208 protein-coding genes and 4 riboswitches (1 of these 212 cut by a window edge) are annotated in these 227,314 nt (G+C 75.6%); of the genes, 84 read left to right on the top strand and 124 right to left on the bottom strand.

Annotation, left to right across the window (positions count from 1 at the left end; genetic code table 11):
- Together JOF54_RS01040 and JOF54_RS01035 are read left to right on the top strand one after the other, a co-directional pair.
- Positions 1-2,654, top strand: the 3' portion of a protein-coding gene (locus JOF54_RS01040; RefSeq protein WP_210052182.1) for a CDP-glycerol glycerophosphotransferase family protein. Its footprint begins 940 nt before the window's first position; 2,654 of the gene's 3,594 nt are visible here — the last part of the coding sequence; the start codon falls outside the window, past its left edge; it ends in the stop codon at positions 2,652-2,654.
- Positions 2,651-6,271: a CDP-glycerol glycerophosphotransferase family protein gene (locus JOF54_RS01035; protein WP_210052181.1), complete on the top strand. Its 3,621-nt coding sequence runs from the start codon at positions 2,651-2,653 to the stop codon at positions 6,269-6,271. The genes JOF54_RS01040 and JOF54_RS01035 overlap by 4 nt, the downstream gene beginning before the upstream one ends.
- Here the strand turns inward: JOF54_RS01035 and aroQ are convergent.
- The 3 genes from aroQ to JOF54_RS01020 are packed head-to-tail and all read right to left on the bottom strand — an operon-like array spanning position 6,240 to position 9,764.
- Entirely contained in the window at positions 6,240-6,701 is a 462-nt protein-coding gene (aroQ, locus tag JOF54_RS01030; protein WP_210052177.1) for a type II 3-dehydroquinate dehydratase, read from the bottom strand. The genes JOF54_RS01035 and aroQ overlap by 32 nt on opposite strands.
- A complete protein-coding gene (locus tag JOF54_RS01025; protein ID WP_210052175.1) occupies positions 6,698-8,818 on the bottom strand; it encodes a bifunctional chorismate-binding protein/class IV aminotransferase in 2,121 nt (706 codons plus the stop codon). The genes aroQ and JOF54_RS01025 overlap by 4 nt, the downstream gene beginning before the upstream one ends.
- On the bottom strand, positions 8,808-9,764 hold the full coding sequence (locus tag JOF54_RS01020) for a 5'-3' exonuclease (protein ID WP_210052173.1): 957 nt from the start codon (positions 9,762-9,764) through the stop codon (positions 8,808-8,810). The genes JOF54_RS01025 and JOF54_RS01020 overlap by 11 nt, the downstream gene beginning before the upstream one ends.
- A gap of 26 nt (positions 9,765-9,790) precedes the next feature.
- Here JOF54_RS01020 and JOF54_RS01015 point away from each other — a divergent pair, with 26 nt between their 5' ends.
- The 5 genes from JOF54_RS01015 to JOF54_RS00995 are packed head-to-tail and all read left to right on the top strand — an operon-like array spanning position 9,791 to position 14,820.
- Positions 9,791-10,228, top strand: coding sequence for an Lrp/AsnC family transcriptional regulator (locus tag JOF54_RS01015; RefSeq protein WP_210059257.1), 438 nt, complete (start codon positions 9,791-9,793; stop codon positions 10,226-10,228).
- A gap of 41 nt (positions 10,229-10,269) precedes the next feature.
- Complete coding sequence (locus JOF54_RS01010; RefSeq protein ID WP_307803696.1) at positions 10,270-11,841, top strand: amidohydrolase; 1,572 nt, start codon at positions 10,270-10,272, stop codon at positions 11,839-11,841.
- Positions 11,826-13,529 (top strand): apolipoprotein N-acyltransferase, encoded by a 1,704-nt coding sequence (gene lnt / locus JOF54_RS01005; protein WP_210052171.1) that lies wholly within the window; start codon positions 11,826-11,828, stop codon positions 13,527-13,529. The genes JOF54_RS01010 and lnt overlap by 16 nt, the downstream gene beginning before the upstream one ends.
- Entirely contained in the window at positions 13,526-14,317 is a 792-nt protein-coding gene (locus JOF54_RS01000; RefSeq protein WP_210052169.1) for a polyprenol monophosphomannose synthase, read from the top strand. Before lnt ends, JOF54_RS01000 begins: the two co-directional genes overlap by 4 nt.
- A complete protein-coding gene (locus JOF54_RS00995; RefSeq protein WP_307803694.1) occupies positions 14,314-14,820 on the top strand; it encodes an FxsA family protein in 507 nt (168 codons plus the stop codon). The genes JOF54_RS01000 and JOF54_RS00995 overlap by 4 nt, the downstream gene beginning before the upstream one ends.
- A gap of 105 nt (positions 14,821-14,925) precedes the next feature.
- On the opposite strand, the gene JOF54_RS00990 is transcribed toward JOF54_RS00995, so the two are convergent.
- The 4 genes from JOF54_RS00990 to JOF54_RS00975 all read right to left on the bottom strand — a co-directional run bounded on the left by JOF54_RS00990 (position 14,926) and on the right by JOF54_RS00975 (position 18,198).
- On the bottom strand, positions 14,926-15,309 hold the full coding sequence (locus JOF54_RS00990) for an RNA polymerase-binding protein RbpA (RefSeq protein WP_210052167.1): 384 nt from the start codon (positions 15,307-15,309) through the stop codon (positions 14,926-14,928).
- A 108-nt stretch (positions 15,310-15,417) separates the two neighbouring features.
- Positions 15,418-16,758 carry an MFS transporter gene (locus JOF54_RS00985; RefSeq protein ID WP_307803693.1) on the bottom strand — a complete coding sequence of 447 codons (1,341 nt, stop codon included), beginning with the start codon at positions 16,756-16,758 and terminating at the stop codon, positions 15,418-15,420.
- Positions 16,755-17,537, bottom strand: a complete 783-nt coding sequence (locus JOF54_RS00980) for a glycerophosphodiester phosphodiesterase family protein (protein WP_210052165.1) — start codon at positions 17,535-17,537, stop codon at positions 16,755-16,757. The genes JOF54_RS00985 and JOF54_RS00980 overlap by 4 nt, the downstream gene beginning before the upstream one ends.
- Positions 17,538-17,622: 85 nt before the next feature.
- A complete protein-coding gene (locus JOF54_RS00975) occupies positions 17,623-18,198 on the bottom strand; it encodes a PGPGW domain-containing protein (protein ID WP_210052163.1) in 576 nt (191 codons plus the stop codon).
- Positions 18,199-18,320: 122 nt separating this feature from the next.
- On the opposite strand from JOF54_RS00975, the gene JOF54_RS00970 reads away from it, so the two are divergent.
- Positions 18,321-19,622: a DICT sensory domain-containing protein gene (locus JOF54_RS00970; RefSeq protein ID WP_210052161.1), complete on the top strand. Its 1,302-nt coding sequence runs from the start codon at positions 18,321-18,323 to the stop codon at positions 19,620-19,622.
- A gap of 34 nt (positions 19,623-19,656) precedes the next feature.
- Positions 19,657-20,508, top strand: coding sequence for a pyridoxal kinase PdxY (gene pdxY, locus JOF54_RS00965; RefSeq protein WP_210052159.1), 852 nt, complete (start codon positions 19,657-19,659; stop codon positions 20,506-20,508).
- A 313-nt stretch (positions 20,509-20,821) separates the two neighbouring features.
- Here the strand turns inward: pdxY and JOF54_RS00960 are convergent, their stop codons facing one another.
- Complete coding sequence (locus tag JOF54_RS00960; RefSeq protein ID WP_210052157.1) at positions 20,822-22,348, bottom strand: helix-turn-helix domain-containing protein; 1,527 nt, start codon at positions 22,346-22,348, stop codon at positions 20,822-20,824.
- Between the two features lie 139 nt (positions 22,349-22,487).
- On the opposite strand from JOF54_RS00960, the gene lpdA reads away from it, so the two are divergent.
- The gene (gene lpdA, locus JOF54_RS00955; RefSeq protein WP_210052155.1) at positions 22,488-23,885 is read left to right on the top strand and encodes a dihydrolipoyl dehydrogenase; all 1,398 of its coding nucleotides are present in this window, start codon (positions 22,488-22,490) and stop codon (positions 23,883-23,885) included.
- Between the two features lie 21 nt (positions 23,886-23,906).
- Here the strand turns inward: lpdA and JOF54_RS00950 are convergent, their stop codons facing one another.
- Positions 23,907-25,031 (bottom strand): LacI family DNA-binding transcriptional regulator, encoded by a 1,125-nt coding sequence (locus tag JOF54_RS00950; RefSeq protein ID WP_210052153.1) that lies wholly within the window; start codon positions 25,029-25,031, stop codon positions 23,907-23,909.
- 125 nt (positions 25,032-25,156) lie between these two features.
- On the opposite strand from JOF54_RS00950, the gene JOF54_RS00945 reads away from it, so the two are divergent.
- Both JOF54_RS00945 and JOF54_RS00940 read left to right on the top strand, forming a co-directional pair.
- Positions 25,157-26,164: a hypothetical protein gene (locus tag JOF54_RS00945; protein ID WP_307803692.1), complete on the top strand. Its 1,008-nt coding sequence runs from the start codon at positions 25,157-25,159 to the stop codon at positions 26,162-26,164.
- Between the two features lie 499 nt (positions 26,165-26,663).
- Complete coding sequence (locus tag JOF54_RS00940) at positions 26,664-27,263, top strand: HhH-GPD-type base excision DNA repair protein (protein WP_210052150.1); 600 nt, start codon at positions 26,664-26,666, stop codon at positions 27,261-27,263.
- A gap of 9 nt (positions 27,264-27,272) precedes the next feature.
- Here the strand turns inward: JOF54_RS00940 and yczR are convergent, their stop codons facing one another.
- Positions 27,273-28,712, bottom strand: coding sequence for a MocR-like transcription factor YczR (gene yczR, locus JOF54_RS00935; protein WP_210052148.1), 1,440 nt, complete (start codon positions 28,710-28,712; stop codon positions 27,273-27,275).
- A 120-nt stretch (positions 28,713-28,832) separates the two neighbouring features.
- On the opposite strand from yczR, the gene yczE (JOF54_RS00930) reads away from it, so the two are divergent.
- From yczE (JOF54_RS00930) to JOF54_RS00920, 3 genes are all read left to right on the top strand, one after another.
- Positions 28,833-29,531, top strand: coding sequence for a membrane protein YczE (yczE, locus tag JOF54_RS00930; protein ID WP_210052146.1), 699 nt, complete (start codon positions 28,833-28,835; stop codon positions 29,529-29,531).
- A gap of 56 nt (positions 29,532-29,587) precedes the next feature.
- Complete coding sequence (locus JOF54_RS00925; RefSeq protein ID WP_210052144.1) at positions 29,588-30,157, top strand: DUF1990 domain-containing protein; 570 nt, start codon at positions 29,588-29,590, stop codon at positions 30,155-30,157.
- A gap of 128 nt (positions 30,158-30,285) precedes the next feature.
- Positions 30,286-32,553 (top strand): transglycosylase domain-containing protein, encoded by a 2,268-nt coding sequence (locus JOF54_RS00920; RefSeq protein WP_210052142.1) that lies wholly within the window; start codon positions 30,286-30,288, stop codon positions 32,551-32,553.
- Positions 32,554-32,590: 37 nt separating this feature from the next.
- Here the strand turns inward: JOF54_RS00920 and JOF54_RS00915 are convergent, their stop codons facing one another.
- The 14 genes from JOF54_RS00915 to JOF54_RS00850 form a co-directional block, all read right to left on the bottom strand.
- Positions 32,591-33,403 carry an LLM class flavin-dependent oxidoreductase gene (locus tag JOF54_RS00915; protein ID WP_210052141.1) on the bottom strand — a complete coding sequence of 271 codons (813 nt, stop codon included), beginning with the start codon at positions 33,401-33,403 and terminating at the stop codon, positions 32,591-32,593.
- Complete coding sequence (locus JOF54_RS00910) at positions 33,400-34,410, bottom strand: Gfo/Idh/MocA family protein (RefSeq protein WP_210052138.1); 1,011 nt, start codon at positions 34,408-34,410, stop codon at positions 33,400-33,402. Before JOF54_RS00910 ends, JOF54_RS00915 begins: the two co-directional genes overlap by 4 nt.
- Positions 34,407-35,057, bottom strand: a complete 651-nt coding sequence (locus JOF54_RS00905) for a GntR family transcriptional regulator (protein WP_210052136.1) — start codon at positions 35,055-35,057, stop codon at positions 34,407-34,409. The genes JOF54_RS00910 and JOF54_RS00905 overlap by 4 nt, the downstream gene beginning before the upstream one ends.
- Positions 35,058-35,119: 62 nt before the next feature.
- On the bottom strand, positions 35,120-36,013 hold the full coding sequence (locus JOF54_RS00900) for a DUF4438 family protein (protein ID WP_210052134.1): 894 nt from the start codon (positions 36,011-36,013) through the stop codon (positions 35,120-35,122).
- Positions 36,010-36,894, bottom strand: a complete 885-nt coding sequence (locus JOF54_RS00895) for a DUF4438 family protein (protein WP_210052132.1) — start codon at positions 36,892-36,894, stop codon at positions 36,010-36,012. The genes JOF54_RS00900 and JOF54_RS00895 overlap by 4 nt, the downstream gene beginning before the upstream one ends.
- A gap of 1 nt (position 36,895) precedes the next feature.
- Positions 36,896-38,329, bottom strand: a complete 1,434-nt coding sequence (locus JOF54_RS00890; protein ID WP_210052130.1) for a TldD/PmbA family protein — start codon at positions 38,327-38,329, stop codon at positions 36,896-36,898.
- Positions 38,326-39,804 carry a TldD/PmbA family protein gene (locus JOF54_RS00885; protein WP_210052128.1) on the bottom strand — a complete coding sequence of 493 codons (1,479 nt, stop codon included), beginning with the start codon at positions 39,802-39,804 and terminating at the stop codon, positions 38,326-38,328. Before JOF54_RS00885 ends, JOF54_RS00890 begins: the two co-directional genes overlap by 4 nt.
- Positions 39,801-40,955 carry a Gfo/Idh/MocA family protein gene (locus JOF54_RS00880; protein ID WP_210052126.1) on the bottom strand — a complete coding sequence of 385 codons (1,155 nt, stop codon included), beginning with the start codon at positions 40,953-40,955 and terminating at the stop codon, positions 39,801-39,803. Before JOF54_RS00880 ends, JOF54_RS00885 begins: the two co-directional genes overlap by 4 nt.
- Positions 40,952-42,106, bottom strand: coding sequence for an ABC transporter ATP-binding protein (locus JOF54_RS00875; RefSeq protein ID WP_210052125.1), 1,155 nt, complete (start codon positions 42,104-42,106; stop codon positions 40,952-40,954). Before JOF54_RS00875 ends, JOF54_RS00880 begins: the two co-directional genes overlap by 4 nt.
- Before the next feature lie 8 nt (positions 42,107-42,114).
- Complete coding sequence (locus tag JOF54_RS20590; protein ID WP_210052123.1) at positions 42,115-43,008, bottom strand: ABC transporter permease; 894 nt, start codon at positions 43,006-43,008, stop codon at positions 42,115-42,117.
- A complete protein-coding gene (locus JOF54_RS00865; protein WP_210052121.1) occupies positions 43,005-43,955 on the bottom strand; it encodes an ABC transporter permease in 951 nt (316 codons plus the stop codon). Before JOF54_RS00865 ends, JOF54_RS20590 begins: the two co-directional genes overlap by 4 nt.
- 2 nt (positions 43,956-43,957) lie before the next feature.
- Positions 43,958-45,589 (bottom strand): ABC transporter substrate-binding protein, encoded by a 1,632-nt coding sequence (locus JOF54_RS00860; RefSeq protein ID WP_210052119.1) that lies wholly within the window; start codon positions 45,587-45,589, stop codon positions 43,958-43,960.
- A complete protein-coding gene (locus JOF54_RS00855; RefSeq protein WP_210052117.1) occupies positions 45,586-46,695 on the bottom strand; it encodes an ABC transporter ATP-binding protein in 1,110 nt (369 codons plus the stop codon). The genes JOF54_RS00860 and JOF54_RS00855 overlap by 4 nt, the downstream gene beginning before the upstream one ends.
- Positions 46,692-47,504: an SDR family NAD(P)-dependent oxidoreductase gene (locus JOF54_RS00850; protein ID WP_210052115.1), complete on the bottom strand. Its 813-nt coding sequence runs from the start codon at positions 47,502-47,504 to the stop codon at positions 46,692-46,694. Before JOF54_RS00850 ends, JOF54_RS00855 begins: the two co-directional genes overlap by 4 nt.
- 216 nt (positions 47,505-47,720) lie before the next feature.
- Between JOF54_RS00850 and JOF54_RS00845 the strand changes: the two genes are divergently transcribed.
- From JOF54_RS00845 to JOF54_RS00825, 5 genes are all read left to right on the top strand, one after another.
- Positions 47,721-48,749, top strand: a complete 1,029-nt coding sequence (locus JOF54_RS00845; RefSeq protein ID WP_210052112.1) for a D-2-hydroxyacid dehydrogenase — start codon at positions 47,721-47,723, stop codon at positions 48,747-48,749.
- A complete protein-coding gene (locus JOF54_RS00840; protein WP_210052111.1) occupies positions 48,749-49,696 on the top strand; it encodes a dihydrodipicolinate synthase family protein in 948 nt (315 codons plus the stop codon). Before JOF54_RS00845 ends, JOF54_RS00840 begins: the two co-directional genes overlap by 1 nt.
- Positions 49,693-50,469 carry an SDR family oxidoreductase gene (locus JOF54_RS00835; protein ID WP_210052109.1) on the top strand — a complete coding sequence of 259 codons (777 nt, stop codon included), beginning with the start codon at positions 49,693-49,695 and terminating at the stop codon, positions 50,467-50,469. Before JOF54_RS00840 ends, JOF54_RS00835 begins: the two co-directional genes overlap by 4 nt.
- Positions 50,466-51,644, top strand: coding sequence for a pyridoxal phosphate-dependent aminotransferase (locus JOF54_RS00830; protein ID WP_210052107.1), 1,179 nt, complete (start codon positions 50,466-50,468; stop codon positions 51,642-51,644). The genes JOF54_RS00835 and JOF54_RS00830 overlap by 4 nt, the downstream gene beginning before the upstream one ends.
- Positions 51,645-51,764: 120 nt before the next feature.
- The gene (locus JOF54_RS00825; RefSeq protein WP_210052105.1) at positions 51,765-53,093 is read left to right on the top strand and encodes an APC family permease; all 1,329 of its coding nucleotides are present in this window, start codon (positions 51,765-51,767) and stop codon (positions 53,091-53,093) included.
- Positions 53,094-53,130: 37 nt separating this feature from the next.
- On the opposite strand, the gene JOF54_RS00820 is transcribed toward JOF54_RS00825, so the two are convergent.
- Both JOF54_RS00820 and JOF54_RS00815 read right to left on the bottom strand, forming a co-directional pair.
- Complete coding sequence (locus tag JOF54_RS00820; RefSeq protein ID WP_210052103.1) at positions 53,131-53,658, bottom strand: hypothetical protein; 528 nt, start codon at positions 53,656-53,658, stop codon at positions 53,131-53,133.
- A gap of 182 nt (positions 53,659-53,840) precedes the next feature.
- Complete coding sequence (locus tag JOF54_RS00815) at positions 53,841-54,038, bottom strand: hypothetical protein (protein WP_210052101.1); 198 nt, start codon at positions 54,036-54,038, stop codon at positions 53,841-53,843.
- Between the two features lie 91 nt (positions 54,039-54,129).
- Here JOF54_RS00815 and JOF54_RS00810 point away from each other — a divergent pair, with 91 nt between their 5' ends.
- The 4 genes from JOF54_RS00810 to JOF54_RS00795 all read left to right on the top strand — a co-directional run bounded on the left by JOF54_RS00810 (position 54,130) and on the right by JOF54_RS00795 (position 59,037).
- Positions 54,130-55,374 (top strand): MFS transporter, encoded by a 1,245-nt coding sequence (locus JOF54_RS00810; protein ID WP_210052099.1) that lies wholly within the window; start codon positions 54,130-54,132, stop codon positions 55,372-55,374.
- A 33-nt stretch (positions 55,375-55,407) separates the two neighbouring features.
- On the top strand, positions 55,408-56,763 hold the full coding sequence (locus tag JOF54_RS00805; RefSeq protein WP_210052097.1) for an enolase C-terminal domain-like protein: 1,356 nt from the start codon (positions 55,408-55,410) through the stop codon (positions 56,761-56,763).
- Between the two features lie 131 nt (positions 56,764-56,894).
- Positions 56,895-57,081, top strand: a riboswitch (cobalamin riboswitch).
- A gap of 97 nt (positions 57,082-57,178) precedes the next feature.
- A complete protein-coding gene (locus JOF54_RS00800; protein ID WP_372443453.1) occupies positions 57,179-58,231 on the top strand; it encodes a FecCD family ABC transporter permease in 1,053 nt (350 codons plus the stop codon).
- Entirely contained in the window at positions 58,228-59,037 is an 810-nt protein-coding gene (locus tag JOF54_RS00795) for an ABC transporter ATP-binding protein (RefSeq protein ID WP_210052095.1), read from the top strand. The genes JOF54_RS00800 and JOF54_RS00795 overlap by 4 nt, the downstream gene beginning before the upstream one ends.
- Positions 59,038-59,198: 161 nt before the next feature.
- Here JOF54_RS00795 and JOF54_RS00790 read toward each other — a convergent pair whose 3' ends face one another.
- Positions 59,199-60,986 carry an ABC transporter ATP-binding protein gene (locus tag JOF54_RS00790; protein ID WP_210052093.1) on the bottom strand — a complete coding sequence of 596 codons (1,788 nt, stop codon included), beginning with the start codon at positions 60,984-60,986 and terminating at the stop codon, positions 59,199-59,201.
- A gap of 9 nt (positions 60,987-60,995) precedes the next feature.
- The gene (locus JOF54_RS00785; RefSeq protein ID WP_210052091.1) at positions 60,996-61,487 is read right to left on the bottom strand and encodes an SRPBCC family protein; all 492 of its coding nucleotides are present in this window, start codon (positions 61,485-61,487) and stop codon (positions 60,996-60,998) included.
- Between the two features lie 121 nt (positions 61,488-61,608).
- On the opposite strand from JOF54_RS00785, the gene JOF54_RS00780 reads away from it, so the two are divergent.
- Positions 61,609-62,442 carry a DUF1206 domain-containing protein gene (locus JOF54_RS00780; RefSeq protein ID WP_210052089.1) on the top strand — a complete coding sequence of 278 codons (834 nt, stop codon included), beginning with the start codon at positions 61,609-61,611 and terminating at the stop codon, positions 62,440-62,442.
- 45 nt (positions 62,443-62,487) lie between these two features.
- Positions 62,488-62,805 (top strand): hypothetical protein, encoded by a 318-nt coding sequence (locus JOF54_RS00775; RefSeq protein WP_210052087.1) that lies wholly within the window; start codon positions 62,488-62,490, stop codon positions 62,803-62,805.
- Here JOF54_RS00775 and JOF54_RS00770 read toward each other — a convergent pair.
- The gene (locus JOF54_RS00770; protein WP_210052084.1) at positions 62,742-64,046 is read right to left on the bottom strand and encodes an MFS transporter; all 1,305 of its coding nucleotides are present in this window, start codon (positions 64,044-64,046) and stop codon (positions 62,742-62,744) included. The two genes, JOF54_RS00775 and JOF54_RS00770, sit on opposite strands and share 64 nt — an antisense overlap.
- On the bottom strand, positions 64,043-64,636 hold the full coding sequence (locus JOF54_RS00765) for an ArsR/SmtB family transcription factor (RefSeq protein ID WP_210052082.1): 594 nt from the start codon (positions 64,634-64,636) through the stop codon (positions 64,043-64,045). The genes JOF54_RS00770 and JOF54_RS00765 overlap by 4 nt, the downstream gene beginning before the upstream one ends.
- 98 nt (positions 64,637-64,734) lie before the next feature.
- Here JOF54_RS00765 and JOF54_RS00760 point away from each other — a divergent pair, with 98 nt between their 5' ends.
- The 5 genes from JOF54_RS00760 (at position 64,735) to JOF54_RS00740 (ending at position 68,712) form a co-directional block, all read left to right on the top strand.
- The gene (locus JOF54_RS00760) at positions 64,735-66,171 is read left to right on the top strand and encodes a deoxyribodipyrimidine photo-lyase (protein WP_210052080.1); all 1,437 of its coding nucleotides are present in this window, start codon (positions 64,735-64,737) and stop codon (positions 66,169-66,171) included.
- 110 nt (positions 66,172-66,281) lie between these two features.
- Positions 66,282-67,073, top strand: coding sequence for an HAD family hydrolase (locus JOF54_RS00755; RefSeq protein ID WP_210052076.1), 792 nt, complete (start codon positions 66,282-66,284; stop codon positions 67,071-67,073).
- Positions 67,070-68,161: a CDP-glycerol glycerophosphotransferase family protein gene (locus JOF54_RS00750; RefSeq protein WP_210052074.1), complete on the top strand. Its 1,092-nt coding sequence runs from the start codon at positions 67,070-67,072 to the stop codon at positions 68,159-68,161. Before JOF54_RS00755 ends, JOF54_RS00750 begins: the two co-directional genes overlap by 4 nt.
- A 42-nt stretch (positions 68,162-68,203) precedes the next feature.
- Positions 68,204-68,449 (top strand): DUF2630 family protein, encoded by a 246-nt coding sequence (locus JOF54_RS00745; protein WP_210052072.1) that lies wholly within the window; start codon positions 68,204-68,206, stop codon positions 68,447-68,449.
- Positions 68,450-68,508: 59 nt separating this feature from the next.
- The gene (locus JOF54_RS00740) at positions 68,509-68,712 is read left to right on the top strand and encodes a hypervirulence associated TUDOR domain-containing protein (RefSeq protein WP_210052070.1); all 204 of its coding nucleotides are present in this window, start codon (positions 68,509-68,511) and stop codon (positions 68,710-68,712) included.
- 3 nt (positions 68,713-68,715) lie between these two features.
- Here the strand turns inward: JOF54_RS00740 and JOF54_RS21695 are convergent, their stop codons facing one another.
- On the bottom strand, positions 68,716-70,230 hold the full coding sequence (locus JOF54_RS21695; protein ID WP_210052068.1) for an ankyrin repeat domain-containing protein: 1,515 nt from the start codon (positions 70,228-70,230) through the stop codon (positions 68,716-68,718).
- A 351-nt stretch (positions 70,231-70,581) separates the two neighbouring features.
- Positions 70,582-71,214: an L-threonylcarbamoyladenylate synthase gene (locus JOF54_RS00730; RefSeq protein WP_210052065.1), complete on the bottom strand. Its 633-nt coding sequence runs from the start codon at positions 71,212-71,214 to the stop codon at positions 70,582-70,584.
- 99 nt (positions 71,215-71,313) lie between these two features.
- On the opposite strand from JOF54_RS00730, the gene JOF54_RS00725 reads away from it, so the two are divergent.
- On the top strand, positions 71,314-72,534 hold the full coding sequence (locus JOF54_RS00725; RefSeq protein WP_210052063.1) for a pyrophosphate--fructose-6-phosphate 1-phosphotransferase: 1,221 nt from the start codon (positions 71,314-71,316) through the stop codon (positions 72,532-72,534).
- A gap of 221 nt (positions 72,535-72,755) precedes the next feature.
- Here the strand turns inward: JOF54_RS00725 and JOF54_RS00720 are convergent, their stop codons facing one another.
- Positions 72,756-73,838: a YhjD/YihY/BrkB family envelope integrity protein gene (locus JOF54_RS00720; RefSeq protein ID WP_210052062.1), complete on the bottom strand. Its 1,083-nt coding sequence runs from the start codon at positions 73,836-73,838 to the stop codon at positions 72,756-72,758.
- A gap of 178 nt (positions 73,839-74,016) precedes the next feature.
- Between JOF54_RS00720 and JOF54_RS00715 the strand changes: the two genes are divergently transcribed.
- Together JOF54_RS00715 and JOF54_RS00710 are read left to right on the top strand one after the other, a co-directional pair.
- Complete coding sequence (locus tag JOF54_RS00715; RefSeq protein ID WP_210052059.1) at positions 74,017-74,682, top strand: class I SAM-dependent methyltransferase; 666 nt, start codon at positions 74,017-74,019, stop codon at positions 74,680-74,682.
- Positions 74,679-75,347 (top strand): ThuA domain-containing protein, encoded by a 669-nt coding sequence (locus JOF54_RS00710; RefSeq protein WP_210052056.1) that lies wholly within the window; start codon positions 74,679-74,681, stop codon positions 75,345-75,347. Before JOF54_RS00715 ends, JOF54_RS00710 begins: the two co-directional genes overlap by 4 nt.
- On the opposite strand, the gene JOF54_RS00705 is transcribed toward JOF54_RS00710, so the two are convergent.
- The 22 genes from JOF54_RS00705 to JOF54_RS00600 all read right to left on the bottom strand — a co-directional run bounded on the left by JOF54_RS00705 (position 75,275) and on the right by JOF54_RS00600 (position 98,287).
- The gene (locus JOF54_RS00705) at positions 75,275-76,258 is read right to left on the bottom strand and encodes a serine hydrolase domain-containing protein (protein ID WP_210052054.1); all 984 of its coding nucleotides are present in this window, start codon (positions 76,256-76,258) and stop codon (positions 75,275-75,277) included. The two genes, JOF54_RS00710 and JOF54_RS00705, sit on opposite strands and share 73 nt — an antisense overlap.
- 16 nt (positions 76,259-76,274) lie before the next feature.
- Positions 76,275-77,360 carry an SLC13 family permease gene (locus JOF54_RS00700; protein WP_210052051.1) on the bottom strand — a complete coding sequence of 362 codons (1,086 nt, stop codon included), beginning with the start codon at positions 77,358-77,360 and terminating at the stop codon, positions 76,275-76,277.
- A gap of 127 nt (positions 77,361-77,487) precedes the next feature.
- Positions 77,488-80,379, bottom strand: coding sequence for an aminomethyl-transferring glycine dehydrogenase (gene gcvP, locus JOF54_RS00695; RefSeq protein WP_210052049.1), 2,892 nt, complete (start codon positions 80,377-80,379; stop codon positions 77,488-77,490).
- Between the two features lie 101 nt (positions 80,380-80,480).
- Positions 80,481-80,581, bottom strand: a riboswitch (glycine riboswitch).
- A 196-nt stretch (positions 80,582-80,777) separates the two neighbouring features.
- Positions 80,778-81,371 (bottom strand): MerR family transcriptional regulator, encoded by a 594-nt coding sequence (locus tag JOF54_RS00690; protein ID WP_210052047.1) that lies wholly within the window; start codon positions 81,369-81,371, stop codon positions 80,778-80,780.
- 251 nt (positions 81,372-81,622) lie between these two features.
- Positions 81,623-82,102: a bifunctional nuclease family protein gene (locus tag JOF54_RS00685; RefSeq protein WP_091412686.1), complete on the bottom strand. Its 480-nt coding sequence runs from the start codon at positions 82,100-82,102 to the stop codon at positions 81,623-81,625.
- Between the two features lie 53 nt (positions 82,103-82,155).
- On the bottom strand, positions 82,156-82,884 hold the full coding sequence (gene ftsR / locus JOF54_RS00680; protein WP_210052046.1) for a transcriptional regulator FtsR: 729 nt from the start codon (positions 82,882-82,884) through the stop codon (positions 82,156-82,158).
- 8 nt (positions 82,885-82,892) lie between these two features.
- Positions 82,893-83,432, bottom strand: a complete 540-nt coding sequence (locus JOF54_RS00675; protein ID WP_210052044.1) for a zinc-ribbon and FHA domain-containing protein — start codon at positions 83,430-83,432, stop codon at positions 82,893-82,895.
- A 92-nt stretch (positions 83,433-83,524) separates the two neighbouring features.
- Positions 83,525-83,911, bottom strand: a complete 387-nt coding sequence (gene gcvH, locus JOF54_RS00670; protein WP_210052042.1) for a glycine cleavage system protein GcvH — start codon at positions 83,909-83,911, stop codon at positions 83,525-83,527.
- An 85-nt stretch (positions 83,912-83,996) separates the two neighbouring features.
- Positions 83,997-84,701 carry a DUF881 domain-containing protein gene (locus JOF54_RS00665; protein ID WP_307803688.1) on the bottom strand — a complete coding sequence of 235 codons (705 nt, stop codon included), beginning with the start codon at positions 84,699-84,701 and terminating at the stop codon, positions 83,997-83,999.
- A gap of 193 nt (positions 84,702-84,894) precedes the next feature.
- Positions 84,895-85,227 (bottom strand): small basic family protein, encoded by a 333-nt coding sequence (locus tag JOF54_RS00660; RefSeq protein WP_210052041.1) that lies wholly within the window; start codon positions 85,225-85,227, stop codon positions 84,895-84,897.
- Entirely contained in the window at positions 85,224-86,114 is an 891-nt protein-coding gene (locus tag JOF54_RS00655; protein ID WP_210052038.1) for a DUF881 domain-containing protein, read from the bottom strand. Before JOF54_RS00655 ends, JOF54_RS00660 begins: the two co-directional genes overlap by 4 nt.
- A 6-nt stretch (positions 86,115-86,120) precedes the next feature.
- Positions 86,121-86,759, bottom strand: coding sequence for a cardiolipin synthase ClsA (gene clsA / locus JOF54_RS00650; RefSeq protein WP_245358338.1), 639 nt, complete (start codon positions 86,757-86,759; stop codon positions 86,121-86,123).
- Positions 86,760-86,875: 116 nt separating this feature from the next.
- Positions 86,876-88,063: a glycosyltransferase family 4 protein gene (locus JOF54_RS00645; RefSeq protein ID WP_210052034.1), complete on the bottom strand. Its 1,188-nt coding sequence runs from the start codon at positions 88,061-88,063 to the stop codon at positions 86,876-86,878.
- Positions 88,060-88,971 carry a phosphatidylinositol mannoside acyltransferase gene (locus JOF54_RS00640; protein ID WP_210052031.1) on the bottom strand — a complete coding sequence of 304 codons (912 nt, stop codon included), beginning with the start codon at positions 88,969-88,971 and terminating at the stop codon, positions 88,060-88,062. The genes JOF54_RS00645 and JOF54_RS00640 overlap by 4 nt, the downstream gene beginning before the upstream one ends.
- The gene (gene pgsA / locus JOF54_RS00635) at positions 88,955-89,572 is read right to left on the bottom strand and encodes a phosphatidylinositol phosphate synthase (RefSeq protein WP_210052029.1); all 618 of its coding nucleotides are present in this window, start codon (positions 89,570-89,572) and stop codon (positions 88,955-88,957) included. Before pgsA ends, JOF54_RS00640 begins: the two co-directional genes overlap by 17 nt.
- Positions 89,572-90,120 (bottom strand): HIT family protein, encoded by a 549-nt coding sequence (locus JOF54_RS00630; protein ID WP_307803686.1) that lies wholly within the window; start codon positions 90,118-90,120, stop codon positions 89,572-89,574. Before JOF54_RS00630 ends, pgsA begins: the two co-directional genes overlap by 1 nt.
- Before the next feature lie 91 nt (positions 90,121-90,211).
- Complete coding sequence (thrS, locus tag JOF54_RS00625) at positions 90,212-92,218, bottom strand: threonine--tRNA ligase (protein WP_210052027.1); 2,007 nt, start codon at positions 92,216-92,218, stop codon at positions 90,212-90,214.
- Between the two features lie 108 nt (positions 92,219-92,326).
- On the bottom strand, positions 92,327-93,760 hold the full coding sequence (locus tag JOF54_RS00620) for a sugar porter family MFS transporter (protein WP_210052025.1): 1,434 nt from the start codon (positions 93,758-93,760) through the stop codon (positions 92,327-92,329).
- A gap of 103 nt (positions 93,761-93,863) precedes the next feature.
- Positions 93,864-95,105 carry an ROK family protein gene (locus JOF54_RS00615; RefSeq protein WP_210052023.1) on the bottom strand — a complete coding sequence of 414 codons (1,242 nt, stop codon included), beginning with the start codon at positions 95,103-95,105 and terminating at the stop codon, positions 93,864-93,866.
- A gap of 20 nt (positions 95,106-95,125) precedes the next feature.
- On the bottom strand, positions 95,126-96,040 hold the full coding sequence (locus JOF54_RS00610) for a carbohydrate ABC transporter permease (protein ID WP_210052021.1): 915 nt from the start codon (positions 96,038-96,040) through the stop codon (positions 95,126-95,128).
- Position 96,041: 1 nt separating this feature from the next.
- Positions 96,042-97,010 carry a carbohydrate ABC transporter permease gene (locus tag JOF54_RS00605; RefSeq protein ID WP_210052019.1) on the bottom strand — a complete coding sequence of 323 codons (969 nt, stop codon included), beginning with the start codon at positions 97,008-97,010 and terminating at the stop codon, positions 96,042-96,044.
- On the bottom strand, positions 97,010-98,287 hold the full coding sequence (locus tag JOF54_RS00600; RefSeq protein WP_210052017.1) for an ABC transporter substrate-binding protein: 1,278 nt from the start codon (positions 98,285-98,287) through the stop codon (positions 97,010-97,012). The genes JOF54_RS00605 and JOF54_RS00600 overlap by 1 nt, the downstream gene beginning before the upstream one ends.
- A 126-nt stretch (positions 98,288-98,413) precedes the next feature.
- Here JOF54_RS00600 and JOF54_RS00595 point away from each other — a divergent pair, with 126 nt between their 5' ends.
- On the top strand, positions 98,414-100,225 hold the full coding sequence (locus JOF54_RS00595; protein ID WP_210052015.1) for a glycoside hydrolase family 35 protein: 1,812 nt from the start codon (positions 98,414-98,416) through the stop codon (positions 100,223-100,225).
- A gap of 74 nt (positions 100,226-100,299) precedes the next feature.
- Positions 100,300-101,835, top strand: coding sequence for an arabinosylfuranosidase ArfA (gene arfA / locus JOF54_RS00590; protein WP_210052013.1), 1,536 nt, complete (start codon positions 100,300-100,302; stop codon positions 101,833-101,835).
- 73 nt (positions 101,836-101,908) lie between these two features.
- On the opposite strand, the gene JOF54_RS00585 is transcribed toward arfA, so the two are convergent.
- The 5 genes from JOF54_RS00585 to JOF54_RS00565 all read right to left on the bottom strand — a co-directional run bounded on the left by JOF54_RS00585 (position 101,909) and on the right by JOF54_RS00565 (position 108,013).
- Positions 101,909-102,799: a 2-hydroxy-3-oxopropionate reductase gene (locus JOF54_RS00585; protein ID WP_210052011.1), complete on the bottom strand. Its 891-nt coding sequence runs from the start codon at positions 102,797-102,799 to the stop codon at positions 101,909-101,911.
- A gap of 66 nt (positions 102,800-102,865) precedes the next feature.
- Entirely contained in the window at positions 102,866-103,936 is a 1,071-nt protein-coding gene (locus JOF54_RS21690; RefSeq protein WP_210052009.1) for a M24 family metallopeptidase, read from the bottom strand.
- Positions 103,933-105,924, bottom strand: a complete 1,992-nt coding sequence (locus JOF54_RS00575; RefSeq protein ID WP_210052007.1) for a DUF6807 family protein — start codon at positions 105,922-105,924, stop codon at positions 103,933-103,935. Before JOF54_RS00575 ends, JOF54_RS21690 begins: the two co-directional genes overlap by 4 nt.
- Positions 105,921-107,048 (bottom strand): mandelate racemase/muconate lactonizing enzyme family protein, encoded by a 1,128-nt coding sequence (locus tag JOF54_RS00570; RefSeq protein WP_245358327.1) that lies wholly within the window; start codon positions 107,046-107,048, stop codon positions 105,921-105,923. The genes JOF54_RS00575 and JOF54_RS00570 overlap by 4 nt, the downstream gene beginning before the upstream one ends.
- A 5-nt stretch (positions 107,049-107,053) precedes the next feature.
- Positions 107,054-108,013: an NAD-dependent epimerase/dehydratase family protein gene (locus JOF54_RS00565; RefSeq protein WP_210052002.1), complete on the bottom strand. Its 960-nt coding sequence runs from the start codon at positions 108,011-108,013 to the stop codon at positions 107,054-107,056.
- Between the two features lie 168 nt (positions 108,014-108,181).
- Here JOF54_RS00565 and JOF54_RS00560 point away from each other — a divergent pair, with 168 nt between their 5' ends.
- The 3 genes from JOF54_RS00560 to JOF54_RS00550 all read left to right on the top strand — a co-directional run bounded on the left by JOF54_RS00560 (position 108,182) and on the right by JOF54_RS00550 (position 111,060).
- The gene (locus JOF54_RS00560) at positions 108,182-109,210 is read left to right on the top strand and encodes a LacI family DNA-binding transcriptional regulator (RefSeq protein ID WP_210052000.1); all 1,029 of its coding nucleotides are present in this window, start codon (positions 108,182-108,184) and stop codon (positions 109,208-109,210) included.
- Between the two features lie 164 nt (positions 109,211-109,374).
- On the top strand, positions 109,375-110,316 hold the full coding sequence (locus JOF54_RS00555; RefSeq protein ID WP_210051998.1) for a dienelactone hydrolase family protein: 942 nt from the start codon (positions 109,375-109,377) through the stop codon (positions 110,314-110,316).
- A gap of 102 nt (positions 110,317-110,418) precedes the next feature.
- The gene (locus JOF54_RS00550) at positions 110,419-111,060 is read left to right on the top strand and encodes a bifunctional 4-hydroxy-2-oxoglutarate aldolase/2-dehydro-3-deoxy-phosphogluconate aldolase (RefSeq protein ID WP_210051996.1); all 642 of its coding nucleotides are present in this window, start codon (positions 110,419-110,421) and stop codon (positions 111,058-111,060) included.
- 7 nt (positions 111,061-111,067) lie between these two features.
- On the opposite strand, the gene JOF54_RS00545 is transcribed toward JOF54_RS00550, so the two are convergent.
- The 7 genes from JOF54_RS00545 to JOF54_RS00515 form a co-directional block, all read right to left on the bottom strand.
- Positions 111,068-113,614 (bottom strand): glycosyl hydrolase, encoded by a 2,547-nt coding sequence (locus JOF54_RS00545; RefSeq protein WP_281073468.1) that lies wholly within the window; start codon positions 113,612-113,614, stop codon positions 111,068-111,070.
- Between the two features lie 29 nt (positions 113,615-113,643).
- On the bottom strand, positions 113,644-114,975 hold the full coding sequence (locus JOF54_RS00540) for a Gfo/Idh/MocA family protein (protein WP_210051992.1): 1,332 nt from the start codon (positions 114,973-114,975) through the stop codon (positions 113,644-113,646).
- Between the two features lie 43 nt (positions 114,976-115,018).
- Positions 115,019-115,789: a carbohydrate ABC transporter permease gene (locus tag JOF54_RS00535; protein WP_372443502.1), complete on the bottom strand. Its 771-nt coding sequence runs from the start codon at positions 115,787-115,789 to the stop codon at positions 115,019-115,021.
- Between the two features lie 136 nt (positions 115,790-115,925).
- Positions 115,926-116,882 (bottom strand): carbohydrate ABC transporter permease, encoded by a 957-nt coding sequence (locus JOF54_RS00530; protein ID WP_210051989.1) that lies wholly within the window; start codon positions 116,880-116,882, stop codon positions 115,926-115,928.
- A 4-nt stretch (positions 116,883-116,886) separates the two neighbouring features.
- Positions 116,887-118,182 (bottom strand): ABC transporter substrate-binding protein, encoded by a 1,296-nt coding sequence (locus JOF54_RS00525; RefSeq protein ID WP_210051987.1) that lies wholly within the window; start codon positions 118,180-118,182, stop codon positions 116,887-116,889.
- 474 nt (positions 118,183-118,656) lie between these two features.
- Positions 118,657-121,269 carry a glucosidase family protein gene (locus JOF54_RS00520; protein WP_307803684.1) on the bottom strand — a complete coding sequence of 871 codons (2,613 nt, stop codon included), beginning with the start codon at positions 121,267-121,269 and terminating at the stop codon, positions 118,657-118,659.
- 427 nt (positions 121,270-121,696) lie between these two features.
- On the bottom strand, positions 121,697-122,509 hold the full coding sequence (locus JOF54_RS00515; RefSeq protein WP_210051985.1) for an SDR family oxidoreductase: 813 nt from the start codon (positions 122,507-122,509) through the stop codon (positions 121,697-121,699).
- Positions 122,510-122,616: 107 nt separating this feature from the next.
- Here JOF54_RS00515 and JOF54_RS00510 point away from each other — a divergent pair, with 107 nt between their 5' ends.
- Together JOF54_RS00510 and JOF54_RS00505 are read left to right on the top strand one after the other, a co-directional pair.
- On the top strand, positions 122,617-123,462 hold the full coding sequence (locus JOF54_RS00510) for a LysR family transcriptional regulator (RefSeq protein WP_210051983.1): 846 nt from the start codon (positions 122,617-122,619) through the stop codon (positions 123,460-123,462).
- Between the two features lie 71 nt (positions 123,463-123,533).
- The gene (locus JOF54_RS00505) at positions 123,534-123,707 is read left to right on the top strand and encodes a hypothetical protein (RefSeq protein WP_210051981.1); all 174 of its coding nucleotides are present in this window, start codon (positions 123,534-123,536) and stop codon (positions 123,705-123,707) included.
- Here JOF54_RS00505 and JOF54_RS00500 read toward each other — a convergent pair.
- The 4 genes from JOF54_RS00500 to JOF54_RS00485 are packed head-to-tail and all read right to left on the bottom strand — an operon-like array spanning position 123,673 to position 128,192.
- Positions 123,673-125,187 carry a patatin-like phospholipase family protein gene (locus tag JOF54_RS00500; protein ID WP_210051979.1) on the bottom strand — a complete coding sequence of 505 codons (1,515 nt, stop codon included), beginning with the start codon at positions 125,185-125,187 and terminating at the stop codon, positions 123,673-123,675. The two genes, JOF54_RS00505 and JOF54_RS00500, sit on opposite strands and share 35 nt — an antisense overlap.
- 55 nt (positions 125,188-125,242) lie before the next feature.
- The gene (locus tag JOF54_RS00495) at positions 125,243-125,980 is read right to left on the bottom strand and encodes an esterase/lipase family protein (protein ID WP_210051977.1); all 738 of its coding nucleotides are present in this window, start codon (positions 125,978-125,980) and stop codon (positions 125,243-125,245) included.
- A 56-nt stretch (positions 125,981-126,036) separates the two neighbouring features.
- Positions 126,037-127,227, bottom strand: a complete 1,191-nt coding sequence (locus JOF54_RS00490; RefSeq protein WP_210051976.1) for a glycosyltransferase — start codon at positions 127,225-127,227, stop codon at positions 126,037-126,039.
- Entirely contained in the window at positions 127,224-128,192 is a 969-nt protein-coding gene (locus JOF54_RS00485) for a hypothetical protein (RefSeq protein ID WP_210051974.1), read from the bottom strand. The genes JOF54_RS00490 and JOF54_RS00485 overlap by 4 nt, the downstream gene beginning before the upstream one ends.
- 455 nt (positions 128,193-128,647) lie before the next feature.
- Between JOF54_RS00485 and JOF54_RS00480 the strand changes: the two genes are divergently transcribed.
- Positions 128,648-129,055, top strand: a complete 408-nt coding sequence (locus JOF54_RS00480; protein WP_210051972.1) for a helix-turn-helix domain-containing protein — start codon at positions 128,648-128,650, stop codon at positions 129,053-129,055.
- 15 nt (positions 129,056-129,070) lie between these two features.
- Here the strand turns inward: JOF54_RS00480 and JOF54_RS00475 are convergent, their stop codons facing one another.
- The 6 genes from JOF54_RS00475 to JOF54_RS00450 form a co-directional block, all read right to left on the bottom strand.
- Complete coding sequence (locus tag JOF54_RS00475; protein WP_210051970.1) at positions 129,071-129,661, bottom strand: ClpP family protease; 591 nt, start codon at positions 129,659-129,661, stop codon at positions 129,071-129,073.
- Positions 129,658-130,275 carry a ClpP family protease gene (locus tag JOF54_RS00470; RefSeq protein WP_210059248.1) on the bottom strand — a complete coding sequence of 206 codons (618 nt, stop codon included), beginning with the start codon at positions 130,273-130,275 and terminating at the stop codon, positions 129,658-129,660. Before JOF54_RS00470 ends, JOF54_RS00475 begins: the two co-directional genes overlap by 4 nt.
- 180 nt (positions 130,276-130,455) lie before the next feature.
- Positions 130,456-131,310: an ABC transporter permease gene (locus JOF54_RS00465; RefSeq protein ID WP_210051968.1), complete on the bottom strand. Its 855-nt coding sequence runs from the start codon at positions 131,308-131,310 to the stop codon at positions 130,456-130,458.
- Positions 131,307-132,251 (bottom strand): ATP-binding cassette domain-containing protein, encoded by a 945-nt coding sequence (locus tag JOF54_RS00460; RefSeq protein ID WP_210051966.1) that lies wholly within the window; start codon positions 132,249-132,251, stop codon positions 131,307-131,309. Before JOF54_RS00460 ends, JOF54_RS00465 begins: the two co-directional genes overlap by 4 nt.
- A complete protein-coding gene (locus JOF54_RS00455; protein ID WP_210051964.1) occupies positions 132,248-133,093 on the bottom strand; it encodes a DUF4097 family beta strand repeat-containing protein in 846 nt (281 codons plus the stop codon). Before JOF54_RS00455 ends, JOF54_RS00460 begins: the two co-directional genes overlap by 4 nt.
- A gap of 89 nt (positions 133,094-133,182) precedes the next feature.
- The gene (locus tag JOF54_RS00450) at positions 133,183-133,671 is read right to left on the bottom strand and encodes a type II toxin-antitoxin system HicB family antitoxin (protein ID WP_210051962.1); all 489 of its coding nucleotides are present in this window, start codon (positions 133,669-133,671) and stop codon (positions 133,183-133,185) included.
- A 115-nt stretch (positions 133,672-133,786) separates the two neighbouring features.
- Between JOF54_RS00450 and JOF54_RS00445 the strand changes: the two genes are divergently transcribed.
- From JOF54_RS00445 to JOF54_RS00415, 7 genes are all read left to right on the top strand, one after another.
- Entirely contained in the window at positions 133,787-134,371 is a 585-nt protein-coding gene (locus JOF54_RS00445) for a TetR/AcrR family transcriptional regulator (RefSeq protein WP_210051959.1), read from the top strand.
- A complete protein-coding gene (gene yczE / locus JOF54_RS00440; protein ID WP_210051957.1) occupies positions 134,362-135,009 on the top strand; it encodes a membrane protein YczE in 648 nt (215 codons plus the stop codon). Before JOF54_RS00445 ends, yczE (JOF54_RS00440) begins: the two co-directional genes overlap by 10 nt.
- A gap of 137 nt (positions 135,010-135,146) precedes the next feature.
- Positions 135,147-136,694, top strand: coding sequence for an integrin alpha (locus JOF54_RS00435; RefSeq protein WP_210051955.1), 1,548 nt, complete (start codon positions 135,147-135,149; stop codon positions 136,692-136,694).
- 2 nt (positions 136,695-136,696) lie between these two features.
- Positions 136,697-137,578: an alpha/beta fold hydrolase gene (locus JOF54_RS00430; RefSeq protein WP_210051954.1), complete on the top strand. Its 882-nt coding sequence runs from the start codon at positions 136,697-136,699 to the stop codon at positions 137,576-137,578.
- Positions 137,579-137,649: 71 nt separating this feature from the next.
- On the top strand, positions 137,650-138,405 hold the full coding sequence (locus JOF54_RS00425) for a DinB family protein (protein ID WP_210051952.1): 756 nt from the start codon (positions 137,650-137,652) through the stop codon (positions 138,403-138,405).
- Positions 138,406-138,451: 46 nt separating this feature from the next.
- Entirely contained in the window at positions 138,452-139,120 is a 669-nt protein-coding gene (locus tag JOF54_RS00420; RefSeq protein ID WP_210051950.1) for a DUF1707 SHOCT-like domain-containing protein, read from the top strand.
- Between the two features lie 140 nt (positions 139,121-139,260).
- Positions 139,261-139,413, top strand: a complete 153-nt coding sequence (locus JOF54_RS00415; protein ID WP_210051948.1) for a hypothetical protein — start codon at positions 139,261-139,263, stop codon at positions 139,411-139,413.
- Here the strand turns inward: JOF54_RS00415 and JOF54_RS00410 are convergent.
- The 3 genes from JOF54_RS00410 to JOF54_RS00400 form a co-directional block, all read right to left on the bottom strand.
- Positions 139,406-140,575: a serine hydrolase domain-containing protein gene (locus tag JOF54_RS00410; protein ID WP_210051946.1), complete on the bottom strand. Its 1,170-nt coding sequence runs from the start codon at positions 140,573-140,575 to the stop codon at positions 139,406-139,408. The genes JOF54_RS00415 and JOF54_RS00410 overlap by 8 nt on opposite strands.
- Entirely contained in the window at positions 140,572-140,913 is a 342-nt protein-coding gene (locus tag JOF54_RS00405) for a DUF2200 domain-containing protein (RefSeq protein WP_210051944.1), read from the bottom strand. Before JOF54_RS00405 ends, JOF54_RS00410 begins: the two co-directional genes overlap by 4 nt.
- 219 nt (positions 140,914-141,132) lie before the next feature.
- On the bottom strand, positions 141,133-143,748 hold the full coding sequence (locus JOF54_RS00400; RefSeq protein ID WP_210051942.1) for an ExeM/NucH family extracellular endonuclease: 2,616 nt from the start codon (positions 143,746-143,748) through the stop codon (positions 141,133-141,135).
- A gap of 129 nt (positions 143,749-143,877) precedes the next feature.
- Here JOF54_RS00400 and JOF54_RS00395 point away from each other — a divergent pair, with 129 nt between their 5' ends.
- Together JOF54_RS00395 and JOF54_RS00390 are read left to right on the top strand one after the other, a co-directional pair.
- Positions 143,878-145,137, top strand: coding sequence for an MFS transporter (locus JOF54_RS00395; protein WP_210051940.1), 1,260 nt, complete (start codon positions 143,878-143,880; stop codon positions 145,135-145,137).
- A 75-nt stretch (positions 145,138-145,212) separates the two neighbouring features.
- Positions 145,213-145,857 carry a dihydrofolate reductase family protein gene (locus tag JOF54_RS00390; protein ID WP_210051937.1) on the top strand — a complete coding sequence of 215 codons (645 nt, stop codon included), beginning with the start codon at positions 145,213-145,215 and terminating at the stop codon, positions 145,855-145,857.
- 7 nt (positions 145,858-145,864) lie between these two features.
- Here the strand turns inward: JOF54_RS00390 and JOF54_RS00385 are convergent, their stop codons facing one another.
- Positions 145,865-146,500, bottom strand: a complete 636-nt coding sequence (locus tag JOF54_RS00385) for a class I SAM-dependent methyltransferase (RefSeq protein WP_210051935.1) — start codon at positions 146,498-146,500, stop codon at positions 145,865-145,867.
- A gap of 181 nt (positions 146,501-146,681) precedes the next feature.
- Here JOF54_RS00385 and JOF54_RS00380 point away from each other — a divergent pair, with 181 nt between their 5' ends.
- The 4 genes from JOF54_RS00380 to JOF54_RS00365 all read left to right on the top strand — a co-directional run bounded on the left by JOF54_RS00380 (position 146,682) and on the right by JOF54_RS00365 (position 149,611).
- Positions 146,682-147,320, top strand: coding sequence for a dihydrofolate reductase family protein (locus JOF54_RS00380; protein ID WP_210051933.1), 639 nt, complete (start codon positions 146,682-146,684; stop codon positions 147,318-147,320).
- Between the two features lie 169 nt (positions 147,321-147,489).
- Positions 147,490-148,515, top strand: a complete 1,026-nt coding sequence (locus tag JOF54_RS00375; protein WP_210051931.1) for a Gfo/Idh/MocA family protein — start codon at positions 147,490-147,492, stop codon at positions 148,513-148,515.
- Between the two features lie 53 nt (positions 148,516-148,568).
- The gene (locus JOF54_RS00370; RefSeq protein WP_210051929.1) at positions 148,569-149,018 is read left to right on the top strand and encodes a VOC family protein; all 450 of its coding nucleotides are present in this window, start codon (positions 148,569-148,571) and stop codon (positions 149,016-149,018) included.
- Positions 149,015-149,611 carry a maleylpyruvate isomerase family mycothiol-dependent enzyme gene (locus JOF54_RS00365; RefSeq protein WP_210051927.1) on the top strand — a complete coding sequence of 199 codons (597 nt, stop codon included), beginning with the start codon at positions 149,015-149,017 and terminating at the stop codon, positions 149,609-149,611. The genes JOF54_RS00370 and JOF54_RS00365 overlap by 4 nt, the downstream gene beginning before the upstream one ends.
- Positions 149,612-149,685: 74 nt before the next feature.
- Here the strand turns inward: JOF54_RS00365 and JOF54_RS00360 are convergent, their stop codons facing one another.
- From JOF54_RS00360 to JOF54_RS00345, 4 genes are all read right to left on the bottom strand, one after another.
- Complete coding sequence (locus tag JOF54_RS00360) at positions 149,686-150,342, bottom strand: maleylpyruvate isomerase N-terminal domain-containing protein (protein WP_210051925.1); 657 nt, start codon at positions 150,340-150,342, stop codon at positions 149,686-149,688.
- A gap of 65 nt (positions 150,343-150,407) precedes the next feature.
- On the bottom strand, positions 150,408-150,770 hold the full coding sequence (locus JOF54_RS00355) for a universal stress protein (protein ID WP_210051923.1): 363 nt from the start codon (positions 150,768-150,770) through the stop codon (positions 150,408-150,410).
- Positions 150,767-153,046 (bottom strand): beta-glucosidase, encoded by a 2,280-nt coding sequence (locus JOF54_RS00350; RefSeq protein WP_210051921.1) that lies wholly within the window; start codon positions 153,044-153,046, stop codon positions 150,767-150,769. The genes JOF54_RS00355 and JOF54_RS00350 overlap by 4 nt, the downstream gene beginning before the upstream one ends.
- A gap of 4 nt (positions 153,047-153,050) precedes the next feature.
- Positions 153,051-154,385 carry an MFS transporter gene (locus JOF54_RS00345; RefSeq protein WP_307803683.1) on the bottom strand — a complete coding sequence of 445 codons (1,335 nt, stop codon included), beginning with the start codon at positions 154,383-154,385 and terminating at the stop codon, positions 153,051-153,053.
- A gap of 93 nt (positions 154,386-154,478) precedes the next feature.
- Here JOF54_RS00345 and JOF54_RS00340 point away from each other — a divergent pair, with 93 nt between their 5' ends.
- The 5 genes from JOF54_RS00340 (at position 154,479) to JOF54_RS00320 (ending at position 159,652) form a co-directional block, all read left to right on the top strand.
- Positions 154,479-155,510, top strand: coding sequence for a LacI family DNA-binding transcriptional regulator (locus JOF54_RS00340; protein ID WP_210051919.1), 1,032 nt, complete (start codon positions 154,479-154,481; stop codon positions 155,508-155,510).
- A 133-nt stretch (positions 155,511-155,643) separates the two neighbouring features.
- Positions 155,644-156,402: an SDR family oxidoreductase gene (locus JOF54_RS00335; RefSeq protein ID WP_210051917.1), complete on the top strand. Its 759-nt coding sequence runs from the start codon at positions 155,644-155,646 to the stop codon at positions 156,400-156,402.
- Between the two features lie 27 nt (positions 156,403-156,429).
- Positions 156,430-157,809, top strand: coding sequence for a glycerophosphodiester phosphodiesterase (locus tag JOF54_RS00330; RefSeq protein ID WP_210051915.1), 1,380 nt, complete (start codon positions 156,430-156,432; stop codon positions 157,807-157,809).
- A 44-nt stretch (positions 157,810-157,853) separates the two neighbouring features.
- Positions 157,854-158,444: a TetR/AcrR family transcriptional regulator gene (locus JOF54_RS21685; RefSeq protein ID WP_210051913.1), complete on the top strand. Its 591-nt coding sequence runs from the start codon at positions 157,854-157,856 to the stop codon at positions 158,442-158,444.
- The gene (locus JOF54_RS00320) at positions 158,441-159,652 is read left to right on the top strand and encodes an SGNH/GDSL hydrolase family protein (protein ID WP_245357908.1); all 1,212 of its coding nucleotides are present in this window, start codon (positions 158,441-158,443) and stop codon (positions 159,650-159,652) included. Before JOF54_RS21685 ends, JOF54_RS00320 begins: the two co-directional genes overlap by 4 nt.
- Before the next feature lie 626 nt (positions 159,653-160,278).
- Here JOF54_RS00320 and JOF54_RS00315 read toward each other — a convergent pair.
- Positions 160,279-170,805 carry an SdrD B-like domain-containing protein gene (locus JOF54_RS00315; RefSeq protein WP_210051911.1) on the bottom strand — a complete coding sequence of 3,509 codons (10,527 nt, stop codon included), beginning with the start codon at positions 170,803-170,805 and terminating at the stop codon, positions 160,279-160,281.
- A gap of 361 nt (positions 170,806-171,166) precedes the next feature.
- On the opposite strand from JOF54_RS00315, the gene JOF54_RS00310 reads away from it, so the two are divergent.
- Entirely contained in the window at positions 171,167-172,228 is a 1,062-nt protein-coding gene (locus JOF54_RS00310) for a CHASE3 domain-containing protein (RefSeq protein ID WP_210051909.1), read from the top strand.
- A 7-nt stretch (positions 172,229-172,235) separates the two neighbouring features.
- On the opposite strand, the gene JOF54_RS00305 is transcribed toward JOF54_RS00310, so the two are convergent.
- Together JOF54_RS00305 and JOF54_RS00300 are read right to left on the bottom strand one after the other, a co-directional pair.
- Positions 172,236-172,916, bottom strand: coding sequence for a class I SAM-dependent methyltransferase (locus JOF54_RS00305; protein WP_210051907.1), 681 nt, complete (start codon positions 172,914-172,916; stop codon positions 172,236-172,238).
- 67 nt (positions 172,917-172,983) lie between these two features.
- Positions 172,984-173,358, bottom strand: coding sequence for a hypothetical protein (locus JOF54_RS00300; protein WP_210051905.1), 375 nt, complete (start codon positions 173,356-173,358; stop codon positions 172,984-172,986).
- Between the two features lie 385 nt (positions 173,359-173,743).
- Between JOF54_RS00300 and JOF54_RS00295 the strand changes: the two genes are divergently transcribed.
- Positions 173,744-174,730 (top strand): dioxygenase family protein, encoded by a 987-nt coding sequence (locus JOF54_RS00295; RefSeq protein WP_210051903.1) that lies wholly within the window; start codon positions 173,744-173,746, stop codon positions 174,728-174,730.
- A gap of 31 nt (positions 174,731-174,761) precedes the next feature.
- Here JOF54_RS00295 and JOF54_RS00290 read toward each other — a convergent pair whose 3' ends face one another.
- From JOF54_RS00290 to JOF54_RS00195, 20 genes are all read right to left on the bottom strand, one after another.
- Positions 174,762-175,772, bottom strand: a complete 1,011-nt coding sequence (locus JOF54_RS00290; protein WP_372443501.1) for an ABC transporter substrate-binding protein — start codon at positions 175,770-175,772, stop codon at positions 174,762-174,764.
- A 151-nt stretch (positions 175,773-175,923) separates the two neighbouring features.
- Positions 175,924-176,769 (bottom strand): IucA/IucC family C-terminal-domain containing protein, encoded by an 846-nt coding sequence (locus tag JOF54_RS00285; protein ID WP_210051899.1) that lies wholly within the window; start codon positions 176,767-176,769, stop codon positions 175,924-175,926.
- Positions 176,770-176,812: 43 nt separating this feature from the next.
- A riboswitch (cobalamin riboswitch) is annotated at positions 176,813-176,999 on the bottom strand.
- An 84-nt stretch (positions 177,000-177,083) separates the two neighbouring features.
- The gene (locus JOF54_RS00280) at positions 177,084-178,043 is read right to left on the bottom strand and encodes an ABC transporter substrate-binding protein (RefSeq protein WP_210051897.1); all 960 of its coding nucleotides are present in this window, start codon (positions 178,041-178,043) and stop codon (positions 177,084-177,086) included.
- Positions 178,036-178,854, bottom strand: coding sequence for a siderophore-interacting protein (locus tag JOF54_RS00275; RefSeq protein ID WP_210051895.1), 819 nt, complete (start codon positions 178,852-178,854; stop codon positions 178,036-178,038). Before JOF54_RS00275 ends, JOF54_RS00280 begins: the two co-directional genes overlap by 8 nt.
- Positions 178,855-178,979: 125 nt before the next feature.
- Positions 178,980-179,195, bottom strand: a complete 216-nt coding sequence (locus JOF54_RS00270; protein WP_210051893.1) for a hypothetical protein — start codon at positions 179,193-179,195, stop codon at positions 178,980-178,982.
- 113 nt (positions 179,196-179,308) lie between these two features.
- The gene (locus tag JOF54_RS00265; RefSeq protein ID WP_210051891.1) at positions 179,309-180,157 is read right to left on the bottom strand and encodes an alpha/beta fold hydrolase; all 849 of its coding nucleotides are present in this window, start codon (positions 180,155-180,157) and stop codon (positions 179,309-179,311) included.
- A gap of 215 nt (positions 180,158-180,372) precedes the next feature.
- Positions 180,373-180,807, bottom strand: a complete 435-nt coding sequence (locus JOF54_RS00260) for a (2Fe-2S) ferredoxin domain-containing protein (RefSeq protein WP_210051889.1) — start codon at positions 180,805-180,807, stop codon at positions 180,373-180,375.
- Positions 180,808-180,890: 83 nt separating this feature from the next.
- Positions 180,891-181,418: a flavin reductase family protein gene (locus JOF54_RS00255; protein ID WP_210051887.1), complete on the bottom strand. Its 528-nt coding sequence runs from the start codon at positions 181,416-181,418 to the stop codon at positions 180,891-180,893.
- On the bottom strand, positions 181,415-181,972 hold the full coding sequence (locus tag JOF54_RS00250; RefSeq protein WP_210051885.1) for an NADPH-dependent FMN reductase: 558 nt from the start codon (positions 181,970-181,972) through the stop codon (positions 181,415-181,417). The genes JOF54_RS00255 and JOF54_RS00250 overlap by 4 nt, the downstream gene beginning before the upstream one ends.
- Entirely contained in the window at positions 181,969-183,708 is a 1,740-nt protein-coding gene (locus JOF54_RS00245; RefSeq protein WP_210051883.1) for a dipeptide ABC transporter ATP-binding protein, read from the bottom strand. Before JOF54_RS00245 ends, JOF54_RS00250 begins: the two co-directional genes overlap by 4 nt.
- A complete protein-coding gene (locus JOF54_RS00240) occupies positions 183,705-184,613 on the bottom strand; it encodes an ABC transporter permease (protein WP_210051881.1) in 909 nt (302 codons plus the stop codon). Before JOF54_RS00240 ends, JOF54_RS00245 begins: the two co-directional genes overlap by 4 nt.
- Entirely contained in the window at positions 184,610-185,584 is a 975-nt protein-coding gene (locus tag JOF54_RS00235) for an ABC transporter permease (RefSeq protein ID WP_210051880.1), read from the bottom strand. Before JOF54_RS00235 ends, JOF54_RS00240 begins: the two co-directional genes overlap by 4 nt.
- A gap of 3 nt (positions 185,585-185,587) precedes the next feature.
- A complete protein-coding gene (locus tag JOF54_RS00230) occupies positions 185,588-187,192 on the bottom strand; it encodes an ABC transporter substrate-binding protein (RefSeq protein WP_210051878.1) in 1,605 nt (534 codons plus the stop codon).
- Positions 187,193-187,261: 69 nt separating this feature from the next.
- Positions 187,262-188,698: an NtaA/DmoA family FMN-dependent monooxygenase gene (locus JOF54_RS00225; RefSeq protein WP_210051875.1), complete on the bottom strand. Its 1,437-nt coding sequence runs from the start codon at positions 188,696-188,698 to the stop codon at positions 187,262-187,264.
- Complete coding sequence (locus JOF54_RS00220; RefSeq protein ID WP_210051873.1) at positions 188,695-189,906, bottom strand: LLM class flavin-dependent oxidoreductase; 1,212 nt, start codon at positions 189,904-189,906, stop codon at positions 188,695-188,697. Before JOF54_RS00220 ends, JOF54_RS00225 begins: the two co-directional genes overlap by 4 nt.
- The gene (locus JOF54_RS00215; protein WP_210051871.1) at positions 189,903-190,850 is read right to left on the bottom strand and encodes a glutathione S-transferase C-terminal domain-containing protein; all 948 of its coding nucleotides are present in this window, start codon (positions 190,848-190,850) and stop codon (positions 189,903-189,905) included. Before JOF54_RS00215 ends, JOF54_RS00220 begins: the two co-directional genes overlap by 4 nt.
- Complete coding sequence (locus JOF54_RS00210) at positions 190,847-192,247, bottom strand: aminotransferase class V-fold PLP-dependent enzyme (RefSeq protein ID WP_210051869.1); 1,401 nt, start codon at positions 192,245-192,247, stop codon at positions 190,847-190,849. Before JOF54_RS00210 ends, JOF54_RS00215 begins: the two co-directional genes overlap by 4 nt.
- 35 nt (positions 192,248-192,282) lie before the next feature.
- Positions 192,283-192,397: riboswitch (SAM riboswitch) on the bottom strand.
- Between the two features lie 90 nt (positions 192,398-192,487).
- On the bottom strand, positions 192,488-192,715 hold the full coding sequence (locus tag JOF54_RS00205) for a hypothetical protein (protein ID WP_210051867.1): 228 nt from the start codon (positions 192,713-192,715) through the stop codon (positions 192,488-192,490).
- Positions 192,712-193,803, bottom strand: coding sequence for an LLM class flavin-dependent oxidoreductase (locus tag JOF54_RS00200; protein WP_210051865.1), 1,092 nt, complete (start codon positions 193,801-193,803; stop codon positions 192,712-192,714). The genes JOF54_RS00205 and JOF54_RS00200 overlap by 4 nt, the downstream gene beginning before the upstream one ends.
- A 1-nt stretch (position 193,804) precedes the next feature.
- Complete coding sequence (locus tag JOF54_RS00195; RefSeq protein WP_210051863.1) at positions 193,805-195,784, bottom strand: FAD/NAD(P)-binding protein; 1,980 nt, start codon at positions 195,782-195,784, stop codon at positions 193,805-193,807.
- Between the two features lie 164 nt (positions 195,785-195,948).
- Between JOF54_RS00195 and JOF54_RS21680 the strand changes: the two genes are divergently transcribed.
- Entirely contained in the window at positions 195,949-196,710 is a 762-nt protein-coding gene (locus JOF54_RS21680) for a GNAT family N-acetyltransferase (RefSeq protein WP_210051861.1), read from the top strand.
- 25 nt (positions 196,711-196,735) lie between these two features.
- Here the strand turns inward: JOF54_RS21680 and JOF54_RS20565 are convergent, their stop codons facing one another.
- The gene (locus tag JOF54_RS20565; RefSeq protein ID WP_210051858.1) at positions 196,736-197,233 is read right to left on the bottom strand and encodes a MarR family winged helix-turn-helix transcriptional regulator; all 498 of its coding nucleotides are present in this window, start codon (positions 197,231-197,233) and stop codon (positions 196,736-196,738) included.
- Positions 197,234-197,425: 192 nt separating this feature from the next.
- Here JOF54_RS20565 and JOF54_RS00180 point away from each other — a divergent pair, with 192 nt between their 5' ends.
- The 3 genes from JOF54_RS00180 to JOF54_RS00170 all read left to right on the top strand — a co-directional run bounded on the left by JOF54_RS00180 (position 197,426) and on the right by JOF54_RS00170 (position 199,887).
- A complete protein-coding gene (locus JOF54_RS00180) occupies positions 197,426-198,091 on the top strand; it encodes a COG1361 family protein (RefSeq protein ID WP_210051856.1) in 666 nt (221 codons plus the stop codon).
- A 72-nt stretch (positions 198,092-198,163) separates the two neighbouring features.
- The gene (locus JOF54_RS00175) at positions 198,164-199,036 is read left to right on the top strand and encodes a S26 family signal peptidase (RefSeq protein ID WP_210051855.1); all 873 of its coding nucleotides are present in this window, start codon (positions 198,164-198,166) and stop codon (positions 199,034-199,036) included.
- Complete coding sequence (locus tag JOF54_RS00170) at positions 199,033-199,887, top strand: LamG domain-containing protein (protein ID WP_210051853.1); 855 nt, start codon at positions 199,033-199,035, stop codon at positions 199,885-199,887. The genes JOF54_RS00175 and JOF54_RS00170 overlap by 4 nt, the downstream gene beginning before the upstream one ends.
- Positions 199,888-200,004: 117 nt before the next feature.
- Here JOF54_RS00170 and JOF54_RS00165 read toward each other — a convergent pair whose 3' ends face one another.
- Positions 200,005-200,355, bottom strand: coding sequence for a nuclear transport factor 2 family protein (locus tag JOF54_RS00165; RefSeq protein ID WP_210051850.1), 351 nt, complete (start codon positions 200,353-200,355; stop codon positions 200,005-200,007).
- A 78-nt stretch (positions 200,356-200,433) separates the two neighbouring features.
- Between JOF54_RS00165 and JOF54_RS00160 the strand changes: the two genes are divergently transcribed.
- Both JOF54_RS00160 and JOF54_RS00155 read left to right on the top strand, forming a co-directional pair.
- Positions 200,434-201,252 carry a MerR family transcriptional regulator gene (locus JOF54_RS00160; RefSeq protein WP_210051848.1) on the top strand — a complete coding sequence of 273 codons (819 nt, stop codon included), beginning with the start codon at positions 200,434-200,436 and terminating at the stop codon, positions 201,250-201,252.
- Positions 201,253-201,316: 64 nt separating this feature from the next.
- Positions 201,317-201,931 (top strand): BLUF domain-containing protein, encoded by a 615-nt coding sequence (locus tag JOF54_RS00155; protein ID WP_210051846.1) that lies wholly within the window; start codon positions 201,317-201,319, stop codon positions 201,929-201,931.
- 4 nt (positions 201,932-201,935) lie between these two features.
- Here the strand turns inward: JOF54_RS00155 and JOF54_RS00150 are convergent, their stop codons facing one another.
- From JOF54_RS00150 to JOF54_RS00130, 5 genes are all read right to left on the bottom strand, one after another.
- Entirely contained in the window at positions 201,936-203,102 is a 1,167-nt protein-coding gene (locus tag JOF54_RS00150) for an MFS transporter (protein ID WP_210051844.1), read from the bottom strand.
- A gap of 259 nt (positions 203,103-203,361) precedes the next feature.
- On the bottom strand, positions 203,362-204,327 hold the full coding sequence (locus JOF54_RS00145) for an aldo/keto reductase (RefSeq protein WP_210051842.1): 966 nt from the start codon (positions 204,325-204,327) through the stop codon (positions 203,362-203,364).
- The gene (locus JOF54_RS00140; protein WP_307803680.1) at positions 204,324-205,583 is read right to left on the bottom strand and encodes an ABC transporter substrate-binding protein; all 1,260 of its coding nucleotides are present in this window, start codon (positions 205,581-205,583) and stop codon (positions 204,324-204,326) included. Before JOF54_RS00140 ends, JOF54_RS00145 begins: the two co-directional genes overlap by 4 nt.
- 247 nt (positions 205,584-205,830) lie before the next feature.
- Entirely contained in the window at positions 205,831-206,859 is a 1,029-nt protein-coding gene (locus tag JOF54_RS00135; protein ID WP_210051838.1) for a LacI family DNA-binding transcriptional regulator, read from the bottom strand.
- Between the two features lie 132 nt (positions 206,860-206,991).
- Entirely contained in the window at positions 206,992-207,708 is a 717-nt protein-coding gene (locus tag JOF54_RS00130) for an alpha/beta hydrolase (protein ID WP_307803679.1), read from the bottom strand.
- A gap of 346 nt (positions 207,709-208,054) precedes the next feature.
- Between JOF54_RS00130 and JOF54_RS00125 the strand changes: the two genes are divergently transcribed.
- The 3 genes from JOF54_RS00125 to JOF54_RS00115 all read left to right on the top strand — a co-directional run bounded on the left by JOF54_RS00125 (position 208,055) and on the right by JOF54_RS00115 (position 209,482).
- Positions 208,055-208,966, top strand: coding sequence for a phosphotransferase (locus tag JOF54_RS00125; RefSeq protein ID WP_210051834.1), 912 nt, complete (start codon positions 208,055-208,057; stop codon positions 208,964-208,966).
- Positions 208,967-209,055: 89 nt separating this feature from the next.
- Positions 209,056-209,310, top strand: a complete 255-nt coding sequence (locus tag JOF54_RS00120; protein ID WP_210051832.1) for a hypothetical protein — start codon at positions 209,056-209,058, stop codon at positions 209,308-209,310.
- Positions 209,303-209,482, top strand: coding sequence for a P-loop NTPase family protein (locus JOF54_RS00115; protein WP_210051831.1), 180 nt, complete (start codon positions 209,303-209,305; stop codon positions 209,480-209,482). Before JOF54_RS00120 ends, JOF54_RS00115 begins: the two co-directional genes overlap by 8 nt.
- Positions 209,483-209,561: 79 nt before the next feature.
- Here JOF54_RS00115 and JOF54_RS00110 read toward each other — a convergent pair whose 3' ends face one another.
- A complete protein-coding gene (locus tag JOF54_RS00110; protein WP_210051830.1) occupies positions 209,562-210,008 on the bottom strand; it encodes a MarR family winged helix-turn-helix transcriptional regulator in 447 nt (148 codons plus the stop codon).
- A gap of 61 nt (positions 210,009-210,069) precedes the next feature.
- Here JOF54_RS00110 and JOF54_RS00105 point away from each other — a divergent pair, with 61 nt between their 5' ends.
- From JOF54_RS00105 to JOF54_RS00085, 5 genes are all read left to right on the top strand, one after another.
- Positions 210,070-210,435 carry a VOC family protein gene (locus JOF54_RS00105; RefSeq protein WP_210051829.1) on the top strand — a complete coding sequence of 122 codons (366 nt, stop codon included), beginning with the start codon at positions 210,070-210,072 and terminating at the stop codon, positions 210,433-210,435.
- Positions 210,436-210,559: 124 nt separating this feature from the next.
- Positions 210,560-211,396 (top strand): alpha/beta fold hydrolase, encoded by an 837-nt coding sequence (locus JOF54_RS00100; RefSeq protein WP_210051828.1) that lies wholly within the window; start codon positions 210,560-210,562, stop codon positions 211,394-211,396.
- Positions 211,389-211,976: a TetR-like C-terminal domain-containing protein gene (locus tag JOF54_RS00095; protein WP_210051827.1), complete on the top strand. Its 588-nt coding sequence runs from the start codon at positions 211,389-211,391 to the stop codon at positions 211,974-211,976. The genes JOF54_RS00100 and JOF54_RS00095 overlap by 8 nt, the downstream gene beginning before the upstream one ends.
- A 56-nt stretch (positions 211,977-212,032) precedes the next feature.
- Positions 212,033-212,827, top strand: coding sequence for a DUF4253 domain-containing protein (locus JOF54_RS21675; protein WP_210051826.1), 795 nt, complete (start codon positions 212,033-212,035; stop codon positions 212,825-212,827).
- A complete protein-coding gene (locus JOF54_RS00085) occupies positions 212,818-213,300 on the top strand; it encodes a hypothetical protein (RefSeq protein ID WP_210051825.1) in 483 nt (160 codons plus the stop codon). Before JOF54_RS21675 ends, JOF54_RS00085 begins: the two co-directional genes overlap by 10 nt.
- A gap of 44 nt (positions 213,301-213,344) precedes the next feature.
- Here JOF54_RS00085 and JOF54_RS00080 read toward each other — a convergent pair whose 3' ends face one another.
- Together JOF54_RS00080 and JOF54_RS00075 are read right to left on the bottom strand one after the other, a co-directional pair.
- Positions 213,345-214,751, bottom strand: coding sequence for a hypothetical protein (locus JOF54_RS00080; RefSeq protein ID WP_210051824.1), 1,407 nt, complete (start codon positions 214,749-214,751; stop codon positions 213,345-213,347).
- A gap of 77 nt (positions 214,752-214,828) precedes the next feature.
- Positions 214,829-215,491 (bottom strand): TetR/AcrR family transcriptional regulator, encoded by a 663-nt coding sequence (locus JOF54_RS00075; RefSeq protein ID WP_210051823.1) that lies wholly within the window; start codon positions 215,489-215,491, stop codon positions 214,829-214,831.
- A 72-nt stretch (positions 215,492-215,563) separates the two neighbouring features.
- Here JOF54_RS00075 and JOF54_RS00070 point away from each other — a divergent pair, with 72 nt between their 5' ends.
- Both JOF54_RS00070 and JOF54_RS00065 read left to right on the top strand, forming a co-directional pair.
- Positions 215,564-216,646: a zinc-binding dehydrogenase gene (locus JOF54_RS00070; protein WP_210051822.1), complete on the top strand. Its 1,083-nt coding sequence runs from the start codon at positions 215,564-215,566 to the stop codon at positions 216,644-216,646.
- Positions 216,647-216,768: 122 nt separating this feature from the next.
- Complete coding sequence (locus JOF54_RS00065) at positions 216,769-217,152, top strand: RNA polymerase-binding protein RbpA (protein ID WP_210051821.1); 384 nt, start codon at positions 216,769-216,771, stop codon at positions 217,150-217,152.
- A gap of 299 nt (positions 217,153-217,451) precedes the next feature.
- On the opposite strand, the gene JOF54_RS00060 is transcribed toward JOF54_RS00065, so the two are convergent.
- The gene (locus JOF54_RS00060; protein ID WP_210051820.1) at positions 217,452-217,952 is read right to left on the bottom strand and encodes a GAF domain-containing protein; all 501 of its coding nucleotides are present in this window, start codon (positions 217,950-217,952) and stop codon (positions 217,452-217,454) included.
- Between the two features lie 299 nt (positions 217,953-218,251).
- Between JOF54_RS00060 and JOF54_RS00055 the strand changes: the two genes are divergently transcribed.
- Both JOF54_RS00055 and JOF54_RS00050 read left to right on the top strand, forming a co-directional pair.
- On the top strand, positions 218,252-219,583 hold the full coding sequence (locus JOF54_RS00055) for a glycoside hydrolase family 125 protein (protein WP_210051819.1): 1,332 nt from the start codon (positions 218,252-218,254) through the stop codon (positions 219,581-219,583).
- Between the two features lie 20 nt (positions 219,584-219,603).
- Positions 219,604-220,590 (top strand): hypothetical protein, encoded by a 987-nt coding sequence (locus tag JOF54_RS00050; RefSeq protein WP_210051818.1) that lies wholly within the window; start codon positions 219,604-219,606, stop codon positions 220,588-220,590.
- A 10-nt stretch (positions 220,591-220,600) separates the two neighbouring features.
- Here JOF54_RS00050 and JOF54_RS00045 read toward each other — a convergent pair whose 3' ends face one another.
- The 3 genes from JOF54_RS00045 to JOF54_RS00035 form a co-directional block, all read right to left on the bottom strand.
- On the bottom strand, positions 220,601-221,002 hold the full coding sequence (locus JOF54_RS00045) for a (R)-mandelonitrile lyase (protein ID WP_210051817.1): 402 nt from the start codon (positions 221,000-221,002) through the stop codon (positions 220,601-220,603).
- Positions 221,003-221,066: 64 nt separating this feature from the next.
- A complete protein-coding gene (locus tag JOF54_RS00040; protein WP_210051816.1) occupies positions 221,067-222,101 on the bottom strand; it encodes a zinc-binding dehydrogenase in 1,035 nt (344 codons plus the stop codon).
- A 43-nt stretch (positions 222,102-222,144) separates the two neighbouring features.
- Entirely contained in the window at positions 222,145-222,480 is a 336-nt protein-coding gene (locus JOF54_RS00035; protein WP_210051815.1) for a carboxymuconolactone decarboxylase family protein, read from the bottom strand.
- 174 nt (positions 222,481-222,654) lie between these two features.
- Between JOF54_RS00035 and JOF54_RS00030 the strand changes: the two genes are divergently transcribed.
- Entirely contained in the window at positions 222,655-223,209 is a 555-nt protein-coding gene (locus tag JOF54_RS00030) for a P-loop nucleotide/nucleoside kinase family protein (RefSeq protein ID WP_210051814.1), read from the top strand.
- Positions 223,210-223,231: 22 nt separating this feature from the next.
- Here JOF54_RS00030 and JOF54_RS00025 read toward each other — a convergent pair whose 3' ends face one another.
- Complete coding sequence (locus JOF54_RS00025; RefSeq protein ID WP_210051813.1) at positions 223,232-223,582, bottom strand: hypothetical protein; 351 nt, start codon at positions 223,580-223,582, stop codon at positions 223,232-223,234.
- Between the two features lie 60 nt (positions 223,583-223,642).
- Positions 223,643-225,145 (bottom strand): fused MFS/spermidine synthase, encoded by a 1,503-nt coding sequence (locus JOF54_RS00020; RefSeq protein WP_307803677.1) that lies wholly within the window; start codon positions 225,143-225,145, stop codon positions 223,643-223,645.
- Positions 225,146-225,387: 242 nt separating this feature from the next.
- Here JOF54_RS00020 and JOF54_RS00015 point away from each other — a divergent pair, with 242 nt between their 5' ends.
- The 3 genes from JOF54_RS00015 to JOF54_RS00005 all read left to right on the top strand — a co-directional run.
- Positions 225,388-226,149 (top strand): sortase, encoded by a 762-nt coding sequence (locus JOF54_RS00015; RefSeq protein ID WP_210051810.1) that lies wholly within the window; start codon positions 225,388-225,390, stop codon positions 226,147-226,149.
- Between the two features lie 96 nt (positions 226,150-226,245).
- Positions 226,246-226,923, top strand: coding sequence for a ferritin-like domain-containing protein (locus tag JOF54_RS00010; protein WP_210051809.1), 678 nt, complete (start codon positions 226,246-226,248; stop codon positions 226,921-226,923).
- A gap of 17 nt (positions 226,924-226,940) precedes the next feature.
- Positions 226,941-227,314: ferritin-like domain-containing protein (locus JOF54_RS00005; protein ID WP_210051808.1), on the top strand; the 374-nt coding region annotated here is incomplete at its 3' end.

Raw genomic sequence — 227,314 nt, 5'->3', positions numbered from 1 at the left:
CGTCCTACAACCCCACGCACGCGATGTACGACCGCATCTTCTGCGCCGGCGAGGCCGCTGTCCGCCGCTACGGCGAGCACGGCATCACGATCCCGGACGAGAAGTTCGTCGTCGTGGGCCGCCCGCAGGTCGAGGCGATCCAGACCGCCGCGCCGCGGACCGACGGCCGCCCGCCGGTCGTGCTCTACGCGCCCACCTGGCGCGGGCACGTCGAGGAGACGTCGCTGTCGTCGCTGGCCGTCGGGGAGGGCGTGGTCCGCGGCCTGCTGGAGGCCGGGGCGACCGTCGTGTTCCGCCCGCACCCCTTCAGCCAGGGCTTCCGCGAGGACGCGGCCCTGGTCGAGCGGATCCAGCAGCTGCTCGCCGAGGACCGGGGCCGCACCGGACGTCCGCACCTCTGGGGCCCCGCGGCCGAGACCGAGCGCGGGGTCGTGGACTGCTTCAACCTCTCCGACGCCCTCGTGTCGGACGTCTCCAGCGTGGTCTCGGACTACCTCTTCTCGGGCAAGCCCTACGCGATGGTCGCGGTGCCGGGCGACCCGGAGCGGTTCCGCGCCTCGTACCCGGTCGCGCGGGCGGCCTACGTCGTCCCCTCCGACCTCGACGGCCTCGCGCCGACGCTGAGGACGATGCTCGGCGACGACCCGCTGGCCCCGGTGCGGCGGGCGCAGCGCGTCGACTACCTCGGCCCGTTCCCCAGCCAGGGCTACGCGTCGGCCTTCGTCGACGCGGTCGAGGCCGTGGCGGGGGCCGAGCGGCTGCGCACCGACAGCGACGAGACCGGCGACGAGACCTTCGACGGGACGTCCGCGGCCGCGGCGGAGGAGGGCCCCGTCGCCGACGGGACCCCGGCGGTCCGCCGGCCCACCCCGGTCCGCCGCTCCCGCTCCCGCTCCCGCAAGCGGCTGAAGAAGCTCCAGCGGCGACTCGCCCAGCCACGGCGCTGGTCGCAGGGCGCCGCCGTGCTCGCGCTGCTCACGCTGGTCGTCGCCCTGGTCGGCGGGCCGGGCCCCGCGGTCGCGCTGTCCGGCCTCGCCACGCTGGCCACCCTGGTGATGACGGTCCGCCCGACCCTGCGCCGGCGCAAGCGCTGGCACCGCCTGCTGGGCGAGGGCCGCGGGGCGCGGGTGGTCCTGGTCGCCGCCGCCGTCGTCGCGGTGCCCGACGCGCGGCTGCCGGCTCCGGCGGCCCTCGTCGTCCTGGTGCTGCTCACCTGCGTGGTCGTGGGGGAGGCCGCGGTGCAGCGGGCCTGGGGCCGGCTGGGCCTGCAGGTCCGCAACTTCCCGGCGATGCGCACCCAGGTCGCGGAGGGCGTGCCGCGCGGTGCGCTCCCGCTGGCCGGCACCGCCGCCCTGCTGCTGGTCCTGGTCGCCGACGTCGTCGCCGTCCCGTGGCCGGTGCTCGTCGTCGCCGCGCTCGCCCTGCTCGCCCTCTTCCTGGTCGTGCTGGTGCGGGCCCTCGACCGGGCGGCCCGCCTGGTGGGGGCCGAGCACCGGCTGCGCGAGGAGCTGACGGCCCTGGCCCCCGAGTTCGCGGTCTACTTCGCCGGCACCGTCGGGGCCGGCTACCAGGTGGGCATGTGGGCGCCCTTCCTGGCCCGGATCGGCCGTCCTTTCGTGGTGGTCACCCGCTCGCCGGACACCCTCGGCGAGATCGGCCGGGCGCTCAACCGGCACGGCGTCGACGCCCCGGTGGTCGTCCGGCCCACGCTCACCAGCCTGCAGGACGTCCTCGTGCCCTCCCTGACGACCGCGTTCTACGTCAACAACGCCGCCCGGAACACCCACTTCATCGAGCGCCGCGAGCTGACCCACGTCTGGCTCAACCACGGCGACTCCGAGAAGCCGGCCTGCTACAACCCGGTGCACGCCATCTACGACCTGATCTTCACCGCGGGCCAGGCCGGCGTCGACCGCTACGCGCGGCACGGCGTGCACATCCCGCAGGAGAAGTTCCGCGTCGTCGGCCGCCCGCAGGTGGAGAGCATCGAGCCGGCGCGGGCGCCGGTCAGCACCGTCGAGCAGCCCACCGTGCTGTACGCGCCCACCTGGCAGGGCCCCTACGCCGACACCCGGCTGTTCTCCCTGCCGGTGGGGGTGCCGCTCGTCCAGCACCTGCTGGCCGCCGGGGTGCGCGTGATCTTCCGCCCGCACCCGACGAACTACCAGTTCCCCGCCTGCGTCGCGATGATCAAGAAGGTCAACCGGGTGCTGGCCCGGCACCGGCGCGAGACCGGGGTGCCGCACCTGTACGGCTCCGCCGCCGAGCGGACGATGTCGGTGGAGGACTGCTTCAACCTCTCCGACGCCATGATCAGCGACGTCTCCGCCGTCGTCACCGACTACCTCCACTCCGGCAAGCCGCTCGCGATCGTCAGCGTCGGCCGCACCCCCGAGCAGCTGGTGGAGGTGGCGCCCGCGGCCCGGGCCGCCTACGTGCTGCTGGAGGACCTCTCCAACCTCGACGCCGTCGTGGGCGACCTGCTGGGGTCCGACCCGCTGGTGGGCGTGCGGGAGCAGACCCGCCGGTACTACCTCGGCGACTTCCCGGTGCAGACCTACGCCGACGGCTTCCTCGACGCCGCCCGCGAGGTCATCGACGCCCGCACACCGTCCGAGCGCTGGCAGGCCGCCGCGCTGAGCACCGGGGAGTGACCGTGGTCCGCGACGACACCCGGCCGGGCCTGCAGAGGGCCCGCGACCTGCTGCTCGACCTGCTCACCGGGCTGCTCGCCGTCGGCGGCCTGCTGCTGGACCGGGCCGGGCAGCCGGCCGGACCGCTCGTGGTGCTGGCCGCCCTGCTGGTCGTGGCGCTCCGGACGGCGCTGCTGGCCCGCGGCCGCACCCCCGGCTGGAGCCCGCTCGGCCAGCTGCTCACGCTCCGGGCGCTGCCGCCGGCCGCCCTGGCCGCGCTGCTCGCCACCGGGGCCGGCACCGCGGACGGCGTCGTGGCGGTGGTGCTGGCGGCGGCCGTGCTGCTCGGCTGCCTCACCGTCGAGCCGGTGCTCGCCCGCGCGGCCCGCTTCACCGTCCCCGTGGCGGCGCGGCTGCCCGGGGTGCCCGACGCGCCGACCTCGCCGCCGCTGGGCCCGCCCGCCGTCGTCGCCTCGTCCGCGGCCGTGGTGGCCGGCGTCCTGGTGGCCCTGCTCGAGCTGTCGCCGTGGTGGTGGCTCGGCGCCGCCGTGCTCGCGGCCGTCCCGTCCGCCGTGCTCGGGCTGACGGGCCGGGCCAAGGTCGTGGCCGCCCGACGGCGCCGCGCGCTCGTGCCGCAGGCCGTCGCCGACTACGCGCCGGAGTTCATCGTCTACACCTCCCGGCCCGACGACGCCTCGTACCAGATCCTCATGTGGCTGCCCTACCTGCAGCGCGCCGGGCTCCGCTTCCTCGTGGTCACCCGCAACGCCGTGCCGGCGGCCGCGCTCGCCGGGCAGACCGACGTCCCCGTGGTCGAGGCCCGCAGCACGGCCGACCTCGAGGGGCTGGTGGTGCCGTCGCTCAAGGCGGTGTTCTACGTCAACGCCTCCTCCGGGAACGGCGCCATGGTCCGCTTCCAGCACCTGACGCACATCTACCTCGGCCACGGCGACTCCGACAAGCCGCCCTCGTACAACCCCACCCACGCGATGTACGACGTCGTGTTCACCGCCGGGCCCGCCGCGGCCCGCCGCTACGCCGCCCACGGCGTCCGGATCCCCGCCGAGAAGTTCCGCGTCGTCGGCCGGCCGCAGGCCGAGGACGTCCACCAGGTCGACCGGCCCATCGGCGACGTCGACGAGCCGGTGGTCCTCTACGCCCCGACCTGGCGGGGCCACGTCGAGGAGACGATGCTCTACTCGCTGCCCGGCGGCGAGCAGGTGGTCCGGACCCTGCTGGCGCGCGGGGCGACGGTGATCTTCCGCCCGCACCCCTTCAGCTACGACTTCCCCGAGGACGCGGCCGTCATCCGCCGCATCCACGACCTGCTGGCGGCGGACGCCCGGCGCAGCGGCCGGGCCCACCTGTGGGGCGCCGCGGCCGAGTCCGAGCGCGGCATCCTCGACTGCATCAACGCCTCGGACGCGATGGTGTCCGACGTCTCCAGCGTCGTCGTGGACTACCTGTTCTCGGGCAAGCCGTTCGCCATGGTGGCCGTGCCCGCGGAACCGGCGGCCTTCGTGGCCGAGTTCCCCGTCGCCGCCGCGTCCTACGTCGTCCGGGGCGACCTCGCCGACCTCGACGAGCAGCTGGCCGCGCTGCTGGGGCCCGACCCGCTGCGCGAGCAGCGGCTGGCCCTGCGCTCGGACTACCTCGGCGACTTCCCGGCCGCCCACTACGCCGACGCCTTCGTCGACGCCGTCCGCCACGTCGCCGCGCAGGCGCGGGAGGACCAGGACACCGAGGACCGCGGCGACGCCGAGGCCGAGGAGGCCCCGGGCGCCGAGGACGCTCGTCCGGGCGGCGAGGACGAGGCCGAGCAGTCCCGGGCCGCCGCCGGTCTGCGCCGCTACACCGGCCTGCTGCTCGGGCTCGGCGTCGGGCTGGTCGCCGTGGGCGTCGCCCTGGTGGCCGTGCTGACGGCGGTGCTCGACACCCCGGCCGGGCTGCCCGCCGCGCTCGCGGTGCTGGCCACCGTCCTCGGGCTGGTCTCGCTCACCCGCGGCCGCCGGGGCCGACGCCCGCGCCTGCTGGACCGGGCCTCCGTCCTGCGGGTCCTGCTGCTGGTCGTGCTGGCCCTGCTGGTCACCCGGTCGGGAGTCGACGGCCCGGTCGTCGCCGCCCTGCTGGTGCTGGTCGCGGCCCTGGTCGCCGAGCGGACCGTCGAGGCCTGCTGGGGCGGCTTCGGGCTGCAGGCCGTCGGGCTGCCCGAGGCGGTCCGGCCGGTCCGCGAGGTCCTGCCGCGGGAGTGGCCGGCCCGGGCCTGGGTGGTCGTCGTGCTGGTCGCGACGGTGCTGCTGGGGCCGCTCGCCGCGGCCCTGCCCGCCCAGCGGCGCACCCTCGAGCTCGTGGTCCTGGCCGCCGCCCTGCTGGTGCTGGTCGCCCTGGTCCCCGTGGTGGTCCAGGCGCTGCGGCGGGCCGTCGCGGTCGTCCGGGGGGAGGCCCGGCTGCGGCCGGCGCTCGAGGCCCGGGCCCCGCAGTTCGCCGTCTACTTCGCCTCCACCGTCGGCGCCGCCTACCAGGTGGGCATGTGGCTGCCCTACTTCGTCCGGACGGGCCGGCCGTTCGTCGTCGTCACCCGCACGCTGCCGATGCTGCGCCAGGTGGCGCAGGTCTGCGCGGAGCAGGGGGTCGACGTCCCGGTCGTGCACCGGCCCACGCTGCGCAGCCTCGAGGACGTCATCGTGCCGTCGATGACGTCGGCGTTCTACGTCAACAACGCGGTCCGCAACACCCACTTCATCGAGCGCCGCGAGCTCACCCACGTCTGGCTCAACCACGGCGACTCCGAGAAGCCGGCCTGCTACAACCCCGTGCACGCCATCTACGACCTGATCTTCGCGGCCGGCCAGGCCGGCATCGACCGCTACGCGCGGCACGGCGTGCACATCCCGGAGGAGAAGTTCCTCGTCGTCGGGCGCCCGCAAGTCGAGCAGATCGAGGCGGCCCGCGGGCCGGTTTCTGCGCAGCAGCCCCCGACGGTGCTCTACGCGCCGACCTGGCAGGGCCCCTACGCCGACAGCCGGGTCTTCTCGCTGCCGCTGGGGGAGCAGATCGTCGGCGCGCTGCTGGAGCGCGGCGTCCGCGTCGTCTTCCGCGTGCACCCGTTCAACTACCGCTACGCCGAGTGCCGGGCCATGGTCGCCGCGGTCGGCGCCCTGCTGGACGCCGACCGGGAGCGGACGGGCCGCCAGCACCTCTGGGGACCGGCCGCGGAGTCCGAGCTCAGCGTCGAGGACTGCTTCAACCTGTCCGACGCCATGGTCGCCGACGTCTCGGCGGTGGTCTCGGACTACCTGCGCTCGGAGAAGCCCTTCGCGATGGTCTCGGTCGGCCGCACGCCCGAGCAGCTGCTGGTCGAGGCCCCCGCGGCCCGCGCGGCCTACGTGCTGCGCGAGGACCTCTCGAACCTGGGCACGGTGCTGGACGAGCTGCTGGTCACCGACCCGAAGGCCGACGTCCGGCGGGAGACGCGCGTCTACTACCTGGGCCAGTTCGCCCCGGGCCAGGACGCGGAGGGGTTCCTCTCGGCAGCGCGGGACGTCGTCGACGGCCGCTACGCCAGCGCGGAGGCAGCCGCCCACCGGGTGGCGGGCGACCCGTCGCTCAGCGCAGCTCCTGCGCCGCGAGCAGAGTGAGCGCCCGCAGCGCCAGCGGGTAGCCGGCCACCCCGAGCCCGACGATGACGCCGGCGGCGACGGGGGACAGGTAGGAGTGCTGCCGGAACGCCTCGCGCCGGTGCACGTTGGAGATGTGCAGCTCCACCACCCGGGTCCCGGAGCCGCTGACCGCGTCGGCCAGCGCGATGCTCGTGTGGGTGTAGGCGCCGGCGTTGAGCACGACGCCGACGAGCTCGCCGTCGGCCTGGCGGCGGCCGGCCTCCTGCACCCACTCCACCAGCTCGCCCTCAAAATTGCTCTGCCGGCACTCCACGTCCAGGCCCAGCTCGCGGCCGGTGGCCAGGCAGTCGGCCTCGACGTCGGCCAGTGTGGCGTGGCCGTAGACCCCGGGTTCGCGGGTGCCGAGCAGGTTGAGGTTCGGTCCGTTGAGGACCAGGGCCGCGGTCATGGCTGCATCGTGCCACGCCGGGCGCCGGGGTCGGCCCGGTCGTCCGGAGCGGGGCCGGCGAGCCCCAGCCGACGGACGAGCTCGGCGACCAGGGGCGGGGGCGGCGGGAGCGGCCGGTCGTCGACGGCGGTGACGGCCACCACCCCGCTGAGGCTGCTGGTCCAGACCAGGGCCCGGGCCGCGGGCAGGTCGGCGGGGTGCAGGCGGGCGACCCGGACGGGCTGGCCCAGGTCGGCCAGCAGGTCCAGCACCTCCCGGCGGGTGACGCCGGCCAGCAGGTGCTCGTCGAGCGGCGGCGTCCGCCACACCCCGTCGGCGCCCCAGCAGAAGAGGTTGCCGCGGGAGGACTCGGTGACCCCGGTGGCCTGGTCCCCGACGAAGTAGGGCAGCGCCGGCGCGACGGCCGCTTCGGCCGCGGTCAGCGCCGCGCGGTCCGACCACTTGTGCCGCCAGGACTCCACCGGCCGCTCGGCCCGCCGCAGCGCGCACGTCTCCGGACGCGGACCCAGCCCCCGCACCGCGACCTCGACGTCAGGTCGAGCCGCAGGGCTGACCGGTCGGACGGCGATCCGCACCGCCGCCCGGGGCTCGACCTCGACCTCAGCCAGAGCCGCCAGGACGCGGCCGGGGAGGTCGTCGGGCAGGCCGTGGCCGTAGAGCTCGCGGCAGGACAGGTCGAGCCGGGCCAGGTGCGCTGCCAGCCGCAGCGGCCGGCCGGCCACCGCCAGCACCGACTCGAAGACCCCGCCCGCGCGCTGGGCGGCCGTCGGCGGCAGCGCCCGGCGGGGCAGCGCCGGGTCGAGCCGTCCGCCGGCGGCCTCGACCAGCGGCGCGGCCTTGTGCCAGCACTCGTACCACTCCAGCACCGGCACGGAGTCGGTGGTGATCCCGCCGCCCACCCCCAGCTCGAGGGTGCCGTCGGCCAGCTCGAAGGTGCGGATGGTGACCGCCAGCTCGGCGCCGCGGGTCGGGGTGACGAGGCCGACGGCCCCGGTGTGCGCCCCGCGCGGCGCCGGCTCCAGAGCGGGCAGCGCGGCCAGGGCGGCCGCCTTGGGCGCCCCGGTCACCGACCCGGGCGGGAAGGTGGCGCGCAGCAGGTCGGCGAGGTCGCGGTCGGGCGCCAGCCGGGAGGTGACGGTGGAGACCAGGTGCCAGACCCCCGGGTGCGGTCGCAGGGCCAGCAGCTCGGGCACCTCGACGCTGCCGGCCGCGCTGACCTGGGCGAGGTCGTGCCGCACGAGGTCGACGATCATCACGTTCTCGGCCGCGTCCTTGGCCGACGCGGCCAGGGCGGGGGAGGTGGTCTCCCCGGGCGCCCGCGGGGCGGTGCCCTTGATCGGCGAGCTCGTCACCCGGCCCTCGTGCAGGCTCCAGAACAGCTCGGGGCTGAACCCGGCCAGGGCCCGGCCGCCGGGGCCGGTGACCAGCGCGGCGCGGTCGGGGTGCAGCCGCTCGACCACCCGGGCGAAGAGCCGGGCCGGCTCCCCGGCGTAGCGGCCGACGGCCCGCGTGCAGAGGTTCACCTGGTAGAAGTCGCCGCGGCGGATCCGGCCGACGGCGTCCTCGACGGCAGCCAGGTGCTGGTCCCGGGCGGCGTCGGGGTCCGCGGGCGTGCGGACGACGTCGAGGCCGGGCGTCCCGACCGGCTCGTCGGGCTCGCCGGCGGCTGCGGCCAGCTCGGCCCGCCAGTGCGCGAGCTCGGCCGCGTCGGCCTCCTCCCGCCCGGCCAGCCCCAACGTCTCGAAGGTCCAGCCCTCCGCGGGCCGCCAGCGCAGCAGCGAGCCGTGGAAGGCGAGCACGGTGCGGCCGGGGCTGAAGCCGAGCGCGGCGACCCAGCCGCCGCCGACGACGTCGGCGGGTGTTCCCGGACGGGGCGGGGTGACCGCGGGCAGCCGGGCCAGGTCGTCGAAGCCGTCGGCCGCGTCGACGGGCTCGCGGACCAGCAGCGGCCGGCGCAGCACGAGGACGCCGCCGCCGAACCACTCCCCGCTGAGCACGGCCGGCCGGTCGGAGACGGGCAGCCGGGCCACCAGCCGCTCGGGCGGGCAGCCGGGACCCAGCGCGACCGCGGACGGGGCGGCGGTCCAGGTGCTCGGGTCGGCGGGGTCAGGCGTCACGGGACAGGCTGGCGAGCACCCGGGCGGCGCTCCCGCTGAGGCCCAGCTCCTCGGTCAGCCGGGCGAAGGTCCGCGGGTGGGCCGGTGCCTCCGGCAGCACCAGGTCGTCCCAGGTGACGCCCAGCTCCAGGTCGCGGGCCACCGCCACCACCGTCGGGGCGACGGCGAGGTAGTCGATCGCCGCCCCGAGCTTGGACCGGACGCCGCCGGAGACGGGGCTGTTCTCCCGGCTGGAGGCCTCGAGGATGCCGTGCAGGTCGCCGTAGCTGGTGAGCAGCGAGGCGGCCGTCTTCTCCCCGATGCCCGAGACCCCGGGCAGGCCGTCGGAGGCGTCGCCGCGCAGCGTGGCGTAGTCGACGTAGGCCGACGCCGGGACGCCGTACCTCCCCTGGATCCAGGCGTCGTCGACCACCTCGTGCTTGCCGACGCCGCGGGCGATGTAGAGGACCCGGACGGGCTTGGCGTCGTCGACCAGCTGGAAGAGGTCGCGGTCGCCGGTGACGACGTCGGTGGCCATCGGCGCCGTGCTGGCCAGGGTGCCGATGACGTCGTCGGCCTCGTAGTGGTCGAGGCCCACCACGGGCAGCCCCAGCGCGGCGAGCACGTCGAGGATCATCGGGACCTGCGCGGCCAGGGCGTCGGGCGCGGACTCGCCGGGGATGGTCGTCGCCATCTCGGGGACGACGGTGTCCCCGCCGCCCGCGACCCGGTGCGCCTTGTAGGAGGGGATCAGCTCGACCCGCCACTCCGGGCGCCAGTCGTTGTCCCAGCAGCAGGCCAGGTGGGTGGGGCGGTAGGTGGTGACGAGGTGGGCGATGAAGTCGAGCAGGCCGCGGACCGCGTTGACCGGCCGGCCGTCCGGCGTCCGCAGGGAGTCCGGCACCCCGTAGAAGGCGCGGAAGTACAGCGAGGCCGTGTCCAGAAGTAGCAGTCGCTGCGCGGTCACGCGGGCAATCCTGGCACGATACGGCCATGGAGAAGCTGGACCGACGCATCCTCGCGCTGCTGGCGCGCGAGGGGCGGATGTCCTACACCGACATCGGCCGCGAGACCGGCCTCTCCACCTCCGCCGCCCAGCAGCGCGTCCGCCGGCTGGAGCAGCGCGGCGTGATCACCGGCTACCGGGCCGTCCTCGACGCCGCCGAGCTGGGCCTGATGGTGACCGCCTTCGTGGCGATCAAGCCGTTCGACCCCAGCCAGCCCGACGACGCCCCCGAGCGGCTGCAGCACATCGAGGAGATCATCTCCTGCTACTCGGTGGCCGGGGAGCCCAGCTACCTGCTCAAGGTGCAGGTCCCGACGATGAGCCACCTGGAGTCGCTGCTGGCCCGGATCCGGGCCGACGGCAAGGTCTCCACCCACACCACCACCGTGCTCTCGGTGCCGTACGAGGACCGACCGCAGATCTGAGCACGCACGCCCGCCCCGGCCCCGCCGACCCGGCACCCCTGGTGCTGACCGGCGGCCGCGTCGTCAGCCCCGCCGCCCCGGGCGCCACGGCGCTGGTGCTGCAGGGCGGCCGGGTCGCGTTCGTCGGGGCCGACGCCGCCGCCCGCGCGGCCGCGTCCGGCGCCCCCGAGGTCGACCTCGGCGGCCGGCTGGTCACCCCCGCCCTCGTCGACGCCCACGTGCACTGCGTCCAGGTCGGCCAGGTGGCCGACGGCCTCGACCTGCACGACGCCGTCAGCCGGACCGACGTGCTGGAGCGGGTGGCCGCCCACGTCGCCGCCCGGCCCGGCACCCGGGTGCTCGTCGGCCAGGGCTGGGACGAGCGGGGCTGGCCCGAGCCGGTGCCGCCGACCCGGGCCGAGCTGGACCGCGCCGCCCCCGGCGTCGCCGTCTACCTGGCCCGGGTGGACGTCCACTCCGCGCTGGTCTCCAGCGCCCTGCTGGAGCGGCTGCCGTCGCTGGACGGGCTGCCCGGGGCCACGGCGGAGGGCTGGCTGACCCAGGACGCCCACCACGCCTGCCGCGGGGCGATGGACCGGCTGTTCACCGACGGCGAGCGGCGGGCCGCCGTCCGGACGGCGCTGACGGCCGCCGCGGCGGAGGGGGTGGCGACGGTGCACGAGCTGGGCGGCGCCCACCTCGGACCGCTCGCCGACCTCGTCCGGGTGGCCGAGGAGGCCGCGGCCCTGGGCCTGCGGGCCGTCACCTACTGGGGCGAGCTGGCGGCGGAGGAGTCGCTGGCCGCCGCCCGCGCCGTCGGGGCCGTCGGGCTGGCCGGCGACCTCTGCGTCGACGGCGCCATCGGCTCCCACACCGCGGCCCTGCGCGCGCCCTACGCCGACGCGGACACCCGTGGTGTCCGCTACCTCGACGACGACCAGGTCACCGCCCACCTGGTCGCCTGCACCCGGGCCGGCGTCCAGGGCGGGTTCCACTGCATCGGCGACGACGCGGTCGCGGCCGCGGTCGAGGGGCTGCGCCGCGCCGCCGCCGTCCTCGGGCCCGAGGCGGTCCGGGCCGCCCGGCACCGGCTGGAGCACGTCGAGATGGTCGCGGCCGACGACCTGGCCGTCCTGGCCGACCTCGGCGTCGTCGCCAGCGTCCAGCCCGCGTTCGACGCCGCCTGGGGCGGGCCGGGGGAGCTGTACGAGCAGCGGCTGGGCCGGCGCGCCGCGACGATGAACCCCTTCGGCGACCTGCACCGGGCCGGCGTCGCGCTCGCCCTGGGCACCGACGCGCCCGTCACGGCGCTGGCCGGCTGGGCGACGGTGCGGGCGGCCGTGCAGCACGTCCGGCCCGAGCAGCGGCTGCCGGTCGCGGTGGCCTTCGACGCCGCCACCCGGGGCGCCCACGCCGCCGCCCGGGACGAGGTCCGCGGCGTGCTCGCGCCGGGCCGGCCGGCCGACGTCGCCGTCTGGGACGTGGACCCCGCGCTGCTCGAGGAGACGACGGGGTTGCCGCGGCTGGACCCGGGCGACCCGCTGCCGGTCTGCGTCGCGACGCTCGGGGCCGGTCGCGTGATCCACTCCGACCCGGGAGCCCTGGGTAAACTCCCTCCGTGTCGACGCCCCTGACCCCTGCCCCCGCCGCAGCGGTCGACCCCGCCCCGGACCCGGTCACCGGGCCGGTCGCGGACACCCGACGGGGGCCTCGGCTCCGCGCGCTGGGGGCGCTCGCGGCCGGGGCGGTGCTGGGCCTGGCCTGGCAGCCCTACGGCCTGTGGCCCCTGCTGCTGGTCGGCGTGCCGGCCCTGACGCTGCTGGTCCGCGGCCGCCCGCCGCGCCGCGCGTTCGGCCTCGGCTACCTGTTCGGCCTCGGCCTGCTGGCGGTGAGCATCAGCTGGCTGCACGTGCTGGGCGTCTGGGTGGCGGCGCTGCTCATCGTCTTCGAGGCGCTGTTCTTCGGCGTCCTCGCCGCCGCCCTGACGCTGGTGCTGCGGCTGCGCGCCTGGCCGCTGGCCGCGGCGTGCTGCTGGGTGGGCGTCGAGTTCGCCTACTCCCGGATCCCCTTCGGCGGCTTCGGCTGGGTCCGGCTCGCCTACGCCGCCGTCGACACCCCGGTCGCCGGCTTCTTCCCACTGGTGGGGGTGGCGGGCGTGTCGTTCGTCGTCGCCCTCGTGGGCCAGCTGGTGGCCTGGCTGGTGCTGAGCCGGTCGGGCCTCGGGCTGCGGCGGCGCACGCCGACGGCCCCGCCCGCCGCCCGGCGCGGCCCGCTGCTGGTCGTCGCCGGCGCCCTCGTGCTGCTGGTGGTGGCCGGGACGGCGCTGCGCGGCTTCCAGGTGGAGCCCGCCGCGGGCCGGCTGGGCAGCGTCGACGTCGGGATCGTCCAGGGCAACGTGCCCGGGCGCGGCATCGAGGCGATGGGCCGGGCGCGCTCGGTCACCAACAACCACCTCGCCGAGACGGTCGACCTGATGACCAAGGCCCGGCTCGGCCAGGTGCCCACCCCGGACTTCCTGCTCTGGCCGGAGAACTCCACCGACATCGACCCGACGAAGGACGGCCTCACCGGGCTGACGGTGCAGTCGGCCGCACAGATCGCCGGCGTGCCCATCCTCGTCGGCGCGGTGATGCAGGGTCCGGGCGAGGACGAGCGGCAGACGACGGCCCTGTGGTGGGACCCCGTCGCGGGGATCCTCGCCCGCTACGACAAGCGCAACCTCGTGCCGTTCGGGGAGTGGATCCCCTTCCGCGACGAGCTGCTGCCGCTGGTGCCCGTGCTGGCCCAGGTGGGCGCCCAGTCGATCCCGGGCACCACGCCCGGCGTCCTCGACGTGCGGGTGGGCGGCCGGCCGGTCAAGGTGGGCGACGTCATCTGCTTCGAGCTGGCCTACGACGCCACCGTCTACGAGACCCTGACCGCCGGCGCCCAGGTGTCGGTGGTGCAGAGCAACAACGCGACCTACGGCGGCACCGGGCAGATCGAGCAGCAGTTCGCCATCACCCGCGCCCGCGCGATGGAGTCCCGCCGCGAGATCGCCGTCGCGACCACCAACAGCGTCTCCGGCTTCATCGACCGCGACGGCCACGTCGTCACCCGCACCACCGAGTTCACCGCCGACGACCGGGTCGTCACCATGCCGCTGCGCAGCACCCTGACGCCGGCCGTGCTGCTCGCCCCGTGGCTCGACCGCGGCCTCACCCTGCTGGCCGCGCTGTGCTGCGCGCTGGCCCTGCTGGGGACGCGCTCGACGCGACCCCGCCCCGACCCCGTCGGCCCCGTCCGGGCGCCGACGCCGACGAACGGAAGAGACTGGACGTGAGCGAGCCGACGCCGACCGGAGGCGCCCCCCGGGGGGACGAGCGGACCCTGGTGATCATCCCCACCTACGACGAGCGCGAGAACCTGCCGCTCATCGTGGGCCGGGTCCGCGCCGCCGTCCCCGACGCCCACGTGCTGGTCGCCGACGACAACTCCCCGGACGGCACCGGCGAGCTCGCCGACCGGCTGGCGGCCGAGGACGACCACGTGCACGTGCTGCACCGGGCCGGCAAGGAGGGCCTGGGCGCCGCGTACCTGGCCGGCTTCGCCTGGGGCCTCGAGGCCGGCTACGACGTCCTCGTCGAGATGGACGCCGACGGCTCCCACCAGCCCGAGCAGCTGCCGCGGCTGCTGACGGCGCTGTCCGGCGCGGACCTCGTGCTGGGCTCGCGCTGGGTGGCCGGCGGCACGGTCGTCAACTGGCCGCTGTCGCGCAAGGTGCTCTCCCGCGGCGGCAACCTGTGGACCCGGCTCGTGCTGGGCATCCCGCTCAAGGACGCCACCGGCGGCTACCGCGCCTTCCGCGCCGCGACGCTGCGCGGGCTGCAGCTCGACGGCGTCGTCTCGGCCGGGTACTGCTTCCAGGTCGACCTGGCCTGGCGCGCGCTCAAGGCGGGCTTCCGGGTGGTCGAGGTGCCGATCACCTTCATCGAGCGGGAGCACGGCGTCAGCAAGATGAGCCAGCGGATCGTCGTCGAGGCGCTGCTGCTGACCACCCTGTGGGGGATCCGGCACCGGGGGCAGCAGCTGCGCTCGCTGGCCCGGCGGGCCCCGGCGGTGTCGCGGTGAGGCTGCGCGGCGGGCTGCCGCTCGTCGTCTTCCTCGTCCTGCTGGTGGCGGTGCCGATCTTCGAGGTCTGGCTGCTGCTGCAGGTCGCCGACCGGATCGGCGCGCTGCTGACGCTGGGCATCCTCGTCGTCGAGGCCGTGCTGGGCGGCTGGCTGATGCGCCGCGAGGGCGGCCGGGCCTGGACGGCCCTGACCGACGCCTTCGCCACCGGCAAGGTGCCCAGCGGGGAGCTGGCCGACGCGGCGCTGGTCCTGGTCGGCGGCCTGCTGCTCATGCTTCCCGGCTTCGCCACCGACATCGTCGGCTTTCTCTTCCTGCTGCCGATGACCCGGCCGGCGGCCCGGAAGCTCGTCGCCTTCTTCATCGCCCGCCGGCTCAACCGGCTGGGTGTGCCCACCCCGGCCGCCGGCCGCGGCGACGTCATCGAGGGCGAGACCGTCCCCGACCCGGCCCCCGGGCCGCAGGGCCCCACCGTCATCCGCGGCGAGGTGTCCGACCGCTGACGCGGCGAGGTATCCGACCGCTGACGCGGAACCGCCCCGCGCGGACCGACCAGGTGGTCGGTCCGCGCGGGGCGGTCCGGTGTCGTGCTGGGCCCGACCCGGAGGTCAGGCGGTCTTCTTCTTCGTCGGCGCGGTGCGCGACCAGGCCGTGGAACCCAGCTCGCCGGCCCGCAGCAGCGTCAGCCGCTCGGCCAGCAGGTCCTCGAGCTCGGCGATCGAGCGGCGCTCCCGCAGCATGTCCCAGTGCGTGCGGACGGCCTTCTCCTCCTTGGCCTCCGGGCGCTGCCCGTCGGACCGCAGGGACTCGGCGCCGCAGCGCGGGCACTCCCACAGCGAGGGGATCTCGGCCTCGGCCGAGAACACCAGCGTGAAGTGGTGCTGGCGGGAGCAGTCGTAACCGACCTCCTGGCGCGCGGCGAACTCGACGCCGGCCTCGTCCTCGAAGCTCTTGGCTCCCAGTCCGGTGCCCCTCAGTGAACGATCAGCCATGACTTACCTCCGTCTAGACGTCTAGCGCTTGTCTCCCCGAGCGGTTACAACTCCCGAGGCAGCCGGAATGTTCCGGCCGCTGCCTGCGCCCCCGTCCCACCCCGACCCTCAGCCGGGTCGGCGCGTCACCTGCGGGGGAGGGGCGACCCTGGAGAGGGCGACCGCCCCGGCCAGCAGGACCAGCGCGATCCCCACGATACCCACCCGGTCGGAGAACAACCCGGAGAACAGGGCGAACAGGCCGGGCGCGAGGAACGAGGCCGCCCGTCCCGTGGTGGCGTAGAGGCCGAACATCTCGCCCTCGCGGCCGGGCGGGGCCACCCGGGCCAGGAACGAGCGCGAGCTGGCCTGGGCCGGACCGACCCACAGGCACAGCAGCAGCCCGAAGACCCAGAACATCGTCGGGCCGGACGCGAACAGCAGCACCGTGCAGGAGACGAGCAGGCCCACCAGGGAGACCATGATGATCTGCTTCGGCCCCACCCGGTCCTCGACGACGCCGAGGACCAGCGCGCCCAGGGCGGCGACCACGTTGGCGGCCACGCCGAAGACGAGCACCGTGGCCTGGTCGAGGCCGTAGACGCTGACGGCCAGGATGGCGCCGAAGGTGAAGACGGCGGCCAGCCCGTCGCGGTACAGCGCGGACGCGAGCAGGAACCAGACGGCGTTCCGGTCGCGGGCGAACAGCCTCTTCACGTCGCCCACCAGCAGCCGGTAGGACTGCGGCACCGACACCCGGCGGCTCGGCGGGCCGGGCGGCAGCTCGGGGACGGCGAACAGCACGGGCAGGGCGAAGAGCGCGAACCAGACCGCCGAGAAGACGGCGACGACGCGGATGTTGAGGCCGCCCTCCGACGTCACCCCGAACCAGCCGACGTCGGGCGCGATGAAGCCGACGTAGCAGATGAGCAGCAGGAAGATGCCGCCGAAGTAGCCCATCGACCAGCCGAAGCCGGACACCCGGCCCACCGTGGCCGGCGTCGACACCTGGGGGAGCATCGCGTTGTAGGAGACGCCGGCGAACTCCTGGAACACCGCGCCCGCGGCGAGCAGCACCAGCGCGGCGTACAGGTAGGCCGGCTCGTCGCGGACGGTGAAGAGCCCGAGCATGGTGGCGACGACGAGGCCGGTCCAGATCGCCAGGTTGCGCCGGCGGTGGCCGCCGGCGTCGGAGCGCTGCCCGGTGATCGGGGCGATCAGGGCGACGAGGAGGCCCGCGACGAACCCCGAGATGCCGAGCCAGGTGTTGGCGCTCAACCCGCCCGGCTCGGCGTCGCCGACGACGCCGCGCACCACGTAGGGGCCGAAGACGAAGGAGGTGATGACGGCGTTGTACGCGGCCGAGCCCCAGTCCCACAGGCCCCAGGCCAGCACGACGCGGCGGCGCACCCCCGGACGGCCCGGGTCGGCCGGCGCGGTGGGCGCCGGTCCGGTCGTCGCGGCGCTCACGTCCACCGCCCGTGCGCGGTCAGCACGTCCTTGAGCGTGTCCACCCGGTCGGTGAAGATGCCGTCCACCCCCTGCTCCAGCAGCCACTCCATCAGCGGCGCGTCGTCGACGGTCCAGACGTGGACCTGCTTGCCGGCCCGGTGCACCGAGCGGACCAGCGCCGGCGTCAGCAGGGTGACGTCGCGGCGGGCCAGCAGGTGCCGGACGGGGATCTGCAGGGCGGGCGCGGAGGTGTTGAGCACCCGCGTCAGCCAGGGCAGGAAGCGGTTGGCCGCCACGCCCGCGGCGCTCGCGGAGGAGGCGACCCGGCGGCCCAGCCGGCGCCGCAGCCGGTGCAGGCGGCGGACGCCGAAGGAGCTGACGCAGACCCGGTCCCAGGCCTCGTGCTCCTCGACGGCGTCGGCCAGCAGGTCCACCGCGCCGGGGGACTTGGCGTCGACGTTGAAGCGGGCGTCGGGGAAGGCCGTCAGCAGCTCGGCCAGCCGGGGGATGGGGTCGCGGCCGTGGATGCGGGCCTCGGCGACCTCGGACCAGGGCAGCGCCGCCACCAGGCCGGTCCGGTCGGTCACCCGGTCGAGCCGGTCGTCGTGGAAGGCCAGCAGGACGCCGTCGGCGGTGGCGTGGACGTCGGTCTCGAAGTACCGGTAGCCGAGCGCCGCCGCCTGCTCGAAGGCGTGCCGGGTGTTCTCCCGGTGCAGGTTCGGGGCGTAGCGGGCTCCGCCGCGGTGGGCGAACGCCAGGAACGGGGCGTCGAAGAACGGGTACTCGTCGGCCCTCATGCGCTCATCGAAGCACGCGGAGCGCGCGCGGGGCCGCTCGACACCAGCTCTGCGGGCGTCCGCGGGCGGAGCGGGGACGGACCGCTCAGAGGCCGGGCAGGCGGGCCAGCAGCCCGTCGACCTGCGACGGCAGCCAGGTGGGCGGCCCCAGCGTCAGCAGGTAGGCGTAGCCGACCAGGCCGCAGCCGGCGATGAAGACGAGGAAGGCCGCCGTCTGGCGCGCGCGGGACCACGAGCGGAACCGGTGGAGCTGCGCCTTGAACACCGCCATCAGCCGCTCGGCCCAGACGAACTCGCTGGCCATCACGGCCAGGCCCAGCAGGACCAGCGGGATGCCCCCGGGACCCGGCAGCGGCCCGGTGACGAAGCCGAGGACGACGAGCAGGGTGCCCACGATCCCGACGCCGAAGCGGTAGACCCGCAGCTGGTGGGGGCTCTGCCGGATGCGGGCCCGCCAGCGCCACCGGTCCTCCGGCGAGTCGCGCAGGATGTGGTGGCTGCCGTGCGGCACCGGTCCGGCGTGGTCGTCGTCGGGCGCCGGCAGGGGCTCCGCCGCGTCGTCCAGGGTGGCGGCGTGCGGGGCCGTCCGCGACCGCGGCGGGTCGAGGTCGGGCACGGGGTGGACGTCGCGCGGCACAGGCTGCTCGACGTCGGGCGACATGCCGCCACCCTAAGGTCCGCGGGCAAACCGGGTCCGCCCGATCCCGGATTCTCAGCGACAGCACAGCCGCTCCGACCGCGACCCGGCGGCACCCGGGTTGGGCCGGTGCATAGCCTGGCGTCGTGCTGGACGACCACGCCGCCGTGAGCCCGGACGAGGACCTGCGACCCGAGCGCGCCACCGCGCCCGAGGAGCCCGTCCCCGACGACGTGCTGGAGCGCCTCTTCCGGCACGGCCGGCTCCAGGTGACCCAGACCCCGCTCGTCGAGATCGGCAGCGGCCGCCCGCTCGCCGTCCGCCTGGTGGCCCACGGCCCGGCCGACGACGACGCGGCGGCCCCCGCCCGGCTGCGGTCCCTCGTCGCCGCCTCCGACCAGGCCGCCTTCCTCGACGAGGCCACCCGTGCCCGTGCGCTGGCCGAGGCCCGGCTGGCGCCGCTGCTGCCGGACGCCCCGCTGGTCCTCGACGCCCACCTGGCCTCGTTCAGCCAGCTGTCCCCGAACGCCGACCCCACGCTCGTCGTGCTCGTGGTCGACAGCGGGGACGCCGTCGAGCGGCCCGCCGAGATGCTGCGGCTGGTGTCCGCCGCGCGCGCCCAGGGCTGGGAGATCGGCCTGCGCGACGTCGGCAGCAGCGCCGCGAGCCTCGCCGCCGTCGCCGTGGTGGAGCCCGCCCTCGTCGTGCTCAGCCGCCGGGTCCTCGACGAGCCCACCAGCCAGCTGAGCGTCGAGACCATCCAGGCCACGACCGCGTTCAGCCACTCCTCCGGCGCGGTGGTGGCGGCCGAGGACGTCTCGGACGCGGCGTCGGAGGCCGCGGCCGTCGCCGCCGGGGCGACCCTGGCCTGCGGTCCGCGCTACCACGGCCGCACCCGGCGCTCGCCGCTGCGACCGGCCGAGGAGGTGCTGCGGCTGTTCACCCCGCCGCTGCCCGTCCCGCACCACAGCCCCTACGAGCTCGCGGCCCGCCGGCACACCCCGCGGCGGGCGACCAAGCCGGTGCTGGTGGCGCTGAGCCACCGGCTGGAGGCGATCGCCGGTCCTGCGGGCCGCTCGAGCCTCATCCTGGCCGCGTTCCAGACCGCGGAGCAGTTCACCCCGGACACCCGGGAGCGCTACCGCGACCTCGCCACCCGCAGCACGCTGGTGATGGCGGCCGCGCACGACCTGCACGCCACCGACACCCCCGGCGTCTCGGTCACCGCCCTGGACGCCTCGGACCCGCTGGTGCACGAGTGGAACGTGCTGGTGCTGGCCCCGACCATGTCGGTGATGCTGGCGGCCACGGACCTGCGGGCGCCGGTGCGCCGGCAGCGCGACCGCGAGTTCGACTACATCCTCACCTACGACCGCGACCTGGTCGCCCACGCCGCCCGCAGCATGCTGAGCCGGCTCACGCACCGCGCGGACCCGCCCGCGGGCTGAGCGGCGGCCCGTCCCGGTGCGCGATGATGACCGCGTGACGACGATCCTGTCCATCCAGTCCTCGGTGGCCTACGGCCACGTCGGCAACAGCGCGGCGACGTTCCCGCTGATGCGGATGGGCGTCGAGGTCTGGCCCGTGCTCACCGTCCACTTCTCCAACCACACGGGCTACCCCGGCTGGCGGGGACCCCTGCTGCGCGCCGAGGACGTCGCCGACGTCATCCGGGGGATCGACGAGCGCGGCGTGCTGGACCGCTGCGACGCCGTGCTGTCCGGCTACCAGGGCGGGGCCGACGTCGGCGCCGTCATCCTCGACGCCGTCGCGCTGGTCCGCTCCCGCAACCCGTCCGCGCTGTACTGCTGCGACCCGGTGCTCGGCGACGTCGGCCGCGGGGTCTACGTCCGACCGGGCATCCCCGAGCTGATGCGCGACCGGGTCGTGCCCGCCGCGCAGGTCATCACCCCGAACCAGTTCGAGCTGGAGCTGCTGACGGGGCTGGGCACCACGACCCTGCCCGAGGTGCTCGCCGCCGCGCAGGCGGCCCGGGCGCTGGGCCCCGAGATCGTCCTGGTCACGAGCGTCGTGCACACCGACGCCGAGCCGGGCACGATCGACATGGTCGCCGTCTCGGGCGAGGGCGCCTGGCGGGTGACGACGCCCCTGCTGCCGCGCACCTTCACCGGCGCCGGCGACCTGACGGCCGCGACCTTCCTGGCCACCTACCTGCGCACCCGCGACGTCGCCGCCTCGGTGGCGCACACCGCCGCCGTCGTCCACGGGGTCCTCGACGTCACCGTCCGCTCGGGCCAGGCCGAGCTGCAGCTCGTCGCCGCCCAGGACGAGATCGCCGCCCCCACCCGGACCTTTCAGGCCGTCCCGGTCTGACGGACCCGGTCACCGAGTGCTGACCGGAGGCAGCAGCAGAGCCCGCGCACCTGTCCCGATCCAGCCCTCAGTGCGGAAACCGCTGAGAGGTGGCGGGCGAGGAGGCTCGCGGCCGCAACCCCTCAGCAGTTCCTGAGCGCCAGGAGCCCTTCGACGAGCTCAGGGAGCGGAGACCCGGCGGACGCCGGAGCGCGCGCCGCCGTCTGGACGACCGGAGCTCGCCGACACGTTCTTCGTCGGCGAGCGCAGGAGGAAGACGGCGGGCCGGAGCGCGCTCCGCGCCCGAGCGGAGCGAGGGCAGACAACGCAGCCATCAATCCCGGAAGACCTCGATGTTCGCGCCCAGGGCGTTGAGCCGGTTGGCGAGGTCCTCGTAGCCGCGGTTGATGACGTAGACGTCGCGCAGCACCGACTCGCCGCGGGCGGCGAGCATGCCGAGCAGGATGCAGACGGCGGGGCGCAGGGCCGGCGGGCAGACCACCTGGGTGCCGCGCCAGCGCGTCGGGCCCTCGACGATCACCCGGTGCGGGTCGAGCAGCTGCACCTGGGCGCCGAGCCGGTTGAGCTCGGTGAGGTAGATCGCCCGGTTCTCGTAGACCCAGTCGTGGATGATCGTCTTGCCCTCGGCCGTGGCCGCGATGACCGCGAAGAAGGGCAGGTTGTCGATGTTCAGCCCCGGGAACGGCATGGGGTGGATCTTGTCGATCGGGGAGCGCAGGGCGCTGGGGCGCACCGTCAGGTCGACGAGCCGGGTGTGGCCGTTGTCGGCGACGTACTCGTCGCTGAGGGTGAAGTCGAGGCCCATCTCCTCCAGGATCGCCAGCTCGATCTCGAGGAACTCGATCGGCGCGCGCTCGATGGTCAGCTCGGACTGGGTGACGATCGCCGCGGTGAGCAGGCTCATCGCCTCGATCGGGTCCTCCGACGGGGCGAACTCGACGTCGGTGTTGATGCTCTCGACGCCGTGCACGCGCAGGGTCGTGGTGCCGATCCCGTCGATCTCGACGCCGAGGTGGGTGAGGAAGACGCAGAGGTCCTGGACCATGTAGTTCGGGCTGGCGTTGCGCAGCACGGTGACGCCGGGGGACAGGGCCGCGGCCAGCAGGGCGTTCTCGGTGACGGTGTCGCCGCGCTCGGTCAGGGTGACCGGGCGGGTCGGCTCGACCGACTCGTCGACGCTGCACTGGTAGAAGCCCTCGGTGGGGACCACGTCGAGGCCGAAGCGGCGGAGCACCTGCAGGTGCGGCTCGATGGTCCGGGCGCCGAGGTCGCAGCCGCCGGCGTAGGGCAGCTGGAAGCTGGGGTAGGAGTGCAGCAGCGGCCCGAGGAACATGATGACGCTGCGGGTGCGGCGGGCGGCCTCGACGTCCATGGCGGCCAGGTCCAGCTCGTCGGGGCGGACCAGCTCGAGGTCGTTGCCGCCGTTGAGCCAGGTGGCGCGGACGCCGATGCTGGTCAGCACCTCGAGGATCCGGTTGACCTCCTCGATCTTCGCGATGCCGCGGATGACGGTGCGGCCGCGGTTGATGAGGCTGGCGCAGAGCAGGGCGACGGCCGCGTTCTTGGAGGAGCGGACGGCGATCGAGCCCGACAGCTTGACCCCGCCCTGCACGCGCAGGTGCAGCGGGCCGTTGGGGCCGACCGAGATCAGCGGCGACTCGAGCGCCTCGGCGATGCGGTTCACCATGTCGAGGCTGAGGTTCTGGTTCCCGGCCTCGATGCGGTGCACCGCGCTCTGACTGGTCCCGAGCACGTCGGCCAGCTGGGTCTGGGTGAGCCCCCGGTGCTTGCGAGCGTCACGGATGAGCCCTCCGATGCGGTCTGCGTAGGTGTCAGTCACGCGGACGAGGTTAACTCACATGTGAGATTTTCTGAGAACTGGCGGCGTGTCGCCTGCTCGGCACGGCGGCCGCTACGCCCTCAGCGATCGCCCGCGGCCGGTTGGCCGCGCGCGGCGCCGCCCCCCTAGAGTTGAGGCCATGACCGATCACTATGACGTCGTCGTGCTGGGTGCCGGACCGGGTGGCTACGTGGCCGCGGTCCGAGCCGCCCAGCTGGGGCTGTCCACCGCCATCATCGAGCTCAAGTACTGGGGCGGGGTGTGCAACAACGTGGGCTGCATCCCGACGAAGTCGCTGCTGCGCAACGCCGAGATCGCGCACATCTTCAACCACGAGGCGAAGACGTTCGGGATCAGCGGCGACGTCACGTTCGACTTCGGCTCGGCGTTCAAGCGCAGCCGGGGCGTGGCGGACCGGATGGCCAAGGGCGTCCACTTCCTCATGAAGAAGAACAAGGTCACCGAGATCGACGGCTGGGCCACCTTCACCGACGACCACCACGTGAGCGTCGAGGGCCCGAAGGGCACCACGCAGGTGAGCTTCGACAACCTCATCATCGCCGCGGGCGCCACCACCCGTCTGCTGCCGGGCACCGAGGTCACCGAGCGCGTCGTGACGTACGAGGAGCAGATCCTCACCGAGGAGCTGCCGGCGTCGATCATCATCGCGGGCTCGGGCGCCATCGGCACCGAGTTCGCCTACGTGCTGGCCAACTACGGCGTCGACGTCACGATCGTGGAGTTCCTCGACCGGATGCTGCCGCTGGAGGACCCCGAGGTCTCCGCCGAGCTGCAGAAGCACTACAAGAAGCTCGGCGTGAAGCTGATGACCAGCACCAAGGTCGAGAAGATCGACGACTCGGGCGAGAAGGTCAAGGTCACCGTCTCCCCGGCCGCCGGCGGCGAGTCCACCGTGCTGGAGGCCGACAAGGTCATGCAGGCCATCGGCTTCGCCCCGCGGACCGCCGGCTACGGCCTGGACAAGACCGGCGTCGAGCTGACCGAGCGCGGCGCCATCGCCATCGACGACCACATGCGCACCAACGTGCCCCACATCTACGCCATCGGCGACGTGACGGCCAAGCTGCTGCTGGCCCACACCGCCGAGGCGCAGGGCATCGTCGCCGCCGAGACCATCGCCGGGGCCGAGACCATGCCGATCAACTACGACATGATCCCGCGGGCCACGTACTGCCAGCCGCAGGTCGCGTCGTTCGGCTACACCGAGGCGCAGGCCAAGGACAAGGGCTACGACGTCAAGGTCGCCAAGTTCCCCTTCACCGCCAACGGCAAGGCCCACGGGCTGGGCGAGCCCGTCGGCTTCGTCAAGGTGATCGCCGACAGCGAGCACAACGAGATCCTCGGCGCGCACATGATCGGCCCGGACGTCACCGAGCTGCTGCCCGAGCTCACGCTGGCCCAGCTGTGGGACCTGACGGCCGACGAGGTCGCCCGCAACATCCACGCTCACCCGACGCTGTCGGAGGCGCTGCTCGAGGCCGCGCACGGCATCTCGGGCCACATGATCAACCTCTGAGCGACCCGCCGGGCCGCGAGGTCAGGCGGTCGCGCGGAGCACGAGCCGGGTCTGCAGCACGCAGGCCCGGCTCTCCGGTTCCCGGCTGGCGAGCAGGCCCAGCAGCATCTCGGCCATCCGGGCGCCCATGGCGATCGAGGGCTGGCTGACCGTGGTCAGGAGCGGCTCGGCCCACGTCGCGGCCGGGCTGTCGTCGTAGCCGACCAGGGCGACGTCGTCGGGCACCGCCCGCCCCCGCTCGGCCAGTACGGCCAGGGCGCCGCGCGCCATCAGGTCGTTGGCGACGAAGAGCGCGTCGAGGTCGGGGACGCGCTCCAGCAGCGCGTGCGTGGCGGCCGCCCCGCCGGCGGTCGTGAAGTCCCCGACCGCCACGGCGTCGTCGGGCAGCCCGGCAGCCTCGAGCACCTCGCGCCAGCCCTGCAGCCGGTCGACCGACGCCGGCATGTCGGAGGGTCCGGTGACGGTGCCGACGCGCCGCCGGCCCAGCCCGACGAGGTGGCCCGTGGCCAGCCGGGCGCCGCCGACGTTGTCGACGTCGACGCTGTAGCAGGGGTCGAGATCGGGCAGCGCCGGCCGGCCCCCGAAGACGACGGGCAGGCTCGCGTTGATCGCGCGGAGGTCGGTGTCGCGGGGGTGGTGGGAGACGACCAGGGCGCCGTCGACGCTGCCGCCCTGCAGGTAGCGGCGGGCCTTGCCGCCGCCGCCGTCGCGGTCCACCAGCAGGTTGAGGACGTAGTCGCTGCTCTCCAGCGCGCCGGTGATGCCCTGGACGATGGAGGCGAAGTAGGGGTCGCCGAAGAACCGGCTGGACTCCTCGGGCACGAGCAGGGCGACGGCATAGGTGTGCCGGCTCGCGAGCGAGCGGGCGGCGCGGTTGGGCACGTAGTCGAGGGCCTCGATCGCGCGCCGCACGGCGGCGGCCACCTCGGGCCGGACGCTGGGCGAGTGGTTGACCACCCGGGACACCGTCGAGCGGCTGACGCCCGAGACGGCGGCCACCATCTCCAGGGTGGGCTGCGGCCGGGAGGACCGGACGGCGCCGTCCGCGGTGGCGTCGGCGGGGGAGAGCCGGCCCGCGTCGTCGCGGGGGGCGCTGCTGTCGGCCCGCACGGCTCCGTCGCGCTGCTGGGCGGTGTCCGTGGACATGGCGGTCAACCTACACCGCGACCCGCGGCTGGCCAGGGGCTTCACCCGGCCGCGCCCGGGTCGTCACCCGCACCCCGTACCGTGCCGAAGCGGCCCGTCGGCCGTCGTCGACCCGAGGAGGACGTGTGCGCACCCGCACCGCGACCGTGACCGCCGCGCTGGCGGCCGGACTGCTGCTGCTCGGCGGCTGCGGCGCCGACGGCGGGGCCGGCCCGACGCCGGAGCCGAGCGCCAGCACCGCCGGGTCGACGCCGTCACCCGCGAGCACCGCCCTTCCTTCCCCGACGCCGAGCGGGACCCCGTCGCCGTCGGCGACGCCGTCGCCGACCCCGGCCGCCCTGGAGCTGCCGCGCGGTGGCCGCACCGTCTTCCCGCGGTACCGGCTCGTCGGCTACGCCGGCCTGACGGGGGCGCCGACGCTGGGCCGGCTGGGCACCGGGCCGCTGGACCAGCGGGTGGACGAGCTGGAGCGGCGGGCCCGGCCCTACCGGGACGGGCGCGAGGTGCTGCCGGTGCTGGAGGTGATCGCCACGATCGTGCAGGCCGACCCGGGCCGGGACGGCACGTACCGCACCCGGATCGGCGACGACCAGATCGCCCGGTACCTGAGGGCCGCCCGGGCGCACGACGCGCTGCTGCTGCTCAACATCCAGCCGGGCCGGGCCGACTTCCTGGACGAGGCGAAGGCCTACCGGCGCTGGCTCGACGAGCCCGACGTCGGCCTGGCCCTGGACCCCGAGTGGGCGATGGGACCCGGGCAGGTGCCCGGCCGGGTCTTCGGCCACACCACCGGCCGCGAGCTGGACGGCGTCGCCCGCTACCTGTCCGACGTCGTGGCGGCCGGGGACCTGCCGGAGAAGGTCCTCGTCTACCACCAGCTGGCGCCCTCGGTGGTCCGGCGCGAGCAGGGGCTGCGCGACCACCGCGGGGTGGCCGTCGTGAAGTCCGTCGACGGCATCGGCAGCCGCGGGGCGAAGGAGGCGACCTACCGGCTCGTCGACCGCACCACCCCCGAGCACGTGCACGCCGGCTTCAAGCTGTTCTACGACGAGGACGCCGAGGCCGGGCCGCTGATGACGCCCGCGCAGGTGCTGGCCCTGCGGCCGCGGCCGGAGTACGTCCTCTACGAGTAGGCGACACGCTCGGCCCCCGCGCCGAGCGCCGCCGCGGGCCCTCCCGGAGCGCTACGGCCGCCCGGTGGAGCCGGCCAGCTTCGCCGTCGCCCGGCTGATCCACCCCGGGGTGGAGAGGCCGTCCGCCCGGCCGCCGCGCCCCGAGGTGGAGCGCTCGCTCACCGACCGGGTCGACCTGCACGAACCGTTCCGGCGGTCAGTCACGCCGGCTCCCGCGCCGACGGCTCGGGCCGGGGACGGGGTGGTCCGGACGGACCCGCGGGCGGACGAGCCACGGGCGGGCGCGCCGCTCGGGTAGAGGCCGGCGCGAGTCTGGCCCTTCGACGGGCTCAGGGAGCAGGGGCCCTTCGACGGGCTCAGGGGGCGAGGGGCCCTTCGACAGGCTCAGGGAGCGGAGGGCGGGCTCAGGGGGCGGAGGGCCCTTCGACAGGCTCAGGGCGCGGGGTCGGGCTCGGGGACAGCGGTGGACCCGTCCGGGCCGGCGGGCCAGACTGGCGCCATGACCTCCCGCCGCATCTGGCTGACCGGCGACGACGCCGCCGACGACCTGCTGACCACCGACGACAACGCGCTCCTGCTGGGCATGGTCCTGGACCAGCAGGTCGCGATGGAGAAGGCGTTCGCGGGGCCGGCGGTGATCGCGGAGCGGATGGGCGGGCGGCTGGACGTGGCCGCGATCGCCGCGATGGAGGAGGACGCCTTCATCGCCCTCTGCTCCGAGCGGCCGGCCGTCCACCGGTTCCCCGGGGCGATGGCCAAGCGCGTCCGTCAGGTCTGCCAGGTGCTCGTCGAGGAGTTCGACGGCGACGCCGCGAACGTCTGGCGCGACGCGACCACGGGGGCCGGGCTGAAGCGGGCGCTGCTGGCCCTGCCCGGCTTCGGGGAGGAGAAGGCGACGATCTTCGTCGCCGTGCTGGCCAAGCACCGCGGCGTCACCCCGACCGGGTGGGAGGAGGCGGCCGGGCCCTTCGGCCAGGACGGGTTCCGCTCCGTCGCCGACGTCGTCGACGAGGAGTCGCTGGCCAGGGTCCGGGAGAGCAAGCGCGCCGTCAAGGCCACGAAGAAGGCCGCGAAGGCGGAGCAGGCCGCCGCGGGCTGAGCCGGGCCGTCAGGCGCTGAGGTCCAGCGCCGGCGGGACGGCCGCGCCCGTCGTCCCGTCCTCGACCGCGGCCCACGCCCGGACCAGGCGCTGGACGGCGTCGTCGAGCACCTCGGGCGCGGCGGCGAAGGGGATCCGGACCCGCCGCTCGCCCCCGGCACCCGGGAAGAAGCGCGGGCCGGCGCTCAGCAGCAGGCCCTGCCGCTCGGCCGCGGCCGCCAGCCGGCTCGAGGACTCCGTCGGCAGCTCCACCCACAGGCTCAGCCCGCCGCCCGGGGTCGTGCAGCGCCAGGCGGGCAGGTGGGCGGCCAGCTGGCCCACCAGCCGGTCGCGCTGCTCGCGGAGCCGGAGCCGCTGGTCGGCCAGCACCGGCCCGGCGTCGGCCAGCAGCGCGGCCAGGGCCAGCTGCTCCAGCGGCGGGGTGCCCAGGTCGAGCGTCGCCCGGTTCTCCACCAGGGTGCGGACCAGCTCGCGCGGCGCGCGCACCCAGCCGATCCGCAGACCGCCCCAGAACGCCTTGCTGGCCGAGCCGAGGGTGACGGCGTCGGGCAGGAAGGAGGCCAGCGGCGGCCGCGGCGGCTGGCCGTCCAGCCGCGTCTCCACCAGGGTCTCGTCCACCACCGCGACGGTGCGGGTCCGGCGCAGCGACGCGGCCAGCTCGGGGCGCAGCCCGGCCTCCAGCCAGCCGCCCGTCGGGTTCTGGAACTCGGGGATCAGGTAGGCCGCGCGCGGTGCGGTCTGCCGGACCGTCGCGTCGAAACCCGCAGCGTCCCAGCCGTCCGGCCCCAGCGGGTAGGCCATCGGCCGCAGGCCGCGCCGGCGCAGCGCATCGAGGGCGTTGGCGTAGGTCGGGGTCTCCACCAGGACCCGGTCGCCCGGACCCAGCAGCGACGCCGCCACGAGGTTCAGCGCGGCCAGCGCGCCGCCGGTCACGACCACCTGGGACGGGGCTGTCGGCAGCCCGCGGGCCGTGTACCAGTCGGCGATCCGCTGCCGCAGCACCGGCAGCCCGTCGGCGGAGTACCCGTGGCTGCGCAGCAGCGTCGGCAGCTGCCCGACCGCCTCCGCGTACGCCTCCGCCACACCGGCCGGGGCGGCGGGCGCGGCGAAGGCGAAGTTCAGCGCCCCGGCGCCGGCCAGGCCCACGCCGGGCAGGCCGCCGAGCGGTTGGCCGGGCGGCACCTCGACGAACGCGCCCGAGCCCTGCCGGGTGCGCAGGTAGCCGGTGGTGGCGAGGTGGGCGTAGGCGGCCGTCACGGTGGAGCGGCTCAGCCCCAGCACGCGGGCCAGCTCCCGCTCGCTGGGCAGCCGGGTGCCGACGGCCAGCCGGCCGTCGACGACGAGGAAGCGGACGCGCTCGGCCAGGTCGCGGTAGGCGGGGGAGCGGAAAGCGTCCGGTCCCAGCAGGTCGCGCAGCCCGGCCGCGGCCAGCCAGCGGGTGGGGGTCATCGCGCGCTCCTCGGGTGGACTGGTCGTACCGTACCAATCCGGGGTCCTCGCCGTAGGAGCAGGCCAGTGCCGACGGATTGGCCCTGGTGGGCCGGTCCTGGCGTCGTCGACGATGGCACCGTGACGACGTCCGCCCCCTCCGCCCTCGGCCCCCTGCAGCAGCTCCGCGCCGGCCGGCTGGCCCGCCGGCTGCCCCAGCTCTACCTCGGCCTCGCGCTCTACGGCTTCTCGATGGCCATGATGCTGCGCTCCGACCTCGGGCTGGCTCCGTGGGACGTCCTGCACGAGGGCCTGGAGCGGTGGGTGCCGCTCAGCTACGGCACCATCACCATCGTCGTCGGCGCGCTGGTGCTGCTGATGTGGGTGCCGCTGCGGCAGCGCCCGGGCCTGGGCACGATCTCGAACGTCTTCGCCGTCGGGATCGCGGCCGACCTCGGGCTGGCCGTGCTGCGCACGCCGGGGCCGCTGGTCCTGCAGGTGCTGCTGCTGGTCGGCGGGGTCGTCGCCAACGGGCTGGCCGGCGCGGTCTACATCGGCAGCCACTTCGGCCCCGGCCCGCGCGACGGGCTGATGACCGGCCTCGCCCGCCGGACCGGGGCGAGCCTGCGGCTCGTCCGCACGGGGATCGAGGTGGTCGTGCTGGCGGTCGGGTTCGCGCTGGGCGGCACCGTCGGCCTCGGGACCGTCCTCTACGCCGTCGGGATCGGGCCGCTCGTGCAGCTGTTCCTGCCGCACGTCGCCGTCCGGCTGGACCCGCGGCCGGAGGCGACGACGACCGCCCCGGCGTCCCCGGTGGCCGCCGCCGGTCCCGGCGCCTGAGCCGCCCGGGCGCCGTGGCAGGATCACGGGCGTCCGGCACCGGGCAGGGGGAGGGGGTGGGGAGCGTGGCGGAGCTGATGGCCCCCGCGGCAGCGCTCGCGCTGCAGACCGCCGGCCTCACCTACCCCGAGGTCGGGGCGACCCGGAGCACGCTGCCGGCCGGCTACCACCACCAGCACGTCTCGGCCCGGGTGGGCCAGGGCCGGGCGGCGTTCGAGGCCGCCGGCGAGGCGCTGCTCACCTGGCGCGTGCACGAGGGCGCCGGCCTGTCGGCGCGGGTGTCCGACCACCGCGTGCGCGTGGGTACCGTGGCCGAGCTCCGGCTCGGCCCGCGCCGGGTGGGGCTGCGGATCCCGGTCCGCGTGCTGGAGGTCGTCGAGGACGACCACCGCCTCGGCTTCGTCTACGGCACCCTGCCGGGCCACCCCGAGCGCGGCGAGGAGTCCTTCACCGTCGAGCTGGCCGCCGACGGCGCCGTCTTCTTCGACCTCGTCGCCTTCTCCCGCGGCGGCCGCTGGTTCACCGTGCTCGGCGCGCCGCTGGCCCGGGCCGGGCAGTACCTGGTCACCGAGCGCTACGTCAGCGCCGCCCGGACCGCCGCACGGGGCGGCCGACCCCGCCCCTGAGGGCCGCCGGTCGGACCGGTCCCACCCCCCGCGACCGGGGCGGAACGCCTGGTCAGGGCCAGGAGTTCCCGGTGTGACGAGGTCCGCACGCCCTGGGTTCGGGGCCGCGGTGCTCCTACCCTCGGGGGGTGCCTCCCTCCTCGCGACCCCGCCGCCGCTCGACCGCGGCCCTCGTCTTCGTGGTCGTGAGCGCCGTCGCCGGGCTGCTGGCGGCCGGCCTGGTGCTGCCGGCGGTGGCCGCCGCGGCCTGGGCCACCGACGCCGCGTCGGAGGAGCTGACGACGCTGCCGGTGGAGTTCGACGCCCCGGCGCAGTCCCAGCGCACCCGGGTGCTGGACGCCGACGGCGACCTGCTGGCGACGTTCTACGCCGAGAACCGGGTCTACGTCGGGCTGGACGCCATCGCCCCCGTGATGCGCGAGGCGATCATCTCCATCGAGGACCACCGCTTCTACGAGCACGGCCCCATCGACCCGATCGGCACGCTGCGCGCCTTCCTGCGCAACACCGCGTCCGACGACGTCACGCAGGGCGGCTCGAGCATCACCCAGCAGTACGTGAAGATGGTCCAGGTCGAGGAGGCCGCCAAGGCCGGCGACGAAGCGGCCGTCGAGGCCGCCCGCGCGGGCACCTACAGCCGCAAGATCAAGGAGCTGCGCTACGCCGTCTCGGTGGAGCAGAACCTCACCAAGGACGAGATCCTCGAGCGCTACCTCAACATCGCCTACTACGGCGACGGCGCCTACGGCGTCCAGGCCGCGGCGGAGCACTACTTCGGGACGACGGCGGCCGAGCTGACCCTGGCCCAGGCCGCCCTGCTGGCCGGGCTGGTGCAGAACCCGACGGCCTACAACCCGGTCGAGAACGAGCGGGCCGGCCTGCAGCGCCGCGACGTCGTGCTGGCCCGGATGGCCGAGCTGGGCACCATCACCGATGCCCAGGCCACCAAGGCGCAGAAGAAGGGCTTCGACGAGGACGCCGTCGAGACGACCACCAGCGGCTGCACCACCAGCGACTTCCCGTTCCTGTGCGACTACGTCTACAAGACGCTGCTGCAGACGCCCAGCCTGGGCGCCACCCCGGAGGAGCGCGAGCAGGCCGTGCTGCGCGGCGGGCTGACGGTCCGGACCGCGCTCGACCCGTCGACGCAGGAGGCGACCCAGGAGGCCGTCAGCGCCGTCGTCGCCCCGACCGACCCGCTGATCTCGGTGATGGACATGGTCGAGCCCGGCACCGGCCGGGTGCTGGCGATGGCGCAGAGCCGTCCCGTGATGGGCTCCGACGCCGAGGAGGGCGAGACCTACTGGAACTACTCGGTGCCCCCGGCGCTGGGCGGCGCCCAGGGGTTCCAGGCCGGCTCGACGTTCAAGGCCTTCACCGCCGCCGCGGCCCTGCAGGACGGGCTGCCGCTGTCCACCCGCTACGACGCCCGCCGGACCGTCGACTTCTCCGGTGCCAGCTTCGAGAGCTGCGAGGGCACGCGGCAGGTGAACGGGCAGTGGGAGGTCAGCAACTCCACCGGCACCAACGGCGTGATGGACATGAACCTGGCCGCGCAGCGCTCGGTGAACACCTACTTCGTGCAGCTGGCCCTCGACGTCGGCATGTGCGACGTCACCCGGATGGCCGAGAAGGTCGGCGTCCGCAGCAGCACCGCCGACGCGCCCGTCAGCTCCTACGACGACAAGCCGTCCTTCACCTTGGGCACCGTCGAGGTCGACCCGCTCTCGATGGCGAGCGCGTACGCCACCTTCGCCTCCGGCGGCATCCACTGCGACCCGGTGGTGCTCGACTCGGTCACCGACGCCTCCGGCGCCTCGCTGGACGTGCCGGACGGGAGCTGCGAGCGGGTGCTGGACGAGGGCGTCGCCGACGCCGTCAACGCCATGCTGGCCGGGGTGATGACCCAGGGCACCGGGGCCCGGGTCGCCACCGCCGACGGCCGCCCGCAGGCCGGCAAGACCGGCACCATCGACAGCAACGCCGCCACCTGGTTCGTCGGCTACACACCCGACGCCGCCGGCGCGGCGATGATCTCCATCGACAACGCGCGCGCCCCGTTCAAGGCCGGTGAGGGCGGCCGGGGCCGGGCCGGGCTCAAGGGCTACGTCGTGCCCTCGACCGGGCGCGTGCTCGAGGGCTCGGGCAGCGGCGACGCCGGCCAGGAGATCTGGAAGCCGGCCATGGAGTCCTACCTGGACGGCCGTCCGGCGACCACGTTCGACGCCCCGCCCCCGGCGCTGGTCTACGGCGACGGCTCGAGCACCTTCCGGGGCGGTCCGGGCGGCCAGCCCGGTCAGCCGCTCCCCGGTCAGCCCCTGCCCGGCCAGCAGGCCCCCGGCCAGCCGGCCCCCGGTCAGGCGGTCCCCGGCCAGGAGCCGCGCGGCCGCCGCTGAGGTCCGGCACCGGCCCTCGCGGGACGCGCCTGCGACCTCAGGGACCGGCGCGCACCACGCGCCGGACCTCCGCCAGGTCCAGGTGGTACGGACCGACCTGGGTGAGCACCCAGGTGGCGCCCGCGTCCGCCCACGGCGCCGGGTCCTCACCCGGGCCCAGCTGCACGACCAGGTCGAAGCCGTCCATCCCCGCACCCGCCGCCGCCCGGACGTCGGCGAGCACCGCGCGGGCGCCGGCGAGGTCGTCGGGGGTCTCGACGGCGATGACGAAGGCGCCCTGGTGCCGGGCCGCCCGGCGCAGCGGCGGCTTGTTCGGCCACCGGCCGCCGATCCAGAACGGGATGCCGCCGGGCCGGGTGCCGGCGGGGGCGAAGGTGACGCCGCGGGCGGGCGCGTGCGGGCCGTCGTGGTCGACGGGCTCGCCGGACAGCAGCCCGCGCAGCACCCCCAGGCCCTCGTCGAGCATCGCCGCCCGGGCCTTGGCGTCGGTCTCCTCGCCGAACCGGGAGAGCTCGCCCACCCGGCCGTCGTCGCCCAGCCCGAAGCCGAGCACCAGCCGGCCACCGGACAGCCGGTCGAGCGAGGCGGCCTGGCGGGCCAGCACCTGCGGCCGGCGCCGCGACAGCGGCGTGACCATCGGGCCGAGCTGGATGCGCGACGTCGCCGCGGCGATCGCGGCGCAGCAGATCCAGGGGTCGGCGATCTCGCGCACCGGGTCGGCGTAGATCAGGTGGTCCCAGACGAAGACGCCGTCCCAGCCCGCCTCCTCGGCCTCGGCGGCCAGCTCGGCCACCAGGGCCGGGTCGGCGAGCACGTCGAACGGGGGCAGGAAGAGCCCTCGGCGGGTCATGGCGTCGCCTCCGGTCCGGGTTCGGCCAGGCCGGCGGACCGGCGGGCCAGGGCCAGCGCGGCCGCGACCGGGCCGGCCGAGCCGGCGGCCAGCAGCTCCGGCTCCGCCTCCTCGCGCAGCACCGCGTGCACGTGCCGCAGCGCGGCGGTGAACGAGCGGGCGTCCGTCGTCGGGTGCTCGACGACCGGATCGGCCCCGGTCCGGCGCAGCTGCAGCGCGGCCCCGGGCGTCGGGTGCCACGGGTTGTCCAGCCGGATGCTGCCCTCGGTGCCCAGCAGCAGCGTCGTCGTCTCCGGCGCCCGCCGGAACCCGCAGGTCAGCAGCACGCGGCGGCCGTCGGCGTAGGTGAGCCGGCCCGCCGCCTCGACCTCGACGCCGCCCGCACCGCCGGCCGGCTCGGCCACGACGGCCGCGTCGAGCGCGGGGACCCCGTACAGCTCGTGCGCGAGCCGCAGCGGGTAGCAGCCGACGTCGGCCAGCGCCCCGCCGAAGAGGTCGGCCGACAGCCGGATGTTCTCGGGCCGGCTGACGGTGAAGTGGAAGGACGCGACGACCTCGCGCAGCTCGCCGACCGCACCCGAGGCCACCAGCTCGACGACGCGGCGGTGCTGGGCCTGGAACGGGAAGACGAAGGCCTCCCACAGCGGCCGCGGGCTGCGGGCCGCGACGGCCAGCAGCGCCTCCGTGGTGGCCGGTGACGTCGTCAGCGGCTTCTCGCACAGCACCGCCTTGCCCGCCTCCAGGGCGGCGGCGGCCCAGCGGGCGTGCAGCGGGTTGGGCAGCGGCACGTAGACGGCCTCGACGGCCGGGTCGTCCAGCACGGCCTGGTAGCCCTCGACGGCCCGCTCGACCCCCTCGGCGCGAGCGAACGCCTCCGTGCGCGCGACGTCGCGGCCGCCGACGACGACGGCCCGGCCCCCCGCCTCGGCCAGCGCGGGCAGGAACTGGGCGCGGGCGATGCCCGCGGTGCCCAGCACGCCCCAGCGGACGGGCTCGGGGCGGCTCACGCGGGACCGGGGTGCTCGGGCACCAGGTCGCGGTCGGTGACGTAGTGGGCGTAGATCGCCTTCTCGATCTGCCGCGCCGTGCCGCTGGCCAGGGCCTGGCGGACCGGCTCGTGCCGGGCCCGGACCCCGGCCAGCGCCAGGTGCTGGCGGTCGATCGAGGCGCGCATCAGGGCGCCGATCTGGCCGTTGACGGCTCCCCACAGCTCGACGGCCCGGCGCCGCCGGGACGCCTGGACGATCAGCCCGTGGAAGTGGACGTCGGCGGCGACCAGCGCCTGCAGGTCCCCGCCCTGGGCGGCCTCGTCCATCCGGTCGAGGGCCTCGGCGAGCGCCTCGTCGAGGCCCACCTTGTCCTGCGGCGTCAGCGACTTGGCGATGCCGGCCTCCAGCACGTAGCGGGCGAAGCAGACGTCGTCGGCGTCCTCCGCGCTCATCCGGGTGACGACGCTGTGCCGGCGGGGGGCGATCTCCACCAGCCCCTCGGACGCCAGCCCGCGCATCGCCTCCCGGACGGTGGCCCGGCTGACGCCCAGGTCGGCGGCGATCGTGGCCTCCACGAGCCGGGCCCCGGCCGGCAGCTCGTCGTTGAGGATCTGCCGGCGGAGCGCGTCGCGCACCGTCTCCGGCAGTGACTGGTGCTCCAGCACGGCAGCTCCCCTTCCTGTCCCTCGGCCGGCGCGGGCCTCGCGGACGGCCGGTGTCTGGGTGATCATCCTGCCCTGCCCCCGGGGGCCGGTGCGGGAACCTCCGCCGGTCCGCGGCGTCCGCCGGACAGGACGTCGAGGGTGAGCCCGGTGTGGCCGCCCGCGTCGACGAGCGCCTCCAGCCGGGCGGCCGGCCCGGTCAGCAGGGGCGCGAAGCCCGGGCCGTGGCCCGGCATCGGGCTGTCGCCGTGCACCACCAGCCCGACGGTCAGCCAGCCGCGGCGGAAGCCCATGTTGTGCCGGACGTCGAGGTCGGCGACGGCCAGCAGGTCGCCGAGCCGCAGGCCCTCCAGCACCGGGTCGCCGGCCGGGAAGGCCAGGTCGAGGTCCCACAGCTGGGCCGGCCGCCCGACGCCGTTGCCCGCCAGCCGGCTGGGCACGACGGCCCGGACGCCCACGCCGACGCCGTCGCGGCCCACCTGCACGCCGAGGCCGTCGAGCAGCCACGGGTCGAGGTTGAGCAGCGCGACGTCGTCGGGCCCGCCGTCGAGCCGGGCGCCCTGGCCGGAGGCCCGCACGCTCAGCCCGTCGCCGGGCACCATCACCGCCAGCGCCTCCTCGGGCAGCCAGGCCAGCACCCGGCCGTCCTCGCCCCGCTTGCCGATGACGTGCCCGGTGGCTCCGGCGGCCGCGCCGTCGCGGACGACGACGGGGTTGCCGACGCAGGCGTGCGCCGTCAGGGCGAAGCGGGCGGCCGGGTCCGGGTGGCCGACCGAGACGCCGGGGGCGACGTGGTCGCCGGCCGTGGCGGTGACCCGGTCGCCGAGGGAGACCCCGAGCACGATGCCGCCGTCGCCGACGGGGACGTAGGGCCGGCCGTCGACGTCGACCCGGTACGGCGTCGAGCCGATCGCCGGGAACTCCGCGACGCCGGCCAGGTTCATGGCGACGGTCCTCATGCGGGCACCTCCTGGGCGGCGGGCCGCCCGACGTAGTGGCCGAGGTTCGCGTCCGGGTCCTCGACGATCGTGAAGGCCTCGGCCGGTCCGCTCATCAGCGTGCTGGGGCCGGGGCCGTGGCCGAACAGCGCGCACTGCCCGGTCGAGATGGTGCCGATGGTCAGCCAGCCCGGCCGGTAGCCGCGGCCCCAGCTGTGGTCGGTGTCGCGCAGCACGACGAGGTCGCCGATCCGCAGCGACTCCAGGCCCAGCGACAGGTCGTCGGCCAGCCCGGCGTAGGCGCCCATCAGGTCGGTGTTGGCGTACTCCGACGACATCCCGCCGCCGGCCCCGGCCGCGTCGGCGGGCACGTCGCGGGCGACGTGCACCGCCAGCCGGCCGTCGGCCGTCGTGCCGCCCGGCATGGCCGCCAGCACCGCCGGGTCGAGGTTCTTCACCCGGACGTCCGGGTGGTCCAGCAGGAGCAGGCCCTGCCCGCGGGCCACCACCCGGACGCGGTCGCCGACCGTGGTCGCCTCCAGCACGGCGTCGTCGGCGTCGACGAGGACGTAGGCGTGCTGGCCGATGGCCACGCCCGTGCCGCCCGCGGCGGCACCGGAGAGCACGGTGACCTCGTTGCCGACGCAGGTGAGGTACTGCAGGGCGAAGTTCGCCGCCGGGTCGCGGTGCCGGACCGAGAGGCCCGGCTCCAGGTGGTCGGCGGCCCAGCCGGTGGCCGGGTCGCCGAGGTGGCCGGCGAGGGTGACCCCGCCCATGCCCGGCAGCACGAAGGGGTGGCCGTCGCCGTCCACCCGGTAGGCGTGCCGGTCGGCGGTGGCCGGCCAGACCTCGCCGGTGAGGACCTGGGTGACCAGCCGGTCGGCGTTGGTGCGGACGTCCACGTCAGCCTCTCGCGGGGGTGGGGGTGGGGGTCGGGGTGGGGGGAGGCGAGCCGTGGGGGCCGAAGCGGAAGCCCCGGACCCGGACGGCCGGGGCGGTGACCGCCCCGTTCCAGACGTTGGGCAGCGGCTGCGCCAGCACGTCGCGGCCGATCGCGTCGACCCGGCTCAGCGCGCCGAAGACCGACTCGGTGAAGCGGGCGGGCGCGAGCGCGCCGGCCAGCCGGCCGTCCTCGACGAGGAAGCAGGCGTCGCGGCTGCCGCCGGTGAGGGTGGTGGCCACCGGGTCGACGACGCGGAGGTACCAGAGCCGCTGGACGTAGACCCCGCGCTCGACGCCGGCCAGCAGCTCGGCGGTGCTCGCGTCGCCGGCCGCCATCGTCAGGCTCGACGGCGTCGGGTGCGGGGTCTCCTCGCGGGCGATGTGGGCGTGGCCGGTGGCGGCCAGGCCGGCGCGCGCCGCGCTGGCCCGGTCGGTGACCGCGCCGCCGACGACGCCGTGGTCGAGCAGCGGAACCCGTGACGACGGCGTCCCCTCCAGGTCGAAGGGGAAGGGCAGCCCGCGCCGGGCGCGGGGGTCGTCGGCGACGTCGACGGACGCCGGGGCCACCCGCTCGCCCTGCCGGGTGGCGACGGCGCCCACGCCGTCGGCCACCGCGTCGCCGCTGAAGCCGAACGACTCGAAGCCCTCGAGCAGCCCGCCGGTGGCGAGCGGGCCGAAGACGACGTCGTAGCGCCCGGCCGGCAGCTCGCGCCGGCCCTGGCCGCGGACGGCCTCCTCGACCGTGGTGGCCACGGCCGCGTCGACGGCGAGCACGCCGAGCCGGCGGTCGAGGTCGACCCAATGCGAGGTGCCGTCGCCGACCCGGACGGTCAGCGAGCCCAGCGCCTCGGTCCCCGCGGCATAGCGGGTGCTGCCGTCGGCGGTGACCACGGCCACCTCGCCGACGGCCTGGCCCAGCACGCCGAAGGCGCTGCCGCCGGCCGCCCGGGCGGCGGCCATCGCCGTGCGGGCGGTGCCGACGCGGGCGCCGACGTCCCAGCCGGCGGTGTCCTCGGCCCAGAGGACGTCGGCGCCGAGCGGCGGCAGGGCCGGCGCCGCGGCAGGGGCGGGGAGCACCGGCAGCGGGCCGGCGACCTCGGTGAGCACCCGGGCCCGGGTCGCCGCCCGGGCGCCCGCCTCGCGGGCCGCGGCCAGGTCGGTGGTGGCGATCCGGGCGGACCGGCCGCCGACCGAGGCCCGGACCATCAGCTGCCACTCGGTGATGTCCTGCGGCTGGGAGATGCGGTCCTCGGCGAAGCGGGTCCAGCTGCCGGCGCGGCCGGTGAGGAAGGCCTCGGCCTCGTCGGCGCCCGCAGCCCGGGCGCCGTCGACGGCGGCCCGGCAGGCCTCCAGCGCCCGGCTCTCGCCCAGCACGGGCGTCAGGTCGGCGCTCATCCGGCCACCCCCGTCGCGATGCCGCGGAACAGGGTGGGCGCAGCCCCGTGGCCCAGGAAGCCCCACTGCTTGGGCTCGCCCTTGCCGCACGGCATGCCGAAGGCGCGGAACTCCTCCGGTCCGGCGACGGCCTCGACCGAGCCCCAGAACTGCGGGGTCAGCCCGCCGTAGGAGAAGCCCTTGAGCAGCCGGCCGCGCTTGCCGCCGCGCACCTCCCAGGCGGCCTCGGTGCCGAACTGGAAGGCCATCCGCCGGTCGTCGATCGACCAGCTGCGGTTGTCGTCGACGAGGTAGCCGTCGCCCATCCGGTCCAGCAGGGCATCCAGCGAGCCCTCGCCGGGCTCCAGGTAGACGTTGGTGGCGAAGCAGACGGGCAGGTAGCCCCAGCCGTCGGCGCGGGCCGCGCCGGTGGGCTCGCTGCCGTAGCGGGCCGCGGAGTCGCGGCTGGAGAGCACCTGGCGGAGCACGCCCTCCTCGATCAGCGGCTGCCGGCGGGCGGGGGTGCCCTCGTCGTCCCAGGCGAAGCTGCCGCGGGTGCCGGCCACGGTGGGGTCGGCGACGACGGTGACCGCCGGCGAGCCGTAGCGCAGCGTCCCGATGTCCTCGGGCTGCACCCAGGAGCGGCCGGCGAAGTTGGTCTCGTCGCCGAGGATGCGGTCCAGCTCGAGGGCGTGGCCCACCGACTCGTGGATCTGCAGGGCCATCTGAGCCGGGCCGATGACCACGTCGGCGGTACCGCCGGGGGCCTGCGGGGCGCGGAGCAGCGCGACCGCCTCCTCCCCGACGCGGGCCGCCTGGGCCTCCAGGCCCAGGCCCAGCACGTACTCCCAGCCACCCGCCGCGGTGTTGCCGTGGAAGGAGTTGGGGAAGCTGCGCCGCTGGGCGCCGGAGCCGTCGGCCGCGACGGCCAGCAACATGGCGCCGGTCTCCACCAGGTGCTGGTGCTGCCGGGCGCCCTCGGTGTCGGCGTAGTGCTTGTGCTGGCGCTTGGCGTTCAGCCCGGCCGTCACCGAGCGGACCTCGGCCGGGGCCGAGGCCGCGGCGACGACGCGCTGCAGCAGGCCGTGCCGCTCCGCCGCGTCGACGGCGAAGGGGTCGACCTCGACCGGCACCGACCAGGTGCCGCTGGAGGGCTCCCGCGGCGGCAGCACCACCCGGGCCAGCCCGGACGACGACGCGGCCACGGCGACGGCCCGGCGGGCCACCGCCCGGACGGCGTCGGGGCCGTCGAGCGGGCCCGAGGCGAAGCCCCAGGCGCCGTCGAGCAGCACCCGGACGCCCAGCCCGGCGTTGTGCTCGCGGCGCTCGTCCAGCTCGCCGCGGGAGTCGGTGTAGAGCCGCTCCTCCTCGGCCTCGACCAGCCGGACGTCGGCGAAGGAGACCCCGGGCCCGGAGGCGGCGGCCAGCGCCTCCTCCAGGACCTGGCGGGCGGTGCCGTCGTCCAGCCCGCCCCAGCCGTGCGCGTCGGCGCTCATGCCTGCGCCGGCAGCGGGAAGTCGACCCAGGCGCGGCGGCGGTGGGCCGCCTCGAAGGCGTTGATGGTCTGCTGCACCAGCGCGCCCTGGCGGAAGTCGCCCTGGTTCTCGGGGCCACCGGAGAGGATCTCGGTGGCGAAGTCGGCGATGAGGTTGGAGTAGAAGAGGAACGGCCAGGCCTCCAGCGAGGTGCCGCCCTCGGGGAAGAACCGCTGCGGGATCTCCCGCTCGACGAACTCGACGGCGTCCTTGGTGGCGGTGCGGATGGTCTGGCAGATGCCGGCCTCCTCCACCAGCCGGACGATGATCGCGCCCTCGGAGCCGTAGACCCGCACCTCGATGCCGGGGTAGTTGCCGACGGTGACGAAGGAGGACTGCACCGACGCCAGGCCGCCGCCCTCGAACTCGGCCAGCCACATGTCGCCGTCGTCGATGTTCATCCGCGTCATCTTCCCGGTGTCGCGGACGACGCGCTCGGGCACGAAGTTGCGCATGGTGCCGACGACCGACGTCAGGGGCGTGCCCATCCACCAGTGCATGATGTCGATCACCGGGGCGCCGTAGCCCTCGATGGAGGCCACCTGGATCTCGTCGGGGTCGCCCGGGTTGTTCTGCTGGCGCAGCGGGTTCGACGGGTCGAGCCACTGGCTGTTCTGCTCGTAGGCGTTGAGCATGTACGGCGTGCCGACGAAGCCCTCGCGGATCAGCTCGGCGGCGTACATCGTCGCCGGGGCGTAGCGGAAGGTGAAGCCCAGCTTGGTCTTGAGGCCCTTGCTGGCCGCGAGGTCGGCGGCGCGGTCGACCTCGGCGTAGCTGTGGTGCACCGGCTTCTCGCACAGCACGTGCTTGCCGGCCTCGAGCGCGGCCATCGTCACCTCGAAGTGCATGGCGTCGCCGGTGACGACGTCGATGACGTCGATGTCGGGGTCGTTCACCAGGTCGCGGTAGTCGTCGGTGACGTTCGAGACCCCGAACTGCTCGCCGGCGGACTTCACCAGCGCCTGGTCGACGTCCGCCAGGCCGACGACGGTGCAGCGCGAGTCGCGCTGCCAGCCAGGGATGTGGGAGCGGACGGCCCAGCGCCCGGTGCCGACGACGCCGACGTTGAGGGTCTTCTTCTCCGGGGTGGCACCGGACGGGGTGGCGGTCATGACAGGTCTCCTGGGGTGGGGTCGGACGAGAGGTGGGAGTCGGGGTGGAGGGGGACGGGGACGGGGTTGACGGGCAGCGGGGCGGCGGCGACGGGCACGGGCAGGGCGGTGGGGCCCAGCTCGGCGGCCCGGCGGCACCGGCTGAGGTGGCCGGGCCCGGTGCCGACCAGCTCGGTGGGCCAGGTCCTGCAGGCGTCCTGCCGGTGCTCGCACCGGTCGAGGAACCGGCAGGTGGCACCCAGGCCGACCAGCGGGGGCGGGGCGCCCGGGATGACGCGGAGCGGCTGGTCGCGGGGGACCGCGGCCGGCAGCGCCTCGAGCAGCGCCCGGGTGTAGGGGTGCTGCGGGGCGGCCAGCAGCGTGGCGGTGTCGGCCAGCTCGACGACCTGGCCGGCGTACATCACCGCCACCCGGTCGCAGACCTGGGAGACGACCGAGAGGTCGTGGCTGACCAGCACCAGGCTGGTCCCGAGGTCGCGCTGCAGGGAGAGCAGCAGGCCGAGGATCTGGTCCTGGATCAGCACGTCGAGGGCGGTGGTGGGCTCGTCGGCGACCAGCAGGCTGGGGTCCTGAGCGATCGCGATGGCGATCAGGGTGCGCTGCAGCATGCCCCCGCTGAACTGGTGCGGGTAGGCCGAGAGCCGTCGCTCGGGCGCCGGCAGGCCCACCTGGCGGAGCAGGTCGACGACGCGGTCGCGGCGCTCCCGTCCCCGCGGGCCGCCGGAGGCGCCCACCGCCTCCCCCACCTGGTCGCCGATCCGGCGGACCGGGTTGAGCGAGGTCATCGGGTTCTGCGGGATCATCGCCACGTCGCGGCCCCAGAGCCGGCGCAGGCCGGCGGCGGAGAGGTCGGCGACGTTGTCGACGCCCAGGCCCGGGTAGGCGACGGTGCCGCTCACCGTGGTCCCCGGCGTCGGCCGCAGGCCGAGCAGGGCGCGGCAGGTGACGCTCTTGCCGGAGCCGGTCTCCCCGACGACGCCCAGCACCTCGCCCTGGCGCAGGGTGAAGGAGACGCCGTCGGTGGCGTTGACGGGCCCGGCCGGGGTGGGGATGGAGACCCGCAGGTCGCGCACCTCCAGCAGGACGCGGTTCCGGTCGACGCCGCCGGCGGCGGTCCGGGTGCTCGGCTCCGGGCGGGCGGAGGTGGTCACGGTGCTCCTCACTGCTTCTGCCTCAGGACGTCGGCCAGGCCGTCGCCCAGCAGGCTGAAGGCCACGCCGAGCAGCACCAGGGCGATGCCGGGGACCAGGGAGAGCTGCCAGTTCGACAGCAGGTAGTTCTGACCGGCGGCGATCATCGAGCCCCACTCCGGCGTCGGCGGCCGGACCCCGATGCCGAGGAAGCCGAGCGAGGCGCCCAGCAGCACGTTGCCGACCGCGTCGACCATGGCGAAGACCACGACGAGCGGCAGCACGCTGGGCAGCACGTGCCGGGTGAGGACCCGGGCGGGGGAGTAGCCCAGGACGTTGGCCGCGACGACGTAGCCGTACCGGCGCGCCGAGAGCGTCTGCCCGTGGGCGATCCGGGCGTAGGCCACCCAGCTGGCCACCCACAGCGCGATGAACATGTTGCGCAGGCTCGGGCCGAGGCTGGCGACGATGGCGATCACCAGGACGATGAAGGGGAAGGCGAAGAACAGGTCGACGACCCGCATGGTGAGGCCCTCCACCCAGCCGCCGACGTAGGCGGCGACCATCCCGATGGCCGTGCCGACCACGAGGGTGACCGCGGTGGCCCCGAAGGCGATGGCCAGGTCGTAGCGGCCGCCGTAGAGCACCCGGGCCCACAGGTCCCGGCCGAACTCGTCGGTGCCGAGCAGGTGGCCGTCGGTGCCCGGCGCCAGCAGCGGCCGGAGCGGGTCGATGGCCGTCGGGGACCACGAGGTGAACAGCGGTGCGCCCAGGGTGAGCACGGCGATGACGGCCAGCAGGCCGAGGCCGAGCACCAGCGAGACCTTCCCGCGGAGCACCTTCGGCAGCGGCAGCCGGAGCCACCGGACCCGGCGGAAGGCGGTGAGGTCGGGACCGAGCTGGGTGGGGTCGAGGACGGTCACCGGGCCACCGCCACCGCGAGCCGCGGGTCGAGCAGGCTGTGCACGACGTCGGTGAGGACGTTCACGGCCAGCACGAAGACGGCCAGCACCAGGGCCACCGCCTGGACGACGGGGTAGTCCCGCGTCGAGACCGCGCCCACCAGCAGGCTGCCGAACCCCGGGATGGAGAAGACGTTCTCCACCACCACCGAGCCGCCGACGAGGAAGGCCAGGTTGATCCCGAACACCACCGCGACCGGGGCGATGGCGTTGCGCAGGACGTGCCGGAAGATGACCCGGCTGCCCGAGATGCCCTTGAGCCGGGCGATGGTGATGAAGTCGGAGTCCAGCACCCCGATGGTGCTCGAGCGCAGGGAGCGGACGAGCACCGTCGAGAACGGGATGGCCAGGGTGACCGCCGGCAGCACCAGGTGGTGGACGTGCTCGGCGAACCCGGTGCCGTACCCGCCGATCGGGAACCAGCGCAGCTTGAGCCCGAAGACGAGGATCAGCACCACGCCGACGAGGAAGCCCGGCAGCGCGTACCCGATGGTGAAGAACACCCGGGTGCCCTGGTCCAGCAGGCCTCCCCGCCGCAGCGCGGCGAGGAGGCCCAGCGGGACGGCGACGAGCGCGCAGAGCGCGGCCGTCATGCCCACGAGCAGCAGCGAGGGGCCCATCCGGTCGAGGAGCAGCTCCCCGACCGGACGGTGGTACTGGTAGGACTCCCCGAACGAGCCGGTGGCCGCGGACCGCACGAAGATCCCGTACTGGGTGAGGATCGAGCGGTCCAGGCCGAGCGAGGCCCGGATCTCCTGGGCCGCCTCGGGGGTGTAGCGGTTGCCGAGGATCTGCGACGCCGGGTCGCCCGGCACCAGCCGGATGAGCACGAAGCTCACCACGGTGATGCCGAACAGCACCGGGACCAGGTTGCCCAGGCGCGACCAGCGCAGCCCGAAGCGTTCCATCGTCAGTGGCTCCCCACGGTCAGGTTGAGCAGGGAGTCGTTGTAGTTGCCCAGCGGGGAGACCTGGAAGCCGTTGACCCAGGAGCCCGACGCGTAGCGGAAGGGCGCGTAGGCCAGCGGGACGAAGGGGACCTGGTCGTAGACGGCCTGCTGGATCTGGCTGTACATCTCCTGGCGCTTCGCCTCGTCGGTCTCCGAGCGGGCGTCGTTGACCAGCTTGCTGACCGCCGGGTCGCCCCAGTAGGAGCTGAAGGAGTTCGCGCCGCCGTCGATGTCGGCGCCGAAGGTGGCCACCTCGTCGGGGTCGATGATGTCGTTGGTCCAGTACCGCAGGCCGAGGCCGTTGGTGCCCGAGCGCTCGTTGGTGTAGGCCGTCGACTGCTCGAAGGACGTGATCGTCACGTCGATGCCGATCTTGGCCAGGTCGTCCTTGATCACGACGGCCTGGGCCTGGCCCGCGGCGTCCCCGCTGACGGCGATGAGGTTGGTCGTGAAGCCGTCCGCGTAGCCGGCCTCGGTCAGCAGCTGCTTGGCCTTGTCCAGGTCGGGCTTCGGCGCGGTGATCGACTCGTCCCAGTACAGCGACTTGTAGGGGAAGAAGGTGTTCGCCGGGACGGCGTTGCCCTGGTAGGCCAGGGTGTTCAGCGCGTCGAGGTCGATGGCGGCCTTGACGGCCTGGCGGACCTTGACGTCGTCGAAGGGCTTGGTCTTCAGCGGCACCTGCAGGAAGTCCACCCGGGTCGAGGGGAACAGGTTCACCTTGAGGTCGGGGTTCGCGCCGAGCTGCTCCAGCAGGTTGCCCGGCGGGTTCTCGATCACGTCGACCTGCTTGCCCTGCAGCTGCAGGACGCGGGTGTTGTCGTTGGTGACGACGCTGACCTCGACGGTGCTGATCTTGGGCTTCGCGCCGTAGTAGCTGTCGTTGCGGCTCAGCACCAGCTGGGCGTCGGGGTCGAGGCTGGTGACCTTGAACGGGCCGGCGCCATACGGGGTCTTGGCGAAGAAGTCGGGGTCGGCCTCGACGGCCTTCTGCGGCAGGATGCCGAAGGCGTACATGGCCAGGTCGGCCAGCAGCGGGGCGTGCGGGGTCTTGAGGGTGATCGTCACGGTCTTCTCGTCCGTGGCCTCGATCTTCGTCACCGGGGTGATGAGGAAGCCCCAGCCGCCCTCGACGTCCTTGGCCCGGTTGATCGACCACGCGGCGTCGGCCGCGGTGACCGCGCTGCCGTCGGCGAACTTCGCGTCCGGGTTGAGGGTGAACGTCCAGGTGAGGCCGTCCTCGCTGGTGGTCCAGGACTCGGCGAGGTCGGGGACGACCTTCGTCCCGGTCGGGTCGGTCTGGACCAGCCGGGCGTAGATGTTCTGGTCCAGCCAGATGCTCTCGTTGGCCGCGTTCTGCGCGGGGTCGAGGGTGTCGATGGCCACGCCGTTGGCGATCTTGAGGGTGTCCACCTCGCTGGTGGCGGCCGGCGCCGAGCTGGCGGCCGGGTCGGAGTCGGAGCCCCCGCCCCCGCACGCGCTGGCGGTCAGGGCCAGCGTCAGGCCGACGGCGAGGACGGCGCGGCGCAGCCGCCGCCGGGCGAACGGGGACCGGCCGAGGGCCGGCCGGGGACGTGCGGTGGGCTCGGGTGTCATGAGTGCCTCCAGGTGGACGGGGCGGGCGACGGCGAGGACGCCGCGCCCGTGAGCGGGGACGGGACGGCGGCGGCGCCGTCCAGGGGTGCGTCGGAGCCCGGCGTGGAGCCCGGGTAGAGGTGGCAGGCCACGCGCAGGCCGTCGGGCGTGGTCGTGGTCAGCGGGACCACGGACCGGCAGACGTCCGTCGCGGCGGGGCAGCGGGGGTTGAAGGGGCAGCCCGACGGCGGCGCGATGGGGTTCGGCAGCTCGCCTCGGACGGCGCTGGAGGTCGAGCGGCGCTGGCCCAGCTTGGGGGCCGCGGCCAGCAGGGCGCGGGTGTAGGGGTGCTTGGGGTCGGCGAACAGGGCGGCGGCCGGGCCGGACTCGATGACCCGGCCGAGGTAGAGCACGGCCACGTCGTCGGCGATCCGCTCCAGCACGGCGAGGTCGTGGGTGATGAAGAGGTAGGCCAGGCCCAGCTCGGACTGCAGCCGCTGGAACAGGTTGAGCACCTGCGCCTGGACCGAGACGTCGAGCGCGGAGACGGGCTCGTCGGCGACCAGCAGCCGGGGACCCACGGCCAGGGCGCGGGCGATGCTCACCCGCTGGCGGCCGCCGCCCGAGAGCTGGCCGGGGCGCCGGTCGGCCCAGGCGGAGGGGAAGCCGACCTGGTCCAGCAGCTCGGCCACCCGGGCGGGACGCTGCTCGCGCGGCGTCGTGCCGGTCACCTTGAGGGCCTCACCCAGGGCGTCGCCGACGCTCTGGTGCGGGTTGAGGGAGGTGTAGGGGTCCTGCAGCACGACCTGCACCTCGCGGCGCAGCTTGCGGGTGCCCTCCCGGCCGCCCTCGACGATGTCGTGGCCGTCCAGCAGCACCTGCCCCGACGTCGGCCGCTCCAGCCGCAGGATGAGCCGGCCCAGCGTGCTCTTGCCCGAGCCGGTCTCGCCGACGACGCCCAGCGTCCGGCCGGGGTGCACGGCGAGCTCGACGCCCTCGACGGCCTTGAGCACCTCGGCCGGCTCGCGGCGCAGCCAGGCGCCGGTGCTGCGGGTGAGCGGGTAGTGCTTGCTCAGCCCGACGGTCTGCAGTAGCGGGGTCCCCGCCGCCACGGCGGCGGTGCTCACGCGTGGCCGGCGGGGACGGCGGCCGCGGGGGAGGGTGCGGCGGCGGGGGAGGGCATCACGTAGCGGCCGGCGCCCGACCCGCCGTCGACGGCGAGCACGGCGGCGTTCAGGTGCTCGCTCTCGGGCAGGCAGAGGAAGCGGATGGCGTGGGCGATGTCGGCGGGGCGGCCGGCGCGGCCGGTCGGGATGGACGCGGTCAGCGCGGCCCGCAGGTCGTCGCTGGCCCGGTCGGGGTTGGCGTCGCTGAACCCGCGGACGTCGATGTAGCCCGGCGAGACCACGTTGCTGGTGATGCCGAGCGGGCCCAGCTCCATGGCCAGCGTCGCCGAGATCGTCTCCACCGCCGCCTTGGAGGAGGCGTAGGCCGAGCCGCGCGGCCGGGGGCTGCGGACCGAGCCGGTGGAGATGCTGACGATCCGCCCCGAGGTGAGGCCAGCGGCCAGGTAGTGCCGGGCGAAGGCCTGGCAGGCCAGGAACAGGCCGGTGACGTTGACGTCGAACACGTGCCGGAAGGCCTCCGCGCTCATCTCGAGCAGGCCCGCGGTCGGGTAGTCGGCGGCGTCGTTGACGAGGATGTCCACCGGTCCGAAGCGCTGCTCCAGCTCGGTGAGGGCCGCGTCGACGACCCCCTCCTCGGCGACGTCGCCGGTCAGCACCGCGATGTCGGGGCCGAGCGCGTCGGTGGTGCGCAGGTCCAGGACGCCCACCCGGGCGCCGCTCTCGGCGAGGGCGAGGGCCGTGGCGCGGCCCAGCCCGTTCGCGCCTCCGGTGACGAGGGCCACCGATCCGTGCAGCGGGAGCATGATCATCCGTTCTCTTGTCGGTTGTCGACAATCGACGATGGCCTGCGCGACGGAGCGGTGTCAAGGGTTCCGGCGATCTTGCTCGTTACGGTCTCGCGCCGGATGTTTCCGTTGTGTGACAGGCGGGACGCGGGCCTCGGAGGGGTGGACGGCGGACCGCGCGGACGTCTAGCCTTCGGTCGACAGTCGACAATCTGCCCGACGCGGGCAGGAGGAGGACGCGTGGCCGACACCACCCGGGTGCTGATTGCCTCACCGCTGGAGGACGCGCTCGTGGCGCGGATCGCCGCCGAGCCGGACGTGGAGGTGCTGCACGACGCGTCGCTGCTGCCCGTCCCGCGCTACCCGGCCGAGCACGGCGGGGAGCGGCCGCAGCTGAACGCCGAGCAGGACGAGCGCTGGACCGGGCTGCTGGCCCGGGCCGACGTCAGCTTCGACTTCGACTGGCGCGACCCGGCCGCGATGGCCACCAGCGCGCCGTCCCTGCGCTGGGTGCAGGCAACCAGCGCGGGCATCGGCGGGTTCGTGCAGCGCACCGGACTGGACCGCACCGGCATCGCCTTCACCACCGCCGCCGGCACCCACGCGGTCCCGCTGGCCGAGTTCGCCCTCGCCGGGGTCCTGCACGTCGCCAAGGGCGTGCCGCTGCTGCGCCGCCGGCAGGCCGCCCACCACTGGGAGCGCTACGCCACCTCCTCGGTGCGGGGCCGCCGGGCCCTGGTCGTCGGGCTCGGTTCGATCGGCCGCGAGACCTGCCGGCTGCTGGCCGCGGCCGGGCTGGAGGTCTGGGGCGTCGGCCGCCCCGGCGGGACCTACGACGTGCCCGGGGCGACCCGGGTGGTGGGCACCGACGAGCTCGACGCCGTGCTGCCCGGCGCCGACGTCCTGGTGCTGGCCTGCCCGCTGACCCCCGAGACCGACGGCCTCATCAGCCGCGCCCGGGTGGACCTGCTGCCCGCCGGCGCCGTCGTCGTCAACATCGCGCGCGGCCAGGTCATCGACGAGCCCGCGCTGGTCGACGCCCTGGTGGCGGGCCGGCTGGGCGGGGCGGCGCTGGACGTCTTCGCCGTCGAGCCGCTGCCGGCGGACTCCCCGCTGTGGGACCTGGAGAACGTGCTGGTCTCCCCGCACTCGGCGTCGACGCTGGCCACGGAGAACACCACCCTGGTCGACCTGTTCCTCGACAACCTGCGACGCTTCCGCGACGGCGCGCCGCTGCGCAACCTCTACGACCGGACGAAGGGCTACTGATGGCCGGCACGGCACTGCAGGCGGGCACCTGGTGGATCGCCCCCACCCCCTTCGACGACGAGGGCGCGGTGGACGGCCCGGCCCTGGAGGCCGCCGTCCGCACCGCGGTCTCCTGGGGCGTCGACGGCGTGACGGTGCTCGGGGTGATGGGGGAGGTGACCTCCCTCGACGACGCCGAACGGGCGACGGTGCTGGCCGCGACGGCCGCCGGCACCGGGGGAGCGGTGCCCTTCGCCGTCGGCTGCTCCGCGGCCTCGCCGCCGCTGGTCGCCCGCCGGGCGCGGGAGGCCGCCGCGCACGGCGCCGTCGCCGCGATGGTCGCCGCGCCGCCGCTGGTCCGCGACAGCGACGCCGTGCTCGGCTTCTTCGGCGCCGTCGGCGAGGCGGCCCCGCTGCCGGTGCTGCTGCAGGACGAGCCGGTCGCCACCGGCGTCGCCCTGTCGGTGACGACGCTGGTCGAGGCGCTGCGCCGCAGCGGCGCGGCCGCGGTGAAGCTGGAGGACGCCCCGACCCCGCCCAAGATCTCCAAGCTGCTGGCCCGGGTGCCCGGGCTCACCGTCTACGGCGGGCTGGGCGGGGTGTCGGCGCACGCCGAGCTGTCCCGCGGCGCGGCCGGCACCATGACGGGGTTCGCCTACCCGGAGGTGCTGCGCGCGCTGCGGCTGGCCTTCGAGGCGGGCGACCGCGCACGGGCCGGACGGGTCTTCGACCACTTCCTGCCGCTCATCGCCTTCGAGGGCCAGCCCGGCTCGGGCCTGGCCGTCCGCAAGGAGCTGCTGCGCCGGCGCGGGGCGCTCACCTCGGCGCGCACCCGGGGGCCGGTGCCGGCCGCCGGGCTCGACCCGGTGACCACCGCCGAGCTGGACGACGTGCTCGCCCGCGTCGGGCTGGTGCCCGGCCCGGAGCCGCTGGACGTCGACGCCGTGCTGGCCGGGAGCACCCGGTGAGCGCCCGCGTCGCCGTCGTCGGCGGGGCCACCTCCGGGCTCGGCGCCGCCTCGGCCCGGGTGCTGGCCGACAGCGGGCACGACCTGCTGCTGTGGTCGCGGGACGCCGGGCGGCTGGCCGCCGCCGCCGAGCAGTTGGCCGCCCCCGGCCGGACGGTGCGGACCGTCGTCGCCGACGCCGGCGACCCGGACGCGGCCGCCGTGGTGGCGGAGGCCGCGCTGGACGCCTTCGGCCGGGTCGACGTGCTCGTCCTCAACGCCGGCGGGCCGCCGGTGGCCCGGGCCGACGAGGTGACCGCCGACGGGCTGCGGGCCGCCTTCCAGCTGCTGGCCGTCACGCCCGTCGACCTCACCACCCGGCTGCTGCCCGGGATGCGCGAGCGCGGCTTCGGCCGCGTGCTGGCCGTGCTGTCCTCCGGCGTGCGCGAGCCGATCGACACCCTCGCCTACTCCAACACGGGCCGCTCGGCCCTGGTGGCCTGGCTCAAGACGCTGGCGCGCACGGTGGCCGCCGAGGGGGTCACCGTCAACGGCGTCGTCCCCGGCCGGATCGCGACGCCGCGGGTCGCCTCGCTCGACGCGTCGGCCGCCGAGCGACAGGGCACCGACGTCGAGGACGTCCGCCGCCGGAGCGAGGCCGCGATCCCGGCCGGCCGCTACGGGCGGCCCGAGGAGCTGGCCGCGCTGGTCGGGTTCCTGGCCTCCGACGTCGCGGGCTACATCACCGGGACGACGACGGCCGTCGACGGCGGCGCCCTGCGCGGCCTGCCGTGAGCGGCCGCGGACCGGGCTCGGCGACGTCGGCCTCGGTCGCGCCGTCGGGCATCCGGGCCATCGCCGACCTGGCCTGGCGGACGCCGGGCGCGCTGCAGCTGCAGATCGGCGAGCCATCGGCCCCGACGCCGCCGCACGTCGTCGAGGCGATGACGGCCGCGCTGCGGGACGGGGCCACCCGCTACGGGCCGACGGCCGGGCTGCCGCTGTTCCGGGAGGCGGCGGTGGAGAAGCTGCGCCGGGTCAACGGGCTGGACGCCTCGCCCGACGACGTCACCGTCTGCGCCGGCGGGGTGGAGGGCCTCGGCGCGGTGTACCGGGCGCTGCTGGACGCCGGCGACGAGGTGCTGGTGCCCGACCCGGGCTGGCCCAACCTCGTCGGCCTGGCGCTGCTCGTGGACGCGCGACCGGTCCGCTACCCGCTGCTGCGCGACGGCCGGGTGGAGCTCGAGCCGGCCGTGCTGGAGGCGCTCCGCACCCCGCGCACCCGGGTGCTGGTGCTCAACTCCCCGTCCAACCCGACCGGCGGCGGCCTCGACGCCGACCAGCTGGAGCCGGTGCTGGCCTGGGCCGCCGAGCACGGCGTCGTCGTCGTCTCCGACGAGTGCTACGACGAGATGTGGCTGGACGCCCCGCAGCCCTGCACCGCCGCCGTCGCCGCCGCGATGGCCGCCGCCGGCCGCCCGGTGCCCGTCGTGGTCAGCGTCTTCTCGCTCTCGAAGACCCACGCCATGACGGGGTTCCGGCTGGGCTACGTGCTGGCGCCGGCGGAGCTGACGCCGCTGGTCCGCCGGGTGCAGGAGACCCAGCTGTCCTGCGTCGCCACGCCCACCCAGTGGGCCGGCGCGGCCGCCCTGACCGGACCCCAGGACCACGTGGCGGCGATGCGCGCGGAGTACCGCGACCGCCGCGACCGCTGCGTCGCGGTGCTGGCCGGCCGGCCCGAGCTGGTGCTGGCGGCCCCACCGGTGGGCGCCTTCTACCTCTGGCTCCGGTACGCCGCCGACGTCCACAGCGGGACGCTGGCCGTCGACCTGCTCCGCGACCACGGCGTCGCGCTGGCGCCCGGGACGGCGTTCGGGCCCGCGGGGGAGGGGCACCTGCGGATCTCCCTGGCCACCGCCACCGACGTGTTGCTGGAGGGGCTGGACCGGGTGCTCGTCGCGCTGCGCTGAGCGCCCGGGGCGGGCTGCTGCGGAGTCCGCAGTGGTTCGCTCTCGCAGCGACGGGTAGGCCTCCGTGAGGCCCGCGAGCACCTGGCGGGCGCGACGACCCTCCCCAGCGACAGGATCACCATGGCCACCCAGCTCCAGCCCGGCACGACGGCGGGGGAGTCCAAGCTCCGGCAGAGCATCACCGGACCCCTGCTGTTCGTGTTCATCCTCGGCGACGTCCTCGGCGCCGGCATCTACGCCCTGATGGGCGTGCTGTCGCAGGAGGTCGGGGGAGCGCTGTGGGTGCCGCTCGCGGTCGCCCTGCTGCTCGCCCTGCTGACCGCCGGCTCCTACGCCGAGCTGGTCACCAAGTACCCGCGCGCCGGCGGCGCCGCGATCTTCGCCGAGCGGGCGTTCAAGAACCCGCTGGTGGCCTTCCTCGTCGGCTTCAGCATGCTGGCGGCCGGGGTGACCAGCGCTGCCGGCCTGGCCCTGGCCTTCGCCGGCGACTACCTCGGCACCTTCCTCGACGTGCCCGCCGTGCCCGCGGCGATCGTGTTCCTGGCCCTCGTGGCCGCGCTCAACGCGCGGGGGATCAACGAGTCGCTGCGGACCAACCTCGTGATGACCGTCGTCGAGGTCAGCGGGCTCGTCATCGTCGTCGTCACCGTGGCGGTCCTGCTCGGCCGCGGCGGCGGCGACCTCAGCCGGGTCACCCAGTTCCCGGACGGCGTCAGCCCGGCCGCCGCGACCCTGGGCGCCGCCGTCATCGCCTACTACTCCTTCGTCGGCTTCGAGACCTCGGCCAACGTCGCCGAGGAGGTCCGCGACCCCAGCCGGGTGTACCCACGGGCGCTGTTCGGCTCGCTGCTGACCGCCGGCCTCGTCTACGTCCTCGTCGGCCTGGCCAGCTCGGCGGCCCTGTCGTCCGACGAGCTGTCGGCCTCCAGCGGCCCGCTGCTGGCCGTCGTCCAGGCGACCGGCGTCGGCGTCCCGGCCTGGGTGTTCAGCCTGATCGCCCTGGTGGCGGTGGCCAACGGGGCGCTGCTGACGATGATCATGGCCAGCCGGGTGACCTACGGGATGGCCGAGCAGGGCCTGCTGCCGGGCGTGCTGGCCCGGGTGCTGCCGAAGCGGCGGACGCCGTGGGTGGCCATCGCGGCGACGACCGTGCTGGCCATGGCCCTGACGCTGGTCGGCGACCTGTCGGTGCTGGCCAGCACCGTCGTCCTCCTGCTGCTGTTCGTCTTCATCAGCACCAACGTCGCCGTCCTCGTGCTGCGCAAGGACCGCGTCGAGCACGCGCACTTCCGGGTGCCGGCCGCCATCCCGGTGCTGGGCGTCGCGTCCTGCGTCCTGCTGCTGACCCGCCAGGAGGGCGTGGTCTGGCTCTACGGCCTGGGCCTGCTGGCGGTCGGCGTGGTGCTCTACGGCCTGGCCCGGCTGACGGGGCGCCGGTCGACGTCCTGAGCCCGGGCACCCGGGCCGGAGCGGTCCAGGACGGGTTTCAGACCAGGGCGACGGCGCCGGCCAGGGCCGAGAGGCCCAGCAGCGAGCCGCCCATGACGGCGCCGACGACGCTGCTGGTCGGGCCCGGGCGGCGACGGAGCCGCGGGACGAGCAGGCCGAGGACGACGGCCAGCGCGCCGCCGGCCACGGCCAGCGTCGGGTCGTCCAGCAGGAACGCCAGCGGGATGAAGTGCAGGGCGACGACGAGCGCCACCCACCAGGCCATCCAGCGCGTCTCGCGCCGGCGGGCCAGCACCCAGCAGCCGATCCCGGCCGCCAGCACCTCGGTGGCCACCAGGACGCCGAACCACGGGTACCGGCCCTCGAGGGCGCTGGGGTCGGCCCAGCGCTGGACGACCAGCACGGTGGCGCCGGCCGTCAGCAGCAGGCCGAGCACCGACCCGGCGCCGAGCCGGGCGCGCCACCGCGTCGGCGGGTCCTCCTGGGCCCAGCCGAACCAGACGACGGCCATCAGCCCGAACCAGCCGGTGGTGAACAGCGCGTCGCGCGTGAAGTCGGTCAGCATCGCCCAACCGTAGGGTGCCGCCGGGGTCCAGCCCCTTCCCCGGTACCCCTCCTGCGCTGTCCGATAAGCGACATTATGTCAGATTGGGCGTTCGGAGAGCGGGCCAGCCACTCCCCGGCCTCTCCTCGTCGCCGCGGCGCCAGCACGCGCCGCGTCGACGACGACGTGCCGCGGAGCCGGGCTCAGCGACGACGGCCGACGAGCAGGTACAGCAGGTGGTTGCCCGAATTCAGCGCCGTCAGCACCCGCCACAGCGTCGGGCTGCCGCGCAGCTCCGACGGCCGGCGGGCGGCGATGTCGCGCCAGACCAGCGCCGTCAGACCGGCGTGGGCCGCCAGCGCCAGCAGGACCGTCCGGGTGCTCGGACCGTTCGTCGTCATGGTCCACCCTGACCCACCGGGCCCGGTGCCGTCCAGCGGCTGCCGCGCGTCTGATTCGATTCAGCAGCCCCGCGTCCCTAGGCTGTCGACGGTGACCACCGCGCCGCCCGACCGCCGGCTCCGACGGGCCCGGGCCGCCACCGGCGCCCTCTTCTTCACCAACGGCGCGCTGTTCGCCAACCTGGTGCCGCGGTACCCGGAGATCAAGGCCGACCTCGGCCTGAGCAACGCCCAGTTCGGGCTGGCCGTCGCCGGGTTCCCCGTCGGCGCGATGCTGGCCGGGCTGGCCGCCGGGGCGCTCATCCGCCGGGTGGGCTCAGACCGGCTGGCCGTCGGCGCCACCCTCGTCGCCGCCCTGGGCCAGCTGGGAGCGGGCGTCGCACCGGTCGGCGTCCTCCTCGCGGCCGGCCTGCTGCTGGCCGGCGCCATGGACGCGCTGGCCGACGTCGCGCAGAACTCCCAGGGCCTGCGGGTGCAGCGGGGCTACGGCCGCTCGATCCTCAACTCCCTGCACGCCATCTGGAGCGTCGGCGCCGTGGTGGGCGGGGCGCTCGGTGCCCTCGCGGCCGGGGCGGCGCTCCCCCGCGGCCTGCACCTCGGCGCGTCGGCCCTGCTCTTCGGCGGGCTGGCCCTGCTGGCGTTCCGCTGGATGCTGCACGACGACCCGGTCGAGCCCGTGCAGGCAGCGCCCGAGCACCCGGTGTCCCGGGCCGGTCGGCGGCCCGGCCGGGGCCGGCTCCGCCTGTACGCCGCGCTCGGCGCGCTCGTCCTGGTCGGCGCCGGCGGCGGCGTCATCGAGGACTCCGGCAACTCCTGGTCCGCGATCTACCTGACCGACGTCCTGGGCGCCTCGGCCTTCGTCGCCGGCACCGGCTTCATCGCCCTGCAGGGGATGCAGTGCCTCGGCCGCTTCCTGGGCGACCCGCTCGTCGACCGCTTCGGCCAGCGCGCGGTGGCCCGGACGGGCGGGCTGGTCGCGCTGGTGGGGATGGGCTCCGCCCTGCTGGTCCCGACGCTGCCCGGCACCGTCGTGGGCTTCGGCCTGGCCGGGCTCGGCATCGCCACCCTCATCCCCGCGGCCATGCACGGGGCGGACACGCTGCCCGGGCTGGCCCCGGGCACCGGCCTGACGGTCGTCAGCTGGCTGCTCCGGCTCGGCTTCCTGCTCTCCCCGCCTGTCGTGGGGGCCGTCGCCGACACCGTCTCGCTGCGGGTCGGCCTGCTCGTCGTGCCCCTCGCCGGGCTGGTGGTGGTCATCGCCGCTGGCGTGCTGAGCGGGCGCACCGCCCGCCCGGTCCTCGACGCCGAGGTGCCCGAGGCGGTCGCCACCCGCTGACCGCCGGCCGGGCCGGGCTGGTGAGGATGAGGCATGAGCCCCGACGCCCTGAGCCCTGACGCCCTGAGCCCTGAGACCCTGAGCCCTGGAACCGGCGGCACCGACCCCACCGAGACGCTCCCGGAGCGCGCGGAGCCGTTCGACACCCTCGCCCAGCCCTGGCCCGCCCGCGACGACGTCCGGATCACCCGGGTGCGCACCGTCGTCACCGCGCCCGAGGGCATCCCGCTGGTCGTCGTGGTGGTTGACACGGACGTCGACGGGCTCTCCGGCCTGGGCTGCGCCACCTTCACCCAGCGCTGGCACGCCGTCGTGGCCTTCGTCGAGCAGCACCTGGCCCGGCTCGTCGTCGGCCGCTACCCCGGCGACATCGAGGACCTGGTCCGGCTGGCCCGGCTGTCCGGCTACTGGCGCGACGGGCCGGTCGGGAACAACGCGATCTCCGGGCTGGACATGGCGCTGTGGGACATCGCCGGCAAGCGCGCGGGCGCCCCGGTGCACGAGCTGCTGGGCGGGCGGGTCCGCTGGGCCGCCGACACCTACCTGCACGCCGCCGGTCCCTCCGTCGGGGCGACCGTCGACGCGGCCGCGGAGATCGTCGACCGCGGCTGGCGGCACGTCCGGCTGCAGACCTCCCAGCACGGTCTGGGCACCTACGGCTCGCCGCAGATCCCGGGCGTCTCCGCCGGCGACCCCTACCCGCACGGCGTCAGCACCTCCGAGTACCTGACGACGGTCCCCCGGCTGTTCGCCGCCGCCCGCGACCGGCTGGGCCCCGAGGTGGAGCTGTGCCACGACGTGCACTCCCGGCTGACGCCGAGCCAGGCCGTCGGGCTGGCCCGCTCGGTCGAGGCGTACCGGCCCTACTTCCTCGAGGACGTGCTGCCGCCCGAGCACTGGGACCGGCTGCCCGAGGTCCGGCGCGCCTCCCCCGTCCCGCTGGCCGTCGGCGAGCTGGCCACCTCCGTCACCGACGCCGCCCGGCTGGTCACCGGCGGCGGGGTCGACCTGCTGCGCTGCCACCTCTCGGCGATCGGTGGGCTGACCCCGGCCCGCAAGCTGGCGGCGCTGTGCGAGCTCAGCGGCGTGCGCACCGCCTGGCACGCGCCCGGCGACACCTCACCGGTCGGCGCCGCCGCGAACGTCGCCCTCGACGTCTCCTCCCCCGCCTTCGGCGTCCAGGAGGGCCACGAGTACGCCGACGCCGTGCACGAGGTCTTCCCGGGCACGCTGGTCGCCGAGCGCGGCTGGCTGACCCCGAACGACGCCCCCGGCTTCGGCATCGAGCTGGACGAGAGGGCGGCCGCCCGCTACCCCGCCGACCTCTCCCCGCACGACGCCTGGGCCGCCGGGGCGCGCGGCCGCGACGGCGGCCTGGTGTTCCCCTGACCAGCGCGCCCGGACACCACTCGGCACCGGCATCCGCCGGGCCGGGCCGTGATCGTGGTGGGTCGTGCCGCGATGTCGCGGCACGGTCCGCCACGGTCCTGGGTCGGGGTCCGAGCGGGCGGGGGCTGCTAGGTTCGGCGGTACGAGCTGGTCGTGCACCCGGGAGGGTGACAGGGAACCCGGTGGGACTCCGGGGCTGGCGCGCAGCGGTGAGGGTGACGCGGGTGGCGTGAGACCACTGGGACCGGTGAGGTCCTGGGAAGGTGCCACCGGCGGGTGATCCCGAGTCCGAAGACCTGCCGGCTCGCTGTCCGCCGTCAGGACCTCGCGACCTGGGTCCCCCGACCGAAACGAGTCGTCCCGTGCCCGCGCACCCGCCCGTCCCCCTCGCCCCGACGCCCGTCCGGCCGGCCCGGTGACCCACCTGCGCGACGCCCGGCAGCGGCGACCGGGGCCCACCGCCGTCGTGCTCGCCGTCCTGCTGCTCCTCAGCCTGGTCGGCTCGCTGGCGCTCGGCACCGAGACGGTGCCGGTCCGGGCCGTCGTCGACGTCGTCGGCCAGCACCTGACCGGCGGCCGCGGCGCCGACCCGGTGGCCGACGTCATCGTCTGGGAGCTCCGGGCCCCGCGGGCGGTGCTGGCCGCCGTCGTCGGCGCCGGCCTCACCCTGGCCGGCCTGGCCATGCAGACCCTCGTCCGCAACCCGCTGGCCGACCCCTACCTGCTGGGTGTCTCGTCCGGGGCCGGCGTCGGCGCGACCGCCGTCATCACCACCGGCCTGCTGGGCGGGTGGGGCCTGTGGGCCCTCTCGGGCGGCGCGCTGATCGGCGCGCTCGGCGCCTCGGTCATCGTCTACCTCGTGGCCAGCGCCCAGGGCGGGCTGACTCCGCTGCGGCTGGTGCTGTCCGGCGTCGTGCTCTCCTCGGCCTTCAGCGCCGTCGCCTCCTTCCTCGTCTTCGCCGCCCAGGACAGCCGGGCCGCGCAGTCGGTGCTGTTCTGGCTGCTCGGCAACCTCACCGGCGCCACCTGGACCAAGGTCTGGCTGCCCGCCGTCGTCGTCCTGCTGGCCACCGCCCTGCTGCTGGCCTGCAGCGGCTGGATGGACGCCCTGGCCGCCGGTCCGGACACCGCCGCCTCGCTCGGCGTCCCCGTCGTCGGGCTGCGCCGGTCGCTGTTCGGCGGGCTGGCCGTCCTGGTCGGGGTGCTGGTCGCGGTCTCCGGGGGGATCGGCTTCGTCGGCCTCGTCCTCCCCCACCTCGCCCGCCGGTTGGTGGGCGCGCGGCACCGCTCGCTGGCCGTCGTCGCCGCACTGGGCGGCGCGCTGTTCCTGCTCTGGGTCGACGTCTTGGCCCGGATGCTCTTCCGACCGCTGGAGATCCCCATCGGGGTGGTCACCGGCGTCGTCGGCGCGCCCGTCTTCCTGCTGCTGATGGGCCGCGCCGAGTACCGCTTCGGGAGCGCCCGGTGAGCGCCGGGGTCGCCCTCAGCGCCACCGACCTCGACGCCGGCGTCGACGGCCACCTCATCCTCTCCGGCGTGACGCTGGACGTGGCCCCGGGCAGCCTCGTCGCCGTCGTCGGGGAGAACGGCAGCGGCAAGTCGACCCTGCTGCGCGCGCTCGCCGGGCTCACCCGGCCGCTGGCCGGGACCGTGGCCGTCGACGGCACCGACCTGCGGGCGCTGCCCGGGCGGGCCCGGGCCCGGCTGCTCGCCTGGGTCGGCCAGGAGGACGCCCCCGCTGAGGAGCTGCTGGTGTGGCAGGCGGTCGCCCTGGGCCTGGTCCCCTATCAGCGGCCGTGGGCCGGCAGCGGCACCGGCGAGCGGGAGGCGGTCGGCGCGGCGCTGGCCCAGGTGGGGCTGTCCGCACTCGCCGACCGGCGCTGCGACCACCTGTCCGGCGGTGAGCGACGCCGCGTGATGCTGGCCCGCGGGCTGGCCCAGCGGACCGGCCTGATGGTCCTCGACGAGCCCACGAACCACCTCGACGTCGCCCACCAGCAGGAGCTCGTGGCGCTGCTGCGGGCCAGCGGGCGGACGGTCGTGGCCTCGCTGCACGACCTCGACCTGGCCCGCAACGGGTTCGACCAGGCCGTCGTCCTGCACGGCGGTCGGGCGCTGGCGACCGGACCGGCGACCGAGGTCCTGGTGCCCGAGGTGGTCCGACCCGCCTTCGGGGTCGACGCCAGCCTGCTGCCCGACCCCGCGACCGGCCGCCGGCACCTGGTGCTCAGCGCGCCGCGGACCCGGGACGTCCGGGCCGAGCGGCCCCGCTGAGCGCAACTCGTCGGCTCCTCCAGCCCGACCGCCGAGATCCGACACGTCGTGGACGTCCGAGGCGCGGAGGGCCGGCGTGTCGCGGCCCGGGCGACCAGGCCGTGTCGGTTCTCAGCGACCCGTGCTCGTGACGCGTGGTTCCGCACCAGGGCGAGCAGGCCTCAGGTCTGCGGCTGGTGCACGGCCTCACCGGTCTGCACGGCCCAGAGCGCGGCGTAGAGCCCGCCGCCCTCGACCAGCTCGTCGTGGGTGCCCGACTCGGCCACCCGGCCCTCGGCCAGCACCCAGATCCGGTGCGCGTCGCGCACGGTCGAGAGCCGGTGCGCCACGACCAGCGCGGTCCGGTCCGCCGTCACCGTGGCCAGCGAGCGCTGGATGGCCGCCTCCGTCTCGTTGTCGACGGCGGACGTCGCCTCGTCCAGCACCAGCAGCGCCGGGTCCCGCAGGATGGCCCGGGCCAGCGCGATCCGCTGCCGCTGGCCGCCGGAGAGCGTCAGCCCCCGCTCGCCGACGACGGTGTCGTAGCCGTCGGCCAGGGCCTCGATGAAGGTGTGCGCCTCGGCGAGCCGGGCGGCCTCCCGGATCGCGGCCTCGTCGGCGTCGGGACGCCCGTAGGCCAGGTTGTCCCGCACGGTCCCGTGGAAGAGGAAGACGTCCTGGCTGACGTAGCCGATCGCTCCGCGCAGCGAGTCCCAGGACAGGTCGCGGACGTCGGTGCCGTCCAGCAGCACCCGGCCCTCGCGGGGGTCGGAGAACCGCAGCACCAGCCGCAGCAGGCTGGACTTGCCGGCCCCGGTGGCCCCGACGACGGCGTGGGTCTCCCCCGCCGGCACCACGAGGTCGAGGCCGCGCAGCACGTCCGGGCCGTCGGCGTAGCCGAAGCGGACGCCCTGCAGCTCCAGCCGGCCGCGCACCGGTGCGTCGAGCTGCAGCGCGCCGGGCAGCTGGTGGCCGCGCTCCTCCAGCAGGGAGAAGATGCGCCGGGTCGAGGCCATGGCCCTCTGGTAGAGGTCGAGGGTCTGGCCCAGGTCGGTGAGCGGCCACAGCAGCCGCTGGGTCATGAAGACGAGCACGGTGTAGAGCCCGACCTCGAGCCGGCCCTCGATGACGAACCAGCCGCCCAGCAGCAGCGTGGAGGTGAAGCCGGCGAGGATCGCCATCCGGATCAGCGGCACGAAGGCGGCCGAAGAGCGGATGGCCGCGCGGTTGGCGTCCTGGTAGCCCTGCGAGACCGCCCGCACGCGCTCGACCTCGCGGCGCTCGGCGGTGAAGGCCTTGATCGTGGTCAGGCCGCCGAGGTTGGTCGAGATGGTGGCGCTCACGTCGCCGGCCGCCTCCCGGACCTTGGCGTACAGCGGCTCCAGCAGCTTCTGGAACCGGATCGAGCCCCAGACGATGACCGGCACCGGGATGAAAGCCAGCAGCATGAGCTGCCAGGACGAGGCCGCGAACACCGCGCCGACGAAGACGACGGTCCAGAAGGTGTGCAGGATGACGCGGGCGCCGACGTCGAGGAAGCGCTCGAGCTGGTTGACGTCGTCGCTGATGATCGAGAGCACCCGGCCGGGCGCCGAGCCCTCGTGCCAGGAGACGTCGAGGTCCTGGACGTTGGCGTAGGTCTCCACCCGCAGCTCGTGCTCGACGGCCTGGGACAACCCCCGCCACAGCACCGCCGCGACGTAGTCGGTCGCCGACTCCACCACCCAGACCGCGATGTTGAGCAGCGCGATGACCACCAGCTGGCCGAACCGGCCCTCGATGCCGAACAGCGAGGCGGCGAAGGAGTCCGAGCCGCGCACGACCACGTCGACCGCGACGCCGAGCAGCAGCTCGGGCGCCACGTCGGCGGCGGTGTTGAGGGTGGTGAAGGTGGCGGCGGCCACGACGCGGGGGCGGTGCCGGCGGTGGTGCCGCCAGAGCGCCCTCAGGGGCTGGGAGGTTCCGGACACCCGGAGAACCTAGCCCGCCGCGGCCGCCTCGCGCGCCGCGGCCAGCACGACGGGATCGGCGCAGCCCCGGGCGTAGCCGGCGATCCGGCGGTCGATGTCGCGCTGCAGCAGCCAGCGGCCGATCCGGTCGGCCAGCGGCGACAGCCAGCGGGGCCGGGTGGCGAAGTTGTAGCGCCAGGTGACCCGCGTGGTGCCGGGCTCCTCCCCGGCCGCGAAGCGCCAGCCGCCGCCGAAGCGGGCGAAGAACCACGGCCCCCGGACCATGGCCATGCCGACGGCGCCCGGCGGGTCGAACGAGACGTAGCGGCTGACCATCGCGAGCCCGTGCCGGGACGTCGTCGCGGTCCGGACACCTCGGGCGGGCCGCTCCGCCCCGTCCAGGAAGTGCTGGGAGCGGACGAAGGGGTCCCAGCGGTAGCGGACGGGGGCGGTGGTCTGGGAGACCCAGAACGCCAGCTCCGGGTCCAGGGGGACGCTCACCTGCGACGTGACGACGGGCACCGGAACAGTATCGGCGGGCACCGGGCCGGTCCCGCCGAGCACGGGACCGGTCGCGGCGGGGCGGCGTCACGGATCGGGACGACGGGCCACCGGGCGCGCCGCGCACCCCCATGATGAGCCCATGACCAACTCGGGGGTGGCCGACCAGGCCGCAGACGGTGCGCGCGAGGCGAGCCAGCAGCTGCGCGGCACCCGGGGCTACCACGCCCTGGTCGCGGTGGGCCTGGCCTGCTACGGCGTCGTCCACCTGCTGATCGCCTGGATCGCCCTGCGGGTGGCCCGCGGCGGGGGTGGCGACGCGTCCCAGCAGGGCGCCCTGCGCACGCTCGCGGGGACCGGCGCCGGGCCGGTGCTGCTCGGCGTCGTCGCCGTCGGCATGCTCGCCCTCGTCCTCTGGCAGTCGGCCGAGGCCGCCTTCGGGTACGGCCGGGTCGCCCAGGAGCACGACGAGCGCCGCCGCCTGCGCAAGCGGCTCTCCTCGGCCGGCCGCGCCGTGGTGTACCTGCTCATCGGCGTCAGCGCGGCCCGCCTGGTGCTGGGCGGCGGGTCCTCCGGCGGGCAGGAGGACACCCTCACCGGCCGCCTGCTGCAGGCGCCGTTCGGGCGGGTGCTCGTCGTGCTCGTGGCCGCCGCCATCCTGGCCGTCGGCATCAGCCAGGTGGTCCGGGGCGTGCGGCAGAAGTTCACCGAGGACCTCGAGGGCGACCGCACCCGCGCGGTCCGGGTGCTGGGCACCGCGGGCTACGTGACCAAGGGGCTCGCGCTGGGCGTGGTCGCCGGCCTCTTCGGCTGGGCCGCCCTGAGCGGGGACGCCGACCGGGCGGGCGGGCTGGACGCCGCGCTGCACACCGTCGCCTCGCAGCCGCAGGGCTCGGTGCTGCTGACGGTGCTGGCCGTCGGCTTCGCCGCCTTCGGGGTCTTCTGCCTGGTCTGGGCCCGCAACGCCCGCTCCTGAGCGCGACGGGGCTGCCGTCACAGGGAGCCGTGGCACCCTCGGGTGATGACCGCGACGCTGCAGGACCTGGGCCTGGTGGACCTCCTCGTGGCCGGCGCCGTGCTGGTGTCGCTGCTCGGCGCGCTGCGCGCCCGCCGGGGTGTCCTGGGCGCGCTGGCCTCCGCCGTGGGGACGGCGCTGGTCTGCTGGCTCGCCGCCGGCGTCGTGCTGGCCGCGGGCCCCGCCGTCGCGGTGGACGCCGTCGACGCGAGCCGGCTCTTCGCCGTGCTCCCGCCGCCCGCCACGGCCGTCGAGCAGGCCTACCGGGTGGGGGCCGAGCTGCTGGCGGGGCTCACCGACGGCGCCGGCGACCCCGGCCGCTGACCGCGCTCCTCGCGCAGCGCGGGCCGGTAGGCCAGCGCGCCGAGGAGGCTGAAGGCCCCGGCGACGACGATCGCCGTCGCCGTCGAGGTGGTTTCGGCCAGCGGCCCGAGGGCCAGCAGGGCCAGGCTGTAGACGCCGCTCGCGACCATCGAGTTGACCGAGAGCACGGTGACGCGGTGCGACCGCTCGGCCTGGCGGTGCAGCAGGGTGCTGTGCACCGGGTTGGCCGCCCCGTGGGTGAGGTAGGCGAGCCAGTAGGCGCTGACCAGGCCGACCGGCCCGGCGGCCAGCCCCAGGAGCACGACGAAGCCGCCGTTGAGCAGCCGGGCCAGCACCGCCGTCCGGGCCACCCCGATCCGGGTGGCCGCGGTCGCCGCGAGCGCCGAGCCGGCGGCGTACAGCGCCCAGGCCGCGGCCGACGCCGGGCCGTAGAGCGCCCCGGCCCGCTCCTCCCCGCCGACCAGCTCGGCCAGCCGGACGGGGTTGAGGGTCTCGAAGGCGATCATGGCGACGCTCCAGAACACCTCGACCAGCACGAGCCCGCGGAGCACCGGGTTCCGGCCGACGACGACCAGCCCCTCCCGGACGGTGCGCGGGGTGGACCGGACGGCCGCGAGGGCCGACCAGCGGCCGGTGGCCCGGGCGGTCGGCGCCGGCTCCCGGACCAGCAGCAGCACCAGCAGGGCGTGCACGCCGAGCAGCACGGTCGAGACGAGGTAGGGCAGCACGAGGGCGCTGGTGCCCGGCAGCGGGTGCCAGGCCACCAGGCCGCCCGACACCAGGGCGCCGCCCGCGACGGCGACCCCCAGCACGCCGCCGGCGTGACCCAGCGTCCGCTCGACGGCGACGGCCGGGTCGTCGGCCTGCGCGGTGTCGACGTACCAGGCCTCCAGCGGTCCCGAGTCCAGGGCCCGGAAGACCCCTTGCAGGGCCATGGCGACGACGAAGGCCGCGAGGTCGGTGGCCAGCAGGAAGAGGGTGCCGCTGAGCACGCCGACGAGCGCGGCGACCACCAGCAGCGGGCGCCGGCCGACGGCGTCGGCCAGCCCGCCGGTCGGCAGCTCCAGCGCCAGCACCACGAACCCCTGGGCCGCGAGCACGGCCGACACCTCCGCCAGGCCGAGCCCCCGCTCCAGCGGCAGCAGCGTGGTGAGGCCGAAGACCAGCCCGACGGGCAGCCAGCGGGTCGCGGTCAGCAGCAGCAGCCGGCGCCGGGCCGACGCCGCCGTCAGCGCGGTCACGGCTGGCCGGCCGGCGGGTCGGTGACGTCGCGGGGGTGCGCGACGACCGAGACCAGCACCTGCCGGGCCGCCGGGTCGCCCTCCCCCGCCGTCCGCCAGCGCTCGAGGACCGCCCACAGCTCCTCCTGGACCGCGGCCAGCTGCTCGGCGGTGACGGTGACGGCGGTGTCGCCGTAGCCCGCCGCGTCGACCCAAGCGCCCGGCCAGCCGTCCGACGCGTCGAACCAGCCCTCGGCCCGCCCGGCCATCTGCCCGACGTAGTAGCGCTGCAGCCACGCCACCGCCGCCGACGCGTCGTCGTCTCCGCGGTGGTCGGAGGGGTGGAAGCGGTGCGCGGTGGTCGAGGCCCGCCACAGCCGGCGGCGGCCCTCCCCCTCTCCGGTGTCGGCGACCAGGCCCACGGACTCCAGCTTGCGGAGGTGGTAGCTGGTGGCGCCGGTGTTGGTGCTGAGCACGGCCGCCAGGTCGGTCGCCGTGGCCGGCCCGTCCACCCGCAGCCGGGAGAGCAGGCGGGAGCGCAGGGGGTGCGCGAGGACGCGGACGGCGGCGGCGTCGAGCCGCAGGCTGGTGGGGACGTCGTGGTCGGTCACCCGCTCACCGTAGCGGTGCAGAGGAAGTGTGCACAAGAGTTGTGCACAGTGGGTCGGGCCGCGGCCGGGCGCTCGACGGCGCCACCTATCCTCGGCGCATGGCGACCTCGAAGCGGCTCCCCGACCCGCCGGTTGACGTGCACCCCGGCATCCAGGCCGAGCGGGTGCAGCAGCTGAACGACGCGGACGTCCGCGAGGACGGGCGCTACGTCCTCTACTGGATGCAGCAGGCGCAGCGGACGGTGCTGAACCACGCGCTGGAGCTCGCCGTCCACCGGGCCAACGCGCTGGGCCTGCCGCTGCTCGTCGCGTTCGGGCTGATGGACGACTACCCCGAGGCCAACCTGCGGCACTACCACTTCCTGGTGCACGGCCTGGCCGACGTGGCGGCGGCGCTGCGCCGGCGCGAGATCCCCTTCGTCGTGCAGCGGGGGGCTCCCGACGAGGTGGCGCTCCGGCTCGCCGCCGACGCGGCCCTGGTCGTCTGCGACCGCGGCTACCTCCGCCCGCAGCGCGCCTGGCGCGAGCGCCTCGCCGCCGGGGCCGGCTGCGCCGTCGTCCAGGTCGAGAGCGACGTCGTCGTCCCCGTCGAGCTGGCCTCGGACAAGAAGGAGTCGGCGGCCCGGACGATCCGGCCCAAGATCACCCGGCACCTCGAGCGCTTCCTCGTCGACCTGCCGCAGGCCCGGCTGGAGAACACCGACGTCCCCGACGTCGCGGGCGAGGACCTCGACGACCCCGACGCCCTGCTGGACGCCCTGACCCTGGACCGCGAGGTCCCCCCGGTGCTGCTGTTCCGGGGCGGGACCAGCGCCGGTGAGGAGGTGCTGGCCGAGTTCCTGGAGCACCGCTTCGCCGAGTACGCCGACCACCGCAACCAGCCGCAGACCGACCACGTCTCGCACATGAGCAAGTACCTGCACTTCGGCCAGCTCTCGCCGGTGTTCATCGCCCTGCAGGTGCGCGAGCACGCGGGCCGGGCCGACGAGAACGTCGACACGTTTCTGGAGGAGCTGATCATCCGCCGGGAGCTGCCGATGAACTTCGTCTTCTACGAGCCCGAGTACGACCGCTACGAGCAGCTGCCGGCCTGGGCGCGGCAGACGCTGGCCGACCACGCGTCCGACCGCCGCGAGCCGCAGTACACCGCCCAGCAGCTCGAGGACGGCGCGACCGAGGACCCGTACTGGAACGCCGCGATGGACGAGATGCGGCACGCGGGCTACATGCACAACTACATGCGGATGTACTGGGGCAAGAAGATCCTCGAGTGGTCGGCCACCCCCGAGGAGGCCTACGCGACGACGCTGCGGCTCAACAACACCTACTTCGTCGACGGCCGGGACGCGAACTCCTACGCCAACGTCGCCTGGGTCTTCGGCCAGCACGACCGGGGCTGGACCGAGCGCGACGTGTTCGGCAAGACCCGCTACATGAACGCCGCCGGGCTCGAGCGCAAGGCCGACCCGAACGCCTACGTCGAGAAGGTGGCGCAGCTGGTCGAAGCCGCCCGGGAGGCCGCCGAGGAGGCCTGAGGCCGCCGTCCGCGGGGCTCGCCCCCGCGCCGGCAGGGCTGCCGACGGCGTAGTATCACCCGCCTTGCCCTGACGCGGTCCGTCCGCACCTCACCCCAGGAGGCCTGACGATGCCGCTGCCCGATCTCGACCTGACCGCCGTCCGCACCCTGCTCTGCGACGCCGACGGCACCCTGTTCGCCTCCGAGGAGCCGGCCTTCGAGGCCTCGGTCGGGGTCACCAACGCCTACCTGGAGCAGATCGGCGCCCCCGAGCGCTACACCGCCGAGCAGCTGCGGCTGGCGGCGAACGGCAAGAGCTTCCGTCTGACGCTGACCGAGCTGGCCCGGGCGCACGGCGTGGCCACCGGCTCGACCGGCTTCGCCCGCGACCTCGAGGCGTGGGTGGCGCAGGAGAACGAGGTCGTCACCCGGCACCTGGCCGCGGTGCTGGCGCCCGACGAGGACGTGAGCGCCCCGCTGCGGGCGCTGGACGCGGAGTTCGGGCTGGCCCTGGTCAGCTCCAGCTCCCTGACCCGGATCGACGCCAGCCTGCGCAGCGCCGCGCTGGACGGGCTGTTCCCCGTCGCCCGCCGCTTCAGCGCCCAGGACTCGCTGCCGGTCCCGACCAGCAAGCCCGACCCCGCCGTCTACCGGCTGGCCCTGCAGCAGCTGGGACTCGCCCCCGGCGCCGCCCTGGCCGTCGAGGACGCGGTGCCCGGCGCCCAGTCGGCCGTCGCGGCCGGGCTCTACACCGTCGGCATGCTCTGCTTCGTCCCGCCCGCCGAGCGCGCCGAGCGCGTCGTCGACCTGCAGCGGGCGGGCGTGCACGCCCTCGTCGACACCTGGGCGGAGCTGGCCGCGCTGCTGCGGCGCAGCCGCCCGACCCCCACCCCCGACCGGAAGGACGGTGCCCTCAGGTGAACGTGGTCTACGACGCCTTCGAAGGACGCTACAGCGACAACCCCCGGGCCCTCTACGAGCGGGTCCGCGACGCCCGGCCCGGCCTGCGCCACACCTGGCTCTGCGACCCGCGCTTCGCCGACGGGTTCCCCGCCGACGTCGAGACGGTCCCGTTCGGCAGCGCCGAGGCCCGCGCCGCGCTCGAGGCGGCCGACCTCGTCGTCGCCAACACCCACCTGGACCTCGCCTGGGACAAGAAGCCCGGCGCGGTCTACCTGCAGACCTGGCACGGCACGCCCCTCAAGCGGATCCACCACGACGTGCTCTGGGCACCCGAGGGCGTGCTGCCGCGGCTGGACCTCGACGTCGCCCGCTGGGACTACCTGCTCTCCCCCAACACCATCTCGACTCCGCGGCTGCGCGACGCGTTCGGCTTCCGGGGCGAGGTCCTCGAGGTGGGCTACCCGCGCAACGACGTCCTCGTCGGACCCGGCTCCGACGCCGTCCGCGCCCGCGTCCGGGCCGCCCTGGGCATCCCCGACCACGTGACGGCGGTGCTCTACACCCCGACCTGGCGCGACGACGAGTTCTACGCCGAGGGCGACGTCGAGCTGGCCCTCGACGTGCCCTCCTTCGTCCGCGACCTGCCCGAGGACGTCTGGCTGCTGCCCCGGCTGCACTACAAGATGACCGGCCGGGGAGCCGCCGCCGCGCACGACCGGGTGGTCGACGTGTCCCGCTACCCCGACGTCCACGAGCTCTACCTGGCCGCGGACGCCATGGTCACCGACTACTCCTCGACGATGTTCGACTTCGCCGTCACCGGCAAGCCGCTGCTGTTCTTCGCCTACGACCTCGAGAGCTACCGCGACACGCTGCGGGGCTTCTACTTCGACCTGGAGCCGCTGGCCCCCGGGCCGGTGCTCTCGACCTCGGACGCGGTCGTCGCCGCGCTCGCCGACCTGGACGAGCTCCGGGCGGCGTTCGCCGAGCGCTACGCGGAGTTCCAGCGGCTGTTCGCCCACCTCGAGGACGGGCACGCCGGCGAGCGGCTGGACTGGCTCTTCCGCCAGCCCGACCGCGCCCCGCAGCTGGCCGCCACCGACTGAGCCGGTCGCGGGCCGCGGTGGCGGTCGCCGTACGCTCGGGCCATGGACGACGCCGAGATCCTGGACCGCATCCACCAGATCGTGGACACCGAGCGGGGGCTCCGGGCGCACCTCGCCGAGGACCCCGACGACGCCGCCGACACCCGGGCGCGGATGCGCGCCCTGGAGGAGTCGCTGGACCAGTGCTGGGACCTGCTGCGCCAGCGCCGGGCCCGCGAGGAGTTCGGCGAGGACCCGGCCGCTGCGCAGGCCCGGCCGGTGCCCGAGGTGGAGAGCTACCTGCAGTAGCGGCTCCGGTCCCGCGACCCGGCGGCAGCCGCCCGGTGGGGTTTCCTAGGATCGGGCCCATGGCGATCAGCAAGGGCGACAAGGTCCACTGGAACACCTCCCAGGGCAAGACGACGGGCAAGGCCGTGGAGAAGAAGACGAAGGAGTTCACCCTCGACGGCCAGACGTTCAAGGCATCGGAGGACGAGCCGTTCTGGGTGGTGGAGTCGGAGAAGTCCGGCACGAAGGCCGCCCACAAGGAGTCCTCCCTGGACCAGGCCTGACCCTCAGCGGCTCCGCCCGTCCGGCTCCGGGTCGGCGGGCGGGGCCAGCAGGGCCGCCGTGCCGGGCCGGTCGAGGTGGTGGGCCCAGTCCCGCGGGGTGGCCCCGAAGCGTCGGTCCCGGACGCCCGGGTCGGCGCCCAGGGACAGCAGCAGCCGGACCAGGTCCTCCTTGCCCTCCCCCGCAGCGTGGTGCAGAGCCGTCTCCCACGGCTCCTCCCGCGGCAGGTCCTGGCGGCCGAGCGCGTCGGGGTCGAACCCGAGCCGCACGAGCAGGCGCACCCCGTCGGCCCGGTCGGCGACGGCGGCCCGCAGCACCAGCGACGGGGTGCTCCGCCACAGCGCCGGCAGGGCGGCCGGGTCGGCGTCCACCCGGGACCGGACCACGGCCTCGTCCCCGGTGAGCAGGGCCAGCACGAGCTCCCCCTCGGGGTCGTCGTCGACGTGCGCGCCCAGGGCCGTGAGCAGGTCCACCACCGCGGGTCTGCCGACCCGTCGGGCCAGCTGCAGCGCCGTCCGGCCCGGCGCGACCGGTAGCCGACCGGTGAGCGGCCGGTCGAGGTCGGCCCCGTGCGCGGCCAGCAGCCGGAGCCGGTGCTCGCGGCCGTGCACGACCGCCCACCCCAGCTGGGTGGCGAGCAGGTCGGCGGGGGCGTCGACCAGGTCGGGGAGCCGACGGCGCCACCGCCCGCCGTCCCCGCGGCCCAGCCCGTGCTCCAGCAGCAGCTCCAGGTGGTCGTCGGCGGCACCGAACATCCGGTTGTAGAGGGCCTGGCCGTCGTTGGCGTCGGCGCCGGCCCGCAGCAGGCGTGCGGCCAGGACCGGCGCGTCCGGGTGCGCCGGCTGCCCGCCCTCGCCGCCCCCGAGCACCCCCGTGAGCGCGGTGAACGGCGGCGTCAGCCCCTGCCAGCAGTAGCCGGCCGCCGGGTCGGCCCCCGCCGCCAGCAGCAGGTCCAGCGAGCCGACGGGGTCGCCGCCGGCCCCGACCAGCCCGAGCCGGCTGAAGGCCAGGTCCAGCAGCGGCGGCCAGCGGAACGGCCCGCCCTCGACGACGGCCAACCGGCGGTCCCGGACCAGGTGGGCCCGCAGGGCGTCGACGTCGGCGGCCACCGCCGCCGCGTGCACGTCGGCCGCGGGCAGGTCGGGGTGGGCCGCGAGCACCGCGGCGGCGTGGGCCCAGGAGGTCGGCCCGTCGTCAGCGCCGAACCGCAGCACGGCGGAGCGGACGAGGTCGGCGAGCGGGTCGCCGGCGGTCGCGGGCGTGCCGGAGGGGTCACGGGTGGTCGCCTGGACGGTCCGCACCTGGGCGACCAGGCGGGGCCAGCCCGTGAAGCCCATCGACCGGGCCAGCGCCAGCTGGGCCAGGTGCAGGGGGACGGGGCTCTCCGGCGCGGCGCCGAGCTGGTGGGTCAGCAGCTCGAGGGCCTCGGGCTGACGAGCGGTGGCCGCCCGCTGGAGCTCGCGGGCCCGCCGGCGCAGCTGGTCGAGGTCGGGGCGGTCGGGCAGGGTCGGGGTCGGCACGGCGACCTCCTTCCGCGGTCCCCGCGGTCCGCGACGCCGGGGCCGGAAGGAGGTGGACGACGGGCACGCACCTCACCGCAGGTGGGCTCTGCCCTGCCCGCGGACCGGGGGCGTCCTGCACGCCGCCGTCAGCCTAGGAGCCCGGCTCGGTCGGCGGCAAGGCCCTCGCGCCCCTCCGCCGTCCCCGCGCTCTGAGTCTGCTCCTCGGCCTGCTCCTCCGCGCCCTGAGCCTGCTCCTCCGCGCCCAGAGCCTGTCGAAGGGCCTTCGACGAGCTCAGGCAGCGGTGGACAGCCCCCAGCCGCACCTCGGGCCCTGAGCCCGCATCTCCGCGCCCTGAGCCTGTCGAAGGGTCAGGCCGCCAGCGCCTCGAACCGCTCCGGGTCGCCGGCCCCCACCCGGGTGATGACGGCGGTGCCGTCGGAGAAGTCGACGACCGTCGTCGGGGTCTCGCCGCAGTCGCCGGAGTCGACCACCGCGTCGACGACGTGGTCGAGGGTGTCCTTGATCTCCCAGCCCTGCGTCATCGGCGCCTCCTGGCCGGGCAGCAGCAGCGTGCTGGAGACCAGCGGCTCGCCGAGCGCGTGCACGAGGGCCAGCGCGGTCGTGTGCTCGGGGATGCGCACGCCGACGGTGCGCTTCTTCGGGTGCAGCATCCGCCGCGGGACCTCCTTGGTCGCCGGCAGGATGAACGTGTACTGGCCCGGCGTCGCGGCCTTGACGGCCCGGAAGACGGCGTTGTCGAGGTGGACGAACTGGCCCAGCTGGGCGAAGTCGGCGCAGACCAGGGTGAAGTGGTGGGAGTCGTCGAGGCTGCGGATGGTGCGGATCCGGTCCAGCCCGTCCTTGTTGCCCAGCTGGCAGCCCAGGGCGAAGCACGAGTCGGTCGGGTAGGCGATGAGGCCGCCGTCGTGCAGCAGGTCGACGACCTTGCCGATCGTCCGCGCCTGCGGGTTGACCGGGTGGACGTCGAAGTAGCGGGCCATGCGCCGAGCCTAGGACGGCGGCGCGACCGCCCCGCCGCTGCCCTCCCACCGGCTGACCGGGGCGCGAGCCGACCCCGTCGGCTCCCCTAGGATCGCGGCATGGTCACCAAGGTCGCCCTGCTCACCGCCGGCGGATTCGCCCCCTGCCTCTCCTCCGCCATCGGCGGGCTGATCGAGCGCTACAGCGCCGTCGCCCCCGACGTCGAGATCATCGCCTACCGCTACGGCTACCAGGGCCTGCTGCAGGGCGACTCGATCACGATCACCCCGGAGATCCGCGAGAAGGCCGGCCTGCTGCACCGCTTCGGCGGCTCCCCGGTCGGCAACTCGCGCGTCAAGCTCACGAACGCCGCGGACCTGGTGAAGCGCGGCCTGGTGGCCGAGGGCGTCGACCCCCTGCAGGCCGCCGCCGACCGGCTGACCGCCGACGGCGTCGACGTGCTGCACACCATCGGCGGTGACGACACCAACACCACCGCCGCCGACCTGGCCGCCTTCCTGGCCAGCAACGACTACGCGCTGACCGTCGTCGGCCTGCCCAAGACGATCGACAACGACGTCATCCCGATCCGCCAGTCCCTCGGCGCCTGGACGGCCGCCGAGCAGGGCGCCCGCTTCGCGCAGAACGTCGTCGCCGAGCACAACTCGGGCTCGCGGATGCTCATCGTCCACGAGGTCATGGGCCGGCACTGCGGCTGGCTGACGGCGGCGACGGCGCAGGCCTACCGCGACTGGCTGGACACGCAGGAGTGGCTGCCCGAGATCGGCCTGAGCCGCGAGGCGTGGGACGTGCACGGCGTCTACGTGCCGGAGGCCGTCTTCGACCTCGAGGCCGAGGCGGCCCGGCTGAAGGAGGTCATGGACACCGTCGGCTCGGTGACGCTGTTCGTCTCCGAGGGCGCCGGCCTGAACACCATCGTCGCCGAGCTGGAGCGCTCGGGCGAGGAGGTCGCCCGCGACCCCTTCGGCCACGTGAAGATCGACAAGATCAACCCCGGCGCCTGGTTCGCCTCCAAGTTCGCCGAGAAGCTGGGCGCCGAGAAGGTGCTGGTGCAGAAGTCGGGCTACTTCTCCCGCTCCGCCGCCCCGAACGAGGCCGACCTGGCCCTCATCCGCTCGATGACCGACCTCGCCGTCGACTCCGCCCTCCGCGGGGAGCCGGGCGTCATCGGTCACGACGAGGAGCAGGGCGACGAGCTCCGCGCCATCGAGTTCGAGCGGATCAAGGGCGGCAAGCCCTTCGACATCACCCAGGACTGGTACGTCGAGCTCCTCGCCGGCATCGGCCAGCCCGCCGCGCAGCCCGCCGCCGGGCACTGAGCCCCGCCATCCCGCGCCCTGAGCCTGTCGAAGGGCACGCGCCCACCGCGCCCTGAGCCTGTCGAAGGGCACACGCGCCCACCGCGCCCTGAGCCTGTCGAAGGGCCTTCGACAGGCTCAGGCAGCGGGGGTCGGCTCAGGCAGCGTGGGTCGCCTCAGGCAGCGGTGGGTCGGCTCAGGCAGCGGGGGTCAGCTCGGGCGAGCATGACCCTCGGCGCAGCTCAGCGGCGCCGGGCCAGCCACCAGGTGACGGCGGCCCCGAGCCCGGCCCCGGCCGCGGCCCCGAGCAGCCAGCCCGATCGACGGCTCGCGACCACCGCGGCGGGCTCGACGTCGGCCGCCGCCCCCTCGGGCTCCACCAGCGGGAACCGCACCACCTCCGTCTCCGCCTTGAGCGGTGCGGCCGGGTGGTGCGCCGTCGCGATCCAGGCGGCCATGAAGAGGATCAGCTGCGCGAAGAGGTTGAGGAACAACATCAGCGCGATCACCGAGCCGAAGACGGCGAACGCCCGGTTCCCCGAGAACAGGCCGACGAGGAAGGTGCTGAGGTACTGCAGCACCGCCAGGCCGACGGCTCCCACCAGCGCCCCCCGGCGGACCGTGCGGCGCGGCTCCTTCGTCTCGGGCAGCACGGTGTAGAGGAACAGGAACAGCACGTACCCGGCACCGATCGAGAAGACCACCGGCACCAGCCGCAGCACCGGCTCCAGCCAGCCGACGTCGTCGAGCCGCAGGTAGCGGACCAGGGTGCCGGCGAAGGTGGTCGAGAGGGCCGCGAGGGAGAACGTCACGGCCATGGCGAGCAGCAGCAGGAGCAGCTGCAGCAGGTTGACCGCGTAGATCTTCAGCGTCAGCAGCAGGACGTTCCCGCCCTCGCCCTGCACGTCGAACTCGGGCCGCCACTGGGCGCGGACGGCGTTCTTGAGGTTGCCCATCCAGCCCGCGCCGGAGTAGACGGCCGAGACGAGGCCGAGGACGCCGATGCTGCGCCAGTTGCTCAGCGCGCTGCGGACGATGTCGAGGATCTGCTGACGGGTGGCCGGGTCGGCGGTGCCCAGGGTGTCGGCGATCGCGTCGGCGAGCGGCAGCAGCAGCTCGGGCCGCGTCACCGTCAGCACCAGCCCGGCGACGGAGAACGCGAACATGAGGATCGGGATGACCGCCAGCACCGAGAAGTAGGTGATGGCGCCGGCGAACTGGGCGCCCAGCCGGGTGATGTAGCGCTCGACGGCCCGCAGCAGGTGCGGGACGCCGGACGGCAGGGCCGGGACGCCGGGAGGCGCCGGCGTGGTCGTTTCGGGCACGGGCCGACGCTACCCAGCCACCCGCCCAGCACCCCCGGGGCACGCCGCCGTCCGGGTCGGCGGCCGGACGCCCTGGGGATCCAGCGCTCGACCGCCCGGGAGCCTCCCCAGAGGGGTCCCGGGGGTCACGAGCGCTGACTTCCCAGGGCTCGCGACGGGGGCCGGGCAGACTGGGCCCGTGACCGACCGCCCGGCCCTGGTGCAGCGCGTCCTCGGCGGCGCGGCCGTCGCCGTCCTGGACCGGCTGCCCGTCCCGCTGGCCCTCGCCCGACCCCTCATGCTGGTGGAGAACGCCGTCGAGAACGTCCGCGGCGGCTGGGGCCGGCTCCGCGACGACGCCGAGGGCGCGCGCTACCGGGCCGTCCGGGCCGCCGTCGAGCGGCACGCGCCGGACAGCTTCGTCCTGGACGCCGGCTGCTCGCAGGGCATCCTGCAGGAGGGTCTGGCCTACCGCCGCTACGTCGGCGTCGACCGCTACGCGCCGGCCCTGCGGCGGGCCCGGGGGGCCGGTGATCCGGGCACCACCTTCGTCGCCGCCGACGCCGCCCGCTACGTGCCCGACGAGGCCCCGGACGCCGTCGTGCTCAACGAGGTCCTCTACTACCTGCCCCGGCCGGTGCGGGTGGTCGAGCGGTACGCGGCGCTGCTCGCCCCGGGCGGGGTGCTGGTCGTCTGCTGCTACGCGCGGACCTGGCCGACCCGCCGGTTGCTGCGCCGGCTCCGCCGCCGGCTGGACCTGGTGGCCTCCGAGCGGGTGGTCGCCGGCCCGCACGCCTGGGAGGTCGCGGTGCTGCGGCCCCGCCCGCCGATCGCCGACGGCACTCGTGGGAGCGTGGCGCCGTGACCCGACCCCAGGCCCTCGTCGTCTCGGGGGGCGGCCGGCACGGCGACCCCTGGCACCCGTTCCCCGACACGTCTGCCGCCCTCGCCGCCGCGCTGCAGGAGCGCGGCCTCGACGCCGCCGTCGAGGACGACGCCGACGCCGCCCTGGCCGCGCTGGACACCGCCGCCCTGCCGGACCTGCTGGTCCTCAACCTCGGCTGGTACGGCACCGAGCGGTTCACCGCGGCCGCCGCCGACGCGTGGGTGGCCGCGCTCCGGGCGGGCCTGCCGACGCTGGTCGCGCACTCGTCGCTGACCGCCTTCCCGGACTGGCCGCTGTGGCGCGACGTCGTCGGCGGCGGCTGGGTGTACGACACCACCTACCACCCCGACTACGCCGAGGGCGTCGCCCTCGCCCGGGCCGGGCACCCGCTGGTCGCCGGCCTGGACCGGCTGGCGATCCGCGACGAGCGCTACACCCGGCTGCACGTCGACCCGGCGTCGGCGGTCTTCCTCGAGCACGAGGAGGAGGGCGAGCGGCACGCGCTGGCCTGGACCCGTACCTGGGGCGCGTCCCGGCTGGTCGCCGACGCCCTCGGGCACGACGCGGCCTCCTACGGGGCGTCCGGCCGCCGGACGCTGCTGGACCGCGAGCTCGCCTGGCTGCTGGCGCCCGCCACCAGCTGAGCGTGCAGGGCCAGCGCGACCCGGCTCACCGCGTCGGCGTCGTCGCTGGTGGTCAGCAGGGCGAGCGCCGTCCGCGTCGCCGGGTGGCGGACGGTCTTCGCCGTCCAGCCGGGCCAGCTGCCGCCGTGGGTGAGGGTGCCGTCGGCGTGCACGGTGACCCCCCAGCCGTAGGTCAGCGGGCGGCCGTCGTCCAGCCGGCCGGGCGTCCGCACCCGGGCGCTGACGTCGGCACCGAGGCGTCCGGCGTCCAGCGCCTCGAGCCAGCGGAGCAGGTCGGCGGCACCGGTCCACCAGCCGCCGTCGCCGAGCGTCCGGGGTGGCCGCCGCCCGGAGGGGGTGCCGGCCGGCCCGGGACCGAGGCCGCCGGCCAGGCCGAGCGGCGCCAGCACCTGCCGCCGCGCCAGCACCGGCAGCTCCGTGGCCGTCAGGGCCACGAGAGCCTCGGCCAGGACGACGTAGCCGACGTTGCTGTAGGCGAAGGCGCGGCCGGGCGGGGCCTCGGGCCCGTCCAGCGCCGCCAGCGCGTCGAGGACGTCGGCGTTGGTCAGCTCCGCCTCCCCCACCCCGGCCGCCATCAGCACCCGGTCGGTGCCCGGCAGGCCGGACGTGTGGTGGAGCAGGTGCCGCACCCCGACGTCGGCCGCCCAGGCGGGCAGCCGCGGGAGGAGGGACCGCACGGGCACGTCGGGGTCCAGCCGGCCGGCGCCCACCTGCTGCGCCGCGAGCACGCCGACCAGCTGCTTGGTCACCGACGCGACGTAGAACGGCGTCGCGGGGTCGACGGGGCGTCCGGCCAGCCGGCCGGAGCACCAGGTCCGCGGACCGGTCGCCGGCGTGCTCCAGGCGAGCGCCACGGCGGTGCCGGCGCTGAGCAGCCCGGCCGCGCGCAGCGCCTCCTCCGGTCCGGTCACCCCGCGGTGCTCGCGGTCAGGCCTGGGCCAGCCAGAGCGCGGTGACCGCGGCCAGCAGCAGCAGCGGGACGAGCACGAGCCCGCGCAGGGCGAAGCGGCCCCAGGAGACCGCGACGCCCGCGGCCCGGCAGCGGGCGGCCCAGAGCAGCGTGGCCAGGCTGGCCCACGGGGTGACCAGCGGCCCGGCGTTGACCCCGACCAGCAGCGCGAGCAGCCGCAGCGGCGACCCGTCGGCGGCCGGCTCGAGGGCCAGGTAGCTGGGCAGGTTGTCGAGGAGGTTGGCGCCCAGGGCACCCAGGGCGGCCACCCGGAGCAGCGCCGTCCAGCCCTCCCCCTCCCCCGCCGCCCGGGTCAGCAGCTCGGCCAGGCCGTGGTCGTGGGCGTACTGGACGACGACGAAGAGCACGGCGACGCCCAGCACCAGCGGCCACGGCAGCAGCCGCCAGCGCAGCAGCGAGGGCCGCGACACCGCGCACGCCACGACCAGCACGCCCGCGGCCACCGCCGAGGCGACGACGACGTCCACCCCCAGCAGGAAGGCGGGCCCCAGCAGCGCGCAGACGACGGTGGCCAGCACCAGCAGCCGGCGGTCGGCCACGGGCGGCGCGGGGACCGGCGTGTACCGCCCGCGCAGCGAGCGGCGGAACAGCAGCGCCAGCGCGGCGACGGTGACGACGACGCAGGCCAGCGCCGCCGGCCAGCTGAGCCCGGCGAAGCGGGTCGCGTCGTAGCCGGGCAGCCGGCTCAGCGCCAGCAGGTTGGTCAGGTTGGAGACGGGCAGCAGCAGCGAGGCCGTGTTGGCCAGCCAGACGGCCGTCAGGGCGAACAGCTCGCGGTCCAGGCCCAGCTGGGCCGCCAGCGCCAGCACCACCGGCGTCAGCAGGACGGCGGTGGTGTCCAGCGAGAGGACCGCCGTCGCGACGACGGCCACGAGGACGACGAGCAGCCACAGCGCCAGCACCGACCCGCGCGCCAGCCGGGCCGCCGCCCGCGCGACCATGGCGAAGACGCCGAGGCTGTTGGACAGCTCCGCGACCACCGTGATGCAGACGACGAAGGCCAGGATGGGCCCCACCCGTCCTGCCAGCGCCGCGAAGTCCACCGGGTCACCCTACGGTCCCGGCGACCCCGCCCCGGACGTCAGCGAGACCGGCGGGACCTCACGCGCACGCCTCCGGCGGTGTCACGCGAACGCCTCCGGCGGTGTCACCCGCACGCCTCCGGCGGCGTCACTCGAACGCCTCCGGCGGGGGGCAGGTGCAGACGAGGTTCCGGTCGCCGAAGCTGCCGTCGATCCGGCCGACCGGCGGCCAGTACTTGTCGCTGCCGGTGGCGTAGAGCGGGCCCTGGTGCAGGCCGGCCGGGAAGGCGGCCACCCGGCGGCTGTAGGGGTGCGTCCACTCGTCGGCGGTGACCCGGGCCTGGGTGTGCGGGGCGTGCACCAGCGGGTTGTCTTCGGCCGGCCACTCCCCGTTCTGCACCTGCTCGATCTCGGCGCGGATGGCGATCATCGCGTCGCAGAAGCGGTCGAGCTCGGCGAGGTCCTCCGACTCCGTCGGCTCGACCATCAGCGTGCCCGGCACCGGGAAGCTCATGGTCGGGGCGTGGAAGCCGTAGTCGACCAGCCGCTTGGCCACGTCGTCGACGGTCACGCCGCTGGCCTTGGTGATGGGCCGCAGGTCGAGGATGCACTCGTGCGCGACGCGGGCGTTGCGGCCGGTGTAGAGCACCGGGTAGTGCGCGCGCAGCCGCTCGGCGACGTAGTTGGCCGCGAGCAGCGCGTGCTCGGTGGCCGCCGTCAGGCCGTCGGCGCCCATCATCGCGATGTAGGCGTAGCTGATTGGCAGGATGCCGGCCGAGCCGAACGGCGCCGCGGAGACCGGGCCGACGTCCTCGGAGCCCGGCAGGAACGGGTGGCCGGGCACGAACGGGGCGAGGTGCTCCCCCACGCCGACCGGGCCGACGCCGGGGCCGCCGCCGCCGTGCGGGATGCAGAACGTCTTGTGGAGGTTGAGGTGGCTGACGTCGGCGCCGAACTTCCCGGGCTGGGCCAGGCCCAGCAGCGCGTTGAGGTTCGCCCCGTCGACGTAGACCTGGCCGCCGGCCTCGTGCACCAGGGCGCAGAGCTCGGTGATGCCCTCCTCGAACACCCCGTGGGTGGACGGGTAGGTGACCATGATCGCGGCCAGGGCGTCGCGGTGGGTCTGGATCTTCGCCCGCAGGTCGTCGAGGTCGACGGAGCCGTCGTCGGTCGCCTTGACCACGACGACCTTCATGCCGGCCATCACCGCGGAGGCGGCGTTCGTGCCGTGCGCCGAGGACGGGATGAGGCAGACCGTCCGGCCCTCGTCGCCGCGGGAGCGGTGGTAGCCGCGGATCGCGAGCAGCCCGGCCAGCTCGCCCTGGCTGCCGGCGTTCGGCTGGATCGAGACCCGGGCGTAGCCGGTCACCTCGGCCAGCCAGCCCTCCAGGGTCGAGATCAGGGTCGCGTAGCCCTGGGCGTCCTCGACCGGCGCGAAGGGGTGCAGGCCCGCGAACCCGTGGAACGAGATCGGCTCCATCTCGGTGGTCGCGTTGAGCTTCATCGTGCACGAGCCCAGCGGGATCATCCCGCGGTCCAGCGCGAAGTCGCGGTTCGAGAGCGCCGCGAGGTAGCGCAGCATCGCCGTCTCGCTGTGGTGGGTGTTGAACACCGGGTGGGTCAGGTACGGGGTCTCCCGCTCGCTGCCGGCCAGGTCGCCGTGGTGGCGGCCCGCGTCCCGCACGCCGAACGCGTGGCGGACCGCGGCCAGGTCGGACTCGTGGGCGTCCTCGCCGACCGCGATCCCGACGTGGTCGGCGTCGGCCAGCCGCAGGTGCACCCCGCCCTCGCGGGCGGCCGCGACGACGTCGGCCGCCCGGCCCGGGACCCGCGCCAGCACGGTGTCGAAGAACGAGCCGTGGACGACCTCGACGCCGCCGTCGGCCAGGTCGGCGGCCAGCCCGGTCGCCCGGGCGTGCACGGCCTCGGCGATCCGGCGCAGGCCCTCGGGGCCGTGGTAGACGGCGTACATGCTGGCGACGACGGCCAGCAGCACCTGGGCGGTGCAGATGTTCGACGTCGCCTTCTCGCGGCGGATGTGCTGCTCGCGGGTCTGCAGCGCCAGCCGGAACGCGGGCGTGCCGTCGACGTCCTTGCTGACGCCGACCAGGCGGCCCGGAAGGGTCCGCTCCAGCCCGGCGCGGACGGAGATGAAGCCGGCGTGCGGGCCGCCGTAGAACAGCGGGACGCCGAAGCGCTGGCTGGAGCCGACGGCCACGTCGGCGCCCCACTCCCCCGGCGCGGCGGTCAGGGTGAGCGCGAGCAGGTCGCAGGCGGCGATGACGAGCCCGCCGCGGGCGTGCACGGCCTCGGCCAGCGCCCGCAGCTCGTCGGTGCCGGTCAGCCGGCCGCTGGCGCCCGGGGTCTGGACGACGACGGCGAACACGTCGTGGGCCTCCAGCGCGGCCAGCAGCGGGCCGTCGGCGACGGCGACGTCGAGGCCCAGGGCCTCGGCGCGGGTCGTCACGACTCCGACGGTCTGGGGCAGCGTGTCCGCGTCGAGCAGCAGGGTGCTGCCTGTCTTGGTGGCCCGCCGGGCCAGGGTCATGGCCTCGGCGACGGCGGTGGCCTCGTCCAGCAGGCTCGCGCCCGACGTCGGCAGGCCGGTGAGGTCGGAGACCATCGTCTGGAAGTTCAGCAGCGCCTCCAGCCGGCCCTGGCTGATCTCGGGCTGGTAGGGCGTGTAGGCGGTGTACCAGGCCGGGTCCTCGAGGACGTTGCGGCGGATCACCGACGGCGTGGTGGTGCCGGCGTAGCCCAGCCCGATCATCGGCGTCAGCGCCCGGTTCTGGTCGGCGAGGCCGCGCAGCACGTCGAGGGTCTCGGTCTCGGACAGGGCGGGCGGCAGGTCCAGCGGCGCCGTCATCCGGATCGCGTCGGGCATCGCCTGCTGGACCAGGTCCTCCAGGCTGCCGAGGCCCAGTGCGGCGAGCATCTTGTCGCGCTCGTCGGCCTGCGGGCCGATGTGGCGGCTCACGAAGGGGGCCGAGCTGGACGGCTCGGGTGCGCTGGTGGGGGTCGGGGCGGCGGGAACGGGCATCGGCGGGAGCTTCTTCCAGGCGGTCCGGCGGTGCGACCCCGAGCCGCGCAGCGGTCCGGCGTGCACTCCCCGCCCTGTCACCCGGTGGGCTCCAGAGTTGCCAGACGGACGCGGTCTGGGTGCCTGAGAGGTTCCGGGGATGTTGCCCCTTCGGCGCCACCGTGCTCGTCCTCGAGCCGGTGAGCTCTCCCGCGTCGTCGTTCAGCAGTCGAAACCCTACCCGGCGCGGGCGGTGGGGTCACGTGGGTGGCCCCCGACAGGCTCGGGGACCGGAGGGGGCTCAGGAAGCCGGAAGGTTCAGCGATACGTCGGCCAGATCGCCCGAGCTGCCCTTCGGCAGGCTCAGGGAGCGGAGGAGGCTCAGGGAGCGGAGGAGGCTCAGGGAGCCTGCCCGCTCCTCAGCTGACGGCGCGGGCGCGCCGGCGACGGGAGAGCTCGTCGGAGGCCGAGGGGACCACGGGCTCCTCGACGGCGGCGGCCCGCTCGGCCGGCAGCTGGGCGAGGGTGCCCTCGATGTCGCGCCAGACGCCGCCGAGGGCGATGCCGAAGACGCCCTGGCCGCCGCGCAGCAGGTCGATGACCTCGTCGTCGGAGGTGCACTCGAAGACGGAGACGCCGTCGCTCATCAGCGTCACCTGGGTGATGTCGTCGACGCCGCGGGCGCGGAGGTGGTCGATGGCCGTGCGGATCTGCTGCAGCGAGATGCCGGCGTCGATCAGCCGCTTGATGACCTTGAGGATGAGGATGTCGCGGAAGCTGTAGAGCCGCTGCGTGCCGGAGCCGGTGGCGCCGCGGACCTCGGGCACGACCAGTCCGGTGCGGGCCCAGTAGTCCAGCTGGCGGTAGGTGATGCCGGCCGCGCTGCAGGCGACGGGGCCCCGGAAGCCGAGGTCGCTGGGGACCGGGGAGAAGTCGCCGTCGAAGAGCAGGCCCTGCGCGTCGCCCTCGGGCGCGGCGTCCGACACCTCGACGGGTCTTTCGGTGCTGCTCACGTGGGCCTCCGGTCGGTACGACTGCGGGCGGAAGGGAACGACTCACCCGAGTTCCCCGCGCGTAATTCCAGCATCGGGATTACGCGGGGAACGCTACGGCCCGCCCCTCGGGGCGGTCAACGACACGCCGCCGAGGTCCCGGACGGATTCCCAACTCTCGACCCTGGCGTGAGGGTGTCCGGTGTGGTACTGCGCCTCGAGGCGCAGGACACCCTGGACGGTGGGTCGAGGGTGGCGGGCGCGCCCGCAGGTCAGGAGGTGGGCTCCTCGCCGGTGACGAAGTCGTCGGGGTTCACCTGGTCGAGGAACTCGCGGAACTTCTCCACCTCGTCCTCCTCGGCCTCGGGGATCTCGATCCCGGCCTCGTCGAGGACGTCCTCGGCGCAGTAGATGTCGGAGCCGACGCGCAGCGCCAGGGCGATGGCGTCGGAGGGCCGGGCGCTGACCTCGACGCCGTCGACGAGCAGCACCGCGTAGAAGGTGCCGCCCTCCAGCTCGGTGATGTGCACCTCGGTCAGCCGGTGGCCCAGCGTCGACAGCGTGTCGACCATCAGGTCGTGGGTCAGGGGGCGCGGGGGGACGACGCCCTCCTGCGCGTTGGCGATGGCCGAGGCCTCGCTGGCACCGATCCAGATCGGGAGGTACCGGCTGCCGCCGACCTCGCGCAGCAGCACCATGGGCGCGTTCGACGGCATCTCGACCCGGACACCCACCACATCGAGCTCACGCATGGCCCAACCCTACGTCGCGGCGAGCCGGCGCGGACCAGGGGCCGGGCTGGGCCTCAGCGCTCCATGGCGGTGCGGACCAGCGCGGCGTGGAAGCTGATCACCAGCTGGGTGACCTCCCCCTGCACGTCGCGGTTGCCGCCCGCGCGCCGGATGTGCGGCGCGATGGCCTGCTCCACCAGCCCCACCTCGCGGTCGGCCGACATCTTGAAGGCGCGCAGGTGGCGGCCGTCGATGCCGTACTCGGCCATCCGGCGGGCGGCGATGGCCAGGGTCAGCGCGTCCCGGCCGTAGTAGGTGCCGCGCCGCGCCTGGACGATCTGGGTGCGCTCCAGCTCGGTGAGCGCGGCGTCGGTGAGTCCGCTGGCCTCCAGCAGGTCGGCGCGGGTCATCCGCACCGGCGGCTTGGGCGGGGGCGGCGGGGCCGCGGGCGCGGGCCGTGGCTCGGCGGCGGCGCTGCCGTCGGCGGCCCCGGCGGCCCGGCTCTCCAGCGACGGCACCGGCGGCGGCGCCTCGCCCCGGTCCATCAGGGCCAGGTGCTCCTTGATGACCTTGAGCGGCAGGTAGTGGTCGCGCTGCACGGCCAGCACGTAGCGGAGCCGCTCGAGGTCGTGCTCGGCGTAGCGGCGGTACCCCGACGGGGCGCGCTCGGGCGCGATCAGGCCCTCGGACTCGAGGAACCGGATCTTGGAGATCGAGACCTCCGGGAAGTCGGCCTTCAGGGCGGCCAGGACCTGGCCGATGCTGCGGGAGACCCCGGGACTGCTGCTGGGCTGGGACGACATCGACGCGCTCAGCCCTGCGCGCTCCCGTAGAAGACCAGCCGGAACTTCCCGATCTGGACCTCGTCCCCGTGCTGCAGCAGCACCTCGTCGACCAGGTCGCGGTTGACGTAGGTGCCGTTGAGGCTGCCGGCGTCGCGGACCACGGTCCCCTGCGCGGTCCGCTCGAACACCGCGTGCCGCCGGGAGACGGAGATGTCGTCGAGGAAGATGTCGGAGTCCGGGTGCCGGCCCACCGTCGAGGTCTCGGTGTTGAGCAGGAACCGGCTGCCCGCGTTCGCCCCGCGCTGCACGATGAGCAGCGCCGAGCCCGAGGGCAGCGCGCCCACGGCGGCCTCCTCGTCGGGCGAGAGGGCCTCGGCGTCGCGGTCCTCGACCACGGCGGGCATGGTCCGCGTGGTCTCGCCGCTGGGCACCCGCTCCGCCTCGGGACGCGCGGCCGGCGCCGCCGGCGTCGTGTGCGCCGGGGGCACGTTGAGCGCGGCCCCGCACTGGCCGCAGAAGTTGCTGCCATCCGGGTTGTCGTGACCACAGTTCGTGCAGAACGGCATGAGGGTCGGCTTTCGGTCGAGACTTGAGGGTCCGGGGGCGGACGTGGCCCGAGTCTAAGGGGGAGGTCGAGGTCCGGGCGGGACCTGCGCTGCTAGCCGGCGGCCTGCTCGGCGTAGGCGTCGGCGTCCATCAGGTCGTCGAGGTCGACGTCGGCGCCCAGGTCGACCTCGAAGAGCCAGCCGTCGCCGTAGGGGTCGCCGTTCACGGTCTCCGGGCTGCCGCCGAGCACCTCGTTGACGGCGGTCACCGTGCCGGAGACCGGGGAGAAGACGTCGGAGACGCTCTTGGTGGACTCGAGCTCGCCGCACGAGTCGCCGGCGGCGACGGCGTCGCCGACGGTCGGCAGCGAGACGAAGACGATGTCGCCGAGCTGGTCGGCCGCGTACTCGGTGATGCCCACGCGGACGGTCGACCCGTTGCCGCTGCGCACCCACTCGTGGTCGGCGGAGTACTTCAGGTCCTCGGGGTAATCGGGCACGACGTCGGAGCTCCTGGGGTCGGGGGGTCTGGGGGTCTGGGTTCGGGAGGTGTCGGGGTGCCGGCCGCGGGGCCGGGAGGCCGGCTCAGCGCGGGGTCGGCGGTGGCGATGCGGGCTGAGCGTACTGATTCTCGCGCGCGGCGTGCAAGGACTCGACGACGACCCGGTCCTCCTGGTCGATCTGCACCTGCCCGCCGATCCCGGGCCCGGTGATCTCGCTGACCAGGCCGCCGCGGAAGCGCGCCGCCTCCTCGAGGCTGTGCGGGTCGCCGATCACCTCGAAGGTGAGGGGCCGGCTCACCGGCACCCCGTCGACCAGCAGGCCCTCGGGCCCGGTGCCGAACCAGGTGGAGGCGACCACCCGGACGGAGTCGTTGACCTCGATCACCTCGGCGCCGGCGTCGCGCATCTCCTCGACGGCGTCCAGCAGGACGTCGGCGTCGACCTTGCCGGCCGGGTCGGCGATCCGCATCCGGATCCCGGGGCCCTCGGCGGGCGCGGTGCCGGCCAGGATGGCCAGCTCCTCGGTCCGCTGCTGGGCCTCGGTGCGGGCCACCGCCTGGGTGTCGGCGCCCGACTGCAGCTCGGCGCGGGTGCGCTCGAGGTCGGCGATCTCGCTCTCCAGCCGGCGCGACTCCGAGCCCAGGCCGTCGAGCAGCTGGATGAGGTCCTCGCGGCGGGCGTTGGTGTAGGCGTCGTCAGCGGTGTTGATGCGGATCTGCATCACCCCGCCCATCCCGACGACGAAGAGGATGACGGCGGCGATGATCTGGCCGCGCCCGGGCTGCACCAGCGAGCGCCAGATCCGACGGGCACCGCTCGGCCGCTCCCCCGTCGACCGCGCCCCAGAGGCACCGCCTCCGGACCCGGTCGTCCCGGGGCCGGGGACCGGCGGCTCGCCGCTCAGCCGGCGCTGGCTCCGGCGCAGGGCCTGCAGCCGACGGCCCGCCGCGGGCGCGGTGCTGCCGCTCGGACGGCGGCGGCTAGGCACGGAACAGCGCCCGTCGGATGGCCGCGACGTTGGTGAAGATGCGGATGCCCAGCACGACGACGACGCCGGTGGACAGCTGCGACCCGACGCCGATCTGGTCGCCCACGTAGACGATGGCGGCGGCGATGAGGACGTTGGAGATGAAGGAGACGACGAAGACCCGGTCGCTGAAGCTGCCCTCGAGGTAGGCGCGGAAGGCGCCGAAGAGGGCGTCCATCGCGGCCACGATGGCGATCGGGAGGTACGGCTGCAGGGCTAGCGGGACGTTGGGCTCGAGGACGAGGCCGACGACGATGCCCGCCAGCAGGCCGAGGAGGGGGATCACCGGCGCACCCGCGCCCAGCGCAGCGTCAGGCCCGGGTCGGCGGCCAGCTCCAGCGAGCGCGACTCCCCGACCTCGTAGCGCATCCCGCGGTTCTGCTCGAGGTCGTGCCACCAGGCCCCGGCGGGCGACTCCGCGAAGCCGGCCGGCAGCGTCCGCGGGTCGCCGATCGCCTCGACCCGGTAGGGCCGGTTGAGCGAGCGGTAGTCGACGGTGATGGCGTCGCCGGCGCTGCGGATCGCGGTGAGCGCGGACAGCCGGTGCCCGTTGACCGCCACGGCCTCCGCCCCGGCCTGCCACAGCCCGTTGGCCAGGATCTGCAGGTCGAGGTCGAGCACCCGGTCCCCCGGCTCGGCGGCGTCGGCGGCCTCCGGGGCGTCGTCCACCACGACGACGACGCCCGGCCCGGTCACCGCGACCGTGCCGGCCACCGGTCCCAGCGTCGCGATCTGGCCCTCGAGCTGCTGGGCCGTGCCGTCGCTGCCCAGGGCGGCGGCCCGCAGGGTGGCGATCTCGCCCGACAGCGCGGTGGCCCGGTCGCGCAGCGCGTCCTGCTGCGCCTCGGCCGCCTGGACCCGGTCGATGAGCCCGGTGCGCTCGGACTGCAGGGCCGGCGCCGCCCGCGTGTTCTGCACCGCGGCGACGGCGAACATCACCCCGATGAGGACGGCGACGACGCCCAGCAGCCAGTGCCGCCGCGACGAGGTGGCACCCCGGGCCGCCGACGCGGCGTAGTCGGGGTCGACGGGCTGCCGGATGATCTGCAGCAGCAGGTCCATGCTGGCGTCGACGGGGCGGGTGGCCGGGTCACGGCGGCCCTGCGGCGGGCGGGGGGCCTGCGGAGGTGCGGCCGGGGACGGCGGGGCGGGGGCGGCGGGGGACGCGGGCACCGGCGGTCAGCCCGTCCGGGTCCGGCGCGGCACGTCGCGCAGCAGCCGCAGGGTCTGGGCCAGGTAGAGCAGGCCGGCCCACCAGTACAGGCCGACGCCCCACAGCGCGAAGGCCCAGCCCAGGACGCCGGCCGCTGTCCAGCCGAGGCCGTCGTCGGCGCCCAGCAGGATCAGCGGGAAGGCGTAGAGCAGGTTGAAGGTGGCGGCCTTGCCGAGGAAGTGGACGGGCAGGGAGGAGAAGCCGCGGGTGCGCAGCAGCGGCACCAGGGCGGTGATCATCGCGTCGCGCGCCACCAGCAGCACCACCAGCCACCACGGGATGACGTCCCGGACGGCCAAGCAGAGGACGACGGCGAGGATGTAGAGCCGGTCGGCGACGGGGTCGAGCATCTGGCCGACACGGGAGGTCTGGTGCCAGCGGCGGGCCAGGAAGCCGTCGAGCCAGTCGGTGAACCCGGCCAGCGCGAGGACCGCGACGGCCAGCAGGTCGTGGTGCGGGCCCAGGATCAGCCACACCATGAGCGGCACGCCGGCCAGCCGCAGCAGGCTCAGCACGTTCGGCAGGGTCCACACCCGGTCGGTGTCCCAGGTGGGCGTCTCCGCGTCCGCGGGCCCGACGAGCCCGACGGACCCGGCCGCGGGCAGCGGCGGTCCCTCGTCGGCGGCGGGACTCCGCGTCCCGCCCGGCTGGTCCCCGGTCACGGGCCCCAGGTTAGTGGCCCGAGGCCGCCGCGGCCGACCCCGCGGGCGTGTCCCGCCGCTCAGGAGGCGCTGCGCCGCGCTGTCGCCAGCCCGGCGTCGCGCGCGCCGTCGGCCGGGTCCGCGACGCGCGGGGCCGCTGGTTCCAGGACCCGCCGGTAGACGTCCTCGACGGCCGGGCCCACCACCGACCAGTCGAACGCCCGCGCGTGCCGGCGGCCGCGCTCGGCGCCGACGACGTCGCGCGCGGCGAGCACCTCCAGGACGGCGGCGGACAGCGCGCCGGCGTCCCCGGTCGGGAACAGCCGGCCCACCCCGACCTCCGCGTCGCGGTCGTGCGCCAGCAGCGAGGTGAAGGCGGGCAGGTCGGACGCGACGACCGGCGCGCCGCTGGCCATCGCCTCCAGCAGCACGATGCCGAAGCTCTCGCGGGCCGTGTGCGGCGCGACGAACACGTCGGCCCCGGCCAGCAGGGCGGCCTTCCCGGCGTCGGTGACCGAGGTCTCGCGGCGGACCCAGGACGGCAGGGCGCGCTGGCCGGTCCCGGCGACGACGACCTCGAGGTCGGGGTGCACGGCGCGGACGGCGGGCAGCGCCTCCAGCAGCACCCCCAGGCCCTTGCGCGGCTCCTCCACGCGGCCGAGGAACACCAGCCGGGGGTGGTCCCCGCCGCGCCAGCCGCCGGTGGACCGGCCGCCTCCGGCGAACTCGGCCCAGCGGAACCCGTTGGGGATCACCTGCGGGTCGCGGCCGAGGTAGCGGCGCACGACGCGCGCTGCGGGCTCGGAGACGGCGATGCCGGCGTCGATCTTGTCGACGGTGCCGCGCAGCGTGCTGCCGGCCAGCTGCATCGAGCGGGAGCGCGGGGTGGCGGTGTGGAACGTCGCGACCACGGGCACCTCGGCGGCCCACAGCGCGAGGATCGAGATGCTCGGGGTGAGGGGCTCGTGCACGTGCAGCACGTCGAGGTCGGCGGCGGCCAGCCAGCGGCGGGCGCGCGCGGCGCTGCCGGGGCCGAAGCGCACCCGGGCGACCGAGCCGTTGTAGCGCACGGGGACCGCGGACCCGGCGGAGGTGAAGCGGCCGGCCAGCGCGCCGGGCAGCTCAGCATGGCCCAGCCCCAGCACGAACGGCTCGTGGCCCTGCGCGCGGAGGTGCTGCGCGAGCCCCAGCACGTGGTTCTGCACGCCGCCGGGGTGGTCGAAGGAGTAGGGGCAGACGAGCCCGACCCGCAGCGGGCGCGCCGTCACGCGGCCGCCCCCGGCCCGGTGTCCGGGAAGAACGGCTGCAGCACGTGCCAGTCCTGGGGGGCGGTCGCGACCTGCGCGGCGAAGAAGTCGGCCACGTCCTGGGTCATGGCCACCAGGCCCGCACGACCGGGGCGGGGCGGCACGGGCTCGCCGAACCGGATGACCATCTGCTCGCCGTCGTAGCGGCAGACCGCGGGCAGCAGCACGGCTCCCGTCCGCCGGGCGACGACGGCGGGCCCGGCCGGCATCGTCACCGGCTGGCCGCGCCAGCGCACGGGCACGCCGGAGCCGTCGAGGTCGCGGTCGGCCACGAGGCAGACCAGCCGGCCGCGGCGCAGGGCCGCGGCCAGGGTGGGGATGGCGGTGCGGTCGCGGTGCGAGAGCACCTCCATGCCGAGCCCGCGGCGGAAGGCGAGGAAGGCCTCGAACTCGGCCTCGGACAGCTGCTCGGCGACGGTGCTGACGGGCATCCCGGTGCTGCACGCCCAGGCGCCGGCGAGGTCCCAGTTGCCGCTGTGCGGCAGGGCGACGACGCAGCCGGGCCCGGCGTGGGCGGCGCGCAGCCGCTCCTCCCCCTCGGTCCGCACCCGGGCGACCGTGGCCTCCCGGCCCCAGCCCGGCAGCGCCAGCACCTCGGCGTAGGTCCGCAGGTAGGACCGGACGCCGGCCCGGACGAGCGCGTCGGGCGCCGGGGCCCCGGTGGCGAGGGTGAGGTTGCGCCGCAACGTGGCGACGTGCCGACCCCCGCGGGCGACGGCCACCCGGGCGGCGACGGCGGCGACGGCCCGGATGACCGGGACGGGCACCCGCGCGGCCACCCGCCAGCCGCTCCGGTGCAGGGTGCGCAGCGCGGCGTCGCGGACGCGGTCGGGCAGCCGGGCGGGGGTGCGCTCAGGCTGCGGCGACATCGGCCGCGACCGCCTGGCGGCGCACCTGCAGGATGCGCTGGACGACTGTGACCATGCTGGTCACGGCCAGCACGGCGACGGCGACCTCGAGCACGTAGGGCACGCCGAACCCGGCCACCAGGGTGCCGACGAGGATGATCACCAGCCGGTCCGCCCGGGCGGCCAGGCCGCCGGAGCAGGTGAAGCCCAGGCTCTCCGCGCGCGCCTTGACGTAGGACGTCCACTGCCCGAAGACCAGCCCGGCCAGGGCGACGGCCGCCCACAGCGTCGAGCCCTCCTGGTAGGTGAAGTACAGCAGGATGCCGCCGAAGACGGCGGCGTCGCCGAGCCGGTCGGAGGTGGAGTCCAGGAACGCGCCCCAGCTGGTGGCCCGGCCGCTCACCTTGGCCATCTGGCCGTCGAGCATGTCGGAGAGGACGAACACCGTGACGACGAGGGCGCCCTGCCACAGCCAGCCCTGCGGGAAGCAGACCAGCGAGGCCAGCACGACCCCGGCGGTGCCGGCGATGGTGACGACGTCGGGCGAGACGCCCAGCCGCAGCAGCAGCCGGACGAGCGGCCCGAGCACCGCCGCGGAGATGCCGCGGAACCGTTCGAGCATCAGCCGAGCCGTTCCCAGGCGGCCGTGACGACCTGCCAGGTGTCGTCGAGCAGCTGCGGCAGGGCCTTGGTCTGGCCGATGACCGGCAGGAAGTTGGCGTCGCCGGCCCAGCGGGGGACGACGTGCTGGTGCAGGTGGGCGGCGATCCCGGCGCCGGCGACCGCGCCCTGGTTGAGCCCCAGGTTGAAGCCGTGCGGGGCGCTGGCGGCCCGCACCACCCGCATCGCCTGCTGGCTGAGCGCAGCCACCTCGACGGCCTCGGCGTCGGTCAGGTCGGTGTAGTCGGCGACGTGGCGGTAGGGGCACACCAGCAGGTGCCCGGGCGAGTACGGGTACAGGTTGAGCACGACGAAGGCCGTGGCCCCGCGGTGCACGACGAGGCCGTCGCGGTCCTCCCGCGCCGGGATCCGGCAGAAGGGGCACTCCTCCGGCGCCGCCGTCGCGGGCTTGTCCTGCCCGCCGATGTAGACCATCCGGTGCGGGGTCCACAACCGCTCGAAGCCGTCGGGATCACCCGGCCGGCCGGCGGCGTCCTCGACCTCAGCCACCCTGCCACTCTCCTCGGACCGACCAGCGCACGAGGACGACCCTAAGCGGTCACCGCCGGGCAGCCGTAATCCCCCGGGCCGCCGCCCGTGCTCAGACCTGCGCGCGGGCGGCGATCGCGGCGGTGATCTCGGCCACGGCCTCGGCCACCGGGACGCCGTTCTTCTGCGTCCCGTCGCGGTAGCGGAAGGAGACCGCACCGGCGTCGCGGTCGTCGCCGCCGGCGATCAGCATGAAGGGCACCTTGGACTTCTGCGCGGTGCGGATCTTCTTCTGCATCCGGTCGTCGGCGTGGTCGACCTCGACCCGGACGCCGGCGGCCCGCAGCTGCGCGGCGACCTCCTCGAGGTAGTCCCCGAACTCGTCGGCGACCGGGATGCCGACCACCTGGACGGGCGCCAGCCAGGGCGGGAAGGCGCCGGCGTAGTGCTCGACCAGCACGCCGATGAACCGCTCGATGGAGCCGAACTTCGCCGAGTGGATCATCACCGGCTGCTGCCGGGTGCCGTCGGGCGCCTGGTACTCCAGGCCAAACCGGGCGGGCTGGTTGAAGTCGTACTGGATGGTCGACATCTGCCAGCTGCGGCCGATGGCGTCGCGGATCTGCACCGAGATCTTCGGCCCGTAGTAGGCGGCGCCGCCCGGGTCGGGCACCAGCTCGATGCCAGAGCGGGTGGCGACGTCCTCGAGGACCTGGGTGGCGACGGCCCACTCCTCGTCGGAGCCGATGAACTTGTCCGAGCCGTCACGGGTGGACAGCTCGAGGTAGTAGTCGGTCAGGCCGAAGTCGCGCAGCAGCCCCAGCACGAAGTCCAGCAGGTGCTGGATCTCCCCCGGCGCCTGCTCGGGGGTGACGTAGGAGTGCGAGTCGTCCTGCGTCATGCCCCGGACGCGGGTGAGGCCGTGCACGACGCCCGACTTCTCGTAGCGGTAGACGCTGCCGAACTCGAACAGCCGCAGCGGCAGCTCGCGGTAGGACCGCCCGCGCGAGCGGAAGATCAGGTTGTGCATGGGGCAGTTCATGGCCTTGAGGTAGTAGTTCCCGCCCTCGACGTTCATCGGCGGGAACATGCCCTCGGCGTAGTACGGCAGGTGCCCCGAGGTGTGGAAGAGCCCCTCCTTGGAGATGTGCGGCGTGCCGACGTAGGAGAAGCCCTCCTCGATGTGCCGGCGCCGGACGTAGTCCTCCATCTCGCGCTTCAGCACCCCGCCCTTCGGGTGGAACACCGGCAGACCGGAGCCCAGCTCGTCGGGGAAGGAGAACAGGTCCAGCTCCAGGCCGAGCTTGCGGTGGTCGCGCTTGGCGGCCTCCTCCAGCCGGGTCTGGTACGCCTTGAGCGCCTCCCGGCTCGGCCACGCCGTGCCGTAGAGCCGCTGCAGCTGCGGGTTGGCCTGGTCGCCTCGCCAGTAGGCGGCGGAGTTCCGGGTCAGCGCGAACGCCGGGATGTAGCCCGTGTGCGGGACGTGCGGGCCCCGGCACAGGTCTTTCCAGGCGACCGAGCCGTCGCGCCGCAGGTTGTCGTAGATGGTCAGCTGGCCGGCGCCCACCTCGACGCTGGCCGCGTCCCCGCCGCCCTCGAGGCCGTCGGGCCCGGTGGCCTCGGGCGCCGCGGAGCCCTTGTCGGCGATCAGCTCGAGCTTGTACGGCTCGGCGCCCAGCTCGGCCCGCGCCTCGTCGTCGCTGACCTCGCGGCGGCGGAAGCGCTGGCGCTCCTTGATGATCCGCTGCATCGCCTTCTCGAGCTCGCGCAGGTCCTCCGGGGTGAAGGGCTGGGCGACGTCGAAGTCGTAGTAGAAGCCGTCGACGATGGGCGGGCCGATGCCCAGCTTGGCCTCCGGGTCGCGGGCCTGCACGGCCTGCGCCGCGACGTGGGCGGCCGAGTGCCGGAGCACGGCGAGCCCGTCGGGGCTGTCGACCGCCACCGGCTCGACGACGTCGCCGTCGGCGAAGGGCCGGTCGAGGTCGCGGAGCTCGCCGCCGATGCGGACGGCGACGACGGTGCGGTCGTCGCCGAACAGGTCGAGGCCGGTCGTCGTGGTCTCGACGTCACGCTGCTCACGGGCGTCGTCGCGGACCAGGGTGATCGACAGGCTCGACACGTTGCGCACTGACCTCTCAGCAGGGGATGGAGCGGGCCGGCGGCCCGCCCCAACCCTAGACCGCCGGGGCGCTCCCGCTCGACCTCGTTCCGGCGTGCCGACGACCGCTCAGACGCCCGCGGCCGTGCGGTTGGTGCTGCCCTGCATGTCCTCGAGCTCCATGCCCTTCGTCTCGGGCACGAGGGTGCGCACGAAGACGAAGGAGACCAGCGCGAAGAAGGCGAAGGCGCCGTAGATCCAGCCCAGGCCGACCGACTGGGTGAGCTCGGGGAACAGCAGCGAGACCGCGAAGTTCGCGATCCAGTTGACCGCCGTGCACAGGCCCAGGGCGACGGCGCGCATCCGGTTGGGGAACATCTCGCCGAGCATCACCCACATGATCGGGCCCCAGGTGGCGGCGAAGCAGACGACGAAGAGGTTGGCGCCGATCAGCGCGATGACGCCCCAGCTGCCGGGCAGGGTGACGTCGTCGCCGCTGCCCTGCTGCTGGGTGAACGCGAGGCAGGCCATCAGCAGCCCGACGAACATGCCTGCCGAGCCGCTCATCAGGAGCTTGCGGCGGCCCAGCCGGTCGACGAAGAGGATGGCCACGAAGGTCATCACGACGTTGATGACGGCGGTGATCACCGAGGTGGTGAACGACTGCGACTCCGAGAAGCCCACGGAGCGCCACAGCGTCGTGGAGTAGTAGAAGATCGCGTTGATGCCGACCAGCTGCTGCAGGGTGGCCAGCCCGATGCCCACCCAGACCAGGGGGTGCAGGCCGCCGCCGTCCTTCATGATGTCGCGGAACGAGGACTTGGACTCCCGGCGCAGGGTGACCCGGATCTCCTTGATCCGCTCGGCCGGGTGCCGCTCGCCGGTGACCCGGCTGAGCACGTCGGCCGCCTCCTCGTCGAGGTCCTTCGCCACCAGGTAGCGGGGCGACTCGGGGATCGTGAGCGACAGCAGGCCGTAGACCACGGCGGGGATGGCGCCGACCAGGAACATCCAGCGCCAGGCCGCCAGGCCCGCCCACAGCTGCTCGGCCGCACCGCCCGCGGAGTTCGCCAGCAGGGCGTCGGAGAGCAGGGCGGCGAAGATGCCGAGGGTGATGGCCAGCTGCTGGGTCGAGGCCAGCGCCCCGCGGTAGCGCGCGGGCGCGATCTCGGCGATGTAGGCCGGGGCGATGACCGAGGCGATGCCGATGCCGAGACCGCCGACGATGCGCCAGATGATCAGCGACGTCACCCCGGTGGCCAGCCCGGCGCCGAAGGCGGAGGCCAGGAACAGGACGGCGCCGATGAGCATGACCTTCTTGCGGCCGATCTGGTCGGCCAGCTGGCCGGCGAACCAGGCGCCGACGGCGCAGCCCAGCAGGGCGACGGCCACCGAGAAGCCGATCAGCACGTCGCTGAGGGCGAAGTCCCCCTGGATGGCGTCGACGGCCCCGTTCACCACCGAGCTGTCGAAGCCGAAGAGGAAACCGCCGACGGCGGCGGCGACGGTGACGCCCACCACCTTGGCGGTGTGCTTGTCGTTCTGCTGCGTCGTCGCGGACACCTGTGACCCTCCGTACCCGGGCCCGGACGGCCCGGTCCGACCGTAGCTCCGCCCCTCCGCCGCCGGGACGGGGGGTCCGTCCGGTGCCCGTGAGCGACGCGGCTCAGGCCTCGGCGAGCCGACGCAGCGGGGCGCTCGTCGGGCTGGGCAGACCCACCCGCTCGAGGAACCCCTCCAGCACGAAGGCCGCCATCCCGGTCGAGACCGGGTTGGTCGGCACCGCCGAGGTGACGATGTCCACCACGGCCGCCGAGCCGTTGATGGCCTCCCGCCGCATCCGCGCCTCGGCCACCGGCAGCAGCCACCGGCCGAGGTCGCGGGCCGCCCAGGACGTCAGCACGACGAGGTTCGGGTTCACCATGTTGATCAGGTTCGCCAGCCCGACGCCCAGCTGCTCGCCGAACAGCTCGACCAGCTCGTGCGCCTCGGGCTCGTCGGCCTCCAGCCCCTCGCGGACGGCGGCGAGGAAGTGGGTCTGCGAGCCGCCCTCGAGGTAGCGGTGCCCCGGGTGCCGCTCGCCGAACTGGGCCATCAGGCCCGGCACCCCGATGTAGGCCTCCAGGCAGCCGTCCCGGCCGCAGCGGCAGGGCCGGCCGTCCATCACCAGGGTGGTGTGGCCCCACTCCCCCGCGTTGTTGGTGGCGCCCCGGACCAGCTGGCCGTCCAGGGCGATGCCGGCGCCGATCCCGGTGCCGAGGTTGACGGTGACCAGGTGCGCCACCCGGCGGCCGTGCCCGAACCAGAGCTCGGCCACCGTCGTCGCCTTGAGGGGGTTGTCGACGTGCACCGGCAGGTCGAGCCGCTCCTCCAGCAGGGCCTGGGCGGCGACGTCCTTCCAGCCCCAGCCCGGCGCGAAGAGCGAGACGCCGGAGTCCGGCTCGACCTGGCCGGGCAGGCTCACCCCCACCCCGAGCACGTCGCCGTCCGGGGCGGCCGCGAGGGCGCTGCGCACGCCCTCGGCGATCTCGCCGACCATCCGGTCGGGGTCGGAGGTGCCCTCCCCGACGGCGTGGTCGTGGTGCACCAGCCGCGTCATGGCCAGGTCGAAGACGTCGACGTGCACGTAGGTCTCGGTGGCGTCGACGCCGACCAGCAGCCCCCGACCCGCGGCCACCTTGAGCCGGGACCGCGGCCGGCCGCCGCCGGAGTCCTCACGGCTGGCCTCGGTCACCACGCCCACCGCCAGCAGCTCGGTCACCATCGTGGCGATGGTGGCGAAGCTGAGGCCGGTGGCCCCCGCCAGCTCCTGCCGCGTCGGGGTGCCCAGGGCGTACATGGCGCGCAGGACCGCGAACCGGTTGCCGGTCCGCACCTCCCGCGAGGTCCGTCTCTTCGCTGCGCGCACGGCAGTCATCCCTGCAGCACTCATCCCTTCAGTCCGGTCTGCGCCACCCCCTGCACGAGGAATCGTTGCAGGAACACGAACACGAAGACCAGCGGGAGGATCGAGACGGTCGCCGCGACGAAGAGCTGGGGGATGTTGATGGTCTGCGCGGTGACGAAGGTGGACAGCGTCACCTGCACCGTCCACGACTCCTGGTCCTGGGCCACCACGAGCGGCCAGAGGAACGCGTTCCAGCTGGCGATGAAGGTGATGACGGCGATCGCGGCGATGAAGTTGCCCGAGTTGGGCACGACGATCCGCCAGAACGTCCGCCAGTGGCCGAGCCCGTCGACGCGGGCCGCCTCCTCCAGCTCCTTGGGGAAGGCGAGGAAGTACTGCCGGAAGAGGAACACGGTGAACCCGCTGAACAGCCCCGGGATGATGAGGCCGCGGTAGTCCGAGACCCAGCCCAGCCAGGACACGATGACGAAGCTGGGCACGAAGGTCACCGCCGCCGGGATCATCAGGGTGGCCAGCACCGCGTAGAAGATGGCGTTGGAGAACCGGTTGGGGATCCGGGCCAGCGCGTAGGCCGCCAGCGAGCAGACCAGCAGCGTGCCGAGCGTGGTGAGCACGGCGACGACCGCCGAGTTCTTCAGCGACGACAGCATCGGGATGTCGGAGTCGGTGAACAGCGCCGTCACGTTGGACCACTGCAGGTCCTTCGGGAAGACGGTCCAGGCGGGTGAGGTGACCTCCCGGGTGGTGGCGAGCCCGTTGCGGATGAGCAGGTAGAACGGCAGCAGGAACGCCACCGTCACCAGGATGAGCACCACCCACCCGGCGACGTCGGCCACCCGGCCGCCGAGGGTCGTGCGGTGCCCCACGACGGTGGGCGTGCTGCGGTCCAGGGGTGCGGGCCGGCGGGCCGGTCCCGTGAGCGTCGGCGTGGCCATGTCAGTCCTCCGGTCGGCCGAAGCCCAGGATCTTGCCCTGGAGCACGGTGATGACGGCGATCATGGCCGCCAGGATGAGGGCGCCCGCGCTGCCCAGCCCGAAGTTCTGCTGGGTGCCGAGGGCGAGGTAGTAGAGGTAGACCAGCGGTGGCCGGGCGTACTCCACGTTGCCGACGAGGTTGTAGAACTCGTCGAAGCCCTGGTAGGCGGCGATCAGGCAGAGCAGCAGCACCGAGATCGAGGTGGGCTTGAGCAGCGGCAGGGTGATGTGCCGGAAGATCTTCCAGCCCGGCTTGGTGCCGTCGACGTAGGCCGCCTCGTAGAGCTCGGGGTTGATGTTCTGCAGGGCGGCGAGGAACAAGATCATGTAGAAGCCGCACTGCAGCCACAGCCGGACCGAGACGATCACCAGCCAGTACCAGGGCGGGTCGATCGTCGAGAGCCAGGCGACCGGCTCCTGCCCGAACGCCTTGAGGATCTGGTTCGCCAGCCCGAAGCGCACGCCGTTGAAGATCGACAGCTTCCAGACCAGCGACGCCACCACGTAGGAGCAGGCCGTCGGCAGGAAGAAGACCGAGCGGAAGAAGGCCTTGGCCACTGTCACCCGGTTGACCAGCACCGCCAGCGCCAGCGAGGCGGCGAAGGTGGTGGGCACGATCAGCACCGCGAAGACGGTGAAGGTCAGCAGCGAGGACGTGAAGGCCTGGTCCGACAGCATCGTCACGTAGTTGTCGATGCCGACGAACCGGGTGGGGAGCACGGTGCCCTGCGCGTCGAAGAAGCTGAGCACCGCGCTCCAGAGGATCGGGAAGTAGACGAACGCCACCAGCCCGACGAGGAACGGGGTGACGAACAGCCAGAAGGCCGCGCGCTGGCCGCGGATGGGCCGACCCCGCCGGGTGGCGGTGACGGGCTCCCGGTCGGCGGCCGCGCCGGCTCCCGTGGGAGTCGGCGCCACCGTCGTGGCCATCAGCCGAACGTCTTGTCGAGCTCGGCGTTGATCTTCTTGACCGCGCCCTCGAGCTCGGACTGCGCGTCCGCGCCCTTGCCGACGATGCGGGTGATCGCGTCGGTCATCGCGGTGTTCATCGAGGGCGTCCAGTTGGGGTTGCCCTGGACGCCGTGGTCGGCGTTCAGCTTGACGCTCTCGGCGGCGACACCGGCCTGCAGCTTCTCCGCCTTGGCGGCCAGGCTGATCCGCGGCGGGATGTGGAAGCCGTAGTTGAGGCACCAGTCCTCCTGGTCCTCCAGGTTGTCCACCCACAGCCACTTCGTGAAGGCCTTGGCCGCCTCGACGTCCTTCGCCTTGGCGCTGACCATGGCCGACCAGCCGCCGGAGACGACGGCGGCCTGGCCCCCGCTGACCGCGGCTGGCAGCGCGAACACGCCCAGGTCGTCCTCGCCCAGCTCGGCCGACATGCCGGGCACGGCCCACATCCCCTGCCACTGCATGGCGCACAGCCCCTGGTTGATGGCCGAGGGGTCCCACCAGTCGGTGGGCGCGCCGAGCAGCAGGCTCTTGTCCGAGGCCAGCGTGCGCAGCTTGCTCACGGCCTCGGCCACCTGGGCGACGTCGAAGCCGATCTTGTTCTCGGCGTCCAGCAGCCGTCCGCCGGTGGCGTAGACGATGCCCGGGAAGAGGGCGCCGCCGGTGGTGTTCGCGCCGTTGCCGGCGAAGAAGCCTTTGACGTCGGGCGTCGTCAGCTCCTTCGCGGCCATGATCAGCTCGTCGAGGGTGGTGGGCGGCTGGATGCCCTTCTCCGCCAGCAGGCTCTTGCGGTAGTAGATCATCTGCGGGTCGATGATCATGGGGATCGAGTACAGCTGGCCGTCGACCGAGTTGGCCTCGAGGTCGGAGGCGTTGTAGTCGTCCTTGACGTCGGCGACGAGGTCGTCGAGCGGGACGATCTGCTTCGAGCTGACCAGCGAGCGGCTCAGGTGGTACTCGAAGGCGTCCGGGCCCGAGCCCGACGACAGGCCGCTGGTGAGCTTGGAGTCGTAGTCGCCCGGGATCCACTGGATCGAGACGGTGGCGTCGGGGTACGCGGCGGCGTACTTCTTGGCCGCCTGCTGCGTGCCCTGCTCGCCGTACTGGTGGTACCACTGCTGGAGCGCCGGCTTCGCGCCGCTGGCGCCGCCGCCGGTCGAGCCGGCTCCGCTGTTGGAGCCGCAGGCGCCGAGGCCGAAGGCGGCCGCGGTGGCCAGGCCACCGCCGAGGAGGGCGCGGCGGGAGAGGGGTGAGGACATCGTCGTCTCCGAGCTGTAGAGGGCCGGCTGCTTCGTCCAGCCCTTATTTGACGGCAAAGAATAAGCGCTGCTGAAATTAGGGCTCTGCTCTCGTACTGTCAAGAGCCCCACCCGACAGGAGCCCCCATGTCCTCGCTGACGTCCCCCGCACCGGTGGTCGCCGACGCCTCCGGCGCCCCGTCCCGCTTCGTCGTCGGCGAGGAGCACTTCCTGCTGGACGGCCGTCCGCACCAGGTGCTCTCGGGCGCGATCCACTACTTCCGGGTGCACCCCGACCAGTGGGCCGACCGGATCCGCAAGGCCCGCCTGATGGGTCTCAACACCGTCGAGACCTACGTGCCGTGGAACGCGCACCAGCCCTCCCCCGACGTCGGGCCCCGGTTCGACGGCGATCTCGACCTGGCCCGCTTCCTCGACCTCGTCGCCGCCGAGGGGATGCACGCCGTGGTCCGGCCGGGCCCCTTCGTGTGCGCCGAGTGGGACAACGGCGGGCTGCCCGCCTGGCTGTTCACCGACCCGGAGCTGGGAGTCCGCCGGCACGAGCCGCGGTTCCTGGCCGCGGTGCAGGGCTTCTTCGACCGGCTGCTCCCGGTGCTGGCCGCGGCCCAGGTGGACCGCGGCGGGCCCGTGGTGCTGGTGCAGGTCGAGAACGAGTACGGCGCCTACGGGTCCGACCAGGCCTACCTGGCCGCGCTCGCCGCCATGGTTCGCGCGGGCGGCATCACGGTCCCGCTGTTCACCTGCGACCAGGCCGACGCGACGATGCTCGCCGACGGCGGGCTGCCCGGGGTGCTGCGGACGGCCACCTTCGGCTCCCGGACGGCCGAGCGGCTGGCGGTGCTGCGGGCGGCGCAGCCCACCGGCCCGCTGATGTGCGCGGAGTTCTGGAACGGCTGGTTCGACCACTGGGGCACCCACCACCACCGCACCGACGCCGCCGCCCAGGCGGCCGAGCTCGACGCCCTGCTGAGCGCCGGCGCCTCGGTCAACCTCTACATGTTCTGCGGCGGCACGAACTTCGGCTTCACCAGCGGGGCCAACGACAAGGGCATCTACGCCCCGACCACGACCTCCTACGACTACGACGCCCCGCTGTCGGAGGACGGCTGGCCGACGGCGAAGTACCACGCCTTCCGCGCCGTCCTGGCCCGGCACGGCCGGGTGCCCGACGAGGAGCCGCCGCGGCGGGCACCCGCCCCGGAGCTGGCGGTGGAGCTCGACGAGCAGGTCGCCCTCGACGCGGTGGTCGACCGGCTGGGGCCGGTGCTCTGCTTCGACGCGCCGCCGCCGGTCGAGGCCGTCGGCCAGCACGCGGGGTTCACCGAGTACACGACGACGCTGCCCGCCCGGCCGGCCGGCGACGCCCTCGTGCTGCCCGACGTCCGGGACCGGGCCGTCGTCACCCTCGACGGGCTGGTGCTGGGCACCGTCGACCGCGAGACCAGGACGGCGGTGCTGGCCGTGCCGCCCACCGCGGGCGGCACCCTGCGGGTGCTGCTGGAGGACCAGGGCCGGGTGAACTACGGGCCGCGGATCGGGGAGCCCAAGGGCCTGCTCGGCGGTGTCCGCCTGGGCGCCGAGGAGCTCCGCGGCTGGCGGGTGCGCCCGGTCGCGCTGAACCTCGACGTGGTCCGCGGGGCGCTCCGGCCCGCGCCGGGCGGGCCGCGGGCCGGCACCGCCTTCCACCGCGGCACCTTCGACCTCGCCACCTCGGCCGACCTGCACCTGCGGCTGGACGGCTGGACCAAGGGCGTCGCCTTCGTCAACGGGTTCGCGCTGGGCCGCTACTGGAGCCGGGGGCCGCAGCGGACGCTGTACGTGCCCGGCCCGGTCACCCGGGCGGGCGCGAACGAGCTGGTGGTGCTGGAGCTGCACGGCACCGCCGACGCCCGCGCCCGCTTCGTCGCCGAGCCGGACCTCGGTCCCGACGAGGCCTGAGCGGGACCGGCCGCCGGGCCGCGGACGGGGGCGCACTAGCGTCGGTGCTCCCACCCCGCAGAAGGAGACCAGCGTTGGTCCAGGCACGTGTCACCGTCGACCGCGACTTCACCCTCGGCCCCGTGCCGCGCCGGCTCTTCGGCTCCTTCGTGGAGCACATGGGCCGCTGCGTCTACACCGGCGTCGTCGAGCCCGGGCACCCCGAGGCCGACGCCGCGGGGCTCCGCCGCGACGTGCTGGAGCTGACCCGCGAGCTCGGGGTGAGCGTGGTGCGCTACCCCGGCGGCAACTTCGTCTCGGGCTACGACTGGGAGGACGGCGTCGGCCCCGTCGAGGAGCGGCCCCGGCGGCTGGACGGCGCCTGGCACACCGTCGAGCCCAACACCTTCGGCCTGCACGAGTTCGTCGACTGGGCCAGGCTGGCCGGCGTCGAGGTGATGGAGGCCGTCAACCTGGGCACCCGGGGCGTCTCCGAGGCGCGGGCGCTGCTCGAGTACGCCAACCACCCGGGCGGCACCGAGCTCTCCGACCGGCGCCGCCGCAACGGCGCCGAGGAGCCCTTCGGCATCAAGCTGTGGTGCCTCGGCAACGAGATGGACGGCCCCTGGCAGATCGGCTTCAAGACCGCCGACGAGTACGGCCGGCTCGCCGCCGAGGCGGCCCGGGCCATGCGGATGGTCGACGACGACCTCGAGCTCGTCGCCTGCGGCAGCTCCAACCTCTCCATGCCCACCTTCGGGGCGTGGGAGGAGACGGTGCTGACCCACACCTACGACCTGGTCGACTACATCTCGCTGCACGTCTACTACAGCGACCGCGACGGCGACGCGGAGAGCTTCCTGGCCAGCGCCGTCGACATGGACCGCTTCATCGAGGCCGTCGTCGCCACCGCCGACTTCGTCCGCGCCCGCGACCGGCACACCAAGACGATGTACCTCTCCTTCGACGAGTGGAACGTCACCTACCGCCACGACCCGGCCCGGCCCGCGGTGCCCGAGGCCGAGATCACCCGGGGCTGGGACGAGCACCCGCCGATCGGCGAGGGCGACTTCGACGTCACCGAGGGCGTGGTCGTGGGCACGCTGCTCAGCTCGCTGCTGCGGCACGGCGACCGGGTGAAGATCGCCAACCAGGCGCAGCTGGTCAACCTGCTGGGGATGATCCGCACCCAGGAGGGCGGGCCCGCCTGGCGCCAGACGGTCTTCTTCCCCTTCGCGGCCATGGCCGCCGCCGCCGCCGGGGAGATCCTGCGGCTCGCCGTCACCTCCGACCGCGCCACCACGGCGCGCTACGGCGAGGCCGACCTGGTCGACGTCAGCGGCACCTGGGACGCCGGCAGCGGACGGCTGGCCCTGTTCCTGGCCAACCGCAGCCTGGCCGAGGACGCCGAGGTCGACGTGGCGCTGCGCGGCCTGGTGCCCGGTGAGGTGCTGTCGGCCCGGGTGCTGGCCGCGCCCGAGGGCGGGGACCGCTTCAGCGTCAACAGCGCCGAGGCCCAGCCCGTCGGCCTGGTCGACTGGGACGGCGCCAGCGTGGTCGACGGCGGCCTCGCCGTCCGGCTCCCGGCCCTCTCCTGGGCCGTCGTCGAGATCGCGGTCACCGCAGCCTGAGGCCGTCGGAGGGCCTTCGACAGGGTCAGGCCGCGGGGCGGCCCCGCTCCCTGAGCCTGTCGAAGGGCCGGACTCAGTCCCCGCTGACCGGGCGCCCGGAGAGCCGCTCGACCCCGCGGAGCAGGGCCGAGTGGTCGAGGCCGCCGTCGCCCTGGGCGCGGAGGGCGCCCATCAGCTGGGCGGTCAGGGCGCCGAGGGGCAGGGCGACGCCCTGCTCGCGGGCGGCGGCGGTGACGATGCCGAGGTCCTTGTGGTGCAGGTCGACGCGGAACCCGGGCTCGAAGGTGCCGGCCAGCATGCTGGCGCCCTTGCGGTCCAGCACGGTGCTGCCGGCCAGTCCCCCGGCCAGCACCCGCAGGGCGGCCTCGTCGTCGACGCCGTGGGCGCGGAGGAAGACGATCGCCTCGGCCAGCAGCTGGTAGGTGCCGCCGACGACCAGCTGGTTGGCGGCCTTCACCGTCTGGCCCGCACCGGCCGGGCCGACGTGCACCACGGTGCGGCCCACCACCTCGAACAGCGGCCGCGCGGCCTCGAACGCCTCCGCGTCGCCGCCGACCATGATCGAGAGCGTGGCCTCCTGCGCCCCGGCCTGCCCGCCGCTGACCGGGGCGTCGAGCACCCGGACCCCGGCCTCGGCGCCCGCCGCGGCGAGCGCGACGGCCACGTCGGGCCGGATCGTGGACATGTCGAGGTGCAGGGTGCCGGGACGGGCGTGGGCGTAGATCCCGTCCGGGCCCAGCGCGAGCGACTCGACGTCCGGGGAGTCCGGGACCATCGTCACCACGACGTCGGCCTCGCGGACCGCCGCGGAGAGACCGCCGCCGTCCCGGCCGCCCGCCTCGACGAGGCGCTGCACGGCCGCGGGGCTGCGGTTGACGCCCAGCACGGTGTGGCCGGCGCGGACGAGGTGGGCGGCCATCGGGCCGCCCATGATGCCGAGCCCGATGAAGGCGATGGTGCTCATGGGATGGGGTTCCTCTCGGCTGCGGGCGCGCAGCGGTGGGTGAGCGGTGGGGTGACGGGCCGCGGGTCAGCGCTCGTGGGCGACGGGCCGGTCGCGGCCGCCGACCCGGGCGGTGGGCCAGCGCGGGTCGAGGGTCAGCACCGAGGTCCCCGCGGCGGTCAGGAGGACGGTGTCCTCGATCTTGCCGCCGGGCACCCACGGGTTCCACGCGAAGGCCTGGCCGGCGGCGACGCGGAAGGCCGAGCCCGGGGTGGCCCGGGGGTCGCGGCCCGCGTAGCCGGCGACGCCCCCCTGGTGGTGCCCGCGCCAGTGGTCGGCGCCGAAGCCGTGGTCGGCGTAGCCGCGCCCGACCACGTCCAGCACCTCGCCGAGCGTCGCGCCGGGCACCAGCGCGTCGAGGACGGCCTGCTCCACCGCCAGCACCCGGTCCTGCACGTCGCGCTCGGCGCCGCTGAGGGCGCCGAAGGCCAGGGCCCGGCTGAGGTTCGCGACGAGCCCGTGCCGGCGGGCGCAGAGGACGACGAGCACCCGGGCGCCGAGCGGGCCGTCGGTGGGCAACGGGTGCGGGAGGGCGGCGCGGGCCTCGCCGCCGACGAGGACGACCAGCGGGTCCGCCCCCCGGTCGACGACGGCCCGGGCCACCTCGGCGGCCAGCCGGCGCTCGGTCCACGTCGGCTCGGCGGCGTCGAGGACGTCGGTGAGGGCGGCCGCGGCGTCGGCCCCGAGCGCGGCGAACCGGGCGGTCTCGACGGGCAGCAGCGGCGAGCGGGCGGCCAGCAGCGCGTCGGCGACGGCCGCCTCGGGCAGCGCCGCCAGGTCGGGCGGCGGGGCGAACCAGGGCCGCTCGCCCACGGCGAGCCAGCCGGGCAGCTCCTCGGCCACCAGCCGGGCGGTCTCGTTGCTGGTGAGCAGCACCTCGTCGCCCGCCCGGTCGACGCGGACCGCGAGCACCGGGTCGGCGGCGAGGCTGACGTGGCTGCGGGCGCCGTCCAGGTACCAGGCCAGGGTGGTGGCCCCGGTGAGAGCCAGGGCCTCGGCGCCGGCGTCGTCCAGCACGGCCAGCAGCCGTCGGCGCTTCTCCGCGTGGTCGGCGGACGGCTCGAGCGTGCCGGTCAGGGCGCCGTCGACGGCGCTCACGCGCGCACCCCGACCAGGTCGGCGGCGACCTCGGCCGCCGCGTCGGGGCTCAGCCGGCCGTCCACCACCGCGACGTCGAACCGCCGGGCCAGCTCGCCGCCGGGCGGCAGCACCACGGGGTCCTGCCAGGCGAGCGCGGACCCCAGGCCCGGGTAGTCGCGGACGCGGACGAACCACGGGTCGCCGGCGTCGGCCGCCGAGGGCGAGGCCACGACGACGGTGGCCGGGCCGCTCACCCCCGGGCCGGCGGTGAAGTCGGCGCTGAACGCGACCCACGGGCAGACGCGGCCCTGCACGGCGTCCTCGCCGCGGGCGTCGCCGGTGAGGACGTCGACGTCGGCGCAGGCCGGGAACCGCCAGAAGAAGCCGCCGTAACCGCCGTCGGGGCGGCCCTTGCTGCCCGGCGAGCCGAGCGTCGCGCCGGTGCCGGCGCGCAGGACGCTGCCCCAGTGCAGCTGCCAGGCCCCGCGGCCGAGCGGCCCCCAGCGCACCGTGCGCTGCTCGTCCAGCAGGGCGGTGCCGTCGTGGCCGCGCCAGGTCAGCCGCTGCCGGAAGCCGTCGCCGGCCAGCAGCGGCGGCTCGCCGTCGACGCGGCCGTGGTCCTCGAGCAGCTGGTAGCCCTCGCCGTGCACGTAGGTGCCGCCGCCCCAGAGGTTGCTGCCGTCGACGTCGGGGACGGCCATCCCCACGCCGCAGTGCCAGTCGTGGTCGGCGGGGTGCTGCGCCGAGACGACGACGCCCGCGAGGGTGCGGACCGGGTGCAGCACCGGTCGCGGCGTCGACGTGGGCAGGGTGCCGCCGCCGTCGTGGTACGCCGCGACCTCGGCGTCGCCGACGCGGACCCGGACCAGCACCCGGTCCCGGCCGCGGTGCGCCCACGGCACGCCCAGCTCGCGGAAGGTCCGGCCCGTCGCGGCCGCCTGCTCCAGCCAGTGCTCGACGTCGGCGACGACGGGCCGCCGCTCGTCGCCCTCGCCCCGCCAGGTCACGGCGCGCGGGTCGACCCGGACCGGGTCGTCAGCGTCGGCCACGGCGGCCAGCACGCGCATGAAGGCGCCCGTGGAGGCCAGCGGGACCCGGAGCGGCGTCCCCGTCCGCCGGTGCTCGAGCAGGTCCTCGAGCAGGTCGGCGCGGCCCAGCACCGTGGTGCGGGGTCCGTTCGGGGTCGGCACCTCGACCTCGTCGGTGGTGTAGCGGTAGTCGGCACTGCCCCGGGTGCCGTGCACGTGCAGGACGGGCTCGGACTGCTCGGGGGCGCAGAGCGTCAGCGCGCAGGTCACCTCGCGGCCGGCGGCGGTCCGCACCCGGACCACGGAGGTGTCGTCGCTCTCGATGGCGTTGGCGCGGTACAGGTCGACGTCGACGGCGGCGACGTCGTCGGCGGTCCGGGCGCCGACCAGGGCGAGCCCCGTGGCGACGGCGTGCGCGAGCGGGTTGGTGGCCACCCCGTCCACGACGGCCCGGCCGTCCAGGCTGCGGTGCCCGGCCCAGGGCGAGCGCCGCCAGTAGGCCAGCGGCCGCGACCAGGCGCCGACGGCGCCCACCCGGGTCACCGGGCCGATCCCGAGGCCGTCGGACGCGAACAGCGCGAGCGCGTCCGAGCCGAGGCTCTGGAACCCGACCTGGACCACCCGTCCGCTCGCGGCCTCCGCCGCGAGCAGCCGGTCGAAGTCCTCCAGCGACGCCACCGGGGGCTTCTCCAGGTAGACGTCGGCCCCGGCCCGCAGGGCGGCCCCGGCCAGCGCGAAGTGCTCGCCCAGCGGGGCGGCCACGACGACGACGTCCACCGGGCCGGTCGCCGCGAGCGCCGTGGCGAGGTCGGGGTGCAGCGGGACTCCGTGGGCGAGCGGCGGGTCGGCGCTGACCACGGGGTCGACGCAGGCGACGAGCTCGACGCGGCCCTCCTCCTGCAGCCGCGCGATCCGGGCCGCGTGCACGGCGCCGAAGCCGCGGACGCCGACCAGCACCAGCCGGGCGGGGGTGCTCATCCGCGCGCTCCCGCGGCACCGGCCAGGGCGCCGGTGAAGTCGAGGCCGAGCCCCGGCGTGCCGCTGGCCCGCAGCTCGCCGTCCTGGACGACGACCGGGGGCGGGTCGGCCAGCAGGCCGAGCGCGGTCAGCGAGGCGTCCTCCACCTCCTCGACCAGGCAGGGGCGCGCCAGGGTGAGGGCCAGCTGGCCCGAGATCTCCGGCAGCAGGTGCGGGTGCAGCGCGACGCCGCGCTCGTCGGCCAGCGCGGCGACGGCCCGGAACGGGGTGATGCCGCCCACCCGGACGACGTTGGGCTCGACGACGTCGCAGGCGCCGAGGTCCAGCGCGTCGCGGAAGCGGTAGACGGTGTGCAGGTTCTCCCCCATCGCCACGGGGGTGGCGATCCGGCGGCGCAGCTCGGCGTGCCCGGCCAGGTCGTCGGCGCGCAGCGGCTCCTCGATCCAGGCGGGCGCGAACTCCTCCAGCACGGCCATCGCGGTCGTCGCCCGCTCCAGGTCCCAGCGCTGGTTGGCGTCGATCATCAGCCCGCGGTCGGGCCCCAGCACCTCCCGGACCGCGGCCACCCGCTCCCGGTCGACGCCGAGGTCGGGGCCGCCGACCTTGATCTTCACGCTGGCGAACCCGGCCTCGACCCAGCGCTCGACCTGGGCCACCAGCTCCTCCAGCGGGTAGTGCAGGTTGACCCCGCTGCCGTAGACCGCGACGCTCTCGCGCCGCGGACCCAGCAGCTCGACCAGCGAGCGGCCCGAGCGACGGCCGGCCAGGTCCCACAGCGCCAGGTCGAGGCCGGCCATGGCGATGGTGGTGAGACCGCCGGAGCCCGCCTCGTGCAGGTGCGCCCAGAGCGCCGGCCAGACGACCTCCGGGTCCACCGGGCCGCCGACCACGGCCGTGGCGACGTCGTGGTCGAGGAGCGACTGCACCGCGCCCGCACCGATGGTCGGGGTCCAGCTGAAGCCCGTGCCCGTGGCGCCGGTGCTGTCGACGACGGTGACCTCGACGACGTGCAGGACGGGGACGTCCGGCCCCCAGGGCCGCGGCAGCGGGGCCACGTGCAACCGGGTGCGGAGCTCCGCGAGCCGGGGGCCCGCGCCGCCCGTCGCCGGACCGTCGGTGACCATCCCGCTCACCGGGTGGCCCCGGCGCCGGCCTGCGCGTCGGCCGCCGGCGCGTCGACCAGCGCGGTGCGCCAGCTGTGCTGCGGGGCCCAGCCCAGCAGCCGGCGGGCCTTGGCGTTCGCGAAGGCGGGCGTGGTGCCGGTCAGGGCGCCGGCCGCCGCGGCCGTGCCGGGGTGGAACCGCGGCAGCAGCTCGGCGAGCGGGGCGGTGGCCAGCGCGTCGTCGGCCCCGACGAGGAAGGTCTCGCCGTTGTCGATGCCGGGCAGGCCGACCAGCAGCGCGTCGACGAAGGACGCCGCGTCGCGGGCGTCGAGGTAGTTGAACAGGGCCGGTGCGGACAGGGCGGGGTCGGCGAGCCGCTCGGCGACGGTGTGGCCCTGCTGGGTCGGGGCGCCCTCCCACTCCTCCGGCGCGATGACGTAGCAGGGCCGGAAGGCGGCGAACCGGACCCGGTCCCCCACCTGCGCCACCAGGGTGCGCATCACGTGCTCGGCGGTCAGCTTGGAGAGGCTGTAGGCGTTCCAGGGCCGGGCCGGGGACTCCTCGTCCAGCGGCAGGGCGGCCGGCACCCAGCCGGTGGGGGCGCCGTAGCCGTGCACGGTGGGGCTGCTGGCCACGACGACCGCCGTGGCGCCCGCCTCGACGGCCGCCGTCAGCACCGTCCAGGCCAGCATCGTGTTGGTCGCCAGGATGACCGGCTCCGGGGCGCTGAAGGGCACGGCGATCGCGGCGAGGTGGACGACGGCGTCGGGCCGGAAGTCCGCCATCACCGCGGCGGTCGCGCCGGCGTCGGTCAGGTCGACCAGCGCGCTCGCGGGGTCGTCGTGGTCGGCGCGGTCGACCGAGAGCACGGTGCGGCCGCGCGCGCGGAGCCCCGCGACGACGGTGCGGCCCAGCCGCCCCGCCCCGCCGGTGACCAGCACCCGCTGGGGCGGGCGGGAGGGGGTGTCGACGTCGCGGTGGTCCACGGGCTGGCTCCTGTCTGAGCTCGGCTCTGATCTCGAACGGTGGGGTCGCCTAGGCTGTGAAAGCGTTTTCACGCTACAGGATAGGGTGACGCGACGGCTAGCGGGTGGCACGGCTCCCACCCGGTCGGGGACCGCCGCTCGTGACCGGGGCCGACGGAGGGAGACCAGGTGGCCGGCCGACCGCAGGAGCGCTCGCGGACGATCGCGGACGTCGCCGCCCGCGCGGGCGTGTCCCTCTCCACGGTGTCGCGGGTGATCAACGGGACCGCGAAGGTGGACGAGGCGCTGGCGGCGAAGGTCCGCGCCGCCGCCGACGAGCTCGAGTACACCGCGAGCCCGCTGGCCCGCAGCCTGGTGCTGGGCCGGACGAACACCGTCGCCGTCGTCGTCCCCGACCTGGAGAACCCGACGTTCCACGGCGTGCTCCGCGGGCTCAGCCGGGCCGCCGCCCGGGACGGCTACCACGTGCTGGTCGCCGACTCCGCCGAGTCGGTCGAGGAGGAGCGCATCCTGGCCGTGGAGACCCGGCGCCGGTGCGACGGGATCGTGCTCTGCGCCCCCCGGATGCCCGAGGAGGACCTCCGCCGGCTGCTCCGCCAGCTCGACCCGGTGGTGCTGGTCAACCGGGAGGCCCGCGGCAGCAGCGCCCCGGCCGTGACCGCGGACTACCGCAGCGGGCTGACCGACCTGCTGGAGCTGCTCCGCGCCGACGGCCACCGCCGGCTGCTCTACCTGGCCGGGGCGCCTCAGAGCTCCTCGAACTTCCAGCGGCTGGCCGCCCTGCGCGACTTCGGCGTCCTGCACCCGGAGGTGGCCGTCGAGGTGACCCCGTGCGGGGTGAACTTCGCCGACGGCCACGACGCCGTCGACCGCGTCCTCGCCTCGGGGGCGACGGGCGTGCTGGGCTTCAACGACCTCGTCGCCATGGGGCTGATGAGCGGCCTCGGCGAGCGGGGGCTCCGCGTCCCCGACGACCTCTCGGTCACCGGCTTCGACGACATCCCCTTCGCCCGCTACCTGACCCCGCCGCTGACCACGGCGTCGGTCCCGGTGGCCGAGCTGGGCGAGCAGGCGTGGCACCGGATGGCCGAGCTGCTCGGCTCCCGGACGCCCGGGCACACCATCCTGTTCCGGCCGCGCCTGGAGCAGCGCGGCACGACCGGGCCCGCCCCGGCCTCGCCCGGGGCCCGTCCCTGAGCGCGCCGCCGGACCCGCTGGCGGGGTACGAGGACTGGCCGGCCGCCGCGCGGTCCGCGCTCCCCTTCACCGGGCCGGACCCCGACGCCACCACCCTGGGCCGGATCCTCGGCGTCCCCGCCCGGCGGCCCGCGCCGGCCGTGCACGAGGACGGCGCCCGGACCGTGGACGGGGTGACGGTGCGCCGGCTGCGCTGGTCGGTGGGCTACGGCCCGCCCACCACGGGCTGGCTGCTGCGCCCGGCCGGGGTCGACGGCCCGCTGCCCGGGGTCCTCGGCCTGCACTGCCACGGCGGGGTGCGGACGGTCGGCGGGGAGCAGCTGGTGGACAGCGGGGACGCGACGACCCCGCGCGCCGCCCGGCTGCGGGAGGGCTGGTACGCCGGCCGGGCCCCGGCCAACGACCTCGCCCGCCGCGGCGCGGCCGTCCTGGTGCACGACGCCTTCTCCTGGGGCAGCCGCCGCTTCGACCTCCGGCGGCCGACGGCCCGGCTGGCCGCCGCCCTCGCGGCCCACGAGGCCCGCTGGGCCGCCCTGGCGGTCCCGCCCGACGCGGACGAGCGCGCCGACGTGGCGGCCGACCTGCACGAGGACACCCTCGCCAAGGCGGCCGGCGTGCTCGGCCAGACCTTCGCCGGCCTGGTGCTCGCCGACGACCTGGTCGCCCTCGAGGTGCTGGCCGCCGACCCCGGCACCGACCCGGCCCGGCTGGGCGCCTTCGGGTTCTCCGGCGGCGGCGGGCGCGCCCTGCTGCTCGCCGCGCTCGACCACCGGGTCCGCGCCGCCGTCGTCACCTGCATGATGGCGACGACCGGCTCGCTGGTCCCCCGCTACCTGGACGCCCACTCCTGGCTGCTGCACGTCCCCGGCCTGTGGTCCTGGCGCGACTGGCCCGAGCTCACCGCGGTGGCCCGCGCCCGCTTCCTGGTCCAGTACCGCGAGCAGGACGCTCTGTTCCCCGCGGACGGCATGCGGGCCGCGCACGCCCGGCTGGTGGAGCTGCACGCGGGCGGGGACCGCTACCGCGGGACCTCCCGGCCGGGCGAGCACGCCTTCGACGGGCCGATGCAGGACGAGGCCTGGGCGTTCCTGCGGGCCGCGCTGTGACCCGGGTGCCGTCCGCACGGGCGTCGGCGGCGGAGCGGTACGATCACCGCACCCAGGGTGAGGAAACGTTTTCTCACCGCCGATGACGGCCGAGGGAGCACCATGACCAGCACGCCCAGCACCGACCGCCGCGCGTCCGCGCTGCCGCCCGGAGCGGTCGTCGCCGTGATGCGGGCCCCCGACGCCCGGCACTTCGTCCGGTCCTCGGAGGTCCTGCACGCCGCGGGGCTGCGGGTGTTCGAGTACACGCTCACCACCGACGGGGCCCTCGAGGCGCTCACCGCCGCCCGCGAGGCCCTGCCGGACGCCGTGCTCGGCGTCGGCACCGTCCGCACCCCCGACGACCTGCGCCGGGCCGCCGACGCGGGCGCGCACTTCGCCGTCAGCCAGGTGTTCCTTCCCCGGCTGGTCGAGGCCGCCGTGGCGCTGGGGCTCAGCTACGTGCCCGGTGCCCTCACCCCCACCGAGATCGTGTCGGCGTGGGAGACGGGCGTGCCGGCGGTCAAGGTCTCCCCCATCGGCCCGCTCGGCGGCCTGCACTACCTGCGCGAGCTGCGCGGGCCGCTGCCCGACGTCGCCCTGATGCCGACGGGCGGGGTCACCCTGGAGGCCGCCGCGGAGTACCTGCGGCTGGGTGCCGTCGCCGTCGGCGTCAGCGGCGCCCTGTTCGGCGACGCCCTGACCAGCGGTGACCTGGGCGCGCTGCGCGGCCGCGCCGAGCAGCTGGTGGCCGCCGCCGGCTGAGGTCGGCTCAGGCCCCGCTGGTGCGCAGCACGGGCACGGCGAGCAGACCCGAGCGGACCGTGGCCGTGGCCAGCTCCAGCTGCTGCATCCGGAACCGGCGGCCGTGCCGCTCCTCGCTCGCGGCCGCCCGCGCGGCGACGTGCTCGTCGGCGGCCAGCGCGGCGACGGCGGTGCCCGCGACCTCGATCTCCACCCGGTTGGTCCCGGGCCGCACGGCGGCGCTGACGTCCACCCGGTAGGGCGGCGCCCAGACGACGCCGCAGTCCAGGCCGTTGACGCGCACCCGGGCGGTCTCGCCGACCGGCGGCCGGGCGGCCGCCCGGTAGGAGGGCCCGACCATCCCCACGTGCACGGGCTGGGCGTCGTCGCGGACCTCGGCGCTGCCCAGGTCGAGGACGACGGCCTGACCCGGGGTCGGCGCCGTGAGCTCGACGTCGGCGCGGTAGCGCGCCGTGGCGGCGCCCGGGGGCCGGTCGGGGTCGTCCTCCCAGACGTGCGGGAGGTCGACCGCTCGCTCGACGCCCTCGGCCCAGGACACGTGCCAGCCGCCCTCCAGCAGCCGCGCCCCGACCCACGGGGGCGGGGGCGGGTCGTCGGCCGGCTCCGGCGGCTCGTCGGTCAGCACCAGCACGACGGCCTCGTACGGCTCGAGCGTGAGCGCGACGGGCTCGCCGACCCGGCCGGTCCGGCGGACGCCGCCGGTGCGGGCGTCCCACAGCGACCACCAGGCGCGGTGCGCGCGGGGGCTGACCCGCAGCGTGCGGTCGGCGGCCCCGGTGTTGACGAGCAGGTGGACGTCGGCGCCCGCCGTCCGGCGGTGCACGGAGCCGACCTCCGGGCTGGGCGGGTCCAGGGCCAGGTCGGGCTCGACGGCCGCGAGCAGGGCCTCGCCGAGGTCCTCCGGCGCCACGTCGACCGCGCCCCCGACGGCCACCGTCGAGCCGACACGCAGGACGGTGCCGCCCGCGGCCAGCACGTGCCCCAGCCAGGTGGTGGTGGCCGCCGGCACGGTCGTGGTGGCCGGCAGCACGACGACGCGGTAGCGGTCGGGCGGCACCGTGGCCAGGGCGTCGTCGTCGACGAGGTCGTAGTCGAGCCCGGAGCGGCGGACGGCGGCCGGGACGCCGTCGCCGATCCGGCGGCGCGCCTCCTGCCACAGGTCGAGCGAGCCGCCGGTCGCGGTGCCGAGGGCGGCGAACAGGTCCTCGTCGGGCACGTAGACCGCGACGTCGGCGACGGGGTCGCCCTGGCGCAGCAGCCAGCAGAGCCGCGTCAGCTGCGCGTTCAGCCCGGGCATCGCGTCCCACCACGGGTTGCGATCGTCCAGCGCGCCGGCGGCGTAGAAGAACCAGCCCAGGCCGGGCGCGTCGGGCGGTGAGTAGGGCCAGCCGTGCCCCACCAGCTGGTTGACGCCGTTGAGCAGGTGGTCGTGGGCCTCGCCCTGCAGGTCCAGCGGGGTGGCCCGGAAGGACGGCGAGTGCACCCAGGTCCACACCTCGGAGGAGATGACCGGGCGGCCGTAGAGGTGGCCGGCCGAGGAGGCCCAGCGGGTCTGGGTGAGCGAGGTCCACCCCCAGCCCTCCCCCTCGGGCAGGTCGGCGAAGCGGTAGCTGCTCACCGTCGCCGGCGGCGTGCCGTAGCCCTGCAGGCGGAACGGCACCCCGCGGGCCGCGGCCCAGCGCTGGACGACCTGGACGAAGTTCTCCTCGTAGAGGTGCACCAGCGTGCGGTGGTAGTCCGCTCGCACCCGGGCGCTCTCGGGCCCGTCGGCGGCGAGCGCGTGCAACACCGGCAGCAGCGGGTAGCCGCAGCGGCGGGCGAACTCCTCGGGCAGCCCGGGCGTCCAGTCCGCGCCGTAGACCTCGAGGCTGTCGCAGAACACCGAGCCCAGCAGCGACGCCGGCACCGCGTCCAGCAGCGGATCGCCGACGGCGCGCAGGTGGGCCGCCGTGGCCGCGGCGCTGTAGTGGTCGAGGACCGGCCCCTCGGCGCCGACCGCGGCGCGCTTGACGTTCTGGCCGGTGTGCTGGGTCGTGGCCAGCAGCACGACCCGGGTCCCGGTGCCGTCGGGCACCCGGAGGACGCCGTCGACGACCGAGAGCGGGGTCCAGGTGTCCGGCTCCTCCTGCAGCGAGCCGGCGCCGAGGTAGGCGGCCACCAGCTCGTCGCCGGGCCAGGCCGCGACGACGGGGACCGCCAGCGGGCCGGGGCCGATCTCGCGGCGGTCCCAGCGCAGTCGGCGGGCGGCCAGCGCGGGCGTCACGTGCGGCCCCCCGAACGACCAGCCGCTGCCCAGCGTCAGGTCGAACCGCAGGCCGAGCGCGGCGGCCCGGTCCGCGGCGTGGCGCAGGTCGGCGAGGAACCCGGGCGAGAGCAGCGGGTCCGCCACCGGGCCCAGCGGGTAGACGTAGGACACCTCGGCCCCGCCGAAGCCGGCCCGGGCCATCGCGGTGAGCTCGCGGTCCAGCTCGTCCCGGCTCACGTCGGGGCCGAACCACCACCAGCGCACCATCGGCGCCGCCTCCCGCGGCGGGCGGGCGAACCCCGCCCGCAGCGCGGCCGGCGACGGCCAGGGTGCCGGGGTCAGCGGGCCACCTCCACGCCCAGCTCCAGGTCGGCCACCCGCACGGGCAGCCCGGTCCGCAGGGACTCGTTGCCGGCCAGCCCCACGGCGATGGACCGCACGCCGTCCACCCAGGTGGAGGGCCGCTCCAGCCAGTCGTCGCCCGGTCCGCGGAAGACGTCGGCCAGCAGCAGGGCGTCACCGCCGCCGTGGCCGCCGTCGCCGGAGAGGATCTCCACCTCCTGCGCCACCTCCCAGTGCCGCTGCAGGGTCAGCCGCTCGCCGCCCTCGCGGGTCGTGGAGGCCGGCAGCGCGCTGGGGTCGACGACGACGCGGCCCTCGGCGTCGGTGAGCACGGCCGCCCGCTCGACGACCTCCAGCTCGGCCCGGCCCTCGGTGCCGTTGACGGCGATCCGGTAGCCCTCCCAGGGGGCGTGCGCGTTCAGCGCGTAGCTGAGCGTCGCGCCGTGGCCGTAGTCGACGACGAGGGCGAGGTTGTCCTCGGTCGTGATGCCCTCGCCGAAGACGTCCTGGTCGCGGAGGTAGCCGTCGTGGCCCTCGTTGTCGAGGTAGAGGGTCTTCAGCCACGGGTCGCTGCGGAGGTCGAGCTCCCACGGGGTGTGCGCGCCGTCGTGGGTGCCGCGCGGCGGCCGGTCGGGGAGGCCGCGCTCGGCGGCCGCCTCCGCGCCGTAGAACCGGACCCCGCCGCGGGCGTAGACCGACACGGGCGCGTCGGCCAGCAGCCAGTTGATCAGGTCGAAGTGGTGGGAGGCCTTGTGGATGAGCAGGCCGCCCGAGTTCGCCTTGTCCCGGTGCCAGCGGCGGAAGTAGTCGGCCCCGTGCGCGGTGTCGAGGACCCACTCGAAGGTCACCGACAGCGGCCGGCCGACGGCCCCGTCCTTGATCAGCTGCTTGAGCCCGGAGTTGCGCGGGGAGTAGCGGTAGTTGTGGGTGACCACCACCTGGCGCCCCGACCGCTCGACGGCGGCGGCGATCGCCCGGACGCCGTCCGGGTCGATCGTCAGCGGCTTCTCCACGACGACGTCCGCTCCGGCGTCGAGGGCCCGGACGACCATCGTCGCGTGGGTGAAGTCGGGCGAGGTGACGACGACCCGGTCGGCGCGGGTGCGGGCGACGACCGCCTCGAGCTCGTCGGGGTGCGCCCGCTCGACCGCCGTCACGTCGAACCCGGTGGCCGCGAGCCGGTCGAGGTGGGCGGCGAGCCGGCCCGGGTTGGGCTCGACCAGCGCGACCAGCTCGGCGTCGTCGCGGTGCTCGCCGGCGATCGCGTTCAGGTACATCTGCGCGCGGTGGCCGGTGCCCACCACGATGTAGCGGCGTCTGCCCGTCATGTGTGCTCTCCCTGGGGGGTGGTCGGAGCGGGACCGGCGGTGCTCACTTGCCGCCGGTGGTCGCGATCCCCTTGACCAGGAACCGCTGGCCGAAGAGGAAGGCGAGGAAGATCGGCACGAGCGACACGATCGACATCGCGAACATGGCGCCCCAGTTGCTGCCGCTGGTGGAGTCGAGGAAGGACCGCAGGGCGACCGGGACCGTGTACTTGTCGGGGTCGGTCAGGTAGATCAGCGAGGTGAAGAAGTCGCTCCAGGTCCAGATGAAGGTGAAGATCGCCGTCGTGGCCAGGGCCGGACCCATCAGCGGGACCATCACCCGCAGGAAGATCTTCCCGTGCCCGCAGCCGTCGATCCGGGCCGCCTCGTCCAGCTCGCGCGGGATGCCGCGGATGAACTGGACCATGAGGAAGACGAAGAACGCGTCCGTGGCGAGGAACTTCGGCAGCACCAGCGGGATGAAGGTGTTGATCCACCCCAGCTGGTTGAACAGGATGTACTGCGGCACGACGATGACGTGGATCGGCAGCATGATCGTCACGAGCATGATCGAGAACCAGAGGGTCTTGCCCCGGAACTTGAGCCGGGCGAACGCGTAGGCCGCGAGCGAGCAGGACAGCAGGTTCCCGACGACGGCCCCCACCACCACGACCGCCGAGTTCAGCAGGTAGTGGCCGAACGGGTTGCTGAGGGCGTTCCAGCCGCCCGTGTAGTTGGTCGTGACCAGGTCGTTGACCCACAGGCCGGGGCTGCGGAAGATCACCTCGGTGGGCCGGAACGAGCTCACCAGCATCCACAGCAGCGGGTAGACCATCACCAGGCTGACGGCGACGAGCGCGACGTGCTTGAGCACGGAGCGTCCGCGGCCGAGCAGGAGGTGGCGCCGGTGGTCGGCCGTGGTGGGGGCCGGTCCGCCGGCCTGCACGGGCGAGGCCGCGCGCGTCTGGAGATCAGTCATCGTAGAACACCCAGTACTTGGAGGCGAAGAAGTTGATCGCGGTGAGGACCCCGACGATGACCACCAGCAGCCAGGCCATCGCGGACGCGTAGCCCATCTGGAACTGCCCGAAGCCCCGTTGGTACAGGTACAGCGAGTAGAACATCGTCGAGTCCGACGGCCCGCCGGTCCCGTTCGAGACGACGAAGGCCTGGGTGAAGGACTGGAACGCGTTGATCACCTGCAGCACCAGGTTGAAGAAGATGATCGGCGACAGCAGCGGCAGCGTGATCTTGGTGAACCGCGTCCACCGGCTCGCCCCGTCGACGGCGGCGGCCTCGTAGTACATGCCGGGGATCTGCCGCAGACCGGCCAGGAAGATCACCATGGGCGAGCCGAACGTCCACACGTGCAGCAGGATGATCGTGCCGAGCGCGTAGGACGGGTCGGAGATCCAGCCCGTCGTCGAGTTGATCCCGACGGCCTGGAGCAGCTGGTTGACCAGGCCCTCGCCGCCGAACATCTGGCGCCACAGCACCGCGATGGCCACGGAGGCGCCCAGCATCGAGGGCAGGTAGAACAGGGACCGGTACAGCGCGAGGCCGCGCATGCCCTTGTCCAGCAGCACCGCGATGCCCAGAGCCAGGCCCAGCTGCAGCGGGACCGAGACCACCACGTAGGTGAAGGTGACCTTGATCGAGTTGTGCAGGCGCGCGTCGTTCAGCATCCGCACGTAGTTGTCCAGCCCGCTCCACCGCGGCGGCTGGATGAGGCTGTAGTCGGTGAACGAGAGGTACAGCGAGGCGACCATCGGCCCGATGGTGATGACCACCAGGCCGACGAGCCACGGCGCGAGGAAGAGGTAGCCGGCCTTGTTGTCGCGGCCGGCCTCCTTCGCCTGCCGCGCCTTCTCCTCCGGTGTCCTGGCCTTGCTGCGGCTGATGCTCGAGAGCTCGGAGATGACGCTCACGGCGTCAGGCCGTCAGGTTCGACTTGACTTCGTCCACGAACTTCTGCGCCGCCTCGGCGGTGCTCGACTTCCCGAACAGCACGTCGGTCTCGTAGCGCAGCATCACCCCGCCCAGGGTGCCGCCGCCGGCCGGCGGGTTGGGCAGCGTGCCGGCCAGCTCGGGCTCGATGTCGGCGATGAACTTCGCCACCGACTGCTGGACCTTGGAGATCTTGGGCTGGATCGCGGCGGCCATCTCGGTGTTGGCGGGGATGCCCCGCTCGGCGAGGTTGGCGTTCGCCGCCTCGGGGGAGTTCACCAGCCAGTTGATGAAGGCCACGGCGGCCTCCGGGTCCTTGCTGCGGGCCGACGCCGAGTAGAGCATCGACGCCTTGTACCAGGCCTTGCGCTCGGTCGCCTTGCCCGCGAGGCTCGGGAAGCGGAGCAGCACCAGCTCGGTGCCGGCGGCGGCGCTGAGCGCCTCCAGCTGGTTGGAGTTCGAGGTCTGCATGGCGGCCGAGCCGACCGCGATGGCCGCCTGGTCCACGGGCTTGGTCGACTCCTCGGTCATCGCTGCCGGGGTGCCCATCGCCTTGGCGTCCTGGTAGCGCATCATCAGGTCGAACCATGCCTGCGCGTCGGCCGGCTCGAAGCCCAGCTGGTTGTCCCGCCACAGCTCCTTGCCGTTCTGGCGCAGGTAGGCCGCGAACATGACGTCGGTGGGGAACAGGGCTGCGACGCCGGTCGGCACGTCGGCCTTGGAGGCGACCTCCGCCGCCGTGCTCATCAGGGAGTCCCAGGTCCAGGTGGTGTCGTCCGGGAGGTCCATCCCGGCCTTCTCGAACACCTTCGGGTTGGCCAGGATCACCGCGGCGTTGACGCCGGCGTTGATGCCCACGAGCTGGCCGTCCACCTTGCCCGAGTCGACGGTGCCGGGCGCGAACTTGGAGACGTCCGCGCCGTTCTGCTCCAGGTCCAGCAGGGCGCCGCGGCTGCCGTACTCGCTGATGTAGGCGACGTCCATCTGGATGACGTCGGGGGCCGTGCCGCCGGCGGTCTGGGTGGCCAGCTTGTCCCAGTAGCTCGCCCACTCCCCCGGCTGCTGGGAGATCTTCACCGTCGGGTTGGCGCTGGTGTACGCCGAGATCGCGTCCGCGGTGTTCTTGTTGCGCACGTCGTTGCCCCACCAGGTGAAGGCCAGGTCGGCCGTGCCGTCCGCGCTGCCCCCGCTCCCGGAGTCGCTGCTGCAGGCCGCCAGACCTGCGGAGGCTGCGGCGGCGGCCAGGCTGCCCGCCAGGAACTGCCTACGGTTCAGGCTCATGAAACTTCCCCTCGACGTTGATGTGAAAGCGCTTTCTGGACCCTAGACGGACGCCAGGGCAGTGTCAACGCCCTCCTCCAGAGGTCCCGGCGGTGCCGTCGACGCCCCGCCGACGTCGGCAACACCGCCTGTCAGAGGGCGGATCGACTAGCCCGGCGGTCGACGGACCCGTGCCGGGCGACCAGGTCGGTCCGCCGCACAGCTCCCGGCTGCGGCCGGGATCGTTGCGGAAACGCTTTCTTGCGCTGCGCAGGGAAGCGGTCGGGCTCCGTGCGGGCTCCTGGCGCGTCTGCCGGGTCAGGACGAGGGGTACGCGCGCGATTGAGGAACGGCCGAGCGGGTAGCAGACCTGACGCCTGACGTTCCTGGGGAGGGACGACCGACGGCCCCCGTCCGACAGGGCGGGGGCCGTTTCTCCTCCCGGGGGCGGCCCGGCCGACCAGACCCTCCAGGACCGGTCGACCGGGCTCCCGGCTAGCGGACGGTCACGACCAGCACGGAGCGGCCGGAGCCGGCCCCGAGCGTCACGGTCGCCTCCAGCCCGCGGGCCGTCCTGGTGAGCGTCGGGCGGACCCGGCGGCCGTCCAGCGTCGCCGACGCCACCTCGGCCCCGCGCGGCAGCACGACGCCGAGCGTGAGCCGGGTGCGCCCGTGCCGGGTGACCTCGGTCCGGTGCACCGCACCCCGTCGCTGGACCGCGACGTCGAGGCTCCCCCGCCCGACGCGGATGTCGCGGCCCGACGCCGAGGGCTGACCCGGCGGGAGCTGCGGCACGACGGCCACGCGCCCCCGACCGGCGTCCGGGGAGACGCCCAGCCACTGGTGGACCACCGGCCACAGCGTGCCGTAGGCGCCCCACGCCTGCATGACCATCGAGCGCTCGGTCAGCAGCTTGTCGATGTTCGCCCCGAAGGTGCCGCCGGGCACGATCTCGGGCATCATCCCCGGCATCTCCCACAGGTCGGGGTCCAGCTGGCTGCGGGCGTTCCCGGCGGTGTAGACGCCCTGCTGGTCGGCGGCGAGCCGGCCGTAGTTGCCCTCGCTCACCGCGGCGATCGCCGAGTTCAGGGTGAAGACGCTGCCCTCGCTCACCACGGCCGACACGCTGTCGTCACAGCTCGGGCCGGTGTTCCCCGCGGCGGCCGAGGTCGGCCCGGTGCCGGTGTGGAAGAGCCCCAGCGGCGAGCTGTAGCAGGGTCGTTCGTGCTGGTCGAGCGTCTGCTGCGCGTGCCGGCGGCTGGCCAGGGGCCCGGCGGGACGGCCCGGGACCCGCGGCAGCACCGCGTCGGTGGGCGTCAGCCCGATCCAGTGCCGCTGGAACACCTGCTCGTTCCCGGGGTCGTCGAGGGAGTCGGCGTAGGAGCGGGTGCCGGCGCCGTACCACCAGGTGCGCTCGAACCGGTCGAGGAGCCGGTCGGCCTGCCGGAGGGCCCAGCGCCGCGTCGGGGCGTCGCCCCGGGCCTGCGCCAGGTCGGCGAGGTCGGCGTAGCCGCGGATCGTGTAGACGGCGTTGTCCAGCTTCTCCTCCCCCATCCCGGCCCGCTCGACGTTGCCGAGGCCCTCGGGCCAGCCGTCGCCGTCGGCGTCGAGGGAGGCCACGTGGCGCATCGCCCGGACGCTGGCCGGGTAGAGGTCGCGCAGGAAGGCCCGGTCGCCCGACCACTTCCAGACGAGGTTCACCGCCGAGGGGTACTTCGACGACTCGTCGGTGTTGCCCTCGTCGGCGTTCGCCCCGAAGTAGACGGCGCCGTCGGGGGTGACCTCGTGGACGATCTTGCCGCTGCCCCCGTTGACCGCCTCGGAGACGTCGCGGAGCGCACGCAGGTGGGCCTTGATCGGCCCGAACTGGCCGGCCGCCACCGCGGCGTAGGCGGTGTACTCCCCGTCGGTGCCGAACAGCCAGGTGTAGTCCGGCCAGCCGGCCCCGAGCCAGGTCATCGAGTCCAGCGTCGCGACGGGCGCCGGGTAGGCCGTGCCTGCGCGGACCACCCGCAGCTGCGGGTCGTCGACGGTCTGCTCCGAGGCGGCGAGCATCTGCTTGGACCAGCGGACGCTGGCGGCGAGCCGGGGGTCACCGGGCAGGTCGACCGTGGTCCGGGCGTCGAGCCGGCGGCGCTCGGCCACCTTCTCCTCCAGCGCGCCGACCGGGTCCTGCAGGGCGGCCCGCAGCTCGGCGCGCGCGTCGGCCGGGCCACGGGTGGACCCGCCGACGCCGAACCAGATGGTGCGGACCTCGCCGGCCCGCAGCCTCAGCCGGTAGCTCAGCTGGCCGCCGGCGCCGCGGCCGTAGGCGGTGTCGTCGCAGCGCGCGGGCTGCGGCGGCGCGTCCGGGCCCGAGGCGGGGCAGACGACGGCGGGGTCCTGCGGTCCGCGGTGGTCGGCTCCCGTCGCCGTGGCGCTCGGCCGCAGCGAGGACCCGACGGCCGCCGCCCAGTCGTGGGCCGGCGTGGTCGCCCCCGGCGGGTTGCCCCGGTCGCGGAACTCCAGGGCCCGACCGCGGACCGACGCCGTGTCCGGCAGGTTCACCGTGGCCTGCCCGGGCGTCGACTCGCCCCAGGGGTAGGAGCCGAGCAGCTCGGAGTGGGCGTCGACGCGGAGGGTGACGGTCCGGGTCCGGTCGGCCCGCAGGCTCAGGCCCACCAGGGCGCCGGAGACGCCGTCGGGCACCACGTCGGTGCGGCTGGCGGCGATGCCGCGGGTGGTGGGCAGGTCGGTGCGGACGTAGCCCCAGCCGGTCGTCGTCCGCGTGCCCTCGCCGATCCAGCGCCCGTCGAGGCCGAACCACAGCCCGTCGAGCAGCTTGAGGTCGGGCAGCCAGAAGCCGCCCATCTCGCCTCGGGTGTGGAAGCCTGCCGCCGGGAAGCGGCCGTCGGCGGTGCCCAGCACCCACGCGCGGTCGCCCGTCACCACGGTGCGCCGGTCGGCCAGCCGGGTGGTCTCGGAGAGCTCGGGCGAGCGGGCCAGCGCCGGGTCGACGACGGGAGTGGCCGCCGTCGCGGGCGCCGTCAGGGTGACCAGGGGCAGGACCAGGGCGCCGGCCGCGACGAGCGCCGCCGACCTCCCTCGTCGGGTGCGGGTGCGCGGCACGTCGGGCCTCTCCGTCGGGGCGTGGTGGTGCGGGGTGCCGGGGCGGGGCCGCGGCGAGCGGTCCCGGTCGGGGTGCCGGGGGACGTGCTCCGGTATAGCGGCTCGCCTCGCGGCGGCGCAAGGGGCGACCGCCGGGGCCGGGGCGGTCCCGTCCGCTGCTGTTCTGAACGGACGAGACCTCGACCGCCGGCCGGCCCGGGCGGGCTCACGGTCTGCCCCGACGGTAGACCCCGGTCCCGCACCGGGGACCGGGGGCGACCCGCGGCTCGGCGGCGGTCGGGCACGGGAGGGCTGGGGGCGAGCCGCCGCAACCCGCTCCCCACGGGTCGCAGCGGCTCTGAGCCGGACCGGGGACCGACGTCAGGGACGGTCCAGGTGCTCGGCCTGAGAGGTTTCGGGCCCGGCCGGGCGTCCGGATTGGTCCCCCTCACCAGGGGATGGCGCCGGCGTCCTCGAAGTAGCCGCCGCTGGGGCCGTCGTCGGGCAGGGTGGCGAGCCGGATCGCGACCGCCGCGCCCTGCTCGGGCGTCCGGACGCCGCGGAAGCCGTTGAGGTCGGTGGCGACGAAGCCCGGGCAGGCCAGGTTGACCAGGATGCCGCTGCCGGCGAGCTCCTTCGCGTACTGCACCACCACCGCGTTGAGGAAGGTCTTGGACGGGCTGTAGGCACCGGAGATCGGACCCGTCGAGAGCTCGTCGGTGGTCGCCGACTGCCGGGCGAGCGAGCCGACCCCGCTGGACATCGTGACGACCCGCGGGGACGGCGAGCGCCGCAGCAGCGGCAGCACGGCGTTCGTGACCCGCACCACGCCGATGACGTTGGTCTCGACGACGGCGCGGAGCTGCTCCGGGCTCACCCGGGTGGGCTCCTGCGGCAGGCCGCCCGTGATGCCGGCGTTGTTGACCAGCACGTCGAGGCCGCCCTCCTGCTCCTCGAGGAGCCGGGCGGCCGCGGCGACGCTGGCGTCGTCGGTGACGTCCAGCGGGACCCCGAAGGCGTCGACGCCCTCGGCCCGGAGCGCCGTCACGGCGGCCTCGCGCCGGCCGTCGTCGCGGGCGCCCACCCCCACGCGCCAGCCCAGGGCGCCGAGGCCGGCGGCGATCGCGTAGCCGATCCCCTTGTTGCCCCCGGTCACGAGGGCGGTGGTCCTGCGGCGGGCGTCCGGTGCGGTCGTGGTCGGCGTGGTCGTGGTCGGCGTGGTCGTGGTCGGGGTGGTCGTGGTCTCGGTGGGTCCGGTCATGCCCCGATCCTGCGGCGGGACCCGGCGGGCGACCAGGTCCGATCCGGTGGCCCCCGATACCTCCGGGGCATGACCGCTGGTGGGCGGGCCGCACTACCGTGGAGCGCGTGGAGACCCGGGAGCTGGAGTACTTCGTCGCGGTCGCCGAAGAGCTCCACGTCGGCCGGGCGGCCGCCCGGCTGGGGATGACGCAGCCGCCGCTGTCCCGGGCGCTGCAGCAGCTGGAGCGCCGGCTGGGCGTCCCGCTGCTGGAGCGCTCCAGCCGCGGCGTCGCGCTGACCGACGCCGGCGTGGTGCTGCTCCGCGAGGGCCGGGCCGCGCTCGACGCGGTCGCCGCCGCCGAGCGCCGGACGCGGCGGGCCGGCGTCGTCGAGGGACCGCCGCGGCTGGTGCTGGTGACGAAGGCCGGGGCGTCGGTCGAGCTGCTCGCCAAGCTGCTGGACGCCTTCGCCGCCGAGCCCGAGGCCGTCGCGGTCGAGGTGCTGCTCTGCGGGCCCGGTGAGCAGGAGCAGCTGCTGCGCGACGGCCGGGCGGACGTGGCGCTGCTGCACCGGCCCTTCGACTCCACCTCCGGCCTCGACAGCGAGGACCTGGGCACCGAGACGCAGGTGGCCGTGCTGCCCGCCGGGCACGAGCTCAGCACGCGGACGACGCTGCGGCTGGCCGACCTCGACGGGCTCCCCGACCTGCCCCCGCCGCGCTGGCCGCACCGGGACGGCAGCTACCCCGACGGCCCCGGCCCGCAGGTGCTCAACCACGAGCAGCTCTACCAGCTGGTCGCGCTGGGCCGCACCCGCGCGGTGCTGCCCGCCTCGGTCCAGGTCCAGCTGCGCAGCGGTCACGCCGTCGTCCCGCTGGTCGACGCCCCCGCCGTCACCACGGTCATCGCCTGGCCGCCGCAGAGCACCTCGCGGGCGCTCGCGGCGCTGGTGCGGACGGCGACGCGCCTCTGACGGCGGCGCCGATTTTGCTGTTCCGGCGAAAGCTCTTGCTCGAACGGTGAGCAGAACCGGACGCTGGTCGCATGACCCCCACGACCAGCACGCCGCTGCCCGCCCCCGTCCCCGACCGCTGGTCCACCGCCCGGCAGGAGGCCGAGAACGCCGCCCGCCGGCCGGGACCGGACCCGCACGGCCTGGCCTCCCTGCTGCCCTGGCCTGCCCTCAGCCGGGCGGCTGAGCCCCGTCCAGCCAGCTGACGGGCAGGTCGACGGGCACGAGGTGGCCCTCCCAGGTGCGCCACCAGCGGTCCGCGCCGGCCGGCAGCCGGCCCGCGGGCACCCGGGTGACGAGGTCGGACAGCCGCGCCTTGAGCGCGGCGAGCTCCGTCAGCCCGGCGCTCGTCCCGACGCCGGGCGGCTCCGCCGCCACGACGACCTCGAGCTTCCAGATCGTCCGCCGGAGCTCGACCAGCTCGCGGGTGACCTCCTGCTCCGCGTCGCTGGCGCCCTCGCAGGCCTCGGCCGCCCGCAGGTACCCGTAGTCCTGCGCGAGGGCGAGCAGGCCCGGGTCGACCTCGAGGACGCCGAGCACGTCGACCTCGGGGGTGATGACGACCGCCCCGGCGGCCTCGGCCCGGTGCAGGTCGTCCAGCTGCACCTCGTCGGACATGATCCCGGCCGCCGCCCGCAGCACGATCGCGAGCATGTCCTTCTCGGCGTAGCTGGTGTCGACCGGGACCCCGGTGGGGATCGCGTTCACGGCGTAGCAGCGGGTGACGCCGAGGTGGTGCACGGCGATGTCGACGGGCAGGTTCTCCCGCGTGCCGCCGTCGACGTAGTGCTCGGCGCCCAGCCGCACGGGCGGGTAGATGGCCGGGATGGCGCAGGAGGCGTGCAGGGCGTCCACCAGGGGCACCGGGCCCTCCCCGGGGACGGGCTGGTCGCCCCGGTCGACCAGCGTCCCGCGCCCGGTCACGTAGCGCAGCGCCCCGGACTCGAGGGCGACGGTGGCCACCCGCAGCTCGGTCGCCGAGCGGGCGAGCCGCTCGGGGTCGAACATCTCCGGGCCGAGGAGCGCGTCGAAGATCGGCCCGCGGCGGTAGAGGGACTGCTCGTGCCGCCCGCCGCGCAGCAGCGCCTCGAAGTCCGGGCGGGCCCGGCTGACGCTCCACACCGCGGAGAGCGTCTCGCGGACCGGCGTGGCGTCCCAGCGCGGCAGCCGGATGACGGGTCCGGCGGGCAGTGCGCCGTCCTCGCCCGTCCGGCGCCGGCCACGGCCGAGGGCGGGCAGGGTGATGGTCTGCGGCTCCAGGTGGGACGCGCGCGCCTGCCCGACACGCTGCAGCGCGGGCACCAGCTTCTGCAGCTCGGTGAACCACTCGAGCTCCACCATCAGGTCCGAGGGCTGCCGCAGGTCGCCGTAGCGGGCCTCGATCCGGTCGAGCACCTCCCGCTGGCCGGCTGCGTCCTCGGCCTGGGCCAGCAGCGCGGCCAGCACCGAGCCCGCCGAGGTGCCGGTGACGACGCTCGGGGCGATGCCCTCGACGTCGTACAGGTAGCGCAGCGCTCCCACCTGGAAGCTGGCGCTGGCCCCGCCGCCGCTCAGCACCAGGCCGACGACCGGGTCGGGCACCGGTCGCCGCCGGGCCCGCCACCAGCGGCCCAGGGCACCGCGGGCCGTGGTCGCGCGGCGCCGGGTCGGAGCGGGGAGGTCGGGGGATCCGCCGGAGTGGGACACGGTCCACCCTAGGCCGGGCCACCGGCCGGCCGGCCGACGAGGCGCCGTCCGGTGCTCAGCCGGGTGGTTCCGGCACCTCCCCCGCCCCGGCGACGGCCCGGTCGAGGATGGCGGTCACCAGCGCGAGGGTCCGCGGGTCCCCCAGCGGGCGGAAGTGGCCGACGGTGGGCAGCACGACGTTCTCCGCGCCCTCCAGCCGGCTGGTCTCGGGGATGTGCGGGTCGAAGACGCTGTACAGCGAGCTGATCCGCCGGTTGACCGCCGTCTCCAGGGCCAGCGCCCGGATGACCGGCCCGCGGGGTGCGAACATCCGCACGCTGGGCAGCAGGAACAGCGCGGCGTAGCGCGACCCCGAGAACGGCGTGCCGATGGCGATGACGTGCCGCACCCGGTCCAGCGTTCCGGGCTGCCCGAACGCCTGCTTGGCGATCAGGCCGCCCTTGCTGTGCGCGACGACCACGACGTCGTGCAGGTCCTCGCGCTCGAGGTGGGCCGCCACGAGGGCGGCCAGCTCGGGGATGGCCCGGGTGTTCCACCCGAGCTCGGCCAGCACGTGCACGGGGTGGCCGCGACGGTGCAGGTGCTCCGCGACGGGCTGCAGGAAGCGCCAGGTCTCGAACACGCCCGGTATCAGCAGCACCGGGGTGCGCCGCGGCGCCACGGGGTGCAGCCACCGGTCGGGGTGGCTCCGGCCGACGACGGCGCGCAGCGTCCAGCGCGTCACGTAGGCGTAGTCGAGCAGCCAGCCGAGCAGCTGGGCGCGCCGCGTCAGCGGCGGCGGTGACCCGTCCACGCACGTCCTCCCGTCCGGCCGGCCCCCGGGCGGGGCCGCGCGCCCGGCGCCGGACCTCAGGAGGCCAGCAGCAGCGCGTCGGCGGGCCGCGGCGCGGACGTCGCGGGGCGGCCCAGCAGCCGGGCGTAGCAGGCCTCGAAGGCGTCGAGGGTGCCCGCCAGCGCGTGCCGCCGGGCGCGCACCAGGCTCGCAGCCCCCATCCGGGCCCGGAGGGCGGGGTCGTCGAGGAGCGTGGTCAGGGCGGCGGTCAGTTCCGGCCGGTCCCCGGGCCGGACGAGGAACCCGTTGTCGCCGTGGCCCACGAGGTGCGGCAGGGCCATCGCGTCGGCCGCCACCACGGGCCGGCCGGCGGCCATCGCCTCCAGGGTGGCCAGGCTCTGCAGCTCGGCGGTGCCCGGCATGACGAAGACGGTGGCCCGCTGGTAGGCCCGGAGCAGCGCGTCGTCGTCGACGGCACCGCGGAAGCGCACCCGCTCGCCCAGCCCGAGCTCGACGGCCAGCGCCTCCAGCTCACCGCGGAGGCTGCCCATCCCGACCACCTCGAGGCGGGCGCCGCGGTCCGCGGGCACCCGGGCGAAGGCGCGCAGCAGCTCGTCGACGTGCTTCTCCTGCTCGAGACGGCCGACGAACAGCACGGTCGCCGGGTCCACGTCGCCGGGGGCGGCCGGGTGGAAGCGCTCCAGGTCGATGCCGCAGGAGATCGCGGTGGCCGGCGGCAGGTCGGTCGCCGCGGCCAGCAGCGCGACGGCCCGCTGCGTGGGAGCGGTGATGGCGTCGACCGCGCGGTAGACGCGGGCCAGGTCGGCCCACGCCGCGCGGGCGGCGGCGGCGGAGGCGTGCCGGAGCAGGGGGACGTGGTGGGTGAGGTTCTCGGGCATGAAGTGGTTGGTGGCCAGCACGGGGAGGCAGGCGGTGCGCGCCTCGCGGACCAGCGCGCGGCCGAGGGCGAAGTGCGACTGCACGTGCACCACGTCGGGCCGGGCCCGGCCCAGCACGGTGCGGACCTCCCGGCTGACCGCCCACGGGGTGCAGGTGCGGATCTCCGCGCTGGTGGGCAGCCGCAGCGAGCTCACCCGGTGCACCCGCACCCCGGCGTCGATCCCGTAGTGCGGCCGGCCGTCGACCGAGGGCCAGACGAGGTCGACGGTGTGGCCGCGGGCGGCGAGACCGGTGGCCAGCCGGGAGGTGAAGGTGGCGGCCCCGTTGATGTACTCGGGGTACTGGTCGGCGGCGAGCAGGACTCTCATGACGGGCTCCTGGTGAGGGCGGGTGCGGGTGGTCGGCGGCCGGGGGCCGTGGGAGCCCTCCCGGCGTGGGGGCTGGACGACGGTCGCCGGGCGTCCGGGTGCTCGCGGGCGAGCAGCCCGACCCCGGCGGCGGCCAGCAGGCAGGCGAGCAGGGCGGCCGCCGCCGGTCCGGCGGCGAGCACGGGTGCCTCGTGCAGCAGCACGCCCGCCCCGGCCGTGGCGACGAGCGGGTCGGCGAGGGTGAGGCAGCAGACGACCAGCGCGGGCGTCCCCGTGCGGTGCGCCCTCTGGACGGCGACGAGACCGGCGGCGGCGAGGACGCCGGCGACGACGGCCGAGGCCGCGACGAGGTCGGCGCGACCGGCGGCCCAGCCGGTGGCGCCGGTGCGGACCAGGACCGACGTCAGGCCGAACAGCGCGGCCCCGGTGAGGGCGGAGGCCACCGCCCGGGACGCCGGTGGCAGCCACCGGCCGAGGCCGACCAGCGCCGGCACCGCCAGCGCCGCGGCGGCGATCCCCAGCACGGCACCGGGGCCGGGCAGCGTCCCCGCGGTCGCGGTCCGCCCGGCCAGCAGCAGGGTGAGGGTGAGGCCGCCCGCGCCGAGGACGCTCAGCGCGGCCCCGGCCAGCGGTCGGGCCCCGGGCAGTCGCCCGGTCCCGCGGGCGTGGGCGAGGACGGCGACCGGCACGGCGAGCACGCCCAGGGGCTGGACGAGCGCGACGGGTGCGAGGGCGAGGGCGGCGAGGTGCAGGCCGCCCGCGAGCCCGGTCTGGGCGGCGCCGACCAGCCACCGGGGCGAGCGGAGCAGGGCCCGCAGACCGCTCCGCGCCGGCAGCCGGCGGACGGCGCCGTGCTGGGCGACCGCGGCGAGGCCGAACAGCACGGCCGCGGCGAGCGCCAGCAGCACGGCCACGACGGGCGCGGCGGCCGCACCGCCGGGGAGCAGGAGCGTGACGGCGGTCACGACGTCCTCCTCACCCTCGGCCCGGTCCGCGGAGCCGGCGCCGGTGCCCCGGCTCCTCCCGCGGCGCGGGGTGCGGCGGGCTCAGCCTCGCCGCCGCAGGTTCGGCCGCCCCAACTCCTGGTGAACGTCGTCCGAGGACTCAGGGTCATCCCCGCGTCGACCGCCGGGGCGGGCGGTGCGGCGGCGAGCGGTCCGGGGGCCATGCCAGCCAGCCTCGTGCCGTCGTGGACGGCCCGGCCAGCAGGGATCGCCCTCCGGCCACCCCCGGAAGACCCCGACGCGAGCCGGGCTGACCCCTGGCCCGGCCGTCGTCCGGGTGCCGCGCGCCAGCCCGCGCCCAGGAGGGCGCACCCGGTGGCGAGGGCTAGACGGGTGACCGCCGACCGGCCCCGCACGCGCTCCGCCCTGAGCAGAACGCGGCCCCGGCCGCCCGGGTCCGGGCCTAGGGTCGGGGCATGGGTGACCTGCTGCCGTTCCGCCGGCCCGACGACGTCGCGGGTGACGCGGCCGAGCCGCGCCCGGCTGCCGCCCCGCCGCGACCGCGCGTCCGCCCGCCGGCCGAGCCCGAGCCGCTGTGGCGGGAGGTGGCCGGGGAGGTCCTCCGGGAGCAGCGCCACCACCGGGCCCAGACCCTCGCCGCCGTGGCCGCCCGCGCCGGCATCTCCGTGCAGTACCTCTCCGAGGTGGAGCGGGGCCGCAAGGAGCCGTCGTCGGAGGTGCTGGCGGCGGTGACCGGAGCGCTGGGCCTGGGGCTCGCGGACCTCGCCGGGCTGGTGCTGCGCCGGCTCGTGCCGCTGGACCTCAGCAGCCGCCCGTCCGGGCCCCTCGGCCGGCCCGGCGGACCGGTCGCGCTGGCGGCGTGACCGGCCCCGGCGGCCTCACCCCCGGCGTCTGACCACCTCGTCGACGAGCCCGTAGGCCAGGGCCTCCTGGGCGGGCAGGACCAGGTCGCGCTCGGTGTCGGCGCGCACCCGTGCGAGCGGCTGCCCGGTGTGCCGGGCCAGCACCTCTTCGAGCTGTGCCCGCACCCGGACGACCTCCCGGGCCTGCAGCACCAGGTCGGGCAGGCTGCCCTGGGCCTGCGTCGAGGGCTGGTGCAGCAGCACCCGCGCGTGCGGCAGGATCGAGCGCCGGCCCGGCGCCCCGGCGGCCAGCAGCACCGCTGCCGCCGAGGCGGCCTGGCCGACGCAGGTCGTCGCCACCGGTGCGGCGATGAACTGGCAGGTGTCGTAGATCGAGAACATCGCCGTCACCGAGCCGCCCGGGGAGTTGAGGTAGAGGTCGATGGGGCGCTGGCTGTCCTCGGACTCCAGGTGCAGCAGCTGGGCGACGACGACGTTGGCGACGCCGTCGTCGATCTCGGTGCCGAGGTAGACGATGCGGTCGCTGAGCAGCCGGCTGTAGATGTCCAGCGAGCGCTCCCCCGTCGGCCGCTTCTCGACGACGCTCGGGATCGTGTAGCTGCTCATCCCAGGGCCCCCAGCCCGATGGCGCTGCGCCCGCCGGGGCGGACGTCGTCGAGGGTGGTGACGACGTGGTCGAGCAGCCCGTAGGCGCGGGCCTCCTCGGCGGTGAACCAGCGGTCGCGGCGCGAGTCGGCCTCCACCCGGGCCAGCGGCTGCCCGGTGTGCTCGGCGATGAGCCCGAGCACGGTGTCGCGGACGTGCTCGAGGTTGCGGGCCTGGATCTCGACGTCCACCGCGGTCCCGCCGATCCCGGCGGACCCCTGGTGCATCAGCACCCGGGCGTGCGGCAGCGCGTACCGCTTGCCGCGGGTGCCGGCCGAGAGCAGGAACTGCCCCATGCTGGCGGCCAGCCCCATCGCCAGGGTGCTGACGTCGTTGGGGATCAGCCGCATCGTGTCCATGATCGCCAGGCCGGCGCTGACCGAGCCGCCCGGGGAGTTGACGTACAGGCTGATGTCGCGGCGCGGGTCCTCGGCGGCGAGCAGCAGCAGCTGGGCGCAGATCCGGTTCGCGACGGCGTCGTCCACCTCCTGGCCCAGGACGACGATCCGCTGGTGCAGCAGGCGGGCGGACAGGTGGTCGTCGAACGCGGCCGCCGGGGGCGCGTCGGACGCCATCCGGAGCACGTCGGGGTCGTTGGTGATCATGGTCAGGCCCTCTCGATCGCTGTGCCCACGAGGATCTGGACCTCGTGAGGTGTCCCCCCACGATCACCCCGACGACGGCCGGGCACCACGGTGATCAGCCCGCAGCAGACCTGCTGCGGGCTGATCAGCCCGGGACGGAGCTCCTCGCGGTCAGCGGACCGAGCGGCGCTCGTACAGCGCCGTCGACCACAGCCAGCCGGCCACCGCGAGGCCGACGCACCAGGCGACCGCCGGCCACGCGCTCACGGGGTCGGGACCGCCGAGCAGCAGCCCGCGCAGCGTCTCGATGACCGGGGTGAAGGGCTGGTGGGCGGCGAACCACTGCAGCCAGCCGGGCATCGAGCCCGTCGGCACGAACCCGCTGCCCAGGAAGGGCAGGAAGGTCAGCAGCAGGGGCAGGTTGCTGGCCGTCTCGACCGAGCGGGCCTGCATGCCCATGGCCACCCCCAGCCAGCTGACGGCCACGGCGACCAGGGCCAGCAGGCCGGCCGCGGCCAGCCACCCGAGCGGCCCGGCCGTCGGGCGGAACCCGATCAGCAGCCCGACGCCCAGGACGAGGGCGACGGCGACCAGGGCCTGCAGCGCGTTGCCGAGCACGTGCCCGGCGAGCACCGCGGCCCGCGCGATCGCCATGGTCCGGAACCGGGCCGTGATCCCCTCGGTCATGTCCATGGCGACGGTGGTGGCGGTGCCGCCGGCGCTGCCGGCGATCGTCAGGGCCAGGATGCCGGGCATCACGTAGGCGACGTAGGCCGCCCGGCCGCCGGCCGGGTCGACCTCGGGCAGCCCGGCGCCGAGGGTGCCGCCCAGCACGAAGACGAACAGCAGCAGGAGGACCACGGGACCGCCGATCGTGAAGATCGACAGGCCGGGGTAGCGGACCAGGTGCAGCAGGTTGCGGCGCAGCATCGTGACCGCGTCGACGACGGCGGTGGCCGGCCGGGCGGACGTGGGGCGGGCCGGGCTCGGGTGGGTGAGGGACGTGTGAGCGAGGGACGTGGTCATGACGGGGCTCCTGCGGTCTCGGGGCGGCCCGTCAGCGCGAGGAACACGTCGTCCAGGTCGGGGGTGTGGATGCTGAGGTCGTCGACCTCGAGGTCGGCCGCGTCGAGCCGGGCGAGCAGGGCGCGCAGGGCGGCGACCCCGCCCGCGGACGGCACGGTGAGGGTGAGGGCCGTGTCGTCGCGACCGCCCTCCCCCAGCAGCCGCGCGGCCGCGTCGAGGGACGCGACGTCGGCGAAGCGCAGCCGGAGGTGCCCGCCCGGCACGAGGCGCTTGAGCTCCTCGGGCGTGCCCTCGGCCACGACGCGGCCGCGGTCGAGCACCGTCACGCGGTCGGCGAGCGCGTCGGCCTCCTCGAGGTACTGCGTGGTGAGCAGGACGGTCGCGCCCTGGGCCACCAGGGCGCGGACGACGTCCCACATCGCGCGCCGGCTCCGCGGGTCGAGCCCGGTGGTCGGCTCGTCGAGGAAGATCACGGCCGGGGTGGACACCAGGGTCATGGCCAGGTCGAGCCGGCGCCGCAGGCCGCCCGACCACGTCGCGAGGGGCGTGCGCGCGGTCTCGCCGAGGTCGAACTGCTCCAGCAGCTCGCGCACCCGGGCCTTCGCCCGGCCGCGGGGCAGGTGGCGCAGGCGCGCCATCAGCAGGAGGTTCTCCTCGCCGGTGAGGAGCGTGTCGACGGCCGAGAACTGCCCCGTGAGCCCGATGCCGGCGCGGACGCCGTCGGGCTCGCGGACCACGTCGAACCCGTCGACCCGGGCCGTGCCGCCGTCGGGCCGGACCAGGGTGCTGAGCACGTGCACCGTCGTGGTCTTGCCGGCGCCGTTGGGGCCCAGCAGGGCGGTGACGGTGCCGGGCTGCACCGTGAGGTCGACGCCGTCGAGGACCACCGTCGCCCCGTAGGACTTCCGCAGGCCGCGGACCTCGATCGCCGGCCCGGTCACCGGGCACGCTCGACGGTGATGTCGCCGTGCTGGGCCCGGGCGCGGACGGCGACGCTCGGCTCGGCGGGATCCGGGGCGGCGTCGCCCTGCAGCTCGTTCCGCACCCGGCCGTCCTTGGAGGCCAGGTCGAGCCAAGCGGGGACGCCGGCCCGGACGCCGACGACCAGCTGGCCGTAGCCGCTCTCGAGCTCCACCGACCCGTGGGACACCTCGCGCAGGACGACGCTGCCGTAGGCGGTGCGGGCCCGGACCGACCCCAGCGCCCGGCCGATCTCCAGGTCGCCGTAGGAGAGCTTCGCCTCCAGGTCCCCGCCGGCCTCGCCCACGGTGAGGGAGCCGTGCGACGTCTTGACCAGCGCGTCACCGCTGACCCGGCCGACCCGGACCTGCCCGTGGTCAGCGGTGATCTCGGCCCCGCCCTCCACGGTTCCCGCGGTGGCGTTGCCGTGCCCGGCCCGCACCCAGAGGTCACCGGTGGCGTCGGTCTCCACGGTGCCGGTCGAGGCCTTGACCCGGGTGGCGCCCAGCCGGCCGGAGGTCCGGACGTTGCCGACCGCCAGCTCGGCCGTCAGCCGGGAGCCGGCGGGCAGCTCGACGCGCAGGTCGACCGACTCGGTCGGGCCCATCCAGGCGAGCCGGGGCCGGGGGCCGGTGACGGTGAGCCGACGGCCGTCGAAGGCGACGACGGTCTCCTCGGCGCCACGGCGGTCGACGGCCTTGGCCGGGTTGGTCGGCGACACCGTGACGACCGTGTCGGACCGGTCGCCGGCGACGACCTCGAGGGCGCCGACCTGGAGGTCGACGGCCAGGTCGACCGGGCCGGGGGTGGGGTACGTGGGCATGGTGCTCCCTCTCTGCGGGCGTGCGGGTCCCACCCCGCGGGTCCGCGGGGCTGGTGTGGTGCTGGGGCTGAGGCAGCGGCGCTGCGGGGCTAGCGCGCCCAGCCGGTGAAGCTGTCGCCGGTGCGCAGCGTGCGCTGCGCCGCCCGGCGCTGGCGGGGCTGGAGCGCGGCGGCGACCGCCCGGACCAGCCAGGAGTTGACGGAGAGGCCGTCCGCCGCGGCGGCCTCGTCCACCCGGGCCTTGAGGGCGTCGGGCAGGCGGAGCGTGGTGCGGGAGGTGCTGACGTCGTCGAGCTCGGGCGCGGGGCCCGACGGCTCGTCGGCGGCGACGTCGGCGCCGGGGGCGGCGACGACGAACTCGACCTCACGACCGCGCAGCCGGAGGTCGACCGAGCCGGGGGCGAGGTCGCGGGTGATCTCCCCGACCGCCGCCGACAGCGCGTCGAGCAGGACGAGGCGGGTCGCCGCGTCAAGCCCGGCGGCGAGGCGCTCGGCGACGGCGCGGGTGTCGTCCGTGCCGTTCTCCGCGGCGTCCACGAGCTGGCGCTGGAGGTCGTTGACGTACGGTCCGAGTTCCACGACACCAGGATGACACCATCGTGGTGTCATGTCCAGAGTTTGTGGTGTCACGGTGATTCGGGCGGTGCAGGGGAGTAGGAAGGTGAGCACTTGACTGACCGGTAAAGTCAGCCCCATGAGCACCGACGCCCGCGAGGCCCTCCTCCGCTCCGCCGGCCGGCTGTTCTACGCCGAGGGCATCACCGCGACCGGGGTGGACGCCGTCGTCCGCTCGGCGGGAGTCACCAAGCCGACGCTCTACGCCCACTTCGGCTCCAAGGCCGGGCTGGTCGCCGCCGTGCTGCACCGCCGGCACGAGGACCGGCGGGCCGAGCTGGAGGCCTGGCTGGCCCCGCGGCCCGCCGCCGAGCACCCGCTGGCGGTCTTCGACTGGCTGCAGCACTTCTACGCCGAGCGCGGTGAGCGCGGCTGCGGGTTCCTCAACGCGGCCGCCGAGCTGGCCGGCCCGGACGGCGTCGCCCCCGGACCCGACGACGCGGCCCGGGCCGAGGTGCGCGCCGAGAAGGCCTGGCTGCGCGGGCTCCTCACCGCCGGCTGCGCCGCGTCCGGCTGCCGGGAGCCGGAGCGGCTCGGCTCCCAGCTGCTGCTGCTGCTCGACGGCGTGGCGGGCCGGGCCGTCGTCGAGGGCCGGGAGGCCGCCGCCGAGGCCGCGGTGCAGGCCCGGCAGGCCGCCGACGTGCTGCTCTCCGCATGCCGCTGAGCCGGAGCCGGTGGTCCGACCGGCCCCTGACCCGTGCGACCCGCCTGCTCGGCGGGCTGGTGGTCTTCGGGCTGGCCCTGGCCCTGCTGGTCCGCGCCGACCTGGGCCTGGACCCCTGGACGGTGTTCAGCGCCGGCGTGGCCCGCCACGTCGACCTGAGCCTGGGCGCGGTGACGGTGCTGAGCTCGGTCGTCGTCCTGCTGCTGTGGGTGCCGCTGCGCCAGCGCCCCGGGCTGGGCACGGTGGCCAACGCCCTCGTCGTCGGGCCGGTCCTCGACCTGGGCGTGGCCCTGCTGCCCGCGCCCCAGCACCTCCTCGTCCGCGCGCTGTTCCTGGCCCTCGCCCTGGTGCTGGTGGCCGTGGGCACCGGGCTCTACGTCGGCGTCGGCTGGGGCCCCGGTCCCCGGGATGGGCTGATGACCGGTCTCGTCGAGCTGGGCCTGCCGCTCTTCCTGGCCCGCACGCTCATCGAGGGCACCGTGCTGGTCGTCGGGTGGCTGCTCGGCGGCACCGTCGGGGTGGCCACCGTCGTCTTCGCCCTCGCCGTCGGCCCGCTGGTGGGGAGGGCGCTCCCCCGGCTGACGCTGCCTCCGACGCCGCCCGCCGGGCCGGCCCCCCGCCCCGACCCCGACCTCTGACCCCTGACCGGGCCGGTCCCAGCCGTTCGTCACGGCCCGCACACCCGCCGGTCCCCGGGTGTAGAACGAGGGTCGAGGGCCCCCGGTCTCCCGAGACCGGCCGTGACGCCCTCGTGGTCACGGACGAGGGAGTTCGCATGACACGGTCCACGTCGAGACGTCTGCGCTGGGCGGGGGCCGTGGTCGCCCTGGGGCTGGCCGCACCGGCCCTGGCCCCGCCGTCACCGGCTGCGGCGGCCGAGCCGGCCTGCCGGCTGCCCGGTGAGCGGGTGGCCGTCGGCCTGCCGGTCCCGGAGGGTCGTCGCACACCGGGCGCCGTCGACGTCCGCAGCGTGAGCCCGGCCACCCCGTCGCTGCTCGTGCTCCCGCCCGAGCGCGCGGGCGGCGACCCCGACCCGCAGGAGTTCGGCGCGGCGGTGGTCCTGTCCGACCTCGACGCCGACGGATGCGTCGACCTGGTGGTCGGCGCGCCCGGCGCCGACCGGGTCTACCTCGTCAACGGCCGGCGGGCCGACCAGCGCGTCGCCGACCTGACCTGGACGGCGGAGGACCTGCTGCCCGGCGCGACCGGCCGGGAGCGCTTCGGGGCCGCCCTCGCCGTCGAGCGGGTGAACGCCGAGCCCGGCCAGCCGGGCCACGGCCAGCACCGGATCTGGATCGGCGCGCCCGGCGCCGTCGTCGGCGGGCGGGAGGCGGCCGGCGCGGTGGTCCACCTCCTGGTCGACGCCGACCTCCGGGTGACGAGCCCCGCCGTGCTCAGCCAGGACAGCCCCGGGGTCCCCGGCGGCGCGGAGGCCGGCGACCGGTTCGGGGAGGTGCTCGAGCCCGTCGGGGACGTCGCGCTGCCGTCCACCGACGAGCAGCTCCCGCCCGCCGGCTTCCCCTCCGGCGTCGCCGTGGGGGTGCCGCACGAGGACCTCGGCCGGGCGGTCGACGCCGGCATGGTCGTCCTGCTGCCGGCCCCGGGCGGGCCGGCGCTGCCGACCCCGCGCTCGCTCACCCAGGACACGCCCGGGGTGCCGGGGGCTGTCGAGGGCGGCGACCGCTTCGGCGCCGCGCTCGAGCTCGACGCCACGCCGCGGGAGCCCGTCCCCGTGCTGTGGGTGGGCTCCCCCGGGGAGGACCTCGGCCGGTCCGCCGACGCCGGGGTCGTCGACCGGTTCGCGCTGACCCGGACCACCGTCCGGCCCACCCTGCACCTGTCCCAGGACAGCCCCGGGATCCGCGGGGCGGCCGAGGCGGGCGACCAGTTCGGGTCCGCCCTGGCCAGCGTCATCTCCTCCGGCTGCACGATCCCCACGGGACGGTTCGGCCGGGCCGTGCTCGCCGTCGGGTCCCCGACCGAGGACGTCGCCGGACGGCAGGACGCGGGCATGCTGACGCTGTACAGCGGACCGGTGGAGGGCTGCGGTCCCCTGCTGGGCGGCGCGGCCGGTGACCGGGCCGGCGCGACGGCCGTGCACGGGGCGCGCGGGCGCTCCGGCGTCGACGACGAGTACGCCGACGTGCTCGCCTGGGGCGCGCCGGGCGAGGACGTCGGGACGGTCCGCGACGCCGGCGTCGTGCAGGTCACCCGGCCCGCCGAGCCCGTCCTCGTCGTCTCCGCGGGCACCGCCTCCGCCGGGGGCCGGGCCGGCCAGCGCTACGGCGCGGCGCTCGGCGGCTACGCCCTCAACGGACCCTGACCGTGGCCCCGGCGCCGTCCGGCGCGGGCGAGCGGCTGCTCGACCTCGGCGACGGGGTCGAGCTCTGCGTGGAGACGTTCGGACAGCCCGACGACCCCACCGTCCTGCTGGTCGGCGGCGCGGCGCAGTCGATGGTCTGGTGGGAGACGGCCTTCTGCCGGCGGCTCGCCGCGGGCGGACGGCACGTGGTCCGCTACGACCACCGCGAGACGGGCCGCTCGACGACCTCGCCCGCGGGCCGTCCGCGCGGCACCGCCGCCGACCTGGCCGAGGACCCGGCCACGATCCTGCGGGCCCTCGACGCGGGCGCCGCCCACGTCGTCGGCCTCTCCCTGGGCGGTGGGCTGGCGCAGGTCCTGGCCGTCCGGCACCCGTCCCTGGTCGCCACGCTGACCCTGGTCGCCACCACCGCCGCCGGGCCCGGGGACGGCACACCGCTGCCCGGGCCGTCCGCCGCGGTCGTCGAGGCGGCGGAGCACCCGCCGCCGGACCCCGACTGGTCCGACCGCGACGCCGTGCTGGCCCACCGCGTCGACGTCGAGCGCCCCTGCGCCGGCGCCCTCGGCTTCGACGAGGCCCGGGTCCGGCGGCTGGCCGGCCTGGAGCTGGACCGCACCGCCGACCCGGCGGCCTCGCTCGCGAACCACTTCCTGCTGGCCGACGACCCGTGGCCGGACGGGGCCACCCTCGCCGACGTCGGTGCGCGGACCCTGGTGCTGCACGGCACGACCGACCCGGTCTTCCCGCTGGAGCACGGACGGGCCCTGGCCCGCCGGCTGCCGCGGGCCGCTCTCGTCGAGCTCCCCGGAGCCGGCCACGAGCAGCCGCCGCCCCCGCTCTGGGACCTCGCCGTGACGGCGCTGCTGCGGCACACCGGGGGCTGACGCGGACGCCGGCGGGCGGCTAGCGTGAGCCGCGACCAGCCATCGCCGCACCGCTCGAGGAGGAGGGGTTCGTGACCAGGTTCACCCGCTCGGACACGCTGCAGGGGGCGACCTTCGTCGGCGCCGACCTGCGCGGGGCGCGCTTCGTCGAGAGCGACCTGTCCGGCGTCGTCATGCGCGGCGTCGAGCTGGCGGGCGCCGACCTCGACGCGCCCTGGCTGCCGCACGCCGGCTCCTTCCGCGTCAACGGCGTCGACGTCATCGCCTTCGTCGAGGCCGAGCTGGACCGCCGCTTCCCCGGCCGCGCGCTGCGGCGGGCGGCCGACCCGGACGGCCTGCGGGAGGCCTGGGCGGCGCTGGAGCAGGGCTGGGCGGCCGTCGTCGCCCGCGTGGAGGCGATGCCGCCGGGCACCGCCGACGTCCGGGTGGACGACGAGTGGTCGTTCGCGGAGACGCTCCGGCACCTGGTGCTGGCCACCGACGCCTGGCTGGGGCGCGGCGTGCTGGAGCGGGAGCAGCCGCTGCACCCCCTCGGCCTGGCCTTCGCCGACGCCGGGTCCGGCGGTCCCCTCGACCTGTCCGTGCTCACCCCCGGCACCCCGCCATGGGCCGAGGTGCTGGCCGCGCGCGCGGACCGGGTCGGCCAGGTCCGCGCGTTCCTCGCCACCGTCACCGCCGAGGAGCTGGACACGCCGCGGCGCAACCCGTGGGACCCCGCGGGCGCCGAGACGACCCGCTCCTGCCTGCACGTCGTGCTGGAGGAGGAGTGGGAGCACCACCGCTTCGCCGTCCGCGACCTCGACGCCCTGGCCGGTGCCGTCGGCTGACCCCGGCCGACGAGGCGGCCCCGCCGCGGCTGGCTAGGCTGCGGCCATGTCGACACCGCGCCCCGAGCTCCGCATCGGCGACCGCGAGCGCGACCTCGTCGCGTCGGTCCTGCAGGACGCGCTGGCCGAGGGCCGGATCACCCTGGAGGAGCTCGACGCGCGGCTGGACGGGACCCTGGCCGCCCGGACCTACGCCGACCTCGACGCGCTGGTGGCCGACCTGCCGGTGGAGCCGCCGTCCTCCGCCCTCACCTCCCCGCGGGCCGGCGTGGACGCGCGGCTCTCGACCGCTCCCGGCACCTCCCCCGACGACCCGCTGGTGCTCGACGCCGGCTGGTCCAGCGCGACCCGCAGCGGCCGCTGGGACGTGCCGCCGTTCCTGCTGCTCAACGGCGCGCTGGGCACCGTCAAGCTCGACTGCCTGGAGGCCACCCCGCTGGCGCCCGTCGTCGACGTCGAGATCAGCGGCGGGATGGGCCACATCACGATCGTGCTGCCCGACGACTGGGCCGCGAACGCCGACCGGGTGACCAACGCCTGGGGCATGTCGAGCGTCAAGGTGGGCAGCCGTCCCGGGGCCGGCGCGCCGCTGCTGCTGCTGCACGGCTCCGTGGGCTGGGGCTGGCTGACGGTCCGGCACGCCAACCGGTTCGACCGGCGCCGCGTCGAGAAGCGGGCCCTCGGCCGCGACGAGCGGCCCGGCCTCACCCGCTAGGCCCCGGCCTCCGGAGTCCGGCGGTCCTGGGGGGACGTCCGGGCCGAGCTCGACCCCGACGTCACCACCCCGCACGGTCCCGACGGCCTCCTCCTGGATGAGGGCTTCCTCGTCGACGGCTCATCCGCCACTCACCCGGGGTGACGACGGCGGGGTCCTGGGCGTCCGCGGTGCTGCTGGAGGCCTCCCGGCCCGACGCCGCCGTCCGGGCCGCGCTGCCCTTGCCCCTCGCGCTGGCCCGGCACCGGCTGCGCTGCGTCTACGCCTTCCGGGCCGCCGACCGCGTCAGCTGAGCCGGTCCGGGTCGCGCAGCGCCTGGAAATCCTGGAGCAGCCCCCAGGTCCGCTCCCCCAGCTCGACCTGGGTGAGGAGGATGCCGGTGGTGCCGTCGGGGTCGACGAAGAAGTCCGTGCCCTGGCCGCCGGACCAGCCGTAGCGCCCCGCCGCCGGCCCCGCGGTGACGACGGCGACGCCGAAGCCCCAACCCGTGCCGTCCCAGAAGCCGGGGAAGAAGCTCTCCGGCGTCTTCAGCGCGGGGGCGACCTGGTCGCTCGTGAGCAGCGCGAGGTGCTCGGCCGACAGCAGCGGGGCGCCGTCGACGGGGGTCCGGGCGGCCAGCGCCCGCAGGAAGCGGTGGTAGTCGGCGGCGGTGGAGACCAGCTCGCCGTGGCTGACGTCGACGTCCGGCGGACCGGCGTAGGGCCCGCCGCCCGCGGGCTCGGTCTCGACCAGCGCGCCGTCCTCGGCGCGGTAGGCCGCGGGCAGCCGGTCGAGCCGGTCGGTCGGCACCCAGAACCCGGTGTCGCGCAGGCCCAGCGGGCCGAGGAGGTCGGCGGCGAGGTGGTCGGCCAGGGGCCGGCCGGCGACCCGGGCGAGCAGGACCCCGAGGACGGAGAAGGAGTGGTGGTAGCGCCAGCCGGTGCCCGGCGCGAACGCGAGCGGCAGCGCCGCCAGCCGGGCCAGCCATGCGTCGGCCCCGCCCGCCCAGGGCAGCGGACCGGCCTGGGTGCCGTTCGCGGCCATCGCCGCGCCCAGCGGCGAGCCGTCGACGACCATCCCGTACCCGGAGGTGCAGGTGAGCAGGTGCCGCAGGGTGATCGGCCCGGGCGCGGGGACGGTGTCGTCGACCTCGGCGGCCGGGTGCCGCAGCACCCGGCGGTCGGCCAGCTCGGGCAGCCAGCGCTCGACGGCGTCGTCCAGGCCGAGGTGGCCCGCCTCCACCGCCCGCAGCGCCGCCACGGCGGTGACCACCTTGGTCATCGACTGGAGGCGGACGACGGCGTCGACCGGCATCGCCGGCCCGTCCACCGCCAGCCGGCCGACGGCCACCGGCTCGGCGTCCTCGCCGCCGAGCAGGGCCACGGCCCCGGGCACGGTGCCTTCCTCGACGTGGCGCCGGAGCAGGGCCTCCAGCGCCGTCCGCTGGTCCGCCCCGGGCCCGGCGGCGGTGCTCACGCCCGCAGCACCTTGGCCATCGGGCGGCCCCCGGCCAGCTCGTCGACGAGCTTGTCGAGGTAGCGGATCCGCCGCATGAGCGGGTCCTCCACCTCCTCGACCCGGATGCCGCAGATCGAGCCGGTGATGGCGGTCGCGTTCGGGTGCAGCCGGGCCGCGGCGAAGAAGTCCTGGAAGGTGGTGCGCGCGGCGAGGTGGGCCTCGAGCTCGGGCTGCGCGAAGCCGGTCAGCCAGCCGATCACCTCGTCCAGCTCGGGCCGGCTGCGGCCCTTCCGCTCCACCTTGGCCAGGTAGTGCGGGTACACGTCGGCGACGCTGGTGGTGAAGATCCGGTGCACGAGCGCCAGCGTAACGGCGTCGCGCCCGGCTGGGGAGGGCTCCGCGGCGGTCGCTCAGGCTCGGTCGCGGTGATGACGCAGTGCGCCGAGCGCGCGACCCTCCGCGCCCTGAGCTCGTCGAAGGGCCTTCGACAGGCTCAGGCAGCGGTGGAGCAGGACCCGGGACGACGAGCGCCCAGCCCGTGTGAGCGGGCTGGGCGTCCGTGCGCCGGGCGAGGGTCAGCTCTCGGGGCCGCCCTGCCGGGCCGGGCCGCGGCCCTGGCCCTGGGTGAGGACGTCGGAGCCCGGACCGCCTGTCAGCGCGTCGTCGCCGCGCCCGCCGTCGAGCTGGTCGTCGCCGAACCCGCCGAGGAGGGAGTCGTCGCCGTTGCCGCCCCGCAGGATGTCGTCGCCGGCGCCGCCGCAGAGCACGTCGTCGCCGTTGAGGCCCTCGAGGACGTCGTCCCCGCCCAGGCCCAGGATCACGTCGGGCCGGTTGGTGCCGCGCAGCACGTCGGCGCCGGCGGTGCCGGTGAGGGTCGGGACCAGGCCCTCGCAGCGCTCGGCCAGGTCGATCCCCAGCACGACGGGGTCGTGGTCGCTGGAGCGGTACGGGTCGGCGGCGTAGAGCGCCGGGTCGCCCGTGTACTGGTAGGCGGAGGACTCGACGCTGTTGATGTTCCAGTGCGTCAGGTCGGTCACCTTCGACCGCAGCGCCGCGCTGGCCAGCGCGTGGTCGAGCGAGCCGGAGCCCGCGTCGAAGACGTAGCTGTAGCGGCCCGGGTCGAGGGTCTCGCCGAGGTCGGTGAACCCGGCCTCCCGCAGGACGTCGATCGGGTCCTCCTGCGTGTAGGCGTTCAGGTCGCCCAGCAGCAGCACGTCCTCGTCGCCGCTGCGGGCGGCGAGCCGGTCGGTGAACGCCGCCAGCGAGGCGGCCTGGCGGACGCGGTCGCCGTTCCACTCGCCCTGGCCGTCGCCCGTGTCGACGTTGTCCCCGGTCGGGCTGCCCGGGCTCTTGGACTTGAAGTGGTTGGCCACCACGGTGAAGCGGTCCCCGTCCTTGCTGAACGTCTGGGCGATCGGCTCGCGGGCGTTGTCCCAGACCTCCTCGTCGACGAGCCCGACCGGGTCGCCCACGGGCTGGACCTCGTCGGTGACGTAGAGGATGCCGTTGCGGATGACGTCGCGGTCGACGGCCAGCAGCTCCTGCGGCAGCGGGACGTAGCTCCACTTCGCGTACCCGGCGTCGGCGTCCAGCCGCGCGACGAGGTCGGCCAGGGCCGCGTCGGCGTTCCCCGGGCTGTAGCCGGTGGAGTCGGTGTCCTCGATCTCCAGCAGGGTGACGACGTCAGCACCGAGGGCGTTGATGGCCGGCACGATCTTGCCGGCCTGCCGCTCCAGCTGCTCGGGCGTCCGGGCGCCGCGCGCGTCGGGACCGGTCAGGGTGAGGAAGTAGTTGAGGACGTTGAACGAGCCCACCTGGACGTCGCCGCCGACCGCGGTGGGAGCCGCGGGCCGGGTGTTGGTCGGGGCGAAGGTGCCCTCCGCCGTGCCGTCGGCGGGCTGCAGGCGCCAGGCGTCGAAGCCGTAGCCGAGGACGGTCGGGGCCGTGAAGCTGAGCGTGTCCCCCACCCGCACCGGGGTGCTCGCCGACAGGTAGGGCCGGGTGGTGGTGGTCACCCGGGCCGAGAGCCCGTCGTCGAGCACGAGGCTCCGGAGGCGGTTCTGCTCGGCGACGGCCGCGGCCGCCGGCCCGGGCTCGGCGGCCTCGGTCGGGGTGACGAGCACGCCGCCCTCGCTGAGGGTGAGCTCGCCGAAGCTGGTCAGGTCGAAGACCTCGCTGACGCTCAGCCGGTCGGCCACCTGCACCCGCATGCCCTCGAGCGGCTCGCGCCGGGCGTCGGTGGCGGGCAGGTCCAGGGTCGCGGGGGCGGGCAGGTCGGCCGGCGTGCCGGTCGCGCACACCGCCACCGACGCGCCGGTGCCGATCTGGGTCTGGCCGCCGAACTCGGCCACGGTGCCGGTGACGGCGACCGTGTCGCCCAGGGCGACGGGGGTGCGGTCGAAGACGAAGAGGCCGTCGGAGGTGGCCGCGTCGCCGTCGCCGGCGTCCTGCAGGTAGAAGCCGCTGAGCCCGGGCAGGTCGCCGACGACCGTCCCGCGCACGGTCACCCGCGTGCCGGCCACCGGGCTGGTCGCCCCGGCGCCCTGGACGGCGCCGACCGGGGTGGGTGTGGCCGCGCAGACGGCCGGGTCGCCGGGCGGGGTGCTCGGCGCCGTGCCGGCCCCCGGGTTGACGGCACCCGGGCTGGCGGCGGCGGGACCGCTCCAGACCAGGGCGTCGCGAGCGGCGTCGTAGGTGCGGGCGAGCGACTGGCCCACCGGCTCGGTGCCGGCCTCGGACACGCCGATGTCGGTCGAGGTGGTGCCGGCCGCCGGGCCGTCCACCGCGGTCATGGTGCCCTCGTAGGAGAGGAGCTCGAGCACCGTGCTGCCCCGGACCAGGGCGACGGCGTCGGGCGCGCCGTTCTGGACCCCGTTGGCCGGGTAGCTCACGGTGGCCACCGCAGCGGCGCCGGCCGGCGCGGTCACGACGGGCAGGGCGTCGGTGTCGTAGACCGTCCCGTTCCCGCCGTTGTAGAGGACGACGGAGAGGCCGGCGCTGCTGGTGCCGGCGGGCAGCTGGACCTCGACGAGCTCGCCGCTGTCGGTGCCGGCGTTGTCGTAGTGGATCTCGGAGATGAACGGCGTGGACGGCGCGGCCGCGGCGGCCGGCAGGGTGACGAGGGCGCCGGCGGAGACGACGGCAGCCGCGAGGGAGCCGGCGAGCAGCCGGCGGGGTCGGGCGAGGGGCATGGCTCTCCTGGGTGGGGGAGGCTCACTTGTACCACCCGCGGGTGATCGGAGGTCAACGCTTGACCTGCGCCCCGGCGACGGGCTCGGGGCGCGGTCCGGGGGCCGCGCGCGGACGTCTACGCTGACCGGGTGTCCGAGACGGCCGTCGAGGCGAAGCCCGCCTCCGCCGTCGGGCTCGTGCTCGGCTCCCGGCTCTACCGCCGGGCGGTGCTGAGCCTCTTCCTCGGCGGCCTGGGCATCTCGGTGGCCATGCCCCAGCTCTCGCTGTTCCTGGTGGAGGACCTGGGCGCCTCGCTGCCCGTCGCCGGGCTCTTCTTCCTCACCAACCTGGCCGCCCCCGTCCTCGGGTTCTTCGTGGGCCGCTGGTCGGACCGGATGGCCGACCGGCTGACGCTGTTCCGGGTCGGCGCGGTCGTGGGCCTGGTGGGCTGGCTGGCGATGGCCTCCACGACGCAGGTCTGGATGGCGTTCCTGGTCAACCTGACGGTGCTGGGCTTCGCCGGCGCGACCAGCGCCCTGATCTTCGCCGCCGTCCGGGACCAGCTGACCCACGAGCCGTCCGGCGCGGACAACCGGGTGGTCTCGACGGTGCGGCTGGGCTTCAGCGCCGGCTTCATGACCGGCCCCCTGGTGGGCAGCGTCCTCGGCGGAGTGGCCGGCCTGCGCTGGACGCTGGTCGCCGCCGGCGTCTGCACGCTCCTGCAGGCCCTGCCGGTGCTGGGTCAGCGGGTCCCGCGGGCCGCGGCCGGGACCGCGGTGGCGCCGGGGGCGACCGGGCCCGCCCGGCCGGCCAGCCTGCTGCCCCTGCTGGCGTTCCTCGGCCTGGGGGTGCTGGCGATGTGCGGCGACACCATCAAGTTCGCCTACCTCCCGCTGTACATGGAGCTCCAGCTGGGCACGCCGGACTGGCTCCGCGGCGTGGTGATCTCGGCGCAGTCGGTGGGCATGCTGCTCTTCATCCCGCTGATGGGAGCGCTCGCCGACCGGTTCGGCGCGCACCGGCTGGTGGTGGTCAACGTCCTGCTGGGCGTGGTCGCGAACCTCGGCTTCATGCTGGCCGGCAGCGAGCTCGTCCTGATCGGGGCCACCCTGCTGAACGCGGCGATGTGGGCCACGCTCGGCGGGATCGGCATCACCGTCGCCCAGGACCTCTACCCGACCGGCATCGGGATGGCGTCCTCGCTGTACTTCTCGGCCATCCGCTTCTCGGCCGCCATCGGCGGCGTCGCCGGCGGCCTGGGCGTCGGCTGGTTCGGCGTCCCCGGCGTCTTCGGGGTGCCCGCCGCCCTCTGCCTGGTCGCCGCCGCGGGTCTGGCCGTCCAGGCCGTCGTCCGGCAGCGGGCGGTCCGCGCCGCGGCGGCCCCGGCCCCGCCGGCCGACGCCCGATGAGTTCGTCCGAGCGCCGCGGTCGGTACGGCTGCTGAGACCACCACCACCGCCACGACCACCACCGAGGGAGCGCCCGTGACCCAGCTGCTGCGCCTGCAGAACTTCACCGTGTCCGCCGACGGCTACGGCGCGGGCACCGGCCAGTCGCTGGAACGGCCCTTCGGGCACGCCGACCCGCGCGAGCTGATGGCCTGGGCCCTGGCCACGGCGAGCTTCCCCGGCCCGACCGGGCCCGGCGCGACCCGCGGCCTCGACGACCGCCTCGCCGGCGACTTCCACCACGGCATCGGCGCCGAGATCATGGGCCGGCACAAGTTCGGGCCGCAGCGCGGGCCGTGGGCCGACCACGACTGGCAGGGGTGGTGGGGCGACGAGCCGCCCTTCCGCACGCCGGTGTTCGTCCTCACCCACCACCCACGGCCCTCGTTCACCCTGGGCGCCACCACGTTCCACTTCGTCGGGGGCGACCCGCCCGAGGTGCTCGCGCAGGCCCGCGCGGCCGCCGGCGGCCTGGACGTCCGCCTCGGCGGCGGCGCGGAGACCGTCCGGGCGTTCCTCGACGCCGACCTCGTCGACACCCTGCACGTCGTCGTGTCCCCGGTGGTGCTGGGCGCCGGCAGCCGGCTGTGGGAGAGCCCCGACGTGCTGGACGACCGCTTCCACCACGACGTGGTGCCCAGCCCGAGCGGCGTGGTGCACCACCTGCTCTGGCGGCGCTGAGCCGGCCTCAGGTCCGGCGGCGGGCGACCAGCGCGCCGTGCGGGCGCTGGCCGGGGTCCCGGCGCTGCTCGTGCTCGACGACGGCCAGGCCGGCCCCGTCCAGCAGCGGGGCCAGGGCCTCCGTCGTCCACGACCAGGCGGTGAGCACCGCGTGGTCGAACGGCTCGCCGGCGGGGCCGTCCACGAAGCCCAGCAGCAGCGAGCCGCCGGGCCGGAGCACCCGCCCCAGCTCGCCGAGGAGCTGCGGCAGCTCCGCGGGCGGGGTGTGCAGGGCCGAGTACCAGGCCAGCACCCCGCCGACGGCGGCGTCGCGCAGCGGCAGCGCCGCCAGCGAGCCGCGGAGCAGCGGCAGCCGCGGGCACCGGCGACGGGCGCTCGTCAGGAACCGGCCGGAGAGGTCGACCCCGACGACGACCCGCGCGTCCGCGCCCTGCAGCACCTCCGCCCACGCGGCCGGGCCGCAGCCCGCGTCCAGCAGCGGGCCGGCCGTCGCGTCCCGCCAGCGCCGCACCCGCGCCACGTCGACGGCGGCGAGCCGGTCCGGTGTGCCCAGCAGCGCGGTGTACTCCTCCGCCCGGGCGTCGTAGGCCGCGCCGACGTCGACCCGCGGGCCACCCGCCCCGCGGCCGGGTGCGACCCTCACCACGTCGCCCCGGTCACGGCGCCATCCTCGACCGCACAGGCCGACGGCGCCAGCACCGGCGGCCACGGGTCGTCGCGGCGGGGCCGATGAGCCGGGGCCCCCGGGCCGGTCTAGGTTCCGAGCACCACCCAGGGCCCACCACCCAGGAACCACCCACCCACGACCCACCAGGAGGCACCCCGTGGGACTTGTCCACGTCGAGCTGTTCGCCACCCTCGACCTCGTCGGCCAGTCGCCCGGCAGCCCGACCGAGGACCCGGAGGACTTCCCCTTCGGCGGCTGGCAGGCGCCGCTGCTCGACGAATTGGCCGGGGCGCAGGTGGCCGCCGCCTACGCCGGCACGGACGCGCTGCTGCTCGGCCGCCGGACCTACGACATCTTCGCCGCCTACTGGCCCCACCAGCAGGGCGGGCCGGACGACGGCATCGCCGCGCTGTTCAACCGGGTGCCGAAGTACGTCGCCTCCCGCGGCACCCCCGCGCTGGGCTGGGCGGGCTCGGAGCAGCTGGGGCCCGACCTGGCGGCGGCGGTGCGCCGGGTCCGCGAGGAGCACGAGCACGTCGCCGTCGTCGGCAGCCTCGACCTGGTGCAGACGCTGCTGCGCGAGCGGCTGGTCGACCGGCTGGACCTGTGGCTGCACCCGGTCGTCCTGGGCGTCGGCAAGAGGGTCTTCGCCGGCGGCGCCGTGCCCACCAACCTCACGCTGCTGGAGCCACCCGTCGCCGGCCCCAGCGGCACCGTCCACCTCCGCTACGGGCTCGCGGAGGGCACACCGGGCACCGGCGACATGGGAGCCCCCGACCGCGGCCTGGAGCGCTGAGCCGCCGGGCAGCGGCAGACCGGGGCGGCCGAGGGCCGGGTGCGCGCCGCCGCACCCGGCCTGGCAGCCTGGACCCCTCAGCACGCTCCCGGCCCCCGGCGGCGACCCCGCGGTCGCGCCCGCGACGGGCCGGTGAGCACGTCGCAGGAACAGGAAGAGGGAGCTCGGCATGCGGTTCGTCCAGGTGGGTCTCGGCGGCTTCGGCCGGGACTGGGCCAAGAACGTCATCCCCCAGGTGCCGGAGGTCGAGGTGGTGGGGACCGCCGACGTCTACGCCGGCTCGCGCGAGCTCGCCGTCGCCGCCGGCCTGACGACCCCGGAGCGCTGCTTCACCACGGTGGAGGAGGCCCTGGAGGCGACCGACCCCGAGGCCGTGCTGGTCACCGCGAGCCTGTTGGGCCACGTGCCCGCCGCCCGGGCCGCGCTGGAGTCGGGCCGGCACGTGCTCATCGAGAAGCCGTTCGCCCCCAGCGTCGCCGAGGCCGAGGAGCTCGTCGCCCTGGCCGACGCCCGTGGCCTGACGGTGGCCGTCAGCCAGAACTACCGGTTCTTCCCCGCCGTCCAGGCCGTGCAGCGGATCGTCGCCGAGCAGACCTACGGCGACCTGCACGCGGTGGCGCTCGACTTCCGCCAGATGTCCGGGGGCGACGGCGTCCCGGGGCCGCACCACGCCCTCGACGAGCCGCTGCTGGTGGACATGTCCATCCACCACTTCGACCTCATCCGCACGGTGCTGGGCCGCGAGGTCACCGCCGTCGACCTGCGCACCTGGGACCCCGCCTGGTCGCTGTTCTCCGGGCCGTCCGAGGGCGCCGGCATCGTCGAGTCCGGCGACCTGGTCACCAGCTACCGGGCCAGCTGGGTGAGCAGCGGGCTGCGCACCACCTGGGCCGGGGAGTGGCGGATGGACTTCGCCGACGCCGAGGTCTGGTGGACCAGCCGCGGCGACGGCCCCGAGGGCTGGCGCTCCGACGAGGTCCGCGTCCGCCGGGGCGGCGCCGTGGAGACGCTGACGCTGCCCACCGTGGCGCGGGTCGACCGGGCCGGCAGCCTCACCGAGTTCGTGACCGCGATCGGCGAGGGCCGCGAGCCGGGCATCTCCGGACGGGACAACCTCGGCAGCCTCGCCACCACGTACGCGGCGGTGGAGTCGGCGCGCACCCGGCAGCCGGTCACGCTGCCCGCCCTCGGCTGAGAGGTCGGAGCCAGGCCCTGGTCACGGCGGGCCGGCGGCCCCAGGATGGCGTCATGGGCCACATCCGCCGCTTCGACCACGTCGGGATCACCGTCGCCGACCTCGAGACCGTCACCGCCTTCTTCGTCAGCCTGGGCCTGGAGGCCGAGGGGCCGCCGATGCCGGTCGAGGGGACGTTCCTCGACACCGTCATCGGCATCCCGGGCTCGGCGACTGAGATCGTCATGCTGACGACCCCGGACGGCGGCACCCGGCTGGAGCTGTCCCGCTTCGTCCGCCCCGACCACGTCCCGGGCTCACCGGGAGCGATGGCGAACGAGCTGGGGCTGCGCAACGTCGCCTTCGAGGTCGACGACCTGCAGGCGGCGGTCGAGAGGGCGGCGGCGCAGGGCTACGGGCTCGTCGGGGCGGTCGGCCGCCACGAGGACCTGTGGCTGATGGCCTACGTGCGCGGCCCGGAGGGCCTCATCGTCTCCCTCGCCGAGCGGATCGGCGGAGCGTGAGCAGCCCGCAGGCGTGGGTCGCGCCCACGTGCACCGGTCTCGCCGACCTGCTGGCCGCCGGGCCGCCGACCCTCTGGGACGCCCCGACGCTGTGCGCGGGCTGGCAGGTCCGGCACCTCGTCGCCCACCTGACCATGGCCGCGCGGCTGACCCCGGAGCAGTTCGGCGCCGAGATGGCGGCCGCCCGCGGCGACTTCGGGGTGCTCTCCGACACCGTCGCGCAGCGCGACGGCGGCCTGCCCGCCGACGACCTGCTGGCCGCCCTGCGCTCGCCGCGGCTGCACGGCTGGGAGCCTCCCGGCGGCGGTGCGCTGGGCGCGCTCAGCCACGCCGTCATCCACTCCCTCGACGTGACCCTCGCCCTGGGTCGCCCGTCGGTGGCCCCCGACGGGGCGCTGGTCGCCGTGCTCGACGGGCAGATTGCGGCCGACGGCGCGTGGTTCGGGACCGACCTCACCGGGCTGCGCCTGGAGGCGGCCGACGCCGGGTGGAGCTGGGGCGAGGGCCGGACGGTCCGGGCCGACGCCGGGGCCCTGGTCTCCCTGCTCGCCGGCCGCACCCTGCCCGACGGCACCGTCCTCCCCCGCACCTGAGCCCGCGACGGCGGCGGCCGGCGCCGGTCGGCGCCGGCGGCCCGTCGTCCTCCCCCGGTCACCGGGCGGAGGGCTCAGAAGGCCGCCGCGACCGCTGTCGCCCGCTCGGCCCGGGCCAGGGCCCGCAGGGCGGCGTCCTGCCCGTGCCGTCGCCCGCCCAGCACGGCCAGCAGGGCGAGGACCGGGTGCAGGACGTCCTCGTCGAAGGCCGGCGTCGGGAGGCCGGCGCTGACGGCCAGGTCGTCGGCGTGCACCACGGTCTCCAGCGTGCGGACGACGAGGAAGTCGTCGGTGGCCAGCCGGCAGCCCAGCCAGGGGACGTAGGTGGTCGGTCCGGCGCCCTGGACCGCGGCCGGCAGCTGCGCCCGGCTCTGCTGCAGCCACTGCGCGGCCCGCTCCGGCCCGACCGCGGCCATCGCGTTGAACTCGTCGCGGATCGAGGTGTTCTCGGGGGCGTCGACCGGGGCGGTGAACCAGTCGGCGCGCGCGAAGGAGTCGGCCAGCGCGACCAGCGGGGCGTCGGCCGGCACGGGCTCGAGGCCGAGGAACTCCACGGCCGCGTCCGCCTGGCTGGCCAGGTGGACGGCCAGCCCGCCCACCGTCAGGCCGGGCAGCGCCGACTCCTGCTCCCAGGCCCCGGCCACCGCCGGGTGCCCGACCAGGCCGGCGGCGGCGTCGGTGGCCCGGAGGAGGGCGTCGCGGTCGAGGACGTCGCGGAAGGTGAGGGGCACGACCCGACCCTAGGACGGGCCGTGGGCCACGGGAAGGGCCGGTCCGGCCCTCCCCGCGGCCGAGGTCAGCCCTGGGCGGCCTTCACCGAGAGCACCGGCACGGGTGCCTCGAGGATCAGCCGCTGCGCGATGCTGCCCAGCACGGCCTTCCCGACCGGGGACCGGCGGCGGACGCCGACGACCAGCCGGGTGATCTCCGGGCGCTCCTCGAGCACCTGCAGCACCTGCTCGATCTCGTCGAGGGCCGACGGCCGGGCCGGGACGACCTCCTCGGCCGAGAGCCCGTCCCCGAGGTCGGGCAGCTCCAGCCCGGTCCCGGTGAGGTTGACCGCGACGAGCAGGACGCCCATCCGGACGGCCTCCTCGGCGGCGGCCACGAGGGCCGCTCGGCCCTCCGTGCTGTCGGTGACGGCGACGCAGATGCTCATGCGGTGGTGCTCCCGGTCCGGTCGGAGGTGTCCGTGCTCGCGTCCCGCCACTCCTGGGCGATCCGGTCGAGCGCGTCGTGGTCGAGGCTCATCCCGAAGCTGGCGAGGGTGCTCATCGGCATGTTGCCGATGACCTGCAGCAGCTCGGCGTCGAGGACGGCGCCGGCCTGGCCCTCGCCGACCTCGCGCTGGACCAGCGCCCGGCCCCGCGGGTCGCCCATCCACTCCTCGAGGGTGGAGTCCCGGCCGAGCGGTGCGGCGATCCGGGGCGCGTCGACGGCGAGCACCGCGGTCAGCGGCAGGTCGCGCGAGCTGGTGCCGACGGCGACGACGAAGTCGCCCGCCTCCACCGCCCAGCGGCCCAGGGTGGTGGACCAGAAGGAGAAGGCCCGCTGGTCGAGGGCGACCGTCACCGTCTCGGAGGCGCCGGCCGCGAGCTCGACCCGGGCGAAGCCCTTGAGCTCGCGGACCGGCCGGGCCACGCTGGCATCGACGTCCTCGACGTAGACCTGGACGACCTCCGCCCCGTCGCGGTCGCCGGTGTTGGTGACGGTGAGCGTGACCTCGGCCGCGAGGTCACCGGCCGCCACCGAGCCGGTGGTGGTGACGGCGAGGTCGGACAGGGCGAAGCTGGTGTAGGACAGCCCGAAGCCGAAGGGGAAGGCGACGTCGGTGCGCGCCTTGTCGTAGCCCCGGTAGCCGATGAACAGCCCCTCGCCGTAGCGGACCACCTGGGAGTCGCCCGGGAAGTTCAGGTAGGAGGAGTTGTCCTCCAGCCGGTGCGGGATGCTCTCGGCGAGCCGGCCGGACGGGTTGACGACCCCGGTCAGCACGTCGGCGATGCCGCCGGCGGCCGCCTGGCCGCCCAGCCAGGCCTCGACGAGGGCCCCGGCGTGCGGCAGGACGTCGCCGAGCACCACGGTCGAGCCGTTGACGAGCACCACCACCACCCGCGGGTTCTCCGCGGCCACCGCGGCGAGCGTGGCGAGCTGGTTGGCGGGCAGCTCCAGGTGGGTGCGGTCGAAGCCCTCGGACTCGTCCGCGCCGGGCAGGCCGAGGACGACGACGACGGTCTCGGCGGCCGCGGCGACCGCGACGGCCTCGGCGCGCAGGGCCTCGTCGTCGGCGGTGCCGCCCACGCCGTAGCCGGCGGCGAAGGGCACCTCGCCGAGCGCGGCGCGGAGCTCGTCGACCAGGGTGTCGACGCGCGTCGGGTTCACCTGCGAGGAGCCGGCGCCCTGGAACCGCGGCGTCCGGGCGAACTCGCCGACGAGGGCGACCCGACCACCGGCGGCCAGCGGCAGCAGGCCGTCGTTGTGCAGCAGCACCACGGACGCGGCCGCGGCCTCCCGGGCCAGCGCGTGGTGGGCGTCGGCGTCGAAGGTCTCGTCGAGGTCCAGCACGGCCATGCCCTTGGAGACGAGCTCCAGCACGGTGCGGACGCGCCGGTCGAGCAGCTCGGCCGGCACCTCCCCGGACTCGACCGCCGCGACGACCTGCTCGGGGCTGCGGCCCAGCGCGGGCGGCATCTCGAGGTCCAGGCCGGCCAGCAGGGCCGGGACGCGGTGGTAGACCGCGCCCCAGTCGGAGACGACCAGGCCCTCGAAGCCGAGCTCGTCGCGCAGCACCGTCTGCAGCAGCCAGGGGTTCTCCGAGGCCGACTGCCCGTTGACCTTGTTGTAGGAGCACATGACGGTCCACGGCTGCTCGGCGGTGACCACCCGCTCGAAGGCCGGCAGGTAGATCTCGCGCAGCGTGCGCTCGTCGACCTGGGCGTCGACCCGCAGCCGGTCGGTCTCCTGGTTGTTGGCCGCGTAGTGCTTGACCGAGGTGCCGACGCCGCGGGACTGGATGCCGCCGACGATGCCGACGGCCAGCTCACCGGCCAGGAAGGGGTCCTCGGAGAAGTACTCGAAGTTGCGGCCGCACAGCGGCGACCGCTTCATGTTGATGCCCGGCCCCAGGATCACCGAGAGGTTGCAGGCGCGGGCCTCCTGGGCCAGCGCCTCGCCGATCCGGCGCAGCAGCTGCGGGTCCCACGTCGACGCGACGGCCGACGCCGTCGGGAAGCAGGTGGCCGGCAGGGAGCCGCCGAGGCCGACGTGGTCACTCTCGCCCGGCTGGGCGCGGAGGCCGTGCGGTCCGTCGGAGACCATGATCCGCGGGATGCCCAGGCGCTCCACCGGGGCGGTGTACCAGAAGTGCGACCCGCTGGTCAGCGAGGCCTTCTCGGCCAGGGTGAGCTCGCCCAGCAGGCGGTCGACGTCGAGAGTCATCAGGTCACTTCACCTTCTTGATCGGGAGGACGACGACGGCGCCGATCAGCCCCGCGACGCCCGCAGCGTAGAGCAGCAGGTCGTAGTTCTGGTTGGTGGCGCTGCCGACGGCGAGCAGCGCGGCGCCGACCAGCGGGGCCACGGTCTGCGGCAGGGCGTTGGCCATGTTGAAGACGCCGAGGTCCTTGCCGGAGTCGTCGGGGTTGGGCAGGACGTCGACGACCAGCGCCAGGTCGACGCCGACGTAGATGCCGTAGGCGATGCCCAGCAGGGCCTCGACGACGTAGAAGCCGGCCACCGAGTCGACGTGGGCGAGCAGCACGATGCCGACGGCGAAGAGCAGCGTCGAGCCGGCGACGAGGAACTTCCGGCGCCCGGTCCGGTCGGAGATCTTGCCGGCGACCCAGCCCGACGCCACCAGGGCGATCGTGTAGATGAGCACGCCGAGGGTGACGGCGGCCGGCGCGTCGGCCTCGGCCAGGCCCAGCTCGTCGCGCAGGTAGAACAGCCGGAAGGTGGTGAACATGAAGGTGGCCAGGGTGATGAGGAACCGGGACCACCAGGCCAGCGCGAAGTCGGGGTGCTTGAGCGGGTTGAGCCAGAAGGTCGTGACCCACTCCCCCGCCGTCATCTTCGGGGGCCGGGTGGTGAGGCGCTGGTCGGGCAGGATGACCGCGAACAGCACCATCGCGCCGATGGCGAACAGCGAGGGCACCACGAACAGGATGACCAGGCGGTCCTGGAACAGCTGGGCGAGGTAGGTGCCGCCGAGGATGCCGATGTTCTGGGCGATGCCGATGAGGGCGGCGACGCTGCCCCGCTGGAACTTGGGCACCTGGTCGGCGATGGTGGCGATGAACGGGGCCAGCGTGGCGTTGGCGCCCAGCTGGGCGAGGCACCAGCCGGCGGTGACGACCGGGACGGTCTGGCCGAGGGCCATCACCACGAAGGCGACCGTCATCACGACGGTGCCGCCCACGATCCAGGGCCGCCGACGGCCGAAGCGCGAGCGGGTGCGGTCGGAAAGCCGGCCGAACAGGACGTTGCCGATCACCGCGAACGCGGCGCCGAAGCCGGCGATGATGCCGATCGCGGAGGTCTGCTCCGCCAGCGGGACGACCGACTGGACCTTGAGCCCGATGCCGATCGTGGCCGGGCCCAGCAGGGCGATGAAGAAGACGAGCTGGGCGAGGACCAGGCCGCCGACGAACTTGGGCCCGACCTCCTTGGTCGGCTCGGCGAACCAGTGGTGCTCGCGCTGGTCCTCCACGGCCAGGGCCGTCTCGGCCTCGCCGGTGGGCGGCACGTCGTCGTACGGACTCCCGAAGGGGTTGCTCACAGCTGCTCCTCTGCTTCGCCGGCGTCGCTGCTGAATCGCGCCAGTTACACGCGCAAGTTGCGCGTGTCAGTACCGTAGGGCATCGTGTCGGCCATGGCAACGGACGCCCCGCAGGCCCCCTCGGCCGGACCGCGCGCAGCACGCCCGCGCCGTCCCACCGGGGCCGACGTCGCCCGCCTGGCCGGGCTCTCCCGGGCCACGGTCAGCTACGTGCTGAACAACACACCGCACCAGGCCATCCCCGAGCCGACGCGGCAGCGCGTCCTGGCCGCCGCGGCCGAGCTGGGCTACACACCGTCCGCCGCCGGCCGCGCCCTGCGCAGCGGGCACTCCGAGGTGGTCCTGCTGCTGCTGCCGGACTGGCCGATCGGCCCCAGCGTCGGGCACCTCATCGAGGACCTGTCGACGGCCCTGGCCGCCGAGGGCCTCACCTTCGTCACGCACCCGCTCTCGGCCGGCCGGCCGGTGTCGGAGGTCTGGAAGGCGCTCACCCCGGCCGCCGTCGTCAGCTTCGGCGAGCTCGACGAGGCCGAGGCCCGCCGGCTGGAGGGCGCCGGCATCGAGCTGGCCGTCGCGCTGTTCGGCGACCGCGGCGAGGACCGGGCGATGAACCTCCCCGAGCAGCGCGCCGGTCGCCTGCAGGCCGAGCACCTGGCGGTCGCCGGCCACCGGCGGCTCGGCTACGCCTGGCCCGACGACCCCCGCCTGGTCGGCTTCGCCACCCCGCGCCTGGAGGGCGTCCGGCACACCTGCGCCGACCTCGGCCTCGACCAGCCTGTCGTCCGCACCGTGCCCGTCGAGCCGGAGGGCGCCGCCGCCGCGGTCCGCCTCTGGGCCGACGCCGGCGTCACCGGGATCTGCGCCTACAACGACGAGGTGGCCCTCGCCCTCCTCGCCGGGGCCCGCCGGGCGGGGCTCGAGGTCCCGGCCGACCTCGCCGTCGTGGGCGTCGACAACATCCCCGCCGCCGCGGTCGCCGTCCCGGCGCTCACCACCGTCGAGCGCGACACCGGCGCCGTAGCCGGCTACATCGCCGAGACGATCACCCGCCGGCTCGACGGGCGGCCCGCCCCCGTGCGCCCCGGCTCGGACATCCACACCGTCGTGCGGCGCGAGAGCGCCTGAGCACGAGAGCACCGCAGCTCCTTCGCTCCCGAGCCCGCGGTCGAGGAGGAGGCTGTCCCGGCCGGGGGCCGCGAGAAGGGCTCCGGACCTCCTTCTCGACGGGTCCCCGACGAGCGTGCGGTTGGATGGGCGGGTGGGTGCAGCGCTGGTGACCGGGGTCGGACGTCGTCGCGGGATCGGGGCGGGCCTCGTCCGCGGCCTGGCCGAGGACGGCTGGGACCTCGCCCTGACCTGGTGGTCGGCCTACGACCGCCGGCTGGGGCTGGCGGGTGCGCCCGAGGACCCGGAGCTGCTCGCCGAGGAGCTCCGCGCCGGCGGCACCCGCGTCGTCCTGCTGGAGGCCGACCTGGAGGACCCCGACGCCGCCGCCGGTCTCGTGGGCACGGCCGCCGCGCTCGTGGGCCCCCTCGACGCCCTGGTCATGTCGCACTGCGAGAGCGTCGCGTCCGGGGTCCTCGACACCACCGTCGAGAGCTTCGACCGGCACTACGCCGTCAACGTCCGCGCGCCCTGGCTGCTGCTGGCCGCCTTCGCCCGCCAGCTCGGCCCCGACGGCGGCACGGCGATCGCCCTCACCGGCGACCACACCGTCGGCAACCTGCCCTACGGCGCGACGAAGGGCGCCCTCGACCGCCTGGTGCTGGCCGCGGCCCACGAGCTGGGCGACCGCGGCCTGCGGACCAACGTCGTCAACCCCGGTCCGGTCGACACCGGCTGGATGGACGACGCCGTCCGCGCCTCCGGCCTGGCCGAGCAGCCGACCGGCCGGCTCGGCACCCCCGCCGACACCGCCGACCTCGTCCGGTTCCTGCTCTCCCCGCGCGGGGCGTGGGTCAACGGCCAGCGGCTCTTCAGCAACGGCGGCTACCCGCGGGGTCGGCTCCCGGTCTGAGGGGCTCGCGTCTGCTACCCATGGGGCATGGACGCGCCCGCAGCACCGGCTCGGACGACCCGCGTCGCCGACCTCGTGTTCCCGCTGACCATCTCCCACCGCGGCGGCCCGGACATCTACCCCGAGAACAGCTGGGAGGCCAAGGAGGGCTCGGTCGCGTCCGGCTTCGTGCCCGAGTTCGACCTGCAGCTGCTGGCCGACGGCCGGACCCTGGTCTCGTGCCACGACGCCACCGTCGACCGCACGATGACGGGGATCGGCAGCGGTCACGTCAGCACGAAGTCGGTCGCGGAGTGGACGACGGCCCGCATCCGGCCGGCGATCCCCGGGGGTCGCGAGGGCCGGCCGATCCTGTGGGACGAGGTCCTGGACCGGTGGGGCGGGCGGGTCGTGCTGGTGCCCGAGCTCAAGGACCCGGCGGGCGCCACCGCCTTCGTCGACGGCATCGTCCGCCGCGGGCTCGAGGCGTCCGTGCTGGCGCAGACCTTCGACTGGACGATCGCGCAGCAGGTCGCGGCCGCCGGGATCGCGACGATGTTCCTCTCCCACCGGTCTCCCGCGCAGCCGGCCGAGGCGCTGACGGGCGCCGGGATCGGGTTCGTCGGCGCCGACCTGGCCGGCTGGACGACGGCGGAGGTGCGCGCGCTGCAGGCCGCCGGGCTGCGGGTCGTCGGCTTCACCGTGGGCACGACGGCCGAGGCGACGACGCCGCTTGCCCTGGCCTGCGACGGGCTGTTCTCCGACGACGCCTGGCTCACCACCCACGCCGTCCCCGTCCAGTCCGGCGACCCCTTCGGCGACGGTGTCCGGCCCTTCGGGATGGGCGCGCCCTACCGCTCCCCCGGCGTCGAGGTGCTGGACCCGCCCATCCGGCTGGCCGGCCGCGGGCTGGGCTGGAGCCAGCCGACCGGCGTCCCGACCTACGCCCGCGCGCCGTGGGCGGGCGTCGTCGAGCGTCCCGTGCGGGTCGCGCTGCGGGTGCACTTCGGGCCGTCGGAAGACCAGGCCGACGACGCGGGCTTCGTGCTGCTGCGCGACGCGATGGAGCGCCGCTTCGTCGAGGGCCCGGCGGAGGGTCAGGACGCGCTGCTGGTCGTCGTCGCCCGCGACGGGCGGCTGGAGGCCCGCCGTTACGTCGACGGGGCCACCGGCGTCGTGCTGGGGGTCCCGGTGACGTCGCCGGTGCCGCTGGTCGCGCCGGGGGCCGAGGGCGTCGTCGAGCTCTCGGCGGTGCTGACGACGACCACGGTCCGCCTGCACGCCCAGGGCGCCGGCGCGGCCGTCGACGCCGTCCTGGACGACGCCTGGTCCCCCGGTCCCGCCGGGCTGGTGCTGCGCTGGCCGGGGACGCGCGCGCCCGGGTTCCCGGGGTTCCTGTCCGACGTCAGCGTGGTGCGGCTCGCCTGAGACTACGGGCCGTCGGCGCAAACTACATGTGTTAGTTTTGGCGGGTGCCCCGCGCCCACCTCTCCCGGGCCGCCGTCGTCGCGGCGGCCGCCGACCTCGCCGACGAGTCGGGCTTCGAGCAGGTGACGCTGTCGGCGGTCGCCCGCCGGCTGCACGTCCAGGCCGCGAGCCTCTACAACCACGTCCGGGACCGCGCCGAGCTGCTGGCCGACGTGCACGCCCTGGCCCTCGACGAGCTGGCCGACCGGATCGCGGCCGCGGTGGCCGGGCGCTCGGAGCGGGACGCGCTCGTCGGGCTGGCCGAGGCCCAGCGCGACTTCGCCCGCACTTGCCCCGGCCGCTGGGCCGCGCTGCAGCAGCCGGCCGCACCCTCGACGGCCGGCTCGCCCGGCGCGGTCCGCGTCGCGACCCTCACCACCGCCGTGCTGCGCGGCTACGGGCTCCCCGACGACGAGCTCGTGCACGTCACCCGGTTCCTCGGGGCGACCGTCAACGGCTTCCTCGCCCTCGAGCGGTCGGGCGCCTTCGCCCACCGCCCGCCCGCGACCGACGTCTCCTGGGCGCGGGCCCTCACCGCGCTCGACACCCTGGTCCGCCACTGGCCCACCACCCCCGACGCAGGAGCACCCCGATGAGCGCCCTCCCTTCTCCGACCGCCGCCTCGACCCCCGACCGGATGGCCCCGGTGCCGCTGACCCCCGCGCTGGTCCGTGGCGTCGCCGAGCTGCAGCCGACGCAGCGGGGCCTGCGGCCGCACCGGCTGCCCCGCTGGGTCCGCGACCGCTACCCCGACGGCCAGCTGCTGGCGGTGGAGGGGCAGCCGGCCGGCGCCCGGATCGCCTTCCGCACCACCGCCACCGCCGTCGACCTCGTCACCCACCCCACCCGGGTCGCCTACCGCGGTGCGGAGCGCCCCCGCGGCGCCCTCGACGTCCTCGTCGACGACGTCCTGGTCACCCGCGACGTGCTGGGCCAGGGCGACGTCGTCGAGGTCGACCTCGCGACGGGGGCGACGACCGCCCACGCCGGGCCGCCGCACACCACGCGGCTGCGGGGGCTGGCCGAGGGGCTCAAGCGGGTCGAGATCTGGCTCCCGCACAACGAGGCGCTGGACCTCGTCGAGCTCCGCGCCGACGCCCCCGTCGCGGAGGAGCGGGCGCGCGGCCCGCGCTGGGTGCACCACGGGTCCTCGATCAGCCACGGGTCGAACGCCGCGACGCCGACCGGCACCTGGCCCGTCGTCGCCGCCCGGACCGCGGGCGCCGACCTGGTCAACCTCGGCCTGGGCGGCAGCGCGCTGGTCGACCCGTTCCTGGCCCAGGTCATCCGCGACACCGAGGCCGACGTCATCAGCGTCAAGCTGGGCATCAACGTCGTCAACCTCGACGCGATGGTCCTGCGGGCGTTCGTGCCCGCCGTCCACGGCTTCCTCGACACCATCCGCGACGGCCACCCCGACACGCCGCTGCTGCTCGTCTCCCCGCTGTTCTGCGGCATCCACGAGACGACGCCCGGACCCTGCGCGGTCGACCCGGCGACGCTGGGGACCGACCAGGTGCGCTTCACCGCGACCGGCGACCCCGCCGCCGTCGCCCGCGGCGCCCTCACCCTCGAGGTGGTCCGCCGGGAGCTGCGCTCGCTCGTCGAGCGCCGGTCCGACGACCCGCACCTGCACCACCTCGACGGCACGGCCCTCTACGGGCCCGACGACGCCGTCGAGCTGCCGCTGCCCGACGGCCTGCACCCCGGCCCCGACGCCCACCGCCGGATCGGCGAGCGCTTCGCCGCCCAGGTCTTCGGCCACGGCGGCCCCTTCGCCGGCCGGGCGCGCGGCGAGGTCTGACCCGGCGGCGGGAACTGCGGGGAGACGGCAGCCCGGACGGACCCGGAGGTGCCGTCTGCCCGCAGTTGCGCTCCCGGGGCCGGGCCGGCAGCGAGTGCTGAAAAGGGGCGGGAACCCGGCCTCGGGCGGTGCACCCGTTCAGCACTCGTCCGGGCTGAAGCCCTCCGCGCGCAACTGCGGGGAGACAGCAGGTGCACTCTCTCAGCTCTCGCCCGGGCTGAAACTCTCCGCCCGCAACTGCGGGGAGACAGCAGGCCGGGCGTGCGCGCAGGTGCCGTCCGCCCGCAGTTGCGCTCCAGGACCCGCGCCGGCAGCGAGTGCTGAGAAGGCGCAGGGGTCGGGCTCCTGGCGGTGAACCCCTTCAGCACTCGCCCGGACCGAAGCTCTCCGGCCGCAACTGCGGGGAGACGGCAGCCCGGACCGCCCCGGAGGTGCCGTCCGCCCGCAGTTGCGCTTCCGGGGCCCGCGCCGGCAGCGAGTGCTGAGAAGGGGCAGGGATCGGGCCCCGGGCGGTGCACCCTTTCAGCACTCGCCCGGGCTGAAGCTCTCCGCCCTAACAGCGGGGAGACGGCAGCCCGGACCTGGTCCGGACCCGTCGTCTCCCCGCTGTTCCGCTCCGCGGCGGCTCAGCCCGCGTCGCCCCCGCTCCGCCGACGGCGCCAGCCCAGCAGGAGGGCGCCGGCGGCGGTGAGCAGCAGGCCGCCGAGGGCGATGCCGTTGCCCTCGAAGCCGGTCCGGCCCAGCCCGCCGGGACGGTCGTCGTCACCGCCGGCGGAGACGCCGGACCCGGTCGAGGGGTCCGACCCGCCCGGCTGCGGCACCGGCACCGGCTCGGGCTCCGGCGGCACCACGACGAAGTCGACGTCGTCACGGACCTGGCCGGCGGTGAGCTCCACCGCGGTGACCAGCGGGTCGCCGCCGTCGAGGTCCGCGGAGGCGCTCAACGGCCGGGGGATCCCGGCGCCGTCGAGCACCACCTGGTAGCGCCCGCCCGGCAGCCCCGCGACCCGGTAGCGGCCGTCGTCGTCGGTGGTGGTCGGGAAGACGAGGTCGTCGTCCCCGCCGAGGACGCCGTCCGCGCCGAGCCAGGTCACCGTCACGGCCAGGCCGGGCAGGCCCGGCTCACCGGCGTCGCGGCGGCCGTCGCGGTCCTGGTCGACCCAGACCTCGTCGCCGAGCGTCGCCGAGCCGCGCAGTCCGTCGTCGAGGTCGAGCCGCTCCTGCGTCGGGCCGAGGTCGCCGGTCCAGACGCCGTCGGGGTCCTCGGTGCCGTCGTCGCGGTCGAAGACCACCGCCACCCCCGGCGGCAGCGCCGCCGGCGGGACGAGCACCTGGTAGCGGCCGGGCGGCAGCCCGTCGAGCCGCCAGCGGCCGTCGGTGCCGGTCCGGGTGGCCAGGGCCACGTCGTCACCGGTGCCGAGGACGCCGTCGGGACCGGCCCAGACCACCTCGACCGGGACCCCGGGCGTCACCGGCTCGGCCGGCTCGTCGCGGGTGCCGTCGGCGTCCAGGTCGAACCAGAGCAGGCCGCCCAGGGCGCCCGAGCCGCCGTAGCCGAAGTCGGCGCTCAGGTGCGGCTCGTCGTCGAGGGTGACGAAGGTGCGGCCGTCGGCCTCGGCGTCCTCGTCCGCGGTCGGGGCGTAGCCGTCCGGCACGCCGCCGGCCACCTCCACCCGGTGCTCGCCGAGCGGCAGCCCGCCGACCGCGTAGCGGCCGTCTCCGTCGGTGACGGTCTCGACCACGACGTCGTCCCCGCCGTCCGGGGCGCCGTCGGCCCCGAGCGAGGTCACCCGGACGAGGACGCCGGGCAGGCCGGGCTCGCCGTCGTCCTGCACCCCGTCGCGGTCGACGTCCACCCAGACCCGGTCGCCGAGCCGGCCCGGCCCGACGTAGCCGAAGTCCTGGGCGTCGTCCACCTCGCCGCGGACCAGCCGGACCACGCTGACGCCGGGCGTGTCCAGCCCGTCGGCGTCGGCGGTGGGCGTGACGCCCGCGGGCAGCCCGTCGCCGAGCGCCACCCGGGTCGGTCCGCCGGGCAGGCCGGTGACCCGCCAGGCGCCGGTCGGACCGGTGGTGGTCGTGCGCTCCACGTCGTCCTCGGTGCCCAGCTCGCCGTCGGCCCCCGCCGCGGTCACGGTGACCCGCACCCCGGGCAGGCCGGGCTCGCCCGCATCCTGCTCGCCGTCGGCGTCCAGGTCCAGCCAGACGCGGTCGCCGACGCCGGTGGCCGCCAGCACGCCGAAGTCGGCGGTCAGGTGCTCCTCGCCGGGCGCCAGCACCACCACGGTGACGCCGTCCGGCTCGTCGGTGCCGCTGTCCTCGTCCGACGTCGGCGTCAGCGCCTCCGGGACGGCCAGCAGCCGGACGTCCAGCCGTCCGGCGGGCAGCCCCGCCACGGCCCAGGCGCCGTCCCGACCGGTCCGCACCGTGACGACCAGGTCGTCGCCGGTGCCCAGCACGTCGTCCTGGCCGGACCAGGTGACCTGCACGGTGACCCCGGGGACGCCGGGCTCGTCGACGGGGGCGCGGACGCCGTCGTCGTCGGTGTCCAGCCAGACCAGGTCGCCGACCCGGCCGGTGCCGCGGAGCCCGAAGTCGAGGTCGAGAGCGTCACCGGTCAGGACGAGGGCGACCTCGCCGTCGACGGCGCCCGGCCGCGGGTCGGCCACCGGCACGGTGCCGGCCGGGTAGGTCGCCGGGTCCAGGGCGACCCGGTAGGACCCCGCCGGCAGGCCGTCGACCCGCCAGGAGCCGTCGGCGTCGGTCACCGCGCGGCGCACGACGTCGTCGTCCCCGCCCGGCTCGCCGTCCGGTCCCCGCCAGACCACGTCCACCGCGATCCCGCCCAGCGGGGGCTCGTCGGCGTCCTGGGTGCCGTCGCCGTCGTGGTCCAGCCACACCCGGTCGCCGACCGACGCGGTGCCGCGCAGCCCGAAGTCCTGGGCGAGGTCGACGGCGCCGGGGGCCAGCGTGACGCGGGCCCGGCCGTCGGCCTCGTCCCCGCGGTCCCCGTCGGGATCGGCGACCGGCCGGGTGCGCGACGGCAGGGTGTCGGGGTCGAGGACCAGCCGGTGCTCCCCGGCCGGCAGGCCGGTCAGCCGCCAGCGGCCGTCCGGCCCGGTGACCGCGCTCAGCACGAGGTCGTCCGCGGTGCCCGGCTCGCCGTCCGTGCCCGGCCAGCGGAGCTCGACGGTCACGCCGGGCAGCCCGGGCTCGCCGGGTCCGGCGACGCCGTCCGCGTCATCGTCCAGCCAGACGAGGTCGCCCAGCGTCCCCGTGCCGGCCAGGCCGAAGTCCACGCCGAGGTCCGTGCCGCCGGCGGCCAGCAGGGTCACGAGCACGCCGTCGGCGGCGCCGTCCCGCTCGGCGGCGGGCACGGTGCCGGCCGGCAGCGTGCCGAAGTCCAGGGCCACCCGGACCGGCCCGGCCGGCAGGCCGGTGACCGACCAGCGGCCGTCGGCCCCGGTGGTGGTGCGGTAGGCCACGTCGTCGGCGGTGCCGAGCTCGCCGTCCGGGCCGGCCCAGGTGACGTCGACGGCCACCCCGCCCAGCGGCGGCTCGCCGTCGTCCCGGGTGCCGTCGACGTCGCGGTCCAGCCAGACGAGGTCGCCGACCGTGCCGGTGCCCCGCAGCCCGAAGTCCAGCGAGCGGTCGTCCTGGCCCGCGGTCAGCGAGCCGGCGGCCGCGCCGTCGGCGTCCTCGCCGCGCTGGCCGTCCGGGTCCGAGGCGGGGGCGGTGCCGGCGGGCCGGCCGGCCGGGTCCAGCACGACCCGGAACGGCCCGGCGGGCAGCCCGGTGACGCGCCAGCGGCCGTCGGGGGCGGTGAGGACGCGCTGGGCGACGTCGTCGCCCCCGCCGGGCTCCCCGTCCTGGCCGAGCCAGCTCACGACGACGGCGACGCCGGGCAGCGGCGGCTCGTCGTCGTCCACGGCGCCGTCGGCGTCGCGGTCCAGCCAGACCAGGTCGCCGACGCTGCCCGTGCCGGCCAGGCCGAGGTCGACGTCGTCGCGCTGCTGCCCGGGCGCGAGGGCCACGACGGCGGCGCCGTCGGCGTCGGGCCCCCGCTGGCCGTCGGGGTCGGAGGCGGGCACGACGCCCGCCGGCAGCGTCTCCGGGTCCAGCCGGACGCGGTGGTCGCCGGCCGGCAGACCCGCCACCCGCCAAGCCCCGGTGGCCGAGGTGGTGGTGGAGACGCGGAGGTCGTCGTCGGTGTCGAGGACGCCGTCGCGCCCGGGCCAGGTGACCTCGACCGCGACCCCGGACAGGCCCGGCTCCGCCTCGCCCCGGGTGCCGTCGGCGTCCCGGTCCAGCCACACGAGGTCGCCCAGCGACCCCGTGCCGCGCAGGCCGAAGTCGAGGGAGAGGTCCGAGGCGCCGGCGGCCAGCTGACCGGTCGCGGTGCCGTCGACGTCGCCCTCGGGGTCGGCGACGACCGCCGTCCCCGGCGGGAAGGTCGACGCGTCGAGCCGGACGACGAAGGGCCCGGCGACCAGGCCGGTCACCCGCCAGCGGCCCGAGGCGTCGGTGGTGGCGCGGTAGCGGACGTCGTCGGGGGTGCCGAGGACGCCGTCGGGACCCGACCAGTCGACGTCGACGCCCACGCCGGCCAGCGCCGGCTCGTCGCCGTCCACGGTCCCGTCGCCGTCGTGGTCGAGCCAGACCAGGTCGCCGAGGGTGCCGGTGCCGTTCAGCCCGAAGTCCAGCGTCCGGTCGTCCTCGCCCGGGTCGAGCGCGGTCGAGGCACGGCCGTCGGCCTCGTCCGCCGGGTCCTGCCCCGGGTCGGTGACGGGACGGGTGCCCGCGGGAAGGGTTCGCGGGTCCAGGACCAGCGCGAGCTGCCCGGCGGGCAGCCCCGGGACGGTCCAGGCGCCGTCGGCTCCCGTGGTCACGGTGACGACGAGGTCGTCGTCGGTGCCGGCCCGGGCGTCGCTGCCCGGCCAGCGGACGGTGACGGCGACGCCGGGCAGGCCCGGCTCGTCGGCGTCTTGCACGCCGTCGGCGTCGCGGTCCAGCCAGACGCGGTCGCCGACCGTGCCGGTGCCCCGCAGCCCGAAGTCCAGCGAGCGGTCGCTCGCCCCGGCGGCGAGGGTCGTGAGCAGCACGCCGTCGGCCGCGACGCCGTCGACGGCGTCGGGCTCGGAGCCGAGGGCGGTGCCCAGCGGCAGGGTCTGCAGGTCCAGGGCCACCCGCAGCGGCCCGGCCGGCAGCCCGGCCACCGACCAGCGGCCGTCAGCCCCGGTGGTGGTGCGGAAGGGCACGTCGTCGGCGGTGCCGAGGGCGCCGTCGGGACCGGCCCAGACGACGTCGACGGCCACCGCGGCCAGCGGCGGCTCGTCGGCGTCCCGGGTGCCGTCGAGGTCGCGGTCCAGCCAGATGAGGTCCCCCACGTCGCCGGTGCCTCGGAGGCCGAAGTCGACGCCGAGGTCGGACTGCCCGGCGCCCAGCCGGCCGGTGGCCACGCCGTCGGCGTCGGACCCGCGGGCGCCGTCGGGGTCGGAGGCGGCGACCAGGCCGGCCGGCACGGTCGCCGGGTCCAGCGCGGCCCGGTGGGCCCCGGCCGGCAGCCCGGTCACCGACCAGGTGCCGTCGGCGGCGGTGACCGCCCGGTAGCCGACGTCGTCGCCCCCACCGCGGACGCCGTCCTGGCCCAGCCAGAGGACGTCGACGGCCACCCCGGCCAGCGGGGTCTCACCGGCGTCGAGGGTGCCGTCGGCGTCGCGGTCCAGCCAGACGAGGTCGCCGAGCGCGCCGGTGCCGTCGAGGCCGAAGTCGAGCCCGTCCTGCACCTGGCCGGCGGCCAGGGTCGTGGTGGCCGCTCCGTCGGCGGCGGCGCCGCGCTGCCCGTCGGGGTCGCTGACCGGGGCGGTGCCCGGCGGCAGGGTGCTGCGGTCCAGCCGGACCCGGTGCTCACCGGCCGGCAGCGCGCCGATCCGCCAGCGGCCCGACGCGTCGGTCGTGCTGTCCACCAGCAGGTCGTCGGCGGTCCCGTAGCGCCCGTCGGTCCCGGGCCAGGTCAGCTCGACGCGGACCCCGGCCAGCGGCGGCTCCCCCGCTCCGGGGACGCCGTCGCCGTCGCGGTCCAGCCAGACGAGGTCGCCGACGGACCCGGTGCCGCGCAGGCCGAAGTCGAGGCCGAGGTCGGACGCGCCCGCGGCGAGGGTGCCGGCGGCCGTGCCGTCGGCGGCGGTGCCGCGCTGGCCGTCGGGGTCGGAGGCCGGCTCGGTGCCGGTGGGCAGGCTCGCCCGGTCCAGCGCGACGACGAGGCCGCCGGCGGGCAGCGCCCGCACCTCCCAGCGGCCGGCCGCGTCGGTGACGGCGAGGTGGACGACGTCGTCGGCCGTGCCCGCGGTGCGGTCGGGGCCGGCCCAGGTGACGGCCACCCGGACGCCGGCCAGCGGGGGCTCCTCGGCGTCGCGGACGCCGTCGGCGTCGCGGTCCAGCCAGACGAGGTCGCCCACCCGGCCGGTGCCGGTGACGCCGAAGTCGACGTCGGTGCGGACCTGGTTCTCGGCCAGGGTGAGCAGGGTGCTGAACGGGGTGGTGGTGCCGTCGAGGTCGTAGCTGGCCGCCGAGCCCGCGGGCAGGTCGGCGGCGGCGACGCGGACGCGGTAGCGGCCGCCCGGCAGCTGGTCGAGGGACCAGGCGCCGTCGTCACCGGTGGTGGCGGTGCGGGTCTCGTCGTCCCCGCCGCCCACGACGCCGTCCGGGCCCAGGTAGGTGACCTCGACCGGCACGCCGGTCAGGCCGCGCTCGCCGGCGTCCTGCCGGCCGTTGCCGTCGGTGTCGAACCAGACGCGGTTCCCCAGGCCGGCGAGGTCGACCTCGACGTCGACCCGGTCGGCGGTCACGTCGTCGTAGGCCCGCCGCGGCCCGACGGCCGCGGTCGAGGCGGACGCGTAGGTGGCGTCGGCGGTGTTGGGCAGCTCGGGCCCGGCGACGACCTCGTCAGCGGCGGTCAGCGGCGGCACCACGAGGGTGTAGGTGAGGGTCAGCGACGCCCCGGCGACCAGGGTGGGCACGGCGAAGGCGAGGGTGCCGTCGGAGGGGTCGGCGTCGGTGACGGTCCAGCCGGCGCCGTCGGCGACGGTCCCGGCCCGCAGCCGCCGGTCGACGGCGTCGGCGACCACGACGTCGTGCGCGGTGGAGGTCCCGGTGTTCTGGACCCGCACGCTGTAGCCGAGGGTCTGCCCGGGCCGGGCGCGGCGGACGTCGTCCACCCCGCCGGCGACGGTCTTGTCCAGCACCAGCCGCGGCTCCGTGACAGTCATGTTCACGGCGGTGCTGGGCGTCCGGCCGTCGAACGCGGCGTCGGCCGGCAGGGTGGTCGGGGTGCCGGCGATCTTGTCGGTGCCGTTGTTGTCGACCTGGGCCGCGTTGGTCAGCACGGCGCCGTCCCGGGCGGCGGCGACGTCGGCCACCACCGCGCGGTAGACGACGGTGAGCTGGCGGGGCACGGTGCCGGGGGCGAGGTCGCCGACGAACCAGCCGAGCCGCTGCCCGGCCGGGGGCAGGGTGGTGACGGTGGCGGTGCAGTCGACGGGTGCGGTGCAGCTGGCCGCCACGGTGTCGAGGTAGCGCAGCCCGGCGGGCAGGGTGTCGAGGACCGTGGCGTCGAAGGTCTGCACGTCGGGGGCGACGGTGGCCACCACCGTGTAGGTGACGACCTCCCCGACGGCCGCGCGCGGCCGGTCGACGGCCTTGGTCAGCCCCAGCCGCGGCCCCTGCAGCCCGACGGACGCGTCCGCCCGGTAGCGGGCGGCGTTGGTCGGCGCCGGTGCGACGCGCTCACCCGGCACGTCCCCGGCGAGCGAGGTGGTGGTGGCGGAGGCGGTGTTGGTGAAGCTGGTGGGGGCGACGACGGGGCTGTCCACCCGCACGTCGAAGTCGAGCGACGTGGTGGCGCCGGCCACCAGGGTCGGCACCGTCCAGGTCAGGGTGCGGGCGGTGGCGTCCCAGCGGCCCTGGTCGGGGCCGACGAGGGCGCCGTCGGGCACCCGGGCGCCGGCGTCGTCGACCGGCTCGACCGAGGTGGGCAGCGTGTCGACGACCTCGGTGTCGTGGGCCACCGAGGTGCCCCCGGCGTTCGAGACGCGGACGTGGTAGGTGATCCGCTCACCGGGGTTGGCGAAGTTGTCGACGTCGTCCTCGACCTTGGCCAGGTTGACGTCGGGCTCGACCACGACGACGCCCTCGGCGTCGCCCACGGTGCGGGCGGTCCCGCCGGGCGGGGTGAAGCCGAGCGTGGCGGTGTTGGTCAGGGTGCTCCCGGCCCGGACCGCGGCGGTCCCGCGGACCTGCGCGCTGTAGGTGAGCCGGAGCACCCGGTCGGCCTCGCCGGAGGCGAAGGGCGTCGGGTAGCGGACGGTGAGCCGGTTGGCCGCGTCGTCGGCGAGGACGGCGAAGCCCGGGGCCTCGGCGCCGTCGAGGGTCAGCACCGGGGCCGGGCCGGTCGTCAGCAGGTCCAGCCCGGCGGGCAGCGTGTCGACCAGCGCGGCGCCCTCGAGGGTGGTGCCGCGCGGGACCGTCGTCGTCACCGTGTACCGCACCTCCTCCCCGATGGTGGCCTGGGCCGCGCTGTTGCCGGCCTCGGCGACGGCGGTGCTGTGGTCCTTGACCACGGCGACGTCGCGGGAGGTGACGGTGGTCGCGTCGACCGCCGGGGTGGTGTTCGGGGTGAGCGTCGGGTCGACGTTGTCGGCGGGCACGTAGGTGAAGGTGCCGTCACCGCTGTTGGCCTCGACGTCGAACTGCCGCACCCCCGCCCGGTTCCGGAACGCCTCGGCCGGGCCGGTGTCGGCGGGCAGCGTGACGGTGTAGGTGAGGGTGACGCTGTCCCCGGCCGCGATCGCCGGGACGGTGCCCTGCAGCTGGTTGCCGGCGGTGCAGGTGAAGCCGGCGGGCAGGTCGCTGACGCCCGCGCAGCCGATGCGCGGCGGCAGCAGGTCGCGGACCGAGACGTCGACGACGTCCTGGTTGCCGCCGTTGGCCACGACGAGGGTGTAGGTGACCCGGTCACCGGCCTGGGCGCTGGTGCGCGAGGCGGTCTTGTCCAGGGTGAGCAGCGGGGCCGCCCAGCGGGCGGCGGCGTCGTCGCGCAGCTGGAAGACGGTGCCGTCGGTGTTGCGGAAGACGAGCTTGCCGAGATTGCCCTGGAGCTCGTCGGGGTCGGCGTCCAGGACGCTCTCGATCCGGCTGGTGAGGACGATCTCGACCCGCTGGGTCTGGTCCAGGTCCCCGGCCCCGGTCAGCGCCCAGGCCACCCGGCGGCCGTCGACGGCCGGGTCGGGCACCGGCACGTCGGAGCGGGCGCCGGCCGCCGAGGACACGTACCCGAAGCCAGCAGGCAGGAAGTCGCTGACCACCAGGCCGGTGGTGTCCAGGCCCTCGGGCGCGGCGGCGACCAGCCGCCAGCAGACGGTGTCGCCCACCCCGAAGCTGCCGGGGGCCTCGTCGTCGGCCCAGGCCAGGCCCGAGCCGTCGCCGCAGCCGGCGGCGGTCGGCGCGGCCACCTGCTTCGCGAAGCTGATCGGCCCCGCCTGCTGGCCGGCCTCGGAGGCGTCGCCGACCTCGCGGGTCGGCCCGTCGAGGTCGGTGAGGGTGGCGGCGACCTCGACGGTGTTGGCCCAGGCGTCCTGGGCGCGCACCGGGGCCGCGTCGGTGCCGTCCTCCTGGTAGGCCGAGCGGGCCCGGGTGGAGTACGTGATCGTGCGGACGTCGTCGGCCTCGGCGTCGGGCAGCTCCCAGGTCAGCGTCCAGGTGCCGTCGGCGTTCTCGACGGCATTGCTGTAGGCCGGGGACGGCGCGGGGCCGCCGGCGCACTCGGTGTCCGGGTTGGGCGCGCCGAGCGGGCACAGGCCGTCGGGCAGGGTGTCGGTGACGAGGATCCCGGTGCCCGTGCTCGTGTACTCGCTGACCTGCAGGTCGAGGGTCCAGGTGCTGACGCGGCCCTGGGCGATGGCGTCGGTGCTGACCGACTTCTGCAGGGCGAGGTCCTCCAGCGTCACCTCCTCGGCGCTGGCGGAGGTGTAGCTCTCCCCCTCGTACTCCCCGGTGACGACGGCCCGGTTGACCACCGAGCGCTCGGCGCCCTCCCGGGTCGAGGGGCCGCTGTTGTTGTCGAGGTTGCTCGCCTGGCCGCCGCCGGCCGCTCCGGGGCCACCGGCGCCGAAGAGCACGTTGGCCCGCTCCGGCACGCCCATCACGTAGGCGATCGTCCGCGCGGCCGAGGGGGCCAGGGAGGCCGAGCCGAGGGCCGCGGCCAGGCTGGCGCTGTCCCAGCGGACGACGGTGTAGATCCCGAGCGGCTGGGGCCCGGGCGGGTCGACCCGCTGGGTGTCGACCGAGGAGGGCCGCGGGCACGGGTGGCCCGGCGCCGGCGGCGCGACGTCGTCGAGGCGGCCCGAGCCCGGGTGCTCCTCGGTGCCGGCGGCCGAGTTGTCGTCGGTGCCGCAGCCGAGGAACTCCAGCTCGGCGGGCAGGTAGTCGACCAGGCTCAGCCCGCCGGAGGGGCCGACGGCGTTGTTCTGCACCCGCAGCGTCACGACCGTCTTCTGCGTGTGCACCCCGCGCGGCACCTCGTTCTCGGGGCGGCGGACGTCCTTCGTGAGCTTGAACGGGACCAGCGCCGAGGTCGCCTCCTCGGTGTCGGAGCCCGTCGAGGACGAGGCGACGGGCAGCCCGGCCGCGTCGAAGCGGGCCAGCTGGCGCGGGTTGGTGCTGGCGTAGGCGCCCGCGCTGACCGCCGTCGGCCCGATCGGCAGCACGTCGCTGTAGGCCACCTGGGCGACGACCTGGCTGGTGGTCCCGGTCACGAGGTCGGACACGTTGTCCCAGAGGACGGTGCGGACGCCGTCGGCGTCGGTCACCGTGCGGCTCGCGGCGGGCTCGGCGGAGGCCAGCGCCACCCCGGCCGGCAGGACGAGCCGGAAGGCGACGTTGTAGGCGTCGGGGCCCTGGGGGTTGCGGGCCGTGAGCACGACCGGCACCGTCGTGCCCAGCAGGATGCCGTCCGGCAGCTCCGCCGTGAGGGCGACGTCCGGGGTCCCCGCAGCCTGGGCGGTGCGCGCGGAGCCGTCGACCCAGGCGAGGACGAGCGCCAGGCTCAGGACCAGGGCGACGAGCGCGCGGGGGCGGGAGGCGGGGGCAGAGTGCACGAGGGACCCTTGGCGTTGTGACGTCGGCGCGGGACGCCCGCAGCCGACCGACCCCCGTCCGGCAGGCAGGACAGTAACGATCCGGCCACGCCCGCGCCAGCCGGCCCCCGTGCGGCTGAGACGAGAAGGTGCAGACGGCATCACGCATGAGGTAACTTCCTCCGCATCCAGTCCTCGGGGGACTTCCTGCTCCGGACGTCGGTGTCCGGTCCCGTCACGGTCCAGATCGGTCGCCCGCAGATGCCCCGTCGCCCCCGTCCTCCGCTCCCCGTCGGCACCGCCACGAGCAGGTCGGCGGACACCGGCCGCCTGCGCGGGGACGCGGTCCGCGCCGCGGGGACGCCGTGAACGGAGCGCGGCGGTGAGGAGCCTCTGGTCCCGCTCGGGCCGCGAGCTGACGCTGCGGCAGGCGATCCTCTCGAGCATGGCGCTGCTGGTGGCCATGACCGTCCTCAGCGCAGGCGTCACCACCTGGGAGCGGCTGCAGGTCGGCGACGTCCGCGCCGAGCTGCGCGAGCGGCTGCGACCGGCCCAGACGGCCGTGGCCGACCTGACCCGGGCCTACGTCGACCAGGAGTCGGGCCAGCGCGGCTACGCGCTCACCCGGCTGGACACCTTCCTGCAGCCCTACGAGCGGGGACGCGAGGAGAGCGACCGGCTGCAGCAGCAGCTGACCGGGCTGCTGGACACCGACCCGACGGCCACCGCGCTGCTGGCCTCGGCCGCCGAGGCCGGTCGCACCTGGCAGCAGGAGGTCGCCGAGCCCGAGCTGGCCGCTCGCCGGCAGGGTCCGGTGTCCACGGCCGACACCGAGGCGTTCGCGCTCCGGGGCAAGGAGCTGTTCGACGGACTGCGGCAGCGGCTGGGCGACGTCGCGTCCCGGGTGAGCCAGCTCACCCAGGACCGGCTGGCCCAGGTGGCCGCGGCGCAGCAGCGCGCCAACGTCGCCACGACCCTGGCCGCGCTGCTCGCCGTCACCGTCGGGGTGGGGACGGCGTTCGCCCTGGCGCGCCGGACCACCCGACCGCTGAGCCGGCTCGTCGACGAGCTGGCCGCGGTGGCCGCCGGGGACCGCAGCCGGCCGATCACCGTCGCCGGGCCGTCCGAGGTGCGCACGATCGCCGCCGCGGCCGAGACGATGCGCAGCGCGCTGGTGGAGAGCTCCGCGGCCCTGGCGGTGGCCGAGCGCCGGGTCGGCACCGCCGACGAGCGCGAGCGGATGGCGCGCCAGGTCGGCGACCTCACCCTGCACCGGCTCTACGGCCTGACGCTGGGGATGAGCCAGCTGAGCAGCAGCCACCCGCAGCTGGCCGCCGAGGTCCGGCCGCTGGTGGAGCAGACCGACACCATCGCCCAGGAGCTGCGCGGCATCATCTACCCGCTGCCCGAGGACGTCGAGCCCGCGGGGGGCAGCGCGTCCTGAGCCGGGCTCAGCGCAGCCGGCGCACCCGCAGCACGTGGTCGTGGGTGTGGTGGGCGCCGGCGCCGCCGGGCGGCGCCACCCGCGGGCGGTCCTCGTCGACCTCGACGGCCCAGCCGTCGTCGAGCAGGCGGCGCACCGAGCCCGGGCCGACGTAGTCGTCGGGGTCGAAGCCGTGCGCGCGGGCCGTCGCCTCGTCGACACCGGCGTGGTGCACCAGGAGCAGCAGGCCGCCCGGGGCGACGGCGCCGAGCAGCGCCCGCTCCCCCGCGGCGTCGGGCGTCGCCGGCAGGGCGGGGTACTGGGCCGAGACGAGGTCGAAGCCGGTCAGCCCCGCTGCCGCCTCCACCAGCCCGGCGTGCACCCAGCGGGCGTCGACGCCGGCGTCGCGGGCGTGCGCCGCCGCCCGGGCGAGGGCCACGCCCGAGACCTCCAGGGCGGTGACGTCCCAGCCGCGGCCGGCGAGCCAGACCACGTCCGCCCCCTCCCCGCAGCCCACGTCGAGCACCCGGCCGGGCGGGAGCGCGGCCACCTCGGCCACCAGCGCGCCGTTCGGCGCCCCGCTCCACAGCCGGGTCTCCCCCGCGTAGCGCTCGTCCCAGGCGTCCCGGGCCCCGGGGTCTCCGCGGTACGGGTCACGGGCAGGCCCGGACGGCTCGGGGGTGGGTCCGGAGGTGTCGGGGTCGCGCACGCCTCCAGGGTGTCCCCCGCTCCAGCGGACGGCCAGCCCCGTTGCCGGTCCGGCAACGACCGCGGGCTCAGCCCCCGTCGGCCGGCGGGCGCCGCGGGTCGGGGCGCCCGGGCTCGGGGACCACCGGGTCGGCGAGCGCGGTGGTGTCGTCGACGGCCTGGTCGAGGTCGCGCTCGAGCTGCCGGATCCGGCGCTGCAGCGCCTCCCGCTGCTGCTCGAGCCGCTCCTCGCTCGTCGGCCGGGTCACCAGCTGGTGGACCCCGTCGACGGCCCAGGTGCCGCCGGCGATCGCCAGCACCAGCGGCCAGCCGAGCAGGACCGCCGCCGTGTCGCGGGGACCGGCGACCGTCTCGTGCCGGAGGTGCCACAGCACGCGCGCCGTCACCGCGCCGGCCAGCAGGTAGCCGAGCACGCCCAGGATCACCAGCAGCATCGGGTCCACCCGCCGATCCTCGCAGCCGGGGCGGCCACCCGGGCGGACCGCCCCCGGCCGGCCGCATCCGCAGGCCGGTCGGGCGGCGAACCCGGACGCCGGGCCGGAGGCACCCGCCGACAGGGGCTGACCGGGCTGCGGCATCATCGCCCTTCCCGACGCCTGCGGGCGCCCGACCGGTCAGGACCGACGTGCAGACACTCGTGGCCTTCGCCTCCGACGCAGCCGTGCCCGCCGAGCGGGTGGAGGCGGGCCGCCGGCTGCTCGGGGCCTGACCGCCCCCGGCCCGTCGTCGTCCGGAGCCCTCACAGCGGGCGCACAGCCCGACCCGGGTCGGTGGACAACCGCGCTCCCTACGGTCAGGGCACACCCGACCGACGACCCAGGAGCGACCGTGCCCAGCCAGCCCCACCCCAGCCCGACCTACGAGGGTCGCCCCCTCGACCGCACCGAGGAGGAGCTGACCGACCAGGGGCTCCCCTTCGACGTCGTCACCCTGCTCAGCCGGCGGCGGCTGCTGCGGGCGGCCGGCCTCGGCGCCACCGCCGTCACCCTGACCGCCTGCGGCGCCACCGCCGCGACCTCCGGGTCGCCGTCGGCGGCGGCGGGCGCGCTGGCCGAGATCCCCGACGAGACGGCCGGGCCCTACCCCGGGGACGGGTCCAACGGGCCGGACGTGCTGGAGCAGTCGGGCATCGTCCGCCGCGACATCCGCTCGAGCTTCGGCGACGCCGACGGGACCGCCGAGGGGGTGGCGATGACGCTCCAGCTGGACCTGGTGGACCTCGCCGACGGGTCGCCGTTCACCGGCGCCGCGGTCTACGTCTGGCACTGCACGCGGGAGGGCGGCTACTCGCTGTACTCCGACGGGATCACCGGGGAGAACTACCTGCGCGGGGTCCAGGTCGCCGACGACGACGGCGCCGTGACCTTCACCAGCGTCTTCCCCGGCTGCTACAGCGGCCGCTGGCCGCACGTCCACTTCGAGGTCTACCCCGACGTCGCCAGCACCGCCGACGCCACCGCGGCGATCGCCACCTCCCAGGTCGCGCTGCCCGAGGACGTCTGCCGGCAGGTCTACGGCACGGACGGCTACGCGGCCTCGGTGGCGAACCTCGACGGCGTCAGCCTGGCCGACGACAACGTCTTCGGCGACGACGACGGGGCGAACCAGCTGGGCACGGTGACCGGCGACGTCGCGGGCGGGCTGACGGTGCGGCTCGCCGTCGGGATCGACACCAGTACGCAGCCGGTCGCCGGCCAGGCTCCCGGTGGCGGCGCCGGCGGGCCCGGTGGCGCCCCGCCCTCCGGCGCGCCGTCGGGCGGACCGGGCGGCTCGCCGCCCAGCGGGGCCCCGACCGCGGGCTCCACGCCCGGCTGAGCGGCGACCCGCCGGCGCGACCGGTCCGGGCTCAGCCCAGGTCGAGCGCGGGGCGGACGGCGCTGGGCGGCACCAGCCCGGCCTGCTCGAGGCCGTGGCGCAGGTGCTCCGCGGCGTCGATGTTGAGCGGTCCGCTGGTCCACAGCGCGTAGGGCAGCGAGAGGTACCGCTTCTCCCGGACCGCCGGCAGGTCCCGGCTCGCCGGGTGGGTGGCCAGCACCCGCTCCTTCTCGGCGACGGTCTGGCCCGGGTAGTCGACGAAGACGATGTAGTCCGGGCGGGCGGTCGCCAGCCGCTCCCAGGGCACCTCGGTCCAGGTGTCCTCGACGTCGGCGAGCGCGTTGGTCCCCCCCGCCGCCTCGATGACGGCCTGCGGGCCGCCGAAGGCACCCGAGGAGAAGATCGCGTCGGTGCCGCTGTCGAAGACGAAGACCACCGGCTTCTCCGCCGGCTGCGGCGCCGCCCGGAGCGCGTCCAGGCGGCGGTCGGTGTCGGCGACGACGTCGGCGGCCGTGCCCGGGTGCCCGGTGATCGCGCCGATATTGCGCAGGTCGGCGCGGACCGCCTCCCAGGGGTCCATCGTGCCGCGGGTGCCGTCGGGCCGCCGGCAGCTCTCGCTCAGCACGTAGCCCGCCACCCCCCGCTCGGCGAGGGTCTGCGGCGTCAGGTTGGTGGAGTCGCTGTAGCCGTAGTTCCAGCCGGCGACGACGACGTCGGCCCGCGCGGCGACGACGTTCTCCATCGTCGGGTACTCGGCAGAGACCAGCGGGAGCCGGGAGACGACGTCGCCGTACTTGCGGGTCAGCACGTCGACGTCGTCCTCGAGGCTGGTGACGGCGGCGATCTGGTCGGCGGCCCCGACGGCCAGGCTCAGGGCCGTCAGGTTGCTGTCGTTGACGAACATCCGCCGGGCCGGCGACGGGAACGTCGCCGGCGCGCCGCAGTTGTCGACCGTCACCGTCCCGGCGGGGCCGGTGGCGCTGCCGGCGGGCTCGGGCGGCGACCCGGCGGGGGCGCAGGCGACGAGGACCAGCGCCAGCAGCCCGACGGCGGCCGGGGCGGGCCGGCGCCGGGCCCGGCGGGCGGCGAGGGGTCGGGGGGCCGGGGGTCGGGACGTCACGGTGTGCTCCTGGGGCTGGGTCGGTGCGGGCTCGGCGGGGAGGGGGACGGCGGTGCAGCCGGGGTCGGCGGGGTCACGGCCGGCGGCCGGACACGGGTCCGGCGGCGGTCAGGCCGGGCCACAGCGGGGTCTCGGGACCGGGGTCGAGGCGCCGGACGGCGGCGGTGGTGCGGCGGTCGCGCTCGTCGGCGGGCAGGTCGCGGCACGAGGCGCAGGCCCGCGAGCCGCCGAGCCGGATCAGGCAGCAGGTGTGCCGGCGGTGGGCCAGCCGCAGGCCGTCGTCGGCCTCCACGAGGACGGGGCTCAGCAGCGGCCGGTGCGGCCAGGCCGGGGCGTCGAGCACCGCCTCCGCGAGGTCGGCGAACGCGGCCCGCCGCGGCGGCGCCAGGCTGCGGTGGACGGTGGCGAGGACGCCGGCGCAGGACGTGGCCACCGAGCCCCAGGCCAGCTTCGGGGTGATCCGGGTGGCGGCGGAGACGGCGTCGACGACCGGCCGGGCGGCCGCCACGACGGCCACGGCGACGTCGGCGGGGGCGGGGGCGACCGCGGCCACGGCCGCGTCGAGGGCGAGGCCGGCGGGCATCCCGCGCGCGTCCCACCACACCCACCAGCGGTCGGCGGAGAGGTCGAGCAGGGCACCGGTCCGCAGCCAGACGGGGAGGACGAGCGCCAGCCAGTCCCCGCTCCAGTGCTGCAGGGCGCAGGCCCCGCCGACCGCTCGGTGCGCGGTGCCGACGGCTCGGGCGTACCGGTCGGCGACGTCGGCCCAGGCCGGGACGTCGGCGAGGTCGGCGAACGTCCGCCAGGGCCGGTCCACCGGGTCGGCGCGCGGGTGCGGCCGGTGCAGGGGGGGCCGGACGGGGTCACGGGCGAGGGCGTCGAGGACGGGGTCGACGGCGGGCAGGGTCGGTGCGGGCACACCAGTCTCGTTTCGGTCGGGGGACCCAGGTCGCGAGGTCCTGACGGCGGACAGCGAGCCGGCAGGTCTTCGGACTCGGGATCACCCGCCGATGGCACCTTCCCAGGACCTCACCGGTCCCAGTGGTCTCACGCCACCCACGTCACCCTCACCGCTGCGCGCCAGCCCCGGAGTCCCACCGGGTTCCCTGTCACCCTCCCGGGTGCACGACCAGCTCGTACCGCCGAACCTAGCAGCCCCCGCCCCGCCGGACCCCGACCCATGACCGTGGCGGACCGTGCCGCGACATCGCGGCACGACCCACCACGATCCGCTCAGCTCTGCTCGAGGACCGCCTCGACCTGGTCCAGCACGGCCTGGCCGTCGAGGTAGTGCGCGGCGTAGTAGCTGGACAGCGGGACCTGGCGGGCCGCGTCGACGGTCCGGGTGAAGGCGGCCTGGCCGAGGGCGTCGGCGGTGCGCGGGTCGGGCCGGCCGGTGGCGTCGGCCAGGGAGAGGACGACGTCGGCGTCGGCGAGGCCGTCGTAGCGCTCGGCCGAGATCGGGGTGGTCGGGACGTCGGCGGGCGCCGCCGCTGTGAGCCGGGCGCCGAGGTCGGCCAGGACCACCCCGCTCCACGAGGTCGCCCCGTCGACGAAGACCGTGCCGTCGGTGCTGGCCCGGACGAGTGCCCAGGTGAGCCGGCCCAGCGGCTCGGCGTGCGTCGAGCGCAGCTCGGCGACCCGCGCGTCGTAGGCCCGGGCCAGCGCCTCGCCCTCGGCACGGCGGCCGACGGCGTCGGCGGCGCGGACGGCCCGCTGCTTCCAGTCCCCGGGGCTGCTCGCGGCGAACAGCGCCGTCGGGGCGATCGCGGCCAGCTTCTCGGGCAGGTCCTCGGCCAGGCCGGGGACCAGGGTGCCGAGGACGAGGTCCGGCGTCAGGGCGGCGATCGCCTCGTAGCGCAGCTCGGTGGTCGTGCCGACCTTGGTCAACGCGTCGTAGGCGGCCTGCTGGGCGGGCAGCACGCCCCCGACCGTCGCCTCCGCCGTCCCGACCGGGGTGAAGCCGACGTCGAGCAGCGCGTAGGTGGAGTAGAAGTCGGTGCAGACCACCCGGCGGGGCGCGCGGGGGATCTCCACCGGTCCGCGGGCGGACTCGACGGTCCGGGTGCCGCCGGCGGCCGTCGCGCCCCCGGGCCCCGGCGTCCCGTCCTCGCTGGCCCTCCCGCAGGCCGCGGGCAGCGTCGTGGTGCCGAGCAGCCCGCCCAGCAGGGCCCGGCGGCTGACCTCACTCATCGATCGCCCCGTCGGTGCGCCAGTAGCCCATGAACATCACCTGCTCGGGCGCCAGACCGCGGGCGCCCACGAGGTGCCGGCGGATCTGCGCGACCGTGTCCCGGTCGGCCGCGACCCAGGCGTACCCGAAGCCGATGTCGACGGGCAGCGCCCCGACGGCGGCTGCCAGCGCGGCCCCCGGGCGCCCCGGCACCGCGTCCAGCCAGCGCAGCACCACCCCGGGCGGGGTGCAGAGCTCGAGCCGCTCCTCCGGACCGGCCACCTCCACCAGGACGTCGGCCTGCGCGCCGGCGTCCAGCCGCTCGCAGATGGCCCCGATGGCCGGCAGCGCGGTGTGGTCGCCGGCGACCAGCTGGCGGCCGGCGTCCGGGGCGACCTCGTACTCGGCCCAGGCGGCGTAGAGCGCAACCCGGTCCCCCGGCGCGGCGGCGGCGGCCCAGCTGGAGGCCGGCCCGGACGGCTGGTGCAGGACGACGTCGACGTCCACCTCGCCCTCCTCGGGACGGGCCGTCCGGATCGTGTAGGTCCGCATGACGGGCCGGACGTCGACGGGCATCGCCCGCCACGACTCGTACCAGTCCTCGCGGTCCGGCAGCACCGGCCGCTCCTGTCCCGGGTGCGGCAGCAGCAGCTTGAACCGCTGGTCGGGGCCGTCGTCGCGGAAGCCGCGCAGCTCCTCCGAGGCCAGCGTCACGCGGACCAGGTGCGGGGTCAGCCGGCGGGTGCGCGCCACCACCGCCTCGTACATCCCCATGCCGACGTGCTCGGCCTTCGTGGCCCGGCTCGGCCGCCGGGCCGTCGCCTCCGCCATGGACGCCCTCCCTCGATCGGAACGGACGCCGGTGCGACACCCGTGCAGGTGAGGTTAGCCTGCCCTCACTCGGGCGCGGCCACGCCCGACCGGATCCCGGTCCGAGGGGGGATCCTCGAGGTCGGTCAGGCCGCGCCGGGGTCGAAGCCGGCGGTGCTGATCCGGGCCTTGAGCTCGGGCCAGCGGGCCCGGCCCGGGTCCTCGGCGTTGGCCTGGTAGCGCAGGTCGTCGGTCCGCCCGCGCACCCGCGGGCGCTCGGGCCGGGTCGTCGCGGCGGGGTCGGCCGACGGGCCGTCCGGCGCCGCGGGCCCGCCCCGGCGGGAGCAGGCCGGTGTCGTCACCGGCACACCCTGGACGACGCCGGTGAACGGCCGTGGTCCAGCGGGTCGACCGCGGGGGGCGGGCCGGTGAACGGTCACGACCGGCCGCGACCGGCGGCGCGCGCCCAGATCGGCTACCGCGCCAGCAGGCGCGTCACGACGGCCGCCGTCGCCGGCTCGAAGAGCAGGGTGGCGTGGTTGGCCTGCACCCGCTCCCAGCTGAGGTCGGGCAGGACCACCCGACCGGCGGCGACGGCCGCGTCGGAGAGGAAGGCGGGCCGGCCGTCGTCGGCCCCGCGGGCGGCGGCGAGCAGGTGGACCGGGGCGGCGCTCCCCCGGAGCACGTGCAGGTGCGGGGGCCGGGTGAGGCTGTCGACCGCGTCCGCGACGATCCGGCGGACGTCCAGCCGCGGCCGGAACCCGCCGGCGTGCGGGGCGAGGACCGCCTCGGACCAGGCCCGGAAGCCGGCGTGCAGGTCGGGGCGGTGGTCGGCCGCGCCGCCCTCGGCGGCCCGGGTGTAGCGCTCGACATCGGGCCAGGTCCGCACGAGCCGGCGCAGCTGGACGGTGAACAGCGCACGCACGACGAGGGGGCGCAGCAGGGCCGAGGGCTCGGGCGGCACACCGCCGTCGAGCAGGACGACGGCCTCCGCGCGGGCGCCCAGCTGCTGGACCACCAGCGGGGCCAGGAAGGCGCCCATCGAGTGGCCGACGACGACCAGCCGGCGCAGCCCCAGCGCGTCCACGGCCCGCACGACGGCGGCGGCGAGCCCGGGCAGGCCGGGCGCGACCGCCACGTCGACCGACCCGCCGCGACCGGGCAGGTCGGGGGCCAGCACGGGCACGCCGGGCAGCCGGGCGGCGAGGTCGGCCCACACCGCCGACGTGCTGGTGAGCCCGTGCAGGGCGAGGACGGCGGGCCGGTCGGGCGCGACGTCACCCCACGAGCGGACGGCGAGACCGGCGACCTGGGTGAGCGGCACACCCCGACGGTACGGGGCGGCTCGCGCCCGACCCGTCGCCGACCTCGACCACTCCGCCGCACCACGGGTGCATCCGTCCGCGTCCGCGCACCGGTAGAGGGCGACGACCGGAAGGGCTGTCCTCTCAACCCTCCCAGCCTGGGCCGCACCCGGACACGGGTCGGGTGCGGCTTGCCAGGCCCCGGTACCCACGGGCGCGGGGCTGTCACACCCCGTCAGCCCTCCAGGACCTCGTCCAGCTCCTGGCGGCTCTGCCGGCTGGGCCGGACGCGGGCGATGTCGACGAGGACGGGCGGCTCGGCGACGGCGGGTCCGCCGGCCGCGACCCAGGCGACGAGGTCGTCGGTGACGGCCGGGTCCAGCACGCCGCCGACCCACACGGGCTCCCCGCCCCGCTCGCGGCCCGCGCGGCCGGGCAGCACCACCACGACGTTCGCGTGCTCGCACGCGTCCAGGCAGGGGCTGGTCAGCACCCTCGCCGTCGTCCCCACCACGCCGGCCCGGAGCGCCCGCAGCTGGCCGACGTGGTCCGTGCCGGGGAACAGCGTCCGGTTGCCGCAGTCGCCGCCGCGGCAGACGACCAGGACGGGGCCCTCCGGCTGGGTGACGACGGGTCGCTCGCGCCCCGCCCGTCGGGACCGTGGGGGCATCGCGTCCCTCCGCTGCTGCTCGTCACCGCGGCCCCGGTCGGGGTCGCCGCCGGACCACCCTAGGGGCCCGCGTCCGACACGCGTCAGACCGCCGAGCCGTCGTCCACCCGGTGGTAGGCGCGGTCGTGGTAGACGAGCGGCGCGGACCCGTCGCGCTGCTCGGCCCGGGTGGCCAGGACGGCGACGAGGAAGCTCGACCCCACCGCTGTGCGCTGCAGCACCTCACCGCGCACCCAGGAGGGGACCCCGTCCACCACCGGCTCGCCGCTCGGCAGCCATTGCCAGGCGACACCGGCGAACCGGTCGATGCCGCTGGTGGCGAACCGGGCCGAGACGTCGACCTGCTCGGCGGCGAGGAAGTTGACCACCAGGCTGGTCGCCCGGGAGAGCGCCGGCCAGGAGGACGAGGTGCCGGCGACGGAGAACACCAGCACCGGCGGCTCGGCGGACACCGAGATGACCGAGGTGGCGGTGAAGCCGACGGGGCGGTCGCCGTCGGCCAGGGTGACGACGGCGACCCCGGCCGGGTGGCGGCGGAACACCGACCGGAAGGCCCCGGGGTCGAGCGGCTCGGCGGGGACCGCGCCGGGCGGCCAGGAGCGGGCGGTCACCGGTCGCTCCCCGGCACCGGGGCCGGCACCAGCCGGGCCAGCAGCGGGGCGGCCTCGTCGGCCCAGGAGGCGACCACGGCGTCGAGGTCGCCGAGCTGCGCCTCCGTCAGGGCCAGCGGGCGGGCGGGGACCAGCGCGCCGAGCTCGACGAGCAGCGGCCGCAGCAGGTGCTCGGCCGCGAAGGAGTGGGCGGGGCTGGCCGAGACCACGACGGGCACCGCGAGCACCCCCCGCAGCCCGCCCGTGGGGAGGCCGTCGAGGAACGCCTTGAGCAGGCCGGTGTAGCTGGCCTTGTAGACGGGCGTCGCCACCACCGCGACCGCCGCGCCGGCGAGCGCCGCCCGGTAGCGGTCGGCCGCGGGAGCCTCGGCAGCGAACAGCTCACCGGCGACGTCGGCGAGGTCCAGGGCGGTGGTGCCGCCGAGGTGGAGCCGGTCGGCCAGCTGGTCGGCGACCGTCCGGGCCACCAGCAGGGTGCGGGACCCGGGGCGGGGGTTGCCGGCCAGGGCGAGGACGCCCGGGGGCGGTCCGGAGGGGTCGAGCAGGGAGGTCATGGTCGTCGTCCTTCCGCCGCGGGGCGCGGCGCGCGGGGGGCGTGCGGGTCGGGGATGGCCGCGAGCAGCTCGCGGGTGTAGTCGGTGCGGGGGTCGGTGAAGATCTGCTCGGTGGGGCCGGACTCGACGACGAGCCCCGCCCGCATCACGGCGGTGCGGTGGGCGATCTGGCGCACCACCGCCAGATCGTGGGAGATGAAGAGGTAGCTGAGGCCGAGGTCGGCCTGCAGCCCGACGAGCAGCTCGAGGATCCGGGCCTGGACCGAGACGTCGAGGGCCGAGACGGGCTCGTCGCAGATCACCAGGTCCGGCCGCAGCGCGAGCGCGCGGGCGATGGCGACGCGCTGCCGCTGGCCCCCCGAGAGCTCGGCCGGCCGCCGGTCGGCGGCCGCCCGCGGCAGCGCGACCCGCTCCAGCAGCTCGGCGACGCGCTCGCCGCGCTCGCGCCGGGGGCCGACGCCGAACGCCCGGAGCGGCTCGGCGACGCTGTCCCCCACGCTCAGCCGGGGGTCGAGCGAGGCGTACGGGTTCTGGTAGACGAGCTGGAAGCGGCGGCGCAGCCGGCGCAGCCGCTCGCCGCGCACCCCGTCGACCTCCTCGCCGTCGAAGAGGACGCCGCCGCCGCTCGGCTCCACCAGCCGGGCGGCCAGCCGCGCCGTCGTCGACTTGCCGGAGCCGGACTCGCCCACCAGGCCGACGGTCTCCGCCCGGCCCACGACGAGGTCGACGCCGTCGACGGCGGCTAGCACGGCCTGGGCGCTGCCGCGGGGCAGCGGGTACTCCTTCCGCACCGCGCGGAGCTCCAGCAGCGGCACGACGCCGGGCGCGTCCGCCGGCCGCGGGGCGGCGAGCACCGGCGAGCCGGGGCCGGGCGCGGCGGCCAGCAGCTCCCGCGTGTACGGGTGCCGGGGCGAGGCGACGAGCGAGCGGGACAGGCCCTGCTCGACGACCTCCCCGCCCCGCATCACCACCACCCGGTCCGCCCGCTGAGCGGCGACGCCGAGGTCGTGGGTGATGAGCAGGACGCCGGTCCCGGTGTCGGCGCTGAGCGCGGCGATCCGGTCGAGGATCACCCGCTGGACGGTGACGTCCAGGGCGCTGGTCGGCTCGTCGGCCACCAGCAGGGCGGGTTCGGCGACGAGGGCGATGGCGATCAGCACCCGCTGCCGCATGCCGCCGGAGAGCTCGTGCGGGTACTGCCGGGCGCGCTCGGCCGGGCGGTCCAGGCCGGCGCGGGCGAGGGCGTCGACGGCCCGCTCGGCCGCCCCGGCGCGGTCGGCCAAGCCGTGCACCCGCAGCACCTCCGCCACCTGGTCGCCGACCCGCTGGACCGGGTTGAGGGCGGTCATCGGGTCCTGCGGGACGAAGCCGACCCGGCGGCCGAGCAGCCCGCGCGGCGGCCGGCGGCCCGGGGCCAGCAGGGCCTCGCCGTCGAGCGTCGCGGCGCCGGCGCTCACCCGTGCCGCGGGCGGCAGCAGGCCCAGCAGCGCGTGGGCCGTCGTCGACTTGCCCGAGCCGGACTCCCCGACGAGGGCGACGGTCTCCCCGGCGTCGACCTCGAGGTCGACGCCCCGGACGGCGGCGACGGCGCGGGCCCCGCTCCCGTAGGTCACCCGCAGCCCGGCGAGCCGCAGCAGGCTCGGGCCGCGCTCGGCAGGAGCCGCCGCCCGGCCGGGGACCGGGGCGGGAGCGGCGTCCGCGGCGACGTGCTCCCGCGCGGTCGTGGTGGTGGTCATGCGTCAGCTCCTTCTCGGCCGCGCTCCAGGGCGCGGGCGATGCGGTTGGCGGCGAGCACGGTGGCGACGACGACGAGCCCGGGCAGCGTGGTGAGCCACCAGCCGCTGCCCAGGAAGTCGCGCCCGGCGGCCACCAGGGAGCCCCACTCCGGCGTCGGCGGCTTGGCCCCGTAGCCGAGGAAGCTCAGCGAGGAGACCGCCAGGATGGCCGTGCCGAAGTCGAGCGCGGCGAGCACCAGCACCGGGCCGGCCGCGTTGGGCAGGACGTGCCGGAGCAGCACGGTGCGGCGCCGGACGCCCAGCGAGGTCGCCGCCTCCACGTAGACCGACTGCCGGACCCGGAGCACCTCGGCCCGCATGATCCGGGCGCAGCCCGCCACGCTGCCGAATCCGACGGCGATGGCCACGTTGACCGTGCCGGGGCCGAGCACCGTGATGAGGGCGAGCGAGAGCAGCAGGCTGGGGATGGCCAGCAGGACGTCGACGGCGCGCATCAGCACCGCGTCGAGCCAGCCGCCCGCGGCTCCGGCCAGCAGCCCGACGGCGGCGCCGAGGACCACCCCGACGGCCACCGCGATCAGGGTCGCCTGCAGCGACAGGGCGGAGCCGTGGACGACGCGGCTGAACAGGTCGCGGCCGATCTGGTCGGTGCCGAACCAGTGGGCGGCCGAGGGCGGCTGCAGCAGCGCCGTGGTGTCGGCCGCGTACGGGTCGGTCGCGGTGAGCAGGCCCGGCCCGAACGCCGCGACGACCACCAGGAGCAGCCAGAGCGCCGAGACCAGCAGGCCGGGGGCCAGCAGCAGGCGCCACCGTCCCCGTCGCCGGGACCGGGCGGGCTCCGGCTCGGCCACGGGCGGGACGCCACCGTCGTCCAGCAGGGCGGAGCGGGTGTCGAGGAGGCTCATGACGCCACCGCCGGGACCGGTCCGCGGGCCGGCCGGGTCACCCGTCGCATCCGCGGGTCGAGCAGCGGGTAGGCGAGGTCGACGGCCAGGCTGGCCGCGACCACCACCGCGGCGCCGAAGACGACGACGCCGAGCGCCAGCGGGATGTCCTGGGTGCTGACCGCGGTCGCGGTGAGCTGGCCCAGGCCGGCGCGGGAGAAGACCGTCTCGGTGACCACCGTGCCCGCGAGGAACTGCCCGACCAGCAGGCCGGTGATGGTGAACGTCGGCAGGGAGGCGTTGCGGGCGGTGTGCCGCAGGTGCACCCGCAGCCGGGAGGCGCCCTTGGCCCGGGCGGTGTCGGCGTAGGCCTCGGCGGCCTCGCCCCGCAGGCTGCGGGCGAAGACCTGGGCGACCAGGGCGCTGCCGAGGACGGCCAGGGTGACCGCCGGCAGAACGAGGCTGGCAGGGCCGTCGTTCCCGAAGGCCGGGAACCAGCCCAGCCCGAAGGAGAACCCCTGGAGCAGCAGCAGCCCGATCCAGAAGCTGGGCACCGAGACCCCCAGCGGGGGCAGGGACAGCAGGAGCTGGCGCAGCCAGCGGGTCCGGACGAACGTGGCGGTCAGGGCCAGCCCGCCGCCGACGACCACCGAGAGCAGCAGCCCGAGGGCCGCGATCTGGGCGGTCGGCGGGACGGCCTGCGCGATCGAGGCGGCGACGGGACCCGTCCGCGGCGAGGTGCCGAGGTCCCCGGTGAGGGCGGCGCCGAGGTGGTGCAGGTACTGGACGACCAGCGGCTGGTCGTAGCCGTACTGCGCGCGCAGCGCGGCCACCTGCTCCGGCGTCGCCGCGCTGTTGGCGACGTCCCCGCCGGCGGCGATGAGCGCCGCTGGGTCCCCGGGCAGACCGTACAGGACGAGGAAGGCCACGGTGTAGGCCGCCCACAGCACCAGGACGGCCTGGCCGACCCGGCCCAGCAGGTAGCGGGTCACCGCTCAGTCCCCCGTGGCGGCGGCCGCGACGAGCTGCAGCCGGGAGTAGGAGTCGAACCGGACGCCGGTGACGCCGGGCCGCAGCCCCAGCACCGTCGTCAGCTCGAAGACCGGGACGCCGTAGGCCTTATCGACGATGACCCGCTGGGCGCGGGCGGCGTCGGCGAACCGGACCTCCTGGTCCGTCGTCGTCTGCTGCCCCTTCAGGGCCTTCACCAGGGCGGGGTCGTCGATCCCGTACGGGGCGGCGCCGTCGCGCCAGTAGGTGTTGCGCAGGATGTCCGGGTCGGGCCGGGTGCTGTTGCCCCACGAGAGGTCGAAGTCCCCCGTCGCCAGCTTGGCCTGCAGCTCCCCGACCGGCAGGGAGTTGAGGTCCAGCTCGATGCCCACCTGGCGGGCCTGCTGCTGGATGAGCTCCAGGGCGGTCTGGTTGGGGTTGAAGACGGGCGCCCAGTAGGTCACCAGGCGCAGCTTCTGGCCGTCCTTCTGCCGGATGCCGTCGGCCCCCTCCGTCCAGCCGGCCGCCTCGAGCAGGCGCTCGGCCTCCGCGGGGTCGTGGGTGAGCTGGCTGCTGAGGTCGACCCAGCCGGGCGTGGTGCCGGCGACGGCGCTGGAGGCCACCTCGAAGCTGGGGCTCAGCGCGGCCGCGACGACGGCGGGCCGGTCGACCGCGAGGCTGAGCGCCCGCCGGACCCGGACGTCGGACAGCGCCGGGCGCTTGATGTTCGGGGTGAGGGTGAACACCAGCCCGGGGTTCGGCCGGATCTGCAGGGTGGTCCCGCCGGCCGCGAGCGACGCCTCGTCCTGGGGCGGGACCCCGTTGATCGCGTCCACCTGGCCGGAGCGCAGCGAGCCCGAGCGCACGCCGGACTCCGGGATCACCCTGAAGTCGAGCCGCGCCGAGGCGGCCTCGCCGGTGTGGTCCCAGAGGGAGGACCCCCAGGCGTAGCCCGGCCGCCGGGTCTCCACCACCTCGGTGTTCTTCGTGTAGTGGTCGAGGACGAAGGGGCCGGTGCCCACGATGTTCCCGTCGCAGCGCGTCGCCGGGTCCGCCGCGAGCGACGACGGGGCCAGCAGCCCGAGGAAGTGGCTGGCGGTGGCCTGCAGGAACTGGGCGTTGGGTTGGTCGAACTCGACCCGGGCGGTGCGCTCGTCGACGACGACGGTGCGGGCGTAGCCGGTGAGGAACTGCAGCGACTGCGCCTGCGCGGCGCCGTTCGCGATGATCTCGTCGAAGTTCTGCTGCACGACGGCGGCGGTCAGGGGCGTGCCGTCGCTGAAGGTCACGCCGTCGCGCAGGGTGAAGGTGAACCGGGTGGCGGTCTTGTCGACGGAGAACGTCTCGGCCAGCCAGGGCTTGATCTCCCCGGTCCCGGGGTCCTGGTCGGTGAGTGAGTCCACCAGCTGGCGGGAGGGGTAGGCGGCGTCGTTGTTGCCGGCGACGCGGGGGTTGAGGCAGCCCGGGTCGGAGGCGAGGGCGAAGCGGAAGGTGTCGGCGTCGCCGGTGCCGGCGGTCGTGCTGCTGCCGCCGCAGGCGCTCAGCGCGAGGGCGGCGGCGAGGGCGGGGACCAGCAGGACGGCGCCGGGACGGCGGAGGGGCGTGCTCACGAGGGTTCCTTCAGGAGTGGAGGGACGGGTCGTCGGGTGCGGGTGCGGGTGCGGCGCGCGACGCGCGGCTCAGGGCCGGCGGGCGGCCCGGGCGGCGGTGGACGTCACGAGCCCTTCGACAGGCTCAGGGCGCGGGGCGCCGGGCTGGGGGCGGGCGGCGGGTTCGGGGGTGTCGAGCCCGAGGTGGTCGCGCAGGGTCGTGCCCTCGTACTCGGTGCGGAAGGAGCCGCGCTCCTGCAGCAGCGGCACCACCTCGTCGGCGAACCGGTCGAGGCCGCCCGGGGTGATGTGGGGGACGAGGATGAAGCCGTCGCTGACGTCGCCCTGCACGAAGGCGTCGATCGTCGTCGCCACCGTCTCGGCCGAGCCGATGAAGGACTGCCGCCCGGTCATCTCGATGACCAGCTCGCGCAGCGACAGGTGCTCGGCCTCGGCCCGCTCCCGCCACTCCCGCGCGGTGGCGACCGGGTCGCGGAAGCGGCGGACGCTGGCGCGGCCGCGGGCGATCGTGTTCTCCCCCACCACCGGGTCGAACGAGGGCAGCGGGCCGTCCGGGTCGTGGTCGGACAGGTCGGTGTTCCAGAGCTGCTCGGCGAACTTGATGGCCGTCTGCCCGCTGACCTGCAGCCGGCGCACGTCGTGCGCCAGGTCGGCGGCCTCGGAGTCGGTGTCCCCCAGCACGAAGGTGGCGGCCGGCAGCACGACGAGCTGCTCGGGCCGGCGGCCGTGCCGGGCCAGCCGGCCCTTGAGGTCGGCGTAGAACGCGCGGCCGGCGTCCCAGGTGGAGTGCCCGGTGAAGATCGCGTCGGCGGAGGCCGCGGCGAACTCCCGGCCCTCCTCGGAGTCCCCGGCCTGGAAGATCACCGGCCGGCCCTGCGGGCTGCGCGGGGTGGTGAAGGCCCCGGCGATGTCGACGTGCTGGTCGGCGTGGGCGAACCGTCCGACGTCGGGCCGGGACAGGAAGGCGCCCGACCGCTGGTCGGCCAGCACCTCGTCGCCGCGCCAGGAGTCGAACAGGGTGGAGGTGGCGTCGAGGAAGTGCTGGGCGCGGGCGTAGCGCTCGTCCTGGGGCAGGTACCCGCCCCGGCGGAAGTTCTCGCCGGTGAACGCGTCCCAGGAGGTGACGACGTTCCAGGCCGCGCGCCCGGCCGAGAGGTGGTCCAGGCTGGCGAACTGCCGGGCCACCTCGTAGGGCTCGTTGAAGGTGGAGTTGATGGTGCCGGCCAGGCCCAGCCGGTCGGTGACCGCGGCCAGCGCGGCCAGGACGGTGAAGGTGTCCGGCCGGCCGACGACGTCGAGGTCGTAGATCTGCCCGTTCTGCTCGCGCAGGCGCAGGCCCTCGGCCAGGAAGAAGAAGTCGAACTTGGCGCGCTCGGCGGTCTGCGCGAGGTGCACGAACGAGCTGAACGCGATGTGGCTGCCGGCGGCCGGGTCGCTCCACACGGTGGTGTTGTTGACGCCCGGGAAGTGGGCGGCGAGGTGGATCTGCTTGCGGGGTGCGGTCATCGGAGGTCCTCCACGGACGCGTAGCGGTTGAGCGGGCGGGCCAGGCCGAGCAGGCCGCGCAGGGTGTCGGCCTCGTAGGCCGTGCGGAACGCCCCGCGGCGCTGCAGCTCCGGCACCAGCGCGTCGACGACCACGTCCAGGTCCTCGGGCAGGGCGGCCGGCCGCAGCCGGAAGCCGGTGAGGCCGGCCTCGGCCCGCGCCAGCAGCAGGTCGGCCAGCCCCTGCGGGGTGCCGACGAACACCTCGGCGTCGCTGCTGAAGGTGCGCCCCGACCAGGTCTCGAGCTGCTGCCAGCGGCGGTGCGCCCGGTCGGCGTCGGGGTCCAGCAGGACGACGAGGTCCGCCCACACGTGGGTGGTCCCCGCACGCCCGGCGGCCTCGCGGTGCCGGGTGATGTCGGCGACGTCGGACGCCGCGCCCGCGTTGTCGGACGGGGTGACGAAGACGACGTCGGCCGAGCGGGCGGCGAAGGCCCGCGGGACCGCGGCGTGGGCGAGGGCGGCGACGAGCGGCTGCCCCTGCGGCGGCCGCGGGGTGATCGAGGGCCCGCGGACGCTGAACCAGCGGCCCTCGAAGTCGACGGCGTGGAGCTTGTCGCGGTCGACGAACCGGCCGGTGGCGACGTCGCGGATCTCGGCGTCGTCCTCCCAGCTGTCCCAGAGGCGGCGGACCACCTCGACGGCGTCGCCCGCCTCGGCGAAGAGGTCCTCGACGAGCTGGCGGGTGGCCGGGTCGTCGGGTCGCAGCAGGTCCACCCGCGGGACCTCGCGGCGGCCGACGTGGGCCGCCTCCTCCGGCCGCACGGAGACCTGGGCCCGCCAGCCGGCGCGCCCGTCGGAGACGTGGTCCAGGGTGGCGATGGCCTTGGAGACGTGGAACGGCTCGGTGTGGGTGACCGTCGCCGTCGGCACCAGGCCGATCCGCGACGTCAGCGGGGCCACCCGGGCGGCGACGAGCACCGCGTCGAGACGCCCGCGGACCTCGTCGGTGCGGTCGTCCGGGCCGGAGCCGCGGGGGTCGGAGCGCTGCAGGGCGAGGGCGTCCTCGAAGGTGACGAGGTCCAGCAGGCCCTCCTCCGCGCGCCGGGTGAGATCGGTCCAGTAGCCCGCGGTCAGCAGCTCGGCGGGGCGGGCCGACGGCAGCCGCCAGGCGGCGGGGTGCCACCCGGCGCCGTCGAGTGCGACGGCGAGGTGCAGCGGGCCCGTCATGCGGAGGTCCTCTCGGTGGCGGCGGCGGCCGGGGGCAGGAAGGAGGGCGCGGTGCCGGGGGCGGTGAAGCTCGCCCACCGCGTGGTGGCCCGGAACGCGGGCAGGTCGGCGAGCCAGCCGGCGTAGCGGGCCAGCTCGGGCCAGGCGCTGAGCGGCGGCCCGACCTCCCCGGTGGCGTTGGTCTGCACGTCGTAGCGGGCCAGGCTCACCCAGAGCCGGAAGTCGGCCTCGGTCAGCCCGTGGCCGACCAGGAAGCTGCGGTCCACCAGCAGGGCGTCCAGGCGGTCGAAGGCGCCCCGCAGCTCGACCCGGGCCTGCTCGGCGGCGGGCCCCTGGCCGCGGGCGCGGCCGGCACCCTGGTTGACGGCGGGGCCGACCCAGGCGTCCAGGGCCTCGATCTCCTCGCGCAGGTGCACCGGGTAGGTGTCCACGCCGGGCCACCGGGAGCCGCCGAACTGGGTGGCGATGTCGATCCCGAGGGTCGTGTAGTCGTTGCTGACCACGCGCCCGGTCGTGGTGTCCCACAGCGTCGGCACGCTGACGTGGCCGTCGAAGCCGGGCTCGGTGGCCTCGTAGGCGTCCCGCAGCAGCGTGAACCCGTTCACGGGGTCGGGGCCGTGGGTCTCGCGGAAGGCCCAGCCCCGGGCGTCGCGGGCGTCGTCGACGTAGGACACCGAGAGGGCGCCCTCGCCGCCGGGCGCGGCCAGCAGGCCGTTGGCCGCGACCTGCAGCACCACCCGCTGGGCCCAGGGGCAGAACCAGCCGGCGTAGAGGTGGTACCGGCCGGGCTCGGCGTGGAACGGGGTCGAGCCGTCGGAGCTGAGCCGGCCGGTGAAGCGGTAGAGCGGCCGCGGGTCGTCGGGGCGCCGGGTGACCCGGTACTCGCCGTAGCGCTCGGTGTCGACGGGGCCGGCGAAGCGGGTGCCGGGGGTGGTGAGGGTCATCGGTGGTCTCCAGGAGGTGCGGGGGTGGGGGTGCACGGCGAGGGCGGGGCGGCGGACGGGCCGTCGAGGCCGTCGTCACCGGTCCACCACGCGGGCAGGGGGCGGGGGTCGGGCGACGGTCGACAGCTGCCGCCGGAGCTGGTGTAGGTCCAGCGCGGGCCGTCGGCGCGCAGCCGGTCGAGGGCGTCGAGGAGGCGGTCGACGTCGGCCGCGCTGCTGCCGACGCCGAGGCTGGCGCGCACGGCGCCGTCGGACGCCCCGAGCCGGGCCAGCAGCGGGTGGGCGCAGAAGCGTCCGTCGCGGACCCCGACGCCGTGCTCGGCGGAGAGGAACGCGGCGACCTGCGAGGCCGTGGAGCCGGGGACGGTGAAGCTGACGACGCCGACGACGTCGGGCGCGTCGGTCCAGATCCGCAGCGGCTCGATCCCGCGGTCGCGCAGCCCCTGCACCAGCCGGTCGTGCAGGACGGCCTCGTGCTCGCGCACCCGGTCGAACCCGACGGCCGCCAGCACGCGGCAGGCCTCGGCGAGCGCCGCGACGCCGAGCACGTTGGGTGTGCCGCCCTCGTGCCGCTCCGGGCTGCGCGCCCAGACGGTGGCGGTCGTGCCCACCTCGCGGACGGCGCCGCCGCCGGGCTGGTGCGGCGGCGCCGCGTCCAGCCAGTCGGGACGGCCGACCAGCGCACCGGCGCCGAACGGCGCGTACAGCTTGTGCCCGGAGAACGCGACGTAGTCGACGTCGAGACCCGCCAGGTCGAACCCCCGGTGGGGCACGAGCTGCGCGGCGTCGACGACGATCCGGGCGCCGTGGGCGTGGGCCAGGGCGGCCAGCCGGGCCAGCGGCGGCACCTCGCCGGTGACGTTCGACGCCCCCGTGACGGCGAGCAGCGCGGCGGGCCGCCGTCCCAGCTCGGCGGCCAGCGCCGCCTCGGTCGCGGCGAGCGTGCCGGCCGCGGGGACGACGCGGGCGGTGCCCCGCTGCCACGGCAGCAGGTTGGCGTGGTGCTCGACGTCCAGCACGACGACCTCGCCCGGCACGGCGGTGCTGAGCAGGGTGAGCGCGTCGGTGGTGTTGCGGGTGAGGACCACGACGTCGTCGTCCCGGGCGCCGACCGAGCGGGCGATCTCGCCGCGCGCCTGCTCCAGCAGCCGGGTGGACACCTGGGACAGGTAGCCGGCCCCGCGGTGGACGCTGGCGTAGGCGGGCAGGACGGCGGTGACGTGGTCGGCCACCGCCTGCAGGGCCGGCGCACTGGCGGCGTAGTCAAGGTGGACGTAGCGGGCGCTGCGGCCGTCCACGAGGGGCACGGACTGCCCGGCCCCGACGACGGGCAGCAGCGCGGCCGGCGCGGGCGGCCGGCGGGACGTGGTGGTGCTGGGGTGGGTGAGCAGGCTCATCGCCGACGACCTCCGGGAACAGGACCCCGGGCCGGGGTCCGCGCTTGCCGGCGTCCGGACGGACGCCAGCCGTGTCCTCACCCGGGGCACCCCACCGCGGAGGAGGGTTGCCGGCCAGCAAGCCGGGGCTTGACGCTGGCACTCGTGACAGGAAGAACTGTACCCCTGCGCACTACTAGGGATACAAGGCAATCTCGGCAGGTGGACAGGTGTCCCGAGCAGCGGGACGACGGGGAGTTGCTAGCGGAGCAGGGTCGACAGCCGGGCGGCCAGCACGGTCGGGCTGGGGCCGGCGGCAGAGCCGGCCGGCGACCCGACCGGAGCCGCCCCGGCCTGCCCGCCGGACGCCGCCGCCGCCAGCCCCACCATGGCGGCGAGGTCGTGCGGGCCCAGCCAGGCGGCGCAGTCCCCCGCGGCACCGCGCGAGCGGCGGCGCCCCTCCCGCGGGCCGGGTGCTGAGGCGCTCATGCGGCGACGGCTTCCCGGCGGGCCACCTCGGCGCGGACGAGGGGGATCACCTGGTCGCCGAAGTCGACGGCGTCCTGCAGGGTGTCGTAGCCGCGCGCGGAGATGATGTCCACGCCGAGGTCGACGTACTCCAGGAGCGCCTCGGCGACCTGCTCCGGGGTGCCGACCAGCGCGTTGGAGTTCCCGGCGCCGCCGGTGGCCTTCGCCGTCCCGGAGTAGAGGATGCGGTCGTGCCGGTCCCCGCGGTCGGCGATGGCGAGCAGCCGCTGCGAGCCGGTGTTCTCCGGCGACGCGGGGGCGAGCCGGAACTGCTGGCCGCCGGCCTTGCGCGCCTCGATCCGGCGCACGACGTCCTCGGCCTTGGCCCACGCCTGCGCCTCGGTGGGCGCGAGGATCGGCCGGAACGCCACCTGGATGCGGGGCGGCGTCGCGCGGCCGGCGGCCGCCGCCTCGCGCCGGACCCGCTCGATCTGCTCGCGGGTGTCGGCCAGCGGCTCGCCCCACAGGCAGAAGATGTCGGCCTCGGCCGTGCCGACGGCGTAGGCCGCGTCCGAGGACCCGCCGAAGCTGACCTGCGGCCGGGGCTGCTGGACCGGGAAGACGTCGGCCACGAAGTCGGCGAAGCGGTAGTGCTCGCCCGAGAAGTCGAAGGCCTCGTGCCGGGTCCACACCTGCTTGAGGATCTGGATGTACTCCCGGGTCCGGTCGTAGCGGGCGTCCTTGGGGAGGAAGTCGCCCTCCCGCTGCTGCTCGTGGTCGCTGCCGCCGGTGATCATGTGCACCGTCGTCCGGCCCCCGGAGATGTGGTCGAGGGTGGCCAGGGTCTTGGCCGCGAAGGTGGGGATCGACAGGTTGGGCCGGTGCGCCACGAGGACCTGCAGGGTGTCGGTGCGGGCGGCGATCAGGGCCGCGGCCTGCGCCGGGTCCGGCGAGCCCGAGCCGTAGGTTGTCAGCACGCGGTCCCAGCCGTGGTCCTGGTGGGCACGGGCCAGCCGGACGGTGTACTCGGGGTCGAAGCTGCCGCCGGAGCGGGGCGTGGTCTCGGAGCCGTCGTGGGTGGCTCCGATGCCGAGGAACTCGATGGGCATGTCACTGTCCTCCTGGACGTGGGGGCTGGTCGGTGTCGGGCGGTCGGTGGACGGGGGTGCCGCTGGTGGCGGCGGTGAGCGGCTCGAGCGCGAGGAGCGCCCGGGCCACCTGGTCGTTGTGGCGGTGCACCGGCCCGTTGCTGCCGGGCCGGGCGAAGGCCGCCGACTTCACGGTGGTGTGCATCCCGAGCGCGAAGCGGCGCGGGGAGGTCGTGCCGTCGGCCCGGCGGAGGCGGTGGCCGGCGTCGACGGCCAGCTGCCCGGTGTCGAGCCGTACCCCGTCCGGGCCGGTGAGGACCTGGCTGGCGACCTCGCCGCGGGCGGCCAGGGCCGCCAGCAGCGGGTCGTCGGCCCGGGCCAGGTCGAAGGCCGGCAGGGTCGCCTCGAGGAGGGCGCGAGCCGTCACCTCGCCGGGCACCGCGCTCGAGCGGCCGACGAACACGCGGCGCGCGGGGTCCGCCGCGACCTCCAGGCCGGGGCCGACGAGCTGCACGACGCCGGCCTCCTCGAGGGCGAGGAACTGCTCGAGCCGGTCCGGCGGCGGACCGCTGGCGTAGCTGCTGAAGAAGCCCATGAACCAGCCGGTGAACTCCTCGACGAGCGAGCGCGGGTCCATCAGCGGGGACCCGAGGGCCGGCCCGATCACGGGGAGCACGGCGAGCAGCCCGTGGAAGGCCCCGAGGTCGGCGCTGAACCGCACGTCCTGGCGCCGGTCGAGGTCGTCGCGGACGTGACGGCGGACGACCCGGCGCAGCTCCTCGCGGTCCACGACCCGGAGCCCGTCCAACGGCCGGTCGAGGGCGGCGAGGTCGAGGCGGTCGCGGGCGTCGGGCACGACGGCGGTGAGCCAGCCGTGCAGCGCCGTCGCGTCGGGCGCGAGCCGCGCGAAGGTGGCCGCGAACTCCGGCCAGGGCACGGCCACCCGCTCGGGGTGGCCCTGCGCCAGCTCGACGTGGTAGGCCCAGGTGACCTCCAGGGCGACCAGCGGCCAGAGGTCGCGGAGGAAGGTGATCGGCTGCCCGCGCTCCAGCAGGGCGGCGACGGCCTCCGGGGTGCAGAAGGTGGTCCGCTCCGGCTTGGCCGCGCGCAACCGGTACATCGGCTTGGCGTGGTACGGCACACCGCGCCGTGAACCGACGAGCAGCCGCGGCTCGGCCCCCGACGGCTCGTAGCGCAGCCGGCCCGGCGCGTCGTCGTCCGGGTCCTCCACGAACTTGCCGCCCCGGCCCTCGGTCAGCAGGACCATGAGGTCGACGAACCCCAGCCCGAACCCGCGGGCCAGGACGTCCTGGCCGGGCCGCAGCAGCTCGAGGTCCAGGTCACCGCCGTAACCCGGCGGGACGTAGGTCAGCCCGTGCGCGTCGGCGAACGCCGCCAGCGCCGCGAACGGCGGGGCGGGCCGGACGTCGACGTGGCTGGTCAGCAGCACCACGGCGTCGGCGGCCAGCCGGGTGCCGTCGTCGAGGACGACGAGGTCGCGCTCCCCCGTCCCGGTCGTGAGGAGGTCGACGGCCCGGCGGGCATGGGTGACGACGGTCACCGAGGGGGGCAGCCGGGCCAGCGTCCGCTCCAGGGCCGCAGCCAGGTAGGCGCTGGCGAGCCGGCGCGTCGGGAAGTCGAGCGGGCCCAGGGCGGCCGCCTCTGACACCAGCGCGGGGTCGGCGAGCCCCGCGCCCGCCGTCCGGCACCAGTCCGCCAGGGAGGGGCCGGGCGTCACCGGTCCCTCCATCGTCACGCTGGCGTCGACGAAGGCCGTCAGGTCCTCCGCGGTGGTGTTGAGCCGGAGCAGCTCGGACTGGGCGTCGCGCCACACCCGGCCGCCTCCCGGTGGGAACGGGTCGACGAGGTGGACCTCCACCGGCCGACGGCTCTCCACCGCGGCGTTGCTGACCACCCGCTCCAGGAGCCCGGCGCCGCGCGGGCCCAGGCCCACGAGCACCAGCACCACGGGCTCCCCGCCCGGCCCACCGCTTCCGCTCATCACATCCCCTGAACTCTGCAGACTTAGTAGGGAATACTAGAGCGGTGTCCACCGACCGAACAGGCTTCTCAGGCGCTGGACGCCCCTCGGCCACCCCTCCTGTCCGGACGAGCCGGCTCCGGGAGGGCCGGAACAGACGCGACGACGTCCACGTTGCCGACCGGGTGAGCGCCCCCACCCCGGTCTCGACCGCTGCCGCGTCGGCACCGCCCCACCCGCTCGACAGCGCGGCCTGGGCCTCGCTCACCGGACCGCACGCCCGGTTCGCCGAGGGGCAGGGGCGGGCGCGGCGCTACCGGACCGACCTCTCCCCCTTCGGCGCGCTCGCCGACCCCGGCGACCCGCGGTCGTGGGCGGACCTCCACCGGCTCCAGGGCGCCGGGCAGACCGTGCTGCTGACGGGCCCGCCCGGTCTGGTCGACGGCCTCCCAGCGGGCTGGGCGGTCGAGGCGCTCATCCCCGGCGTCCAGCTGGTGGCCACGCCGGACCACCGCACCGGCCCCGACCCCGAGGCGTCCCCCGTCGGCGCGGCCGAGGCGTTCGAGGCCGCCGACCTGGTGGCCCGCACCGAGCCGGGACCCTTCCGCCCCCGCACCCACGAGCTGGGGGGCTACCTCGGCCTGTGGCGCGACGGCCGGCTGGTCGCCCTGGCCGGCGAGCGGCTGCACCCGCCGGGCTGGACCGAGATCAGCGCCGTCTGCACCCACCCCGACCACCGACGCCAGGGGCTGGCCACCCGGCTGGTGCGCGCGGTGGGGCACGAGATCCGCCAGCGGGGGGAGACGCCCTTCCTGCACACCGGGGCCGCCAACACGAGCGCGGTCGAGCTCTACCTGCAGCTGGGCTACGCGCTGCGGCGCACGGTGGAGTTCGCCGTGCTGCGCACCCCGGACGTGGAGCCGGCGGCGGACTCCTCGAGCACCTGAGCGGTCGGCTCCTGGGCCTGGCCCGTCAGCCGCGCAGGACGGCCGAGAGCTCGTGCAGCCCGCTGCGCAGCTCGCGGAAGGCGTCGGGGGCCAGCCGGGTCCGACTGGCCACCACCCGCTGCGCTGCCGCGGCCGAGCCCTCGAGCGCGGCACCGGCTGGCGTGAGCGTCACCCGGGTCACCCGTCGGTCGACGGGATCGGGGCGCCGGGAGACGAGCCCGGCCTCCGCGAGGCGGGTGAGGACCGGCAGCACCCCGTGGGCGGGCAGGTGCAGCGTCCGGGCGAGCGCGGTGACCGGCTGGTCGTCCTGCTCCCACAGCGCCATCATCAGCAGGTACTGCGGGTAGGTGAGGCCCAGCTCGGCGAGCAGCGGGCGGTAGACCCGGACGATCTCGTTGGTCGCCGCGTAGAGGGCGAAGCAGAGCTGGTCGTCCAGCCGCAGCCGGCCGGCCGGGGCGTCCTGCGTCGCGGTGTCGGCGAGGACGTCGTCCGACGGGTCGGCCACGACGGGCGGGGTCTGCACCCCCGCATCCCCTCACGTCGCCGGGAGCCCGTCAAGCGTTCGCGGCCGTGCCGGGACCTTCGTCCCGGATGTTCGGGACCACCGTCGCGACTTGGGCTGACACCGTTGTCCACCTCACGCGTGATCCATATCGTTCCTGCTGTCGCGGGGGCGGCGACCCGGTCCACCACCTCTCCCGTCTGGAGCCCGCTCGTGTCCCTCTCCCCCGTCCCCGCCGCCCGCGCCCCCCGCCGACGCCTCACCCTGGTCGCCCTGCTGACCGGCGTGCTCGGTGTGGTCGTGCTGGCGCTCTCGATGAACTCCAGCCTTGCGGCGTTCACCGCCTCGATCACCAACTCGGTCAACACGGCGGCGGCCGGCACGGTGATCATGGAGGAGAAGAACGCGGCCGGCACCACCACCTGCCTGTCCACCGACGGCTCCGGCAACAACGTGACCAACAACGCGGCGACGTGCGCCACGATCAACAAGTACGGCGGGTCGACGACGATGGTCCCCGGCCAGACCGTGTCGACGACCGTGACGATCAAGAACGTCGGGACCGCGCCGGCAGCCTCCTTCACCCTGGCCCCGGGCACCTGCACCCAGTCGGGTGCGGTCACCGGCAGCGCGACCGACCTCTGCGCCAAGCTCGGCGTGGTCATCACCCAGACCGTCGGCGCGACCACGACGACGATCAGCCCGGCGAGCTCGACGCTGACCACCCTCGCCGCGGGCGGCGCCCTGACCCTGACGTCGCCCGTGGCGGCCGGGGCGTCGGCCACCTTCACCTTCGCGGTGACGCTCGCCTCCGCCGCGGGCAACACCTACCAGGGTCTCGCCGCCTCCCAGCCGCTGGTCTGGACCTTCACCTCCTGACCCGCCCTCCCGGTCCCGACCAGCGGTCGGGGCCGGGAGCCCCACGTCCACCCCCCGGCCGAGGAGGTACCGATGGCTCTCGCCGCACCCGCGGTACCGCTCCGCCGCCCCGGCGGGCTGCTCTCCGCCGCCGTCGTCGCCGCCCTGCTGGCCTGCCTGCTGCTGGTCGTCTCCGGGGCTGCCTGGCGGGTGAGCGGCGGTCGATGGGCCGTCATCGAGACGCCGTCGATGGGCACCGCCGCCCCGGTCGGCACGCTGATCCTGACCCGGCCCGCCCCGCTGGCGCTGCTCGAGGTCGGGGACGTCGTCACCTACCGGCCCCCGAACCTGCCCGGCAGCCTCGTCACCCACCGCGTCGTCGCCGTGCTGGCCGACGGCAACCTCCAGGTGCAGGGCGACGTCAACGGCGCCGTCGACCCGTTCCCGGTCACCCAGGACTCCCTGGTCGGCGAGGTGGTGGGCCACTACCGCGGGCTCGGCTGGCTGGTCCGCGCCCTGCCCACGCTGCTGCTGGGCGTCGTCGTCCTGGTGGTCGGCTCCGGCTGGTACGTGCCGCTGCGCTGGCGCTCCAGCGTCCGCGTCCTCGGCAGCTGCGTGCTCGTCGCCGTGACCTCGCTCATCATCCGGCCCTTCGTGCACCCGGTGCTGGTCGCGGTGGTCACCACGCCGGACGGCCCGCGCGCCACCGTCGCCTCGGGCGGCCTGCTGCCCACCCGCATCACCGGGACGGCGGGCGACTACGTCGACCTGCACGCCGGCGAGGTGGGCAGCGTCCTCGTCGCCTCCGACCGCCCCGGCGGGGCGCTGCTGGTCAGCGGCAGCCCCGAGCTGCACGGCTGGTGGCTGGTCGGGATGGTCGTCGTCTGCCTGCTCCCCCTGCTGTGGACCCTCGCGGTCGGGCTCTCCCCCGACCCCGGGCGGCCGGCGGGTCGCACCACCCGATGACCCCGGCCCCGCCCGTGCCCGCGCCCCAGCGCCGACGCGCCCTCCAGCTCTGCACCCTGCTGCTGACGCTGCTGGTCAGCGCGCTGGCCGTGGCCACCCCGGGCTCGACGGCCGCGCTGACCGCCCGGCTGACCAACACGAACGCCACTGCCGCGACCGCGCCGTACTTCACCTGCGCCGCCGCCTACACCGCGAGCACGCCCGGCTTCTACTACAAGCTCGACGAGACCTCCGGCACCGTGGCCACCGACTCCAGCGCCAACGGCCGCAACGGCACCTACACCGGCACCGTCACCCGCGGCGTGTCCGGCGCCTGCGTGCGGGACACCGGGACCGCCGTCACCTTCGACGGCTCCACCGGCTACGTCTCCTACGCCACCTCGCTCAGCTCGAGCACCACCTACAGCACCGAGGCCTGGCTGCGCACCACGACCGACCGGGGCGGCCTGGTCAGCGCGCTGGGCGCCTCCAGCCTCGGCCCCTCGACCTCGGTGGACCGGGTGCTGTACCTGACGGGCACCGGGCGGGTCGTCTTCGGCGTCAACAACGCGGCCAAGACGACGGTGACCTCCCCCGCCGCGGTGAACGACGGAGCCTGGCACCACGTGATGGCCACCGCCGGACCCTCAGGCCTCCAGCTCTACGTCGACGGCGTGTCCGTGGCCAGCTCGACCGCCGTCATCTCGACGTCCTTCCCCGGCTACCTCCGCGTCGGCTACGACAACCTGTCCGGCTGGCCCAGCGCCCCCACGAGCAACTTCCTCGCCGCCTCCGTCGACGAGGTCGCCGTCTACGGCCGCACGCTCACCGCCGCGGACGCCCTGGCGCACTACACCTCCGGCCGGCGCTGAGCCCGGACGGCGGGAACCGCTGACGGATCGCACGCTCGCCCGCTCGACGGCTGCGATCTCCCAGCGGTTTCCCGGCGCCGAGTGCTGGACGGGGGCTGGCGTCCGGACCGGTTCCGGTCAGGGGGCGATGACCAGCTCGGTGATGAGGTCGTCGGCCAGGGTGAAGCGGTAGCCGAGCTCGGCGACGCCGCCGGGGAAGTCCCCCTCCAGGCGGTTGACGGCCACCCACTGCGCGTCGTCGAGGCGCGAGGCGCCGACCAGCGCGGTCGTGTAGTGGTACTGGGCGCCGGCGTGGCGGAGGAACTCCAGCACCTCGGCAGTCCCGCGGAAGGTCCTCCCCTCGTCGACGACGACGGCATCGGGGGCGAAGGCGCGGACGGCGGCGTCGGCCTCCCCGGCCGCGTGCGCGGTGAGGTAGGTGCGGATGGTGGCGGGGAGCTGCGTGGGCTCGATCGTCTGTGCGGTCATGGGACCACCGTGGGACGTCCCGCGGAGGGAGGGTCCAGCACACGACTCTCCCCCCGGGAGAGGGTGCAGACTGCCGGCATGCTGGCGATCGGCGAGTTCTCCCGGCTGACCCACCTGAGCGTGCGGACGCTGCGCCGCTACCACGACGCCGACCTGCTGGTCCCCGCCGTCGTCGACCCGTTCACCGGCTACCGCTCCTACAGCCCGGAGCAGATCCCGACGGCCCAGGTCATCCACCGGCTGCGCGAGCTCGACGTCCCGCTGGCCGACGTCCGCCGGATCGTGCGCTCCCCCGACCCGGGTGCCCGGGCCGACCTCGTCGCCGACCACCTGCAGCGGCTGGAGGCCGAGCTGGACCGCACGCGGGCGGCGGTGGTGTCGCTGCGCCGGCTGCTGCGCCCCGAGCTCGCGCCCCTCCCCGTCGAGCTGCGGACGGTCGCGGCGACCACCGTCGCCGCCGTCCAGGGCGACGTGGACCTCGACGACGTCCTCTCCTGGTACAGCGGCGCGATGGCTGAGCTGGACGCGGCGGTGACCGAGCCGTCGGGCGCCCCCGGCGGCCTGTACGACAACGCCCTGTTCGAGACCGGCCGGGGGCACGTCCTCGTGCACCGGGCGACGCCCCGGCCCCCGCAGCGCGGCCGGGTGCACCCCGTCGAGCTGCCCGCCGTCGAGCTCGCGGTGGCGACCCACGAGGGCGCGCACGACGACATCGACGTCACCTACGGCGAGCTCGGCGCCTGGGTCGTGGCCAACGCGCTCGCGGTGGCGGGACCCGTCCGCGAGAGCTACCTGGTCGGTCCGCGGGACACCCCGGAAGCCTCGGTCTGGCGCACCGAGATCGGCTGGCCGGTCTTCCGGGTGGCCGCCGGACGACCCGGAGCAGCGGCCACCTGACCAAAATCAGTTGAATCTCGTAATATTCGGCCCGCGGCGGCCCGTCCCGCCCTACTGTGCCGAGGTGGTTTTCACTCTGGTGTACCTCAGCACCATGCGTTGGGGTCTGTCGGACCCGGAGCTCGCCGCCCTCCTCGACCAGTGCCGGCGCCGGAACGCCGAGCTGGACGTCACCGGGGTCCTCGTCGTCCGCGACGGCGACGTCATGCAGCTGCTGGAGGGCGAGGAGTCCGTCGTGCGCCGGCTCTACGGCCGCATCCTCCGCGACCCCCGTCACCACGGCCTGCTGACCATCTGGACCGACACCACCGAGCACCGGCGGTTCCCCGGCTGGTCGATGGGCCTGGAGGACGTCAGCACGACGCCGGTCCTCCCCGCTGACCGGGCGGACGGACCCGTGCACTCCCAGCTCCAGCTGGTCGAGAGCGTCGGCACCGCCGAGCAGCGGGACTACGTCCGCCGCCGCAACGCGGCGCTGCGCGGGGCCCTGGTCGCGGGCGAGCACCTCATCCGGGCTCTCAGCGTCATCCTGCACGGGCACGACCCCGCGACCAGCGCGCCGCCCGACGGCAGCACCCGGCTGCACTGCCGGGCGTGCCGGCGCACCGGCGAGGACGCCCGCTTCCCCTGCGACGTGGCGGTGTCGGTGCTGGAGGACCTCGAGCAGGCGCTGCCCTGAGCGCTCAGCCGAGCGGCTCGACCGGGGCCGGACGCGGCCGCACGGCCCCCGCCGCGAATGTGGTCGCGAGCACGGCGACGAGCACGACGACCATCGCGTCGCGGAGACCGACGTGCTCGCCGAGCAGGCCGAGGACCGGCGGGCCGACCAGGAAGGCGGCGTACCCGGCGGTCGCGACGGCGGTGGCCCGCCGGGCGGCGTGTCGCGGGTCGTCACCGGCGGCCGAGAGCGCGACGGGGAAGCCGAGCGAGGCACCGAGCCCCCAGAGCAGGACGCCGGCCGCGGCGACCACCAGGTCCGGTGCCACCACCACGACGCCGATGCCGGCCGCGGCGACCAGCGAGCTGGTCCGCATCACCGGCGCCCGGCCGAACCGGTCGATGAGCCGGCCGCCGGAGAGCCGGCCCAGCGCCATGGCCGCCCCGAAGAACGCGTAGATCACCGAGCCGAGCACCGCGGTCGAGCCGTACCCGTCGACGACGATCAACGGCAGCCAGTCGCTCGCCGAGCCCTCGGCGAGGGCCATCCCGAGGATGATGACGCCGAGCCCCACCAACCGCGCATCCAGCCAGGCGAACCGCGGCTCCGGCTCCCCCGCGGGCTGGTCGTCGGCGCCCGGCGCTCCGCGCTCGACGCGTCCCGTCCCGGCCGGGACCTGCCGGCTCAGCCAGACGGTGCCCGCGCCGACGAGGGCGGCGGCCAGCCCCAGGTGGGCGGCGACGGGGAGGGCCACGTGGTTCGCGACGAGCCCGGCGAGGGCGCCGACCACCGTCCCCAGGCTGAAGCAGCCGTGCAGGGTCGGCACGACGCTGCGACCGACGGACACCTCGAGCTCGACGCCGGAGACGTTGTTGCCGATCTCCCCCGAGCCCATGCCGTAGCCGAAGAAGGCCAGACCGGTGGCGACGACGAGGCTCTGCCCGGTGGCGGCGCCGACGGCGATGACCACCATGCCGGCCACGATCGCGGTCATCCCGCCGACGACGACGAACCGGGCCCCGCGGCGGGCGACGAGCAGGCCGCCCAGGCTGATGCCGAGGATGGAGCCGACGGAGAGCCCGGCGATGACCAGGCCCATCTCGGCGGTGGTCGCGCCCAGCGCGTCGCGGATGGCCGGCGTCCGGGTCACCCAGGTCGCCACCCCGACGCCGGTGCCGGCGAAGGCGGTCATCAGGCCCGCCTGCCACCGCCCTAGGCCGCCGACCGCGGAGGACGTCGGGAGGGTGCGAGGCGTCGCCATCAGGGCCGTCCTGTCGAGGGTTCGGTGCGGGTGCTCGGGAGGCCGGTGCCCCGGTCAGCACCGCGCGCCGACGGCCTCCGTCCCGGCCCCAGCCTCGCCGAGGAGGCGCTCGCCGACCAAACCGGGCGTTCACGCCGAGCGCCCGCCCCGGGTCAGGTGGGCCGGCACCGACGGGTGCCGGCCACCGACGTCAGGGGACGTCCTGTCCCCGCGCGGTCGCGAAGAGGCGGTACCAGTCGACCTGGGTCAGCCGATCGCCCACGGCGAGGGCGTCGGCGCAGGCGCGGATGCGGGCGGGGTCCGTCGTCCCGACGACAGGGCTGACCGCCGCCGGGTGCTTGGTGAGCCAGCCGAGGACCACCGCCTCGGCCGTGGTGCCGTACGTGCCCGCGAGGGCGGTGACGAGCTCGGCGGTGGCCCGGTCCGCCGGGCTCGCCGCGCTGAGGTCCGCGCCGGAGTAGGCGCCTCGCGCGAGGGCACCCCAGGACTGCACGGACACCCCCTCCTGCGCGCAGTGCTCGAGGGTCCCCGCTGGGAAGTCGTGGGCGATGGCCTGGTCGCCGTTCACCAGCACCTCGGACTCCACCCAGTCCCGCTTGGCCAGGCTCAGCTCGAGCTGGTTGACCACCAGCGGCAGGTCGAGGTGGCGTTGCAGGGCCGCCATCTGCGCCGCGGACATGTTGGACACGCCGACGCTGCGGACCAGGCCCTCGGCGTGCAGCGACGTCAGGGCCTCGGCGACCTGCTCCGGCCGGGCCAGCGGGTCGGGCCGGTGCAGCAGCAGGGTGTCGACGTGGTCGACCTGCAGCCGCCCGACGCTCGCCCGGACCCGCTCCACGATGGAGGCCGGGCGCAGGTCGTAGTGCACGCCCAGCCCGGACTCGCCCACCCGGATCCCGCACTTGGTCTGCACCGTGATCGTGTCCCGCAGGCCGGGGTCGCCGTGCAGGATCTCCCCGAACACGCTCTCGGCCTTGCCGGAGCGGTAGATGTCGGCGTGGTCGAAGGTGCGGATGCCGATCTCCAGCGCCGCACCGACCGCCGCCTCGGCCACGGCCACGTCGTGCCGGTCGTACGGGGTGGGGTCCCAGCTGCCGCCGAGACCCATGCAGCCGTAGACCAGCTGCTGCCGAGGCTGCTCGTGGACGCGGGTCACCGGACCAGCTCCGTGAGCTTGCCCTGCAGGGTCGTGAGGGCGGCGTCGGCCTGCGTCTGCCCGTTGAGGGTGCCGTAGACGGCGTCCTGGACGGCGATGGTCACGTCGCCGTACTGCACGGCCTGGGGGAGGGGCTCGGCCTGGGCGATCGAGTCCTTCAGCGTCGGCAGGTAGGGGAACTTCGCCACCATGTCGGGATCCGCGTACAGCGACTCCAGCACCGGCGGGTTGGCCGAGGCCAGCGCCCTCTGCTTCTGCTCCTCGGCCGAGGAGAGGAACGTGATGAAGTCGACGGCGGTCGCCTTGTTCTTGCCGTACTTGGTGATCGCGAAGTTCAGGCCGCCGAGGCTGGAGGTGCCGGGTCCGTCCAGGCCGGGCAGCGGGGCGACGTCGAACTTGCCGGCCACCTCCGACGAGCCGTCGGTCTTCCCGGCGAGGCCGTAGACGTAGGGCCAGTTCCGCAGGAAGACGAGCTTGCCGGACTGGAACGCCTGCCGGCTCTCCTCCTCCTTCCAGGTGATCGCCCCCTTGGGGATCGTCCCGTCGGCGAAGGAGTCGGCCAGGAACCCGAGCCCGGCCGCCGCCTCGGGGGTGTCGACCGTCGGCTGCCCGTCGGCACCGATGATGCTGCCGCCCGAGGAGTCGACGGCCTCGGCGAACGCGACCGTCAGGCCCTCGTACTTGTCGAACTGGCCGCCGTAGCAGTCGACGCCGTCAGCCTCGGGCAGCTTCGCGACGGCGGCGCAGGCCGCCTTCATCTCGGCCCACGTGGTCGGCGGCTCGACGCCGGCCTTCTCGAGCAGGTCGCTGCGGTAGTAGAGCAGCCCGCCGTTGGAGTCGCCGGGGACCCCGTAGAGCTTGTCGAAGTAGGTGGCCGACTTCACCGTCGCGGGCAGGTAGCCGCTCAGGTCGAACGCGTCGGCGGGCAGCTCGTCGACGTAGCCCTTGGCCGCGAACTCCGCGGTCCAGACCACGTCGGTGGTGACGACCGTCATGGTGTCGGCCTTCACCTGCTGGCCCTGGATGATCTGCTGGCGCTGCTGGTCGGCGCTGTCCGGGAGGTCGAGGAGGGTGACCTGCTCGTCCGGGTGCTCCTTGTTCCAGGCCGCCACCTCCTTCGGCGCGTAGCCGGAGTTGTCCTTCGCCCGCGCGAAGGTGATCGGGCCGCGATCGCTGTAGGCGGCGTCAGCGCCGGCGGAGGAGCCGGCGGCGCTCGGGGCCGTGCTGGAGCCGCTGCAGGCGGTGGCCAGGGCCACCGCACCGAGGGTCACGACGGCGAGACCGAGGCGAACAGGACGAACCCGGGACATGACGTGCCTTTCGTCGGAGGAGCCGCTCGCGGGGACGGGGGCGCGAGGAGCGCGCTCCGGTGCGACGGCCTGGCCATCCTGTCCGTCGCAGCTCCACCTGTCAACAAACGTTTGCGTAGCAGCAGAGCGAAAAGATCTGGTCGGATTCGCTTCGAGCCCTGGGCTTGATCGCAAACGTTTGCCCGAGGTCCGATCAGACGAGGGCGTCCCGGGGGCGCGCGGTGGTGGCCCGCGGCACCAGGCGCGTGGGCACCTTGACCTGCGTCCGCGCGGCGACCCCGCCGAGCAGGTCGAGCAGCAGCTCGGCGGCCTGGGTGGCGATGAGCGCCACCGGCTGCTCGATCGTCGTCAGGTCGGTCAGGGCGGCGAAGGGGTGGTCGTCGATGCCGATGACCGACAGGTCCTCGGGCACGCGGAGCCCGGCGCGCCGGATCGTGCGGACCGCGCCCAGCGCCACCTCGTCGGAGTGCGCGAAGACCGCCGTCGGAGGCTCGGGCAGGCTGAGCAGGGCGGCCATCGCCGCGGCGGCCGCCTCGCCGCCCCAGCCGCTGCGCACGGTGAGCTGGTCGTCGACCTCGATCGACCGGGCGGCCAGAGCCTGCCGGTACCCGTCGTGCCGGATGGACTCGCGCGGCCAGTCCACGATCTCCTCGTCGTAGGCGTCGATCATCGCGATCCGGCGGTGCCCGAGCAGCACGAGGTGGTCGACGGCCTGCCGGGCGGCCTCGAAGTCGTCGATGCAGACGAACGGGTAGTCGACCATCTGACCCCCGGCGGCGAGCACCTGCACCCCCATCAGGTCGAGCCGGGCCCGCTCGGCGTCGCTCACCGGCAGGCACACCACGACGACCGCGTCGACCTTGCGCCGCGCCGGCAGCTGGGCGAAGAACCGGTGCCGGGCGTCGGCGTCCTCGACCTGGTAGATCAGGATCTCGAAGCCCGCCGCCCGCAGCCGCACCTCCAGGGACTCGACCATGGCGGCGCAGATCCACCGGGCGAGGTGCGGCACGACGATGGCCACCCGCTTCGTCGCCCCGCCGGCCAGGTTCGAGGCCGCCGGCGAGATGACGTAGCCGAGCTCGGCGGCCGCGGCCTCGATCCGGGTCCGGGTGGCGGTCGAGACCCCGGGAGCGCCGCTGAGCGCCCGGGAGACGGTGGAGATCGCGACGCCGGCCCGGCCGGCCACGTCCTTCATGTTGATCTCGGGACCGGGCGACGACATGGCCACATCCTAGGGAGACCACCGTGGCCGCTCCGCACCCTCGCGGGCAGGTGAGCACCGCACCCGTGGAGGAGCAGAGCCCGCCGTCCCCGGACGGACGAGCGCGGGGACTGTGCCGAGCGGCGGGCGAGGTCAGCAAGCTCCGAACGCCCACGCCACCATCCGCGGGAACTCGGCCGCCCAGAAGGGTCCGCCGTGCTCGCCGGACCGCTCGGCCAGCACAACCTCGGCGCCCGCGCCGCGCAGGGCGTCCGCCCACCGGGTGGCGTTCTCGAGGAACCACGGCTCCTCGGTCCCGGCGACGAGGTAGGTGCGCGGGAGCGGCCGCGGCAGCACCGCCGGCGGGAGGTAGCCGCCGCCCGGCGAGGCGCAGAGGACCGTGCCGTAGACGTCCGGGTGCCGCAGCCCCAGGGCCAGGGCGAGCTCGCCGCCCGCCGACACCCCGCAGACGGCGGTGCGCGCCGGCGGCAGGTCGACGCCGAAGCGGGACCGGACCCAGCGGCGCACGTCGCCGACCAGGAACTCCTCGTGCGCGGCGAAGCGCTCCGGGTCGATCACGGGGCAGTACTCGCGGAGGCGCGCCCGCTCGTCCGGGTCGGCGGTGCGGTGCGCGCCGACGACCAACGTGGGCGGCAGCCCGGCCGCCTCGAGCAGGCCGCCCCAGCGGGCGACCAGCTCGCCGTCGCCCGCGTGCACGACAAGTTCCGGGCGACCGGAGGGGACGTGCACCGTGACCTCACGCCCGCCGTCGTAGGGGAACCGCTCGGTGACCAGCTCGCCCGCCCCGGGGTGTGCGGCGGAGGCCGGCAGCCGGTCCGGGTCCGGTCGGTCGTCGTGCTCGCGGTCCACGGCCGCACCTCCCCCACCCGTTCGTCTCATCATGGCCGACGCGGTGGCCGCCGCCCAGGTCCTGCGCTGCCGGAGACCGCTCCCCAGGGCTAGCCCGCGACCTGACCCCACCAGAACTCGCCGAGCTCCGGGCCGGGCCGGGTCGACGTCGAGTGCGCGCGTCCGCAGGTCTAGTGGGCTGCGAGACCTGTTGACGTGCGCACTCGCGCGGGGCGAGGTGTTGCTCCGCCGGCGACTCCGAGCGCACAGTCGGGCCGTCGCCCCGCTGCGCGCTGCCCCAGGACACGGACACCGCGCGGCGCCCGCCCCCGACAAGTCCGCGGACCCGTCCGTATCGTCTCTCCGCATGAGCGCGACGGAGGTCACCGCGGACCTCGTCCGCGCCCTGCTGCGAGACCAGCACCCCGATCTGGCCGGGCTGCCCCTCCGGCCGGTCGACGGCGGCTGGGGCAACCAGATGTGGCGGCTCGGGGACGACCTGGCCGTACGCATCCAGCGCATGGACACCGACCCAGGCCCGCAGCTGGCGGAGCGGCGGTGGCTGCCCCTGCTGGCGCCCCGCCTGCCGCTGCCGGTCCCCGTCCCGGTGCGCGACGGCGCCCCGTCGGCGCGCTCCGCGAAGCTGTGGACCGTCATGACCTGGGTGCCGGGCACCCCGCTGGACCGCGGCTCGATCACCCGCGGTGAGGACGCGGCCGACGCCCTCGCCGCCTTCCTCCGGGCCCTCCACGTCCCGGCTCCCGCCGACGCGCCCGCCGACCGGAGCGGCCGCGGCCTGCTCCCCCGCGACGGCGCCACCGGCGTCGAGCACGCTCTCCGTGCCCTCGACGCCGCCGTGGTCGCCCCCCTCGCCGACGCCCTCCGGGCGCTGTGGGACGATGCCGCCGCGGCGCCCGGGTGGGCGGGTCCGCCGGTGTGGGTGCACGGGGACCTGCACCCGGCGAACGTCGTCGTCGCCGACGGCACGCTGTCCGGGGTCCTCGACTTCGGCGACCTGTTAGCCGGCGACCCGGCCGTCGACCTGGCCGCCGCCTGGGTGCTGCTCCCGGCGGGGGCGGCCTCGCGCTTCTTCGCCGCCTACGGTGCCGCCGACGCGGCGACCGTCCGGCGGGCCCGCGGGATGGCCGCGCTCAAGAGCCTCTTCCTCCTGCACATGGGGCAGAACGGGGACCGCGGCCTGCCCGGCGGGAAGCCCGCCTGGGGCCCGGCCGGCCGGGCGGCGCTGGACCGCGTGCTCGGCGACGACATGCTCCCCTGACGGGACGCTCCCGGGAAGAGGACCCGGCACGAGGCCGGGTTGCGACGATCAACGCGTCACCGTCGACGCCGACGGAGAGAGGTGGTGGCATGGCTCCCCCGCACGGCCCGACCAGGACCCCGCGACGCCAGCGCGCCCGGACCGCGGCGCTCCTCGCCGCCGCCCTGCTCGCCGCCGTCCTGCTGGGCCTCGTCGTCCCCGTGCTGCACCAGGGCCGGCTGGCGCACGCGTGCGAACAGCGCGGCGGCCGGCTCGCGACCTCGACCGAGGCGGTCGAGCCGCTGGTCAGCGCCCGGACCGTGCACCGCTGCCTGGCGCCCGACGGGCAGTTGCTCGATGGCTGAGGGCGGCGACGCCCCGGCCGCTGAGGCCCCCGCACCCGTCGACGAACCCACCCGCGACCTCGACCTGCAGACGCTGGACCAGCTGGTCGGGGCGCTGGCGTCCTACCGCGGCGGCCTGCTCGTCGTCAGCCACGACGACGCGTTCCTCCGCCGCCTCGACGTCACGACCTAGCTGACCCTGGAGCCCGACGGGTCGCTGCCGGACGGCACGCCGGACGACCTGCTGCCCGCACCCTGAGGCGGGGGCGTCGTCAACCCGCGGACAGGGAGCGGGCCATCCCGCGGAGCAGCCGCGCGGCGTCGGCCTGCTCCTCCTCGGTCAGCCCGTCGAGCATCCGCACCTCGACCTCGCGGACCGCGACGGTCGCCCGGGCCAGCAGCCGCCGGCCGCGCAGGGTGAGCCGCGTCGGGAGCACCTTGCCCACCGGCGCCTCCGCCGGCCGGGTCACGTGCCCCTCCTCCTCCAGAGTGCGCAGCAGCACGTTCATCGACTGCCGGGTCACGAACGCCCCCCGCGCCAGCTCCGAGCTCGACAGCCCCGGTCGCTGACCCAGCAGCTCCAGGCAGGAGTAGTGCGTGATCGTCATGCCGAGCGGCCGCAGCGCCTCCTCCATCGCGAGCCGCAGCGCGCTCGAGGCCTCCTTGAGCAGGTAGCCGACCGACGTCTCCAGGTGGATGCCGGCACCACGTCGACTCATGTCAGCATCCTGACATACAGTGGTGCGTGTCAGACAACTGACACAACCAGAGGAGCAACCCGTGCCCGTCACCGGACCCGACTTCATCTCCCTGCAGGCGCGCGACCTCGCCGCCTCGCAGGCCTTCTACGAGCGCCACCTCGGCCTCGTCCGCTCCCCGGCCGGGCCGCCGCACGCGGTCGCCTTCCAGACCCGGCCCGTCGCCTTCGCCCTGCGCGAGGTCGTCCCCGGCACCGACCTCGACGCCGCCCGGCCCGGCACCGGCGTCGCGCTCTGGCTGCACGCCACCGACGTCCAGTCGGTCCACGACGGCCTGGTCGCCGCCGGCCACACCGTCGTCTCTGCCCCCGTCGACGGGCCCTTCGGCCGGACCTTCACCTTCGCCGACCCCGACGGCTACCACGTAGCGCTGCACGACCGCGCCTGAGGACGACAGGGAGGGGAACGCCTGACCGGGTGCGCTCCGACGGCGGCCCTCGACGAGGCCCTTGACAGGTTCGGCTACTGCCCCTAGGTTCCGGGCTAACGTTATTAGCCAACCGGAGGACACCATGACCGAGAACCTGACCCTCGACGGCGGCACCCTCGCCTACGACCTGAGCGGCGAGGGCCCCCTGGTCGTCCTCGCGCACGGGATGGGCGACAGCCGCCACGCCTACCGCTTCATGGTCCCCGCCCTGGTGGCGGCCGGGTACCGGGTCGCGAACGTCGACCTCCGGGGCTGCGGCGACTCCAGCCTCGGCTGGGACGACTACAGCCGCACCGCCATCGCCGGTGACCTGGTCGCCCTCGTCCGCCACCTGGGCGGCCCGGCCGTCCTCGTCGGCCAGTCGATCAGCGGGGGCGCGGCCACCATCGCGGCCGCCACCGCCCCCGAGCTGGTCGCGGGCGTCGTCGAGCTGGCGCCCTTCACCCGCAAGCAGTCGGTCTCGGTCGGCGGCCTGCTGCGGGTCCGTCGGCACCGCGCCGGCACGGTGCAGCTGGGCCTCACCCTCGCGCTGGGCAGCCTGTCCGCCTGGACGCGCTACCTCGACCTGGCCTACCCCGACAAGCCGTCCGACTGGACCGCCGCCCTGGGCCGGATCGAGGAGAAGCTGCGCGAGCCCGGGCGGATGGCGGTCCTCAAGGCCATGGCCGGGAGCCCCCCGACCGACGCCGGTGCCCAGCTAGCCCACGTCACCTGCCCCGTGCTGGTGGTCGAGGGCAGCCTCGACCCCGACTGGGCCGACCCGCGGGCCGAGGGCGACAAGATCGTCGCCGACCTGCCCACCGGGCTCGGCGAGGTCGTCGTGATCGACGGCGCCGGCCACTACCCCCACGCCCAGACCCCCGACCAGGTCGTCGCGCTGACCCTGCCCTTCCTCACCCGGACGCTCACCCGTGCCTAGGGCCGGGCTCGCGCCCGCCTCGGTCACAGCGGCCGCCGCCGACCTGGTCGACGAGGTCGGGTTCGACCAGCTGAGCATGGCCCTGCTGGCCGGGCGCCTCGGCGTGAAGACCCCCTCGCTCTACAAGCACGTCTCCGGACAGGCCGACCTGGCCCACCGGATCGCCGTGCTGGGCATGCACGAGCTGGCCGACGCGATCCGCGACGCGACCCAGGGCCGCTCGGGCAGCGAGGCGCTGCTCGCCGGCGCGCACGCCATGCGGCGCTACGTGCTCGCCCACCCCGGGCGCTACGCCGCGGGCAACGCCGCCGAGGTCAGCGGCGACGACGACCCGCTCGTGCCGGCCGTCGGCCGGGTGCTCGCGTCCTGGACGGCGATGCTGCACGGCTACCACCTCGACCCCGGTGAGCAGGTGCACGCGCTGCGGATGCTCCGCAGCGTCCTGCACGGCTTCGCGACCCTGGAGGCGCTCGGCAGCTTCCAGATCGACACCGACGTCGACGACAGCTTCACCTGGCTCGTCGACTTCCTCGACCAGGGACTCCGGGCGCGGGCGTCCGCGCCGGCCCCCGCACGCTGAGCCGGCGCCCGCGCACCGGGGCGGGCGCGACCCCGGCCGCGGCGTAGGTTCGCGTGGTGAGCACCCACCCCGGGCCGACGCTGGTCGAGCTGCTCGACGCCGCTCCCCCCGACCCGCCCGCCCGGTGGCCCGACGTCCCCCCGGCCCCCGCGGGTGCCCAGGCCCCGTTCCGGGCGCGACGGACCCCGGGGACCGGGCACCTCGTCTGGTCGCGGCCCCTCGACCCGGGCGAGCACCCCGGCGAGCTCTGGGTCGACCACCGGGCCCGGTTCGGCCGGACCGGCCTGTGGCCGGTGCTGGTCGACGAGGCGTTCTGGGAGGCGGTCGAGCTGGAGCCCTACGAGGCGCCGCTCACCGTCCACGACACCCGTGCCCTGCTGCGCCGGCTCGCGGCCGCCGACCTCGAGGATGCGGCCGGGGACGCCGGCGCGACCGGTGAGCTGGTGGGGCGCGGCCCGGTGCCCGAGGTCGTCGCCGACGTCCGCACCCCGGCCCAGGTGGTCGCCAGCTCGGAGCAGCCGACGACCCTGGTCCTGGTGCCCGCCCGGGCGGGCTGGGTGGTCCCGGAGCTGCTCGGCTGGGACGGCGCCGTCAACCACGAGGTGCACGGCGCGGAGCACACCGCGGTCCTCGGCCGCTGGGCCGGGCTGTTCGGCGTCGAGCTGTTCGGGCTCACCCGCGACGTGGCCCAGCTGCTGGTCACCCGTCCGCCGGCCGACGCGCCGAGCCGGCTGCGGGCCGCCGCCGAGCTGTACGCCTACTGCCCCGACGTCGTCGACCAGGGCGTGGAGACCCTCGAGGCGTTGACGCAGATGACCGGGAGCCGGGAGTGGTGGTTGTGGTGGGACTGACCCGTGCCGAGGACGCCGCCGCCGACCTCCGCTGCGCCGTGGTTCTCCGCGTCGCCGAGGACGCGTGCGAGCTGCACACCGGGCACGAGGCGGTGACGACGCGGTTCGCGGCCACCGTCCCCGCCCCGAGGACGGAGCGGGTGCGGCCGGGGCACCTGGTCGCCGTGGCCACCCGGGCGGGCGACAGCGCCGTCGTCTGGCGGTGGTTCGACGCCGTGGTCCTGGGCCCGGAGGAGGCCGGGGCCGTCCGGCTGTGGGAGCCGGCGCACGGGGAGGTCGTCGCCCGGCTGCGGGACCCGGCCCAGCCCGTGCCGCCCGGGTCGCGGCTCTACGCGTCGTCCGGCCTGCCCGGCGCCGACTGGTGGGCCGCCGGACCGGTCGTCACCGACCCGGCCGACGCGGTCGTCGAGCTGGACGCCCTGCGCGCCTTCTACGACCGGCACGACCTGTGGGAGCGGGCGTTCGGCGGCTGAACCGGCCCGCGCCGTCCCGGGCAGACCCGGCCGCGCGCCCCGGCTCAGGCCACCGCAGCCCGGTAGCCGAAGAAGGCGCGCTTCTTGATCAGCTCGGCCACGGCCGGCGGCACCATGTCCTCCCAGGCCTGGTCCCCGGAGGCGATCCGCCGCAGGACGTCGCGGGACATGATCGGCAGGTACTGCGGCTCGAACTGGTCGAGGTGCACGAAGCTGCCGCGCCGGGCCAGGTAGTCGAACAGCAGCTGCGTACCGGGCCCGACGTCGAGGTCCTCGACGGTCACGACCGTCCCGTCCTCGGTCCGCACCATCGGGTAGACGAACAGCTTGAGGTCGTTCTTGAACAACCGGCCGAGGCTCTCCAGCAGCCCGCCCTGCATCTGGGTGTGGTTCGCCTCGTCGAACAGGTCGGCCAGGCTCGGCACGCCCATGACGATGCCGATCCGCTCCGTCGTGCGGGCGGCCAGGTACTGGGCCAGCCGGTTGTACTCGAAGTAGTCCGAGATCAGCACCGTCATCCCGCAGGCGGCCAGCAGGTCGGCCCGGGCGAGGAAGTCCCGCCGGTCGACCGTCCCCCCGGCCAGCAGGTTCCGCATCGAGAGCTCGGCCAGGGCCAGCACGGGCTTGCCGGCGACGGCGGGGTCCTGCTCGAACTTCTCCCGCGCGCAGTCGAGCATGTCGATGTTCACCACGGTGGGCGGCCGGAAGCTGCCGCGCTCGACGAGGACGGCGTGCTTGCGCAGCACCTCGCTGGGCTGCAGGACCTCGCGGTCGGGACCGAACATCGCGACGCCGGACAGCCCGAGGCGCACCAGCTCCAGCGCCATCAGCCGGTTGTCGACGTGGCGGAACTCGATGCCGGTGAACTGGATCATGTCGATCTCGATGCGACCGGTGGAGAGCTTGTCCAGCAGGCTCTGGACGATGTCCTCGGGTTCCTGGCGCTCGAAGAACGCGGCGTGCAGGAGGTTCACCCCGACGATGCCGAGGGCCTCCTGCTGGAGGCTGGCGTCGTCGTCGAGCATCCGCACGTGCACGACGATCTGGTTGGGCTCGTCCATCGGGTGCGCCTGGAAGCGCACGCCCATCCAGCCGTGGCACTCGTTCCCGCCGGCGTAGCTGCGGGCCACCACCGTGTCGGCGAAGGCGAAGAAGCAGGTGTCGTCGCCGCGGCTCGGGGAGAGCCGGTCCACGTTGAGCTCGAGCTCGTGGTCGAGCATCGCCTGCAGCCGGCCCAGCGAGACGTAGCGCTGGGACTTGCCGTAGACGGCGTCGGAGACCGCCATGTCGTACGCCGACATCGACTTGGCGATCGTCCCGGCCGCCCCGCCGGCGCGGAAGAACCAGCGCGCGACCTCCTGGCCCGCCCCGATCTCGGCCACCGTGCCGTACCAGCGCGGGTCGAGGTTGATCCTCAGGGCCTTCTGCAGGGTGTCGCCAGCCATCTCCATGCGGTCATCCTCGCCGGTCCGGCCACCCCCGTGGACCGGCCCCCGCGGGGAGAGCCCGCCCGGTCAGCGCTGAGCGGTCAAGGACGGCGGCTCGACGCCGTCCGCTCCCCCGCCGGGATCAGGCGGGTCAGCGTCGTGACGAGGTCGTCCTCGAGGCCGCGCGGCCAGGGGAACAGCGGGGTGGTCTGCCGCAGCCCGGCCAGCCCGTGCAGGCCGACCCACAGCGCGGACGCGTCGGCGAAGGCGTCGTCGCCGGCCGAGGCGCCCGCCTCGACGCAGCCCGCGACCACGTCGACGAGCACCTGGAACGCGTCCATCCCGATGCTCGCCCGGTCGGCCCGCTGCACGTCGTCGGCGCCGGCCGACGCGTCCCACGCCCCGCCGAACATCAGCCGGTAGTGCTCGGGCTGCTGGCGGGCGAAGTCGAGGTAGCCGCGGCTCACGGCGCGCAGCCTCCCGACCGGGTCCTCCCTGCTCTCCTGGGCCGCGCGCAGCCGCCGCTCGAGGTCGGCGAAGGCCGTGTCCACGACCGCGCGCAGGATGGCGTCGACGTCGGGGAAGTGCCGGTAGATGGCGGGTGCGGTGATGCCGGCCCCACGGGCCACGGCGCGCAGCGTGACGGCGGCCGCGGACCCCTCCTGCAGCAGGACGGTGGCCGCCGCGACGATCTCGCTCCGCAGCCGGTCGCCCTCCCCGCGGGGGTTGCGGGTCCGCCGGGCCGGTGTCTCCAGGTCGCTCACACCGAAGACTTTACATCCGTTTACCCCTGGCGTACGGTCCTTGGGTAATCGCCTGTAAACCTAGGAGCCCCGATGACCACCGCACCCCGCTCGTCCGCCCCGTCCGGGTCGACGTCCCCCCGCACGCGCACGGAGGTCGTGCTGCCCGGCCTGGTCGCGCCCGACGGGCTCGTCGTCCGGTCCGTCCCGCTCGCGGCGCCGGCCGCCGGCCGGGTGGTCGTCGAGGTCGGGGCCACCGGCGTCTCCTTCGCCGAGCAGCAGATGCGGCGCGGGAAGTACTACGACCAGCCGGCCTTCCCCTTCGTCCCGGGCTACGACCTCGTCGGCACCGTGGTCGCCACCGGACCAGGGGTGGCGGACGACCTCCGGGGCCGTCGGGTGGCCGCGGTGACCGGGACCGGCGGTTGGGCCAGCCACGTCGAGGTCGACGCCGCGGACGCCCTGCCCGTCCCCGACGGCCTGGACCCGGCCGCCGTCGAGACGGTGCTCGTCAACGGGGTCACGGCGTGGCAGATGCTGCACGACGTCGCGCGGGTGCCGGCCAGCGGCACCGTCCTCGTGCTGGGCGCCAACGGCGGGGTCGGCTCGACGCTCGTCCAGCTGGCCCGGCACGCCGGCCTCCGGGTGCTGGGCACGGCCGCCCCCCGCCACCACGCGCTGCTCCGCCGGCTCGGCGCCGAGCCGCTCGACGCCGCCGACCCGGCCCTGCACGAGCAGGTCGACACCCTCGCCCCCGACGGCGTCGACGCCGTCTTCGACCACGTCGGGGGCGCGGGGATCCGCAGGTCCTGGCGCCACGTCGGCCGCCGAGGCGTCCTCGTGTCCTACGGGACGGCGGCGACGAAGGACGCCTCCGGCCCGGCGCAGCTGCCCGTGCTCCTGCTGTTCGCCCGCCTCGCGGTCTGGAACGCGGTGCCCGACGGCCGGCGCGCGACCTTCTACAACTTCTGGGCGGGCCGCCGCCGCGCGGAGCGGTTCCGGGCCCGCCAGCACACGGCCTTCGCGGCCGTCGCCGCGCTGCTCGCGTCCGGCGACCTCGTGCCGCAGATCGCCGCACGGTTCCCGCTGGAGGAAGCGGCCCGGGCGCTCGCGCTGGCCGAGAGCCGCACCGTCGCCGGCAAGGTCGTGCTCACCCCGACCTCGACCGCCCGCTGACCGGCGCGGCCACCCCGCTCGGCCCCGTCTGTTAGGCGTTAGCCGCCTCTGCACCTACCGTGGGCCGGGTAGGTGGGGTGCGGCCAGCACCCTTCTCCTGCGTCACCGAAAGCAGAACCGCTATGCGCAGCCGCACCATGAACGCCACCGGCCTGGGGTCGAAGAGCCACGAGAACGACCGGGACGTCACCCTGTCCCCACGCCTGGAGCTCGACTTCGACTGCCCGGCGCAGCACCACTTCACGGTCACCTTCTCGACCGAGGCCGCGCTGCCCCTGGACTGGGACTGCCCCCGGTGCTGGGCGCCGGCCCTCCGCTCCGACGGGGAGCGAGCCGTCGAGGAGCCCGCCAAGGTGGTCCGGTCCCACTGGGACATGCTGCGGGAGCGGCGCTCCGTGGCCGAGCTCGAGGAGCTCCTGACCGAGCGGCTCAGCCTCCTCCGGAGCGGCGCCATCGGGCCGGGCGTGCCCGAGCGGTTCGCCCCCACGAAGAAGAAGGTCGCGTAGTCCGTCCGCGCACAGGTCGTCCCGACTCCGACCCGGGCTGACCCGTCCCGGCCGGCGCAGGCCGGTCCACCCACCCCGTGACCCGGCGCAGGCCGGCCCACCGGCTCCGTGACCAGGTCGGGACCTTGGACTCGAGCACGGCGGACCGAGGTCACGATCACGCGTGATGCACCACCGGGCGAGCGGGCGGCCTCTACCGTCTGCTCCAGGCCCCGCAGTCTTGGGGGAGCTCGGCTGCGGAGCTCAGGCCGGTGACACCTGACGGTCGCCGGCCGCCTCCGCGCCCACCCCGCCCGGGGCTAGGGCGACGTCCGGGTCTGCGGCCGGACGCCGCGCCCCAGCTCCTGCTCGACCCAGCGCCCGAGGTCCTCGAGCACGTCCCGGTCGGCTCGGCTGAAGCTGCGGGGGCGCGGGCCCATGACGCAGAACGACCCCACGGCCTCACCGGTCGGCGCGTGCAGCGGCGCGCCCGCGTAGAACCGGATGACGGGGCCGACGGCGTCCGCGGCCGGCGCGAACCGGGGGTCCCGGGCGGTGTCGTCCACGACGAACACGTCCTCGGCGTGCATGGCGACCGGGCAGATCGCGCCCTCCAGGCCGGTCTGGCGGGCCAGGGGCCCGTAGGAGGCCACCCGCCACTGCCGGTCGGCGTCCACCAGGGTGATGCTGACCATCGGCAGGTCGAACCAGTGCTGGGCGATGAGCACCATCGACGAGAAGCGTGCGTCCGGCTCCTCGACGTCGAGGGCGTCGAGGGCCCTCAGGGCCTCGAGACGACGGCCCTCTTCGTCCACCTGCACCGGGCACCGGCCTTTCCTGTTCTCGTGGTCGACCCCCGTCGGAGAGATGAAGATACACGACCGCAGCCGTTCTCCCTCATGCGCAGAAGGTGGCAGAAAAGCGCGGAGAAGACGTCGGAAAGGGGGAGAGCGAGCACCAGGAATGTCGGAAACCCCGCCCTTCCCCGTCCTCCGCTCGTCGCTGCGCCGCCGTCGCCGGCAACGCGGCGGGCCCGAGCGGACCGCTCGGCCGGGGCACTCTGGTAGACATCTCCGCACCTGAGCCGCTGCTCCCCCCGCACCCGAGAGGTCGTCCCGCGATGTCGTCGAACGAGCCCGGAGCGGCACCGCAGCCGCCCACCCCGCCCGCGACCAGCACCGACGCCGTGCCCGAGCCGCGGCCGCTCGCGGACGCGGTGCGCGACCTGACGGCCGTGCTGCCCGCGGAGGTCGTCGAGATCTTCCGGCACGCCATGGCGACCAACTTGCGCGAGGTCGCCCAGGTGCGCGAGGACGGCACGGTCTTCGTGCTCACCGGGGACATCCCCGCCATGTGGCTGCGGGACTCGGCCGCCCAGCTCCGTCCGTACGTGCTGCTCTGCGCCGAGGACCCCGCGCTGCAGGACCTGCTGCTCGGGGTGCTGCGCCGCCAGCTGCTGTTCCTGCTGACCGACCCCTACGCCAACTCCTTCACCGACGTCCGCACCAGCCGGCACGCCGACGACCTCACCGACGCCGGCCCGGTCACCTGGGAGCGCAAGTTCGAGCTCGACTCGCTCTGCTTCCCCGTCGACCTGGCCCACCAGCTGTGGCGGACCACCGGACGGACCGACCACCTCGACGCGGTGGCGCGCGACGCGTTCCGCGCCGTCCTGGACACCCTCGAGACGGAGCAGGACCACGAGGCCCGGTCCTCCTACCGCTTCCAGCGCCTCGACGGCCCGCCGACCGACACGCTGGTGCGGGAGGGCCGGGGCCGCGAGACGGCCCCGTGCGGCCTGGTCTGGAGCGGGTTCCGTCCCAGCGACGACGCGTGCGAGCTCGGCTACAACATCCCCGGCAACATGTTCGTCGCCGTGGCCGCCGGCCAGATCGCCGAGATCGCCGACCAGTTCCTCGACGACCCGGCGCTGGCGGAGCGGGCGCTCCGCCTCAGCCGCACCGTCCGGGAGGCGGTCGAGACCTACGGCGTCGCGACCCTGCCCGACGGCAGCCGCGTCTACGCCTACGAGGTGGACGGCCGCGGCGACCAGCTGCTGATGGACGACGCGAACATGCCGAGCCTGCTCTCCGCCCCGCTGACGGGCTACCTGGCGGCGGACGACCCCCGCTACCTCGCCACCCGCGCCTTTGTCCTCTCCCCCGCCAACCCGTACTTCTACCGCGGCGCCCGCGCGGCCGGCGTCGGCAGCCCGCACACCCCGCCCGGCTACGTCTGGCCGATCGCCCTCTCGGTGCAGGGGCTGACCACCCTCGACCCGGCCGAGAGCCGCGCCTGCCTGGACACCCTCGCCGCCACCACCGCGGGCACGGGCCGGATGCACGAGTCCTTCGACCCCGACGCCCCGGAGGACTTCACGCGCCCGTGGTTCTCCTGGTCCGACGCCATGTTCTGCGAGCTCGTGCTGCGCCAGCGGGGACAGGCGGGCTGAGGCCGGCGGGCCGAAGGACCGTGGGCAGCCAGCCGGAGGACCTCAGCCCGGCCCCGCTGCCGTCGCCGCGGCCGGGTCCGCTGCCCTTCGGCCTGACCTGGTCCGACCTCGTGGACGTCCTGCCCGCCGGGGCGGTCCGCCGCCGGGCGGCCGAGTCGCACGTGAAGCGCGGCGAGCACCAGGGAGGGCACCCGTCGGTGATCACCACCCTGTCCTACGAGGCGCCGGCCGGTCACCCCCGGCGGACCACCCTCTTCTTCAAGCGGAACCCGCACGAGGCCCGTGAGGGCGAGCGCCACCGGTTCCTCGCCCGCCGGGGCGTCCCCGTGCCGCGGCTGGCGGTGTGCGTCGAACGGGAGCACGAGGAGGTGCTCGGCCTGGAGCTCCTCCCGACGATCGGGGTCGCCCGGGCCGACGTGGACGACCTGCTGCGGCTGACGGCCGCCCTGAACGCGGTGACCGACGTCCCGCCCGCGATCGCCCGGACCCGACCGGGCCAGCCCCAGGACACGTTCGAGCGGCTGCTCGCCAGGGCCCTCGACCGGGTCGGCGCGCTGCACGCGGAGCACGCCGGCGCCCCGTGGCTCGACACCTACCGGCGTGCGCTCCCCGTGCACCGGGGGCTGCCGAGGGCGCTGACCCACGGTGAGCTCGCGGTGCAGCAGGTCGGCCGGACCGAGGACGGGATGCTGGTCGTCCTCGACCTGGCGACCCTGGCCGAGCGGGCCCGGTTCGCCGACATCGCCAACCTGCTGGCCGCCCCGGGGCTCACCGCCGCCCCGACCGACCGCGCCCTGTTCGTCGCCTATCTCGGCCACCTGGCCGGCCCGGGCCGGGTCCCGTCCCCGGTCGAGGATGCGTGGACCGAGCTGCAGCTCACCCGTTTCGTGCAGGGCGTGGAGGCGCTCCCGTGGCACGTCGGCCCCGGCCGGGACGCGGAGCTCCGGGAGCGGCTGCGGACGCTGGCCGCCGACCACCGCGCGGTGCTCGGCCTGCTGGGCGCCTGATGCCGACCCCTCAGCGCTGCTGGTACTCCTCGTCGGTGACGTGGTCGGCCCACTCGGTCTCGACGCCCTCCTGACCCTCGGCGATCCCGTCCCAGATCGCCAGGTGGGTCATGTGGTGGTCGGGGGCGGCGCCGTGCCAGTGCCACTCACCGGGCGGGCACCAGACCGTGTCGCCGGGGCGGATCACCATGATCTCGCCACCGCGGGACTGCGTCAGCCCGATCCCCTGGGTGACGTGCAGGGTCTGGCCGTTGAGGTGGCGGTGCCAGGCGGTCCGGGCGCCGGGGGTGAAGTGCACGGCGTTGACCTTGCCGCGCGCCTGGTCCCCGGGCGCGATGACGTCGAAGTGCACGACGCCGGTGAACCACGCTGCCGGGCCCTGGGTCGACGGCTGGGGGGTGAGGATCTTCATGCGGGGGCTCCCGGGCGGGGTCGGATCGAGGACGGCGTCGTCGCGGGACGCCCGGTCAGCGCGCTCACGGCCGGATCAGCACCTTGAGGGCCTCGCGGGAGTCCATCAGCCGGTAGGCCTCCGCGATGTCCTCGAGGGGCAGCTCGCGGTCGAAGACCCGGCCGGGGTCGATGGTGCCGTCGAGGACCTGCGGGATCGCGGCCTCCAGGTAGGCGCGGACGGTGGCCGGGCCGCCGGTGAGGGTGGCGTTCTTGCCGAACAGGGAGGCGAAGCCGACGGCGGCGTCCTCGTACTGCGGGACGCCGACGCGGGAGATGACGCCGCCGGGCCGGACGATGCCGTAGGCCTGCTCGTAGGCGGGCATGTGGCCGACGGCCTCCAGGACCACGTGCGAGCCCTCGCCGCCGGTGATCTCCAGGACCTTCGCGACGCCCTCCTCACCGCGCTCGGCGACGACGTGGGTGGCGCCGAACTCCCGGCCGAGGTCGGTGCGGGCGGTGTGCCGGCCCATCAGGATGATCGTCTCCGCGCCCAGCTGCTTGGAGGCGAGCACGGCGGAGAGGCCGACGGCGCCGTCGCCGATCACGGTCACGGTCGTCCCGGGGCCGACCTGGCCCTGGCGGGCGGCGTGGTAGCCGGTCAGGTAGACGTCGGACAGGGTCAGCAGCGAGGGCATCAGCGACTCGTCGGTCCCGGCCGGGATGACGACGGCGGTGCCGTCGGCGTAGGGGACGAGCAGGAGCTCGGCCTGGGTGGCCGAGGCGGCGCCGTCGAAGAAGCCGCCGTGGACGCAGGAGGTGGTGATGCCGTCGCGGCAGAAGGCGCAGGTGCCGTCGGACCAGGCGAAGGGGACGATGACGGTGTCACCCACGGACAGCGTGGTGACCTGCTCGCCGACCTCCTCGACGACGCCGATGGCCTCGTGGCCCATCCGCCGTCCGCCGGGGGTCTCCTCGAGGTCGTGGTAGGGGTGCAGGTCGGAGCCGCACACGCAGGCGTGGGTGACCCGGACCAGGGCGTCGGTCGGGGCGGTGATGGTGGGGTCGGGGACGTCCTCGACGCGGACGTCGCCGGAGGAGTACATCAGGGTGGCTCTCACAGGGTTCCTCTCGGAGGGGCGGTGCGGTGGGCGGAGCGGGCGGTCAGCCGCCGAAGACCTGCCGGGCGACGCCGACCGCGGTCATGGCCTTGGGCCAGCCGACGTAGAAGGCGAGGTGGGTGATGGCCTCGACGAGCTCGGTCTCGGTCACGCCGTTCTTGCGGGCGTGGTCGAGGTGGAACGTCAGCTGGGCGGCGTCGCCGCCGGCCACCAGCGCGGCGACCGTGACGAGGCTGCGGTCGCGGGCGGCCAGCCCGGGCCGGTTCCAGACGTCGTCGAAGAGGACGTCGTCGGTGAGCTCGGCCAGCTTGGGCGCGAGGTCGCCGATCGCGCGGCGGCCGCCGCCGACCTGGCGGCGCTGCGGGGCGGGTTCGGTCATCGGGTTCCTCCTGGGGCTTCGGGGACCGGCGGTCCGGACCGACCTCCGGGAGGCCGTCCGTCGTCGACCGTAGGACGGCCGCGGCCCCGGGAGGAGACCTGAGGGGTGCACTGTCATGGCACCCCGGGCCCGGACCTCCCTCCCCGCCCGGCCACCGGGACTAGCGTCGGCACGGTGACCCTCTACCTGGTCGTCGGGCTGCCCGGAGCCGGCAAGACCACCCGCGCCCGGGAGCTGGAGGTCGCCGTCGGCGCCCTGCGGCTGACGCCGGACGACTGGCTCAGGGCGGTCTTCGCCGACGACGACCCCGAGGGTTGGCGCGCGGCCGAGCGGGTCGCGCACCGCGACCGGATCGAGGGGAAGCTCGTCGAGGTCGGGCTGCGCGCGGCCGAGCGGGGGCTCGACGTCGTCCTGGACTTCGGCCTGTGGGGCCGCGACGAGCGGTCGGCGCTGCGCTGGATCGCGGCGGCGCGCGGGATCCACCCCGAGGTGGTCTACCTCCCGGTGGAGCCGGCGGAGCAGCGCCGGCGGGTCGCGGCGCGCTACGACGCCGGGCCGGGCGAGTTCCTGATGACCGACGCCGAGCTGGTGCAGTGGCAGGAGCAGTTCGAGGTGCCCGACGCGGTCGAGCTGGCCGGCGGCGCGGTCCCGCCGGTGCCTCCACCGCACGCGACGTGGTCGGACTGGGCGTCCGCGCGCTGGCCCTCCCTGCCGCCGCAGGTGGGCTGAGCCGACAGCGCCGAGCCCGACCTCAGCGGGCGGTGCGCGCCTCGAGCAGGGCCTGCTCGGCCACCCGGAGCAGCTGCGCCATCTCGGCCGCCACCACCCGGACGTCGCCGAGGGCCTGCCGGGCCGCCCCCAGCCCCGGACGCGGGTGGTCGCGGCCGGAGGAGCTCTCGTCGAGGTAGTCGCCGAGGTGCGTCATCGTCCGCTGCAGCTCCTCGGCGAGCCGGCTCAGCTGGGTGACGACGTCCTCGGCGTCGCCGAGGCCCTCCAGGCCCGGGTGACCGACCCCGTCGTCGGTCGAGGCCTCCAGCAGGGTGGTGGCGTCGGCGGCCACGGCCGCCAGCGCGGGGGCGTCCTCGTCCAGCGGCTCGCTCATGGCCCCATCCTGCCCGACCTCGCGGCCGGGACGGGCCGCCACGAGCGTGTGCGGTACCGCTCAGCTGCCGTAGGGGTCCAGCAGCTGGTCGACCGGGGCGTAGTCGTCGGTGAGGCTGACCGCGTCACCCCACCAGGCCGCCGCGGGCTCGTCCGCGACCACCGACCAGTCCGTCCCCAGCGCCCGGAGCCGCGCCTCGACGTCGGCGGCGTCCAACGGGCGGTCGGAGGCGGCGAGCACGACGTTCGCCCCGCTCTCGCCGTTCGTCCGGTCGACGACCGCGGGCTCCGAGGCCACGGCCACGTGGTCGAAGACGCCGGCCAGGGTCGCCGCCTCGGCCCGGGCGAAGGCCATCGAGCCCGAGTCGATGACGTTGAGCACGTACACCCCGTCGTCGTCGAGCACGCGGTGGATCTCCCCCACCGTCTCCCGGGTCGTCAGGTGCCAGGGGACGCTCACCCCGCCGAACGCGTCGCCGACGACGACGTCGACGCTCGCGTCACCCATCCGCCCCAGGCCCAGCCGGGCGTCCTCGACGGTGAGCTCGATGCCGTCGTCGGGGCCCAGACCCAGCTGCTCGCGGTCGAGCCGGAGCACGCCCGGGTCGATCTCGCTGACCGTGCTGCGGGTGCCCGGACGGGTGGCCGCCAGGTGGTGCGGCACCGTCAGCCCGCCGCCGCCCAGGTGGTGCGCCCGCAGCGGGGCCCCCGCCGGGAAGGCGCTGTCGATGGTCGCGACCACCCCGCGCACGTAGTCGAACTCGAGGTGGGTCGGGTCGTCGAGGTCGACGTAGGAGTGCGAGGCGCCGTCCAGCACCAGCGTCCGCCCGCTGGGCCGCTCGGGGTCGGCGCAGACCGCGGCGCAGTGGTAGGCGGTCTCCAGGTCGCAGCCGCTCGGCACGGTCGCGACGCCGAGGCCGCCGAGGACGAGGGCCGCGACGGGCAGCACCACCAGCCGCCGGCGGCGGAACCCCATGAGGACGACGGCGACCACGACCAGCGCCACCCCGAGCCCGATCATGATGCCGCTCACCGGGACCCGGGTGATCAGCACGAACCCGGTGAGCACCGTGCCGACGATGGAGCCCGCCGTCGAGATCCCCGACAGCCGGCCGACGACGGTGCCGGTGAGCTCGAGGCTGTGCAGGGAGAGCTTCGTGATCAAGGGCGTCACCGCGGCCAGCAACGTGCCGGGGACGAAGATCACCAGCGTGGCGACGGCCGTGAGCAGGAAGTCCGACCCGGTGGCCGCCGTCGTCCGGACCAGCGCCGGCGTCAGCGCGACCACCGCTCCCGAGACCGCCATCAGGGGTCCGACGAGGCCCAGCGGCGGCACCCGGTCGGCCAGCCGCCCGCCGGTCCACGAGCCGGACGCGATGGCCGCCAGGGCGACGGCGATCACCATCGTGCTGGTCTCCAGCGTGAGCCCGAAGTGCGGCGCGAGCAGCCGCAGGGCGACGATCTCGACGACGAGCACCCCGGCGGAGGCGAAGAAGACGAGGCCGGCGGCCGCGAGGGGCCCCAGGGCCACCGCGGGAGCAGGCCGGGCAGGGCTCTGGGTCACCACGTGATCCTGCCACGCCGCGCCGGGGGTACCCGGTTCTCGGCAGCAGCCTGCCGCGGTCACCGGCGTGGAGCTGAGCCTCGCGCCAGCACCCGCGGCACCCCTTGTCGCGCCAGATGGTCGTGCGCGGCTCAATGGGGTGCTAGGTTGCCGGTGCTGGTCATGGCTCGGGGATTCGAGCGCTGCGGTGTTGCTGCCGTCAGCCAGTTCGGCGGTCCATCCGCCGTGAGAGCCGCGTGCACGTGAGCTTCCCCCGACGACGGTTGACGCCGCCCCTGCGACGTCGTGTCTCGACCTACCTGCTGGCCCTGCTGGTCCCCGTCTGCGCCGTGGCGCCGTGGGTGGTCTCGTGGCAGGCCCCCGTGGCCGACCCGTCCGCCGACCCCTCGGCCGTCATCTCGCAGGCGGTCGCCGCACAGGGCCCCCGGAAGCGCGTGCGCGCCGCCCCATCCGCGGCGGTGGTGGCGGCGCTGGGCAAGGAGCTCGCGGACCCGGCCGGGCAGGGATACGACAAGCCGGTGTCGGCCAAGCAGGCCGCGTCGGTGTCCACCAAGCCGGGGAAGTACCGGAAGGTCGGGCGGATCACGATCCCGCGGATCGGGCTGGACGTCGCCTACGGCGAGGGTGTGTACGAGTCGGTGCTGGAGCGCGGGCCGGGGCACTGGCCGGGGACCGCGCTGCCCGGCGACGCCGGGACGGCCGTGCTGTCGGGGCACCGCAACACCCACACCGCCCCGTTCAAGTACCTGAACCTGCTGCGCGCCGGGGACAAGATCACGGTCTCCGTCGGCAAGGGCAAGGCGACGACGTTCAAGGTGCTGGACACCACGATCGTGCCGGAGGCCGAGTACCCGGCGTTCGTGCTGAAGCCGGCGAAGGACCCGGCCAGCCACAACCTGACCCTCTTCGCCTGCCACCCCGAGGGTCACCCCGTCTTCCGGATCGTGGTGCGCGCGAGCACCACGGGTCCGGTGAAGAAGTCCGACAGCAAGGGCGGGAGGTAGCACTCGGACGCCCGTTCACGCAGCGCCAGCTCTCGGGGAGCCGGCCGATGGCACGCACGCTCATCAGCACGTCCCCTCACAGAGAGACACCTCTGCATGAACCACGAGAACGTTCCCCCGACCCCGGTCGACCAGCTCGACCCGGCCGCCCAGGTCTTCGGCGGCCGCCCGGTGATGACCTTCGGCGACGAGGGCCAGCGCCGCCGGTTCCTCCGCGCCGCCGCCGTCGTCGGCTTCGGCTCGACCCTGGTGGCCCTGTCCCAGCGCGACAAGCTGGCGCTGGCCGACGCCTCCGCCAACGACCTGGAGATCCTCAACTACGCGCTGACGCTGGAGTACCTGGAGGCGGACTTCTACGCCCAGGGCATCGAGGGCGGGGCCCTGAAGGGTCGCGACCTGGATCTGGTCACCCCGATCGGGGACCACGAGAAGGAGCACGTCGCGGTGCTGACCGACACGGTCAAGTCCCTCGGCGGCAAGCCGGCCGCGAAGCCGAAGTTCACCTACCCCGACGGCACCTTCGACGACAAGAAGACCTTCCTCACGACGGCGTCGACGTTCGAGGAGCTGGGCGTCACGGCCTACCACGGCCAGGTCGCCCGGATCGAGGACGGCGACATCCTCGCCGCGGCCGCGTCGATCGCCGGGGTCGAGTCCCGGCACGCCGCGGTGGTGGCCGACCTGCTGGGCGGCAACCCCTTCCCGGCGTCGTTCGAGAAGAACAAGTCCATGAAGGCCGTGCTCAAGGCCGCCGGCCCGTTCATCAAGTCCTGAGAGAAGGCAGACACATCATGATCAACCGCAGAGACCTGATCAAGGGCACCGCCGCCGTCATCCCCGCCGCCGTCGGGCTGCAGATGCTGGGCACCAAGTGGGCCTTCGCCGCCGACGACTTCAGCGGTCCCGTCGACGTCCTCAACTACGCCCTGACGCTGGAGTACCTGGAGGCCGAGTTCTACCGCCAGGGCAACCAGGCCGACCTCCTCACCGGCAAGGCGAAGTCGTACCTGGAGGACATCCAGGCCGACGAGGAGGCGCACGTCGTCGCGCTGAAGGACACCATCGCCAGCCTCGGCGCGACCGCGGTCGCCGCTCCGGAGGTCGACTTCGGCTCGGCGTTCAAGTCGAAGGCCAGCTACCTCGAGACCGCCTACACCTTCGAGAA

The sequence above is a fragment of the Microlunatus capsulatus genome, assembly GCF_017876495.1.
Taxonomy (GTDB): domain Bacteria; phylum Actinomycetota; class Actinomycetes; order Propionibacteriales; family Propionibacteriaceae; genus Microlunatus; species Microlunatus capsulatus.
Note: the sequence above shows the minus strand (reverse complement) of the source record. Positions and strands in the feature narration are given on the sequence as shown.

Coding starts and splice junctions, on each gene's coding strand:
- aroQ (WP_210052177.1), bottom strand. CDS start 6,701: ATGACCGCGGCCCTGGTCCTCAACGGACCGAACCTCAACCTGCTCGGC.
- JOF54_RS01015 (WP_210059257.1), top strand. CDS start 9,791: ATGGAGAAGCTGGACCGACGCATCCTCGCGCTGCTGGCGCGCGAGGGG.
- JOF54_RS00990 (WP_210052167.1), bottom strand. CDS start 15,309: ATGGCTGATCGTTCACTGAGGGGCACCGGACTGGGAGCCAAGAGCTTC.
- JOF54_RS00980 (WP_210052165.1), bottom strand. CDS start 17,537: ATGAGGGCCGACGAGTACCCGTTCTTCGACGCCCCGTTCCTGGCGTTC.
- JOF54_RS00975 (WP_210052163.1), bottom strand. CDS start 18,198: ATGTCGCCCGACGTCGAGCAGCCTGTGCCGCGCGACGTCCACCCCGTG.
- lpdA (WP_210052155.1), top strand. CDS start 22,488: ATGACCGATCACTATGACGTCGTCGTGCTGGGTGCCGGACCGGGTGGC.
- JOF54_RS00950 (WP_210052153.1), bottom strand. CDS start 25,031: ATGTCCACGGACACCGCCCAGCAGCGCGACGGAGCCGTGCGGGCCGAC.
- JOF54_RS00940 (WP_210052150.1), top strand. CDS start 26,664: ATGACCTCCCGCCGCATCTGGCTGACCGGCGACGACGCCGCCGACGAC.
- yczR (WP_210052148.1), bottom strand. CDS start 28,712: ATGACCCCCACCCGCTGGCTGGCCGCGGCCGGGCTGCGCGACCTGCTG.
- JOF54_RS00915 (WP_210052141.1), bottom strand. CDS start 33,403: ATGACCCGCCGAGGGCTCTTCCTGCCCCCGTTCGACGTGCTCGCCGAC.
- JOF54_RS00900 (WP_210052134.1), bottom strand. CDS start 36,013: ATGAGGACCGTCGCCATGAACCTGGCCGGCGTCGCGGAGTTCCCGGCG.
- JOF54_RS00890 (WP_210052130.1), bottom strand. CDS start 38,329: ATGAGCGCCGACCTGACGCCCGTGCTGGGCGAGAGCCGGGCGCTGGAG.
- JOF54_RS00885 (WP_210052128.1), bottom strand. CDS start 39,804: ATGAGCGCCGACGCGCACGGCTGGGGCGGGCTGGACGACGGCACCGCC.
- JOF54_RS00880 (WP_210052126.1), bottom strand. CDS start 40,955: ATGACCGCCACCCCGTCCGGTGCCACCCCGGAGAAGAAGACCCTCAAC.
- JOF54_RS00865 (WP_210052121.1), bottom strand. CDS start 43,955: ATGGAACGCTTCGGGCTGCGCTGGTCGCGCCTGGGCAACCTGGTCCCG.
- JOF54_RS00860 (WP_210052119.1), bottom strand. CDS start 45,589: ATGACACCCGAGCCCACCGCACGTCCCCGGCCGGCCCTCGGCCGGTCC.
- JOF54_RS00850 (WP_210052115.1), bottom strand. CDS start 47,504: ATGATCATGCTCCCGCTGCACGGATCGGTGGCCCTCGTCACCGGAGGC.
- JOF54_RS00840 (WP_210052111.1), top strand. CDS start 48,749: ATGGCCGGCACGGCACTGCAGGCGGGCACCTGGTGGATCGCCCCCACC.
- JOF54_RS00825 (WP_210052105.1), top strand. CDS start 51,765: ATGGCCACCCAGCTCCAGCCCGGCACGACGGCGGGGGAGTCCAAGCTC.
- JOF54_RS00820 (WP_210052103.1), bottom strand. CDS start 53,658: ATGCTGACCGACTTCACGCGCGACGCGCTGTTCACCACCGGCTGGTTC.
- JOF54_RS00815 (WP_210052101.1), bottom strand. CDS start 54,038: ATGACGACGAACGGTCCGAGCACCCGGACGGTCCTGCTGGCGCTGGCG.
- JOF54_RS00805 (WP_210052097.1), top strand. CDS start 55,408: ATGAGCCCCGACGCCCTGAGCCCTGACGCCCTGAGCCCTGAGACCCTG.
- JOF54_RS00780 (WP_210052089.1), top strand. CDS start 61,609: ATGACCAACTCGGGGGTGGCCGACCAGGCCGCAGACGGTGCGCGCGAG.
- JOF54_RS00775 (WP_210052087.1), top strand. CDS start 62,488: ATGACCGCGACGCTGCAGGACCTGGGCCTGGTGGACCTCCTCGTGGCC.
- JOF54_RS00760 (WP_210052080.1), top strand. CDS start 64,735: ATGGCGACCTCGAAGCGGCTCCCCGACCCGCCGGTTGACGTGCACCCC.
- JOF54_RS00755 (WP_210052076.1), top strand. CDS start 66,282: ATGCCGCTGCCCGATCTCGACCTGACCGCCGTCCGCACCCTGCTCTGC.
- JOF54_RS00745 (WP_210052072.1), top strand. CDS start 68,204: ATGGACGACGCCGAGATCCTGGACCGCATCCACCAGATCGTGGACACC.
- JOF54_RS00740 (WP_210052070.1), top strand. CDS start 68,509: ATGGCGATCAGCAAGGGCGACAAGGTCCACTGGAACACCTCCCAGGGC.
- JOF54_RS00730 (WP_210052065.1), bottom strand. CDS start 71,214: ATGGCCCGCTACTTCGACGTCCACCCGGTCAACCCGCAGGCGCGGACG.
- JOF54_RS00725 (WP_210052063.1), top strand. CDS start 71,314: ATGGTCACCAAGGTCGCCCTGCTCACCGCCGGCGGATTCGCCCCCTGC.
- gcvP (WP_210052049.1), bottom strand. CDS start 80,379: ATGCCCGTTCCCGCCGCCCCGACCCCCACCAGCGCACCCGAGCCGTCC.
- JOF54_RS00685 (WP_091412686.1), bottom strand. CDS start 82,102: ATGCGTGAGCTCGATGTGGTGGGTGTCCGGGTCGAGATGCCGTCGAAC.
- ftsR (WP_210052046.1), bottom strand. CDS start 82,884: ATGTCGTCCCAGCCCAGCAGCAGTCCCGGGGTCTCCCGCAGCATCGGC.
- JOF54_RS00675 (WP_210052044.1), bottom strand. CDS start 83,432: ATGCCGTTCTGCACGAACTGTGGTCACGACAACCCGGATGGCAGCAAC.
- JOF54_RS00640 (WP_210052031.1), bottom strand. CDS start 88,971: ATGTCGCCGCAGCCTGAGCGCACCCCCGCCCGGCTGCCCGACCGCGTC.
- pgsA (WP_210052029.1), bottom strand. CDS start 89,572: ATGCTCGAACGGTTCCGCGGCATCTCCGCGGCGGTGCTCGGGCCGCTC.
- JOF54_RS00610 (WP_210052021.1), bottom strand. CDS start 96,040: ATGGCCACGCCGACGCTCACGGGACCGGCCCGCCGGCCCGCACCCCTG.
- JOF54_RS00605 (WP_210052019.1), bottom strand. CDS start 97,010: ATGGCCACGACGGTGGCGCCGACTCCCACGGGAGCCGGCGCGGCCGCC.
- JOF54_RS00600 (WP_210052017.1), bottom strand. CDS start 98,287: ATGTCCTCACCCCTCTCCCGCCGCGCCCTCCTCGGCGGTGGCCTGGCC.
- JOF54_RS00595 (WP_210052015.1), top strand. CDS start 98,414: ATGTCCTCGCTGACGTCCCCCGCACCGGTGGTCGCCGACGCCTCCGGC.
- JOF54_RS00585 (WP_210052011.1), bottom strand. CDS start 102,799: ATGAGCACCATCGCCTTCATCGGGCTCGGCATCATGGGCGGCCCGATG.
- JOF54_RS00575 (WP_210052007.1), bottom strand. CDS start 105,924: ATGAGCACCCCCGCCCGGCTGGTGCTGGTCGGCGTCCGCGGCTTCGGC.
- JOF54_RS00570 (WP_245358327.1), bottom strand. CDS start 107,048: ATGGTCACCGACGGTCCGGCGACGGGCGGCGCGGGCCCCCGGCTCGCG.
- JOF54_RS00550 (WP_210051996.1), top strand. CDS start 110,419: ATGACCAGCACGCCCAGCACCGACCGCCGCGCGTCCGCGCTGCCGCCC.
- JOF54_RS00540 (WP_210051992.1), bottom strand. CDS start 114,975: ATGACGGGCAGACGCCGCTACATCGTGGTGGGCACCGGCCACCGCGCG.
- JOF54_RS00535 (WP_372443502.1), bottom strand. CDS start 115,789: ATGGTCTACCCGCTGCTGTGGATGCTGGTGAGCTCGTTCCGGCCCACC.
- JOF54_RS00525 (WP_210051987.1), bottom strand. CDS start 118,182: ATGAGCCTGAACCGTAGGCAGTTCCTGGCGGGCAGCCTGGCCGCCGCC.
- JOF54_RS00515 (WP_210051985.1), bottom strand. CDS start 122,509: ATGACCGGACCCACCGAGACCACGACCACCCCGACCACGACCACGCCG.
- JOF54_RS00505 (WP_210051981.1), top strand. CDS start 123,534: ATGACCCCCACGACCAGCACGCCGCTGCCCGCCCCCGTCCCCGACCGC.
- JOF54_RS00490 (WP_210051976.1), bottom strand. CDS start 127,227: ATGAGAGTCCTGCTCGCCGCCGACCAGTACCCCGAGTACATCAACGGG.
- JOF54_RS00480 (WP_210051972.1), top strand. CDS start 128,648: ATGGGTGACCTGCTGCCGTTCCGCCGGCCCGACGACGTCGCGGGTGAC.
- JOF54_RS00475 (WP_210051970.1), bottom strand. CDS start 129,661: ATGAGCAGCTACACGATCCCGAGCGTCGTCGAGAAGCGGCCGACGGGG.
- JOF54_RS00470 (WP_210059248.1), bottom strand. CDS start 130,275: ATGGCGTCCGACGCGCCCCCGGCGGCCGCGTTCGACGACCACCTGTCC.
- JOF54_RS00465 (WP_210051968.1), bottom strand. CDS start 131,310: ATGACCACGTCCCTCGCTCACACGTCCCTCACCCACCCGAGCCCGGCC.
- JOF54_RS00455 (WP_210051964.1), bottom strand. CDS start 133,093: ATGCCCACGTACCCCACCCCCGGCCCGGTCGACCTGGCCGTCGACCTC.
- JOF54_RS00445 (WP_210051959.1), top strand. CDS start 133,787: ATGAGCACCGACGCCCGCGAGGCCCTCCTCCGCTCCGCCGGCCGGCTG.
- yczE (WP_210051957.1), top strand. CDS start 134,362: ATGCCGCTGAGCCGGAGCCGGTGGTCCGACCGGCCCCTGACCCGTGCG.
- JOF54_RS00435 (WP_210051955.1), top strand. CDS start 135,147: ATGACACGGTCCACGTCGAGACGTCTGCGCTGGGCGGGGGCCGTGGTC.
- JOF54_RS00420 (WP_210051950.1), top strand. CDS start 138,452: ATGTCGACACCGCGCCCCGAGCTCCGCATCGGCGACCGCGAGCGCGAC.
- JOF54_RS00400 (WP_210051942.1), bottom strand. CDS start 143,748: ATGCCCCTCGCCCGACCCCGCCGGCTGCTCGCCGGCTCCCTCGCGGCT.
- JOF54_RS00375 (WP_210051931.1), top strand. CDS start 147,490: ATGCGGTTCGTCCAGGTGGGTCTCGGCGGCTTCGGCCGGGACTGGGCC.
- JOF54_RS00370 (WP_210051929.1), top strand. CDS start 148,569: ATGGGCCACATCCGCCGCTTCGACCACGTCGGGATCACCGTCGCCGAC.
- JOF54_RS00355 (WP_210051923.1), bottom strand. CDS start 150,770: ATGAGCATCTGCGTCGCCGTCACCGACAGCACGGAGGGCCGAGCGGCC.
- JOF54_RS00350 (WP_210051921.1), bottom strand. CDS start 153,046: ATGACTCTCGACGTCGACCGCCTGCTGGGCGAGCTCACCCTGGCCGAG.
- JOF54_RS00340 (WP_210051919.1), top strand. CDS start 154,479: ATGGCAACGGACGCCCCGCAGGCCCCCTCGGCCGGACCGCGCGCAGCA.
- JOF54_RS00330 (WP_210051915.1), top strand. CDS start 156,430: ATGGACGCGCCCGCAGCACCGGCTCGGACGACCCGCGTCGCCGACCTC.
- JOF54_RS00320 (WP_245357908.1), top strand. CDS start 158,441: ATGAGCGCCCTCCCTTCTCCGACCGCCGCCTCGACCCCCGACCGGATG.
- JOF54_RS00280 (WP_210051897.1), bottom strand. CDS start 178,043: ATGAGTGAGGTCAGCCGCCGGGCCCTGCTGGGCGGGCTGCTCGGCACC.
- JOF54_RS00275 (WP_210051895.1), bottom strand. CDS start 178,854: ATGGCGGAGGCGACGGCCCGGCGGCCGAGCCGGGCCACGAAGGCCGAG.
- JOF54_RS00260 (WP_210051889.1), bottom strand. CDS start 180,807: ATGCCCCCACGGTCCCGACGGGCGGGGCGCGAGCGACCCGTCGTCACC.
- JOF54_RS00250 (WP_210051885.1), bottom strand. CDS start 181,972: ATGACCTCCCTGCTCGACCCCTCCGGACCGCCCCCGGGCGTCCTCGCC.
- JOF54_RS00245 (WP_210051883.1), bottom strand. CDS start 183,708: ATGACCACCACCACGACCGCGCGGGAGCACGTCGCCGCGGACGCCGCT.
- JOF54_RS00240 (WP_210051881.1), bottom strand. CDS start 184,613: ATGAGCCTCCTCGACACCCGCTCCGCCCTGCTGGACGACGGTGGCGTC.
- JOF54_RS00225 (WP_210051875.1), bottom strand. CDS start 188,698: ATGACCGCACCCCGCAAGCAGATCCACCTCGCCGCCCACTTCCCGGGC.
- JOF54_RS00220 (WP_210051873.1), bottom strand. CDS start 189,906: ATGACGGGCCCGCTGCACCTCGCCGTCGCACTCGACGGCGCCGGGTGG.
- JOF54_RS00215 (WP_210051871.1), bottom strand. CDS start 190,850: ATGACCCTCACCACCCCCGGCACCCGCTTCGCCGGCCCCGTCGACACC.
- JOF54_RS00210 (WP_210051869.1), bottom strand. CDS start 192,247: ATGAGCCTGCTCACCCACCCCAGCACCACCACGTCCCGCCGGCCGCCC.
- JOF54_RS00205 (WP_210051867.1), bottom strand. CDS start 192,715: ATGAGCGCCTCAGCACCCGGCCCGCGGGAGGGGCGCCGCCGCTCGCGC.
- JOF54_RS00200 (WP_210051865.1), bottom strand. CDS start 193,803: ATGCCCATCGAGTTCCTCGGCATCGGAGCCACCCACGACGGCTCCGAG.
- JOF54_RS00195 (WP_210051863.1), bottom strand. CDS start 195,784: ATGAGCGGAAGCGGTGGGCCGGGCGGGGAGCCCGTGGTGCTGGTGCTC.
- JOF54_RS00175 (WP_210051855.1), top strand. CDS start 198,164: ATGGCTCTCGCCGCACCCGCGGTACCGCTCCGCCGCCCCGGCGGGCTG.
- JOF54_RS00170 (WP_210051853.1), top strand. CDS start 199,033: ATGACCCCGGCCCCGCCCGTGCCCGCGCCCCAGCGCCGACGCGCCCTC.
- JOF54_RS00165 (WP_210051850.1), bottom strand. CDS start 200,355: ATGACCGCACAGACGATCGAGCCCACGCAGCTCCCCGCCACCATCCGC.
- JOF54_RS00160 (WP_210051848.1), top strand. CDS start 200,434: ATGCTGGCGATCGGCGAGTTCTCCCGGCTGACCCACCTGAGCGTGCGG.
- JOF54_RS00150 (WP_210051844.1), bottom strand. CDS start 203,102: ATGACCGCCTTCGCCGGCACCGGCGTCGGGGTGGCGACCTGGGTGACC.
- JOF54_RS00135 (WP_210051838.1), bottom strand. CDS start 206,859: ATGTCGTCGCCCGGTCCCGAGATCAACATGAAGGACGTGGCCGGCCGG.
- JOF54_RS00125 (WP_210051834.1), top strand. CDS start 208,055: ATGAGCGCGACGGAGGTCACCGCGGACCTCGTCCGCGCCCTGCTGCGA.
- JOF54_RS00120 (WP_210051832.1), top strand. CDS start 209,056: ATGGCTCCCCCGCACGGCCCGACCAGGACCCCGCGACGCCAGCGCGCC.
- JOF54_RS00115 (WP_210051831.1), top strand. CDS start 209,303: ATGGCTGAGGGCGGCGACGCCCCGGCCGCTGAGGCCCCCGCACCCGTC.
- JOF54_RS00110 (WP_210051830.1), bottom strand. CDS start 210,008: ATGAGTCGACGTGGTGCCGGCATCCACCTGGAGACGTCGGTCGGCTAC.
- JOF54_RS00100 (WP_210051828.1), top strand. CDS start 210,560: ATGACCGAGAACCTGACCCTCGACGGCGGCACCCTCGCCTACGACCTG.
- JOF54_RS00080 (WP_210051824.1), bottom strand. CDS start 214,751: ATGGAGATGGCTGGCGACACCCTGCAGAAGGCCCTGAGGATCAACCTC.
- JOF54_RS00070 (WP_210051822.1), top strand. CDS start 215,564: ATGACCACCGCACCCCGCTCGTCCGCCCCGTCCGGGTCGACGTCCCCC.
- JOF54_RS00065 (WP_210051821.1), top strand. CDS start 216,769: ATGCGCAGCCGCACCATGAACGCCACCGGCCTGGGGTCGAAGAGCCAC.
- JOF54_RS00055 (WP_210051819.1), top strand. CDS start 218,252: ATGTCGTCGAACGAGCCCGGAGCGGCACCGCAGCCGCCCACCCCGCCC.
- JOF54_RS00045 (WP_210051817.1), bottom strand. CDS start 221,002: ATGAAGATCCTCACCCCCCAGCCGTCGACCCAGGGCCCGGCAGCGTGG.
- JOF54_RS00035 (WP_210051815.1), bottom strand. CDS start 222,480: ATGACCGAACCCGCCCCGCAGCGCCGCCAGGTCGGCGGCGGCCGCCGC.
- JOF54_RS00025 (WP_210051813.1), bottom strand. CDS start 223,582: ATGAGCGAGCCGCTGGACGAGGACGCCCCCGCGCTGGCGGCCGTGGCC.
- JOF54_RS00010 (WP_210051809.1), top strand. CDS start 226,246: ATGAACCACGAGAACGTTCCCCCGACCCCGGTCGACCAGCTCGACCCG.